General features: G+C 60.7%; 191 protein-coding genes, 1 tRNA gene and 6 pseudogenes (2 of these 198 only partly in view). 112 read left to right on the top strand and 86 right to left on the bottom strand.

The window, feature by feature from the left end; genetic code table 11:
• Nucleotides 1-160: the 3' portion of an aldehyde dehydrogenase family protein gene (locus FEZ60_RS16245; protein WP_033231583.1), read on the top strand. It extends 1319 nt beyond the left edge of the window; 160 of the gene's 1479 nt are visible here — the last part of the coding sequence; the start codon falls outside the window, past its left edge; it ends in the stop codon at nucleotides 158-160.
• 155 nt (nucleotides 161-315) lie between these two features.
• Entirely contained in the window at nucleotides 316-972 is a 657-nt protein-coding gene (locus tag FEZ60_RS16240; RefSeq protein WP_172936502.1) for a TetR/AcrR family transcriptional regulator, read from the top strand.
• Nucleotides 973-998: 26 nt separating this feature from the next.
• Here the strand turns inward: FEZ60_RS16240 and FEZ60_RS16235 are convergent, their stop codons facing one another.
• Nucleotides 999-1631, bottom strand: coding sequence for a TetR family transcriptional regulator (locus tag FEZ60_RS16235; RefSeq protein WP_045064387.1), 633 nt, complete (start codon nucleotides 1629-1631; stop codon nucleotides 999-1001).
• 164 nt (nucleotides 1632-1795) lie between these two features.
• On the opposite strand from FEZ60_RS16235, the gene FEZ60_RS16230 reads away from it, so the two are divergent.
• From FEZ60_RS16230 to FEZ60_RS16185, 10 genes are all read left to right on the top strand, one after another.
• Entirely contained in the window at nucleotides 1796-2038 is a 243-nt protein-coding gene (locus FEZ60_RS16230) for a ferredoxin (protein WP_033231796.1), read from the top strand.
• Complete coding sequence (locus FEZ60_RS16225) at nucleotides 2035-3321, top strand: cytochrome P450 (protein ID WP_045064386.1); 1287 nt, start codon at nucleotides 2035-2037, stop codon at nucleotides 3319-3321. Before FEZ60_RS16230 ends, FEZ60_RS16225 begins: the two co-directional genes overlap by 4 nt.
• Before the next feature lie 58 nt (nucleotides 3322-3379).
• Nucleotides 3380-4219: a mycofactocin-coupled SDR family oxidoreductase gene (locus tag FEZ60_RS16220; protein ID WP_033231581.1), complete on the top strand. Its 840-nt coding sequence runs from the start codon at nucleotides 3380-3382 to the stop codon at nucleotides 4217-4219.
• A 378-nt stretch (nucleotides 4220-4597) separates the two neighbouring features.
• Nucleotides 4598-5989 carry an ABC transporter substrate-binding protein gene (locus FEZ60_RS16215; protein WP_033231580.1) on the top strand — a complete coding sequence of 464 codons (1392 nt, stop codon included), beginning with the start codon at nucleotides 4598-4600 and terminating at the stop codon, nucleotides 5987-5989.
• Nucleotides 5989-8112 (top strand): ABC transporter permease, encoded by a 2124-nt coding sequence (locus tag FEZ60_RS16210; protein WP_172936501.1) that lies wholly within the window; start codon nucleotides 5989-5991, stop codon nucleotides 8110-8112. Before FEZ60_RS16215 ends, FEZ60_RS16210 begins: the two co-directional genes overlap by 1 nt.
• Nucleotides 8090-8803 carry an ABC transporter ATP-binding protein gene (locus tag FEZ60_RS16205; protein ID WP_033231578.1) on the top strand — a complete coding sequence of 238 codons (714 nt, stop codon included), beginning with the start codon at nucleotides 8090-8092 and terminating at the stop codon, nucleotides 8801-8803. The genes FEZ60_RS16210 and FEZ60_RS16205 overlap by 23 nt, the downstream gene beginning before the upstream one ends.
• Complete coding sequence (locus FEZ60_RS16200; RefSeq protein WP_033231577.1) at nucleotides 8800-9507, top strand: ABC transporter ATP-binding protein; 708 nt, start codon at nucleotides 8800-8802, stop codon at nucleotides 9505-9507. Before FEZ60_RS16205 ends, FEZ60_RS16200 begins: the two co-directional genes overlap by 4 nt.
• Nucleotides 9504-9857, top strand: coding sequence for a hypothetical protein (locus FEZ60_RS16195; protein ID WP_172936500.1), 354 nt, complete (start codon nucleotides 9504-9506; stop codon nucleotides 9855-9857). Before FEZ60_RS16200 ends, FEZ60_RS16195 begins: the two co-directional genes overlap by 4 nt.
• 69 nt (nucleotides 9858-9926) lie before the next feature.
• Nucleotides 9927-10445, top strand: coding sequence for a hypothetical protein (locus FEZ60_RS16190; protein WP_033231575.1), 519 nt, complete (start codon nucleotides 9927-9929; stop codon nucleotides 10443-10445).
• A gap of 95 nt (nucleotides 10446-10540) precedes the next feature.
• The gene (locus FEZ60_RS16185) at nucleotides 10541-11995 is read left to right on the top strand and encodes an aldehyde dehydrogenase family protein (protein ID WP_095886933.1); all 1455 of its coding nucleotides are present in this window, start codon (nucleotides 10541-10543) and stop codon (nucleotides 11993-11995) included.
• An 86-nt stretch (nucleotides 11996-12081) separates the two neighbouring features.
• On the opposite strand, the gene FEZ60_RS16180 is transcribed toward FEZ60_RS16185, so the two are convergent.
• Entirely contained in the window at nucleotides 12082-12780 is a 699-nt protein-coding gene (locus FEZ60_RS16180; protein ID WP_172936499.1) for a type 1 glutamine amidotransferase domain-containing protein, read from the bottom strand.
• A 447-nt stretch (nucleotides 12781-13227) separates the two neighbouring features.
• Between FEZ60_RS16180 and FEZ60_RS16175 the strand changes: the two genes are divergently transcribed.
• Nucleotides 13228-13659 (top strand): hypothetical protein, encoded by a 432-nt coding sequence (locus FEZ60_RS16175; protein ID WP_172936498.1) that lies wholly within the window; start codon nucleotides 13228-13230, stop codon nucleotides 13657-13659.
• Nucleotides 13660-13891: 232 nt separating this feature from the next.
• Here the strand turns inward: FEZ60_RS16175 and FEZ60_RS16170 are convergent, their stop codons facing one another.
• Nucleotides 13892-14278 carry a hypothetical protein gene (locus tag FEZ60_RS16170; protein WP_172936497.1) on the bottom strand — a complete coding sequence of 129 codons (387 nt, stop codon included), beginning with the start codon at nucleotides 14276-14278 and terminating at the stop codon, nucleotides 13892-13894.
• A gap of 63 nt (nucleotides 14279-14341) precedes the next feature.
• Here FEZ60_RS16170 and FEZ60_RS16165 point away from each other — a divergent pair, with 63 nt between their 5' ends.
• Complete coding sequence (locus tag FEZ60_RS16165; RefSeq protein WP_172936496.1) at nucleotides 14342-14704, top strand: FAD-dependent monooxygenase; 363 nt, start codon at nucleotides 14342-14344, stop codon at nucleotides 14702-14704.
• A 125-nt stretch (nucleotides 14705-14829) separates the two neighbouring features.
• Here the strand turns inward: FEZ60_RS16165 and FEZ60_RS16160 are convergent, their stop codons facing one another.
• Nucleotides 14830-15402, bottom strand: coding sequence for a hypothetical protein (locus FEZ60_RS16160; protein ID WP_172936495.1), 573 nt, complete (start codon nucleotides 15400-15402; stop codon nucleotides 14830-14832).
• Nucleotides 15403-16141: 739 nt separating this feature from the next.
• Here FEZ60_RS16160 and FEZ60_RS16155 point away from each other — a divergent pair.
• Nucleotides 16142-16588 (top strand): hypothetical protein, encoded by a 447-nt coding sequence (locus FEZ60_RS16155; protein WP_172936494.1) that lies wholly within the window; start codon nucleotides 16142-16144, stop codon nucleotides 16586-16588.
• Between the two features lie 55 nt (nucleotides 16589-16643).
• Here FEZ60_RS16155 and FEZ60_RS16150 read toward each other — a convergent pair whose 3' ends face one another.
• Nucleotides 16644-17369, bottom strand: a complete 726-nt coding sequence (locus FEZ60_RS16150) for an alpha/beta hydrolase (protein WP_172936493.1) — start codon at nucleotides 17367-17369, stop codon at nucleotides 16644-16646.
• 180 nt (nucleotides 17370-17549) lie between these two features.
• Nucleotides 17550-17702: pseudogene (locus FEZ60_RS32515) on the bottom strand (CorA family divalent cation transporter); the annotation flags it as partial.
• 27 nt (nucleotides 17703-17729) lie between these two features.
• Between FEZ60_RS32515 and FEZ60_RS16140 the strand changes: the two are divergent.
• From FEZ60_RS16140 to FEZ60_RS16130, 4 genes and pseudogenes are all read left to right on the top strand, one after another.
• Nucleotides 17730-17870: a hypothetical protein gene (locus FEZ60_RS16140; protein WP_165826228.1), complete on the top strand. Its 141-nt coding sequence runs from the start codon at nucleotides 17730-17732 to the stop codon at nucleotides 17868-17870.
• Nucleotides 17871-18199: 329 nt separating this feature from the next.
• Complete coding sequence (locus tag FEZ60_RS16135) at nucleotides 18200-19855, top strand: ABC-F family ATP-binding cassette domain-containing protein (protein WP_172936491.1); 1656 nt, start codon at nucleotides 18200-18202, stop codon at nucleotides 19853-19855.
• A 476-nt stretch (nucleotides 19856-20331) separates the two neighbouring features.
• Nucleotides 20332-20555: pseudogene (locus FEZ60_RS32510) on the top strand (CsbD family protein).
• Between the two features lie 91 nt (nucleotides 20556-20646).
• Nucleotides 20647-22815, top strand: a complete 2169-nt coding sequence (locus tag FEZ60_RS16130; RefSeq protein WP_172936490.1) for a catalase — start codon at nucleotides 20647-20649, stop codon at nucleotides 22813-22815.
• 761 nt (nucleotides 22816-23576) lie between these two features.
• On the opposite strand, the gene FEZ60_RS16125 is transcribed toward FEZ60_RS16130, so the two are convergent.
• Nucleotides 23577-23735, bottom strand: coding sequence for a hypothetical protein (locus FEZ60_RS16125; RefSeq protein WP_155276674.1), 159 nt, complete (start codon nucleotides 23733-23735; stop codon nucleotides 23577-23579).
• A gap of 68 nt (nucleotides 23736-23803) precedes the next feature.
• On the opposite strand from FEZ60_RS16125, the gene FEZ60_RS16120 reads away from it, so the two are divergent.
• The 12 genes from FEZ60_RS16120 to FEZ60_RS16065 all read left to right on the top strand — a co-directional run bounded on the left by FEZ60_RS16120 (nucleotide 23804) and on the right by FEZ60_RS16065 (nucleotide 30425).
• On the top strand, nucleotides 23804-23998 hold the full coding sequence (locus FEZ60_RS16120; RefSeq protein WP_033231564.1) for a CsbD family protein: 195 nt from the start codon (nucleotides 23804-23806) through the stop codon (nucleotides 23996-23998).
• Between the two features lie 103 nt (nucleotides 23999-24101).
• Nucleotides 24102-24851, top strand: coding sequence for a hypothetical protein (locus tag FEZ60_RS32505; protein ID WP_242484614.1), 750 nt, complete (start codon nucleotides 24102-24104; stop codon nucleotides 24849-24851).
• 297 nt (nucleotides 24852-25148) lie between these two features.
• Nucleotides 25149-25769 carry a hypothetical protein gene (locus FEZ60_RS16110; protein WP_172936489.1) on the top strand — a complete coding sequence of 207 codons (621 nt, stop codon included), beginning with the start codon at nucleotides 25149-25151 and terminating at the stop codon, nucleotides 25767-25769.
• A 5-nt stretch (nucleotides 25770-25774) separates the two neighbouring features.
• A complete protein-coding gene (locus FEZ60_RS16105) occupies nucleotides 25775-26953 on the top strand; it encodes an SRPBCC family protein (protein ID WP_172936488.1) in 1179 nt (392 codons plus the stop codon).
• Nucleotides 26950-27360, top strand: a complete 411-nt coding sequence (gene gvpJ, locus FEZ60_RS16100) for a gas vesicle protein GvpJ (protein ID WP_033231560.1) — start codon at nucleotides 26950-26952, stop codon at nucleotides 27358-27360. The genes FEZ60_RS16105 and gvpJ (FEZ60_RS16100) overlap by 4 nt, the downstream gene beginning before the upstream one ends.
• The gene (locus tag FEZ60_RS16095) at nucleotides 27360-28163 is read left to right on the top strand and encodes a GvpL/GvpF family gas vesicle protein (RefSeq protein WP_172936487.1); all 804 of its coding nucleotides are present in this window, start codon (nucleotides 27360-27362) and stop codon (nucleotides 28161-28163) included. Before gvpJ (FEZ60_RS16100) ends, FEZ60_RS16095 begins: the two co-directional genes overlap by 1 nt.
• Nucleotides 28164-28166: 3 nt before the next feature.
• A complete protein-coding gene (locus FEZ60_RS16090) occupies nucleotides 28167-28418 on the top strand; it encodes a gas vesicle protein GvpG (protein ID WP_033231558.1) in 252 nt (83 codons plus the stop codon).
• A 6-nt stretch (nucleotides 28419-28424) separates the two neighbouring features.
• Complete coding sequence (locus FEZ60_RS16085; RefSeq protein WP_033231557.1) at nucleotides 28425-28715, top strand: gas vesicle protein; 291 nt, start codon at nucleotides 28425-28427, stop codon at nucleotides 28713-28715.
• Nucleotides 28712-29119 carry a gas vesicle protein gene (gene gvpJ, locus FEZ60_RS16080; RefSeq protein ID WP_095886923.1) on the top strand — a complete coding sequence of 136 codons (408 nt, stop codon included), beginning with the start codon at nucleotides 28712-28714 and terminating at the stop codon, nucleotides 29117-29119. Before FEZ60_RS16085 ends, gvpJ (FEZ60_RS16080) begins: the two co-directional genes overlap by 4 nt.
• Nucleotides 29106-29894 (top strand): GvpL/GvpF family gas vesicle protein, encoded by a 789-nt coding sequence (locus tag FEZ60_RS16075; protein ID WP_033231555.1) that lies wholly within the window; start codon nucleotides 29106-29108, stop codon nucleotides 29892-29894. Before gvpJ (FEZ60_RS16080) ends, FEZ60_RS16075 begins: the two co-directional genes overlap by 14 nt.
• On the top strand, nucleotides 29891-30100 hold the full coding sequence (gene gvpJ / locus FEZ60_RS16070; RefSeq protein WP_033231554.1) for a gas vesicle protein GvpJ: 210 nt from the start codon (nucleotides 29891-29893) through the stop codon (nucleotides 30098-30100). The genes FEZ60_RS16075 and gvpJ (FEZ60_RS16070) overlap by 4 nt, the downstream gene beginning before the upstream one ends.
• The gene (locus FEZ60_RS16065; protein WP_045064356.1) at nucleotides 30093-30425 is read left to right on the top strand and encodes a gas vesicle protein K; all 333 of its coding nucleotides are present in this window, start codon (nucleotides 30093-30095) and stop codon (nucleotides 30423-30425) included. The genes gvpJ (FEZ60_RS16070) and FEZ60_RS16065 overlap by 8 nt, the downstream gene beginning before the upstream one ends.
• A gap of 78 nt (nucleotides 30426-30503) precedes the next feature.
• Here the strand turns inward: FEZ60_RS16065 and FEZ60_RS16060 are convergent, their stop codons facing one another.
• Nucleotides 30504-31229, bottom strand: a complete 726-nt coding sequence (locus tag FEZ60_RS16060) for a TetR/AcrR family transcriptional regulator C-terminal domain-containing protein (protein ID WP_033231553.1) — start codon at nucleotides 31227-31229, stop codon at nucleotides 30504-30506.
• A gap of 351 nt (nucleotides 31230-31580) precedes the next feature.
• On the opposite strand from FEZ60_RS16060, the gene FEZ60_RS16055 reads away from it, so the two are divergent.
• Together FEZ60_RS16055 and FEZ60_RS16050 are read left to right on the top strand one after the other, a co-directional pair.
• Complete coding sequence (locus FEZ60_RS16055) at nucleotides 31581-31736, top strand: DUF6131 family protein (protein ID WP_092802765.1); 156 nt, start codon at nucleotides 31581-31583, stop codon at nucleotides 31734-31736.
• Between the two features lie 66 nt (nucleotides 31737-31802).
• Nucleotides 31803-33056 (top strand): acyl-CoA desaturase, encoded by a 1254-nt coding sequence (locus FEZ60_RS16050; RefSeq protein WP_172936486.1) that lies wholly within the window; start codon nucleotides 31803-31805, stop codon nucleotides 33054-33056.
• A gap of 165 nt (nucleotides 33057-33221) precedes the next feature.
• Here FEZ60_RS16050 and FEZ60_RS16045 read toward each other — a convergent pair whose 3' ends face one another.
• The 4 genes from FEZ60_RS16045 to FEZ60_RS16030 all read right to left on the bottom strand — a co-directional run bounded on the left by FEZ60_RS16045 (nucleotide 33222) and on the right by FEZ60_RS16030 (nucleotide 37572).
• On the bottom strand, nucleotides 33222-33371 hold the full coding sequence (locus FEZ60_RS16045; RefSeq protein WP_165826239.1) for a hypothetical protein: 150 nt from the start codon (nucleotides 33369-33371) through the stop codon (nucleotides 33222-33224).
• A 108-nt stretch (nucleotides 33372-33479) separates the two neighbouring features.
• Nucleotides 33480-34820, bottom strand: coding sequence for an APC family permease (locus tag FEZ60_RS16040; protein WP_242484671.1), 1341 nt, complete (start codon nucleotides 34818-34820; stop codon nucleotides 33480-33482).
• Nucleotides 34821-34940: 120 nt separating this feature from the next.
• Nucleotides 34941-37088: a catalase gene (locus FEZ60_RS16035; RefSeq protein WP_346343366.1), complete on the bottom strand. Its 2148-nt coding sequence runs from the start codon at nucleotides 37086-37088 to the stop codon at nucleotides 34941-34943.
• Between the two features lie 130 nt (nucleotides 37089-37218).
• Entirely contained in the window at nucleotides 37219-37572 is a 354-nt protein-coding gene (locus FEZ60_RS16030; protein ID WP_141484966.1) for a hypothetical protein, read from the bottom strand.
• A gap of 403 nt (nucleotides 37573-37975) precedes the next feature.
• On the opposite strand from FEZ60_RS16030, the gene FEZ60_RS16025 reads away from it, so the two are divergent.
• Together FEZ60_RS16025 and FEZ60_RS16020 are read left to right on the top strand one after the other, a co-directional pair.
• Nucleotides 37976-38494 (top strand): flavin reductase family protein, encoded by a 519-nt coding sequence (locus FEZ60_RS16025; protein WP_045064341.1) that lies wholly within the window; start codon nucleotides 37976-37978, stop codon nucleotides 38492-38494.
• Complete coding sequence (locus tag FEZ60_RS16020) at nucleotides 38491-39243, top strand: pyrimidine reductase family protein (protein ID WP_172936484.1); 753 nt, start codon at nucleotides 38491-38493, stop codon at nucleotides 39241-39243. The genes FEZ60_RS16025 and FEZ60_RS16020 overlap by 4 nt, the downstream gene beginning before the upstream one ends.
• A gap of 169 nt (nucleotides 39244-39412) precedes the next feature.
• Here FEZ60_RS16020 and FEZ60_RS16015 read toward each other — a convergent pair whose 3' ends face one another.
• Nucleotides 39413-39820 carry a hypothetical protein gene (locus tag FEZ60_RS16015; protein WP_092802754.1) on the bottom strand — a complete coding sequence of 136 codons (408 nt, stop codon included), beginning with the start codon at nucleotides 39818-39820 and terminating at the stop codon, nucleotides 39413-39415.
• 11 nt (nucleotides 39821-39831) lie between these two features.
• A pseudogene (locus FEZ60_RS16010) lies at nucleotides 39832-40224 on the bottom strand (glycosyltransferase); the annotation flags it as partial.
• Between the two features lie 369 nt (nucleotides 40225-40593).
• Here FEZ60_RS16010 and FEZ60_RS16005 point away from each other — a divergent pair.
• Nucleotides 40594-42708, top strand: coding sequence for an FAD-dependent oxidoreductase (locus FEZ60_RS16005; RefSeq protein ID WP_172936482.1), 2115 nt, complete (start codon nucleotides 40594-40596; stop codon nucleotides 42706-42708).
• 216 nt (nucleotides 42709-42924) lie between these two features.
• Here FEZ60_RS16005 and FEZ60_RS16000 read toward each other — a convergent pair whose 3' ends face one another.
• On the bottom strand, nucleotides 42925-44541 hold the full coding sequence (locus FEZ60_RS16000; RefSeq protein ID WP_172936481.1) for an ABC transporter substrate-binding protein: 1617 nt from the start codon (nucleotides 44539-44541) through the stop codon (nucleotides 42925-42927).
• A gap of 839 nt (nucleotides 44542-45380) precedes the next feature.
• Here FEZ60_RS16000 and FEZ60_RS15995 point away from each other — a divergent pair.
• Nucleotides 45381-45974 carry a helix-turn-helix domain-containing protein gene (locus FEZ60_RS15995; protein WP_346343365.1) on the top strand — a complete coding sequence of 198 codons (594 nt, stop codon included), beginning with the start codon at nucleotides 45381-45383 and terminating at the stop codon, nucleotides 45972-45974.
• A gap of 9 nt (nucleotides 45975-45983) precedes the next feature.
• On the opposite strand, the gene FEZ60_RS15990 is transcribed toward FEZ60_RS15995, so the two are convergent.
• The 4 genes from FEZ60_RS15990 to FEZ60_RS15975 form a co-directional block, all read right to left on the bottom strand.
• On the bottom strand, nucleotides 45984-47108 hold the full coding sequence (locus tag FEZ60_RS15990) for a DUF1214 domain-containing protein (protein ID WP_172936480.1): 1125 nt from the start codon (nucleotides 47106-47108) through the stop codon (nucleotides 45984-45986).
• An 82-nt stretch (nucleotides 47109-47190) separates the two neighbouring features.
• Nucleotides 47191-48810, bottom strand: a complete 1620-nt coding sequence (locus FEZ60_RS15985; RefSeq protein ID WP_172936479.1) for an ABC transporter substrate-binding protein — start codon at nucleotides 48808-48810, stop codon at nucleotides 47191-47193.
• 348 nt (nucleotides 48811-49158) lie between these two features.
• Complete coding sequence (locus FEZ60_RS15980; RefSeq protein ID WP_165826241.1) at nucleotides 49159-50334, bottom strand: DUF1214 domain-containing protein; 1176 nt, start codon at nucleotides 50332-50334, stop codon at nucleotides 49159-49161.
• A gap of 338 nt (nucleotides 50335-50672) precedes the next feature.
• The gene (locus FEZ60_RS15975; RefSeq protein ID WP_172936477.1) at nucleotides 50673-51596 is read right to left on the bottom strand and encodes a TauD/TfdA family dioxygenase; all 924 of its coding nucleotides are present in this window, start codon (nucleotides 51594-51596) and stop codon (nucleotides 50673-50675) included.
• Between the two features lie 340 nt (nucleotides 51597-51936).
• Here FEZ60_RS15975 and FEZ60_RS15970 point away from each other — a divergent pair, with 340 nt between their 5' ends.
• Nucleotides 51937-52599: a TetR family transcriptional regulator gene (locus FEZ60_RS15970; RefSeq protein WP_207185753.1), complete on the top strand. Its 663-nt coding sequence runs from the start codon at nucleotides 51937-51939 to the stop codon at nucleotides 52597-52599.
• 405 nt (nucleotides 52600-53004) lie between these two features.
• Nucleotides 53005-54651: an alpha/beta fold hydrolase gene (locus FEZ60_RS15965; RefSeq protein WP_172936476.1), complete on the top strand. Its 1647-nt coding sequence runs from the start codon at nucleotides 53005-53007 to the stop codon at nucleotides 54649-54651.
• A 232-nt stretch (nucleotides 54652-54883) separates the two neighbouring features.
• Here the strand turns inward: FEZ60_RS15965 and FEZ60_RS15960 are convergent, their stop codons facing one another.
• Entirely contained in the window at nucleotides 54884-55579 is a 696-nt protein-coding gene (locus FEZ60_RS15960; protein WP_033235854.1) for a TIGR00266 family protein, read from the bottom strand.
• 893 nt (nucleotides 55580-56472) lie between these two features.
• On the opposite strand from FEZ60_RS15960, the gene FEZ60_RS15955 reads away from it, so the two are divergent.
• Nucleotides 56473-57336, top strand: a complete 864-nt coding sequence (locus tag FEZ60_RS15955) for a phytanoyl-CoA dioxygenase family protein (RefSeq protein WP_172936475.1) — start codon at nucleotides 56473-56475, stop codon at nucleotides 57334-57336.
• A 402-nt stretch (nucleotides 57337-57738) separates the two neighbouring features.
• Here FEZ60_RS15955 and FEZ60_RS15950 read toward each other — a convergent pair whose 3' ends face one another.
• A complete protein-coding gene (locus FEZ60_RS15950) occupies nucleotides 57739-58764 on the bottom strand; it encodes an NADP-dependent oxidoreductase (RefSeq protein ID WP_045064324.1) in 1026 nt (341 codons plus the stop codon).
• A 146-nt stretch (nucleotides 58765-58910) separates the two neighbouring features.
• On the opposite strand from FEZ60_RS15950, the gene FEZ60_RS15945 reads away from it, so the two are divergent.
• Nucleotides 58911-60197, top strand: coding sequence for an MFS transporter (locus FEZ60_RS15945; RefSeq protein ID WP_172936474.1), 1287 nt, complete (start codon nucleotides 58911-58913; stop codon nucleotides 60195-60197).
• Nucleotides 60194-60490, top strand: coding sequence for an MFS transporter (locus FEZ60_RS32935; RefSeq protein WP_172936473.1), 297 nt, complete (start codon nucleotides 60194-60196; stop codon nucleotides 60488-60490). The genes FEZ60_RS15945 and FEZ60_RS32935 overlap by 4 nt, the downstream gene beginning before the upstream one ends.
• A gap of 74 nt (nucleotides 60491-60564) precedes the next feature.
• Here the strand turns inward: FEZ60_RS32935 and FEZ60_RS15935 are convergent, their stop codons facing one another.
• Nucleotides 60565-61353, bottom strand: coding sequence for an SDR family NAD(P)-dependent oxidoreductase (locus FEZ60_RS15935; RefSeq protein WP_045064320.1), 789 nt, complete (start codon nucleotides 61351-61353; stop codon nucleotides 60565-60567).
• A gap of 88 nt (nucleotides 61354-61441) precedes the next feature.
• Nucleotides 61442-62476, bottom strand: a complete 1035-nt coding sequence (locus tag FEZ60_RS15930; protein WP_045064318.1) for an extracellular solute-binding protein — start codon at nucleotides 62474-62476, stop codon at nucleotides 61442-61444.
• Between the two features lie 204 nt (nucleotides 62477-62680).
• Here FEZ60_RS15930 and FEZ60_RS15925 point away from each other — a divergent pair, with 204 nt between their 5' ends.
• The 6 genes from FEZ60_RS15925 (at nucleotide 62681) to FEZ60_RS15900 (ending at nucleotide 69839) form a co-directional block, all read left to right on the top strand.
• Nucleotides 62681-64003 (top strand): FAD-binding protein, encoded by a 1323-nt coding sequence (locus tag FEZ60_RS15925; protein WP_172936472.1) that lies wholly within the window; start codon nucleotides 62681-62683, stop codon nucleotides 64001-64003.
• A gap of 292 nt (nucleotides 64004-64295) precedes the next feature.
• The gene (locus FEZ60_RS15920) at nucleotides 64296-65330 is read left to right on the top strand and encodes an ABC transporter substrate-binding protein (protein ID WP_172936471.1); all 1035 of its coding nucleotides are present in this window, start codon (nucleotides 64296-64298) and stop codon (nucleotides 65328-65330) included.
• Nucleotides 65331-65408: 78 nt separating this feature from the next.
• Nucleotides 65409-66170 carry an SDR family NAD(P)-dependent oxidoreductase gene (locus FEZ60_RS15915; protein ID WP_045066634.1) on the top strand — a complete coding sequence of 254 codons (762 nt, stop codon included), beginning with the start codon at nucleotides 65409-65411 and terminating at the stop codon, nucleotides 66168-66170.
• A 2-nt stretch (nucleotides 66171-66172) separates the two neighbouring features.
• Nucleotides 66173-67336, top strand: coding sequence for an ABC transporter ATP-binding protein (locus tag FEZ60_RS15910; protein ID WP_045064313.1), 1164 nt, complete (start codon nucleotides 66173-66175; stop codon nucleotides 67334-67336).
• Nucleotides 67336-69054 carry an ABC transporter permease subunit gene (locus FEZ60_RS15905; RefSeq protein ID WP_045064311.1) on the top strand — a complete coding sequence of 573 codons (1719 nt, stop codon included), beginning with the start codon at nucleotides 67336-67338 and terminating at the stop codon, nucleotides 69052-69054. Before FEZ60_RS15910 ends, FEZ60_RS15905 begins: the two co-directional genes overlap by 1 nt.
• 20 nt (nucleotides 69055-69074) lie before the next feature.
• Entirely contained in the window at nucleotides 69075-69839 is a 765-nt protein-coding gene (locus FEZ60_RS15900; RefSeq protein WP_045064309.1) for an SDR family oxidoreductase, read from the top strand.
• A 27-nt stretch (nucleotides 69840-69866) separates the two neighbouring features.
• Here FEZ60_RS15900 and FEZ60_RS15895 read toward each other — a convergent pair whose 3' ends face one another.
• From FEZ60_RS15895 to FEZ60_RS15830, 14 genes are all read right to left on the bottom strand, one after another.
• The gene (locus FEZ60_RS15895) at nucleotides 69867-70883 is read right to left on the bottom strand and encodes an MBL fold metallo-hydrolase (RefSeq protein ID WP_045064308.1); all 1017 of its coding nucleotides are present in this window, start codon (nucleotides 70881-70883) and stop codon (nucleotides 69867-69869) included.
• Nucleotides 70880-71215 (bottom strand): EthD family reductase, encoded by a 336-nt coding sequence (locus FEZ60_RS15890; protein WP_045064307.1) that lies wholly within the window; start codon nucleotides 71213-71215, stop codon nucleotides 70880-70882. Before FEZ60_RS15890 ends, FEZ60_RS15895 begins: the two co-directional genes overlap by 4 nt.
• A 72-nt stretch (nucleotides 71216-71287) precedes the next feature.
• Nucleotides 71288-71911 (bottom strand): TetR/AcrR family transcriptional regulator, encoded by a 624-nt coding sequence (locus FEZ60_RS15885; RefSeq protein ID WP_045064306.1) that lies wholly within the window; start codon nucleotides 71909-71911, stop codon nucleotides 71288-71290.
• A 41-nt stretch (nucleotides 71912-71952) separates the two neighbouring features.
• Complete coding sequence (locus FEZ60_RS15880) at nucleotides 71953-73470, bottom strand: AMP-binding protein (protein ID WP_172936470.1); 1518 nt, start codon at nucleotides 73468-73470, stop codon at nucleotides 71953-71955.
• 46 nt (nucleotides 73471-73516) lie between these two features.
• Nucleotides 73517-74578 carry an NAD(P)-dependent alcohol dehydrogenase gene (locus FEZ60_RS15875; RefSeq protein ID WP_172936469.1) on the bottom strand — a complete coding sequence of 354 codons (1062 nt, stop codon included), beginning with the start codon at nucleotides 74576-74578 and terminating at the stop codon, nucleotides 73517-73519.
• Nucleotides 74578-75366 carry an SDR family oxidoreductase gene (locus FEZ60_RS15870; protein ID WP_021333770.1) on the bottom strand — a complete coding sequence of 263 codons (789 nt, stop codon included), beginning with the start codon at nucleotides 75364-75366 and terminating at the stop codon, nucleotides 74578-74580. The genes FEZ60_RS15875 and FEZ60_RS15870 overlap by 1 nt, the downstream gene beginning before the upstream one ends.
• 31 nt (nucleotides 75367-75397) lie before the next feature.
• The gene (locus tag FEZ60_RS15865) at nucleotides 75398-76156 is read right to left on the bottom strand and encodes a glucose 1-dehydrogenase (protein ID WP_070387101.1); all 759 of its coding nucleotides are present in this window, start codon (nucleotides 76154-76156) and stop codon (nucleotides 75398-75400) included.
• The gene (locus FEZ60_RS15860; RefSeq protein ID WP_172936468.1) at nucleotides 76153-77355 is read right to left on the bottom strand and encodes an acyl-CoA dehydrogenase family protein; all 1203 of its coding nucleotides are present in this window, start codon (nucleotides 77353-77355) and stop codon (nucleotides 76153-76155) included. Before FEZ60_RS15860 ends, FEZ60_RS15865 begins: the two co-directional genes overlap by 4 nt.
• Nucleotides 77356-77410: 55 nt before the next feature.
• Nucleotides 77411-78355, bottom strand: coding sequence for a phosphotransferase family protein (locus FEZ60_RS15855; RefSeq protein ID WP_202022486.1), 945 nt, complete (start codon nucleotides 78353-78355; stop codon nucleotides 77411-77413).
• Between the two features lie 11 nt (nucleotides 78356-78366).
• A complete protein-coding gene (locus FEZ60_RS15850; RefSeq protein WP_021333774.1) occupies nucleotides 78367-79575 on the bottom strand; it encodes an acyl-CoA dehydrogenase family protein in 1209 nt (402 codons plus the stop codon).
• A 28-nt stretch (nucleotides 79576-79603) separates the two neighbouring features.
• Complete coding sequence (locus tag FEZ60_RS15845) at nucleotides 79604-80755, bottom strand: thiolase family protein (protein WP_045064296.1); 1152 nt, start codon at nucleotides 80753-80755, stop codon at nucleotides 79604-79606.
• Nucleotides 80752-81129 carry an OB-fold domain-containing protein gene (locus FEZ60_RS15840; RefSeq protein ID WP_045064295.1) on the bottom strand — a complete coding sequence of 126 codons (378 nt, stop codon included), beginning with the start codon at nucleotides 81127-81129 and terminating at the stop codon, nucleotides 80752-80754. The genes FEZ60_RS15845 and FEZ60_RS15840 overlap by 4 nt, the downstream gene beginning before the upstream one ends.
• 32 nt (nucleotides 81130-81161) lie before the next feature.
• Entirely contained in the window at nucleotides 81162-81950 is a 789-nt protein-coding gene (locus FEZ60_RS15835; RefSeq protein WP_031331690.1) for an enoyl-CoA hydratase/isomerase family protein, read from the bottom strand.
• Nucleotides 81951-82052: 102 nt separating this feature from the next.
• Nucleotides 82053-83192 carry an acyl-CoA dehydrogenase family protein gene (locus FEZ60_RS15830; RefSeq protein ID WP_172936467.1) on the bottom strand — a complete coding sequence of 380 codons (1140 nt, stop codon included), beginning with the start codon at nucleotides 83190-83192 and terminating at the stop codon, nucleotides 82053-82055.
• A 95-nt stretch (nucleotides 83193-83287) separates the two neighbouring features.
• Between FEZ60_RS15830 and FEZ60_RS15825 the strand changes: the two genes are divergently transcribed.
• From FEZ60_RS15825 to FEZ60_RS15810, 4 genes are all read left to right on the top strand, one after another.
• Complete coding sequence (locus FEZ60_RS15825) at nucleotides 83288-83668, top strand: nuclear transport factor 2 family protein (protein ID WP_045064290.1); 381 nt, start codon at nucleotides 83288-83290, stop codon at nucleotides 83666-83668.
• The gene (locus FEZ60_RS15820) at nucleotides 83668-84042 is read left to right on the top strand and encodes a hypothetical protein (RefSeq protein ID WP_021333780.1); all 375 of its coding nucleotides are present in this window, start codon (nucleotides 83668-83670) and stop codon (nucleotides 84040-84042) included. Before FEZ60_RS15825 ends, FEZ60_RS15820 begins: the two co-directional genes overlap by 1 nt.
• Nucleotides 84043-84231: 189 nt before the next feature.
• Complete coding sequence (locus tag FEZ60_RS15815) at nucleotides 84232-85443, top strand: acetyl-CoA C-acetyltransferase (RefSeq protein WP_116104743.1); 1212 nt, start codon at nucleotides 84232-84234, stop codon at nucleotides 85441-85443.
• Nucleotides 85444-85498: 55 nt separating this feature from the next.
• Entirely contained in the window at nucleotides 85499-87676 is a 2178-nt protein-coding gene (locus FEZ60_RS15810) for a 3-hydroxyacyl-CoA dehydrogenase NAD-binding domain-containing protein (RefSeq protein ID WP_172936466.1), read from the top strand.
• Nucleotides 87677-87731: 55 nt separating this feature from the next.
• Here FEZ60_RS15810 and FEZ60_RS15805 read toward each other — a convergent pair whose 3' ends face one another.
• The gene (locus FEZ60_RS15805) at nucleotides 87732-88772 is read right to left on the bottom strand and encodes an extracellular solute-binding protein (protein ID WP_045066630.1); all 1041 of its coding nucleotides are present in this window, start codon (nucleotides 88770-88772) and stop codon (nucleotides 87732-87734) included.
• Between the two features lie 271 nt (nucleotides 88773-89043).
• Between FEZ60_RS15805 and FEZ60_RS15800 the strand changes: the two genes are divergently transcribed.
• The 5 genes from FEZ60_RS15800 to FEZ60_RS15780 all read left to right on the top strand — a co-directional run bounded on the left by FEZ60_RS15800 (nucleotide 89044) and on the right by FEZ60_RS15780 (nucleotide 94766).
• On the top strand, nucleotides 89044-90978 hold the full coding sequence (locus FEZ60_RS15800) for an FAD-dependent oxidoreductase (protein ID WP_172936465.1): 1935 nt from the start codon (nucleotides 89044-89046) through the stop codon (nucleotides 90976-90978).
• Nucleotides 90979-91209: 231 nt separating this feature from the next.
• The gene (locus FEZ60_RS15795) at nucleotides 91210-91977 is read left to right on the top strand and encodes an SDR family NAD(P)-dependent oxidoreductase (RefSeq protein ID WP_033235406.1); all 768 of its coding nucleotides are present in this window, start codon (nucleotides 91210-91212) and stop codon (nucleotides 91975-91977) included.
• 650 nt (nucleotides 91978-92627) lie between these two features.
• A complete protein-coding gene (locus FEZ60_RS15790) occupies nucleotides 92628-93002 on the top strand; it encodes an MmcQ/YjbR family DNA-binding protein (protein ID WP_230590280.1) in 375 nt (124 codons plus the stop codon).
• 59 nt (nucleotides 93003-93061) lie between these two features.
• Nucleotides 93062-93457, top strand: a complete 396-nt coding sequence (locus FEZ60_RS15785) for an MmcQ/YjbR family DNA-binding protein (RefSeq protein WP_202026117.1) — start codon at nucleotides 93062-93064, stop codon at nucleotides 93455-93457.
• Nucleotides 93441-94766: a replication-associated recombination protein A gene (locus tag FEZ60_RS15780; RefSeq protein WP_172936463.1), complete on the top strand. Its 1326-nt coding sequence runs from the start codon at nucleotides 93441-93443 to the stop codon at nucleotides 94764-94766. Before FEZ60_RS15785 ends, FEZ60_RS15780 begins: the two co-directional genes overlap by 17 nt.
• Before the next feature lie 331 nt (nucleotides 94767-95097).
• Here FEZ60_RS15780 and FEZ60_RS15775 read toward each other — a convergent pair.
• Nucleotides 95098-95171: transfer RNA gene (locus FEZ60_RS15775), tRNA-Gly, on the bottom strand.
• Between the two features lie 210 nt (nucleotides 95172-95381).
• Between FEZ60_RS15775 and dcd the strand changes: the two genes are divergently transcribed.
• From dcd to FEZ60_RS15755, 4 genes are read left to right on the top strand one after another with little or no spacing between them, the layout of a single operon-like run.
• Nucleotides 95382-95951, top strand: coding sequence for a dCTP deaminase (dcd, locus tag FEZ60_RS15770; protein WP_095886886.1), 570 nt, complete (start codon nucleotides 95382-95384; stop codon nucleotides 95949-95951).
• A 15-nt stretch (nucleotides 95952-95966) separates the two neighbouring features.
• Entirely contained in the window at nucleotides 95967-96251 is a 285-nt protein-coding gene (locus FEZ60_RS15765) for a hypothetical protein (RefSeq protein ID WP_095886885.1), read from the top strand.
• A gap of 58 nt (nucleotides 96252-96309) precedes the next feature.
• The gene (locus FEZ60_RS15760) at nucleotides 96310-96492 is read left to right on the top strand and encodes a hypothetical protein (RefSeq protein WP_033235757.1); all 183 of its coding nucleotides are present in this window, start codon (nucleotides 96310-96312) and stop codon (nucleotides 96490-96492) included.
• Between the two features lie 6 nt (nucleotides 96493-96498).
• Entirely contained in the window at nucleotides 96499-98022 is a 1524-nt protein-coding gene (locus tag FEZ60_RS15755) for a hypothetical protein (RefSeq protein ID WP_172936462.1), read from the top strand.
• A gap of 3 nt (nucleotides 98023-98025) precedes the next feature.
• Here the strand turns inward: FEZ60_RS15755 and FEZ60_RS15750 are convergent, their stop codons facing one another.
• Nucleotides 98026-98778, bottom strand: coding sequence for an IclR family transcriptional regulator C-terminal domain-containing protein (locus FEZ60_RS15750; protein WP_092802675.1), 753 nt, complete (start codon nucleotides 98776-98778; stop codon nucleotides 98026-98028).
• Entirely contained in the window at nucleotides 98778-100283 is a 1506-nt protein-coding gene (locus FEZ60_RS15745) for an APC family permease (RefSeq protein WP_172936461.1), read from the bottom strand. The genes FEZ60_RS15750 and FEZ60_RS15745 overlap by 1 nt, the downstream gene beginning before the upstream one ends.
• A 237-nt stretch (nucleotides 100284-100520) precedes the next feature.
• On the opposite strand from FEZ60_RS15745, the gene FEZ60_RS15740 reads away from it, so the two are divergent.
• From FEZ60_RS15740 to FEZ60_RS15725, 4 genes are read left to right on the top strand one after another with little or no spacing between them, the layout of a single operon-like run.
• The gene (locus FEZ60_RS15740; protein ID WP_033235753.1) at nucleotides 100521-102101 is read left to right on the top strand and encodes an FAD-dependent oxidoreductase; all 1581 of its coding nucleotides are present in this window, start codon (nucleotides 100521-100523) and stop codon (nucleotides 102099-102101) included.
• A 34-nt stretch (nucleotides 102102-102135) separates the two neighbouring features.
• Nucleotides 102136-102807 carry a Rid family hydrolase gene (locus FEZ60_RS15735; protein WP_172936460.1) on the top strand — a complete coding sequence of 224 codons (672 nt, stop codon included), beginning with the start codon at nucleotides 102136-102138 and terminating at the stop codon, nucleotides 102805-102807.
• Nucleotides 102807-103001 (top strand): Sec-independent protein translocase subunit TatA, encoded by a 195-nt coding sequence (tatA, locus tag FEZ60_RS15730; RefSeq protein WP_033235751.1) that lies wholly within the window; start codon nucleotides 102807-102809, stop codon nucleotides 102999-103001. The genes FEZ60_RS15735 and tatA overlap by 1 nt, the downstream gene beginning before the upstream one ends.
• Before the next feature lie 20 nt (nucleotides 103002-103021).
• Complete coding sequence (locus FEZ60_RS15725) at nucleotides 103022-103900, top strand: DMT family transporter (RefSeq protein WP_172936459.1); 879 nt, start codon at nucleotides 103022-103024, stop codon at nucleotides 103898-103900.
• A gap of 11 nt (nucleotides 103901-103911) precedes the next feature.
• On the opposite strand, the gene FEZ60_RS15720 is transcribed toward FEZ60_RS15725, so the two are convergent.
• The 4 genes from FEZ60_RS15720 to FEZ60_RS15705 are packed head-to-tail and all read right to left on the bottom strand — an operon-like array spanning nucleotide 103912 to nucleotide 106911.
• Nucleotides 103912-104529, bottom strand: a complete 618-nt coding sequence (locus FEZ60_RS15720) for a class I SAM-dependent methyltransferase (protein ID WP_172936458.1) — start codon at nucleotides 104527-104529, stop codon at nucleotides 103912-103914.
• Nucleotides 104526-105284, bottom strand: coding sequence for a PIG-L family deacetylase (locus tag FEZ60_RS15715; protein ID WP_172936457.1), 759 nt, complete (start codon nucleotides 105282-105284; stop codon nucleotides 104526-104528). The genes FEZ60_RS15720 and FEZ60_RS15715 overlap by 4 nt, the downstream gene beginning before the upstream one ends.
• On the bottom strand, nucleotides 105278-106216 hold the full coding sequence (locus FEZ60_RS15710; protein WP_172936456.1) for an acyl-CoA dehydrogenase: 939 nt from the start codon (nucleotides 106214-106216) through the stop codon (nucleotides 105278-105280). Before FEZ60_RS15710 ends, FEZ60_RS15715 begins: the two co-directional genes overlap by 7 nt.
• Entirely contained in the window at nucleotides 106213-106911 is a 699-nt protein-coding gene (locus tag FEZ60_RS15705) for a glycosyltransferase (RefSeq protein ID WP_172936455.1), read from the bottom strand. The genes FEZ60_RS15710 and FEZ60_RS15705 overlap by 4 nt, the downstream gene beginning before the upstream one ends.
• Before the next feature lie 284 nt (nucleotides 106912-107195).
• Between FEZ60_RS15705 and FEZ60_RS15700 the strand changes: the two genes are divergently transcribed.
• A complete protein-coding gene (locus tag FEZ60_RS15700; RefSeq protein WP_172936454.1) occupies nucleotides 107196-107843 on the top strand; it encodes a HemK2/MTQ2 family protein methyltransferase in 648 nt (215 codons plus the stop codon).
• A 90-nt stretch (nucleotides 107844-107933) separates the two neighbouring features.
• On the opposite strand, the gene FEZ60_RS15695 is transcribed toward FEZ60_RS15700, so the two are convergent.
• The 4 genes from FEZ60_RS15695 to FEZ60_RS15680 all read right to left on the bottom strand — a co-directional run bounded on the left by FEZ60_RS15695 (nucleotide 107934) and on the right by FEZ60_RS15680 (nucleotide 110126).
• Nucleotides 107934-108137, bottom strand: a complete 204-nt coding sequence (locus FEZ60_RS15695) for a cold-shock protein (protein ID WP_003943666.1) — start codon at nucleotides 108135-108137, stop codon at nucleotides 107934-107936.
• A 289-nt stretch (nucleotides 108138-108426) separates the two neighbouring features.
• Nucleotides 108427-108903 (bottom strand): ATP-binding protein, encoded by a 477-nt coding sequence (locus FEZ60_RS15690; protein ID WP_051730638.1) that lies wholly within the window; start codon nucleotides 108901-108903, stop codon nucleotides 108427-108429.
• A gap of 159 nt (nucleotides 108904-109062) precedes the next feature.
• The gene (locus FEZ60_RS15685; RefSeq protein ID WP_095886876.1) at nucleotides 109063-109839 is read right to left on the bottom strand and encodes a GAF and ANTAR domain-containing protein; all 777 of its coding nucleotides are present in this window, start codon (nucleotides 109837-109839) and stop codon (nucleotides 109063-109065) included.
• A gap of 23 nt (nucleotides 109840-109862) precedes the next feature.
• Complete coding sequence (locus tag FEZ60_RS15680; protein ID WP_172936453.1) at nucleotides 109863-110126, bottom strand: ANTAR domain-containing protein; 264 nt, start codon at nucleotides 110124-110126, stop codon at nucleotides 109863-109865.
• Nucleotides 110127-110313: 187 nt separating this feature from the next.
• On the opposite strand from FEZ60_RS15680, the gene FEZ60_RS15675 reads away from it, so the two are divergent.
• The 3 genes from FEZ60_RS15675 (at nucleotide 110314) to manA (ending at nucleotide 112410) form a co-directional block, all read left to right on the top strand.
• Entirely contained in the window at nucleotides 110314-110466 is a 153-nt protein-coding gene (locus tag FEZ60_RS15675) for a hypothetical protein (RefSeq protein WP_172936452.1), read from the top strand.
• Nucleotides 110467-110503: 37 nt separating this feature from the next.
• Nucleotides 110504-110986, top strand: coding sequence for a GAF domain-containing protein (locus FEZ60_RS15670; protein WP_172936451.1), 483 nt, complete (start codon nucleotides 110504-110506; stop codon nucleotides 110984-110986).
• 200 nt (nucleotides 110987-111186) lie between these two features.
• Complete coding sequence (gene manA, locus FEZ60_RS15665; protein WP_172936450.1) at nucleotides 111187-112410, top strand: mannose-6-phosphate isomerase, class I; 1224 nt, start codon at nucleotides 111187-111189, stop codon at nucleotides 112408-112410.
• Nucleotides 112411-112417: 7 nt separating this feature from the next.
• On the opposite strand, the gene FEZ60_RS15660 is transcribed toward manA, so the two are convergent.
• Nucleotides 112418-112768 carry a helix-turn-helix transcriptional regulator gene (locus FEZ60_RS15660; RefSeq protein ID WP_233365989.1) on the bottom strand — a complete coding sequence of 117 codons (351 nt, stop codon included), beginning with the start codon at nucleotides 112766-112768 and terminating at the stop codon, nucleotides 112418-112420.
• A gap of 1027 nt (nucleotides 112769-113795) precedes the next feature.
• On the opposite strand from FEZ60_RS15660, the gene FEZ60_RS15655 reads away from it, so the two are divergent.
• Together FEZ60_RS15655 and FEZ60_RS15650 are read left to right on the top strand one after the other, a co-directional pair.
• On the top strand, nucleotides 113796-114503 hold the full coding sequence (locus FEZ60_RS15655) for a TIGR00266 family protein (RefSeq protein WP_172936448.1): 708 nt from the start codon (nucleotides 113796-113798) through the stop codon (nucleotides 114501-114503).
• A 784-nt stretch (nucleotides 114504-115287) separates the two neighbouring features.
• Nucleotides 115288-116310, top strand: a complete 1023-nt coding sequence (locus FEZ60_RS15650) for an acyltransferase family protein (protein WP_172936447.1) — start codon at nucleotides 115288-115290, stop codon at nucleotides 116308-116310.
• 775 nt (nucleotides 116311-117085) lie between these two features.
• Here FEZ60_RS15650 and FEZ60_RS15645 read toward each other — a convergent pair.
• Nucleotides 117086-117232, bottom strand: a complete 147-nt coding sequence (locus FEZ60_RS15645) for a hypothetical protein (RefSeq protein WP_172936446.1) — start codon at nucleotides 117230-117232, stop codon at nucleotides 117086-117088.
• A 235-nt stretch (nucleotides 117233-117467) separates the two neighbouring features.
• Here FEZ60_RS15645 and FEZ60_RS15640 point away from each other — a divergent pair, with 235 nt between their 5' ends.
• Complete coding sequence (locus tag FEZ60_RS15640) at nucleotides 117468-117923, top strand: hypothetical protein (RefSeq protein ID WP_172936445.1); 456 nt, start codon at nucleotides 117468-117470, stop codon at nucleotides 117921-117923.
• Between the two features lie 433 nt (nucleotides 117924-118356).
• Nucleotides 118357-118521: a hypothetical protein gene (locus FEZ60_RS15635; RefSeq protein WP_172936444.1), complete on the top strand. Its 165-nt coding sequence runs from the start codon at nucleotides 118357-118359 to the stop codon at nucleotides 118519-118521.
• On the opposite strand, the gene FEZ60_RS15630 is transcribed toward FEZ60_RS15635, so the two are convergent.
• From FEZ60_RS15630 to FEZ60_RS15590, 9 genes are all read right to left on the bottom strand, one after another.
• Nucleotides 118518-118739, bottom strand: coding sequence for a hypothetical protein (locus FEZ60_RS15630; RefSeq protein WP_172936443.1), 222 nt, complete (start codon nucleotides 118737-118739; stop codon nucleotides 118518-118520). The two genes, FEZ60_RS15635 and FEZ60_RS15630, sit on opposite strands and share 4 nt — an antisense overlap.
• 5 nt (nucleotides 118740-118744) lie before the next feature.
• Nucleotides 118745-119515 (bottom strand): SGNH/GDSL hydrolase family protein, encoded by a 771-nt coding sequence (locus FEZ60_RS15625; RefSeq protein ID WP_172936442.1) that lies wholly within the window; start codon nucleotides 119513-119515, stop codon nucleotides 118745-118747.
• A gap of 822 nt (nucleotides 119516-120337) precedes the next feature.
• A complete protein-coding gene (locus FEZ60_RS15620) occupies nucleotides 120338-121564 on the bottom strand; it encodes a glycosyltransferase (protein WP_172936441.1) in 1227 nt (408 codons plus the stop codon).
• Entirely contained in the window at nucleotides 121557-122705 is a 1149-nt protein-coding gene (locus tag FEZ60_RS15615; RefSeq protein WP_172936440.1) for a glycosyltransferase family 4 protein, read from the bottom strand. Before FEZ60_RS15615 ends, FEZ60_RS15620 begins: the two co-directional genes overlap by 8 nt.
• A gap of 88 nt (nucleotides 122706-122793) precedes the next feature.
• On the bottom strand, nucleotides 122794-123996 hold the full coding sequence (locus tag FEZ60_RS15610) for a glycosyltransferase (protein ID WP_172936439.1): 1203 nt from the start codon (nucleotides 123994-123996) through the stop codon (nucleotides 122794-122796).
• Nucleotides 123993-124874, bottom strand: a complete 882-nt coding sequence (locus FEZ60_RS15605) for a hypothetical protein (RefSeq protein WP_172936438.1) — start codon at nucleotides 124872-124874, stop codon at nucleotides 123993-123995. Before FEZ60_RS15605 ends, FEZ60_RS15610 begins: the two co-directional genes overlap by 4 nt.
• Nucleotides 124875-125071: 197 nt before the next feature.
• A complete protein-coding gene (locus tag FEZ60_RS15600) occupies nucleotides 125072-127099 on the bottom strand; it encodes an O-antigen ligase family protein (protein ID WP_172936437.1) in 2028 nt (675 codons plus the stop codon).
• Complete coding sequence (locus tag FEZ60_RS15595) at nucleotides 127096-127797, bottom strand: hypothetical protein (protein WP_172936436.1); 702 nt, start codon at nucleotides 127795-127797, stop codon at nucleotides 127096-127098. The genes FEZ60_RS15600 and FEZ60_RS15595 overlap by 4 nt, the downstream gene beginning before the upstream one ends.
• The gene (locus FEZ60_RS15590; protein WP_346343363.1) at nucleotides 127794-129392 is read right to left on the bottom strand and encodes a lipopolysaccharide biosynthesis protein; all 1599 of its coding nucleotides are present in this window, start codon (nucleotides 129390-129392) and stop codon (nucleotides 127794-127796) included. The genes FEZ60_RS15595 and FEZ60_RS15590 overlap by 4 nt, the downstream gene beginning before the upstream one ends.
• Before the next feature lie 291 nt (nucleotides 129393-129683).
• Between FEZ60_RS15590 and FEZ60_RS15585 the strand changes: the two genes are divergently transcribed.
• Nucleotides 129684-130937 (top strand): glycosyltransferase family 4 protein, encoded by a 1254-nt coding sequence (locus FEZ60_RS15585; RefSeq protein ID WP_346343362.1) that lies wholly within the window; start codon nucleotides 129684-129686, stop codon nucleotides 130935-130937.
• A gap of 80 nt (nucleotides 130938-131017) precedes the next feature.
• Nucleotides 131018-131968 (top strand): NAD-dependent epimerase/dehydratase family protein, encoded by a 951-nt coding sequence (locus tag FEZ60_RS15580; RefSeq protein WP_172936435.1) that lies wholly within the window; start codon nucleotides 131018-131020, stop codon nucleotides 131966-131968.
• A gap of 463 nt (nucleotides 131969-132431) precedes the next feature.
• Here the strand turns inward: FEZ60_RS15580 and FEZ60_RS15575 are convergent, their stop codons facing one another.
• Nucleotides 132432-133781 (bottom strand): sugar transferase, encoded by a 1350-nt coding sequence (locus tag FEZ60_RS15575; protein ID WP_346343378.1) that lies wholly within the window; start codon nucleotides 133779-133781, stop codon nucleotides 132432-132434.
• A 276-nt stretch (nucleotides 133782-134057) separates the two neighbouring features.
• Complete coding sequence (locus FEZ60_RS32930) at nucleotides 134058-134690, bottom strand: GAF domain-containing protein (protein WP_172936433.1); 633 nt, start codon at nucleotides 134688-134690, stop codon at nucleotides 134058-134060.
• A gap of 1537 nt (nucleotides 134691-136227) precedes the next feature.
• Here FEZ60_RS32930 and FEZ60_RS15565 point away from each other — a divergent pair.
• From FEZ60_RS15565 to FEZ60_RS15555, 3 genes and pseudogenes are all read left to right on the top strand, one after another.
• The gene (locus tag FEZ60_RS15565; protein WP_172936432.1) at nucleotides 136228-136518 is read left to right on the top strand and encodes a hypothetical protein; all 291 of its coding nucleotides are present in this window, start codon (nucleotides 136228-136230) and stop codon (nucleotides 136516-136518) included.
• A gap of 39 nt (nucleotides 136519-136557) precedes the next feature.
• Nucleotides 136558-137069: pseudogene (locus FEZ60_RS15560) on the top strand (beta-mannosidase); the annotation flags it as partial.
• Between the two features lie 296 nt (nucleotides 137070-137365).
• Complete coding sequence (locus FEZ60_RS15555) at nucleotides 137366-138283, top strand: UTP--glucose-1-phosphate uridylyltransferase (RefSeq protein ID WP_172936431.1); 918 nt, start codon at nucleotides 137366-137368, stop codon at nucleotides 138281-138283.
• Here FEZ60_RS15555 and FEZ60_RS15550 read toward each other — a convergent pair.
• Together FEZ60_RS15550 and FEZ60_RS32495 are read right to left on the bottom strand one after the other, a co-directional pair.
• Nucleotides 138273-139836: pseudogene (locus FEZ60_RS15550) on the bottom strand (glycosyltransferase). The gene FEZ60_RS15555 and the pseudogene FEZ60_RS15550 sit on opposite strands and share 11 nt — an antisense overlap.
• Before the next feature lie 344 nt (nucleotides 139837-140180).
• Nucleotides 140181-140612 carry a hypothetical protein gene (locus tag FEZ60_RS32495; protein ID WP_242484611.1) on the bottom strand — a complete coding sequence of 144 codons (432 nt, stop codon included), beginning with the start codon at nucleotides 140610-140612 and terminating at the stop codon, nucleotides 140181-140183.
• A 1513-nt stretch (nucleotides 140613-142125) separates the two neighbouring features.
• On the opposite strand from FEZ60_RS32495, the gene FEZ60_RS15540 reads away from it, so the two are divergent.
• The 8 genes from FEZ60_RS15540 (at nucleotide 142126) to FEZ60_RS15505 (ending at nucleotide 151802) form a co-directional block, all read left to right on the top strand.
• Entirely contained in the window at nucleotides 142126-143613 is a 1488-nt protein-coding gene (locus FEZ60_RS15540) for a sugar transferase (RefSeq protein WP_172936649.1), read from the top strand.
• Nucleotides 143614-143826: 213 nt separating this feature from the next.
• Nucleotides 143827-144726 (top strand): polysaccharide pyruvyl transferase family protein, encoded by a 900-nt coding sequence (locus FEZ60_RS15535; RefSeq protein WP_172936430.1) that lies wholly within the window; start codon nucleotides 143827-143829, stop codon nucleotides 144724-144726.
• 3 nt (nucleotides 144727-144729) lie between these two features.
• On the top strand, nucleotides 144730-145875 hold the full coding sequence (locus FEZ60_RS15530) for a glycosyltransferase (protein ID WP_172936429.1): 1146 nt from the start codon (nucleotides 144730-144732) through the stop codon (nucleotides 145873-145875).
• The gene (locus FEZ60_RS15525) at nucleotides 145872-146657 is read left to right on the top strand and encodes a WecB/TagA/CpsF family glycosyltransferase (RefSeq protein ID WP_172936428.1); all 786 of its coding nucleotides are present in this window, start codon (nucleotides 145872-145874) and stop codon (nucleotides 146655-146657) included. The genes FEZ60_RS15530 and FEZ60_RS15525 overlap by 4 nt, the downstream gene beginning before the upstream one ends.
• A complete protein-coding gene (locus FEZ60_RS33130; protein ID WP_172936427.1) occupies nucleotides 146650-147720 on the top strand; it encodes a glycosyltransferase family 4 protein in 1071 nt (356 codons plus the stop codon). The genes FEZ60_RS15525 and FEZ60_RS33130 overlap by 8 nt, the downstream gene beginning before the upstream one ends.
• A 50-nt stretch (nucleotides 147721-147770) precedes the next feature.
• A complete protein-coding gene (locus FEZ60_RS15515) occupies nucleotides 147771-149285 on the top strand; it encodes an O-antigen ligase family protein (protein WP_172936426.1) in 1515 nt (504 codons plus the stop codon).
• Nucleotides 149282-150265 carry a glycosyltransferase gene (locus FEZ60_RS15510; RefSeq protein WP_172936425.1) on the top strand — a complete coding sequence of 328 codons (984 nt, stop codon included), beginning with the start codon at nucleotides 149282-149284 and terminating at the stop codon, nucleotides 150263-150265. Before FEZ60_RS15515 ends, FEZ60_RS15510 begins: the two co-directional genes overlap by 4 nt.
• 373 nt (nucleotides 150266-150638) lie before the next feature.
• A complete protein-coding gene (locus FEZ60_RS15505; RefSeq protein ID WP_172936424.1) occupies nucleotides 150639-151802 on the top strand; it encodes a hypothetical protein in 1164 nt (387 codons plus the stop codon).
• Between the two features lie 1443 nt (nucleotides 151803-153245).
• Here the strand turns inward: FEZ60_RS15505 and FEZ60_RS15495 are convergent.
• Entirely contained in the window at nucleotides 153246-155096 is a 1851-nt protein-coding gene (locus tag FEZ60_RS15495) for a DUF4012 domain-containing protein (RefSeq protein WP_172936422.1), read from the bottom strand.
• 173 nt (nucleotides 155097-155269) lie between these two features.
• Here FEZ60_RS15495 and FEZ60_RS15490 point away from each other — a divergent pair, with 173 nt between their 5' ends.
• Entirely contained in the window at nucleotides 155270-171259 is a 15990-nt protein-coding gene (locus FEZ60_RS15490) for a non-ribosomal peptide synthetase (protein WP_242484610.1), read from the top strand.
• Nucleotides 171260-171388: 129 nt separating this feature from the next.
• Nucleotides 171389-173008: a polysaccharide biosynthesis tyrosine autokinase gene (locus FEZ60_RS15485; RefSeq protein WP_116101888.1), complete on the top strand. Its 1620-nt coding sequence runs from the start codon at nucleotides 171389-171391 to the stop codon at nucleotides 173006-173008.
• Nucleotides 173009-173365: 357 nt separating this feature from the next.
• Here FEZ60_RS15485 and FEZ60_RS15480 read toward each other — a convergent pair whose 3' ends face one another.
• Nucleotides 173366-173890 carry a protein-tyrosine-phosphatase gene (locus FEZ60_RS15480; RefSeq protein ID WP_033235836.1) on the bottom strand — a complete coding sequence of 175 codons (525 nt, stop codon included), beginning with the start codon at nucleotides 173888-173890 and terminating at the stop codon, nucleotides 173366-173368.
• A 115-nt stretch (nucleotides 173891-174005) separates the two neighbouring features.
• Here FEZ60_RS15480 and FEZ60_RS15475 point away from each other — a divergent pair, with 115 nt between their 5' ends.
• Nucleotides 174006-175325 (top strand): UDP-glucose/GDP-mannose dehydrogenase family protein, encoded by a 1320-nt coding sequence (locus FEZ60_RS15475; RefSeq protein ID WP_172936421.1) that lies wholly within the window; start codon nucleotides 174006-174008, stop codon nucleotides 175323-175325.
• A 147-nt stretch (nucleotides 175326-175472) separates the two neighbouring features.
• The gene (locus FEZ60_RS15470; protein WP_172936420.1) at nucleotides 175473-177071 is read left to right on the top strand and encodes an Hsp70 family protein; all 1599 of its coding nucleotides are present in this window, start codon (nucleotides 175473-175475) and stop codon (nucleotides 177069-177071) included.
• A 1-nt stretch (nucleotide 177072) separates the two neighbouring features.
• Here the strand turns inward: FEZ60_RS15470 and FEZ60_RS15465 are convergent, their stop codons facing one another.
• Both FEZ60_RS15465 and FEZ60_RS15460 read right to left on the bottom strand, forming a co-directional pair.
• On the bottom strand, nucleotides 177073-178338 hold the full coding sequence (locus FEZ60_RS15465) for a YibE/F family protein (protein ID WP_033235722.1): 1266 nt from the start codon (nucleotides 178336-178338) through the stop codon (nucleotides 177073-177075).
• A 454-nt stretch (nucleotides 178339-178792) separates the two neighbouring features.
• Entirely contained in the window at nucleotides 178793-180046 is a 1254-nt protein-coding gene (locus FEZ60_RS15460; protein WP_033235721.1) for a pyridoxal phosphate-dependent aminotransferase, read from the bottom strand.
• A gap of 103 nt (nucleotides 180047-180149) precedes the next feature.
• Between FEZ60_RS15460 and FEZ60_RS15455 the strand changes: the two genes are divergently transcribed.
• Nucleotides 180150-182078, top strand: coding sequence for a prolyl oligopeptidase family serine peptidase (locus FEZ60_RS15455; RefSeq protein WP_172936419.1), 1929 nt, complete (start codon nucleotides 180150-180152; stop codon nucleotides 182076-182078).
• Nucleotides 182079-182420: 342 nt separating this feature from the next.
• On the opposite strand, the gene FEZ60_RS15450 is transcribed toward FEZ60_RS15455, so the two are convergent.
• From FEZ60_RS15450 to FEZ60_RS15420, 7 genes are all read right to left on the bottom strand, one after another.
• A complete protein-coding gene (locus tag FEZ60_RS15450; RefSeq protein WP_172936418.1) occupies nucleotides 182421-183329 on the bottom strand; it encodes a hypothetical protein in 909 nt (302 codons plus the stop codon).
• Nucleotides 183330-183566: 237 nt separating this feature from the next.
• The gene (locus tag FEZ60_RS15445; RefSeq protein WP_172936417.1) at nucleotides 183567-186830 is read right to left on the bottom strand and encodes a (Fe-S)-binding protein; all 3264 of its coding nucleotides are present in this window, start codon (nucleotides 186828-186830) and stop codon (nucleotides 183567-183569) included.
• Between the two features lie 419 nt (nucleotides 186831-187249).
• Nucleotides 187250-188560, bottom strand: coding sequence for a S1 family peptidase (locus tag FEZ60_RS15440; protein WP_172936416.1), 1311 nt, complete (start codon nucleotides 188558-188560; stop codon nucleotides 187250-187252).
• Between the two features lie 150 nt (nucleotides 188561-188710).
• Nucleotides 188711-190060: a protease gene (locus FEZ60_RS15435; protein WP_172936415.1), complete on the bottom strand. Its 1350-nt coding sequence runs from the start codon at nucleotides 190058-190060 to the stop codon at nucleotides 188711-188713.
• 110 nt (nucleotides 190061-190170) lie between these two features.
• Nucleotides 190171-191244 carry a hypothetical protein gene (locus FEZ60_RS15430; RefSeq protein WP_172936414.1) on the bottom strand — a complete coding sequence of 358 codons (1074 nt, stop codon included), beginning with the start codon at nucleotides 191242-191244 and terminating at the stop codon, nucleotides 190171-190173.
• Nucleotides 191245-191350: 106 nt separating this feature from the next.
• A complete protein-coding gene (locus FEZ60_RS15425; protein ID WP_172936413.1) occupies nucleotides 191351-193768 on the bottom strand; it encodes a LuxR C-terminal-related transcriptional regulator in 2418 nt (805 codons plus the stop codon).
• 13 nt (nucleotides 193769-193781) lie between these two features.
• Nucleotides 193782-195410 carry an Hsp70 family protein gene (locus FEZ60_RS15420; RefSeq protein ID WP_172936412.1) on the bottom strand — a complete coding sequence of 543 codons (1629 nt, stop codon included), beginning with the start codon at nucleotides 195408-195410 and terminating at the stop codon, nucleotides 193782-193784.
• A 307-nt stretch (nucleotides 195411-195717) separates the two neighbouring features.
• On the opposite strand from FEZ60_RS15420, the gene FEZ60_RS15415 reads away from it, so the two are divergent.
• The 5 genes from FEZ60_RS15415 (at nucleotide 195718) to FEZ60_RS15395 (ending at nucleotide 203807) form a co-directional block, all read left to right on the top strand.
• Entirely contained in the window at nucleotides 195718-197973 is a 2256-nt protein-coding gene (locus FEZ60_RS15415; protein ID WP_172936411.1) for an IniB N-terminal domain-containing protein, read from the top strand.
• Nucleotides 197974-198079: 106 nt separating this feature from the next.
• The gene (locus FEZ60_RS15410) at nucleotides 198080-199954 is read left to right on the top strand and encodes a dynamin family protein (protein ID WP_172936410.1); all 1875 of its coding nucleotides are present in this window, start codon (nucleotides 198080-198082) and stop codon (nucleotides 199952-199954) included.
• Nucleotides 199951-201423: a dynamin family protein gene (locus FEZ60_RS15405; RefSeq protein ID WP_172936409.1), complete on the top strand. Its 1473-nt coding sequence runs from the start codon at nucleotides 199951-199953 to the stop codon at nucleotides 201421-201423. Before FEZ60_RS15410 ends, FEZ60_RS15405 begins: the two co-directional genes overlap by 4 nt.
• Nucleotides 201424-201527: 104 nt before the next feature.
• On the top strand, nucleotides 201528-203111 hold the full coding sequence (locus FEZ60_RS15400) for an MFS transporter (RefSeq protein WP_095886848.1): 1584 nt from the start codon (nucleotides 201528-201530) through the stop codon (nucleotides 203109-203111).
• A 24-nt stretch (nucleotides 203112-203135) separates the two neighbouring features.
• Nucleotides 203136-203807 carry an NAD(P)H-dependent oxidoreductase gene (locus FEZ60_RS15395; RefSeq protein ID WP_172936408.1) on the top strand — a complete coding sequence of 224 codons (672 nt, stop codon included), beginning with the start codon at nucleotides 203136-203138 and terminating at the stop codon, nucleotides 203805-203807.
• Here FEZ60_RS15395 and FEZ60_RS15390 read toward each other — a convergent pair whose 3' ends face one another.
• Together FEZ60_RS15390 and FEZ60_RS15385 are read right to left on the bottom strand one after the other, a co-directional pair.
• Nucleotides 203808-204818 carry a TIGR03617 family F420-dependent LLM class oxidoreductase gene (locus FEZ60_RS15390; protein ID WP_172936407.1) on the bottom strand — a complete coding sequence of 337 codons (1011 nt, stop codon included), beginning with the start codon at nucleotides 204816-204818 and terminating at the stop codon, nucleotides 203808-203810.
• Nucleotides 204815-205333 carry a hypothetical protein gene (locus tag FEZ60_RS15385; RefSeq protein WP_172936406.1) on the bottom strand — a complete coding sequence of 173 codons (519 nt, stop codon included), beginning with the start codon at nucleotides 205331-205333 and terminating at the stop codon, nucleotides 204815-204817. Before FEZ60_RS15385 ends, FEZ60_RS15390 begins: the two co-directional genes overlap by 4 nt.
• 251 nt (nucleotides 205334-205584) lie before the next feature.
• Here FEZ60_RS15385 and dnaK point away from each other — a divergent pair, with 251 nt between their 5' ends.
• The 9 genes from dnaK to FEZ60_RS15340 all read left to right on the top strand — a co-directional run bounded on the left by dnaK (nucleotide 205585) and on the right by FEZ60_RS15340 (nucleotide 215937).
• The gene (dnaK, locus tag FEZ60_RS15380) at nucleotides 205585-207438 is read left to right on the top strand and encodes a molecular chaperone DnaK (RefSeq protein WP_033235710.1); all 1854 of its coding nucleotides are present in this window, start codon (nucleotides 205585-205587) and stop codon (nucleotides 207436-207438) included.
• Nucleotides 207435-208040: a nucleotide exchange factor GrpE gene (gene grpE, locus FEZ60_RS15375; protein WP_092802553.1), complete on the top strand. Its 606-nt coding sequence runs from the start codon at nucleotides 207435-207437 to the stop codon at nucleotides 208038-208040. The genes dnaK and grpE overlap by 4 nt, the downstream gene beginning before the upstream one ends.
• A gap of 22 nt (nucleotides 208041-208062) precedes the next feature.
• Nucleotides 208063-209238, top strand: a complete 1176-nt coding sequence (gene dnaJ, locus FEZ60_RS15370) for a molecular chaperone DnaJ (RefSeq protein ID WP_033235708.1) — start codon at nucleotides 208063-208065, stop codon at nucleotides 209236-209238.
• Nucleotides 209238-209645: a helix-turn-helix domain-containing protein gene (locus tag FEZ60_RS15365; RefSeq protein WP_033235707.1), complete on the top strand. Its 408-nt coding sequence runs from the start codon at nucleotides 209238-209240 to the stop codon at nucleotides 209643-209645. Before dnaJ ends, FEZ60_RS15365 begins: the two co-directional genes overlap by 1 nt.
• A gap of 343 nt (nucleotides 209646-209988) precedes the next feature.
• Nucleotides 209989-211206 (top strand): ABC transporter substrate-binding protein, encoded by a 1218-nt coding sequence (locus FEZ60_RS15360; protein ID WP_033235706.1) that lies wholly within the window; start codon nucleotides 209989-209991, stop codon nucleotides 211204-211206.
• Nucleotides 211203-212060, top strand: coding sequence for a branched-chain amino acid ABC transporter permease (locus FEZ60_RS15355; RefSeq protein ID WP_033235705.1), 858 nt, complete (start codon nucleotides 211203-211205; stop codon nucleotides 212058-212060). Before FEZ60_RS15360 ends, FEZ60_RS15355 begins: the two co-directional genes overlap by 4 nt.
• A 1-nt stretch (nucleotide 212061) precedes the next feature.
• A complete protein-coding gene (locus FEZ60_RS15350) occupies nucleotides 212062-213912 on the top strand; it encodes a branched-chain amino acid ABC transporter ATP-binding protein/permease (protein WP_116101866.1) in 1851 nt (616 codons plus the stop codon).
• Entirely contained in the window at nucleotides 213912-214631 is a 720-nt protein-coding gene (locus FEZ60_RS15345) for an ABC transporter ATP-binding protein (protein WP_033235703.1), read from the top strand. The genes FEZ60_RS15350 and FEZ60_RS15345 overlap by 1 nt, the downstream gene beginning before the upstream one ends.
• A gap of 133 nt (nucleotides 214632-214764) precedes the next feature.
• Complete coding sequence (locus FEZ60_RS15340; RefSeq protein ID WP_172936405.1) at nucleotides 214765-215937, top strand: NADH:flavin oxidoreductase; 1173 nt, start codon at nucleotides 214765-214767, stop codon at nucleotides 215935-215937.
• Between the two features lie 66 nt (nucleotides 215938-216003).
• Here the strand turns inward: FEZ60_RS15340 and FEZ60_RS15335 are convergent, their stop codons facing one another.
• The gene (locus FEZ60_RS15335; protein WP_172936404.1) at nucleotides 216004-217182 is read right to left on the bottom strand and encodes a serine hydrolase; all 1179 of its coding nucleotides are present in this window, start codon (nucleotides 217180-217182) and stop codon (nucleotides 216004-216006) included.
• A gap of 191 nt (nucleotides 217183-217373) precedes the next feature.
• On the opposite strand from FEZ60_RS15335, the gene FEZ60_RS15330 reads away from it, so the two are divergent.
• The 4 genes from FEZ60_RS15330 to FEZ60_RS15315 are packed head-to-tail and all read left to right on the top strand — an operon-like array spanning nucleotide 217374 to nucleotide 220970.
• Nucleotides 217374-218999: an NAD(P)/FAD-dependent oxidoreductase gene (locus tag FEZ60_RS15330; protein WP_116101863.1), complete on the top strand. Its 1626-nt coding sequence runs from the start codon at nucleotides 217374-217376 to the stop codon at nucleotides 218997-218999.
• Nucleotides 218996-219787 carry a mycofactocin-coupled SDR family oxidoreductase gene (locus tag FEZ60_RS15325; RefSeq protein WP_172936403.1) on the top strand — a complete coding sequence of 264 codons (792 nt, stop codon included), beginning with the start codon at nucleotides 218996-218998 and terminating at the stop codon, nucleotides 219785-219787. The genes FEZ60_RS15330 and FEZ60_RS15325 overlap by 4 nt, the downstream gene beginning before the upstream one ends.
• Before the next feature lie 4 nt (nucleotides 219788-219791).
• The gene (locus FEZ60_RS15320; RefSeq protein WP_172936402.1) at nucleotides 219792-220616 is read left to right on the top strand and encodes a mycofactocin-coupled SDR family oxidoreductase; all 825 of its coding nucleotides are present in this window, start codon (nucleotides 219792-219794) and stop codon (nucleotides 220614-220616) included.
• Nucleotides 220617-220667: 51 nt separating this feature from the next.
• On the top strand, nucleotides 220668-220970 hold the full coding sequence (locus FEZ60_RS15315) for a hypothetical protein (protein WP_033235697.1): 303 nt from the start codon (nucleotides 220668-220670) through the stop codon (nucleotides 220968-220970).
• 1 nt (nucleotide 220971) lies between these two features.
• On the opposite strand, the gene FEZ60_RS15310 is transcribed toward FEZ60_RS15315, so the two are convergent.
• The 5 genes from FEZ60_RS15310 to FEZ60_RS15290 form a co-directional block, all read right to left on the bottom strand.
• Nucleotides 220972-222414 (bottom strand): FAD-dependent oxidoreductase, encoded by a 1443-nt coding sequence (locus tag FEZ60_RS15310; protein WP_172936401.1) that lies wholly within the window; start codon nucleotides 222412-222414, stop codon nucleotides 220972-220974.
• Between the two features lie 67 nt (nucleotides 222415-222481).
• Nucleotides 222482-222727 (bottom strand): hypothetical protein, encoded by a 246-nt coding sequence (locus FEZ60_RS15305; RefSeq protein ID WP_033235695.1) that lies wholly within the window; start codon nucleotides 222725-222727, stop codon nucleotides 222482-222484.
• Nucleotides 222727-223113, bottom strand: a complete 387-nt coding sequence (locus FEZ60_RS15300) for a nuclear transport factor 2 family protein (RefSeq protein ID WP_033235694.1) — start codon at nucleotides 223111-223113, stop codon at nucleotides 222727-222729. The genes FEZ60_RS15305 and FEZ60_RS15300 overlap by 1 nt, the downstream gene beginning before the upstream one ends.
• Before the next feature lie 144 nt (nucleotides 223114-223257).
• Nucleotides 223258-223758, bottom strand: coding sequence for a flavin reductase family protein (locus FEZ60_RS15295; protein WP_045064125.1), 501 nt, complete (start codon nucleotides 223756-223758; stop codon nucleotides 223258-223260).
• A 168-nt stretch (nucleotides 223759-223926) separates the two neighbouring features.
• Complete coding sequence (locus tag FEZ60_RS15290; RefSeq protein WP_095886835.1) at nucleotides 223927-225528, bottom strand: PQQ-binding-like beta-propeller repeat protein; 1602 nt, start codon at nucleotides 225526-225528, stop codon at nucleotides 223927-223929.
• Between the two features lie 44 nt (nucleotides 225529-225572).
• Here FEZ60_RS15290 and FEZ60_RS15285 point away from each other — a divergent pair, with 44 nt between their 5' ends.
• Nucleotides 225573-226184: a TetR family transcriptional regulator gene (locus tag FEZ60_RS15285; RefSeq protein ID WP_172936400.1), complete on the top strand. Its 612-nt coding sequence runs from the start codon at nucleotides 225573-225575 to the stop codon at nucleotides 226182-226184.
• A gap of 73 nt (nucleotides 226185-226257) precedes the next feature.
• A complete protein-coding gene (locus FEZ60_RS15280) occupies nucleotides 226258-226944 on the top strand; it encodes a PadR family transcriptional regulator (RefSeq protein ID WP_033235691.1) in 687 nt (228 codons plus the stop codon).
• A gap of 36 nt (nucleotides 226945-226980) precedes the next feature.
• Here FEZ60_RS15280 and FEZ60_RS15275 read toward each other — a convergent pair whose 3' ends face one another.
• Nucleotides 226981-227778 carry an IclR family transcriptional regulator gene (locus FEZ60_RS15275; RefSeq protein ID WP_230590299.1) on the bottom strand — a complete coding sequence of 266 codons (798 nt, stop codon included), beginning with the start codon at nucleotides 227776-227778 and terminating at the stop codon, nucleotides 226981-226983.
• Nucleotides 227779-228056: 278 nt separating this feature from the next.
• Here FEZ60_RS15275 and FEZ60_RS15270 point away from each other — a divergent pair.
• Nucleotides 228057-229395, top strand: a pseudogene (locus FEZ60_RS15270) (DUF222 domain-containing protein).
• A 160-nt stretch (nucleotides 229396-229555) separates the two neighbouring features.
• Here the strand turns inward: FEZ60_RS15270 and bphC are convergent.
• The gene (gene bphC, locus FEZ60_RS15265) at nucleotides 229556-230467 is read right to left on the bottom strand and encodes a biphenyl-2,3-diol 1,2-dioxygenase (RefSeq protein ID WP_092802516.1); all 912 of its coding nucleotides are present in this window, start codon (nucleotides 230465-230467) and stop codon (nucleotides 229556-229558) included.
• 18 nt (nucleotides 230468-230485) lie between these two features.
• Nucleotides 230486-230686, bottom strand: partial view of an acyl-CoA dehydrogenase family protein gene (locus FEZ60_RS15260; protein ID WP_033235689.1) — the 3' end only. The gene runs 981 nt beyond the window's last position; 201 of the gene's 1182 nt are visible here — the last part of the coding sequence; its start codon lies off the right edge, out of view; it ends in the stop codon at nucleotides 230486-230488.

The raw sequence follows: 230686 nt of genomic DNA, 5'->3' as shown, positions 1-230686 counted from the left end.
TCAGCTCGAAGCAGGCTCGGTCTGGGTCAATCGCAACAGCGATATCTCACCCCAAAGTCCTTACGGCGGTTATAAACAGAGTGGTACAGGTAGAGCAGGGGGACTCGAGGGCCTCCACGAGTTTCAGCAAGTGAAGAACATTCGTATCGGAATGTCGTGATCGAGAATCGCCGTAGTTTCCCTTCGAGTACCTCTCCACATGCTCGGTGGTTTCGTCCTTCTGTGCCGCGCTTGTCGGGTGTGGGGACGCCACGTGCCGCATCCCGCCTTCAGGCGAGGCGTCGAAGCCTAAGTCTTTGGACTTAGGCTTCGATGATGGTTACATTAGGTGTGCCAAAATACGCCCCTGCAGCCGTAAACCTGTCGGCCAAACAGCAGCTGATTCTCACTGCTGAGCGACTCTATGCTCTGCATGGCTTCGATGGTGTGCCGCTGAGGCACATCGGAACTGCGGCAGGTATGGCCAACAAGTCCGCTGTGCAATACCACTTCGGAGGCAAAGAGGGCTTGATACAAGCCATCCTGGCGTACCGGGTCGAAGAACTGACACGGAGGCGAGCAATTCTCGGCGCGCGCTCTTCTGCAACGGACCTGAGAAGTGTCCTCGAAGCGCATCAGTTGCCTTTGATGGAACTCGCTGAGGACGAAGACTGCTACTACTTGCCGTTTCTCGAGCAACTCATTCGGGTGGTGCATCCTCTTGACGACCTACCTGAGGAGTCTCGAGACTCTGAACGTGTCTACTACGAGCGAGTTGGCGCTCTCCTTGGACACATTCCACAAGCGTTGCGCGAGATCAGAATTCACCAAGCCTCCGGAATGTGCTTGCACACAAGTGCCGACCGCCACCGTCAACGTTTGCTCGGCGCCCCCGTTGCGTCATATGCCGTATATGTCAGTCAACTCCTCGACACGCTCGTAGCCATGCTTACGACTCCACCCTCGACGGAAACGCTTGCAGCACTTGGATAACTCCACGATCGCGACCCGTCTCGCGTTCAGCGAGTCACAGAAGCGGGCGGCCGATCGGTCCCAGCTGTCTCGTTGTGCTGCGAGGCCTGATAGCCAGTGGTCAGCAAGAAGACGGTGCGATCAATTGTCGGCATGATGTCGCTGATCGCGATCTGGTTTTCGCGGCACCGACCTACGAGTCCGTAGACGACGGCCGAAAGTATCGACTGCAGTTCTGTGACGAATTCAGGGTCTACGTCGGACATGACTGATCTGCCGATGCGTATGACGGGGTCGAAGCTGTCCATGCCGAGATCACGGTCGCCGACGACGGTCCGTACTTGAAAGTACGCAAAGAGCATCGTCGGGTGCTTTTCCCAAGGTTCGAATATCGACCCCATCACCCGCATTATGGCCGGGTGCAGGGGCTCATTCGGGCCGCGCGTGTGATTGACGAGCCCGGAGTGATTCTCCATCATCCACCGTTCGATGGCAGCAGCGATCAATTCTTCTCGAGTGGCATACCGTTTGTAGATAGTCGACAGCGACGTGCGGGCACGACGCGCGACTTCGCGGAGTTGCACCGCGTCGTACCCTTCGTCCTCGAGGAAGTCGATGACGGTGTCGAGAAGTGGGTCTCGTGTGAGCTCCGGACCGCCCGCAAGATCTACATTCTCCATTTTGTGAATTCCCTTGCCTTGTCTGGATAACCAGGTTATCGTAGCGCTTAGTAACTCAGTTACTTACCTCACATCCTACGGTGGCCGCACGGAAAATGTCCGCGCCGTCGGCAATCGGCGAGACCACCGCTGTTCGAGTTCGAATTCACAATGCGGAGCACCCAATGACTGGTTCCCCAAAGCGCGTACATATCGATCGCGGCATGTGCGAGGCGCACGCGCTGTGTGTCGAGATCGCGCCCGAGATCTTCGACCTCGTCGACGATGACGTCGCAAGCTGCAACGAGAATCCTCCGGAAGCGTTGTGGCCCAAAGCGCTGGCCGCGGTCAGTGCTTGCCCGCGCCAGGCCATCAGCATCGTGGACGAATTGCCTGCTACTTCACCCGAAAGGTCAGTGATCCGATGACCGATCTAGCATCAGTCGACTATTTCTCCGACGGAGAGATCGCACAAGATCCCTTCGAATACTTCGACTACCTTCGAGGACGGAATCCGGTTTTTCGTGAGCCGCACTACGGCGTGGTGGCAGTCACCGGACATCAAGAGGTGATCGAGGGATTCAAGAACACCGACGCGCTGTCGGCCGTAAATGCGATCGGCGGGCCGTTTCCTCCGCTGCCGTTCGAACCCGAGGGTGACGACATCACCGCCCAGATCGAAGCGCACCGTCACCATTTCCCGATCTTCGAGCACATAGTTGTGATGGATCCACCTGAGCACACGCGAGCTCGATCGCTACTGGGACGGCTCCTTACCCCAAAGCGCCTGCAGGAGAACGAACAGTATCTGTGGGACTTGGCTGATTGTCAGCTCGACGAATTCATCGATAACGGGGACTGCGAGTTTCTGGGTGAGTACGCTAAACCTTTTGCTACGCTGGCAATTACGGACTTACTTGGTGTTCCGTCAGAAGATCGGGCGGAGTTTCGCCGGATGCTGGGCGCCGGGAAGCCACCCGGTAACCATGTTGGAGCGCTCAACCATGATCCTGTCGGGATCAACCCGCTGGAATACCTGGAGGAGCGCTTCAGCGGTTACGTGACCGAAAGGCGTCGCGAACCCCGCAACGACATTCTCAGCGGTCTGGCGTCGGCCAAGTATCCGGACGGATCAACACCTGAAATCCTGGAAATCGTCCGGCCTGCAACGTTCCTGTTCGCCGCCGGCCAGGAGACTGTGACGAAGCTACTCAGTTCGGCGTTACGAGTACTTGCCGAACGCCCTGAACTCCAGCAAACTCTGCGTGAGGATCGCAGTCTGATCCGCCCATTCATGGAGGAATCACTTCGTTTCGACAGTCCGACGAAGGTGGACTTCCGCCTCGCCCGCAAGTCCACCAGAATCGGCGATCTCGACATCCCCGCCGGAACTGTCGTCATGCTGGGTCTCGCCGCCGCCAACCGTGATCCGCGAAAGTTCGATAATCCGAATGAGTTTCGGCTCGATCGGAAGAACTCGCACGACCACATCGCGTTCGGTCGTGGGCTGCACACCTGCGCCGGTGCACCGCTCGCTCGAGTGGAGGCCTACGTCACCTTGAACCGTCTGCTCGACCGGATGAGCGACATCGCCATCAGCGAACGCGCACATGGCCCGGCCGGCAACCGTCGATACGTATACGAGCCCACCTTCCTGCTGCGCGGGCTCATGGAACTCAACATCGAGTTCAACCCGATCCGAAAGCCGTAATTCGTCGTACAACAGCATCGGGCGATTGCTCGATGTCCCAACCGAGAGAGGCAATTTCATGGCAGGCAGAGTAGAGGGCAAGGTCGCGTTCGTTACCGGCGCGGCACGTGGTCAGGGACGCAGTCATGCGGTGCGACTGGCACAAGAAGGTGCGGACATCATTGCCATCGACATCTGCGGACCGATCAGACCGAACGCCCAGATAGCCCCGTCTGAGCCGGCCGATATGGCCGAAACCGCAGACCTGATCAAAGGACTCAACCGTCGCATCGTGACGGCGGAGGTCGACGTCCGCGATTTCGACGCCCTCAAAGCTGCGGTGGACAGCGGCGTCGAGCAATTGGGCCGGCTCGACATCATCGTCGCCAACGCCGGAATCGGAACCGGTGGCCCTACCCTCGACCAGACCAGTGAACTGGACTGGCAAGAGATGATGGACATCAATCTCTCCGGTGTGTGGAAGTCGGTGAAGGCCGGTATTCCGCACTTGATCGAGGGCGGTCGCGGCGGGTCGATCATTCTGACCAGTTCGATGGGAGGTCTGAAGGGATACGCCCACATGGGTCCGTACATCGCCGCGAAACACGGTGTGGTCGGGCTGATGCGTACGTTCGCAGTCGAACTGGGAGAGCACTTCATCCGGGTCAACTCCATTCATCCCACAAACGTGAATACACCGATGTTCATGAATGAGGGAACGATGAAGATGTTCCGTCCCGACCTCGAGAGCCCCGGACCGGAGGATCTGAAGGCCGCCGCGCAGTTCATGCATGTACTGCCGATCGGCTGGGTGGAGCCCGAGGACGTCAGCAATGCTGTGCTGTTCCTGTCCTCTGACGAATCCCGTTACGTCACAGGGCTTCCTCTCACCATCGATGCCGGTAGCAACCTCAAGTAGCAGTGACATTCCGCTTTACGTTTCGGTACCGGGTTGTGCACTCCACTCCGTGCGGGCCCGGTACCGACAGCGATGACAGAAAGCCACCTGGCACGTCGCGATTAACCGCGGCGTGTGCCGCCAAAGAGCGTCCACACCCACGGGCAACACTGTCGACCCGTATCACCTGAATTCGTCGCAGCATCAATGCTGCTCGGTCGGCCGGAATATATTGCCGCTTCCTGCGCTTCCTTGCCTTCCCGAGGAAGCCGGCTTCATCACCGGATCAATCCTCCCTCTCAGCAGCGGAACTCTCACTTACGCACGTGCCATGTCAAGGAATGCACGGTGATCTGTCGATTCCGTCAGTTGACCGCCTTGACCAAATGTAGGAGACCTGTGAAACCACAACGAACACTCGCTGCCTTCCTCGCCGTGGTGGCGGTAGCGGCAGCCGTCACCGGATGCAGTGGCCGAAGTTCGAGCGAGAGTCCGGCTGAGGGCGCCGACGATGGCGGAACGAGCGCTGCGGCCGCCTCCAGCGACTTCGGCGACCTTCGAGGCGTGTGTCAGCCTGGCGATGTCAAGGGCGCACCGGCCCAAGGCGTGACCGCGGAGGAAATTTCTGTCGGAGTCTTCTCCGACATGGGTTTCAACAAGAACACGGAATTTGCCGACGCGGCAGAGGTTTTCACGTCGTGGTGTAACGATGCCGGCGGCATCAACGGTCGCCGGATTGTGGCCAACATCCGCGATTCGAAGTTGATGGAAGTTCGTCAGAGAATGATCGAAGCCTGTCGTGACGACTTTGCTCTCGTCGGCGGCGGCGCAGCGTTGGATGCTCTCGGTGTCAAGGACCGGCTGACATGTATGTTGCCGAGTTTCCCCGCGCAGGCTGTCCAGTCACGGTCTGCCGGCGCAGACCTGGAGGTGAGTGCGTCACCGACCATGGTTCCCGGATACGACAATTACAACGGTTTTCGGACCTGGATCGCTGACGAGGCCTACCCGGACTCGAAAGCCGCCGTCGGGATCATCAACGGTGATTCGGCGGTTACCAAGGCAATTGGTGCCTTGACCGCAGAAACACTCGCAGCGACCGGTGCAACGCTCATCTACGACGAGCTCTATCCAGCTATGGGTGTCTCGGACTGGACTCCATACGCTCAGGCGATCAAGAGCAAGGGCGTCAAGGGTCTGATCTTCATGGGCGACTTCAATCAGTTGGCCAAGCTCGAAGAGGTCCTCACCAGCATGAACTACAAGCTCGACTGGATCGATGCCAACAACAATGCGTATAACGCCTCGTTCATCGAACTGTTGGGGAAGTCCGCGGACTTCCAGAACAATCTCGTATCTCTCAGCGGGGTAGCGCCATTGGAGAGTGACGAGCCAGCGGTGGCGGAGCTCAAGGCTATGTACCAGAAGTACGCCCCGGACGCGCAGATCACACTTCCGTCGATGCTCGCCATGTCGTCGTGGTTGCTGTTCGCGAAGTCGGCCGCCAGTTGCGGTGCCGATCTCACCCGCTCGTGCCTTTACAACGCAGCTGTCGCCGAAACTGCCTGGACCGGGGGAGGTTTGCATGTCGCTAACGATTTGGCGAATCCTATCCCGCCGCAGCCGTGCTTCAACGTCGAGCGAGCGACATCTGACGGATGGGAGGCAGCTGATTTCAATCCCGACAACGGTCTCTACCGTTGCGATATCCCCGCTCGTAAATTGACGGCTGACTTCGGGACGCCGATGACCCTGGCCGAAGTCGGTAAAAGCATCGGCGATTTCGAATAATGGAACAGTTCATCTCCTTTGGGATCGTCGGGCTGAGCACTGCGGCGATCTACGCGATCATCGGCAGCGGATTGGTGGTTACCTACACGACCACCGGCGTGTTCAACTTCGCACACGGCGCGACGGGCATGATGGCGGCTTTCTCCTATTGGCAACTCAGCGTCGGTTGGGGTTGGCCGGTGTGGCTGTCGGTAGCGACCGTACTTCTGGTTCTGGCACCAGCTTTCGGGCTCCTAGTCGAACTGTTGGTGCGGCCGGTCCAAGCCCTTGGTGAGGCCGAGAAGCTGGTGATGACGATCGCCTTGCTGAGCGGTCTGATTGCGCTCGCGAGATGGATCTGGAGTCCGAACAAGGCACGCACGCTTCCCAAGTTCTTTGCCGAGCAAGACTCTTTTCAGATCGGTGCTGCGACGGTCACTTGGCACCAGGCAATCACCATGCTGGTAGCGGTCGTCGTCGCGGCGGGGTTGCGAATCCTGATGCTGCGCACTCGAACCGGAACCGAAATGCGAGCGACTGTCGATGACCGTGCCTTGGTGGGTCTCACCGGGGCAGACCCGGTTCGCGCCAACCGGGTTGCCTGGATTCTGGGGACGGTATTGGCGGCAATCGGCGGCATTCTCATCGCTCCGATGGTCGCCCTCGATGCGACCCAACTGTCACTCGTGATTGTCAGTGCTTATGCCGCAGCGATATTCGGACGGTTGAAGAGCTTGCCGATGACTTTTGTCGGCGCGATCGTCGTCGGGTGCATGGAAAGCTACCTCACCGGTTACCTACCGCAGAGTCCCTACCTTCCCGGGCTGCGACTCGCTGCGCCGGCAATTCTGTTGCTGCTCGCGCTGTTGCTGTTTCCGCACGGGCGACTTCGGAGACGCGACCGTCACCTCAGTCAAGTTCCGCTACCGACAGTTCGCGGCACAATCGCCTTCGCAGGAGTTATCGTCGCGTTCGGACTCATTCTGGCCACCGTACTGGGGGAGGGTGATCTGATCACCTATGGACAGATATTCGCATTCGGCGTCATCGCGTTGTCCTTCGTTCCGTTAGTCGGTTACGCCGGTCAGATCTCGCTCGCACAGCTCACGATGGCGGGGGTCGGGGCGATCGTCTGTGCACGCTTGGGCGGAAATGGGCAATGGTGGGCACTTTTGGCGGTGATGGTCATCGCGGGCATTGTCGGTGCGGTGATCGCAGTGCCCGCGCTGCGACTCTCAGGGGTGTACCTGGCGCTCGGGACGGCGGCAATCGCGGCCATCTTCGACCGATGGATCTTCACGTTGCCGTCTTTCGAGGTGTTCGGCACGGAGATCACACTGTTTGATCAGGGTTCAGTGGAATTGGTAGGCCCGCGACTGTTCGGATTCGCGATCGACACCCCGGCAGAACTGACGGTGTTCTCAGCAGTGTGTCTGGCGCTCGTCACACTGGGCGTGGCAATGCTCCGGCGAGGGCGCCTCGGCCGACGATTGATTGCACTGCGCGACAGCGAGGCAGCGTTTGCGACATTGGGAGGCAGCTTGCTGCTGACGAAAATGCTGGTCTTTGCGCTGTCCGCCGGCATTGCCGGTCTCGGTGGGGCGCTGTACGGAATGCAACTGATGTCGATCTCGGCGGAGCAGTTCAGTTTTGTTGCCGGACTGGGTATTTTCCTGATCGCCGTAGTCGGTGGACTCGGTGTGGTCGGAAACGGACTCTTCACCGGAACGATGATTGCCGGTCCTCTCAATGCAATTGTGGCGTTGTGGCCGGCGGCCGCCAACCTCGTGCAGACGCTGCCCGCTGCTGCCGGCTTGGCATACAGTTCCGGCGCTGTCGACGACGGACTCGTACCCAGTCTGCGTCGGCGTTGGGAGCCCGCACTTCGGGACCCCGTCGTGATGGCTGCCTTGCTCGGTTGGATTGGGGCGCTGTGGATTCTGCGACTCGTCGATGTCGTGAACGGGTACGTGCTGATCATCGGGGCGGTGGCCGGAATTCTCGCAGCCCGAAGTTGGGGTGTATCGAGGCAACGGGAGGCTCCGGCGCAGCGGGAGATTCCGGTGGAGTGGTGGGGCCTGGAGCGCCCCTGGACTACGGAAGACGAGGAGGTGCTCGATCGTGCCATCGCAGCTCGAAGTTAAGGACATCACGGTCACATTCGGCGGCCACCATGCACTCACCGACGTTTCACTGACCGCCGAACAAGGCAACATCACCGGCCTCATCGGACCCAACGGTGCCGGAAAGAGCACCCTGTTCGACGTCATATCCGGACTCCGTAAGCCAGCCACGGGAAGTGTGTTCCTGGGTGGCTGCGACGTGACCCGAGCCGGACCGTCTCGGCGCGCCAAACACGGCCTGGCACGGACGTTCCAACGCCTCGAGCTCTTCGGTCGCCTCAGCGTCAGAGACAACCTCCTCGTTGCCGCCGAAATTGGGCCGCAACGACGCAACGCGACAGCCGTTGTCGACGACATCATCGATCGACTGGGATTGGCTGCGGTGGCCGCCGTCACCGCCGACTCGCTGTCGACCGGCATGGGACGACTCGTCGAGGTGGCGAGGGCAATGGCAGTGCACCCGTCCGTCATTCTTCTCGACGAACCGGCTGCCGGGCAGGACCCCGAAGAGACACAACGGTTCTCGGTGCTGCTGCGATCACTGGCGGATCAGGGAACAGCGGTTTTGTTGGTCGAACACGACATGGAATTGGTGATGAGCGTGTGCGATCAGGTGTATGTGCTCGATCTCGGGAAGATCATCTCGGTCGGCCCACCCGAGATGATCCGGCGCGATGACGCGGTTCTGGCAGCGTATCTGGGGGAATCATGAGTCCCGTTCTCGAACTACGCGGCGTCCGCGCGGGTTACGACGATATCGCTGTCCTGCACGGCATCGATCTTGCAGTCGAACCAGGGCAAGTAGTGGCTTTGCTCGGTCCGAACGGTGCAGGCAAGACCACCACGCTGCGCATCATCTCCGGTGTCCATACGATCACCTCAGGACAGCTCCTGTTCTGTGACAGAGACATGACCGGAGTATCACCGCGGGAATTGGCGCGCGCGGGTGTATGTCTCATCCCCGAGGGGCGCGGCGTATTCCCCAATCTGTCCGTCCGGGACAATCTGTCGATGATGACCTTCACCGGTCGCTCTCGTGACGAGATCGAAGAGGTCGCATTCACTCGTTTTCCCATCCTCGCGGAACGAGCTTCACAAATTGCCGGAACGCTGTCCGGTGGCGAGCAGCAGATGCTCGCTCTCTCTCGCGGCTTGGCCACCGAACCAGCTGTGCTTCTGCTCGACGAATTGTCCATGGGACTAGCGCCTTTGATCGTCGGCCAACTCTACGAGGAGGTCGCCGAGATAGCGAGGCAAGGTGTCGCCGTGATACTCGTCGAACAGTTCGCGAACGCCGTACTCGAATTCGCTGACCATGCTGCAGTTCTCGTTCGAGGTCGGATCGAAAAGCAGGGCCACCCGGACGACGGACTGCGCACCGAACTTGCCACCCTCTACCTAGGGAGTTCTACATGACCACGACTGAAACACGCGCAGAGCGCTTTTCCCGCGAGCTTGCCGATTTGAAGATTCCCGACCCGTCCGCGGGCCGGTCCAGTCTCTGGCTGCGACTCGGAATCGCGCTGATGGTGCTGGGTCCGGCGTTGGGAGTGGGGGCTTATCTTCTGTCACACAACACATCTGATCCGCTTGTTCAACGCGACGCCATCATTGTCGCTGTGATCGGACTAGTCGCAGGAATCAACGGAGCTGCTATCTTCCTGCGCTATTCACTGACCAATTTCCTGAGATTCTGGATGGCTCGCCAATCTTACGACTTGGCACTTGCAACGAGACTTCCCTCCCTCGACGGAGAACAGTCGTGACCTTCTGACACGCCAGGAGTTCGAAACATGTGGTGGCGGAACCGTTCCGTCCACCGGAAAGGATTCACCATGCGTAAATCTGTAATCGGTCGAGCCCTGATCGTCGGCGCCTTCATCGTCACTACATTCGCGACGGGCTGTAGCAGCTCCGATGACAGTTCGAGCGAGACCACCTCATCAACCAAGGCGACAAGTTCTTCGGCGCCGGCAGCAGCGACAACCAGCGCTGTGGCGTCCGCTGCGGCGACCAAAGAAATCACGGACGCGTACATCACCTTCTTCAATGGAACTACCGCCCCTGCCGCGCGTGCCGCCCTGCTCGAGAACGGCGATGTATTTCTCCCAACGCTCGAAGCGATGGCCGCTGATCCGCAGTCGATGGCAACTACTGCCACCGTAGAAGGCGTCACCGCAGCCGGCGCCGACAACGCCTCTGTCAAATGGACACTCGTGATGGGCGGTACTCCCGTACTTCCCGACCAGTCCGGTGAGGCAGTACAGGAAGCTGGTACCTGGAAGGTCTCCGCAACGACGTACTGCACCTTGATGGCTATCCAGGGGAGTGGGGCCACCGTTCCCGGCTGCTAGTGCCAACAGCCCGAATCTTCACCCAGGCGCGCTATTCGATCACCCAATCGGCCAGCGATATCGACTCAAGTTTCGAACTACCGAAAGCAGTCAGAATGACACTCCAATCGATCATGGACGAGGTACGCAATCTCCCGGGCACCGGTGAAGTCATTGCGGTCATCGACCCGGCGACCGAAGAACAGATCACCGAGTTCACCGATGGCGGGGCAAAGGCGGTCGAGGAAGCCGTTTCTCGTGCGCGCGAATCCTTCGAGGCCGGTGTGTGGCACGGTCTCCCCGGCAGTGAAAGGGCTAAAATCCTTTGGCGCGCTGCCGATTTGATCGACGAACACGCAACTGAGATCGCCCAGCTCGATTCGATCAACACCGGGATGCCATTCGTTCAGGCGCATTCCATCGTCGGGACCAGTGCCGAATTCTTCCGGTACTACGGCGGCTGGTGCACGAAGGTCAATGGCATCGCCCATGACGTGCACATGACCGGCGGGATCACTGGTGCTCATTCGAATATGCACGGATACACGCTCAAGGAACCCGTGGGTGTCGTCGGGCTGATCTTCCCGTGGAACGGCCCGATCTTCAACGCGTGCGCCAAACTTGCTCCAGCCCTTGCCGCAGGGTGCAGCGTCATCGTCAAGCCTGCCGAAGAAACACCGCTGTCGGCACTGCTACTGGTTAAGTTATTGGCTCAGGCCGGCGTGCCCGATGGTGTCGTCAACCTCGTCAACGGCTACGGCCACACTGCAGGCGCGGCACTGAGCGAGCATCCCGATGTAGACAAAATCGCTTTCACGGGATCCACCGAAGTCGGCAAGAAGATCGTGCAAGTAGCCAGTGGCAACCTCAAGAAGGTCATGCTCGAGCTCGGCGGCAAGTCACCCGTACTGATCTATGACGACGCCGATCTGAACACGGCAATCCTGAGTGCCGCGATGGGTATCTTCGTGCACTCCGGTCAGGGCTGCATCAGCGGCTCACGCATCTTCGTTCAGCGCGGTGTCTACGATCAGGTCGTGGAGGGCATTGCGGCGATTGCCAATTCGCTGAAGCTGGGCGGGCCTAAGGATGAGGGCGTCCACATCGGTCCGCTCATCAGTCAAAAGCAGCTCACTCGAGTCATGGGCTTCGTCGAAGAGGGAAAGCGCGACGGTGTCGAGGTAGTGGCAGGCGGATCCCGGATCGACCGGCCGGGTTATTTCGTGCATCCCACCGTCCTCACCGATGTCAGGCCCGACATGCGGCTCTATCAGCAGGAAATTTTCGGACCCGTCGTTCCGATCATGCCGTTCGACGACGATGACCAAGTGGTTGCCATGGCAAACGACACCACATACGGGCTCGCTGCCACGGCGTGGACCTCGGACGTCGGACGTGCTCACCGCCTCGCGAAGCGACTGGACGCCGGAACTGTCACCCTGAACTGCCAGATGGTCTTCGACCACGCTATGCCGTTCGGCGGATACAAGCAGTCCGGATGGGGCTACGAGCACGGCAGAGAGGGCATCGAGGGATATATGAAGACGAAGTCGGTTTACACCCAGATTTAGATCAATTTGCGTGCGATGGAAAAGCGCTCTCGCACATGACGATTCCCTAAGCGGGGCACGCATGGCTCCCCGCTTAGGGATTTCGCTCAGCTCAAGTCCGCGATGATTCGCTCTGCGAGGGGCTTGGACGACGCGGGATTTTGTCCGGTGTACAACTTTCGGTCCACTACAACGTAAGGGGACCACGCCTCGGCATTCGAGAACTTGCCGCCCTGCTCGCGTAGCTTCGTTTCGAGCAGCCACGGAGCCTTGTCCGCCAAACCTGCCTGGGTCTCCTCCTCGTTGGTGAAGGAGGTGAGGTTGTAGCCGTCGAACAGCCAGCTTCCATCGGATCTGCGTGCGGGAAGCAACGCTGCCGGTGCGTGACAGACTGCTGAGACAACCTTGCCTGCGTCCAAGAATTTCACCAGAAGCTCGCCGAAGGTTGTGGACACTGCGAGATCCTCCATCGGCCCGTGCCCGCCCGGAACAAAGACCACGTCGAAGGTGTCGGCGTCGATATCTTCGAGAATGTGGGGCGAGTTCAGCGCCGGCTGCAGATCGGCAATGTACTTGCGCATACGGTCGGCGCCCTCCTGACCTCCATTGACCTCGGGGGCAAGGCTTCCTTCATCCACAACCGGGACCTTGCCGCCGGGTGTTGCAATCACGATGTCGTACCCGGCATCGACGAACGCCTTATGAGATTCGACCAGCTCCTCGGCCCAGTATCCGGTGGGGTGGGCGGTCCCGTCGTTGAGCGTCCAGTGATCTGCAGAGGTGACGGCAAACAGCAACTTGGTCATTGCACAACCTTTCGTTGGAGACAGGACCCGAAGACAGGCCCAATCGGCAAAACAGCGTCAGTCAATGCAACACACTGGTCCGGAGAGAATTCCGCATCGGCCGTCTTCGGTGAGATGTGTCATGTCTACTCCGCAGTTGCGGAGCAGCTTTGTGCGCAGAGAATCCTTAATGTGTTTCTGCTGCAATATGTTTGATCGGCGAGCGATTCCACGATGTCCGAATGTTACAGTCGGGTCTCAATTTTAACCGGCGGAAAGTGCGTATACCTGCGCAAACCTCGATGTAAACCCTGCTAGGCATCGAAACTTCGGTTCACAGCGGCCGGCATTCGTGATTGCATGGGTCGTGATCCAAGGAACGCAATAGAGGTACACAGCAATAGAGGTACACCGGTGCCTCGACAAATGCGCAAGTGCAAGGAAACGAAGAGAGCGAACGCGATCGAAATGACCACGCCGCAAAAAAGTATCGACCCCGACCTCGAAGTCGATTGGGTATGGGAAGACGGGCAACTACGAGGCGTGGCGGCCGACGGCGCCGTGAGGCTGACTGCGAATCTCCAACGTGCCCAATGGTCATGGGGTTCATACACACTATTTGCCGAGCAATTGGGAGACCAAGTGTGGCTCACATTTGACAAGGTTGTCGATGAAATCGGACGCCTCGGTATCGCGGACACGACTGCTGTCGAGGTATTCGCACCGTGGATGGGGCAAGCCGCGACACCACTTCGGGCGCTCAATTCTCCGTTGACGAAGGAAAAGCTGTCAGCCCTGCCGGCTGAAGCTGAAGTTCCGGATTTTGCCTACGCCGTTGTTGCAGAAGCTGTTCGGATCTTCGAGAATCCCCAAAACCTAGATCTCACTGCAAGGTTCTGAGCGGAAACTCGTGGGTAGTGGCGGCCCACTGCGTTTGACTCAAAGCGGGCTCGATCGTCTTATGGCGCTCACGGGTGTGAGACCTGTTGCTGTATAACGCTTGCTGAACTCAGTCGCGGAATTAGAGGCGAAATGTATTGCGCGCAAGACGGATTCTCCGCGAAGGGGTGAAGCGCCGGAACCTGGTCGTCGTGTTGATTCGTGCGCGTAGACCGACTCGTACGCGTGGTACCTATTCAAAGGATGAAAGGTACTCGCGAAGTACGTCGTGCGACTCGGCCAGGACCGTCTCGTCGCCGGACGGGTTGGTCCGGAAGGCGTACTGAGCAAGTCGCTCGATAATTTCGACGGCAATGGCGCGCTGTAGGTGTGACAAGCGGTTGAAGCGTGGCGCGTGAATTTCGAACTGCTCGAAGACGAGAACAGCTATCTCGTCGCACCAGATCTGGTCGAGACTACGGATGCTCGCATTCAGATGTTGCCCGACCCACAGTTCGCGAATCAGTGGAATTGCGTACTGCTGTCTGTAGTGACCGACCAGGATGTCGACAATCTCGGTCCACGTCGTTCGCGAACGATTGGTGAACTGACGGGTGATCAGCCCGTACGAGTCGATCATGCATCTCCGTGCGAGTTCGTCCAGAACCCGCTCAGGAGAGTCGAAGAACGGTAGCGGATTTCGGTGTCGTTCTGTTGTCTTCCGTTTTGCGACGGCGACGCCGACGAGTGCTGCGATGGGGAAGATCCCGAGCAATGTGTACTGCCTCTTCGAATCTCTACCGCGGCGCCTGTACGTGACTGGGAACCGAGTCGCGTCACGCTAATCGGCGATGCGATCCACGCGATGAGTCCGGTACTGGCGATGGGAGCAAACACTGCGATGCGGGACGCGTCCGAGTTGACCCGGACGCTCGCTGAAGCCAGGAGCACTCACGCGTCGCTGGTTGAAGCGGTCGCTGATTATCAAGCCGAAATGGCAGCGTATGCGTTTCCGCTTGTGGCCAACGCCCGGGAAACGGGCCGAACCCGCGTCGGGCAAGCCTGATTTTTGCCTTCGCTGCCGACTTGACTCAAGTTCGCTGTCCGAGAATCTGCGGGCTACGGCGACAACCGTATGAGGAAGGGCTGGAAAGACTTGCGGCCGTGAACAAATACCTCCGGATAGGATCTTTAGTTGCGTTGTCGGTTTACCCAGATGCCGCGCAGGAGCATGAGCACGCTTAGGCAAGCGCCCCATCCAAGCGCGGACAGCACCACGCCTACGCCTGCTTGGCCGGTGGCATCAGTACTGGCTGCAACGCTGAATGCGGTCGTGAAACCTGCTGTCGTACCTACAGCGGCGGTGAAACCACCTGCCGTGGCCCAACGCGAGAAATGTGCAGCGACGAAACATGCCAGAATCACGGTTATTCCGCAGGCGACCACCTGCCAAGTGGGGAACTGGGTCGGTGCCGGCAGGCCGGGCCTACGGAACTCGCCCCGATAGTCGACGGACCAGCTCAGCCAGCCCACACAGGACAGAAGTCCCAGCAAGAACGCGACCAGGCCGGTAGTCCACAGCCCCAGCGGACCCCCGCCGGCTGGCTGCGTAGCTGCGGATCGGTTCGACGATTGCTCGGGTCTAGTTCGCTCTGATCGCCAGATTGACGAGATGATGCCTGCACTGATCATCGTGGGCACTCCGACGAAGATGAGCACCATCCAAAGAAACTGCGGTAGAGCAAATTCGGAATCGACGGTCATTATAGGAGTATGCACCTGGCATGTTTATTGTCGTGGGAACGTGATCCCGATGCGTACGCGAAGTTCTCTTGATGCGTTAGTCGATCTGCACGACAATCGTGCGAGCGCGTCCCGCGACATTCAGCGGGTTCATGCCGACGACGATACCCAGTGCCCGCCCCGGCCTGTTACTGTCTGGATCTCTCTGTCTTGGGCGGAGTCTGCAGAACTCTAGGCTTTGGTTTGTGGCCGCGCACGAAGGGGCCCGTTGTGTGCAACGGTAGCGATCAGTGCGGGAACCACAATGGCTGATACCGCGAGGACTGCACAGAGAAGCGATCCAAGTAGGGGCCGATCGAACCAAAGTTCTTGTGCCAGTATCAATGCACCTAGTATCGAAACACCGGCACCGACGCCTCGAAGAGCGGACACACGCAGAGGCGGCCTGATGGGGTATTGCCCCGTGACGATCGGCAGCCGACGCCCGGCATTGATCGTCGACAACCGCACTGCGTACAGCCAGTTCAAACCTGTTGCAACGATCAGTAAGATCACACCAAGCACTATCATCTCTGGACCATACCGAATGGCGCGCTGGGGCAGCCGACTTCACCTGATTTGCGAATTGTTCCGACTCTGGGCTGTCCGCCCGTCTTGGTCTATGGAGGCGGGCAATAACATGGTTCGATGCGACATGGCCGGAGTGCCAGCGTGTCCACGCTAAAGCGTCGTCCGTGACGGAGACCGGTACAACTGACCGATGGGAACATTTCACTCGCGGCGACTCCGCCCGGTACTGCTGGCGCTCATCGCTGTTGTGGTAGTTGTCTTCGGACTTCTCTGGTGGACAAAGGCGATCACCTTCACGAGGACCGCGTTCGTAGAGTTCAGTGTTCCTCCTCCGTCTGCGCATGTAGTCGATACGTATCAATCCAGATACATTGCCTACGAGAGCTTCGACTCTTCGGAACTGGTTGGGATGATGAGTAATCGGCTCGCGGCCGCACACGGTGGCACAGTATCCGACTACTCGAAAGCATTGACCGTGACTCGGGCACCTGATCGCTCTGGAATGATCTTGACAGCTCGCGGGCGAACACCCGATGCCGCAGAATTGCTGTTGATTGACGCTACCGACACACTCAATGGGATTCTCCGCCAACTCGCTGTTCGAGTGCCCACACTCACGGTCGATCCCGACAACTGAATTGACACCTTGGGCTTTACCAACACCGCTTATCGCCAGCTCTGACGGCCAGGCCTCACTGGAGGTGGCGGAGGAAGAACCGGCCAGCATCGTCCCCCGCGAACTGCGGGACGCCAGTATGCCCACCCATGTTGGCCTGCAGCGTTTTCTCTTGGGATCCGAAGGCGTCGAACAAGTCCAGTGCCAACTGTCGGTCGTTTCCTTCGTCGTCCCACTGCAACAGAACGTGCAGCGGAATCGTGACCTGACGGGCTTCGTCGAACATGACGCGGGGCACGAAACTCCCGGCGAAGAGACCGGCGGCCACGATTCGCGGTTCGACCACCGCCAGCCGGATACCGATAGCGATCACCCCACCCGAGTACCCGACCGGGCCGCGGATCTCGGGCAGTGAAAGCAGGGCGTCCAGGGTGGTCTGCCACTCCGGGACCGCCTTCTCGACCAGCGGGAGGACCAGTCGGTCGATGATCTTTTCGTCAACCGGCTCGCCGGCCGTCAGCGCCCGATGTAGATCGGCGCGGGCCTGCTCGGCTTCGGTTGATCGGGGCCGGTCACCGCTCCCGGGGAGCTCGATGGTGGCCGCGGCGAAGCCGTTCGCCACGCAGTGCCGGGCTCGTCCCGCCAGCCGGGGGTACATTTTGCGGAGTCCGCCGGGGTGTCCGAGCATGATCAGTGGCGCCGGCGAGGACGTGGGCGTCCACAGGGTGCCGGGGATCTCGTCGAGGGTGAAATCGCGTTCGAGGCTGCCGTTTTCGAGGCGCCGTTCGGTGGTGAAATGCATGGTCGTGCCTTTCGGGAGTGCTCGTTGAACGGCGCTCCCGGACGACCTATCGCCCGACCGTGACCCTGAGAAGGAGCACCCACGTCGATACGTTCACGGGTACCACCTCCTCGTTCTCTCGCACGGCTTCGAGGAGAGAATAGCAGTGGCTGTCGTCTTCGCCAACAGATTTATCGGTGTTCACCGAGGGCCGAGATTTCCACTCAGGGCGACGCGCAGCATCAGACCGAGGGCGAGCGAGTATCCGAACGTCCAGTGCAGCTCTGGCATTGTGTCGAAGTTCATGCAGTAGATGGCGCAGATCAAGGTGGGTGTGAATAGTATTGCGGCCCAAGCATCCAGGATTTCAGGTGGTACCCGTTGCCACTCGGACCCGACCAACCGATCAGAGAGGACGAGGTCAAGCTTCTCGCCGTGCACATTCCACATCTACCCATCGATGCCGAACTCGACTTGCACTCACAGGTATTCACCACGGTCGCAGCCGAGGAGTTCGATTGACATGCAAAGCGATTCGAGGCAGAAACCTCGGTTTGCACTCTGTCCTTGGGACGGTGCTCGTTCGGTCGAGTGGAATAGACGACATCCAGCCGCCGGCGTCCCCTTGTGCCCAAGCCGGAACCGCCTAAATCGTTTGCAAAAGGTTCTTAATACATTTACCTTTGGGACGTGCATTTGTACTTTCTCTAAGACGGCTGAGTAAGGCCTTCCGCGCTCGTCGAGTCATCCGAGCTTGCGGCGGCCGCTCGTTATCGACCCCTGCGTGGGGTCGCCGTCTTCGGCGTACCTGTTTGCCATTGGCAGCCGGTGGGCCTTCTCTAAGGATCCGAATGCTCACTTCTACGAACCCTCAATCCATGCGCCAACGCGCCCAGCTGATCGCTTCCGACGTATCGGTGATGCGCGGTGCGAACCCGGTCTTGAACCACGTCGACCTCAATGTCACTCCTACATCGCGTATCGCCATTGTGGGAGAGAACGGGCGAGGGAAATCCACCCTCCTCCACGTGCTCGACGGAACCCTCAGTCCTGACTCCGGCACGGTGCAACGCATCGGAACACTTGGTGTCGCGGAGCAGGAGATGCCGGCGCACGACGATCGAACAGTCGGTCAAGCCGTCGCGGAGGCGATAGCCGAATCGATCGCGGCGCTGGCGTCACTCGACGCTGCCATACTCGCGATATCCGATGGAACCGCCGACGGCGCGCAGCGATACTCGGCCGCATTGGAATATGTCGAAGTGCTGAACGCTTGGGATGCCGAGCGACGGGTGCACATAGCCCTCGAAGCGCTCGACGCAGAAACCGATCCTGACCGGTTGCTTGACACTCTCTCCGTTGGGCAGCGATACCGCGTACGTTTGGCCTGCCTTCTGGGTGCCGATGACGATTTCCTGCTACTCGACGAGCCCACAAACCACCTCGACCGAAGTGGTCTCGAATTCCTGACTGTGCGGCTGCGAGAGCGCCAGGGAGGCGTCGTTGTCGTCACCCACGATCGCGCACTGCTCTCCGATGTTGCGGAGACCATCGTGGACCTCGATCCCTCACCCGATGACCGGATCCGCCTGTACGGCAACGGCTACGCCGGCTACCGCGAGGGCCGCCTCGCCGAACGCACACTCTGGGAACAGAAGTACGACCACCAACAAGCCGAACATGCCCGACTGAAAGACAGTCTCAGCTCAGCGCAGAACCGTCTCCAATCTGGATGGCGACCGGAGAAGGGAACGAACAAGCACGGTCGCGCGACGCGCGCGGGCGGGCTCGTGCAGAGCGTTCATCGCCGCCAGGAGCAGCTCGAAGCGCACGCGGTGACGGTGCCGGAACCACCCCAGCAATTTCGGTTCCCTGAACTAGCAACAACAGCCGGTCAGGTGTTGGTGAGTGCGGATCGGGTCTGCGTAGCGGCGCGCTTGGGCTGCCAGGTTTCCTTTACGCTCTCTCGCCGCGATCGCCTCGTCGTAACCGGCCCCAACGGTGCCGGGAAGTCGACGCTGTTGAGCGTGGTAGCCGGTGAACTGCAACCGAGTACGGGTTCCGTCCGGAGGTCGCAGGGCACCCGTCTCGGGTACCTCCGTCAGGAAACCGATCTGCCCCTGCACAGGCGGGCGGGTGAGGTCTATGCCGCTCACCTCGACGCGCTCATTGCAGCGGGGACACTCGAGCCGTCCGATGCAATCGGGCTCTCGCACCTCGGCCTCCTGCGCGCGCGTGAATCGAGCAAGCGGATCGGTGAACTGTCGATGGGACAACAACGTCGTCTCGACCTCGCGATGGTACTAGCCGGCAAGCCGCATGTGCTCCTACTCGACGAGCCGACGAACCACCTCTCAGTCGCCCTCGTCGACGAACTCACCGAGGCATTGGCCGCGACCTACGCCGCGGTCGTTCTCTCCACCCACGATCGCCAACTTCTTCGCGACGTCGACGACTGGCCCCCACTGCAATTGACTGAAACGGCCCTGAGCGGGGAATCGGTATGAACAACAATTCCGATACCAGCGATCTTCATCGTTGCGGGGCTGATCCCACCGCGTCGCAATGGGAAAGCTGATGTGTACGAATGCCTCTCGATGTTCTGAGATTGCTTCCCGTATGGAGATCCCGAACGTCCTGAACGTTCGCGGTGCCACCGCCCAACAACCGACCCCGCCCGCCACCCGCAAAACCGAATGCGCATCGAAGCGCCGAGGCCGATCAATACCGACCCGATCGAGTCGAATGAGGCATTCTCGCACGTATCTACTTGGCCTCAGGCGATCCTCCATTGTGGCCGTTCGGCGATTAAGGAAAGCACGTCAAGCGTGGCTATCGTCTTGTCGAGTGACGTCAATCGGGCCGCGAAGCCATCGGCGCCGATCCCTTGACTGACACCGATGTTTGTCAGATCTAGCTTCGGGTAGTGCCTTGAGTGTATGAATCGCAACGTATGTCTCCGTACCGAAACTGGAGGATTCACATGCCGGAGGACAGGAGCAGTCCCTGCGTAGGCGTCGAAGGCGTCAAGGGCAAGGCGAAGGAAGCTTCTGGTGTGGTCAGCGGTAACGACAGCTTGTCTCGGGAAGGACGAGCCTAGCGGGAGAAGGCCGAGAGCCAGCGGAAGTCGCCGAGAATGAAGCAGCAGCCGAGAAAGCTCGCGCGAAAGCGGCCGCGGACCAAGCACGACAACGGTCCGAGCAATAGTCGAGGCCCACTCGTCACCCTCGGTTCGGGGCGTACCTGAGCCGAAGTGCTCGGTTGCTCGATCCATCCTGTAATCAAGAGGAGTTGTTCAATGCCGTCACCTGAATCCGTCCCAGGCGCACCATCCTCGCAAACGCCGGACCTGCGCGAGCCTGTCAAGCCCCGCCAACCGCTGCCTCCCAAGGACGACCAGAGACAGCCTGAGGTGCGCACTGTTGCGGGCGCAGAAGAGAAGGTGAAGGGTAACGGCCGCGGGCAGCGGGGTGAATATCTCACTACTGCAACGGGGACGCGACTGTACGAGACCGACCACTCACTCACTGCAGGTGAGCGGGGGCCGACCCTCCTTCAAGACCACCACCTTCGCGAGAAGATCACTCACTTCGATCACGAGAGAATTCCTGAGAGGGTTGTGCATGCACGTGGTGCCGCTGCACACGGAACGTTCCTGGCTAATGGGGCAGCCGAAAGTATTTGCAAAGCAGCCATGTTCGCATCGGGCGCAAGGACCCCGGTATTCGTGAGATTCTCGACGGTGCTGGGTTCTCGAGGTTCTGCGGACACCGTGCGAGACACACGCGGCTTTGCCACTAAGTTCTACACCGACGAAGGTGTTTTCGACTTGGTAGGGAACAACATTCCGGTTTTCTTCATTCAAGACGGAATCAAGTTTCCCGACATCATTCATGCTGCGAAACCTCACCCGGATCGTGAGATCCCGCAAGCACAGAGCGCGCACGATACGTTCTGGGATTTCGTTTCCCTTCACACCGAGGCGACCGCTCACACGTTGTGGAATATGTCCGATCGAGGCATCCCCCGCTCGTATCGCATGATGGAGGGCTTCGGCATCCACACGTTCCGACTCGTGAACCCCGACGGTGAAACGAATTTGATCAAGTTCCATTGGAAACCGGCGGCAGGCGTTCACTCGCTGGTGTGGGAGGAAGCTCAGATAGCAGGTGGGGTAGACCCGGACTTCCATCGCCGCGACCTCGCGGATGCCATCGAAGCCGGCGCGTATCCGTCCTGGGATCTCGGGGTTCAGGTGTTTCCGGATACCGAAGACGAAATGTTCGAAGGCATCGATCTGCTGGACCCCACGAAGATCGTTCCGGAGGAGATTGCGCCGGTTCAGATCATCGGAACGATGACACTCGACGCCAACCCCACCAATTTCTTCGCCGAGACCGAACAAGTTGCATTCCATCCGGGCCATTTGGTGCCAGGTATCGACATCACCAATGATTCTCTGCTGCAGGCACGTTTATTCTCGTATCTCGATACTCAGATCACGCGTCTCGGCGGTCCCAACTTCGATCAGATCCCGATCAACCGTCCTCATGTACCCGTCAACGACATGCTTCGCGACGGCTTCCACCAGGACGGGGTCCACACCGGGGTAGCGCCGTACCATCCCAATTCGCTCGATGGGGGTTGCCCGTTCCTGGCCTCGGCAGAGAGCGCCGCCTACATCGAAGTGCCCGAAGAAGTTTCAGGCCGTAAGGTGCGTCAGGCACCGGCGACGTTCGACGATCACTTCTCGCAGGCGCGTCTGTTCTACCGCAGTCTGTCTCCGATCGAGCAGGAGCACGTCGCAGGGGCATATACCTTCGAATTGGGGAAGTGCTTCGAGGAGAACATCAAGATTCGGAATCTGGAGATTTTGGCGAACATCGACCCAGTGCTCGCCAAGACGGTGGCGAGGGGGCTCGGGCTCGAGGTCCCCGAACCTACAGAGCCACTGGAGGATTCGGAGCCGAGCCCAGCGCTCTCGCAAGTGGGCGCGGAATGGCCCGTCGACGGCAGGATTATCGCGCTGGCCGTCGACGAGAACTCCGATCTGGATACCGTCGCCTCTGTGCGCGAGAAGATTGTCGACGCCGGTATGGTGCCGCTTGTCCTCGGACCGCACGGAGGGACGATCGGAGAGGGGAAGCACGCGGTGACCGTGCAGAGGACGTATCTCACAGCGCGTTCGATCGAGTTCGATGCAATCCTGTTGAGCGGTGACGCGTTCAGGATCGACGAAGACAAGCTGGATCCCCGTGTTGACACGCTTCTCAACGAAATGTACAGACATTGCAAGGCGATTGGCGTTTGGGGTGAGAACACGGGTGTGCTCGCTGCTGCCGGTATCGACGAGGCTGCACCAGGCGTCGGAGTTGATGCGGATGCAGAAGCGGCTCTGGCCGCAGTCGCCCAGCTCTTGAAGACGCACCGGGTATGGGAGCGCTTCGAGGTACCACCGACCGCCTGACACGGGACGGTCCGTCGAAGCGGGATGATACTGGTCAGCCTATCCAGGAAAGCAGTCGAACCCATATATACGTTGTGACGCATGGTTTAGCTGCTTCCTGGGTTTACCGGGGCGCCGGGCGGGGGACCTCTCGTTGTGAAGCCACCGAGACGTACGGCGAGCGCAGCCCCTGTCAGGATCGACAATCCGCCCGGTGCAGGGGTCGACAACATCATCGTGAAGATCCTGTCGCAATGTCGAGGCGCATGCCGGCACCTTCCGGAAACGCCGCAGGTATTTCGCGACTAGATTGATATCATATTGTAGTGCAGTAACTTTCGCGTCTCATGCTGGTGTACGTTCCTGAGGCCGGAAACGCCCCACCGGGTGAGTCTGTGAGGCGGGCGAATGCCGCACACAGTGACCACCTACTGCGCGACCTATCTCGACGCGCGTCCGCCGCGGGCGCGTTCCGGATCGCGCGTACGGAAGCTGTGAGCACTCGCGGCGGAGATGGGAGAACCCGAAACCTTTCGTCTGGACCAAGACTTCCGAGGCGATCCTCGCTGCGTTCGCAAAATGTAGCGAACGAATTTCACGCGTAGCAAACTTGGGGCGCTTCATACGGAGGGTCCGCGCATTGTTGCGCGCTCCGGACAAATGACGGAATCGCGCTGCTGATCAACGTAATTGAGTGACCTGGTGTCGCGGACGGTTCACCCCGGGGCCATCAGCGAGACCTACGGTGTTGACGCGCTGCAGAATGCGGCGTTGACTAGGCATTACGCCATGGCCGGGAGGCCGTCATGCTCATCGTCTTCGGACTGGTCGTCCTGGTTTTCGCGGCGACCGCTGCAGTCGCGCGCCCGTTGAGCAACTGCAGTCATGCACATCCGATAGCGGGCAACTTCGGAGTCTGCAGTTACGACGTCGATCACCATGGGCGATCCAGGGGAAGACGACTGGGCAAAACCGTTCGGCCGCCGATCGCCGTAGAGAAAGAAACGCCATGAGCATCGTGAAGAAGATCCGACACAAGGCCGAAACTGCCGGGGGCGCTACCAAGAAGACTGTCGGCAAAAGCCTGGGAAATGAAAGGATGGAGGCCGAGGGAAGCGCAGACCAGGCCAAGGGCCAGGCCAAACAAGCCGGCGACAAGCTCAAGGAGGCGGGCCAGAAGGTCAAACACATCTTCAAGCACTGACTTGGTCCCGCACCGTCATTAGTTGGGGTAATAAGCAATCAATCCTGGTGCACGTCAGGATCGCGCTGCGAGGTGCCTGTGCACGCGAGAGTAGGCGAGAAGTATGAGTGCACAACAGAATACGAGAGGACGGGCTGCACCGGCCACGACGCGACGTACGGGCGCGACACCCACTACAGGCACGGCACGCAGCAGTAGAGCCGGTGGCAGTGCCACGCGAGGTGTGTCCGCCACGTCGCGTTCGGCGCGGACGTCGAAGGCTTCACCAAGGTTGGGGTGGGGATCTTCGCAAGCCCTGGCGGCGCGGCAGGCGACTGCGGATTCGACCACCGTCGCATCTCGTCGCGGCTTACCACGGCGCGAAGAGCCGACACGACGATCAAAGCGCGCGGAGCCGACACGACGATCAAAGCCGCGGCAATCACAGCAAGGTGCCACGGTTGCCCCCGAAGGCGTCTCCACCGGCACCGCTCGCGGTCCGGTGTGGCGATCGGTCGAGGCCGCCCTCGAGTGGTTGAAAACCCACACTCACCTTGCTGATTCGGTGCAGGATCGGGTAGGGGCGGTGAGGAGCAAGCTCCAGGAGAGGATGAAGACCTTTGTCGAAGGGGCCACACCCCACGGGCCGGGCGTATCAGCGGGGCTGGCAGGCGTCCGGGCAGTTCTGACGGGGAAGAATCCTGTATTGCCCGCGGTCAAAGGCATGGTGTCAGGACTGAGTGGAAAAACGAAAGTCATGCTCGTCCTCCTGTTTGCCCTTGCGCTCCTGCTCGGGCCGGTGCTGCTCGTCGTCCTCGTGCTGGCGCTCATTGTCGCGGGGGTGATCGCAGCGGTGCGAGCCGCCGCCAAATAGGCCACAACCGTCGAAAGCTGTTGAACAACAACGCGCACGTCAGTCCCATCGACACGGTCGCGGAGGTGATCACGCACGACCCACATACTCGGCGATGGCCGCCTGGTGCAAAGCGGGAACCAACACTCGGCCGAATCAAGTGTTCTGCTGATGATTGAGTGCCCTACGGGCAGGGTAGTCGAAATGCGCACCCTTACCGCACACGGTTGTGCGGCCCACCTCCGAGAACCGTCCTGCGACACATTGCCGACGTTTGGCAAGAGGTGCGCTATGACTACTCGGCGAAGGGGTTCGACAATGAAAGCAAAAGGTCAAGTGGCGTTGGCAGTCGGCGCGGGCTACATGCTGGGCCGCACCCGCAGAATGAAGATGGCGTTGATGCTCGCGGCCGCGGGCGCGACTGGCCGCTTCCCCGGCGGACCGCGTGACTTGCTGGAACGCGGCACCAAGATGCTGGCAAAATCGCCGGAGGCCGCCAAGATCGGCGACGTGGTCAAGGAAGAATTGGTCAGCGCAGCGAAGGCCGCAGCAGTCACGGCGGCCAGTCAACGCATCGATTCTCTGAGTAACCGGTTGTTGGCCGGCGGCAACCCTGTATCGGGCACTGTCAATGATGTTTCCGACACTGTCGGTGACGTCGCCGGGGTACGGAGGCTCGGCCGCAAGAAAAGCGCTCACTCGCACGACGACACGCGTGACGATGAAGAAGACGAGGCACCTGACGAAGAGGAGTCGACTCCACGCAAGCGTCCGGCGCCGCGCCGCCGCACCTCGAGTACCGGCAGCACCCGATCCAGTGGGACGACGCGGAAGACCAAGTCCGACAAGGGTGAGGGAGAAGAGGCTACCGAAAGCAGCCACAGAACACGAGCTAAAGCCGCAACGGACTCCGCGCCAGTCCGGCGCTCACGGAGATGATGACGATGACGAACGCCGCGAAGAAACTACAAGAAGCTATACCGGGTGACGGACACAGTTCGTCGAGCGTGTTGCAGGACTCGTTCCAAAAGCTACTCGGTGCGGTGGCTGAACGTGCCTTGTCGTCGGTCTCGGAAACTGTGTCGAACACCTCGGAAAGGCTCAACGACTACGCCGAGGGTGGCGGCGGCGGGTTGCTCGCCGCTGTTACCGGTTCCGAGAAATCGGATGACGGTGAGTCGCCCCTCAAGTCAGCCGTGAGCGGTGGCTGGGAGGGCGCCAAGCAGATGGTCAAGGACAGGGCTTCCGAGGTCAAGGACGCGGTCACCGGCGGCGGCGATGGTGGAGGCAAGGACGGCGGAAAGGGCGGGGGTAAGGGCAAGAAGCTCAAGTTGACCAACATCATCGAATCGATAGATGTCGGGGTCCCTGTTCAACTGGCTTACAACCAATGGACTCAGTTCACCGACTTTCCGTCGTTCATGAAGAAGGTTGAACGAGTGGAGCAGGAATCGGACGAGAAACTCGAGTGGAAGGCCCAGGTCTTCCTGTCGCACCGAACGTGGGAATCGACGATCCTCGAACAGGTTCCCGATGAACGGATCGTGTGGCGTTCGAAGGGTGCCAAAGGTTACGTCGACGGAGCGGTGACGTTCCACGAGGTAACGCCAGATCTGACCCGCATCCTCGTGATCCTCGAATATCAACCGAAGGGTTTCTTCGAGAAGACGGGAAACCTGTGGCGTGCGCCTGGACGGCGAGCACGGTTGGAACTCAAGCACTTTCAACGTCACGTCATGACGCAGGCCATTCTCCATCCCGATGACATCGAGGGCTGGCGCGGAGAAATCCGGGACGGCCAGGTCGTGGAGGCCGAGGAGGACGAAACACAACTGGATGAGGGCGAGGAGCCCGAGGAAACAGACGAGTACGAGGAGCCCGAGGAAACAGACGAAGACGAGGAACCTGAGGAAGAGCCCGAGGACGAGGAACCTGAGGAAACAGACGAGGACGAGGAACCTGAGGAAGAGCCCGAGGAGGAGCCACCGCCTCCGCCGGTACGCCGAGGACGCCCCCGCAAAACTGCGCCCGCGAGTGAGGACAAGGCGCCGGCCCGTAGAGGCCGCCCACGCAAGACCGCGGCAGCAAAGTCCACGGGTTCGAAGCAGGGAGCACGACGATGACGTCGATACAACCCGCGGGAGGCGGTGGCGGCGCAGTCGGCGGCGGGCCTAGTTCGAGTAGCCTCGCCGATGTCATCGACACCATCCTCGACAAGGGCCTGGTCATCGACGCCTACGTGCGTGTCTCCCTGGTCGGTATCGAACTGCTGACCATTGATGCACGCGTAGTCGTCGCCAGTGTCGATACCTATCTGCGGTTCGCGGAGGCGGTGAACCGGCTCGAGATCGGCGATGAACCCAAGGGACTGACGGATTTGGTCGGGGATGTCACCGAGAGCGGTGCCAAATCGAAAACCAAGGGCGCGCTCGAAGCAGCTGGCGAGAAGCTCGGCGGAATCCTCGGCGGTGGCGAGGAAGAGCCTGAGCGCGAACGAGTTTCACGCAAGTCGAGCCGAGGTGACCGATGATGTCCACGTCGAATACGTCTACCTCGAACCAAGCAGCCGGCGCGCGTCAGGAGCCTCGAACCAGCGGGATCTACGTGTACGGCATCGTGCCTGCAGATGTGGAGGCCGGAGAGGACGCAGTCGGCGTGTGTGACGAAGCGGTCAGCATCGTCACACACGGCGACATTGCCGCGCTCGTCAGCGAAATCTCGGTAGACAGACGGCTGGGTAAGCCTGAGGACCTACAAGCCCACGCGAATCTGTTGAACGGAACTGCTCGCGTGGCACCCGTTCTTCCCCTGAGGTTCGGGGCGGTCCTCACCGACACTGACGCCGTGAAGGACGAATTACTCACAGCACACGCCGACGAGTTCGCCGCAGCATTGGCAGAACTCGAAGGACTCGCGCAGTACATCGTGAAGGGGCGCTACGTCGAAAAGGCGATCCTACGGGAAGTTATCGAAGAGAACGAACAGGCGAGCAGGCTGCGGGACACTATCCGTGATCAGCCCGAAGAGGTCACTCGTGACGCGCGGATGGCCCTCGGTGAGATCGTGAGCAACGCCATCGTGGCCAAGCGAGAGGAAGACACTCGCGCGGTGGTCGATGCGCTCACAGCGCTGACCGACTTCCTCAATGTGCGGGAACCCACGCACGAGGAGGAAGCCGCGCAAGTGGCGGTGCTCGTCGAGGTCGCACGACAAGACGAACTCGAGAACATTGTCGGCGAGTTGGCGCAGCAATGGGACGGCCGGGTCGAGATGCGGTTACTCGGCCCGCTCGCGGCCTACGACTTTGTGGTGACACAGAAACCGGAGGGCTGACCGATGGGTTTGCTTTCCTTCATCGTCACGCTGCCACTCGCCCCGGTGCGCGGGGTGATCTCGCTGGCCGAGTTGATTCAACAACAGGTCGAGGACGAACTGCACAATCCCGCCAGCGCACGCCGCGCTCTCGAGGAGTTGGAGGAAGCGCGGGCTGCGGGCGAGATCACGGCGGAAGAAGAACAACAAGCGCAGCAGGTCATCCTCGACGACATGGCTGCAACACGACAGACGATCACTCAGGAGGAGGAGTGATGCGCCATGGTGGAAGAGGAGCCACCGCCCCTGCCTGCACATGACGTCGCCGAACTCGCATTGCGCGACATCACGCAGTTGACTGGAAAGAAGCCGTTGGGTGCGACGTCGGTGATGCCGACCGACGAAGGCTGGACTGTGGAAGTGGAGGTGATCGAGGATCGGCGCGTCCCGTCGTCGACGGACATGCTCGCACTATATGAGGTGGTGTTGGATATGGACGGAGAGTTGCTGTCCTATCGCAGAACCCGCCGCTATGCCCGCGGTGCGGGTGACGGTATGGGCGGACGGTCATGACCGTCGCCGGCGGCGGTTCGAGCAACCTGCCACAGGTCTCAGGTGGCGGCATGGGCGGTGGGCGCCAGTCGACCAACCTTGGGGACATTCTCGAACGGGTGCTCGACAAAGGTCTGGTGATCGCCGGGGACATTCAGGTAAACCTGCTCGACATCGAATTACTGACGATCAAGGTGCGACTCGTGATCGCTTCGCTGGAAACGGCGAAGGAGGTGGGCATCGATTGGTGGGAGCACGATCCCTGGCTTACCGGAAAGAACAACAACGTCGAACTGGAGAACACACGCTTGCGGGAACGGATCGCCGAACTCGAGGCCGACAGGTCAGTGAAGTCCGCACTTACCTCGGACGAGCCGATCGAGGTGGAGACGCGGCGCTGGGACGAAGACGATGACAGGAAATGAAGGCGTGTGGCTCTACGCCATCACGTCCGAGAGTCTCGACGGCGTGTCCCTGAGCGGGGTCCTCGGCGTGGCGGGTGAGGCTGTGCGGGTGGTGCATTCGACCGACCTGGCGGCAGTAGTGGGCTCGGTTGATCTCGACGAATTCGGCGAGGTTCCACTGCGACGGCACCTCGACGATCTCGACTGGCTGGCAGCAACCGCGCGAGCCCATGAGCGCGTCGTGTCTGCCGTGCTGCGCTGCGGTCCCACGATTCCGCTGCGCTTGGCCACCCTGTACCTCGACGACGACCGAATTCGCAGTTTGCTCGAGGTCGGGCGTGAAAAGTTCTGCGCCGCATTACGTTCCGTGGCCGGGCGAAGCGAATGGGGAGTCAAGGGTTATGGCGATGCACGTGCGCTGGCGCAGACATCACCCGAGAAACAACCCGAGCCCAGTCCGACTGGAAAGGGAACAGCTTATCTGCTTCGACGCCGGGCCGAGTTGACTGCGCAACAGAACGTGGAACGGCGCGCAGCGGCCGAGGCAGACGACTTACATGCTGCGCTACTCCAACGCGCCGTCGACGGTCTCCGGCGGCCTGTCACCGATCCTGTCCTGTCCGGAAAACGCGCCTGGATGATCTTCAACGGCACCTACCTCGTGGACGACGATCGGGTCGACGACTTCACAACCTTCGTTGCGACGCTCGACGCCGAACGGGAGGGCATCACAGTGGAACTGACCGGACCGTGGCCCCCGTACTCATTTTCCGGGATCGACATGGTGACTCGATGAGCGAGATGGTCCCGGCCGACGATACTCGTCGCATCGCTCTCGTAGACCTGCTCGACCGGGTGCTCGGCGGGGGAGTTGTCGTCACCGGCGAGATCACTCTCTCGCTGGCAGACGTCGACATGGTGCGGATCTCGCTACGAACCCTGATCGCGTCGGTTAGCGCGCTCGTTCCTGATCCAACAGAACCGGACATCACCGATGACTGAACCGGGGGCCTTCGACTCGGATGCGAACCCAGACCTCGGCCGCCGCGTTCTACCACAGCGGATCGACGCAGACCCCGAATCAGTCGAACGTGGTTTGGTCACCCTGGTTCTCACGCTCGTCGAACTCCTGCGTCAACTCATGGAGCGCCAGGCGCTGCGCCGTGTCGAGCACGGAGATCTCAGCGACGAGCAGATCGAGCGCATCGGCACGACTTTGATGCTGCTCGAGGATCGAATGGCCGAATTGAGGGAGCATTTCGGTCTCACACCCGAAGACCTCAACATCGACCTCGGACCGCTGGGACCGCTGCTGTCCAACGAATAGCCAGTCCAACGACACCTGAGGTCAGGAGTCATAGGACAGGAATTCCGATGCGCGGGCCGCGCATCGAACCACTGTCGATTAATTGGTATCTGTCCGTCCTTCCGGGGAGGTCAGTGTGGAGGTCAGACCGGAGAAGAGGATATCGAGGCCCCGTTCGAGTTCGGCGGCGCCGTCGTAGGACGCAAGAACCGGTGCGAGTGCACGCACCAACGGGAATTCCCCGATCGGTAGCCGATTCAGCCCCAGGCGAAGTAAGTTGTCGGTTTCGTCGGGTCGTTCGACGAGCTCCTGCAGCTCTTGGAGGATATGTCCGAAAAGGAAACCGAACAACGCCCGGTAGACGCGTAACGCGTCGGTAGCGCTGAAACCCGCTCGGCTGAGCAAACTCAGGATGTCTTCGAATGGACGCAGGGTTCCTGGCGGTCGCATTCCCAGAGGTGTTGCAAGGGGCCGGGTGACCAGTAAGGGGACCACGTGAGGATGCGCGAGCGCCAAGCGACGAAAGTGCCGGGCGATCGAGCGAAGCTGGGTCATCCAGTCGTTGTCGTCGGTGTCGACGACAAGCTGTTCGAGGACCTTCTCGGCGACCCCGTCGAGGAGTGCTGCTTTGTTGGGTGCATGTCGGTACAGAGTCATCGGATCCCGTCCGAGTGCCTTTCCGAGGCGTCGCATCGAAAGTCCGTCGATGCCGTCACGATCGAGAATTTCGAGTGCCGACACCAGGATTCGCTCTTTGGTGAGTGCGCTACCGTCTGAGCCGTCGTCGACGGAACGGCTGCTGCCACGTGCAGGGGACTTCGCCATCGCCGTCTCCTTTCGACTACCTAACACTGTAGGCCGGAAGCGTAGATATACAGCGTTGACAGCTGGGGAAACGCGGCGTTCACTGGACATTGAACGTAGTGGCCAGGAGGGCCCCGGTGAGCCTTGAAAGACCACCTGTGGTCTCTTTCGACCGTCGAATTCCTTTTGGCCGTCGAACATCTGGGGCTACGGCTAGGCGCAGCATCACACAATGATCGGACGGCACGTCATCGAATCATCGACAACGCGCTGTGTCGGCACCGACGAAGCGCCCTAGAGGAAGAAGATTCCCGCCGTGCATGTCGTGCAGAGCACCGTACCTTCCTTCAACTCCGAAATCAGGTAATCATCATGATTATTCTCGGTATCATCCTCGCCATCGTCGGCGTGGTGATCAGCGTCCCTGTCCTGTTGTATGTCGGGATCGCACTCGTCGTCATCGGAGCGGTGCTGGAGATTATGGGCTCGATGGGCCACGCAGTGGCCGGTCGGCGCCACTACTACTGACCGCCTCCCCGCATGCGGCTGCGTCACGACAGCAACACCCGCGGGAATCACTGCAGGAACACACTGATGGCCATTTCCGACATCAAGGAATACGCGCACCTCGCCGCAGCAGACGTCGAGTCGCTCAGCGACGAACTGAACGACATCCGCCGAGCAGTCGCCGAATCGCTCGGCGGAGCGGACGCCTCATACATCCGCCGCACCATCGCGTTTCAGCGAGTACTCGATGTCATTGCGCGGCTGTTGATCCACGGCACCAGAACCACGCCCGCGTGGGTAATCGGGGCAACGGCTCTCGGGGTGGCCAAGAGCGTCGAGAACATGGAGATCGGGCACAACGTCTCCCACGGTCAATGGGACTGGATGAACGACCCTGAAATTCACTCCGGCACATGGGAGTGGGACATGGTTGGGCTCTCCTCGCAGTGGCGCTATTCCCACAACTATCGCCACCACGTGTTCAGCAACGTCGTGGGGATGGACGATGACCTCGGCTACGGCGTGCTTCGCATCACCCGGGACCAGCCGTGGCGTCCGGGGAATCTCTTTCAGCCGCTGCGGAATCTGTTGCTAGCGGCGACGTTCGAATGGGGTATAGCCCTGCATAGCCTGTATTCCGAACAGGACCACGCCGACACCGACTCCGAAAAATCTGCCGATACACGAGCCTTGGTCGGCAAGATCGCCCGGCAAATGGGCAAGGACTATTTGTTCTTCCCCGCCCTCAGCGGACGTCGGTGGCGACGGACTTTGACGGCGAATCTGGCCGCGAATCTGCTACGGAACGTATGGGCATATGTGGTGATTTTCTGCGGGCATTTCCCCGACGGCGCCGAGAAGTTCACCGTCGCCGAACTCGAGAACGAGACTCGCGGGGAATGGTACCTGCGACAGATGCTCGGCTCAGCTAACTTCCGTGCCGGGACGGTGATGGCGTTCCTGAGCGGCAACCTCTGCTACCAGATCGAACATCACCTATTTCCAGACCTCCCCAGCAACCGCTACGCGGCAATCTCCACCCAGGTCCGTGCGCTGTGCGAAAAATATGATCTGCCCTACACCACGGGTTCCCTTGCACGGCAGTATCTTCTAACTCTACGCACCATTCACAAACTGTCTCTGCCCGACCGATTTCTCCGTGCGACAGCCGACGACGCCCCTGAGACTGCTTCCGAACTGAAATTCCGCACCATCTTGTCCAAGTCCGAGACGTCGGCCCCACGACTGCGGACCGGGCTTCGAACGGCGCTACGAACGATGCCCAGCAGCCGCCATAGGCAGAGAAACGCACTATTCGAACGGCGCGATTACCACGCCTGATCAACCCACTCCGGGCGCTCAACGAATTCTTCGTCGGAGTTGTACGACAACTCGACGATCAATCATGTACCTCGCATTTTCGCGCGCGACATCGGTTACAGTCGACGGTTCGTTGGGCACCGGACTCAGGGAAAGTCCTGATCCAAAGCGATTGATCAATCAGGACTATGACTGACGCTTTTTCTTTTCATCAGTTGAGTTCGGAGCAGACTCCGCGGCTTGCTCGCGCGTAGCCATACCACCGCCCTCGCCCTTGTCTTTGGGGCCGGGATGTCCAGCCTTCGGGGTTTTGTCGCTGCGATCCGTCTTCGCCATTTAAACTCCTCGGTCGGAATATTCGTCGTTCCTGTAGTTGCCAGGACCCGCTACACCAATCTAGCCTCCTCGCGGGAGCGCGGCGGTAGCAGAAAACTCGTCCTATGGTTACGCGTTGGAGCTCGTTGTGTCATTTTTCGTGGCGCGGTGTGAGAGGGCGTAGAGAACTATCCCGACCGCCAGTAGCGCTGCGGCGCGTAGCCAAGTCGCCGCGCTCTGCTGCGTGAGCAACGCGACGCAGGTGAGAAGAGCAAGGATCGGGAAGATGGTCGGCGCTCGGAAGTGGCTGTGCTTCACCACATCACGACGCAAAACGAGTACGGCGATATTTGCGCTGATAAAGACGACCAGCAATAGCAACACCACCGTCTCAGCCAATGCAGACAGCGACCCGGTCAGACACAAACCCATGGCGACAACAGTGGTGGCGACAATTGCCAACCACGGGGTGCGTCGCTGCGGAAGTACTTTCGCAAACGATGAGGGAAGCAACCCTTCGGATGCCATTCCATAAGTGAGCCGACTAGCCATGATCATCGTCAGCAGCGCACCGTTGGCGACGGCGACGAGCGCTATCAGGCTGAACAGTCGAGGTGGAAAACCGACGTCGGCCGCCGACACTACTGCCAGCAGCGGACCGGACGACTCGGCGAGTTCATCGGCGGGCAGAACTACCGAAGCCGAGAATCCCACGAGCACGTAGGCGACGCCTGCCGTCACCAAAGCTCCGAACAGGGCACGGGGGTAGACCTTGCTCACGTTCTTCACCTCTTCGGCAACGTTCGCGGACGTCTCGAAGCCGACAAACGAGTAGTACGCAAGCAGCGCGGCAGCCAGCACCCCTAATGCCGGGGAACGGCTGTCGTCGAACTCGACGAGGCGAGTCAAGTTTCCGTCACCGCGCCCCAGCACGACGCACGCGAGGACGACGACCAGCACCAGACCGCTGACCTCGACGACTGTCATGACCACATTTGCGCGCATCGACTCCTTGATGCCTCGCGCGTTGAGAAGGCCCACGAGTAAGAGGAACACGAGTGCAGCCGGAACAGTGGGCACGTCGACGAACGCTTTGAGATAGTCGCCGGAGAATGCCAGTGCAAGTCCCGCTGCGCTCGTCACTCCCGCCGCCAACATCGAGAAGCCGACGAGAAACGAGACGAGCGGTTTACGGAACGCTCGTTGCGCGAACACCGCGGCACCGCCCGCGCGCGGATACTTCGTTACCAATTCGGCATACGACGTCGCTGTCAGCAACGCCATCGCCAGGGCTACCAGGAGCGGCACCCAGACCGCGCCCCCGACCTCACCGGCGATGACACCGACCAGTGCATAGATTCCGGCGCCCAGAACGTCGCCGAGTATAAAGATGAAAAGAAGTGGCCCAGTTATGGCCCGGGCGAGAATGTTTCGCTGTCCGTTCTTGTCGGACTGTTCAGTCTCGTCCAGGTTCACCGACTGTGAGGCGCGTCGTTTCTGCAAGGGTCATCCTGCCTTCACTGTGGCTGTGCCGCTACTCAGAACTGTGGCTGTGCCGCTACTCAGATTCAGTCACCTCACCGGCGTTGCTCAGAGGCGACTCCAGACTCGATGCGATGCGAGCAGCGTCACTACCTGTTCGAGCACCGACGGTCCGTCCTCCCCGGTCACGACGCCGTCCGAATCAGCGATGCCAGCGTTGCCGAGGAGTGTTATCCCGTCGTTCCACCCCCCGATGGCCTTGCCGTGCCGGAACATTTCAGACAGGAGGATATTCACTCGTGGGTCTGCAGGTGCCCCGGCGAGCAGGAGAGCGTCGAATTCGATCGATCGTGCGGTATCGAAGGTGCGCGAGACGGGAACAGTGACCGAGTCCGAGACCAATGTGCCGCCGTGCGGGGCGATCACCAGCGGCACTATCCCGCTTTCTGCGAGGCCTGACACTATCGCTTCGACGGAGGGAAGGTCGGAGTTCTCATCGGCGACGATGCCGATCACCCGGCCGGTGACCGGCCATTGCGCGCCGATCTGGGACAGGGCAGGGCTAGGTGTCGGTGCGTCGTCGAACGGGACGGACGGCTGCGGGGCCGGGAGGCCAAGGCCGGCGGCGACCTTCGCGCACAGGTCGGGATCGATGTTGGCGATCACACCGAGGGCTCGTTCCTTGATCGTTTGTTCGTAGCACTTTCCTAGTTCGAAGGTGTACGCCTGTGCGACATGGTCTTGTTCGATGACAGTGAGACTGCTGTAAAACAGACGCGCCTGCGAGTAATGGTCGTCAAAAGTGGCTGGGGCGCCGCGAAGTTTCGTACCGGCCTCGAGCGCTACCGGTACTTCGACGAACGCCCCGGACTCTGCGCCGGCCATGAAGGGACAACCCCCGTCCAGTGAATTCGGCTTGTAGGGGGCGACACCGGAATGTACTGCGCTTTGGTGCATTCCGTCCCGGAACATGTCGTTGACCGGTGCGTGTGGGCGGTTGATCGGGATCTGACCGAAGTTGGGTCCACCCAGCCGGCTGATCTGGGTGTCCAGGTAAGAGAACAGGCGGGCCTGCAGTAGCGGGTCGTCGGTGACGTCGATACCGGGCACGAGGTGCCCTGGGTGGAAGGCGATCTGTTCGGTTTCGGCGAAGAAATTGGTCGGGTTCGCGTTGAGCGTCATCACCCCGATCGGTTGAACCGGGGCCAGTTCCTCGGGAACGAATTTGGTGGGATCGAGGAGGTCGATGCCCTCGAACATCTGCTCGGGGGTGTCGGGGAAGATTTGGATGCCCAGTTCCCATTCCGGGTACGCACCGGCTTCGATGGCGTCGGCGAGATCGCGGCGGTGGAAGTCGGGATCGAACCCGTTGATCAGTTGTGCTTCTTCCCATACCACCGAGTGCACGCCCAGGCGGGGCTTCCAGTGGAACTTCACGAGCGAGGTTTCTCCGTCGTCGTTGAGAAGCCGGAAGGTGTGAACGCCGAATCCTTCCATCATTCGATACGACCGGGGGATACCGCGGTCGGACATGTTCCAGAGGGTGTGCGCGGTGGCTTCGGTGTGGAGGGAGACGAAATCCCAGAACGTGTCGTGTGCGCTTTGTGCTTGCGGGATCTCGCGGTCGGGATGTGGTTTCGCGGCATGGATGATGTCGGGGAATTTGATTCCGTCTTGGATGAAGAAGACCGGGATGTTGTTGCCGACCAGGTCGAATGTTCCGTCGGCTGTGTAGAACTTGGTGGCGAAGCCGCGAGTGTCTCGGACTGCGTCTGCCGAGCCGCGTGAGCCGAGCACTGTGGAGAAGCGGACGAATACGGGGGTTTCGACTCCTCTGCGGAGGAAGCCTGCTTTAGTCACTTTTTCAGCGGCACCGAAGGCGCGGAACACTCCGTGGGCGCCGGCGCCGCGGGCGTGAACGACGCGCTCGGGGATCCGCTCGTGATCGAAGTGGGTGATCTTTTCCCGTAAGTGGTGGTCCTGGAGCAGAGTTGGGCCGCGTTCCCCGGCTTTGAGAGAGTGGTCTGTGTCGTAAAGGCGGGCGCCCTGTGCGGTGGTCAGATATTCACCCTGCTGTCCACGCGCGTAGTCAGGGCCGTCGACGACTTCGGCTGTTGCCGTGCGCAGTTGTGGGGCGCGTTGATCGTCTTTCGGGGGCAACGGAGCGCTGGGCTCGGTTGGTTCTTCCAGAGGCGGTGTTACTGGGCCTGGTACCCCGGGGATCTGGGGGTTCTTTGTGGGCGTCTTCTTGGGCACTGTGCCTCCTCGATTTCTTTTCCGAAAGTTGACTTCGAGTCAGAAGGTGGTGGGAAGTGTGGGCTGAACTTCGATGTGGCGCAAAGGTGTTATGTCATTGGACGGGCAAGTGTTGCCGATCGGGCCAGGCCTATCGCCAATCCGCCATGTGATGCGCGTGCAGTCGTCCATCCTCGGGGCATTCGGTTCGTACATGTGAGTCCGAATCGAAGGCCACGGGCGGGGGACTGTAGTTTGTCGGCGACGGTACTTCCGTGCTGGTGGGCCCCATCTCTGCCTGTGCTCGGCGGGCCAGGGTGCGGTCACCGAGAATGGTCCCCGCTGTACCGTCGATCGATTCGAGCATCTGTTGGTACGTGAGCCGACATGGCGCATCGGTGTCGAATGCGCGTACGACCAGGCGCCCCAGAAGTGTCAGCGGAAACCGAATTACCGTGTATTGCAAGCGCAATACGTCCCATGGCAGGGAAACCCACTTGCCCATTGGTTATCCTCACTCGCCGGCGTAGAACTGGATAAAGAGATTCAGGTGTGGCTGCCCCGGGAGCTCAACGAGGCCCTCGTGAGCTTCGTTGAGTGAGTTCGGCGCCGCGCAGTCGAGCCGCCAGCGCGTGTCGTGCCGCTCTCAGCGGGTGTAATGCCGATCATCGTCATTGTCCAGCTCCCGAGGTGTTGGGGTGCCAGGAGAATTTTCCCGACGTCATGCTCTGCGCCTGGCAGCACCTGATCTGATTTTTGTCCATCGGTATGTGCATCTCTTGCTACCTCAAATCTATACCATCTGATATAGATAATCGGCAACAGTGAGAATGGGTTGCTGTGCAATAAGGACATCGCAGTTAGCTGTCCCTCCCGTAGGGGTAGCTAGCGGAGTGAAGGGAGCAACGATGCAGGATTCGAGTGAGAACCTTCAGTCGCCGGACAGCGGTGCCTTCGAGCGGATCGTGGGGGCACTGAATTATCCGATGTTCGTCGTGACCACTCAGGTGGGAGACCAGCGGGCGGGGTGCCTCGTCGGTTTCGCCTCGCAGATCAGTATTTCGCCTCCGCGTTTCCTCATCGGTCTGTCGAACAAGAACCACACTTACCGACTCGCTGCCGCCGCCGAGCATCTGGCCGTACACCTCATCCCCCGCAGAAACGACGCGATAGCGAAGCTGTTCGGGGAGTCGACGGGCGACGATATCGACAAGTTCACACGCTGCGAGTGGAGTCATGGGCCTTTCGGGCTTCCAATTCTCGAAGAAGCCGAGGCCTGGTTCGCTGGGCGCATCCTCGAACAGGTGGACACGGGTGACCATGTTGCTTTCCTGCTCGAACCCGAAACCGGTTACGCACCTGAAGAACTCGACGAGTACATCACGTTCGCGGACGTTCGAGCGCTCGAACCCGGACACGACGCATGACAGTGCATCGGTGGCGATCGTTATTTCCCATAGACGCCCAAGGCCGCACCCTTCACGACTTCTACGCCGACGCCCCCGAAGGGGTTCGAGTGAACATGGTTTCGAGCCTCGACGGGGCCGCTGCATTCGACGGTCGAGTACGCCCAATCTCCAACACTGCTGATCATCAGTTGCTGAGGTCCCTGCGCGCCTACTGCGATGTGCTCCTAGTCGGCGCCGGAACGATACGCGCGGAACGGTACGGACCTGTAACGCTCGATGCGGAACTCCGTCGATACCGCCGCGACGCGTGCGGGCAAGTGTCGTTGCCGCCCGTTGCGGTTGTCACGCACAGCGGTGACCTTCCCTGGAAATCGGCGCTGTTCACCGCAGAAGGGCCGCGCCCAATTGTCGTCACCAGTGCACAGGCGGCCGCCACATTCGGTCCCGATGTGCGGTCCCGTGTCGAGATCATGGTGGCTGGGGACGACTATGTTGATCCGGTCGCGATGATCGCGGGCCTACGCGATCGCGGGTTGATGCGTGTGCTCTGTGAAGGAGGCCCAGCCCTTCTGTCCACCCTCGTGGCCCACGATCTCGTTGACGACATGTGCTTTACTCTCTCCCCGAAACTGGCGGGACCCCAACCAGTCTCCGGGCCGATCGCTGCCCCGCCACTCGAGGTTCCGCGGGCGTTGCAGCTCCGGCACGTCTTGCTCGAAGCCGAATACTTGTACATGCGCTACCAGCGCCCTCACTCTGCGTGTTGATCACTTTGAGGTTCCTCGGGCGGCCTTTTGGCGCGCGTACGCCGGGTGACGGTGCCTGCGTCGTCGTGTCCGAGAGTCTGCGGCAGCGTGTAGGGCAGGATCTGTTTGAACTCACCGTCGGCGACATCGCGAAGTTCGAGTGGACCATGATTTGACGGTCACGCAGGTTTCAGGGAACGAAGAAGGTGCCGAAGCCAGGTGTTCCGATCGCCTGGGGGTCGACGTATGCGACGACCTGACCCGAGCCCGGACGAATGGTGACGGGTTGAGCATCGAGCGTCGGAAATGATGCGGTTCCGTATGTTCCGGTGCCGAGACTTAGCCAGTGGACGACTGCGGAGTGCGGGTTTCCGTCCCCGGGTGCGCGGCGCACGTGCAACACGGCGGCGCCCGGTTCTTCGCCGACGATCGCGGCAAGGCGGGGCGTGGGTAGATCGACGAGCGGAATGAAGGGGTCGACCTGGAACGGAACTGTGCTCGGCGCCGCTGTCGCGGTTCCCGACATCAGGAAGCCGGAGATTGCGAGCGTCGCAAGGGCAGTGGCGCCGATACGTCCGATAGCGTTGAGTGCAGTCATACGGGTCGACTCTAGTCATGTGACCGGCGACGCGGTGTCGGTTCGCGTTTCAGGCCTTCACCGAGACGGGTCTGCGGATGCCGTCCCAACATGGTGGTCTCGTGTGGGAGGACCACTCTGATCGTTTTCTCTCCAAAGGCCTTCTGCGAGAAGCCTTCGGCCAATGTGCGAATTACCTTTGCATCGAAATCCTTTGGATTGAATGCCTCCATTGCTTCGGCGAGGCCGCTGAGCACTTTCGCATCGTCGCCAGGGGACACGAGAACACCGGACTTTCCTGGGATAACTGTGTCGAGCGCACCGCCTTCGTCCAAAGCGATCACGGGGGTGCCGGTGGACATCGCCTCGACCGGGACGATGCCGAAGTCCTCGACGCCGGGCATCAGCAGGGCTCGGGCCCTAGCCTCGAAAGGCGTTTACGCGCTGCTGGATTCGGTCATTGAATCGCACCCTCGAATCCTACGAAGTCGAGGCCGCGGTCAACTCGCTCCGCAACGACATCCCGGCCCTCCTCAAACCAGTCTGACCGCCAGCTTCTCGCTCGCGGCCGGAGACCCCGGCACGCGACAGGGGGCGAGGACATGTCGTTTCCTGAAGTTGGAGGTATTGGGCAGTAGCCGCACTATCGCCAGAAGTTACGGCACAGTCCCCAATGCTTTCCGGTGGCGAGTTTGCCGATGTGATTGCGGACTGTCTCGACGGGCACGCCCGGTGACATCTCGATGGTCGGGAACTGTGCAATGTGGCGTTGTCAGGAGATTTAGCGTCTACTCGTGATCCGCAACCAGACCTTCCCGCACCTGCTCGCACCCGGGACCATCGGCCCCATCACCGTGCCCAACCGCGTAGTTCTGCCCGCCATGGACATGAACCTCTGCGAAGACGGTGAAATCGAGAAGGGCGACATCGACCATTTTGTGGCGCGCGCGGCCGGTGGAACCGGATTGATCATCACCGGTGCTTGCGCTGTCGCCTACCCAGCCGGATCCGCAAGCACCAAGGAACCGGGCCTGTCCGAGGACCGGTTCATTCCCGGCCTCACGGCGCTTGCCGACGCCATCCACGCAGCAGGGAGCAAGCTGTGCGTTCAGATGACGCACCACGGCAGGATCGCACGGATCGACACGGTCCAGGACCGCCCGATGCTGGTCCCGTCGACGCCTTCTGCTCCCCGTGACAGGTCTGCTCTGGCCGACAATACTCCCGAAGAGCTGAAGAAGATGGGAGCTGTTACCGCAGGAAAGCAAGACACCTATCACGAGGCCACCCAGGACGACATCGACTGGTTGGTGCGCACTTTCGCCGAAGCTGCCGGGCGAGTGAAGGCCGCAGGCGCTGATGCCGTCGAAATTCACTGCGCCCACGGCTACGTTCTCGGCGGCTTTTTGAGCCGAGCAGATAACAAGCGCACCGACAACTACGGTGGTTCCCTGGAGAACCGGGCGCGTTTGGCTGTCGAGGTCATCCGAGCAGTGAAGGCGGAGGTCGGCGATTCGCTGGCGGTACTGCTCCGCGTCGCGGGACGCGAATTCGGTGAGGACGACGGCCTGACCACCGACGAAGCTGTTGCGGCGTCGAAGCTGTTCGAGGCTGCCGGCGCCGATGCCATCCATGTCACCGGCTGGGCCCGCAATTCCTTCTCGAACTTCACCGATGGCCCGCTGCCGGACAAGGTGGGCGCGTACATCGAACTGGCCGGCGAAGTGAAAAAGGCCGTGTCTATTCCGGTAATCACCGTGGGCCGTGTACTGCCCGAAGTCGGTGAGAAGGCAATCGACGAAGGTAAGGCCGACTTTGCGGCAATGGGTCGCCAGTTGCTTGCCGATCCGCAATTGGTGAACAAACTCAAAGCCGGGACGCCGGAGCGGGTCCGACCCTGCATCAATTGCTATGTGTGCGTTCAGGAAAACTTCTGGGACGGCACTCCGCTGTGTGCGGTGAACCCCGCTCTGGGAAATGAAATGCTGATTCCGTTCGTGCGCACCGCAGCCCCGAAGCACGTGGTTGTTGTCGGCGCGGGCCCAGGCGGACTCGAGACTGCTCGCGTGGCGGCCGAACGTGGACACCGAGTTACGGTGGTGGACAAGGCAGATCGACTCGGCGGCACGCTCTGGTTCTCGAGCCTCACGACGCCGGACAACGGTCGTCTGCTGGACTGGCTCAAGGTGGAAACCTCGCGCCTGGGCGTCGATATCCGGCTGAACACCGAGGCGACAGTCGCTTCGATCAAGGCGCTGGGCGCCGACGTAGTTGTAGTGGCCACCGGCGCTGTTCGTGACCGCCCGTCCGTTCCCGGCGGCGACCTCCCGCACGTGTACACCGGTGATACGTTGCGCGCTTTGATGACCGGGGCCGGCGACACGTCGCAGGTTCCGCCGTTCCTGCGGTCGATGGCCAAGCTGGGCAAGCTCTCCGGAATCACCAAGAGCCCCGCCGCGATTCGTGCGGTGACCCGCAAGTTCTTGCCCATGGGCAAGAACGTCGTGGTTATCGGCGGCTCGCTTGTCGGACTCGAACTTGCGGAGTTCCTGGCCGAGCGCGGTCGCAACGTGACGCTGATCGAAGAAGGCCAGCAGTTGGGCGTTCCGATGGCGATGCCGCGCCGCTGGACCGCTGTGCGCCATGCCAAGGAGGTGGGTGTGAAGATTCACCGTAATTCGACGGTGCAGCGAATCACCAAGGAGCACGTCGAGTTCCGTGCCGGTGACAAGACTTTGACAGCTCCGGCCGACATGGTTGTCGTCGCCTCGGGTGTGTCGGCTCAGGCACCACTGGCCGACGCATTGGCAGGTGTGGTGCCTGACGTACGTGTTGTCGGTGACGCTGTCGAGGTCGATTACATCGAGGGTGCCATGCACACGGCGTGGAAAGTCGCAACAACACTTTAGGCGGCGCCGGAGTGGTTGCTGGTGATGTGCATGCATGGCCACCCACTGAAGTCGCGTGATCGCATGCTGGGTTACGCAGGGGTCAGCGAGAGCAGAGAATCGGTACTCAATCCCTCTGCTGCACGGGGCGATCGGCTGCGCCGGAAAGGGATTCGGCTGTGCCGGCCTGATCGATGAACGATCAGGCCGGCAGCAGTCTGCTACAGATGGTCGAGTCTAGTTCTTCCATGCCTCGTCGAAGAGGATCATGCTGTCGATGTTCTCCTGCAGTCCGTGGACGTTCTCGTTCCACACGACCAGGTTCGGGACATTGCCCCAGACGATCCACGGCACGGTCTCATTGGCGCGTTCCTGAATCTGCGCAAGGACTGCCTTCTTGTCCTCGTCGGTGGTCGCGACACCCAACTTGTCCAGGAGGGAATCCATTTCGGCGTCGGAGTAGCCCGTGATGTTGTTCCTGCCGCCGGACTTGGTACTCGTGTAGAGACGCTCGAACGGATCAGCCTCTGGAAGGCTGGCCGCACCCGAGCTCATGTCGAAATCGCGGTCGACGTACAGGCGCTTGATGAGATCGCCTGCGCCGGTGACGTAATCGATCTGCACATCGAATCCGACTGCGTTGAGCATTGCCTGCACTCCGAGAGCCGTTGCCTGCGCGGAAGGTTCTTGAATCGCGACGTAGGTGACCTTGCCGTCGAAGCCGTCGGCCTTGGCCTGATCGAGCAGTTCTTTGGCCTTGGCCGGATCGATTCCGGTCGGTGCGACGTCGTTGTGCCAGCGGGAGGTGTCCTGGAAGATTTCCTGGCCGGGCAGGCCCTTGCCGTTGTTGACGCGGGTGTTGAGCGTTTCCGGGTCGATGGCCAGTGCCATTGCCTGGCGCACACGAAGATCCGAACCGGGGCGACCTTCGGCCATGTTGACGTTTGCGATGTAGCCGAGCGACGGGATGTCGATGAAGCCGGGGTTGCCGTTCTCGATCAGATCGAGGATCGGGGTGAGTGTGCGCATGTACGCCGCGTCGATGCCACCGCTCTTGAGAGCCTCGGCGGTGGGCTGTGCGCCGACGATGCTGATGAGCTTGAGTTGGTCGATGTTCGGTGCGCCGCCGTAGTAGTCGGGGCGAGCGTTGAGCAGTAGTTCCTCGTTGGGGGTGAACTTCTCGAGGGTGAATGCGCCGGCGCCGATCGGGGTGAACTGATCACCCTGCTGCGCCGTGGGGGCGACGATCATGCCGGGTCCGGTCGAGAGCATCGACTGAATGCCGGTCCACGGATCGACGAGGTTGAAGACAACCGTCGACGCGTCCGGAGCGTCCATGGAGGCGACCTTGGCTGCCCACAGGCTCGACTGCGGTCCCTTGTTGGCGACGTAGCGGTTGATGCTGTCGACAACTGCCTTGGAATCGAGAGTCGTTCCGTCACTGAACTTGACGCCGTCACGAAGCTTCAGCGTCCAGGTCTTGCTGCCGCTGCTGGGCTCGAGAGATTGTGCCAACTGCGGCACAAACGTCTGTTCGATGGGGTCGTAGCGCATCAGTACGTCGTAAATCGCGCCGAGTTCACTGCCACCGGCAGATCCGGCGATCTGAACTTTGGCTGGATCGAGCGATGTCACTGCTGCGTAGCCGCTGAATGTCAGCGTGCCGCCCTTGGTGGGTGTGCCGGGATCCGGCTGTTCGTTGACCATTCCGATCTTCAGCGAGGAGGCCGATTCGGCGGATTCACCGCCGCCGCTCGAACTGTTGTCGGCGCACGACGCCAGGAACATGCTTGCGGTGATTGCCAGGGTTGCCGCGGTCAATCTGCGGCTGCGGCGAATGGGACTGCGAATCATGTGAACGCCTCCAAGTTGAATATGAGTGAAATCTTCAGCGAAGATTCCTCGTTATGTGATGTGCCTGGTGTTGAATGTTGTCCCGCTCGTCGGAAGTAGCGGATATACCCGGGATCCGGATTTGCTTCTGTCTGGCCGGTATTCGTGTTCGTTCGGCCGATGTGTGCGTACACATCTGCCCGGGAAGTTCAATCCCGGGGGTTAGCCTCCGACGGTCCAGACGACGAAAGTTGCCGTCGCTAATATCATTTGGGCGTAGATCTACTGAACGTCCTTCGTACTGGGGGACTAGCCATGCGACCTGCGGACGATGCTCGGCTCGGTCGAGATCGGTAATGAACGAGTAGCAAAGTAAATGGTGTCCACCCTGGATGAACTTCCCAGGACTTTTCGGACGCTTGCCGTCTCGTTCTGGACTAGCAGAAAGGCGTAGTTGGAGAGGGTAATTCACTCTCTTCATCTGTGGTGATCAACTCAGCAATGTCCTCCGGAATATGATGGGGATGTGGAACGCGTCGTTCCATGGCGAAACAAGTTGTCCTTCCCTCTGATCGTTGCAGGTGTGGCTACGGCACTGACTGGTCGTGGAACTGCCGATGTGGTCAGACGTTCGGCTGAACTGGTGTGGTTGACGTCGTGACGAATGGGCAGGGCTCGGGGCGGTTCGTGGACCCCGGGTGAGGCCCGGTATTCAGGTGTATTGCTGTGCTCGGCGAGCAGGATGCGTCTCTGGGACGCGGACCATCACCTCAGCACGACCCGACAGCAAATACGAAATGAGTTAGGTCACTTTTCGGTGCCCGTTGATTTGACAGTAGACAAGCGTCTACTGTCAAGGGGTGGTGGAGCAGAAGTCAGTGGGAAAAGCCTGGGGCAGAGACGAAGTACGGCATGCGGTATTGCGAGCGGCCCGAACCAAGTTCGCTGCCAAGGGGATGTCGGTAACGCTTCGGGAGCTGGCTCAAGATGCCGGGGTCAATCTCGGACTCATTCACAAACATCTAGGCAACAAGGACGACATCCTGCGCGCGGTCCTTGCGCGCAATAGTCAACAATCTGCGAGCGTCGTCGAAAATGTGGAGTCACTTTCAGAGGCTATGCGTCGTCTCTTTCTTGTAGGTGTTGCAGATCCCGACTATGTACGAATAGCAACGTGGCTGACTTTGGACGGTCGAACGGATTTACTTCCTACAGACGAAGCCGACGGTGGCACCATCCTCGCTCGGAGCGGTCAGTCGTCCGACTCGGTGGATGTACGCATCATGTTCGGGCTCGCTGCTATTGCCGGCTGGTCCCTGTTCGGAAGTGAAATCCTGAACAACACACACGTTGCGGGCTCCGACCGTGTCAATATCGAATTGAGGATGGCTGATCTGCTGAGCGCGATCATGGAACTGCCGGAATTCGGGCCTGGTGACGTGCAGAATCCGTAGCGTCGTGGCTCATTTCGTCCGATCCCCGCGACATTTGTCTAGGCAGATGAGTTCAATCGTCGTCTCAGGTAATTCGTTGTGGCAGCGCGCGAATCGGAACGCCATTGTGCCTTCGCTGTGTCCCAGTGTCTCTAGCCAGGTCGCGCCAGGAAACTTGGGATCATCATGCGCCAGAACTAATTCGATCCGCCCGGTTTCGTCAGGTTCGGTATCGAAACTGGTGGCGAAGACGCGGTTGCCGAAGCGCCATTCGAGGGACTCCATCCAGTAGTTCATCGGGACGAAGCTCCAGTAGGCTCCAGTAGGCGGTGTGAACGAGATACGTAGCGCATACCCCTCCGGCACCGCCCAGTAGCCGTTCAGGTATTTGTGTCCGGCCGGGGTAAAGATGTCGCCCGAATCATGCATGGGGCTGAGGGCGTTGAACTTCTCGGTCTTAGTTGTCCCCACCCACTGCGCCCAAGTTCGGGTGTTGAACCACGCGAACTGCGCGGCGCGCTCGAGTCCGGTGGCCAAGGCATCAGCGGTGAGGGGAGGTGGATTTACGGGCCCGCCGATTCTTCGAATGGACAATGGCCGCGGCCTGTCGACGCGAGGATCACGGAGATATCGCCTAACCGAAAGGACACTGGCGTCTGTATCGAGTTTTACCCCGTTGCGTCCTTCATGCCCGGCGGCAACTGTGAGCGTGAAGCTGCCGTCCGTCGTGGTGTCGATCTCGGCTTCTGTGATCGCATCGATGAGACGTCGCGGTGTTTTGTTGGCGCCACTCAAATCGCCTGAGTAGACGGTGAGTTCGATGAGTTCCGTCTCGGCCATGCTTCCCGTGACGATGTACTGGTACTTCGACGACACGGGGCTCGAGTCGTATAGCTGAGCAGGGCTGTCTCCCGAGAACTTTCGCACTCCTGCTCGGGTTTTCTGCTGGAAGTCCGGGTAGGCGGGGTCGGTGTACTCGATGAATTGCTCGATCCCGATCGTCAGGTATCGCAGAAACAGTCGGTTGCCCTCTGCGGCGTCGATCGCATTGTCGGGCATCGGCAGTTGTGCGAATTTTTCGGGGAAGTCCCTGATCATGTCGGCGAGGTAGGTGAATGCTTCTGCAGGAACGCTAGCCTGCCCAGGCAGCGTCATGACGCAGTCCGGTATTGGGCGCGCGGCGAGGCGCAATTACCGAACATCGAAGCCGGCATTGTGCTGTTGGCCTCCAACCGGATCACTCCTTCCATGCTTCGTCGAAGAACATGATTCCGTCGATGCTCTGCTGGAGGCCGTGCACGTTCTTGTTCCACACGTCCAGCGTGGGGACATTGCCCCAAATCTGCCAGGGGACAGTGTCTGTGGCGCGTTGCTGGATCTCGGCGAGGACGGTCTTCTTGTCCTCGTCGGTGGTAGCAACTCCGAGTTCATCGAGTAGGACATCCATTTGGGGATCCGAGTAACCGGTGGCGTTGTTGCGGCCACCTGTCTTGAGATTGGTATACAGGCGTTCAAAAGGATCGGCCTCGGACAGGCTGAGCGCGCCGGTTCCCATGTCGTAGTCGTGATCCACCAAGACGCGCTTAGTGACGTCGCTTGCGCTGGTGACGTATTCGATTTGTACATCGAATCCGACTGCGTTGAGCATTGCCTGCACAGCAAGGGCTGTTGCCTGCGCGGAGGGTTCTTGAATCGCGACGTAGGTGACTTTGCCGTCGTAGCCGTCTGCCTTGGCCTGATCGAGCAGTTCTTTGGCCTTGGCCGGATCGATTCCGGTCGTTGCGACGTCGTTGTGCCAGCGGGAGGTGTCCTGGAAGATTTCCTGGCCGGGCAGGCCGTTGCCGTTGTTGACGCGGGTGTTGAGCGTTTCCGGGTCGATGGCCAGTGCCATTGCCTGGCGCACACGAAGATCCGAACCGGGGCGACCTTCGGCCATGTTGACGTTTGCGATGTAGCCGAGCGACGGGATGTCGATGAAGCCGGGGTTGCCGTTCTCGATCAGATCGAGGATCGGGGTGAGTGTGCGCATGTATGCCGCGTCGATGCCACCGGTCTTGAGGGCCTCGGCGGTGGGCTGTGCGCCGACGATGCTGATGAGCTTGAGTTGGTCGATGTTCGGTGCGCCGCCGTAGTAGTCGGGGCGAGCGTTGAGCAGTAGTTCCTCGTTGGGGGTGAACTTTTCGAGGGTGAATGCGCCGGCGCCGATCGGGGTGAACTGATCACCCTGCTGCGCCGTGGGGGCGACGATCATGCCGGGTCCGGTGGAGAGCATCGACTGAATGCCGGTCCACGGATCGATGAGGTTGAAGATGACCGTCGACGCGTCGGGGGCGTCCATGGAGGCGACCTTGGCTGCCCAGAGGCTGGACTGCGGTCCCTTGTTGGTGACGTAGCGGTTGATGCTGTCGACAACTGCCTTGGAGTCGAGTGTCGTTCCGTCGCTGAACTTGACGCCGTCACGAAGCTTCAGTGTCCAGGTCTTGCTGTCGCTGCTGGGCTCGAGGGACTGTGCCAACTGCGGAACGAATGTCTTCTCGATAGGGTCGTAGCGCATCAGCGAGTCGTAGATCGCTCCGAGTTCACTGCCACCGACGGCTCCGGCAACCTGAGACTTCGCCGGATCAAGTGTCGTCACCGAGGAGAAGCCGCTGAACGTCAAGGTTCCACCCTTGTTGGGCGCGCCGGGCTCTGTTTGTTCGTTGACCATGCCGATCTCGAGCGCGGAACCTGAATCTGCGGATTCCCCTGCACCGCCGTTTGATTCGCTGTTTGCGCACGAAGCGAGCAACATGCTTGCGGTGATCGCCAGGGTAGCCGCAGTCAATCTGCGCGGACGACGAAGGGAGCTACGAGTCATTGGGACGCCTCCAAATGGAAGGATGAGTGAAATCTTCAGCGAAGATTCCCTATTGTGTGATGTGCACCATGGTGGCGGTTGAGTTGTCCCGCTGACCGGAACCTGCGGACGGCCGGGTTCTGTTGCGAGCACGCAAATTTCGGGCTGCATTCGTGTATCGCCTGTGAGACAAGTTCCGTTGCCCGCGTTGGTGGAAGTGATCGGTCATTATGCGCAGTTCCCAAGGCGGGGAACGATAATAGCTCAACGGTCCACTTCGACCGACACATCGATGTCGGACGCGCCGCTCATAGTGATGGAAGTTCCATCGAAATCGATTTGGGTCATTTTCCTTCCCCTGCAACTGCGTTAGTCGGTGTATCGGCGCAAGAAGTTGCTGGCTCTGAAGGTCTGCTGGTGTTCACGTTGCTGCGCGGTGATGAAGGAAGTACCTGCCGGTAGACGCTCTCTGAGTTGATCCAGTTTGACAACTTCGGAGCGCCGGATGGCCAACTCGACGGGGGCGTTGACTGGCAGTGATTGCCAGCGGACTGCAACCATTCCCGAGTTGTGCCCTTCGGGGTCGAGCCAATTGTAGGCGCCGGGATCCTCACGGGAAATGACAAACGAGTACGTGCCATTCGGATTAGGCTCTGCCTGAACGGTATTCAAGCTACTTGTTCGATCGATGTACTCGTACGCCACTCCCCACGGATCGGAGAGTTGAATTCCGAGGGACGCAGCACCCAGTGGATCGACGGTGACAACCAACGCTTCTCCATCGTTCAGGTCAAACCATCCCCCCGTCGAGAGTCCGCGACCTGCGGGACGCAGACGCGCCGGGCGCACGTAATTTGTTGCCTCGCTATAGAAATACTTGTTGAAGTAGTCGAGCCAGAACGGCGCCATCTGCGTCAGCAACTCTACCGAACGTGTAGTGAGCTGTTCCAAGCTTCGCGGTTCGCGAGCCGCAGGACCTGAAGTCCGAACCAGATCGAGGCGGACAACATTTTCCGTTGACCAGTCGTCGAGGAGGTCCCGGATAATCAAGAACGAATCTTGCTTTGCAGGGATCCGGATGTGGTTGGTCCGCCCGTTGGCGGGCTGGGCGTCCAGAGTGATGACAAAAGACCCGTCCGCTTCGACCGCGATGTCGTCGCTGTGCAACCCTGCGAGTTGTATGCCGCCCTCGGCGGTGAGGGAGGTGGTCCCAGGGATGGCGTCGCGCAGCTCGAAGTGTTGCTCAGTAGGTCTCGGGTAGTTGATCTTCCCGCGGATCTCATATGTCGAGGACCCTGATACCGCTGTGTGCCGGTAAACGTTGTCCGGGTTCTCGATTCCGAAACCGGACCTGGGGGAACTCAGTCCTTGAAACTCGTGTGGAGCGGTTACGCCCCACATGAGCATCGGAATTTCCGGGTCCGAGCAGATGGCATATTGGGTCGCTGCGGTGGCCAGTGAATGGGCAGCTCTGCCGATCGTCGCTTTTCCAGCCGGTGTCGAGCCCTGCGGGTCGGCCGCGTAGAGCATTTCGACGCTTCTCATCGCTGTGCGGTAGGTGTCTGTTTCCAAAATCCTTCGGGTCAGTTCTTCGCCGTCGCGTTGTACTGGTGTAGCGAGGGCGCCTACATAGTTGACGTCAATTGATGTTTCCATTCGTTCCATCTGGAATTCACCTCTTTCCGGCTGTTGTCTGGCAGCACATTTGGCTTAAATCTGTTGCAGCTCAAGGACGTCGACCTGTTCCCGACAGGCTCGTGACCGGTGGTTTACAAGTTCGGACGATATCTCGGGGCAAGGTGTACCGTGCATCTCGGCACGGTCCGACCTCGCGCCCGCAATTGAGACATTGTGCGGTGTCCGCCTGAAAGGGTGAATCGTTGTCAGGCGAAGGTTCCTTCAAACAAGGGTTCCGACGCTCCGTCAGGGCGGTAGAAGGGCCGCCCTCCTTCGACCGTGCAGCGGCGCATCAGCCGGTACTGAGGGTAGTGATCCGAAAGCGCGCGGTGATTCGTGCAGCGCTCATCCCAAATCGCGACGTCGCCCGCTCGCCAACGCCACCGAACCGCATAATTCGGATTATTGACGAGATTGCCCAGGTAACCGAGAAGTGCATCGCTCTCAGGCCTGTGCATGCCCACAAGGTGATCGATGAAGGAGCTCAGGAACAAGGCTTGACGCCCAGTCTCTTCGTGGGTACGGACGAACGGAAGAACCGCGCCCTGAAGATTCTGCCGGATCACCTGCTCGGATTCAGCTCCGTACATGGCCACATTTGCCTGAATAAAGTGGTCGGAGGGCTTATGCAATGCGCGCAAGTCCTGGCACACTCGCTTCATTTCGTCAGACAGACTGTCGTAGACGGCGTACAGACTGGCCCAGAGGGTATCGCCTCCCACTGCGGGGATATCGAGCGCGTAGAGGATGGCCAGGTTAGGTGGCTCCGGCCAGTAGGTGAGATCCGTATGGAATCCGTCTGCAAGCGGCCGCTTTTTCGCGTTGTTTTCGACGGAATGTAAGACTGTTTCGTCGCCGTGGAGTTTCGCTACCGGGTTGGCCATCGGAGTGCCCCACCGATTTGCGAGGTCGACGTGATCCGCTTCCGACAAGTTTTGATCGCGGAGAAAGATCACGTGATGCTTCAGTAAGGTCTGGTGCAGTTCGTCGAACTCGTCTTCGTTGAGGGCGTTGAGGCTGACCCCTTCTACGAGTGCTCCAATGTTGACACTTAGTGGTGTGATGCGCATGCGCCGGGTCTCGTGTACATCGGGGGCTTGAGAATCGACGGCAAGATTAGATGAACCCATTTCTTTACCTCTCTTGGGGATCGGCCGAATTTAGGTGCTGAGTTACAGCGTCCGCGTCTGGTGATACATGCGGTTGATCAGAAATTGGATCACTTTGGCGCGCAGTCCTTTTCGTGGCGACGCGCATCGGTACACAGGTCATTGCCGGCGCTCGCTCTGTGGCAAGCCGGGCAGTGACCAAGTCTGTAGTGTCGGCGCCCTTCAGGCACGTTGTGTGGGGTTGTCCTGAAGTTGTGAAGGCCTCGACTACGTGAAAATCATAAGTCAACTACCAAATGTTAGTCAACTACCACTTTTTTATTCACTCTCAAACCGCGCCACTGGTCCGCGAAATTGGCTGATGCTGTCTGTGACGCCGCGTGTGTGGCAGGTCCTGGGCAGTCCACCGTACGCTGAGGTCACTATGGGTTTACGAGAACGCAAGAAGCTTGCAACGCGGCATCGCATTGTTGATGTCGCCTTAGAGCGGTTCGCTGAAAATGGTTACGACGTAACCACGGTCGAGGAAATCGCCAACGACGCCGAGGTGTCGGTAACCACCTTCTTTCGCTACTTTCGGTCGAAGGAGGAAGTCCTTTTCATCGACGCCGAATGGACGGTCCCTGACTTCTGTGCCGCGCTCGAGGCGCGCCCGACGCACGAGCCGGACCTCGAGGCGATCCACCAGGTGTTACGCATGTTTCGTGTGCGCGAGGTGCACGGGGATGAGCGTCAGCGCCGCCTGCGTCAGCACCGCGTGGTTGCTGACACTCCCGTGTTGCGTGGGCGTGCCCACTTGGTCGCTCAACGATGGCAGCGCGAGGTCGCAGCTGTCCTGGCGAAACGACCAGGTACCTTCCCTGACAACCGGAACGTTCGACTCACTGCCGCAATTGCTTTCACCATCGTGAGCTTTGCCGACGACGAGTGGTGCGCGCACGAGGGAGCTGTCAACTGGCTCACCATCCTCGACGAAGCCTTCGACTCCCATGCGGCACTCACTCCGAGCGGCCTCGACCCTTGATCGTGCACATACTTCGACTCGCGCGGCGGCATACACCATCATCAGCCGCTGTGGCGTGCGGCGATCATCGCACATTGCCGCTGGCGTGGCCGCCGCGTCGCAATGCGCATCGCCCGCGAAACGGGCCGTTGGCCTTTGCACACCGTCACCGATCCGTGGTTTTCACAGTTGGGCCAGTGCGCCAGCGTTATTGCGCGTTCTGCGCGTCGTTTGGCGAGATGGTTTCGCGGGCAGAGTGATTCGATCGAGCACGTGGCTATGTCGGCTACTGCAGCATAAGAATCGGCGTCCACGCCTTCGAGGGGGGGCTCCTGAATTCAGTGGTGCGTCTGAAATACTGGCAGCGAAGCGTCGGGGTGGGTGCCACCGCCGTTACGACACTGGCTACGAGGGGGCTGCGAGAGTATGTCGGGGATTGACAGGAATTTGCATTTGATGCGGCGCAAAGAAACTACGTTCTCACGGCGCAGTCGATTCGTGACTCTTGCCGTCGGCGTCACCGCGGTGATTTCCGTCGGAGTCGCACCCACCGCCGCCGCGGAGCCGGCACCGAGTGGAGATCTTCGTTGGGAGTCCTGCCCGGCCGAATACGAGCTTGATCCGGCATCCGATCAGTGTGCTTCGGTCACCGTTCCCCGCAACTACGCAGAACCTGACGCCGGCACGATCGACGTGCTCGTAACCCGTCACCGCGCCGAAGATCCGGGCTCGCGCAAAGGCGTGCTGTTCACCAATCCCGGAGGACCTGGTGGAGACGCGATCGGCTCGAACAGAATGTTCGTCGACGTCCTGCCCGACGCGATTCGCGCACAGTGGGACGTGATCGGAGTTCAACCGCGCGGACTCCCGTACGCCGGCGCGCTTTCGTGCGCAGTGGGCCCTGAGCTGGCGACGGCGGTAGGCTTCGGTTTCGGTGGGGCTGCGGCACGAAATGCATGCGAGCCCGGTGCGCCGGGCGCCACTGCGCACCTGACGACCGAGAACACGGCGAGGGACTGGGAGCAGGTCCGCGTTGCGCTCGGCGAGGATGTCATCGACATCTACGGTCTGTCCTACGGCACAATTCTCGGATCTACGTACGCGACGCTTTTCCCGCAGCACACCGGTCGCATGGTTCTCGATTCCGCGGTCGACCAAAATTGGTTGTGGAACGACGTGTTGTGGCAGCAGAACGACGGCTACAAAGCTCGCTTCTACGACCTCATGGATTGGATCGCCGCCAACAACGACACCTACGGGCTTGGTGAGACTCCGCTCAAGGTCTACCAGCGATGGTCAGACCGGATTGTCGCGGAGGCCGGTGGTAACCCGACGCTTGCGCCGCCGCCTGCGCAAATCGGTGACGTACCGCCCGGTCTCGAAGCACTCGCGAATGCCTACCGCAGTGGGGTCGATCTGACTGGGCCGGCGCGCGTTCAGTTCGAGGCATTCATTCGGGGACTCGCCGATCCGTCGCACACGCAAATGTCGTCGAGTATCTACGTGATGACGCGGCAGGTGCTTCCAGCTCGGAACAGTTGGCCGCTCATGGCCCGGGTAGTCCGCGACGGTGTCGACGCGATTCCCAGTGGTGCCGGGATGAACGACATATCGGAGCTGGAGCTGGAGCGAATTGCTCAGTCCCAGATGATGCAATCACTGATGTTGTGTAACGAGAACAGTGTCGCGGATCGGCCGGACCGTATCCCGGGTTGGCTCTTCTCGACCTTCATTACCGGAGATCTCTTCGAGCTCATCGGGTATGGCTACAGTGCCGGGACCTTCTGTGCCGGTGCGCCGCCCGTAACCGCGTTGCCCGAGCTGAGCAACCGGGGGCTGGCGACGGCGCCGCTCGTTCTGCAGGGGCTGCGCGACCCGCAGACGCCGTATCAGGGTGGGGTGCAGCTAGCCCGCGACATGGGGGCGAACCTGGTCACCGTGGAAGGCGGCGATCACGGCGCCGGCATCCAGGGCGGTAACGCGGTGATCGATCAGGCCGTCACCGAATACCTCGAGACGGGGCGTACCTCCGTCACGCATGCGCCCGAGGCCCCGATCACTGCACCCCTGTAGGTAGGTAGCCGGAAGAAGTGGCGCCTCCGACCGGCACCGAACATGTCCTCAGGTCAGGCCCTCGCTGGAAGGCGAGGGCCTGACCCGTCCAACGAGAAAATGACATGTCGACTGTTCCGGGTTCGGTGAACCTTGGGCCGCAACGCAACATCGCGGACATCGGTGTCCGGAACGGACACGGGGGCATGTCGCCCCCGGAGACTGCCGTCGACTTGTTTGTTGCGTTCAGGACTCAGCTGTTGTTGCTGTTGCTACTGGTGCTGTTCGATGGCATTCGGGTGCGGAGCCAGTCGACGAGGTCTGTTGCGCTGCGGGTTTGCATCCAAATTCGGCCTGGCCCGGTGAATTCGGTGACGATGCCCTCGCCGCCGAGGATCATCGATTTCCAGCCGCCGGCTTTGCGGATGCGGTACTGGACGGATTCGTCGAATGCGACGACATGGCCGGAGTCGAGTGTCATGGTTTCCCCCGTGGTGAGGGTAATCGGGCGGATGGCGCCGTAGCTGGAGAGCAGGATCTCGCCTGTTCCGCTGCATCGCAGCAGGACAAGTCCGGCTCCGCTGAAGAATCCCTTGCTGCCGCCCCATTTGGAGTCGACGTCGACGGTTGGGTCTGATGCAAGCCAGCAGCCGGATTGGACGAGCAGCGGTGTCTCTTCGTTGATGGTGGTTTCGACTATGTCGCCTGGTAGTGCGCCGGCGACGCCGACGACACCTCCTTGGTCGCTGCCGAAATCGTTGACGAAGAAGCTCGACCCACCCAGGGATCGGCGGAGTCCCTTCATGAAGCCGCCTCGGGTCGAGGTGGTGATCGAGATGTCGCCCCGCATCATCGCCATTGCTCCTGCTTCGACACGGACGGATCCGCCGGCGGGGACGCTGATTTCGGCCAGCGCGAATGCGGGCCCGCAACTGATTTCTGTCTTCATGGGTTCCTTTCGATGACAATCTTTTTCGTGGTCGATGATGAGCATCATGTTTGGCTGAAATCACTGTCCGGTACTGGTCCTCGAAACGAATTATTGCTTGTGGTGACGATTTGGTTCGGATCCTCGGGGGTTCGCTATCTGATCGTTGTAGTGCCTTCGGAGGGACGCCGGTCGTGCGCTCGGCGCGTGAGGCGCCGTAAATGGGGTGCCGGATGATCGGGCCCGCGGAATGCGCGAGTTCGGTGGGGAGGGGATTGGCGCACGCCAAGTCCAGGGCGATATTCAGGTCTGGAAGCAGAGGCCTCTGCGGGCGCTAGTTCCAGAATTATTCCCACATCCTTTGTCTAACAAGGACTTCGGATTAAGTGTCACCCATCGATCTGAGAACGCACTGAGCACCTGAGCTCGTGAGGGCGCTGGGTAGGTCATCATTGTGCCCTCGACCGGACGGAGCTGACCAGACTCGACCGAGGCTGTGACAGTTGCTGCGTCAAGCCTGGGATGGGGTGCTCTACCGCCGGAGGATACCCAGCATTTCCAGGCTTCGGCCACCTCTTGTGATCGACGCCAGATCGGTACCGAGTTCGGTCGTGTTCCGAAAACCCGGAACCGCGCCACATGTTGTGCGCAGTCCGTTGCGCCCCGTCCGACTAGGGCGACATCAGGGCCCGCCACTGCGTTTTTGCAGCGGCCCAGTCCGTGGATCGCGTATTCGTGCACGGTTGGATAAGAGCTGTTGTTTTCCAACATGTTTGGGTATGTGTTGCTCGCGGTGTTATAAACGAAAGACCTTTCGACGCACGGTAGATGCAAGTTTTGAAAGTGCGCACGTGTGTGTTGCGTCGCATCTGCTGTCGTCGCGGTTCGAGCAACGAGTAGGAGAATTCACACTGATGGTTGTCACTGTTGATCGTTACGCCACACGGATCTCGACCGTCCCGACCGAGTTGGACCGTGTCGACCCGATTGTGTGGAGCGAGCAGATGCGAGTGAAGCATCGCGATGTCGAGGATAACGGGTTCACGGTTCGTCGTGGTGTCCTTGACGCGAGCTCAGTGCAACGGTGCCTGAGCGAAGTCCAACGTTTAGGCACCGCACCCGAACTTGCCGGCGACGAGCGGATCGTGCGGGAAAAAACTTCCTCGGCGGTCAGGTCGATCTTCGATGTCGTGAATTTGAGTCCGGTGGTGCGCGCGGCAGTAGACGAGTCTGGGGCAGCAGCTCTCGCACGCGAGATCCTCGGTTCGGAGGTCTACGTGCATCAGAGCAGGTTGAATTACAAGCCCGGTTTCCGCGGCGGAGCGTTCTACTGGCATGCCGATTTCGAGACGTGGCACGCAGAGGACGGGATGCCGGCTCCCCGGGCGGTGAGCGCGTCAATTGCGTTGACCGATAATCATTTTTTCAATGGGCCTTTGATGGTGATGCCCGGATCGCATCGAACTTTCCTGCAGTGCGCGGGGGCGACGCCGGACCGCTACTTCGAGGAGTCCTTGGTCGAGGAAGTGCCTCGGGTCGGTGTTCCTTCCGAGCAGATGATCACCACGCTCTACGCCCGCCACGGAATAGAGGTGTTGACGGGGGATGCGGGTTCGATGACTGTGTTCGACAGCAACCTTCTACATGCATCGTCAGGAAACATCTCCCCGGTGCCGAGAGCGAACATCTTCGTGGTTTTCAACAGCGTCGAGAATTCGCTCGGGAAGCCGTTCTCGGGAACGGCGCCGCGGCCGGAGTTCCTAGCATTTCGGCCGTGACGGTTACAGCGGACGAATGTGCTTTCGCTGTCGAATTATTTGGGGAAGACAAAGGCCTCCCATGCTCGGCAGGTCTTGGAGATGATGGAATATCGGGCTCCACCCCCGCGACGTCGTGACACCCTCTGAGGTAGTCGTTTCTAACGGAGGAACCGCGTGCGGCCGTGCGATATTTCGCATTCCCGGGTTTTCCGCCCGATCGTCAACGGCATTTGATCAGGGACACCTTCGCTTCGTCTCTCACGCGTTCGGTGCTCGCCGATGCCGACGATATCGACGAGTCCGACGACGAATTGCTCGTTCGATATCCGAATTCTTCAACGGGGACCCGGACGAGGAGTCGGCGGACTCAGCGCGTGTGGATCTAGAGTGGTGGCCCGTGGCGGCCCGGAATCGGAAGGCTTACAGTCGACACAAAGTCTTTCCGGTAGTACGGCCGTTGAGCATTCCGACGAGTGCGGTGGGGGCTTGTTCGAGTCCCTCGAATACCGTCTCCTGGTACGTCATCATACCCGCGGTGAGGTACCCGCCGACTTCTGAACGAAAGTCCGCGTAAAGCCCGTCATACGCTCCTGCGCGAAAACCTCTCATTTGCAAGCTCTTTGCGGTGATTTGAAAGAGGTTGGTAGGCCCGGGGGCGGGGGAGTCCGTGTCGTAGGTCGAGACGGCTCCACACATCGCGACGCGCCCGCCGGGCCGGAGATGATTCAGGGCCGCCCCCAGGTGATCTCCGCCGACGTTGTCGAAGTAGGCGTCGATACCGTCGGGGACAGCTTCGGCCAGTTGCTTTTTCAGGTCGCCGGCCCGATAGTCGATCGCGTGCGAGGCGCCGAGTGCATTCCTGAGGTACTCGACTTTCTCCGGGCCTCCTGCAGAAGCGACAACCGTGTTGCCCCGCAATGTCGCCAATTGCACCGCAATACTCCCGACGGCGCCAGCTGCTGCCGAAACCCACAGCACGTCTTTGGGTTTGAGCTCGAGAATCTCGAAAAGACCTACGTAGGCGGTCAGCCCCGCACTGCCCAACGGACCGAGGTACCATTCCGGGGCAAACTCGCCTGGGTCGATCCTCGTCAACCCGCCGGCACCACCGAGAGTTTCACCGCCCGCGGCGACCACCGCATAGGCGCGGTAACCGAACATGTGCGAGACCAGCTCACCAGCAGCGAATTCCGGACTCCGAGATTCGACGACGGTACCGAGCGCCAGACCGACCAAAGGATCTCCCGGAGCCAGCGGCGGTAAGTATCCCGAAGGCGTTGCCGCATTGAGCCGCAGTCGAATCGACGGGTCTATCGACAGCCACGTGTTTCGGATCAAAACCTCGCCTGGTGCCAACGGGGGCACTTCGGCATCGACGATCGCGAGATTATCCGGCACCAGACGACCAGCCGGACGCGAGGCGAGGCACACAACTCGATTGTGAATGGTGATGACTGAGGCCTTTCGAACAGATGGGAACTACCGCGCACCGCACATAAAACCAGTGCGACGCGATCATGCCGAAACTAGCACGAATTCAACCCTAACTGAATTAAGTTTAGGTTATTGTTCGGTGATCGAGAGGGAACATCATGGATAGCGATCGGACAGTGAGCATCTTTGCGCCACTACGTATCAGGCGACTACGCATGATGCTGGGATTTCAGCTGTGTGCAAGTGTCGGAGTATGGATTCTGGTACTCGCGGTGCAGTGGACGTTCACCGAAACCGGCGAGTCTGCGACGACGGTATCGATGGTGCAGTTCGCCGCCAGCTTGCCGTTCTTCCTGTTGGCGTTGCCGATCGGCGCGATGGCCGAGTTCGTCAGCCATCGACTACTCCTCGTCGGTACCGCAGTGGTGTTGACTGCGTCGACGATCTTGCTCGCGGTACTGCAGCAGTTGGGCTTGGCGAAAACTCCAATTTTGATGCTCGCGGTCTTCGTCGCCGGCGCAGGTCTGGCGTCCGTCGCTATCGTCTGGCAGGCGTTGCTGCCCAACATAGTCAGCCGCGAGATGATGGCGGTGGTTCCTGCGATCGACGGCGCCGTCTTCAATGGCGCTCGCGCGGTCGGGCCGGTTATCGGCGGTGCCGTTCTCGCCGGCTGGGGATCGACTTCGGCTTTCGCCTTGACTGCCGCTCTGTTCGCCGTCTGCGTCTTCGTCGCGGCGCGGACGGTACCCGCATCGACCGGGCGGGTCGAATCGCACAATTCGATTGGCCAGGCGGTGGCAGGAAGCGTGCGCTTCATTCGCCATTCCCGCTGGACCAGGCGATTGCTGCTGCGACTGACCATGTTCGGGATCCCGGCGAGTTGTCTGTGGGGGCTTCTGCCGCTGGTCGCGCATGATCGGTTGCAGGTGAGTACGTTCGGGTTCGGAATCCTCTCCGGCGCAATCGGAATCGGCGCCGTGCTCGGTACGATCCTGCTGATGCCGCTGCGCGCGCGGATGAGTTGGAATCACTTCGTGGCACTAGGCTCGGGTGCATATGCGCTCGTTCTGGTCGGTTTGGTCGTGATCCCGTGGGTCAGCGCGATGTTTGCCGTTCTTGTAGTGGTTGGCGCCGCGTGGGTTGGGGTTCAGAGCACCTGGATGATCGCCGCTCATGCCGTGGTTCCCCGATGGATCAAGGCGCGTGTTATCGCCTTCGTCATGTTGATGTTTCAGGGGAGCCAGGCGATCGGCGCCCTGTTGTGGGGCGTCCTTGCCGACTCGCTCGGCCTCGTTCCCGCCGTGCTACTGGCCGCGCTGTTGATGTTCGTCTCGGTGTTCGAGACACTTCGCCGCGGGATCATGCCGAGTGAGGCGATTGCCCCCGAACTGACCGGGGCACCGATCCCTTGGCCCCTAATGCCGAATACTCCGGTCTGCGCGTGATCGTCGAGACCACCTATCACGTGCTCCCGGGCCGTACGGAAGAATTTCTCGACAACGTGCACGAACTCAAACTCTCCCGGCGGCGTCTTGGTGCACTGCGCTGGAGCGTGTCGCGATCGGCAAACGAGCCCGACATCTATGTTGAACACTGCACGTTCCGTGATTGGTCTGAGTACCTCGCTCAGGAGACCGAGCGACTGACCGTTCCCGAGAACCGGGTGCGGACGAAATTGGCCGAATATCTTGTCTTAGCGCCGCAAACCCGAGTACTTGTCGAGCCGAAGCTATTTTGACAAAGCACGATGCCCGGTTTTGCACGTCTTCGGAAGACGTGCAAAACCGGGCATTTCTACGGAACTGACCCCGATCAGACGGTGAATCTACCACCGTTGCTCAGTAGTACGGCCCCGACGACGTTGGCGGCACCCGGCGACGCCAGGTACAGGATGTTATCTGCCAATTCCTCGGCGGTTGCGTAACCGCGGAATCCGTCCTGTGTCATCGCAGCGCGAAGGTTGGCCGGAGTGCGACTGGCCATTCCCGTGTCGACCGGTCCCGGAGCGATCGTGTTAACCCGGATGCCAAAGGGCGCAACCTCTTTAGCTACAGCCTGGCTTACCGCATGAACTCCGGCCTTCGAAGCTGAGTAGTGTGGGTAGCCGACAAGCGTGTCGAACGCCGAGGACGAGCCGACCGTCACGATGGCGCCGCTGCGGGCTGGTTTCATCGCCCGGACTGCTTCGCGGAGTATGAAGAACGTACCGTCGAGGTTGATCGACATGACGCGTCGCCAATCTTCGTCCTCGAGGTGAGTGAGAACGTCAACCGGTTCATTACGCTCAGCTGCCTCGTAGATGCGCTGTTTACTCTTCGGGTCGTCGACGCCGGCGGCATGGACGACGACGTCAACCCGCCCCTGCTCGGCGATCACTCTCGTGAAAGCCTGGGTCACCTGCGCCGAATTGCCGACATCCAAACCGATGGCCTGGCCACCGACCACAGACGCTGCCACCTCGGTTACCGCAGCTTCGTTGACGTCGCACAGATACACCGCCACGGCGCCCCGGTCAGCGAGCAGACGCGCTGTGGCAGCGCCGATTCCGGAACCTGCGCCGGTTACCACTGCGACCTGGCCCTCGAACTGCCGATCAGACATCGAATACACCTTTCAGTCCCGTCGATCCGCTTGGCGGCCGCGGGTATTACGAGTAGAACACGTGCACATGGAACGGTTGTCAAGCAGTTCAGTTGAACAGGGCTTCGAGCTCGTCGCGGTAACGCGCGGCGCCGTCACCCGTGGTCACCTCAGTGTTCTGATCGGGAACCTCTTGAGCATTCGCGATCGAACCTTCGATGTCGGGCAACACCGAGCTGTAACCGACCGACGTGGCCTCCTGGCCGGGCCGGGTGACCATGAAGTCGGCCAATACCTGCGCGGCATTCGGATGCGGCGACGAGCCGAGAGTCAGACCGTACCAACGCGCTCCCCAGATATGTTCTCCGGCAGACCATTCAACCGGTGCCCCGGACTCCTTGGATGCCAACATCGGATCGGCCATCAAGCCGGCGGCGATCTCACCGGAAGCGAGTGCCTGAGCGAGCGGCTGATTGCTCGGATAGATGCGCGGGTTCTGGTCGGCTAGCTTCTCCAGATACTCCCTGCCGCCGTAGTACTTCTCGATGTGGGAGTAGAAGTCCAGGTATGTCGGTGACGTTGACGGACTGACGATTCCGACCTTGCCCTTAAGCTCAGGAGCGAGAAGATCTGCCGGGGAAGAGACACCGCCGGGCAGCAGGTCGGTGTTCCAGCCGAATCCCAGGATCACTGCCCCTTCGAGGAAGTACTTGTCCGAGACGATGCTTGTATCCCGGCGATAGTCCGGGTTGTCGAAACTCGGCCCGATCGGCTTGGTCGCCTTGTCTGTATCCTTGACAGTATTCATCCACGACACGTCGGTGATCACCGCGAGGTCTCCGATTCCCTTGCCGGACTTGCTTTCGGCATCGATCTTGGAAAGCAGATCCGAATCGACTCCGCGGACGACCTCGAGATCGATTGCGGGGTAGGCCTTTTCGAAGGCAGTTTCCAGGGCCGCGAGTCGGGGCGCCGCCTGGGTCGAGTAAATCGTGACCTTTCCCTCGTTGTTGGCCGCAGCAACGACGTCGTCCCACGAACCTGAAACCGGCTCTGACGGGGCAGCGGGAGCGTTGCTACACGCCGTCAACGCGAGCGCCACCGCGGCGAGTGCCACGGTTGTTCTGAAAACCTGAGGGATCATGCGAGCTGCTCCGTTTCTGGTACTTGCCGACACAAAATCAAACCTAATTCAGTTCATATTAGAGTGACTCAGCCCACAACGCAAGCGTCATGTCGGCAGTGACACCGATTGACTCACTCCTCGCTACGCTTCTACTGTAATCAAATTGAGGTCAGTTCAATTAGAACGGAAGGCGCTCACCGGCGCCGGACAATTGGAGTCAAGTTGAGTAGCAATGAATACGATCTGCTGGTAATCGGTGCGGGAATGGCCGGATTGACCGCTGGGGCAAAAGCTTCCGCAGCAGGCAGGCGAGTGTGCTTGATCGAGATCAGCGCCGACGTCGGAGGTTCGGCGCGATTCGCTGGATACGCCTGGAGTGCACCGAATCACGACGTCATGGCCGAACAGAACCCGAGGGGCGACGAAGCTCTCAAGCGCCACCTCGTCGACAGCTTTGATGTCGGTGTCGAGTGGATCCGCTCGATTGGCATTGACGTCGACCCGGCGCAGCCCATTCTGAGCTTCGGCCGCGGGCACAGATTCGACACCAACCACTACGTCGACACCTGCAAGCGAATCGTCCTCGACGCCGGCGGATCGGTCGTGTTCGATACCGCGACCGAAGCGCTCCTGTTCGAGGACGGTGCCGTCCGCGGCGCCGTGGTACGTACGGGTACCGAGCCCGCGCGCGAGATTCGGGCCGGCCAGATCCTCCTGGCAACCGGCGGATTCCAAGGCAACAAGGAATTGCTCGCTCAGCACGTCCACCCGGACGCAGGCCGGATGGCCTTGCGCTCGAACCCACACAGTTGCGGCGAAGGTTACCGCCTCGCGATCGAGGTCGGCGCGTCGACCGGCGTCGAGAATGCCGGCTTCTACGGGCATTTGATTCCGAGCGGTGTGGAACTTGCCGATCCCGCAGACTTCGTCGACATGTCGCTGTACTACAGCGAGCATGCTCTTCTCTTCAGTCTTGACAACGAACGATTCGTCGACGAAACGCTCGGCGATCACCTCACCACGATGGCTCTTCTCGAACAGCCGCAGGGCCGAGGCCTGCTGATTGCCGACGCGCGCGTGCACCGTGACTGGATGGTCGCGTCGTATGTCGAAGGTGCTGTGGCCGTTGACAAATTCGAACTTGCCAGCAAGCGTGGCGGCAGGGTCGGCCTGGCTGAGGACCTCGAGGAACTCGAGTATTTGCCGGAGGAATGGGGATACGACGGAGCGGCGATCGCTGCGGCGATCACGAAGTTCAACGAGGCGGCCTCCCAGGGTGCAGAACTGGTTCCGGGCCGTAAACTCGATCGCGCTCCCTTACTCGAGGGGCCCTACTACGTGATCGAAACGGTTCCCGCGGTCACCTTCCCGTTTCATGGGATTCGGATCGACACGCAAGCCCGAGTTCTGGACGCTGCCGGACTGCCCATCCCTGGACTGTTTGCGGCTGGCTCCGACACCGGCGGATTGTGGAACCGGGCGTACGCCGGTGGCCTCGCCTCAGCCCTGGTATTCGGTCTGTCTGCCGCCACCGCCGTCGTCTGAACCGTTCAGCTTGACGGTGTCGGGCAATTACCAGCTTTGTTCGAAACATTTTCCTGCTCTGACATGTTCGTGATTGACATCACAAGCGCCGGGCACTACGTTCGAACTGACATCAGTTCAGTTTGTAGGCGGGGCGGCTCCCGATTCGGCAGCCGTCCCGCCCGGGACCAAGACGCGATGACATACCGCGCGCAGGGTCAGCTTCAGAACTGTCGACGCGAGAACATCTCTCACTGGAGTGCCAACGACATGTCGATCCGTCGACGCCCGACGGCATGCCCGAAAGGAAGCCATGAAGTCATTCGTCCGCACCCTGGTGGCGCTGAGCGCCGCCGCAGCCATGGTCGGCATCTCGGGATGTAGCGGTAGCGAACCCGCGTCCGCTGCCGTCGACGGCAGTTGGGAAGATGTGGTCGCTGCGGCAAACGAAGAGGGCAAGGTGATGCTCTACTCGAGCCAGAAGCCGGCCAACCTCGACGCGCTCAAGGCCGCATTCCACGCGGAGTATCCGCAAATCGAACTGGAATACGTCCGCGGCACCGATCCGGACATCAATCCCCGGGTCGAGACCGAACACAAGATCGGCAAGGGCACCGCCGACGTCCACATGCTCACCGACTCGGCATGGATTCAGAATGCCGCCAAGTCCGGTACCTATTCCGCCGAACTGGTCGGGCCAGCACTCGACGCCCCCGAATTCGATCCAGCGGCAAGCGTGCTCGACAACCGGTTCTTCCTCACCAGCGCGGCGGTCTTCTCGCTCGGCTGGAATACCGATGCGGTACCGAACGGCTTGACGACACCGCAGGACATCCTCAATCCGGCGTACCGGGGCAAGATCGGCATCGTCAACCCGGTGGGCATCGCCTCGTACGTCGACATGTACCGGCACTTCGCGAACACGTACGGCGAGGATTACTGGAACAAGCTTGCCGAGCTGCAGCCCCGCATCTACCCAAGCGCGCTCGGTGTGGCCCAGGCCCTGACGTCCGGCGAGATCGTCGTCAGCCCCTCGGTGCAGCCGTTGGTGACCGAAGTGAACTCCGGTGCGCCCGTCGACTGGGCGCTGCCGCAGCAGCCGTGGGGAACTCCGTGGTACGCCCACGCATTGAATACCGCGCCGCATCCGAATGCCGCCCAGGTGCTGGCCAACTTCCTGGTAACCGTCGGAGGTCAGACCGCCCTCAACGACGGATACGCTGCCGCACTGCCGAATATCCCCGGGGCTGTCGCCCGGGCACAGGACATCGCGCTGCCCAATCCCGAAAATTTGACGCCGGACAAGGTCGAGCAGTACTCCCAGCAGTGGCAGAAGCTCTTCCAGTAACACCGAAACATGGCTCCGCGGAACATAAGTGCCAATCAAAAAGTGGAAGGGCTGAACTTGAATTACCTCACAGATTCGATGCGGGGAACGAACGTTCTCGTCACGGGAGCATCCGGAGGCATTGGCGGAGCCTGCGCCGAACTGTTCGTCGCGCACGGCGCGACCGTGTACCTCACCGATGTCAACGACGACGCCGGTCGCGCATTCACTGCGACGTTGGGCGCAAACGCGTACTACCGTCATCTCGACGTGACGAGCGAAACTGACTGGGCCGAAGCAACAGCCGCGATGGCGGCGGCCGGCCACGACATCACGGTACTGGTCAACAGCGCCGGAGCTGCGATGAAGGCGACTCTGGCAGATACGACGCTCGACCAGTTTCGCCGGATGATCGACCTGAATCTCGTCGGTACTTTCCTCGGGCTGAAGGCCGCGGCCGCATCGATGGCGGATGGCGGGTCCGTCATCAATCTCGCGTCATTGCGTGGCGTGCTGGCAACGGCCGAGTTGGGTGCATACGGCGCAGCGAAATTCGGTGTCCGTGCCCTGACCAAGGTGGCAGCACTCGAGCTTGCCGACCGCGGTATCCGAGTCAACTCCGTCTGCCCCGGCAGCATCGAAACCGAAATCACGTCGGTATCGGACTTCGCAAACGACGACGTCGAGGCGTACGTACGGAGTATCCCGATGCAACGCCGTGGCGCGCCGGAAGAGGTTGCCAAGGTCATTCGCTTCCTCGCGGCCGACGACAGCAGCTACGTAACCGGAACGGATCTCCTCGTGGACGGCGGCCAGGCAGCCGGCGTCCGCACCCCCAAAATTTCGAACGAGAAAGTATAGAGATGGCATCACAATTCGCAGTTACAGGTCTCACGAAGACCTACGGATCGAACGTGGTGGTCGATCAACTCGATCTCGAAATCGAGCAGGGCGAGTTCCTTGTCCTGCTCGGTCCGAGTGGTTGCGGCAAGACCACGACGCTGCGGTGCCTGGCAGGATTGGAAACCCCTCAGGGCGGCTCGATCTCGTTCGGCGGAAGGCAGGTATTCGACGCCTCCACCAAAACCGATGTCCCCGCACACAAGCGGAACATCGGCATGGTGTTCCAGTCGTATGCGCTCTGGCCGCACATGACGGTCCGGGACAACATCCGATACCCGCTCAAGGTCCGCAAGCTCAGACAGGCCATCGCCGACGGTGCGGTGGAGAAGGCTGCCGAGATGGTCGATTGCGGCGCGCTGCTCGATCGGTACCCGTCGCAGCTCAGTGGTGGGCAGCAACAGCGAGTTGCTGTGGCCCGTGGCCTCGTTGCGCAACCGGATCTGGTCTTGTTCGACGAACCCCTGAGCAACTTGGACGCACGCCTTCGAGACCAGGTACGCTCCCAGATCCATCAGCTGCATCAAAGCCTCGGTTTCACCGCCGTTTTCGTCACGCACGATCAGGCCGAGGCTTTCGCTCTTGCCGATCGGATCGCAATCATGAAGTCCGGCAAGATCGAACAGTACGACGCGCCGGAACACGTGTTCGAGAATCCGGTGTCCGAGTACGTCGCCGCATTCATCGGCATGGGTAATCGGCTGGAACTGCGTCGCGGCCATGATGGTTGGATCACCAGCGCCAACGACGTCATCGATCTCAGCAACGCCGTCGTACGCGATCGGGCCGATGAAGGCAACGCCGCAGTGGCACGGTTCCGCCCGGACGACGTGCAGATGCACTCATCGATGGACGAGGTGCCGGCCGGAAACGTTGCACTGCACGCCGAACTGGTGACGTACGAGTACGCCGGACGACACTTCGACGTTTTGGTCAAGACCGGTAGCGAGGAACTGTCGTTGCGCGCCGGTGCCGCTAAGCACAGCGCCACGCTGCGCAGCAGTGCGCCCGGAATGCCGATGGTGATCAGTTTCTCGCCCTCGAGCCTGAGGGTGTACACGCATCCAGACGGAGCCGAAGCGGTGATTCCCGAGTTGGTCGCGCAGGGTGCAGGAGATCGATCCTGATGGCCACCGCAACCGCAACCGCAACCGCCACGGCCGGCGGATCCGTCAAGTCGTTCTCGATTTCACGGCAGTGGCAGGCGCGCATCGGCTACGCGATTCTGATCGCGGTTCTTGCGTATCTCGTAGTGCTGCCGATGATTCGGCTTCAGGTGCTTGCGTTCGAGGACGGTGCCGCGGGTTACCGTACTCAGTACGGACGGTACGACGTTGCCGAGGCCATCTGGACGACGATCGCCCTGGCATTCGGTTCGCTCGTGATTGCGATGGTCCTGGGTACCGTACTCGCCTTCGCGGCCAGTCGACTCCCGGAGAAGCTGGGTTGGCTTCGCATCGTCCCCATTCTCCCGATCGTCATGCCTGCTGTCGCGAACATCGTCGGCTGGGCCTTCCTGCTGTCGCCCGGTCCCGGTTACTTCAACGTGATTTTGCGAAAGCTTCCGTGGTGGAGTGGATCCGACACCGGACCCATCGACGTGTACACCGTTCCGTGGATCGTAATTCTCACAGGATTCGGCCTCACGTCGTTCGTCTACCTGTTCGTCAGCTCCGGCATGCAGAACATCAGTTCGGAACATCTCGAAGCCGCTCAGGTGAGCGGATCGTCGACGGTCGGAATCTTCTTCAAGATTGTTCTGCCGTTGCTGCGGCCTTCGCTGATCTACGGCGGCGGAATTGCGCTGCTGCTCGGTTTGGGGCAGTTCACGGGTCCGCTGCTGCTCGGACAGAATTCGGGGGTCAAGGTCCTGACCACGGAAATGTACCGCCGGGTGTCCGAGTCTCCTTCGGATTTCGCAGCCGCAGCAGCGGCCGGTTCACCACTGGTGATCTTCGGTTTGGTGCTCGTCCTGGTTCAGAAGGTCCTGTTGGGCAACCAAACTCGGTTTGTCACGCACGGAGGGAAGGCTTTTGCCTCGTCCACCGGGCGGGCCACCTGGGCGACGGCCACCGTGGTGATCTTTTCGATGTTCGCACTGGTCATTCCGCTGATTGGGCTGATCATCGTCTCGCTGACGCCGTACTGGTCCGGATCGCTGTCGTGGGGTCTACTGACCCTGGATAACTTCCGGGAACTGTGGTCGACCAATGCGATCACCGAATCTGTTGTTACCAGCGTACTTACCTCACTGGGTGCGGTGATCATCTGTATTCCGATCGGGTACGCGCTGGCCAACCTCCTGGTCCGCGGGCGCCGCTTCAAGATCCTGGCCTTGCTGGCCGATCTGATGACCGCCCTGCCCCTCGGCATCCCCGCGGTGATCTTCGGCGTCGGCTTCCTGCTGACGTACACTGAACCGCCGCTCATCCTGTACGGCACCCGCACGGTCATCATCCTGGTCTACATCGTTCTGATGTTGCCGTTCGCCACACGGATGCAGATGACAGCTATGCTCGCGCTCGGAAACACATACAACGAGGCTTCGGCCACCAGCGGTGCATCCCCCTTCGTTACGACGCTGCGAATCATGTTGCCGCTCATGCGTCCGACGATTCTCAGTGCCGTCGCGTTGATGTTCATTCTCCTGACGCACGAGTTCGCCGCCTCGCTGCTGGTGCGCGCTTCCACCACTCAGGTTATGGGAACGCTGCTGTTCGACATGTGGCAGAACGGTTCGTATCCGATGGTGGCCGCCATGGCGCTGCTGATGACCGCAGTGACCACGATCGGCGTCGCCATCGCCATGCTTGTCGGCGGTCGTAACGTCCTGAGCAAGCTGTGACAGAAAGAGAAGCTGAAACGATGTCGGTAGGCAATACGCGTTTGCACGAGAAGGTAGTACTGGTAACCGGAGCCACAGGCGGTATCGGCGTCGATATCGTCGGCCGACTCGTGGCCGAAGGTGCTGCGGTGATCGTCACCGACATCAGTGGTGACGCGTGCGCCGAACTGGTCGCGAAGCAGGATCAGCCCGATGGACATCAGGCGCTCGCTCTCGACATCGCTCGAGAAGAGCAATGGCAGAGCGTCATCGAGGCCGTCGCCGAGCGGTATTCGCGACTCGACGCCGTGGTGAACAACGGTGCAATCGGTAGTCTGGCTTCCGTTGTCGACGAAGACCTCGATCGGTACAACAAAGTCATCGAGGTCAGTCAGACGGGAACCTGGCTCGGCATGAAGTATGCCGGGGCCTACATCGAAAGCACCGGTGGCGGTTCGGTCGTCAACATCTGCTCGATCCTCGGCACGGTCGGCGGACTGGGTAACAGCTTCGCCTACGCGGCCGCCAAGGGTGCGGTCCGCACGATGACAAAGAACGCCGCATTGCATTGGGCTACAAAAGGTGTGCGCGTGAATTCGGTGCATCCTGGATTTATCGAGACCCAGCAACTGCTGCAGCGCTACGAGGGTAGTGAGCGGCATCAGGCAATGATTGCGAATACGCCGATGGGCCGACTCGGCACGGGCTCAGAAGTTGCTGCCGCCGTTGCTTTCCTGGCGGGCGACGACTCGACGTTCATCACCGGCACCGAGCTTTATGTCGACGGCGGTTGGACCTGCGCCTGAGACCTGCGACAAACGGGGTGGATCTCTTCAGTTCGAACTGAAGAGATCCACCCCGTTCTTGTTCTGCACGGACAACTGCCCACGGTCGACGAGCACGTCGAGGTGGGCAAGCGTCTCGCACGTGGCTACCATCTGGTTGAACGTATCGAGAGAATCGAAGCCGCGTTCGCGCCGGGTCCAGGTCAGCACCTGCGCCACTTGCAGACCTGAGGCCTCGCGCAGTTCGACTACCGCAGAAGCGGTCTGATCTAGCCGATAATCGTGGTGCGCCAACAACTCCCGGCACCGCGCGTGCAGACTGGCACCTGTGTCGCCGTGCGCCGGCATCATGATGCGGTCCCGGTCGTCGAGCATCATCTCCAGCGAGCGGAGGTATGCTCCGAGTGGCAGTTCCCAGTCGCCGAGCTCGAATCCGATCGACGGCGTGATCGTCGGCAGTACGTGGTCTCCGGTGAAAGAAATGCCGCGGTCGAGGTCATGAAAAACCATGTGCCCCTTGGTGTGTCCGGGAGTGTGTACCGCGGAGAAACGATGGCCCGGAATATCGAGGGCGCCGGGGGAGAGCCAGTGATCGGGAGCCTCCCAGTCCGAGGGCTCGAACGGTTCGTCGACCGAGTCCCGATAGACCTGCTCGGCGATTGTCACCGCGCCGGATCGGTGCAGCTGAAGGATTGAGCTCTCCGGAACATTGTTGCCCAGCTTGGCGATTGCGGCAATCCCGGGAGATTCTGCTGCGCCGAGGTGGATTCGCGAACCATGCCGTCGACGCAGCTCAACGGCAAACGTGTAGTGGTCACGGTGGACATGCGTGACATAGATGTCGTGAATCTCCGCCGGGCTACGACCGATCAGCGCCAGGGCGTCGGACAGCTCGGCGTGCGTGCTGTTCCGATGCCAACCGCCGTCGACCAGCGCCAGTCCGCGCGTGGTCTCGAGCGCGTAGACGTTGATTGCACGCAGGCCGTCCTGCGGCATCTGCAATGGGATCCGGAAAACACCGTCGGCGACGCGATAGCAACCGGGCCGATCCCAAGAATCGGTCATTCTCCGCTGTCGACGAGTGGCACCATGGTCTTTTCGTCGCCGTACCACATCATCCGGCGGCCACCCATGGTGCCGACGTGATCAACGGCGGCCTGCCATTGTGGACTCGCCAGCGCGGCTTCGAGTGCCTCCCGCGATTCGAAACTCAAGACGGACAAGCCATCCCACCCCTCCGACTTGCTGCCGAAGGCTTCGAGCAATTCGGTGTGCTGCCATCGCAGCAGACCGGGAAGGGGATAGGTGACGTCCGCGTGTTCGCCGCGCCACCATGTGATGAACTGCTCATGGGTCCAGTCGGCGGGCCGGGATGCGACGAGAACGAGATTGTACATGTCAACTCCTAATTGAATTCACTTTGGTTTCGATGGGCAGGCCGAACGGCTACTCACCGCGCTCGGAGCGACCTACGCGCGCACCATCCGCAGAGCCGCATCGGTGACTCGCTCGGCGATCTCGGTCAGGCTGAGTTTGCCGTCCGGCCGGTACCAACGCCAAACACTGATCACGAGGGCCAAGACGAGTCGGCCCATCAAGCGAGGATCGGAATCGGCGAAGACGCCTTCCTTGATTCCGCTCGCGATCAGATCCGTCCACTGCTGCTCAATTTCTTGGACGAGTTCGCGTGACTTGAGACGCTCGGCTTCTTCGTTCGCGGACTGGCGCTCAGTGGCCAGGAGATCCATATGATTTTGCAGGATCCGACGCTGCAGCGCGTCGCGCGGCGAGGCTGCGAGCGAGGCCATCACGGCGGTACGCAACGCTTCCTCCGGCGGAGATACACCCTCGGTAGCGTCGACGAACCGCTCGAGCGAGTCGGCAAGCTCCAGCCGCATGATAGTGAGCAAGCAGTGTGCCTTGGACTCGAAATAGTGATAGAGCGCAGTCTGGCCGATACCGACCTCGTCCGCTATCGACGCCCATTTGGTGTGCTCGTATCCAACCTTGCCGAATTGATCGACGGCGACAGAAAGGATGAGCGTCCGCTTCGACCGCGGGCCTTCGCGGCGCGCCTGGGCATCTGTAGTCATGAAGGTCCTCTATGGTACGAAAACTGTTAGTTCGTCAAACCTTACCCGGCTTGAGGTGAATTCGGATCAGTTTGCGTGGCCAAACCGGACGCGATCCGCACCGCATCGAGCCGCGACAACTTTCCTACACGATTTTGTGGAAGGTCATCGACGGAGAAGAGGTACTCAGGCCACTTGAACTTCGGGAAGCCTTTTTCGCCGAGTTGAGTAGTCGCCTCCGCCAGCGTCAGCGGCGCACCACCCGTGACGACGAGGGCCGCCGCCCGTTCGCCCAGAAGGTCGTCCGGCACCGGCACCACGCAAACCTGAACCACTGCGGGCAACGACGCGATCGCAGATTCCATTTCGTTGATGTCGATATTGCGGCCGCCGCGGATGATGATTTGTTTCTGGCGTCCCATGACGCAGATCGATCCGTCTTCACCGACTTCGACCAGATCGCCCGTCGGCAGGAAGCCGTCCGCGGTGAGCTCGGGCAGTACCGGAGCACCGCCGCGCGCATAACCGACGAACAGTGACGGTCCCTTCACCTGGGCGTCACCGATCTCGCCTGCGGTGAGCAGCGCCCCGGCGGTGTCGACCGCTCGAACGACGGTGCCGGGGAACGGACGTCCGTCCCGCCCCAGTCGGACGGCCGGCGGATCGTCCAGACGTGGGGTCGTGTGGCCCAGGCATTCGGACATGCCGAATACTCGAAGAAAGGTGGTACCCAGGACGGTTTCGGCGTTCCCGAGTGTGCGCTCGTTCATCGGACCGCCACCAACCGTCAGGGCGCGCATCGCCGAGAGCTTACCGTCAGCCCTTTCGGTAACCGAGAGCTGCAGGGCCATGGTCGGTACCAGCATCGTCCAGGCGACCCGGTGCTTCGCCATTGCCTCCAGTGCTACCGCAGGCGACCACTTGGCGATCGAAACCATCTGTCCGCCAAGGTAAGCAGGCAGATACATCCCGAAACAGAAAGCTGCGACGGACGACAGCGGCACAAAAGCGCCGACCGCCTCACCCTGTTGCAATCCGACAGTATCGATGGTGCTCCGGCACGCGTAGCGGATTGCCTCCTCGGACTGGACGACACACTTCGGGCGACCGGTCGAACCGGAGGTCATCGCGATCGCGGTGCCGCCGCGCCAGCGCTCAACCGAGGCGAAATCCCCCTGCCGAGACCGGAGCACTCGCGTTCCGAAAGCGGCTACCGAACCGGCAAACTGGTCGTCCTTGATGCCCCAGCGGGTCAGTGCGTCGGCATCGGCCACCACGAGATCCGGGTCGATGTCGTCGATCGCCATCTCGAACTCGGATTCGGTGGCGTGTGGACTGAAGACCGCCACTACGCCGCCGCGAAGTCCGATCGCGAGGGCGGTAGCCACCGTCTGCCACGTATTGTCGGCCTGAATGAGCGCAGTCGGCGCCCCGCCGTCGAGCGAAGCGATGGTATCGGCCAGCGAGCGAGCCGCCTCGACGATCGAACCGATTGTGTGAGAACCTAACTCGTCGATCACCGCAATCTCGGCCGGATTGCCTTCCGCCCGGACGAGCATCTCCTGTGCCAGCAACTTCACTGCGGCGTCCCTCTTCCGTCTTCGAGTTCGATTGTGTGTTGGATGTTTACAGCGATGAAGGGGCTGTGGGAACCAGTACGGCGCGGCCGGACAGATCGCCTGAACGCAGGCGATCGTATGCCTTCAGTGCGCTGTCGAACGGGAACGTGGTCACCTCGGCATGCAGCTTTCCTGCACCGGCGAGTTCGACCACCTGACGCAGGTCCTCGATGGTGCCCCAGAACGGCGCCCGAACTTGCCAGCCGTTGACCAAACCAAGGCTTTTGCCGACAGTCAGTTGCCCGCCCGCACTTCCCACGACGACAACTCGGCCGCCGGGAGCGAGAAGCGCCGGAGCGGGTTCGACCGTCGCCTGAGCCCCGACAAAGTCGAAGACCACGTCGGCACCGCCGAGGCTCGCCACAGCCTCTGCCGCTTCTGCGAGCGTCGCAAAACACGCGCGTGCTCCCGATTCGAGCGCGAGAGCGTGTGTCTGGGTTCTTGTCTCGACGGCGATGATGTCTGTGACGCCGAAAGAGCGCAGGATCTGCACCGCCAGATGGCCGAGACCGCCGATTCCTATCACCAAAGCCACAGTGTCCGAGTCGATGAGGTCGCTGTTGGTCCGGATCGCATGATATGCGGTCAGGCCGGCGTCGGCGAGCGGAGCGGCCTGCTCGGGGCTCAGTGAACCGACGCGAACGAGAACCGCTTCCGAGGGCACCAGCAGGTATTCCGCCAGCCCGCCCGGATGGCCCAACCCGTTTCCGATCGGGCTGAGTCGGCCGTCCCCACGCGGGACTTTCTCCAAGCAGTAGTTCTCGCGCTCGCGCCGGCAATTGCGGCACCGGCCACATGGCCAAACACCATGAATGACAACATTTTCACCGATCCACGCGTGATCGGCCAGCGGTCCCGCACCGACGACGGTACCGGCAACCTCATGGCCGAGTGTGAGCGGCAACGGGTAATCGAAACGTCCGGCGGGCGAATCCATGACGTGCAGATCCGAGCGGCACAGACCAGCGGCGCCGACTTTGATCAACAGTTGCCCCTCAGCGGGCTCGGGTACGGGGATCTCACGCACCTGCGGAGGCTGACCCCACGCCGTCAGCTGGACTGCCAACATCAGCGCGCCGTCCAACCACCGTCGACAACCAGCGCCTGGCCGGTCATGTACGAGGAGGCATCCGAGGCCAGGAACAGCACTGCGCCGTTTATCTCACCTTCGACCCCGCCGCGGCCGAGCATGGTGTTCTTACGCACCCACCCCGCCGATTTGTCATTGCTGAACAGTCCGTCGGTCATCTCCGTATCGAACCACCCAGGCACGACGGAGTTCACGCGGATCCCCCTGCGTCCCCACTGACCGGCCAATTCCCGGGTCAAGCCGAGTGCTCCGGCCTTGGAGGCCGCATAGCTCGCGCCACCGATCGGGGCCGTGGACACCAGCCCGATCACCGAGGAGATGTTGATGTACGACGCGCGTTCGTTCTCCGGAAGTCGGGTCGAGGCGTAGGTCGCCAGGTGAAATCCGGATACCAGATTGAGCTCGAGTACCGAATTGAATCCCGCGATGGTTTCGTCCTCGGCGTTCGGCGGTCCCGGCATGCCGGCATTGTTGACGAGTACGTCCAGCCGTCCGGACTGTTCGTAACACCCGTCGATCAGGGCGCGCCGATCAGCGTCGTCAGTGATGTCGCAACGAACCGGAACAATTCCCGGTACCTCGGCTGCCAAGTCCTGCAGGCGGTCGAGCCGGCGGGCCGCGGCGTACACCGTGGCCCCGGCACTGGCCAGTGTGCGCGCAAACCCCATTCCGAGACCAGACGACGCACCCGTCACGATCGCTACCCGTCCGGCCAGTCCGAACATCTCGGTCAGCATCTGTCCACCTTCGAATCCATTGTCTGTCATGGCTTTACTGCGATATCAGGACATCGCAGCGTCAGTACACGGCGGTTCGGCCGCCGTCGACCGGGATGAGCGCGCCGGTCGTGTAGCCGGCGGCATCCGAGGCCAGGTGCGTCACCAGACCGGCGATCTCCTCCGGCCGGCCCAGTCGCCCGGCAGGCAGACGGTCCACGATCTTTCCGATGAACTCGTCGTCCCAGTTCTCGGCCATGTCGGTGGCGAAACCACCTGGCATCACACAGTTGACCCGCACCGTCGGTGCATACTCCTGAGCAAACGCCCGGGTGAGCGCATTGAGGCCGTTCTTGGCCGCAGCGTACATCGCTTCCGGCGGGCTCGGGCGCTCCGCACCGATACTGGAGATGTTGATGATCGAGCCGCCGCCGGCCGCCCGCATCCGGTCTCCCGCCACGGCCATCAGCCGGAAAGGTCCCTTGACGTTGACCTCGATAGTCTTGTCCCACAGTCCTTCCGAGACGGAGAGTAAGTTGTCGGCCAGCGGTGCGATGCCGGCATTGTTGACCACGATGTCGAGGCTGCCGAATTCGGCAATGATCTGGTCGACGGCGGGCTCGATACTGTCCCAGTGCCCGACGTGCAGAGCGAACGGGTGAGCGGTTCCCGGGCCGGTGTCACCGAGCGACGCCACCGCTTCGCGGCAGGACTCGAGCTTTCGGCTGGACACGATCACGGTCGCGCCCGCGTCCCGGAGTCCGCGCGCGATGGCCAGTCCCAAACCGCGACTCGCGCCGGTCACGAGCGCGACCTTACCGGTCAATTCTGGTGTACTCATTTGTGCTTCTTCACCTCGAGGCGGGCAATGGTGCGCAGATGAACCTCGCTGGGTCCGTCTGCAATCTGCAGGGCGCGGGTAATCGCATACAGCCGAGCCAGGATCGTGTCGTTGCTGACTCCGGCGGCGCCGTAGGTCTGCACCGCGCGGTCGACAACCTTGTGCGCAACTTCCATTGCTGCCACCTTGATGGCGGCCACTTCCGAGCGCGCAGACGCGTTGCCCTGGGTATCCATCAACCAAGCCGACTTGAGTACGAGCAACCTGATTTGGTCGATCTCGATGCGGCTGCGGGCAATCCATTCACGCACTACGCCGCGGTCGGCAAGGGGGCCTCCGAACGCTTCCCTTTCGAGCGCGCGCTTACACATCATGTCCAGTGCCCGTTCTGCCATACCGACTGCGCGCATCGCGTAGTGCATCCGGCCGGGGCCCAGGCGTCCCTGTGCGATGGCGAATCCGTCGCCCTCGGCGCCGAGCATGTTTGCAGCCGGTACCCGAACATCGGTGAATTGAACTTCGCCGTGGCCGAGTCGGTCTTGGAAGCCGAACATCGGCAGGTCCCGAATGACCTCAACGCCGGGCGCGTCGGCCGGTACCAGGATCATGCTCTGCTGTCGGTAGGTCGGGCCTTCGGGATCCGACTTGCCCATGAAGATCATGAGCTTGCAGTCAGGATCGAGGATGCCGGAGGTGTACCACTTACGGCCGTTGAGCACGTATTCGTCACCATCACGTTGGATAGTCGATCGAATGTTTGTCGCATCCGAACTTGCCACGGCCGGTTCGGTCATCGCAAAAGCCGAACGAATACTGCAGTCCAGCAACGGCTTCAACCACTGCGCCTTCTGTTCGTTCGTGCCGAACATGGCGAGGATCTCCATGTTTCCGGTATCGGGAGCCGAGCAGTTGATCGTCTCGTTACCGATGATGGAGCGGCCGACGATCTCAGCCAGCGGAGCGTATTCGAGATTGGTGAGCCCGGCACCGAGTCCGTCGTGCGTCATGAACAGATTCCACAGACCCAATTCGCGTGCCTTCGCCTGCAGATCGCGCATGATCTGGGGCTGTTCGTGCGGGTTGTCGTTGGCAGCGACCTGGGCGTCGTACACCGATTCCGCCGGATAGACGTAATCGGCCATGAAAGATTCGAGCTTGCCGAGCAGTTCCTCGGTCCGCGGGGAATAGGCGAAATCCACGGTAGGTCTCCTTAGGTGATTATCAGCGACGCAAAAGACCAGCGGCCTAGAAGATCTAGGGACGCAGGAGAGCGGTACCGGTCTCGATCAACCGGTTGATGGTGTCGGGCAGCTTCTCCTGATCCGGATCATGATGGCGACCCTCGCGGTGCCGACGCAGGTTGTGGCCCATGATCGCCGCCATCTTCAATCGGCCGAGTGCGTCGAACCAGTTGAGTTCGGGGAGTGCGGGACCCGCTCCGGTGTACAGCGCGACCAACTCTTCGGCGCTCGGCAGTCCGGTGACTTCCCGACCGACACCGGGGAAGTTCGAACCGTCGGCGAATACCAGGAACCAGCCCAGTTCGACTCGTGGATCTCCGGCAGACCAGATTTCCCAGTCGATGAGTGCAACTGGCTCCAGTCCGTCGGAGATGATGTTGCCGAGACGGTAATCACCGTGCACCAGTGTGGGTTCGATAGGTTCGGGAATGTCGGAGCGCAACAGTTCCAACAGACGATCGGCGCCGACAACCAATTCCGGTGGCACTGCGCCCAGCGTCTTGGCCCAGCGCTCGAGCTCGTCTGCCGGTGTCAGGGGATCTGCGAGCCCTGCAATGGTGGCCAGGTCCACCTCATGCAGTCGCGGTAGGACTGCAGCGGCACGACGCATTCGATTGGCAGCGAGCACCGGATCGACGGCCGGGTCGTCGAGCACGGGCTCGAGTGACTCGCCTGCAACAAATTCCATGGCAAACCACGCTGGCTCGATCTCGTCGACGACAACTACGCGCGGCACCGGAACTTCGGTGCCGGCCAGCGCCTGCAGAATATGCGCCTGTCGCAGCATGTCGTGCCTGCCGATGGATCGCTGGCCTTCCGGCACCGCCTTGATCACCACGTCACCGGTCGAGGTGGTGGCGCGGTACGTCAGTCCGGAGTGTCCACCGAGTAGCGGCTGGAAGTCGGTTAACGTCGCGCCGCAGTCCGCCAGTAGTTTGGCGGCGACCCGTTCTTGCAGAGACGAACTGGTCACGGTCGCGGCTCCCTTGGTAGACCGAGCACGCGCTCGGAGATGATGTTGTGCTGAATCTCGTCGGTGCCGCCCGCAATTCGGTATCCGGGGGCGCCGAGTGCGTGTTCGGACCACGCGAACGTTCCCCATCGACCGGAATCGGCGGTAAGTTCACGGCCGAGCAGCAAACGGGCAACTTCAGACGTTCTGGCCATGGTGTCGGTAGCCAACAACTTTCCGAGTGAGGCTTCAGGACCCGGCTCGTTGCCGGCAAGCATCGCCCCGGCCACCCGCATATTGCTCACGCGCTGTAGATAGCTCCTGGCGACCAGGTCGGCCACCTTGTCCTTCTCGATTTCGGTCAGCTCGCGTTCGAGGTTCTGTGCGAGTGCAATTGCCTGATCTGCGTTGGCCAGACCCAGATTTCCGCCGTCCAGACGTTCGGCCGCCAGCACGGTAAGAGCAACCTGCCAACCCTTGCCGACCGGACCGAGTCGATACGTGTCTTCGAGTTCGACGCCGTCGAGGTACACCTCGTTGAACGAGCTGCCGCCGGTCATCTGCCGGATCGGGCGTATGGTCACGCCAGGTGCGTTCATCGGGACCAGGAACATGGTGAGCCCGGCATGTTTCGCGACGGTGGCGTCGGTACGGCACACCGCAACTCCGTAGTCCGCCACCAGCGCGCCGGAGGTCCACACCTTGTGCCCGTCGAGAGTCCACGTGCCGGCTTCGCTGCGCACCGCCTTGGTGCGGACGGCAGCCAGGTCCGATCCGGCCTCGGTCTCGGAGAACAGTTGGCAGGCAATGATGTCCGTGCGAAGCATCGCGCGCACGTAGCGTTCCTTCTGCTCGTCGGTGCCCCACTGCTCGATGGTCGGCGCGATCAATTGCTGTGTAACCGAGAACATCTCGGTCCGCCGCGGCACGTCGAACGATTCCTCAGCCCGGCGGAAAGCTAACACGTATGACAGCGGCAGGCTGCGACCGCCGCGTTCGGGCGGCCAACTCAGTGCTCCCCAGCCGGCATCGAACTTCGCCTGTTCGTAGCGCGAGATTTCGTCGGTGTGCTCGCGCTCTTGCTCGGCGGTCCAATTCTCGAATACCGCCACCGAATCCGAACCAACGCCCCACACCGATTCGGTGCGAGGTGCGGCGACGCCACGCAACCAGGCGATGGCTTCCTCGGTGAACGCGTCGAGACCTGGAATCGTTTGTGGTGTCACTGATCTGCCCTCAGTCGTCTTCGCAAACTCATACGGACAATACGGTGCAGGCACTGATGCCCGGTGCGCCGTATACGTGGGTGAACCCGATCCGGGGAGTACCGGGAACCTGACGGGCACCCGCCTCACCACGAAGTTGGGTGACTATCTCGTGCACCTGCCGCAGGCCCGACGCACCGATCGGCTCACCGTTGGCGATGCATCCACCGTCGGTGTTGATCGGAATGCGGCCGCCAATCTCTGTCTCGCCGGCCGCAATCATCGATTCCTGTTCGCCGGGTTCACAGAAGCCGCACTCGGCCATGTGCATAATTTCGGCACCGCTCTCGGTGTCCTGCAGCTGAGCCACGTCGACTTCGCCGGGGGAGATGCCTGCCTGCTCGAAGGCTGCCCGCGCGGCGTCCGCACTGACACTGGTCGGTTCACCGTTGCCTTGCACGGCCGGGCTGAAAACCTCGAAGGAGCCGAACCTTCGGGTGCGATGGGTGATTGCCCGAAGTGTGACCGCTCGCGCGGCGAGCGCTTTGGTTGCGCTCTCGCTGGCAACCACGATCGCGGCGGCGCCTTCTCCGGGTGAGCAGAACATGTAACGGGTGAGCGGGTCGTTGACCATGTCGGCTGTCGCGATGGTCTCGGCGGACATCGCCTCCCGGCGCCAGGCGTTCGGATTGAGAACGCCGTTTCGATAAGCCTTCTCGGCCACGCGGGCCAGGGTGTCGGCCGAGATGTTGTGCTGGCGCATATAGCGCGAGATCTTGGCTCCGAAGAATTGTGTGGTGACCATCAGACCGGCCTCGCCGTATCCGTCCGGCAGGCCCCATTCTTCCGGTCGGGGATCGAATGCCCCCCGTGGGTGCTTGTCGAAGCCGACCGCCAGTGCGATCTCGGCTGCACCCGAGCGAACTGCATTGACCGCCGAGAAGAGTGCGCTACCGCCGGTTGCGCAACCGTTCTTGACGTTGGTGAAAGGTATTCCGGTGAAACCGAGTTCGGCCACCAAGGTGTCGGCCAGCCCGGATCCGTCACTGCCGCCGAAGGCGACCTGGACGTCGGGCCATGAAAGTCCGGCATCATCGAGCGCAGCGCCGATCGCGGTGACGGCCATGGCACGCCCACTCACTCCCGGTTGCCGGCCGAACTTCGAGAGCCCGGCTCCGACGATCGAAATAGGCTGCGTCACTTGGTTGCTCCTTGCTTCGCGTCACGATCGACGGCGAACCGGGGCACCGGTGAGGTGGCGACCAACGTCACCGGTGCCTGATCCAGTCCGTCGAAGTCTTCACAGTCGATTATTGCCTCGACCTTGATTCCTTCGGGGAGTTCGATGTAACCGACCGCGAAAGGAGTGAACCCTCCGGCGGGCGGTACATACGGCGGCGATTTCGGAGGAAAACGTTGAATCGTGTACGCCCACAGCACACCTCGGGTACTCAAATCGAGAGGTGCCGCCGTTGGCGTTGCGCACTTGCTGCACATGACGCCGGCCGGAAAGGCCACCGTGGCGCACACCGTGCACCGGCTGCCTTCGAGCACGATTGCTGTCTTCTCTGCCATGCCTATCCCTTCAGGTCTCGGGGTGAATCAGATCAGCGGCCGACCCACACCGGATCACGCTTCTCGAGGAATGCGGTGACGCCTTCCTTGCCGTCTTCCGACTGCAGTGCGTTGCCGACGGCCAAGTGCTCCATGACCATGAGCGACTGGATGTCGGCGTCGAGGCCCTTGTCGATGCACATCTTGGTGAGCTTCATCATGAACGGGCTCTTGTCGGTCAGAGTCGCGGCGAAGTCTGCCACGGTCTGATCGAGCTGATCGGCCGGTGCCGAAGCATTGATCAGGTCGAATGCAGCGGCCTCGGTGCCCGAGAGCAGCTTGCCGGTGAGCATGAGCTCCTTGGTCTTGCGAACCCCGATCATGCGGGGAAGGCGGTAGATCGGGCCGGCGCCACCGAAGAGTGCGCGACGGATGTGGAAGTCGCCGATCTTGGCGTCATCCGATGCGATCGCGAAGTCGCACGAGATCATCAGTTCGAAACCACCTGCGGTGACGTAGCCTTCGAGGACTGCGATCGAGGGTGTGTTCATCGAGTAGAGACGGTCGCAGACCTTGGCCGAAAGCACGGCGACGTCCATCGCTGTGGTGCTGCCGATGAAGTCGGAGAGCAGCTCGTCCAGGTCGAAACCTGAGCAGAACGTGTTGTTGACGCCACGTAGCACCAGAACCTTGAGGTTCGGATCGTTGTCGACCTCGACAATGATCTCGTCGAGGCGGTGCAGCAGTTCAACGGTGACCGCGTTCTTCTTGTGCGGGCGGTTGAGCCAAACCCGTGCGATGTCTCCGTCTTTCTCCAACAGGATGTGGTCGGTCTCGATCATCATGAGCCTTTCGTGTGGATGTAAATTGAACTGGATTCACTTCAGTATGCAGATCGGGTGACGTTGCGTCAATACCCGGCGTCGGTGGCATTTTCCGAACAGTCAAATACCGATCAGTTCTGCGATGCGTGCGCGATGAGAGCGCGAATCGCCCTGTACTGCTTCGTTTCCCAATGCGCGACGGAAATAGGAGTGTGCCGGGTGTTCCCACGTGAAGCCGACGCCGCCATGCAATTGCACGGCCTCGGCCGCGGCGTCGATGGCCGCGTCGGTGCAGACGGCGCCGGCCACCGCGATCGCCAATCGGGCAGTGTCCGGGGCCTCGTCGTATACGGCTGCGGCATATCTGCTTGCCGATCGAGCGCGCTCGAGCAGCACGAGTACGTCGGCCAGTCGGTGCTTGACGGCTTGAAACGAGCCGATCGGGCGCCCGAATTGGTGTCGGGTTTTCACGTATTCGACGGTCATCTCGAGCAGGGCGTCGACAATTCCGGTGTTCTCGAAAGCGATTGCGAGCGTCCGTAAATCATGAACCCGAGTACAGACCCGGGCATAATCGTCGGCACCGACCACGGGAACTGCCGGCACTTCCGCTACGGTCAGGTCGGCCTGTCTGCGGGTGGGGTCGACGACTTCGCGCTCGCGCCAGTGCACCTGACCGGCTGTCTTAATTGCGAATATCTGCCGTCCGGCGGCGGTGTCGGCGGAGACGATGACGATGTCGGCAGCAGCACCACCTACGACGGCCGAGACCTCACCGCTGAGCAGCCAGGAGGATTCACTTTCGACACCGCTGAGTCGATCGGTCGCGGCAGTCAGTGGACTGACGCTTGCCACCGAGGATCCCTCGAGGACGTTGACCAGTAGTTCGTCAACGGGATACGTGGCCGCCAATAGTGCCTGGGCGCCCAGGACCGCCGAGGAAAACACGGGCTCACAGGCCAGACTCCGACCGCACTCTTCGAGAATGATGCCGAGTTCGACCATGCCGTAACCCAGCCCGCCGCGATCTTCTGGCGCAGCGAGCGAAGTGACCGACATATTCTCGATCAATTGCCGCCAGAGGTCCGGCGAGTATCCCTCGGCCGTGTGCGAAGCCGACCGAGCCTGCTCTACGCCGCCGTGTTTTCCGAGCAGCGCTCGAATCGCATCACGAAGCTCCAACTGTTCGGGGCCAGGATTGAGAGCAGCGGGCTCGGAGAGTGGCCAGGGGGGCTCTACCTGGGAAGTAGACGATTTCATATCACTCCACTTGACTTGAGTTCAGTTTGGTTATGGATCGAGACTAGCGCGTCAAGGCCTCGACAAGAAGGGGTGAACCGAACTAAGTTCATCTCATGAGCTCAGTGATCGAAACCTATTACGCGACCGTGGACAGCGGTCGACTCGAAGATGCTGTGGCCTTGTTGGCCGAGAACGTGGAGTTCGCCATGGTCTTGCCCACCGGGGCGAACTACGGGAGTGGTCGTGCGTCAATGCTCGACTACCTGTCGGGTCGCCCTCCGGTGGATCGCAAACACAAGGTGCTGCGCGTTGCAGCCGAAGGAGATCTGCATTTCCTGCATGGGTCGGTGACTGAAAACGGGACCAAGACCACGGGCTATTTCGTCGGTGTCATGCACGTCGATTCCGCCGGTCTCGTCGATCGCTATCAGGTGACCTTCGACGCTGAGTTCAGTTTGATTCCCCCCGATTCGTCCGCCGAAGGAGTTCGCTGATGAGCGAGACCAACCAGACGCCAGTGCTCATCCAGTGGTTCGAGTACATGGATTCCGACGATCCGGACCGCGTGCTGACGATGATCAGCAAAGACTTCGTGATGTCCGTTCAGTTCTCGAAGGGTGATGGTCAGTCTGCCGAGTTCGTCGGCGATCGCGACGGTCTCGTCGCCTACCTGGCGCAACGCGAGAAGAGTGTTCTGATCCACCACATCGACGCCGGGGCATTCGTCGACGGTGTCGAGTTGTCACTCGGGCGCACCACTCGAGGCGGCGATTTCGAGGCTTCGTTCAACGCCACTGCGCAGCTCGACAGCGAGGGCAAGGTGCGGCGCCTACTGATCGCCCGCACCCCCGAACTGTCCTTCTCCTGATTCCAGCTCCATCCAGGCCGACCTCGGGTACAGCGCAGCCTTGCCGCGCTACCCGGGGACGCCGTAATTCTCCCGCGCTCTCGCACTCCTCCGCGATCTCTATCGCAGGCGCGCGCCGCCAATGCGGCCGGCGACTCTCACTCTTGTCCGGCCGAAACAACTGAGCCGTCATGACCAAAAGGAATCCCTGTGAGTGAACAAGCATTTATCTACGAGGCCATTCGCACGCCGAGAGGCAAGCTGCGAAAAGGCTCATTGAACAGTGTCAAGCCCGTCGACCTTGTAGTCGGGCTGATCCAGGAACTCGGAACCCGTTTTACCGCAATGGATCCCGCAGAAATCGACGACGTAGTACTGGGCGTCGTCTCCCCGGTGGGCGAGCAGGGTGCAGTCATCGCGCGCACCGCGGCCCTGCTCGCGGGATTGCCGGATTCGGTGCCAGGCACGCAGGTCAATCGCTTCTGTGCGTCAGGTCTCGAGGCCACAAACCTGGCGGCGCAGAAAGTTGCATCCGGCTGGGACGACCTGGTGATCGCCGGCGGCGTCGAGTCGATGTCGCGTGTCCCGATGGGTAGCGACGGCGGCGCCATCTTCACCGACCCGGCGACCGCATACGACCTGTACATCGCCCCGCAGGGGATCGGCGCCGACCTCATCGCCACGGTCGAAGGATTCACCCGCGAGGACATCGACGGTTACGCCGCACAGTCACAGGGGCGCGCGGAAAATGCTTGGAATGCAGGCTATTTCTCCAAATCCGTGGTTCCGGTGCGGGACTTCAACGGGGTCGTCCTGCTCGATCACGACGAGCATCGCCGTCCGGGAAGCACCGTCGAGAGTCTGGGCAAGCTCACACCGGCGTTCGAAAAACTTGCGGCTACAACCGGTTTCGACGAGGTTGCGCTGCAGAAGTACGTCAACATAGAAAAGATCAACCACATCCACACCGGCGGTAACTCTTCGGGCATCGTCGACGGTGCCGCACTGGTACTCGTCGGCAGCGAAGCCGCGGGTAAGCGCGGCGGCCTGACGCCGCGCGGCCGCGTCGTGGCCACCGCCCAAACCGGTAGTGAACCGACGATCATGCTGACCGGACCTACTTCCGCCACCGAACTCGCTCTGAAGCGGGCCGGACTGACCGTGGACGACATCGACGTCTTCGAACTCAACGAGGCCTTTGCCTCCGTGGTCATGAAGTGGATGAAGGATCTGAAGATCCCGCACGAGAAGACCAACGTCAACGGCGGGGCCATCGCGATGGGCCACCCACTCGGCGCTACCGGAGCCATGCTGGTCGGCACCGTGCTCGACGAACTCGAACGTACCGGCGGACGCTACGGCCTGATCACGCTGTGCATCGGCGGCGGCATGGGTATAGCCACCGTCATCGAACGCGTCTGAGTCTGCACCCCGGTCCGCTCCTCCCTCTGTTGAAGAGAAAGAACATACAGAATCAATGACTGACAACATGATCGGCTGGGCGCTCGATACCGATGGCGTCCTCGTGCTCACGATGGACGACCCGAATCAGGGCGCCAACACGATGAACGCCCTGTACACGTCGTCAATGGCCGCGACAGTCGACCGACTCGAAGCCGAGAAGGACAGTTTCGTCGGCGTCGTGCTCACCTCGGCAAAGCGAACATTCTTTGCCGGTGGTGACCTCAGGGACATGCAGGCTTGGGGACCGCAGGCGAAGAACCCGGTTTCTGCCACCGAGGTCACCACCCACCTCAACGAACTCAAGAAGGTGCTGCGGCGACTTGAGTTGCTGGGCAAGCCCGTAGTGTCCGCCATCAACGGCGTCGCGCTCGGTGGCGGGCTGGAAATCGTGCTGCACACCCACCACCGCATCGCGGCCGACGTCAAGGGCAACCAACTCGGCTTACCCGAGGTCACCCTGGGTCTGTTGCCCGGCGGGGGCGGAATCTCCCGTGTCGTACGGCTGCTCGGCATCCAGGGGGCGCTGGCAAACGTACTGCTGCAGGGCCCGCGTTTGAGCCCGACACGCGCGCTGGAGTTGGGCCTGATCGACCAGGTCGTTGGTTCGGTGGCGGAATTGCTACCGGCGGCCAAGGCTTGGATTCACGACCACGCCGATGCCATACAGCCTTGGGACACCAAAGGATTCAAGATTCCCGGCGGCGGACCGGCTGACGTGAAGATGGCCCAGGTCCTACCGGTTATCCCGAGTCTCCTGCGTAAGCAACTCAAGGGTGCACCGATGCCGGCACCACGCGCGATCATGGCTGCCGCGATCGAAGGCGCGTACGTCGACATCGACACTGCCGACGAGATCGAGACCCGCTACTTCGTCTCGCTCGTGACCGGCCAAGTGGCCCAGAACATGATCAACGCCTTCTTCTTCGACCTGCAGGCGATCAACGGTGGAGCGTCAAGACCAGACGGCTACGACAAGTTCACCGCTAAGAAGGTGGGTGTCATCGGAGCCGGAATGATGGGTGCCGCAATCGCATACGTCTCCGCCCAGGCCGGAATCGACGTGGTGCTCAAGGACGTTTCGCTCGACGCAGCGGCGAAAGGCAAGCAGTACGCGGTAGCGCTGGAGGCCAAAGCGCTCGCGCGTGGCAAGACCACGGCGGAGAAGTCCGAACAACTCCTCGCCCGAATCACACCGACCACCTACGCCGCCGATTTCGCGGGCGTCGACCTGGTAATCGAAGCCGCATTCGAATCGGTCGAAGTCAAACACCAGGTGTTCCAGGAGATCGAGAACATCGTCGAACCCGAAGCGGTGCTCGGCTCCAACACCTCCACCCTGCCGATCACCATCCTGGCCGAAGGTGTCGCGCGCTCGGAAGACTTCATCGGAATCCACTTTTTCTCCCCGGTGGACAAGATGCCCCTGGTCGAGATCATCAAAGGCGCCAAGACGTCGGATGCTGTGTTGGCCAGGGTCATCGACTACACCCAGCAGATCCGTAAGACCCCCATCGTGGTCAATGACAGTCGTGGCTTCTTCACCTCGCGCGTCATCGGCAAGTTCCTCGACGAGGCGATGGCCGCCGTCGGCGAGGGCGTAAACCCCACGTTCATCGAGCAAGCAGGCGCACAGGCCGGATACCCGGCACCGCCACTGCAGCTCATGGACGAACTGACACTCACACTGCCGCAGAAGATCCGCAAGGAAACCGAGCGGGCATTGCTCGCCGCAGGCGAGACCGTTCCATTCCACGGTTCCAACGCCGTCATGGATCGGATGGTCGGTGAACTCGAGCGCACCGGACGATCCGGCGGCGGCGGTTTCTACTCGTACGACGAGAGCGGCAAGCGCGTCGGCATCTGGCCAGGTCTGCGTGAAGCGTTCAAGTCAGGGTCCACGGAAATTCCGTTCGAGGACATGAAGGAACGAATGCTGTTCGCTGAAGCGCTCGAGACCGTGCGCTGCTTCGACGAGGGCGTGCTGGAATCGGTCGCGGACGCTAACATCGGCTCGATCTACGGTATCGGGTTTCCAGCCTGGACCGGCGGCGTGATCCAGTACATCAACCAGTACGACGGCGGGCTGCCAGGTTTCGTCGACCGCGCCCGAGATCTGGCGTCGAAGTACGGCAGTCATTTCGAACCACCGCAGTCGTTGGTCGAGAAGGCCGAGGTGGGTGAAAAGTACTGAAGTAGTAAAGCACTGAGGTGGCCCGCCTCGATCCGAGGCGGGCCAGATCGCACCACTAACGTTGAAAGCTCCGCTCCCATTCTTCTTGGAACTTGCCGGTCAGCTCGGGAGTGAGCGCAGCGGTGTCCGGTAGAGGGATATCCTGCGCACGTCCGACCGAACCCGAGATGTCCGGCAGAGCACTACCGTATCCGTACGAGAGTGCCTTCTGCCCTGCTTCTGTGACCATGAAGTTGGCCAGTACCTGCGCGGCATTCGGATGCGGCGCGGACGCAAGTACCAAGGAATACCACGGCGTTCCCCAAGCCGGCTCCGGCAGTACCCAGTCCACCGGGGCACCTGTCGCCATCTCCCGCACCAGCGGTTGCACCATCGGGGTTGCGGCAATCTCACCCGAGCTCAATGCTTGGGCGATACCCAGCGAACTCGGGTAGATTCGAGGATTCAGGGCCGCGAGCCGTTCGTTGAAATCGCCGTTGCCCCAATTTTTTTCGAAGAACTGGTACTCGTCGACCACGGCCGCGAATCCGCCGGGGTTCACAACCCCGATCTTCCCCTTCAGTGCGGGATCAAGCAGGTCGTCCGGTGATCGAAGCCCCTGGGGCAGAGCGTCGGTGTTCCAACCGAGCGCGAATATAGCCGCGCTGGTCAGGAAGAACTGGTCGTCGATCACACTTCGAGCGCGATCGTATATCGGATTGTCGAAGGCTGGGCCGACAATCGCCGTCGAGAAGTCGCCGGTTGCGGCGGCATTTTTGATCCAGGACGGATCCGAGGACATGTGAACGTCGCCTACGCCCTTGCCAGTTCGATTCTCGGTTTCGATTCGAGGGTTCATCTCGACATCGGTGCCGCGCGTAACTTCCAAGGTGATCTGCGGATACTGCTGCGCAAATGCAACCCGCAGTGCCTCGAGGTTTGCCGGATGCTGGGTGGAGTAAAGCCGCACGGAACCTTCGGCTGTGGCCGCGGCGACGACGTCGTCCCAACTGCCGGAGGCCAGCGTTGCCATGGTCTCGTTACTGCTGCACGCGGCCGCCACCATCAGCGTGGCGGCCGCAGTCACCGCTATGACCGACCGGGGAAAGATCTTCATGTACGTGCCCTTCTGGCGCTCGTATGTCATAGGTATTTTCCGGAGATCTTGTTGTCGAACCGCGAAAGATATTCGAGAACAAGCAAATTCAGCATTCATTCGAGATGACCTGAACTCGGTTTAGCTGACGACGGCAGTATGCCATGATGTGGCTCACGTCACAATAGTTGGGTGCGCGCAGGTTTTCGATGCCGCCATTCTTGGCTAAACTGAATTCAATACAGTTAGAGTAGGATCGCCATGTCAGTAGTTGCGAGCTGGGAGAGCACTCATGGGTAACGAATTCCCCCACCTATTTTCACCGTTCGCAGTCGGTGGCATGACCATCAAGAATCGATTGGTGGCCTTGCCTGCCGGTACGAGTATGGCCGAAAACGGTGTCCCCACACATGGGGACACCGAACATTTCCAGCGACTCGCGGCCGGTGGAGTAGGTCTGATCATCGGCGGTGCCACCGTGGTGCACCCGACCACGACGCTGCGCTCACGAAAGCTCGTCGAGGCGTACATCGACGAATTCGTTCCGGCCACAGCCGCGAAAGTCGAAGTGATACACCGTCACGGCGCGAAGTTCATCGGTCAGCTGTGTCACCTCGGCCGCGAATTCATCGGCGGCGAATCGGATGCGCCGCCGTCTGCCCCGTCCCCGATAAAGACACCGCGCGATGCCTACCCCCCTCACGAACTCACGATTACCGAGATCGAAGACATTATCGAAGGCTGGCGCATCTCGACCGCGAATCTTGTCAGGGCAGGCGCAGACGGCGCGGAAATCCATGCCGCGCACGGTTATCTGCCTGCTCAGTTCATGTCCCCCTTGATCAACCAGCGAACCGACAGCTTCGGTGGATCGTTCGAGAATCGAATGCGTTTCCCCCGCTTGGTGATCGAGGCAATGCGCTCCGTCATGCCGACCGGATTCGCCCTCGGCGTGCGACTGAGCGGTGAAGAGGAAATCCCCGGCGGAATGCGGATCGATGACTGCGTGCGCATCGCCGAGAATATGACCGAACTGGGGGTCGATTACTTCTCCATCACGCACGGCACCCGCGGCAAATACGTCAAGGACTCCACCAGTGAAGATGGAGTCGCAATTCCGTCCGCATCGAAAGTGCGGGCCGCCACCGGTATTCCCACCCTCGTCGGCCAGCGCATCCGCGACGCCGCCGCCGCCGATCACGCGATCAAGTCCGGTCACGTCGACATGGTGGGTATGGCTCGGGCGCTGATCGCCGATCCCGACCTGCCGATCAAGTCGCAGACCGGCCGCCTCGACGAGATCCGTGGCTGTCTTGGCATCAATCAGGATTGCCGCGCCTTCGACCCGCATCTACACTGCGCGGTCAATGCCGAAGTCGGACGCGGCCGGCATCCGGGTATCGGTGCCGTCTCCCCGCGCGTCAAGGAAGTTTTTGTCATCGGCGGCGGGCCGGCCGGACTCGAGGCCGCACGCGTCGCTGCCGGCCGCGGGCATCGTGTCACATTGTTCGAGCAGGACACCGTTCTCGGTGGCGCCGTCCGTGTTGCCGCAGCCGCCCCACATCGCGCCACCCTGATCGACATCGTCGATTACCTTGCGCGAGAACTCAAGCGGCTCAGGGTCGACATCAACCTCGCTGCCGGAATCGACGTCGACGACCTCGCAGACATCCACTCATCGGCCGACCACGTCATCGTGGCCACCGGATCACGGCCGGCGGAGTTGCCGATCGGTTTGCGCGGGCGGCCCGTCGCGACGATTGACGATGTTCTCCTTGGCCGGGTGCCCGAGGTCGAGAGTCGTCGCGCGGTCGTTTACGACGAGGGCGACGGGTTCTGGCCGGCGTACAGCGCGGCCGAAGCGCTTGCCCAGCAGGGCTGGAGCGTTACGATTGCCACTGCATTGACCGCTCTGGCCTCCAGAGTTCCGGCTGAAAGCGTGGGTCCGTTGCTGAGTCGACTCGGCAACGCGGGGGTCGAATTCAAAGTCGGTCACTCGTTGGTGATTCCCGATAGTTCCTCGGCCCCGCTGTTCCTGCGCTCTGTTTTCGGAAGCGGTGACGTCACGTTTGACGATGTGCTGACCGTCTGGCATCAGCCGCGAGTTCCGGTGTCATCCCTGGGCTTGGAACCCAGCAGAGCAGTCAGCATTATCGGTGACTGCGTAACTCCCCGTCGATTGAGTCATGCCATCGCGGAGGGGTACCGCGCCGGTGCGGAATTGTAGAGGTACTTCCACGGAGGTCCATGACATCATCGCTCCGCCCTTACTGCGAGGCGAGCGTGATCGCGGGGCCGATTCGTCGGTGAGGCGGTATTACCGCTAGTGCCAACAGGATTCGCACACACTGCAGTCAGTTTTGGGTAACGCGTCAACCCAGTCCAACACTGACGTGCGCAAGTAGAACTCAACAACCAGTCATTTTCGATCTATTGAGAAGAGAAGAGTGCATACGACGTGGAAATCAAGGGAACCGCAGCACTGGTCACCGGAGCAGCTTCCGGACTGGGAGCAGCTACGGCCAAGCGCCTCGCCGATGCCGGCGCCACCGTCTTCGGCCTGGATCTGCCCGCATCGATCGAACGCGCCGGCGACAATGTCCCCGCCGGTGTCACCCTCATCCCCACCGACGTGACCAGCGGCGAAGAGGTCGAAGCTGCCATCAACCAGATCGTCGAATCCGGCTCTCCGCTGCGAATCGTCGTCAACTGCGCCGGCGTCGGCTGGGCCGGACGCATCCTGTCCAAGAACGGCCCGCATGACCTCGAGCTTTTCCGCACGGTCATCACTGTGAACCTGCTCGGCACCTTCAACGTCATGCGCCTGGCGGCCGACGCCATTGCCAAGACAGATACCGTCGACGACTCGGGCCAGCGCGGGGTTGTCATCAACACCGCATCTGTTGCCGCATTCGAAGGCCAGATCGGACAGATCGCCTACTCCGCATCCAAGGGCGGCGTGCACGGCATGACGGTTCCGGCTGCCCGCGACCTGGCTCAGTTCGGCATCCGCGTCAACACGATAGCTCCCGGCATCATCGACACCCCGATGCTCGCGGGCGTCACCGACGAGTACCGCAAGGGCCTCGAAGCCGGCGTTCCGTTCCCGTCGCGTCTGGGCCAGCCGTCCGAGTACGCGCAGCTCGCTCAGATGATCGTCGAGCACGACTACCTCAACGGCGAGACCATCCGCATGGACGGCGCTCTCCGCATGACACCGCGCTGACCCTAGGGCAGCTAGGGGTTACTGTCGGGGAAACCTGCAGTGGCCCTCATATTTTCAACATCGAGCCGTACGACGCTAAGACGACAGCGATGTGCTTCTCGGGCTGCCAGCAGTGTCGCGTGCATGGGTGCGCATAACACTGCTGGCGTAGTTTTTTTGTTGCTGTGAGCTGTGCTGACAACACGACCCTCCCTTCGGGCGGGAGGTGGGAGTGTCTGGGCTTAGCACCTGCACCACTGATCACGATCAACAGGTGCATCAGTTCGCGCAGTGACTCGAGGTCCGTTCGCAGAGACGTAACCGAAAAACCTCTCACATCATTCCCGGCCCATTGCCATCTTCAAAGAAGCTCCCCAACAGGAAGTTCCGCAATTATTCGAGATAGGAAACCAGCACGTCCCGCTGGCGTCTGACGCCGTGGGTGCCGAATCAGGTCGCCTACTCCGGAACTGATTGATCCGTAGGCGTACATTTCGCGCGCTGGTCGCAGGTCTCGTTCGGTGGCTCGGCTGTCCCCGCAGATTGCGTCGACCAGGATCTCGCGAACCTCTTTCTCGTCTTGGGCGTGGGCGATCGCATCGGTGTAAGTGTGTCGGCGCTGGTGCGTACGTTTGTACGTACATTCAGGTGGGAGGGTAATGGTGCAGGGTATGGAACTTCAGGAGCGAGCTGCAGCCCGCACGACGGAACTGCCGGGCGCGGAGCTGACGTATCCGTTCGGGGAGGACTGGAAGGTGTGGAAGGTATGCGGGAAGGTGTTCATGTTGCAGACCGAGGTGACCGGGGAGCCGATCGTGATCGTCAAGGCAGCACCCGCGGACGGGGAAACACTCCGGCAGTCGCACACGGATATCACCGCGGGCTATCACATGAACAAGCAGCACTGGATCACCGTTCACCCGGGAGGTTCTGTCGATGCCGGGCTTGTCGACGATTTGGTCGTAGAGTCGTATCTGTTGGTTGTCGAGAAGTTACCCAAGCGGGAGCGGCCGGTCGACCCCGACACGTTCGGACGACACGGGTGAGTCTGACTGGGCCCCGGTTACAGCGGCTCGCCTGCACTACCGCCCAGGGGCTGCCGGGGGTGACGGAGGGATACCCGTTCACCGAGCATCTGCTGGTTTTCAAAGTCGCCGGACGCGTGTTCCTTGTCGTCACGCAGGATCCGGGCGAGCCGATCATCACTGTGAAGGTCGATCCTGCTCATGGGGCGGCCCTGATCGGTGAACACGACACTATCGAGCGAGGACGTTATTTCGACAAACGTCATTGGGTGTCCGTTGGGTCTGGAGAATCGGTGACTGCCTCGCTGGCCGAGAGACTCGTCCACAACTCCTACGAATTGGTGACCGAGCAGCTTCCAGCCTCCCAGCGAACGTTATTGCGCCCGAGCATCGAAGACCTGAAGCAAACCGGAATCAGATCGGCGGGCGCGGCCGACAGCCAGAGAAAAGAGGACAGCGATGACGAAAGATCCTGACGCGGCGTCGCTGTTCGAGGTCGATGACACCTCACGCCCGCTCGCAGATCGTCTCCGTCCCACGCAACTCGAGGATGTCGTCGGCCAGGGGCATGTGCTTGGCCCGGACGCCCCGATCGGGCGAATGATCGAACAGGGAAAACTGTCTTCCACGATTTTGTGGGGGCCGCCCGGATGTGGGAAGACCACAATCGCAAGGCTTCTCGCCGAACGCACAGATCTGATGTTCGAGCCGTTGTCGGCGACGTTCTCCGGGGTTGCGGACCTTCGTAAGGTGTTCACAGCGGCGAGCAAGCGGCGAGAGATCGGGCAGGGCACCCTGCTGTTCGTCGACGAGATTCACCGCTTCAATCGCGCTCAGCAGGATTCGTTTCTTCCGTACGTCGAAGACGGGACGATTGTGTTGGTCGGAGCGACGACCGAAAATCCCAGCTTCGAGCTCAACGGCGCTTTGCTCTCTCGGTGCCAGGTTTTCGTCCTCAAGCGGCTCGACGAGTCGGCGTTGCGCACCCTCGTAGATCGCGCCGAGCAGCTCACCGGCCGCACGCTCCCGGTGGATACGGGGGCTGCGGAGGCCTTGATCGCTATGGCCGACGGTGATGGTCGTTACCTGCTGAACCTCGTCGAACAACTCCTCACCCTGCCACCGGAGAGCGCGCCGCTGGACACCGCCGGCCTGGCACAGGTGGTGCACAAACGAGCGCCACTGTACGACAAGTCGCAAGAAGGGCACTACAACCTCATCTCCGCCCTCCACAAATCCATGCGCGGATCAGACCCTGATGCTGCGTTGTATTGGCTGGCGCGCATGCTCGACGGCGGTGAGGACCCGCTCTACATCGCGCGGCGACTCGTGCGGTTCGCCAATGAAGACATCGCGATCGCCGATCCGCACGCAGTGCATCAGACGCTTGCGGCATGGGATGTCTACGAGCGGCTCGGCTCTCCCGAAGGGGAACTCGCCATTGCACAAGCCGTTGTATACCTTGCGACCGCGCCGAAGTCGATCGCGGTATACCGGGGCCTGAGCCGGGCGATGCGAGCGGCGAAGGGGTCCGGATCCCTCCCGCCGCCCGCACATATCCTCAACGCCCCTACAGGTCTGATGAAGTCCCTCGGATACGGAGCGGGTTACGAGTACGACCCCGAGACCGCAACAGGATTCTCGGGCCAAAACTATTTCCCTGACGGCATGGCGCGTCAACGGTTCTACGAACCCACCGACAACGGTTACGAACACATCATCGCCGACCGGCTCCGCCAGTGGGAACAACTCCGCGAAAACCCGGATCGGAAGGACCGTACTTAGCGCGACAACAAGGTTCGCGGACCGATCTATCGCAGGAGATGTCGAGAGTATCGCCATGGCGAACGTCGTTTAACCGCTCTGCGTCCCGGCCAACCCGATTGTTTGAAGCTTTTCTCCCGTCTGCGTTGTCTCGAACCGATCAGCATGTGGGCACATATAGCCTGATTGCGATTCGAAAGCTCTCGATTTCTCACCTGTGTCAGAGCAAATCGAGTCCGACCGACTGCGCGGCATTCTGAGCTCGAGACACCGTGGTGTGCAGGCGAATCTGATGCCGGCTGTTGCGTGGCGGCGACGGTTCGCAGAGGAACGATTGGTCCCGATTCATAGATGGAGCCGATGACGGGAATCGAACCCGCGTATTCAGCTTGGGAAGCTGATGTTCTACCATTGAACTACATCGGCGTCGCAGCCGGTCGGAGGGGTTTTCGCCCCCGATCAACGTGCTTTCCGAAGGTTATCAGACGCCATTTCCGATGTGTGGGAGCCCCGCCCGGCAACTAGTGCTCACGCTCGATTTCTCGCGACACAAGAACCCGAGCTGTTCGTCACAGCATTGTGTGATCTGCCTGGTGATTGGTCTGCGCTGAAGTGGTGAACCGGTAGCCTCTACGTGTGCTGCTCTCCGATCGTGACATCCGTGCCGAAATTTCAGTTGGACGCCTGGGCATCGACCCGTTCGACGATTCGATGGTTCAACCGTCGAGCGTCGACGTGCGCCTGGACGGTTTGTTTCGGGTTTTCAACAACACGCGATACACGCACATCGACCCGGCGCAGCGCCAGGACGAGCTGACGAGCCTGGTCGAGCCCGCGGAGGGTGAGCCTTTTGTGCTGCACCCCGGTGAGTTTGTCCTCGGTTCGACGCTCGAAGTGTGCTCGCTGCCCAACGACCTTGCCGGCCGCTTGGAAGGCAAGTCGAGCTTGGGCCGTCTGGGCCTGCTGACCCACTCGACTGCTGGATTCATCGATCCGGGATTCAGCGGCCACATCACGTTGGAACTGTCGAATGTCGCGAATCTTCCGATCACGCTGTGGCCGGGAATGAAGATCGGTCAACTCTGCCTGCTCAAGCTGTCGAGTGCTGCCGAGTTCCCGTACGGAAGTTCCGAGGCTGGTTCCAAGTACCAGGGCCAGCGCGGTCCGACGCCGTCGAAGGCGTACCTGAACTTCAACCGGGGCTGACGGAAGACCGCACGTATGACTGCGTTGTTCTACGGCATGGTTTTCATGAACCTGCTGTTTGTGACGAGCACGGTGTGTTTGGTCAAGCCTTCGCGGATCAGCGCGATTGCCACGGCGTTTGCCGCGCTGATGTGGCTGCTGCTCAACGGCCCGCTCGAAGGGCAAGTGTTGTGGTCGCTGACTCCGGAGAACGGCCTCACCGTGTCGGATCTGTTCTCATTCGTGGCGTTCGGTATTGCGGCACGGGGATGGTTTGTGGCGGGTAATCGCAGGCGTGGGAATCGTTTCGGACGGCGATAGCAGGCAGATAGACGTCAGCTATGGGGAATCTCCCCCAAACCGGGCATAATTGCAGGTTATGTGGTGGATTGTTGTCGGCGGACTGATCCTCTGGGTGGCCTGCGCCGTACCTATCGCCATTATCTGGGGTAAAGCCATCGCCCGACGCGACCGCGCTGATTTCGAAATCCGCGATCAGGACTGGTCTGCCGAGCTGGCCAGGTCGATCGAAACGGAAACCGATCCCGAGACCGAGAAGTGATCGGCCATGGAACTGCCGTCCGACACTCCGGCCGATGTGGTCGAGGCTGCGGCAGCAGGTCCTCGTGTTCCGAAATTTGATTCCACACTCGGCATTTCGGTAGTTCCGGCCGCCGGGCCGGTGGGCCACCGTTTGGTGGTGATCGGAGATTCTCTCTCACAAGGATTTCAGAGTGGGGCTGTCTTCAATACCGACCTGTCGTATCCGTCGATCATCGCGTGGCAACTCGGCTGGTTCGATAGCTTCCGATTCCCGCGTTACGGCGGCCCGGGTGGGCTACCGCTGAACATCGAATTGTTGCTGCGCACACTGGAAGAGCGCTTTGGAACTTCGACGGACGTGTGGGAGATTCCGCTGGCATTATTCGCGGCACGCGGATTCATGGATCAGGTCGAGGACTACTGGGAGCGTGGCCCGGGTAGCGTCGCGCCGACGTTCTCGGCGATCAATCACAACCTGTCGGTGTACGGGTGGGATGTGCGCGACGCTCTGACGAAAACCGCTGCGAGTTGTGAAGCGGCACTGCATCAACCACACGACGATCTGCTCAGCCAGATTGTCGAGAACAACGGCGAGCGGACGGCATTGCGAGTCCTGCCGCGAGGGTCCGATGCCGAGAAGAAGATGACGGTGTTCGACGCGGCAGCCGAACTGGGCAAGGAGTGCATCGAAACCTTGGTCGTGTTTCTCGGGGCGAACAATGCGCTGCGGACCGTGACCGACTTGCGAGTGCAGTGGAGTGGCAACAAGTTTCGGGACCCGGATGGCAAACGGGATTACACAGTGTGGCAGCCCGATCACTTTGCCCAGGAGTACGCCGAGGTGCTTGCCGCTATCCGAAAGATCAACGCTCAGCACGTCGTCCTGTGCACAGTGCCGCACGTGACAATCGCCCCGATCGCGCGGGGGTTGGGTGGCAAAGTCGAGACAGGGTCACGGTATTTTCCGTACTACGCCCGGCCGTGGGTGCGTGACGCAGACTTCGATCCACGACGCGATCAGCACATCACGGGAGCGCAGGCGTGGAGTGTTGATACGGCGATCGACCTGTACAACACGGGGATCGAGCGGGCGGTAGCGAGCGCACGCCGGGTGGGTAAGGACTGGCACCTCTTCGACGTCGCGGGGCTACTCGAGCGCGTCGCATCGAGGCGGTATGTCGACGACGTCAACGCAAGGCCGTCGTGGTGGACGCCGTACCCACTGCCCAAGGCATTGACTGATCTTGCACCCGTGCCGGATTCACGATTCCTGGCCGCGGACGGTATGGGCGGCCGAGCGTCGGGTGGGTTGTTCTCGCTGGACGGCGTTCATCCGACCACGGTGGCCTACGGGGTTCTGGCCCAAGAGTTGATGAACATCATGGCCGGCGCCGGTGTGCAGTTCGATTCCCCGGCAGTCGATTTTGATCGCCTCGTCAGACGAGACACGCTGGTGCGCACTCCTCCTCAGAATCTGGATCAGACGCTCGGACTCATCGGATGGGCCGACGAACACCTCGGTTTCGTGAAACGAATCTTCGGGCTGTGATGATCAGCTCGCTCGGCACAACGATGGAGAGACCATCCGGCCGGCATAGTCGCGGAGCAAAGCTTCCAGTCCGGTGTCCTCGGTGGACAATCTGCCGGTCGGGCCGATAGCGGCAAGCGAGCCCACAACACCGTTCTGGCCGTCGCTGATCGGCACGGCGAGCGCTGAGCGGCCGATGCGAATCTCGTCGACCTCCCGCGCCGGCTCACCGCGTCTGATGCGGGAGAGTTCGAGTTCGAGGTGGTCGGCGTCGGTGATGGTGTGCGCGGTGATCTTCTTGAGCGGTGAAGCTGCCAGTTCGGGCCGCGAAGATAACAACAGTTTTCCGATGGCAGACGCATGCAGCGCGCTCACGAGAGTGCGCTCACCGCTGAGTTCGTGATCGGGATCGCGGTCGATCAGCCGGACCTTTCCCTTGTCGTACGACGCGAGATATACGCCGTAGCGCACTTGTTCGCGCAGTTCTTCGAGAAGTACGGAGTTGTCCACGGGGGTGGGTTCGGCAGCAGCTCCAGCCAATTCGCGGGTGCGTCGGCCGAGTGCAAATCCGGAGAGATCCGCGATCCGGACCAGGTAGCCGTCGGCGACAAGGATGTTGAGCAATCGGTAGGCCGTTGCGGGAGGAATGCCGGCCAGCGCCGCAATGTCTTTGGCGGTGGCGCCGGAACCGAGTTGCGCTGCGGATTCGAGCAATGCCAATGCGCGCTGGACTGCTCTCGGTTCATGTCCACCGAGATCTCGCGGTCGACCGACCATCAGCGCGGACCGGCAGTGGATTCGCCTACCAGCACGACATTGCCGGCGGCATCGGTGCCGAAAACTCCGGCGCCGGGAAGTACGTCCTCGGTTTCGGGCCGATCGAAGGCGCCGATGTGCAGGAGGCTTTGAGGGCTGCGACGACGGAGATAGAACTGCCACAGTGTGCCCGAACTGAGTATCACCAGCACTGCGATCGGTGCGATGTACGTGTGATCAACGATGTTCGCGTACACCAGGTATCCGAGGACAACTGCGCCCGCACCACTGCCACAGGACGCAGCGGCAAGCACGCGGGGTGTGTCTTCGCCGATGCGCGTGAGGAATACGACGGAACTGATCGCGACCAGCGCGTAGGCGACAATCACGGCTGCCCGCACCGTGAGGCGCAGATCTTCGAAGAACACGCCTCGTCCGATCAGGGCGAAGGTGCCACCGCCGACCAGCACGGTGGCAACAACAACGCTCAACGCGACACTCGGGGTGCGGAAGGCGCTGTGTACGTGCGCAAAAGCACGGGGGAGGAGTCGCTCCACACCAAATGAGTAGAGCAGGCGCGACGCGGCGTTCGACGACGCCATCGACGACGCCAGCCACGAGCAGCCCATTCCGATGTTGAGCGCGATCACCACGGCTGGGCTGACACCGGTCGAGGTTCCGTGCAGATAGGCGTTGACGAGGGTGTCGCTGCGTCCGGTCCAGGCGGCCCAGCCGGCAAAGATGAAGAGGCCACCGCAGATGATCGGAGTGAAAAGGACTGTGCGCGTCACGGTTACCAGTGGGCGACGGGCTTCGGGGCCGAAGAACGCGGCGCTCTCGAATCCGGCGAGCGCAAAGAGTGCGGCGAGTGCGGTGATCAGTAGTCCGTGGCCGGACGTGGACGGAATGATCTGTGCGTGCTGATCTCCGCCGATCAGCATGAGCGCGACTATGAAGAGCAGGGAACAGCTTTCGGCCACGAGGATTGCGAGTGCTGCAAATCTGACGCTCCGGAGCAGGCACGCAAGGATGAGTGCGGCGAGCACGGTGTACAGGGCGATCAGCTGAAATGTGCCGTGGACGCGTATGCCGGCGAACCCGAGCAGCGTAATGACCGCCAGCCCACCGTGATACAGGGTCATCACCGCGCTGCCGACATATTTGACGAGTATGGCTATGCCCGTGGTGATAGCGGCCCGGGCGCCGAGCCCGCGAAAGGCAAAACTGTGAAGTCCGCCCGATGCTGCCATCCGTCTGGTGAATTGGGAGATGCAGAACGCGATCAAGGTGACCAGCACGGTCGCGACAATGATCGTGATCATCCCGCTCAGAAGGTGGCCGTGTGTCAGCATGGTGACCGGCAGCACAACCATCGAGACAGCCGGTGCTGTGGTTGCCACCGACTGTGCCAGTACTTCGGCGCCCGAGAGTTGGCGACGCCCGAGTGCGCGCAGCGGTGAGCGCGCGGGTGGTTGCTTCTCGCGCGTGGTGAACGATCGCGCGATGGCCTCGGTGAGTGCGGACATGCGCGGGACGCTAATGCACTTCTGTAACGGAGAAGTTTCCTACGTGAGTCCCCTGATCGCACCCGGCTGAGAGAGCGCGTGTCGGCTCGGCGGTTGATTCTCACTCGATTCCCACGGACTGTTTCCTGCGCGACAAGTTCTCGACCCATCGCCGAGCCATTGTTGTTTCCACACCAACAACCCGGGTCGCCGGGCGCACACTTGGGAGCTTGAATGTCGTACACACGTAGATCTTTCATGCGCAGTCTGGGACTCACCGGCGGCGCGGGCCTGGCGCTGGGAGCCATGGGGTCCATCGGTTTGGCGCCGGCAGCATCGGCGTCGCCGCGACGTTTTCAGGCACCGGCAGCGGGTGACCTGATCGGACAGGTCAAGGGCAGTCATTCTGTTGTCATTCTGGGCGGTGGCCCGGCCGGTCTGTGCTCGGCGTACGAGCTGCAGAAGGCCGGATACAAGGTCACCGTCCTCGAAGCCCGCACTCGTCCGGGTGGACGAGTGTGGTCGATTCGTAACGGGACGGAGGAGACGGATCTCAACGGCGAGACCCAGACCTGCACGTTCTCCGAGGGTCACTTCTACAACCTGGGTGCCACCCGAATCCCGCAGAATCACAACACCATCGACTACTGCCGCGAGTTGGGCGTCGAGCTGCAGATGTTCGGCAACCAGAATGCCAACACGCTCGTGAACTACACCGGCAGCAAGCCCCTTGCCAATCAGTCGATCACGTACCGCGCAGCCAAGGCCGACACCTACGGTTACATGTCCGAGCTGCTGCAGAAGGCCACCAACCAAGGCGCTCTCGACGAGGTTCTCACGAAGGAAGACAAGGAAGCGCTGTCGTCGTTCCTCAAGGACTTCGGCGATCTGGGCAGTGACGGACGCTACGTGGGATCGTCGCGCCGCGGGCACTCCGTCGAACCGGGTGCCGGTTTGAATTTCGGCACCGAGATCGAGCCCTTCGGGATGAGCGATGTCATCCAGGGCGGCATCGGACGCGCATTCTCCTTCGAGTTCGGCTACGACCAGGCCATGACCATGATGACCCCCGTCGGCGGGATGGACCGGATCTACTACAAGTTCCAGGACAAGATCGGTATGGAGAACATCGAGTTCGGTGCCGAGGTCAGCGGAATGAAGAACGTTCCCGAGGGAGTCACCGTCGACTACGTCGTGGACGGCAAGGCCAAGTCGATCACCGCCGACTACGCCATCTGCACCATTCCGCCGCACCTGATCAAGCGCCTGAACAACAACCTGCCCTCCGACATCCTCCTCGCTCTGGAGGGAGCAAAGCCGTCGTCGTCCGGCAAGCTCGGCATCGAGTACTCGCGTCGTTGGTGGGAGACCGAAGACCGGATTTACGGCGGCGCATCCAACACCGACCGCGATATCTCGCAGATCATGTTCCCCTACGACCACTACAACTCCGACCGCGGAATTGTTGTCGCGTACTACAGTTCGGGTAAGCGTCAGCAGGCTTTCGAATCCTTGACGCACAAGCAGCGCCTCGCCAAGGCCATCGCCGAAGGCTCGGAGATCCACGGCGAGAAGTACACCCGCGATATCTCCTCCTCCTTCTCGGGCAGCTGGCGTCGTACCAAGTACTCGGAGTCGGCCTGGGCATCGTGGGCCGGAGCGGGAGATTCGCACGGCGGCATGGCAACTCCCGAATACACAAAACTGCTCGAGCCCGTCGACCGCATCTACTTCGCCGGTGATCACCTCTCCAACGCAATTGCTTGGCAGCACGGCGCTTTCACGTCGGCGCAGGACGTTGTCACCCACCTGCACCAGCGCGTCGCGCAGGGCGCATAGCTTTTCAACTACCTTCCACTTCCGAGGAGTCACCATGAAATCTCGTACCACCAAAGTTGTTGCCGCAGCGTTTGCCGCGTCCGTGCTGCTCGGCACCGCGACCGCGTGCTCGTCCGAAACGGCCGAGGCGGAAACCTCCACCAGTTCCTTCATCTCGAGGTCGGTTCTCGAAGCCGGACAGGCCAATCCGATGATCGCACAGGGTGTGGCCATCGGCGCTGATACAGCGGTCTACAAGACCAGTGGCATCGGACCGTCGGCCGGAAACAAAGCTGCACCAGAAGGATCTCCCGAGTCGTACATCGACTCGCAGTTCTCCGGCGGCGTGCTGCCGGCCGGGGTGACAGTCACCGAGGCTCAGGGCATCAACGTGCTCAAGAAGATTCGTGACAATCTCGAAGCTCAGGGACTGACACTCGAAGACGTAGTCACGATGCGCGTCTTCCTCGACAACGCTCCCGGTTCGGACAAGGCCGACTACACCGGCTGGAATCGCGCGTACCGTCAGTTCTTTGCCAACACGAACCTCGACTCCGGTGAGACGGAGTTGGTTCCGATGGGAACCGCGGCACCCATCGCGCCGATCGAACGAAACAGCGCTCGCCCCACTCGCTTCGCGCTCGAAGTTGCCGGACTGCCGGTTGCCGGCTGGCTGGTCGAGGTAGAGGTCGACGCGGTGTACCCCGAGGGTAAGGAACCCGCCTGATGGGCGCGCTCAGCCCGACCCACTGGGCCATCGTCGCGGTAGTGCTGCTGGTGTTGTTCGGTTCCAAGAAGCTGCCGGACGCGGCCCGCGGGCTGGGGCGGTCGATGCGGATTCTCAAGTCCGAGGTCGGTGAACTGCAGGCCGATACCGATCTTGCACTCGATTCCGAGTTGGCGCCGAGCAAGAAGTACTGATCCTGTGCGAGGCTGACGAGGTGTCCCACACTTTCCTCGCAGTGTTGTTTGCCATCGGTGCAGCGGTCTGTATCGCGATCGGCACAGTAGTTCGCCAGCGCACCGCAGCAGTGGTCCCGGATGATTCCATCGGTGCACTCGGTCCGATCACGACGCTCGTGCACAGTCCGATCTGGTGGCTGGGCACGATCGTCGGGATGGTGGGTTACGCACTTCAAGCTGCTGCGCTCGGCTTGGGATCGCTGCTGCTGGTGCAGCCGCTTCTGGTGTTGTCCCTGCTGTTCGCGCTCCCACTCGGCGCAAGATTCAGTGGGCGCACGATCAGCGCGCGCGAGTGGTTGTGGGCGGCGGCGCTCACCACGTCGGTGGCGGTGCTGATCATCGTCGGTGATCCGCGGCCGGGGCAACCGCGAGCGGAAACGCACCATTGGGTCATGATCACGCTGATCGGGCTGCCGTTCGTCGCGCTGTGTCTTTTCGGAGCACATCGGCGCACGGGATCGGCGAGGGCATTGCTCCTCGGAATTGCGGGCGGCTCACTGTTCGGAGTTGCTGCAGTGCTCACCAAAGGTGTTGTGCACCTTGTGACGCTCGGACCTTCAGCCGTTCTTACGTCCTTCGAGTTCTATGCACTTGTCGCGGTTGCAGCGGTCGCGACTTCGGTGCAGCAGTCAGCTTTTCAAGCGGGGGATCTACAAGCGTCGCTGCCGGCGACAACAATCATGGAGCCGGTGATCGCGTCGCTGCTCGGGTTCGTGGTTCTCGGTGAGTACCTCGACGCGGATCGTAAGGTGGCCGCGGTTCTTGCACTCGCCGTCGTTGCGATGATCGCGGCCACCGTTGCCTTGGCCCGCAATGCGGCCGGCAGCGAGGTTTCGGTGCCGCAGAAGGTCCGCTGAGATTTCCGGCGTCAGACGAGGCCCTCTGCCCTGGCCACAGACTGCGGAGGCCGTGAGTCCTTGACGAGTACGTCGATCACGACGTCTTCGTCCTGATACGTCGCCAGCTGCGCGAGGCCGGGAGTCTGCCGCACCAGCGAGTGAACGCCGTCGCCGGCCTGCGGATATTCGGGCACGATGTGACGCCAATGGGCGCACACCAGCGTGCCACCGGGTTCGAGGTGTTCGACGGTTCGCTGCATCGCCTCGGTGAGCTTCTCGATGCTGAGGTAGTAGCCGATCTCGCTGAGCACGATGAGGTCGAAGGTGGCGTCCGGCCAGGTGTCGTCGCCCAGGGCCCATTCCCTGAACTCGACGTTGTACCCGGCGAGTCGTCGACGAGCCGTTTCGAGCGCTGACGGCACGATGTCGGTGGCGATCACCGCATCGCAACGATCCGCCAACATTTTGGTGAGGACTCCGATGGAACATCCGGGTTCGAAGGCGGAGCGGTATCGGGGCTTGGGCAGCATTGCGGTGGTGAGTGCGTATTTTCTCTTTTCGTACCAGCGTGTTTCGAAGTCCCACGGATCCGACTGAGCTGCGTACATCTTGTCGAAGTAGTCGGGTGGAAGTTGCGGATCACTCATACGAATACGGTCTCATAGGTGCGCAGCAGCCGGGTCAGGGCGTGTGGCGGGAGTATCGGTTGGTCGGCGGGATGATCGGAGAGCGGCAAAATCTGGGTGGTGAACTGTTGCACCGCAGAGGTTTTTGCTTGACGCACATCGTCAGGCAGGGTGATGGTGTGCAGGCGATCCCACGGAACGCTCGGGTGTTCCGGAGTTGCCCAATGCCACGTCCAGACGGGGTACTCGATCAGGCGAGCACCGGTGTCGGCGCACGCCTGCGCTGCTGCAGTTCCCGTTGCCTCGTGGTCGGGATGGCCGTCGCCGCGCCAGGTCGAGGCGCACCAGGTTCCGTCTGGTGCTTCGGCGAGAATCTCGTGGAGTCGCTCGGCTAGCTCGTTGCTGTGCGTGCGGATGTCTCCGTCAGGCAACATCAACCGGACCGGGACGGGGGTACCGAGTTCCTCTGCCGCTCGGACAGACTCGACCCGTCGACGCTGTTCGAGCTCAGCTCTCGTGAGGGTGGGAGAACCGGGGTGTGAAGCGCCGCCGTCGGTGACGGAGACGATCTGAACATCGATGCCCGAACGCGTCGCCATCAGCGCTGTTCCGCCGAGGCCCAGAATCTCGTCATCCGGATGAGGGGCCACGATAACCAGACGCTTACATGACGAGAGATCGAGCTCTGGGAAGGGTCGCTGCCACTGCTGCCACACGGATTCCGGTGTGCCGCCGTCGTCGACGGGCTTCTGCGCGAACAGTTTCGAGTTCACCACGTCGATGATCCTTGTGCTGTCAGACGGCCGAGCTGAGCGAGATCCTTCTCGGCATGACTTTGCCGAAGGTAGACGGTGAGATCTGCAACGCGGGCAGCATGGTCGCCGTCCAGGCACAAGGGTGCTGCTCCCAGAGCTCGCCCGACTCGATCGAGGGTTTCGGTAGCCGCCCGTTCCACGATCGATCGGGCTGCCAGTGCTCGCTGTTGTGCCTTTCCGTTCTTGTCGAAAGGATCGTCGTCGATTTCGGCTGCGGCGGCATCGAGGGTGTACCGAGCGGCTGTCAACGCGGCATCAACAGCCCCGAAATGGGCCAGGATGTAAGGGTCTTCGGAATGCGCTGCCTTGCTCCTCAGCGCGTCAGCGACACCGCAGGCGGCGCCGTACCAGCAGGCGGCCACCCCGATTGCCCCGTGCCAGAAACCCGGCCGGGTCAGATAATCTCCGATGTTGCCGACGGGAATTGCCGGGACGCCGTCGAAGTCCACTGCACTGGAATCACTTTCGGCCATGCCGACCGCTTTCCACGAACCGGGGACCGGATGCACGCCGGGCAACCCGAGTTCGACGGCAAACAGCGAGGGTGTGCCGTCGATCAGTGCGGTGACCAGAGCGTGCGTGCAGATATTTGCTCCCGAGCACCACAACTTACGTCCGGTGAGCGTCCAGATGCCCACGTGCTCCGAGGCATTCACCACGGGCTGCGGTGGTTCAGCTGCCCACACGCCCCACAGTTGCCCAGGTTCGGGTTCCGGCCCGTCCAGTTCCGCCAGTATCGCAACCGCGTCGGTGTGCGCCTCCGCCATTCGGCCGAGCACGACATTTTCGCGAGCGAGTTCGGCGAGGGCATTCCATCGTGCTGCCGTTGCGCCGCTGCCCGGCAGTGGCAGGTAGAGGTCGGTTTCTTTCAGAAGCGTTTGTAGTCGTGTCATCGCGCCACATCCACTGTCTCGGTGCCGAGTTCTCGTATATGCCCGGCAAAACCGCCTGGTGTCCGTCCATCCGTGCGAGCCGAGGTTGTGACTGCAATGTCCTGCGCCCACGCGATCCTGGCACCGTCCTCGCTGAGACGGCGAACCAGATCGACGTCCTCACCTTCCTCGAGATGGGAGAATCCTCCTACGCTCCAATACTTGTCGGCTCGGATGCCGAGGTTTGCGCCGTGGATGTGCCCGTGGCGACCTATCGGATGCGCGTGATACCGCTGTTCGTACAGCTGCTGGACGGACGACGGCTGATCATCCCAGTCGGCGATGCGCACTGTTCCGGCAACAACGTCCGCGCTCTGCGCGTACTCGAGTTGCCGCGCAAGCCATGTCGGGCCGACAACCGAATCCGCGTCGGTGGTGGCAAACCACGTCGACGCGGACGCAATGCGACTGTCGGTGCCGAACGTCGAGAATCCGGTGGCACGAGATTTTCCGACATTGTGGTGCTGTGCTCGAATGACGTCGATGCCGCTCGGGATCACTTCACCCGATCGGTCGGAGCAGCTGTCCAGGACCGTGACAATCCGAACGGGAACATCGATCCGACGCGTGGCCTCGAGCAGTGCGTCGATGCAGTGCGGGAGGTCGATCGCTTCGTTGTGGGCGGGGACTACTACAAGAACCTGGTCGATGGTCATAGCGACGATCCTTTCCTCACCCATGCGTCACGCCGTGTTTCTTCCGGCGCGGACTTTCAAGGAAACCATATGGCCGCAATTATCCGCGCCCTTCCCACGATCCGCCCGCGAGGCGAAAGATGTTTGTGTGAAACATGTCTCGATCGAGTTTGGAGAATCGAGGAAGTGGGTAAACCACCTCGCCTGGCGTGTCCTTCGGTGGTGTGAACATGTGCCTCGTCGGGTAGCCGACTTCAGCGACGAATTGAAGACTTCACGCTGACCATCCCACTGAGGAGTCGATCATGATCGTGCGGTTACCAGGCGTGTATCCACCGCAGCACGACACATCCCTGCTGAGCGACGCGCTGCTGTTCGAGCCGTTGACGGCCAGAAGCAGGGTGCTTGATCTGTGTTGCGGAACTGGCGCTCTGTCCGTTGCCGCGAGGCGCGCCGGTGCGGGGCACGTCGTAGCGGTTGATATCTCCCGGCGAGCGCAGGTCAACACATGGCTCAATGCTGTGGTCAATCGAAAACGCGTCGACGCACGCCGCGGTGACCTGACGGATGCGGTGGGAAGCGAGTTGTTCGATCTGATTATCTCGAATCCGCCGTATGTACCTGCACTGGACGACGCGTTGCCGACGGCGGGCATCGCGCGTGCCTGGGACGCGGGAAAAGACGGACGTAGCGTGCTGGACCGGATCGCGGCGAGTGCGCCCGATCATGTGGCTCCGGGCGGAACGCTGCTGTTGCTCCAGTCTGCGCTCTGTGGAGTCGACAAAACCGCGGCGATACTGGAGGAATTCGGGATGCTTGTCGAAGTGTCGGCGCGTGCGTCGGTACCCTTTGGCCCGGTGATGACTGGGCGCCGGATGATGCTGGAATCGCGCGGGTTGATTACGGCCGATCAGGATACCGAGCAACTGGTGATCATTCGCGCAACAAAATGAGGACCGGGATTACACATGAGAAAAGGCTGGATGCCTGCAGCTTGTGCGGGCTTCCAGCCTTTTCAGTCTGACGTCAGACGGGGATCGAACTCAGATGGCGCGAACGTTCTGAGCCTGGGGGCCCTTCTGGCCCTGTCCGATCTCGAACTCGACCTTCTGGCCCTCGTCGAGGGACTTGTAGCCGCTGCCCTGGATCTCCGAGTAGTGAACGAACACATCCGGTCCGCCACCTTCCTGCTCGATGAATCCGAAGCCCTTTTCACCGTTGAACCACTTGACACTGCCCTGAGCCATAACCAAATTCTCCTGGATCCATCGAGCCGAGCCCTCCCATCGAGAGTTCGGTCTCACCCTTGATCCTGCCATGCTCTTCTTTTTCTGTCTTCGATAACTTCCACAAAACCTTGACGAGTATCGACAATCAGGACATCGACTCACGAGTGCGATTCACCTAATAGTGGCTCTGACCTGCTGTGGAGTTGTGTCTGAGGGGCTTGCGCGTCATAGGCGATGTTGCGAATTTTTTTACGCTCGGCGTGTTATCGAAGGCGGGATGCCGGGTGGAGAATCCATCAGATACGTGTTACTCGGGGCGCTGAAGAAGGTTCTTTTGCAGGGTTACCGTCACGGTAGCGGCGTTAGTTGCATCACGCCGGGGAGCGTCGTCGGTCCCTATGTAGGCAATTGCGCCTTGGCGCACAACGTCGAGTTCGGCGTGGTCGGTGAGCGACTCGAGTACAAACCAGCTGAACGAGCTTTTGCCGGCGGGCTGTTCTGCGGTCGAGATTGCCGACACTGCGATACGGAGCGCGTTCTCCGGTGCTGTGAAAGTGCAGGTGATGTCGGTACCTGGTGCTGCCAGCGCGATCAGCATGCTGGCTGCTTCGTCGATGGCCAGTTCGAGGTCGGCTACGCCGTCGACGTCGAACCCGTGGTTGTAGGCGATGTTGCAGGTCATTCCGCGTAGGGTGCTGAGTTGGTCGGCTGCGGCGCGCACTCGAATACAGGCGAGTGTGGGGATTGTCGATCCCGCGTGCAGATCAGTCGGCAAGGTTGTCACTGGCTATGCTCCTGGGTCGTGTCGTAGGGTCTGAAATCGGGTAAGCGAGGTTATAGTTACTTCGCTCCACAGACAGAGGCATACCCAGGTGTAATTCGTTATAAACCAATGGTTCGGCAAAGTGACGCAAGTCGTACCCTTGGTTTGTTTTGTCCAAATTCACCCTGTGGCTTTGGCGCGCTCGACAATCTCCTCGGCAATGACATGCAGCTTCTGCTGCTTTCGTTGCGACTCCTTGACGAGGACGTCGAACGCCCTTTCGGAACCGAACCCGTGTATTGCCATCAGGATTCCTTTGGCCTGTTCGATGGTTGCCCGGGACTTCATCGCTGTGTTGAGACCCGCGATTTCGTGTTTCGCGAACTCGATTTCCTTCGACACGCGCAGTAACCCCTCGATCGAGGTTGTGTACACACGCAGGATCAACGCGTCCACTTCGCTGAATCCGTGGGCGCCAAGGCTGTAGATGTTGAGTGCTCCAGCGTGCCGGTCGTAGATCCAGATGGGGGCTGACAGGAAACTCTGTACTCCCGCTCCGCGAAGATTTGCTGTGAAGGTCGGCCAACGCAGTTCGGAATCCGCGACGGTAGCGCGCACGACTGATCGCGTCCGCGCGGCCTCGAGACACGGGCCTTCCCCGGATACGTACTGTTCGAAGTCGACATCCAGGACGGCTTTGTTGGTGCTCGCTGCGGTCCGGGGGACCCCGGATTCGGAGAGAAGAGTTACCCCGGCCATGTCGGCTCCGGAAATAGTCTCCACAGTGCGTACGCATACCTGCTTCAAGAGGGCATCGGTTGCGTTTCCTGGACCTACGCGTGCGGCGACATCGGACAATGCGGTGACGAGCGCGTCGAGTTTCTCGATGAGCTCGCCGGGATCGATGTCCTCGCCCAGTGCTCTGTCGAGGACGTTGTCTTCAGAGCGCTCCTTCATAGCTACCCCGCTCAACTGGTTACTCAGGCCGGCCCGTCATCGATGGACGCGTGTATCTGACGGACTACTTCAAGTATATTGTCCGAATTTGCGGCGGATCGGGTTTCCAATTCACGAAATGCAACCGAAGCGTCACAATCGGTTTGGTTCATAACGACGCCCACCGCACGCTCGATGTCGACGCGCACTCCGATTGCGTCGTGCAGAGCACCAGTCGCTCTGCCGCGCTTGTCATCGTGAGCCGCAGCTTCGAGAGCGTGGCCCAGATAGTCGGCCAGCACGCTCATCGGATCGCGGTCACGAACGTAGCTTTCGAAGCTCTTCTGTGAATACGGATTGACCGAACCGACCGGTGATTGTCGGGCAAAAAGTGGTACCGCGAGGAAGTAGTTTCCCGATCTCGAGGCGCTGAGGCATGGTCCGTCGCCGAAGTCGTATCGAGCGCGGTCGAAAGCCTCGACCAGCGGATCGGTGATGACTGCAGAGATCGCTCATTTGCTGACCGCCGATTTCGACTCGCGCGCCCTGCTCGGGTCCATCACCGAACGAACCCGGCGAACATTCAAGTCTGCGTGGCGTGTGCTGCTCCTGCGGGCCACGGATTCAATCAGCGTCGAGATCGTGTGAATCCGTCGAGGAGGATTTTGAACGGCACCGCAATCTGGTGCACCGCAACCCGGTGGTGCTGAGCGCATTGACGGGGTCAGTGGTCCTGATCGACGACTTCGAGATTGCCGGCCCCAGATGGCATGCGTTTGCGCAATCCGCGGCGCGCTCCGGAGTTGGCGCCTGCCGCGTATTTCCGCTGAGGCTTGTCGAGCGGCCCCTTGGTGCACTTGCTGTGTTCACGACCGATCCGTGGAATTCTCACCCCCGGGATAACGCATTTAGCCAGTCGCTGGCTGATCTGGCTGCAATTGCACTGTCGATGTCCGACGTCGACGGACGGTCTGAAGCGGAAACCGTTGCGGCACAACATGTTCTCGCCTCATGCGCCACAATCGAACAGGCCTGTGGAGTGATTGCCGAACTCGATCAGGTCGACATCTACTCTGCCATGAAGGCTTTGGCTGCCCGGGCACAGGCGCGGGGTATGACCGTTGCGCGGAATGCCGAGCATGTAGTCGAGGATCCCGAATTTCGTTGATCGATTTCCTTGCGGCGTAGGATATTTCAGTCAAGCGTGTGGGACTTTGGTCCGCGGCTCTGGTGGACGTAGTGCTTGAGTGTGGTTGCTGTTTTCTCCTGCGTTTCCTTTGTGTTGGCCTTTGTGTAAGTCTGAGCGCGGCGATCCTTCACACGGAAGGATATTCGCGGCCGTCAGATACGTAGGGAAAAGGTGGGGTAATGGAACTGATCACTGGAGTGATCAAATCCTATGACTGGGGTTCGCGCCGTACCCTCGCAGAATTGGCCGGACGGCCATCCCCGTCGCCCACGCCGGAAGCGGAACTGTGGTTCGGTGCGCACGAATCAGCCCCCTCGACGGTAGGGGAGTCATCAGGTTCGACAACTCTGATCGATCGGATCCGCGAAGATCCCCTGACACAATTGGGCGCGCAGTGCGCCGAGGCTTACGACGGTACGTTGCCGTTTCTGCTGAAAATCCTGGCAGCAGAAAAGCCGTTGTCCTTGCAAGCTCATCCAACCAGTGCACAAGCCGAGGCGGGATTCGCACGCGAAAATGCTGCCGGAATTGATCTTTCGGCCAGCTATCGTAACTATCGCGACAACCGGCACAAGCCGGAACTTGTTGTTGCACTGGAAAGATTCGAAGCTCTGGCAGGCTTTCGCGACATTAGTTCGACCGTGACGCTGCTGACCGCGCTGGGCCTATCCGGTGTCGCTGACGACGTCGCATCGCTGACGGCAAATCCGTGCCCATCGGAATTGAAGGCGGTGGCGCTTCGTTGGATGCGAAGCTCGCGCGACCATCACGAACGGTGGGCGCTCGAGGTGATCGAGCGGGTAAACGCACTGTTGGATTCAGGAGGATGGGTAGTCGACCGGTTCGAGGCAGAGTTGTCGACCGCACTCGACTTGGCTCGCCGCTATCCCGGAGACCCGGGAGTGCTGATGTCGCTCTTGCTCAATCGGGTGTCCTTGTCGCCGGGGGAAGGTCTTTTTCTGCCCGCCGGGAACCTGCACGCATATCTCAGTGGAAGCGCTGTCGAGATCATGGCCAATTCAGACAACGTTCTCCGCGGTGGACTGACGACCAAGCACATCGATGTGGACGAATTGTCGAGCATCCTCGACTTCACGCCGATCCCCGTTGATGTTCTCGATCCGCAGCCGTGCGATCGACGAAGCGAATACATCTATCCGGCCCCCGTACCAGAGTTCGTTCTTCGGCGATGGGAACTGGACGGGAACCTCGAAGTAGCTCTCGGCGGAGATGGTCCTGCGGTGGTGCTGTGTACAGCGGGGCGGGTGGAGATCCGAGCGGGTGATCACCAAATGGAAATCTCAAGTGGAATGGCCGTATGGCTGCCGGCAGGTGATTCGGTCACGATGACAGCTACAGATGGTGGGCCGGCGCAAGTATTCGCCGGGTCGACACCTGGTTAGAGGTATCTCACCAGCCATTACTTGCAGTGTCGGCCGTGCGGCTCAGGATCTTTATCGTGGAGTCTTCGCGTCGGGAAAGCTCCGCCAACAGTTCCTGCGTGCTTAACTCCGACGTCGGTAGTCCGTCGGGCGAGGCCTCTTCGACAGTCAGGTACTCCGCAGCGATCAGGATCTCCCGGATGGGGGCATCGAAGACACGACTAGCCAAGCGCATCGTCTCCTGAGTGGGCGGGCGCTTCGACCCGAGCCACCGTTTCAACTCGGACGGTCGGATCTGTAGCGCACGCGCAGCATCGGAGATGTCTTGGTCAGGGCGAAGTTCTAGTTGACGCTCGACCCATCGAGAGAAACCGCTCATAACGGACATATTGCCTGAGTGTGGGTCCGTACACCAGTGAGTGTTGTGATTGCTTAGTGTGACATTGTCGGTTGCGCGACAGCTCGGCAACATTTTCGTGCAGATCGCGCATTCGGCCAGTTACAAAGCGCGTGCCCGGAGACCTTTCGCTCGGGCTCCAATGCGGGGTAGATAGTGAGTAATTCTGGGGCGGTTGGTCGTGGGGTTTCGAGCCTTTTGTATCACCCGGCGAGGTGGTCGGAGTGAGACGATTTCTGGGTGACAAAAAGCTCTCGATCTGGACGAAAATTCTTGCGCATCGATCCCCGCATTGATCCCACTGGCCGGTTGGAAACTCTGCTTGTGAGCGGACTGTGTGTCCTTGCCGTAGTGGCGGTCGCATGCGGACTTCTCTACGACCAAAGTCGTTGGGGCTGAGCTCGTGCAGGCGGACTGACCGTCGTCGGGACGAAAGGCCTACGCTTCGCGGACCAAAGAAATGGCGTATGAAACTATTCTTCAATGTCGAAACACCAGAGACAGAAGGTTAAGCGCCGGGTTAGACGTGTAGATCCTGTAGATCAACTGACGACTCGACTGGTCATTGCTCTGTGTATCTTCACCGTGTTTGCAGTTATCTGGGGAATTCTCTACGACAAAGGTCGCATGGCCGGGTCTGTAGGTTTGGGCACCATTTCGCTGCCGGTTGCCATCGCCTGACCTACGTTCCGCCATTCCGCCTATATCAGGTGTTCGTTGTGTGAACGGCTGACGCCGAATCACTGCGGACCAGTGGCTGGAATGGAACTGGCACCGTGCTGGACAAGCGAGTATCTGGCCCCGTGCTCGAGGTCGTAGTGCCGTAATGAGCGGACATCTGAAAATTGTTCTTTGTGGTGACGAAATCGAGGGTGGGCCAGATGTGCTTTGGCATCACACCGGGCGACCCGCGAGCGCGGGCGGAAGTCGAACAACCGGTATTGGACATCGTTCCAATCAAACGTGATGCTCAATGTCGACCCCGAGAAAACTCTCATCGAAGGAACCCATGAAAACAGAAATTAGTTGTGGGCCCGCATTCGCATTAGCCGAGATCAGTGTCCCTGCAGGCGGATCAGTCCGCGTCGAAGCAGGAGCAATGGCGATGATGAGGGGCGACGTCTCCATCACCACGTCGACCAGAGGAGGCTTCATGAAAGGTCTCCGCCGCTCCCTCGGTGGGTCGAGCTTCTTCGTGAACGACTTCAGCAGCGAGCGCGGTGGTGTCGTAGGCGTCGCCGGAGCACTGCCGGGCGATGTAGTCGAAACCACCATCGACGAAGGGACGGCGCTGCTCGTCCAGTCCGGCTGCTGGCTCGCATCCGACTCGACTGTCGACGTCGACTCGAAATGGGGCGGCAGCAAAGGATTCTTCAGCGGAGCCGGCCTTGTTCTGCTGCGCTGCAGCGGAACAGGCGAGATCCTGCTCTCCAGCTATGGCGCCATCCGGCCGCTGACCCTCACCGCAGGAGAAACCATGACACTCGACTCCGGNNGGCATCGTCACCGAATTCACCGGACCAGGCCGAGTCTGGATGCAAACCCGCAGCGCAACAGACCTCGTCGACTGGCTTCGGACTCGAATGCCGTCGAACAGCACCAGCACAAACACCACCAACAGCTGAGTGCGAGGGGTCAACCGAGTCTGACGAGATCACCGTTTACTGCTACTGCCGGACGCATGACAACTGATTGTGCAGTTGAAACAGTTGCTTGAGGTGGTGACCTCGCGCAAGAAGTCACCACCTCAAGCAAATGCGGACGGACAGAACGGATCCCGGGACACGGTATGAGTCTTTGACGTTTGGGTCGGAGTGGAGAGTCGACCTCGGAGTGGCCGGATAGACAGGTTTTGAGGTCACCAAGAATGGGTTGCGACGTACTGTCTGCGACGGCAGCGCCTCCGACGGTGCGTACAGCTTGAAGCGCTGTCTCGTTCGAGGGTTCGCGGAGTAGGGCTATCACGACGATGCACTTGGCCAGATACATCGGCGTCCCCGAGTGTTTCGCGGTCTGGGTCAGAAATCAGCAGGGGATTGTAGGGCAGATGCGCAGTCGCCCCGCTCTGGGTTCTCCGGCGACGCCGGTGGTAACCCGGCAGATTCAAATATTGAGCCGCAACGCTCGATGAGGCCAGGTTAGAGTGTTCCCGGTACTTCACCAGCGGCTTGCAAATTGCCGCTAATCGACTGACTTGATGTCACTGAGGTATTTGCCCGCCTGCAGATGCTCCTGGACAGGGGCGATCGGTTCCCCGTCCATCTCAAGCACACACTCCCGAAACCAGGTGTTGGCCTCGAAATCAATTGATAGTCCATTCGAGACGAAGTCGGGACTCACCGCCCTTTCCGCGTACTGCGCGTGTGAGGGTCTGCGACGCAATGCACGAGGCGCACTGAGCAAATCTGGGCGGGTAGTTGGGCCAGGGACCTACGTCCTGACCAGGCAAATTGAGAGGTCTGTGAAAGAGCCCAGACTGTCCGGTATGCGAAAATTTGCGGATGGTCACGCACTCAACGAAGACTCGAACACTGTGGGTCGATATCGCGAAAGCGATCGCAATTGTCCTCGTGGTTCTCTATCACTCAGCCTTGTTCCTCGTTGCTGACGACCTCACGCCGGAATACTGGACCAAGATCAACCGTACTTTCCAGACATTCCGGATGCCCCTGTTCTTCTTTGCGGCGGGACTCTTTGCATCGTCGGTAATTAACCGCTCATGGGCCATGCTTTGGAAGTCTCGACTAGCGCTACTCGCGTGGACTTTCATACTTTGGACCGTGTTGCGTTACGCCTTCTTTTGGATTGTTCCGTCTCCGCTGCCCCTTGATGAGTCCAATCCCGTCCTGCTCCTGATGGCCCCGGTGTGGCCACAGACCGGACTGTGGTTCCTTCACGCGTTAGCGATCTTCTTTGTAGCAGCCAAGGCGATGAAGGTCCTCCGTATTCCACCAGTAGTGCAGGTGGTCGGCGCTGCGCTCGTCTCCGCCGCATTCTTTGCGGGAGTATCGGTCGGAAACATCAGCTATAATGGAATGTTCCAATACTTCGTGTTCTTCCTGACCGCGTGCCACTACCGTGAACAGATCACACAGGGCATACAGTCCCTGCCACGCTGGTCCTTCATCGTCGCCGGACTTGCGTTCGGCGCAATCGGTGGAGCAGCACAAGCTCTGGGCTCGGAGCAAGTATACGGGGTGATGTTCGTAGTAAGCGCCGCTGCCGTGATCGCAGGATTGACCTTCTCCCGCGCTATCGAGAATCTTCCGGGGGCGTCTAAGGTCGCATGGGTCGGAGAACACACCCTTCCCATCTACGTCAGTCACGTTCTGATCATCGCCGGGATCGCCGCGATCCTTGGCCAGTTCCGAGACGTGCACCTGATCGATACTCTTGGGCCTCTACTACCGATTGCCGTTGCTGCACTGGCACTCGCTTTGTCGCTTGCGCTGTGGGGGGGGCTGACTGCAACGCGGATGGGAAGTTACTTCTATTCCCCGCCCGCGTTGTTCTCGCGGGCCTGACGACCAGATGCGCGAGTAGATCAGCGAGCCGACACCATCCGCGAGTGAACCTGCGGGGATTGAGGCGGGTAGGTCTGTCTGTCCTGCAAGAATCTTCCCAAGCACCTCGGCCGATCCAACCTCGGTTCCGTTAGCGACCTCACTCCTGCCAGCGTGGGCGGCGTAGCGCCAACGAACAGGTGCGCGACGGCGTACACCCCAGTCGGGTTGACCACTCCTGTTGCGGAAGTAGATTGGGCTTTCGACTGTCCATTGGCTGCCACATTCCACACTTTGGTGGAACTGAACGTCTCGACCTGCTCTGAGCAATTCTGGGCGGGTCTACCCAGGACGAAAGTCCAACATTCCGAGGCTTTCACTTGCGAAAATTATGGACCTTACCGGGTCCTTCGGCTGCGAAAGTTGAGCCTTCTGCAGACGATGATGTGACGGAAGTCCCCTTTCGGGTATTTGGGGAAGTTACCCAGCAAACCGAAAGACATGCGAAGATCCGCGCTATGACCGCAGATGTAGACACCGTTGTCCCCGCCCAAAGCTCCAGTGGCAACGACGAGGCACAGTGCCCCGAATGTGGTCACCGTAGAGAAGGAACCGCACCCTCTCGGCTGCTGAATGCCCTACGTAAGAGGATTGGCCGCGAACCACTTGACCCCTCCTGTAATACCGGCACATACACCGGCATAGATGACCATCAACCTTGCGGATGCCGACATGAATGCCATGCTGAGTTGGTCAACAGGGATCTCTACACCCTCGAAATCTGGGACTGACTGGACTACAGCACATCAACTGTGAAGGCATCCAACGTGAAGGCCCCCAGCGGCGCGATAGCGGACAGTCCGGCGAAACGAGCCGCCGTCACGTCTGCGAGCAACTCTGGGCCGGTCAGAGCGAGGGCAACTGCGCCAGTCCTCAGCCCCATGGGCCCTCGACCTACTCGATATACGGACGTTGGGCACTTACCTGACCGTTCGGTATGAGCAATTCTGGGCGGGTCACTGGCGCACATCACAATAATGCTGGGATGAACGAACCGAAGATCGAGACTTTCATGCGCGAGTTGTGCGCCCAAGGGCGAGCGATGAGCCTTTCGCTGGAGCAGTACAGCGAAGCACGTGAAGCCTTCGTGTCTCACACTCAGGCTCCGGGGCTGTCCAATGATCGCTGTTTTCTTGCTGCCCAGTCGATTCTCACTTGCGCCGCACTCGTTTCGAAGGTGCTTTGGACAAGCTCACGAGCAAAAGATGCTGGAAACGAGAGATCGTGCCGAATTGCGAATGGCGTTGGGCATCACGTCACTACCCGCTCTGAAGAGTCGGAGAGTCAGAAACTCAATCGAGCACTTCGACGACAGGCTTGACAACTTTTTTAGTAATGCCGAAGGCAGCTCGACCATCGCTGAGCGAATCATCGGCCCAATCGACACGATCACGGTGGGTGACATTCCTGTCCGGTACCTCCGCCATCTCGATCTCGACGACGACACCTTCACTGTGCTCGAAGACTCGGTATCACTCGGCGATCTCACGGAGGCGGTAGACGAGGTTGCCCGGAAGGCGGAGGCATGGCTGCAATCGAATATGCCTGGAATGCAGACAGTGAGATGGTTATAGAGAAATCTGCGATGGACAATTCTGGGCGGCGTGCAACCAGTGGCATGGCGTGATCGCCCGGTGATCACATCGCTTCTGGCAGAAGAGCCTCCAATTGATGTCCAGGCATGCCGTTCGCCGTATTGCCAAAAGAAGACAAGCCGCAGACTCTCCCAGAAGACGTTCCGCCGCCCTCAGTGTTGTACTTTACCGACAGATTCGGCAACCGCTGGCGCGTCGTGACTCGGACGGATCACTCGGCTTGGTGCAACCCCTTCTCGTGTCCACCAAAGTTGCGCCACCCGTCGTCACTAGTCATCTCGACTAATTCGACGAAAGCGCCGCAGGGACCTTCGCCTGCCCGATTTGTGGACGTTGGGTACATACCTGACCGTTCGGTATGAGAATATATGGCGATCGCTGCTAAGCGAGCTCTCATTTCGATAGGACAAGTATGACGAACGAACTCCGCCAGGCGATCTCGGACCTTGCAGCCTCCATTGCCGCCGATCCGGCGGTATCCACCGCGACCCAATCCTTAGCACAAGCCGTCATCGACAGGATCGACCACGAAGTGCGTGAGGACCGGGACTACGCCGAGCATGGAATCGCCCTCTAGAACTCGCTCGGGGCGAGCAGCTTCCGCACGTCGCCGCGCCGGAAACGTACGGTGCCGAGAAGATTCACCTGAGCCGCAAGTTGAATCTGAGTTGTACCAGCAGGGATGGAAATCGGCGGGGTGCGCATGATGCCCGATCGTTCTTGCTGTTCCAGCGGGTACGCCTCCTTGTAGAACATGTCGTGAGCCTGCCCGAGAGCGTTAAATGCGGCGTTCATGAATGTCAGTTTGAGGTTGGCGCCCGAGCCGTACCCTCCCGGAATCGTCGGGGCTGGAGCGCCGGCATCGATCTCGAACTCCATCGCTGCGACCTACTGGCCACGTGCTGCAGTGCCGAGGTGACTTTCGCCCCGGCCGCGTACTGGTAGAGCTGGCCGCCTCCGGTGCCTGTCGCCGATACGGTGAGCTGTTGCCAATCGAGGTTCGGATACTTGTCTGTCGAGGCAACCTTCGACGCGACAACCGTGCCACCAGCTCCTGTTAACCCAACTTTCCATGACGACGCGATAGTTCCCGTAACTCCAGCGTCCGCAGTTCCGAATGTAGAGAACATCGGCGGGTTGAGCATCAGGTTCGCGGCATCATCGTTGTTTGTCAGGAGGATATCGGCCGGAGGCGAGATCGGCCTGAGTACGGAGGCGATGATTTTGCCCATCCGCTTCGCGCCCAATCTGTTCGGGTGCGTTCCGTCCGATGACACAAGCGGAGTGTTCATGTTGCCGCTGATGTCTTGGAGGACTGGAGCAATGTCCACCACCAGGAAGTTCCTGCGGGAGCGACCCTGTCGCTTGACCCACTGATTGATCACGTTGTCTGAGGCCCGCTGCCCCGCCGCGAGCGTGTTGCCAGGAGTGATCGTCAGCGCAATCACGATCGAACCAAGAGCGGCTGCCTTGTCATACGTGGCCTGCAAGTTGGCAATGGTCGCCGCTGCGCCGATCGCACCGTCATTCCTGCCTGCGAGACTGACAATATATCCAGGCTTAAGTGCCATTCAGCACCGCCTTCGCGGGCGTGCTGGGAATACGCGGCTTGGCCACAAGGTCGTGTCGTCCTGAGTCGACACTGCACGGCCGAAGCGACCGCTGGTCGGGTGTCATCAAGATGGTGCCCGGGTACGAAGTCGCAGCGATCCGGTGGCAGGAGTGGACCGACTGGCGCGGACGGATGTGTGGAAGCCTTGGTCTGCCCCATCTCTTGGCGCTTTCAAAGCCTTTTTGTGCACGGATCGCAGAGGTCTCGCCTCTACTCGAAATAGTGCGAAGCCGAATCGAAATGTGGGTACCTCAGAGAGGGTCGCATCATCGGTGGGAACTTTCCTCCCTGATGTCTCGGGACCAAATGCCGTTGCTTCTTCTCAACCCATGTCAGACTTGCCGGTATGTGGTGGATTACCGAAATTGTCGTCGGATGGATCACAGCGGGTGCGTTCCTAGCGGTGTGGCTAGGCCGTGCTATCAATCACGCCGAGTTGGCAGACAGCGCCGGCCTCGTGGTGAACGAGTCTGATCAGCGCAGGTAGGTCGTAATAGCTGCACGGGCGATGTGAAACCTTGGCCGAGGGTGTCGAACGGTAGGTTCGTCCTGTGTTGCGGTTGGTGTTGCGCCCCCGAACCGGTGCGTTATTAATCGGGCGTTCGAAACGTCGAACCCTATGTCCGGCAACGTAACCCGGGTCATTTATCGATCATCGCACCCCCAGAAGCGCTGGGAGTGCCTACCTCATTCGACGAGCGCGGCTTAGCCGCCCACAGCCCTGTCCCACGGGCGAACAAAGCGATCGATACGTTTGTAAAGGATCCGGAGGCGACAAACATCACGTCGAGGGGAGATACCGACCGAGCAATCCAGCGAATACTGTTACCTGGTCGGCAAGGACGAATTCACGCTCCACGAGTTTGCGCCCTGCACTCGAATGGCGGGCCGCTGCTTTCCCATCTGCGATGACCGCGTCCAGAGCCTTACGGAGACCGTCCACGTCCTCGGGTTGAACAAGACGGCCGGTCACTCCGTCTATGAGGATCTCCGGTATCCCGGACAACGCCGTCGACACGGTTGGTACCCCGCAGGCCAGTGCTTCCATCAATACGACGGGCAGTCCCTCCATCTGCCCGTCCGTCGCAATGACACTGGGTAGTACGAACAGATCAGCTTCGGACAGTGCTTCTCGAACATAGATTTCGTCGCGACTGCCTAGAAACCGGACCCGATCGGCGATCCCTAGGTCGTAAGCCATACCGTGAAGTTCGTCGCTGAGCACGCCGCCGCCGACTATATCTAGTCGAATCCGATCGACGTTCGGCCCGCCGGCGGCTATTGCCTCGAGCAGAAATCGGTGCCCTTTGTACTCTTGTAGCGAGGCAATGCACAGAGCCCGCACAGGCCCTTTCGTCGGTATATCTCTGACGTTGTATGGGTACTGGGCGATGTCGATTCCGCAATGGATGACTTCGATCGGGGTGTTCAGGTCGTTGAAGCCGTTGAGGAAGGCGCGATTGAACTCCGAGATCGTGACGACGAAGCGAGCATCAGCGACTTTACCGGCAAGCATGGACTGATCGACGTATAGATCGTGGGCATGAGCGGTAAAGCTGTAGCCTGTGCCGACGAGTCGGTAGCATACCCAGGCTGCCAGTGCTGGGTACGTGGCGTAATGAGCGTGCACGTGGACAATTCCGGAAGTCCCCGCGAGGTCCTTGGCATGAGCGCACGCCAAAGCTGTGGTCAGCAGTGCCCGCACAAGCACGCGGGGTTGGCGCGCATGCTCACGAATCACCCGGAAAACCACCGAAGCGAGTGCTACCGGGTGGCGACGTAGTGCCCACAGGAGCCCTCCCAAAACGGCAACTGCGTTGGGGCGCACAAGTCGTTCGGTCCACTTGCGGGCGATATCGTGAACGACCATGTCGGGCGAGGGAAACAACGAACGGACTTCGACTTCGTACTCACCACGTTGCGCCAGGGAATCAAGTTCGCGGACGATGAATGTCTCCGAGGTTCGGGGGAATCGGGATACCAGGTAAACGATTCGGGGCTTACTCATCATCTGACCTGATCGCAGATTCGTATAGCTTCCGCAAGTTGGACGCCCAAGCTGTGGCTGAGAACTCCTGTCGTGCCCTGAGCGTGGCCGCTGCGCCCAGCTTCGAGGCTAGTTCGGCATCGCGTAACAGTTCACAGATGGCCTCTGCCAGCTCCGCAGGGTCCCCGGCTTCGGCCAGCAGACCTGTCTCGCGGTCCGCGACGATGTCAGGAATACCACCAGCTGTCGTCGTTACGATTGGTCGTCCCGTGGCGGAGGCCTCGATAAGAACCGTGGGGAAATTCTCTCCGTGCAGCGCAGGCGCTACGACGATGTCTGCTGCCCGGTACACATTCGGCATATCGGTGCGCGAGCCGGCAAAAATGACAGCACCGTCGAGGCCCGCTTCGGCCACCTGCCGGCGATATTCTCCGGCGAGTTCACCGTCGCCAACAATCGAAAGCAACGCGTCGGGGTGATTTTTCCGGACCGTCTTCCACGCCTCGATTCCCACCGGGATCCCCTTCACCGCCCGGAACGCGCCTGGTATCACCACCAGGGGAGCCTCGGTACCGCCGAGTTCCTCCCGTACGTTTGGGTCGGCCGGACCAGGTGTGAAGTTCGTGAGGTCGACACCGTTATGCACGACGTCCCAATTAGGTGGCGCCGCGGCGAATCCGTGCTCATGCTGGAACGCTGAGCGAGATGCTTCCGATACGAAGATCGCTTTGTCAGAACGGGTGGCTGCCTTGACTGCCAGACGTTCCCGCTTCGCGGCACGACCGGTCTGGGGGCTTGCAACGTGATGAAATGTGCAAACCAGCGGAGTGCGGGTGAGCTTGGCAGCAGGGAGTGCCAGCGTGATTGCCATTTCCAAATGCGCGTGTACGATATCGCAACCTGACTGACGGATCTCCCGAACCAACTGAGGGATTGCCGTCGGGTCGAGCAGCCGACGGATGTGGAGATTGCGGGCCTTCACGCCCGCGTCACGAAGGGCCGCCATCGTCTCGGGGGCATTCATTGATGGGGGGGACAAGCTGACGATGCTCATGTCGATGTCGACGTCCGGACACGCCGCAGCGAGCTGAGCGAGCAGTATCTCTGCGCCGCCGAACCGGTAGGCATCGACGAGGGTGAGTACACGTAGGGTACGGGTCAAGCGAAAACCTCCTGGATACAGGGCATATCTGATCCACCCTGGCGGCTAATCGGATAAATCACGGCACAACGGGCCGGCTACGGATCAATCACTCTGCGCGCTGCACGGAGGTGGAGGAGACTCGATCAAGTGTTTCGAGAACGCGGGCTGCGGCAACCATCCATGCATCAGCCGTGAGTTTTTGCCCGGCTGTCCCCAGCTCTTCGGCCAGCTGCGCATCGTCGAGTAACGCAAGGATCGCAGAGGCCAGCTGCTGAGGGTTCTCGGATTCGACAAGTAAACCAGTCTCCTTGTCTCTCACTACTTCCGAAAGGTCGCCGACATCCGTTGCGATGACTGGTCTACCGAACGTGTACGCGAGGTGCGCAACGCCGCTCTGACTCGCGCGAATGTACGGCGTGACTACCATTCGAGCTGACCCGACAATCTCCGGGATGTTGGGCACCGCGACGTAACCTGGCCTTGCATCGACGTTGCCGATCTCTTCGGCTCGTGCCAGCAGGTGCGGCAGGTCGATATCGGCGCCGACCCCCCCGGCGAGAACCAGTCGAGCGTCCGGACATTCGGATCGCACTAGATCGAAAGCGTCTAACAGAACATCGATGCCTTTGTATTTTGTCCAGGTCCCGAAGAACAACACGATCGGATCGGTATCGGCTACGGCAGTGCACTGGTGAACGTCGCTGGTCAGGGCGCGTTCGTCACCGTGAGGGATTACCACGACCTCACCTGGAGGTTGCCAGTGTTGTAGCACCACGTCCCTGGTCTGCGGACCTAGTACGAATGCCACATCCATTCGCCGCCAGGCCGCCTTGAATGATCCGGTTAGCAATCGGCCCGATTTGGGTGTGCTGGTGTCCTTGGCATCAGACCTCGGCAGCGGCTCGTGCGCGATAATACCCAGCAGCGAACCCCGCAACACGGTTGAAATAAAGACCACGAACAGAGGCTCGATGGTGAACCGCCAGTGTGACCACAGAACGGCGCGGGGACGTATTCGGAGCAGATGCCATGTCAGAACTAGCCACGACAGCACCAGTTGCCCCGCTCGCACAGCACGACGCATCAGCCGGAATGCCGATGATCTGACGACCGAATCGGTTGGGTGCCAGGTCGGAAGAACAGGTCGGATCTGGAAACCCTGCTGTGTCGAGTCGAGTTCCGGCTCCGGGCCAGTCAGTAGAACGACTCTGTGTCCTGCAGCGGCCAGCGCATTACCCATTTGTACGGCGAATTGGAACAGGCCTCCGGATGGAGAGAACTCGACGAGAACGATCGGTTCTCGAGTCACGCGATGACTTGCAAGCGGTTCCAAGGCACTCCCGGCAAGTTGTCGTAGTCCCACCTCAGTCCTGCCTGCTCATAGACGCTTCCGATCTCGCCGTCCTCAGCTTCGGCGTCCCGCTCGAAACTGACGCTCAGTGGCGCTCCACCGGCATCTACTACGTAACCACCGTAGACCTGCATAGCACGCGCGACCGTCCGTACAGCGGGGGCAAGGTCCAGTGCGTCAAGATCGATTGTCGGGTCTAGGCGAAGTCGGGCACCCTCTGGGATGCAGTCCGTCCGAAGTGATGTTCCGTCAGTCTTGATCGCAGGTGTACGGAAGATGCCGGCGCACACGTTGTCCGTCTGGATTGCGAGCGCGTGCTGGATCTCTCCCTGTTCAATCTCGTCCACTGTTATCACTCCGGCCAGTCGCGACGCTCCGGAACCGGTGCTGGCGCCCCCCCAGCCGGATCCGTAAAGGTCGTTGACCGCACCGAAACTGGCTGTCCATTGGCCGTTTGCAAACTCGGCTTGCCAGAACTCGAACACCAAGCCGCTGGTGTCGTCGACGACGACGACCAGAGCTCCGTCAGATCCGGTTTGTGGACGGGCATCGGTGGGAATTGGGATCAGATGGCCGTCGAACGGGCACGGACCCCACCATGTGATGGTGCATGTGACGGCGTAACGAGGTGTGGTGCTTTCCGCCTGGTAGATGGGAATACCGAATTCGGCCATCGATGCATACACGCTGTTTTCCCGCGAAGCGCGGGCAATCATCGCCGTGCTATTCGGATCAATCGCAGCGTTATCCGGAATGCTTGTGCGGAACGGACTGCTGGTGGTGAATGGTTGGAACGACTCCTGCGCGTGTGAACTTGGGGCCGTGGCGATCGACATAATCACTACCAATAGGAGAATAAATGGGACCGCAAGAGTAGCGGTCAGCTTCGGACCGGATTCGGTGAAAGATCCGACGTTACGGTGGGACTTTACAGCCCCGATCATTGGGACGACCCGTTCGGTACGACGCATCTCATAAGGGTATTACTACCCTATATTCGATGCATCTCATAAGAGCATTACTACCGTATAGATTAGGGTATTCCTACCGTATGGTCGGGGCCACTACGGTCCGCAGAGCCGACTTTCTTCCGTACGGCCAGTGCAATGCCGATGGCGGTAAGGGCCGTCGTCGCGAGCACAGCGCCCGCCGTCCATCCGGTTTTCCGACTGGTGACTGTGCTCTGATCGACCTCGCCGATTGGGGAGAGCGTGTACCAGGAGTCGGCCCCGGTATCGGCCAGATTCCTGCGTGCCTCGGCCAATGCAACGTCCAGTCTTGCACGGGCCGAGTCTTTGTCAGTGTCTGTCACGCTGATTGTGATCGCACCTCGGACGTAGTCGCCAATGGCAGTGACCGCGGGGTCGGAGGCGGCCATGATTGCAGCATAGGTTGGCAGCACTACGTGTCGGCTCCTGATGTCGAGCGCGTACGCATACCCGCTCTCCATCGCTTGCGTCGGCAAGATCGTGACCTTCTGGCTCGCCGTATATGTTTCGGTCGCGGCTACTGATGTGACTAAAGTAACGGCGGCTGCAGCGAAAACGCCGAACCCTGTGAATAGCAATACGTCCCGGGCCCTTACCCGAATTGGTCGGACGCCACGGTCGGTATTCGGAACCGCTGATGAAGCAAGTGATCCAGCCAAGGCGAGGATTATCGCGAACGTCCGGAAATAGGCGAGATGCAGGAAGATGCTGGCGATCGACCAGGCGATGAGAGCCGCCAGCACTGCAGCAGCCAGTGATCGTTGGGATAGCGATTGTTGAGATCCATTGGGAGTGCGGGAAAATCTGACCACCCGAAGGCCAATACACCCGATGAAGCCCACCACGAAGACAGTCCACCCCACCAGTCCGACTATTCCGCTCTCGGCAGCGAGTTGTGCGTACAGATTATGTGCCGCATCTGCTGGTGCACGGACGGCTGTATCGACGATGCCGGCATATTGCGGTACTGATAATTCGTAGACGCCAGGGCCGAACCCGAACATCGGTCGATCCCGGAACATCGCCCAGGCGATTTCTTGGGCGGCTTTCCGCCCGAGCACAGATGGATCGATCCCGTATTGCGGTCCTGATTCGGAAACGTCGGCGATCAATGCCGTCAGGCGGTCGCCGATTCCCGGCACCAGCAGAACTGTGGCTGCCAATGGCAGGCTCATCAGTCCAACTCGCCGGGCCGCCGGACCACTTGCCACAATCCATACGAAGAGCACCAGCGCTGCGGAAATGATGGTGCCGCGTGACTGTGTGAGATAGACCCCCACAAGCAGAGCGAGCCCTGCTCCAGCCCATACCAGTGCTACCCGTTGACGACCTGTTCGGACTGCGCGGACGGTCAGTGCCCCTGCCAACGGCAGACCCAGGATCAGGTGTCTGCCCCAGAAGTTGGAGTCGGGCAGCGGACCGCCGTATCTCAGTGTTGTCGTCAGTTGTCCGGAAGCTTGGGTAACCGTTGCGAAGCCACCGAATGACGTCGCGCCTCCGAAACCCACTTGGCTGATCAACGAGAGTAGGGACAGCAGCGCAAGCGGTATTACGACGGCTGCTGCGACTGCCCATGGCTTTTCGCTGACCTGCGCGAGAATCAGTACCACGATGAGGAAGACACAGTCCACCACCGAGTTTCTCAGAGTGGCCATCGAGGCTTCGAAATTCTGGCTCCCGAGTGCGGCCAGTAGTTGAGTGATGAGATAACAGGCGATCAGCCCGACGCAGAAAATAGTCCAACGATTCACCCGACGGCGCATCACAGGGTCGCGCAGTGCCACACCGATGGTGAGCAACCCCAGCCCCAGCGATATATGGAAAATCGGGAGCGGACTCCGCTCGGCAAGCACTCCAGCCAGATTCGTCACCTCGATCACGACCATCGCGATCAGCACCGTCAACGGTCGACGGATTATGTACAGGGTGGCCGCGGCGGCAGCAGGTAGAGCAACTGCGATTATCGTGGGCTTAGGCCCGAGCACGATCGACCCGACCGCGACTACAGCCCCGATTGCGATTAGTAGGATCGCCAGGTCGGATATCGCTGTAGCGGATCGAGCCTTGATCATCGCAACTGCGTCTCGACCGGTGCTGGCTCGGCATGTCTCGCCTGGTATCCGAGATCTATGTCCTCGGTACTTGCGATGGGTCCACTCTCAGATTGTGATGCGTCATCTGTACGCCGTGCGGATCGTCCTCGGGCTGCACGGCTGACGAGGAGTCCGGCGCCGGCACCGATCGAAAGCCCGGCAATACCCAGCGCGCCGAACATCTGCATTCGGTCGGGGCTCATCGACTGGGCGCCACCATCCGGGGACGTAATCGATTCGAGTTTGAACGGGCCCGACACCGTCGCAGCCACATCACTAGAGCTTGTGAGCACTGACTCCAGCGCTACGTCGGCGACGTTCGCGGAATTCGCTTGCATGGTGACAGTGATCAACGTGGTATCCGGCAGGGCTCCTGCAGCGAGAGTGAGTTCGGATTTGGGCACTCCGGCCGTTGATGCGGCGGCATCCAACCATCGATCGTTTCCGAGCACTATCGCGGCAGACCGGGTCGCCTGGCCGCGGTTGAGCACCTCCCAGAAGTTGGACGCCTGATCCAGGGGAACCTCGGGTCCGGGAAGCATGGCGAGTGTCGCCTCGGCGGTGAACCGTTCACCGCGACCAGTGAAGGCGGCAGCCGCGAAAACCCCCGCCAGGAGTCCTACTGCGGCGAGGACTATCACCATGAGCCGGGTTCGGGCCAGAAGTGTACTGCTCAAGATGATTCCCCTTCGGAGTTGAGTGAACGCGTTCGGTCTGGCTCAGCGGACGGTCGTTCTGCAAGTGCACCGTTGGAGGACTCAGCGTCAGATCGAGAACGCACGGACCGGAGGATCGACATCCCGGCGTGAAAGAGTTCAGGTGCGGTGAACCGCAGCCCGACCAGATAGATGGGCAGCCCCGCCGTCATCGTGATGAGGAGTGAAACCGCGGCCGGCAACGATGCGGTCATCTGGCCGACACCAACCATGGCGATTCCCATAAGTGCCGCTGCGGGGAGCGGACGTAGTGCTGCCTTCAGCAGGTCGGACCATTTTAATCCTGCCACTGTTCGAACGATCAACATCCGTACGACGAAGTGCACCAATTCCGTAGCCAGCAGGACTATGGCGACCATGAGGATGCTGTGGCCCGCAGCCCACCAGATTGGGCCGATCATGAGGACGAGCTTTCCCACATTGATCGCGGTGAGAATCGACGGTCGGCCGATTGCTTTGTAAACATCGCCGGAATGGAACGACGCCGAGTAGATCATGGCGTAAAGCGCGAGCACAGCCATTACTACTGCTGAACCTGAATAGGTAGGCCCGTACAGCGTCCCGATAACGGATGGTGCTGCTGCGGCCAAAGCGACACTGATCGGTGCGGTGAGTGCTGTGACCACGGAAAGTACCTGCAGATAGTGCTGCCCTAGGGCGGGTCGGTCGTGCTGCAGCCGGGACAAGGAGCTGAAGAGCACCTCGCTGATTACGATGCACAGATTTAGCACGACAAGCTCCGGAAGCCGGTACGCGAGTGAGTACAAACCAAGTTGCTCGTCGCCGAGACGAAAGCCGATAATGAGGTAGTCGACGTTGTAGATCGCAAAGGCAAGTAGGGTTACCGCACTGACCGGAATCCCGAAGCGGACGAGGTCCCGAGCTTCCTGCGAGTCGAACCCGAACGGGACCTTGGTTCGCACAACCCACCAGTACAACACTGTTGTCACGACAGTACCGGCGAGCTGGCCGTATGCCAGGCTCCACACGCCGAGACCTTCGACCGCCAATACGATCGTTAGCGTAGCTTTGACGACGGCCCCGAGGAACTCCGGCAGCATTCGACTCCGGAAGTCGAGCTCGCGGCGCAGTCGAGCGGCCGGGACGGCACTAAGCGAGGAAATCATCAACCCGATGGCCAGTACCCGGATCAATGGAGCTAACTCAGGGTGGTTCAGCGCAGTTGCGGTAATTCCAGCGGTACCGGCCAGCACGGCGCTCGCAAAAACACCGAACAACACGGAAAGTGTTAGACCCGTTGGCGCAAGTCGAGTCCATTCGCGTTGGCTCTGCACGAGCGCGGCACCGACGCCAAGATCCTTGACGTAATCAAATAAGTTGACGGCCAATAACGCTAACGCGAACAGCCCGAAGTCGGCGGGCTCGAGCAACCGCGCTAACACCACGGTCATGATCAATGTCGAGCTTTTGCTCAGCCCGAAGATCAGGTAGTTCCACGCCGCCTGCCGCCCGGTCGGCGGTGGTTTTGTCGCTTCGACCGCACCGATGGTGTCCGAGGCATCAGTTTCGGTGCGATGGTGACCGCCCTCAGCCACGTCGATCTGCCCCGACAGATTGATGTCGGAGGTTAAGCCGCCGAGACGATTTTGGTCGTCTTCGTAACATGGAAACTATCCGATCTTTGGGTAGTCTCACCCGTAGATCGCGAAGAAGACAAATCGGTCCCAGGTGCACAGGCACACTGTATTCTAAATATAGAATCGGTTCGGCGTCGCCTATGTCCAATGGCGCGTCTCGTCCGAACGGCGCATTAGCCGAAATAATCGCCATCACCCGGATTGCTGGTTGGTGGCTGCGGCCCGCGGCCGGAGATGAACGGGAGCTAGGTGTCGAATTCAGTTGCTTTGATCAGTGCTGTTGATCCGTATCCGATTGATGCTGGCAAGAAAGTTGTTCTTGCGGGGTTTCTAGAATATTTTATCGACCGGTTAGGCCCGAACAACGTGCACTATTTGATGGTCGGAGGTCGTGCCCGGGATGACTTCCCTGCCAAATTGCACCCGCAACCCAAGCCGAGTGCCCTCGGAGCATTTGGCAGTGTCGTAACGCGGACAGGCACCGGACGAGCCAGCTTGCAGGAGTCTTTGCTGCACTCCGCCGACGTGCGCACTGCGATTCACCGGACGCTAGATCGGGTTTCGCCGGACCTGGAGGTCTACGACACTGTTCGGATGGCACAATACGCCTCAGTGAATCGCTCGGACCAGCAGATATGTTACCTGGATGACTTATTCTCCGAACGCTACAGAGCCATGCTCGTCGCAGCCGACCAGTATCCCGACATCAATATCCAGCCGCTCGGCAATTTCGCTTCACACGTGCCTCGTCCACTTCGGCCATTGGCAGACCACCGGCGAAGCCAGCGCCTGCTGCTAGCTCTCGAACAGCGTTTGGTGAGCCGAAGTGAGGACAAATCGGCTCACCGATTCCGTACCAATCTGCTGGTGAACGCGCACGAGTCGGACCTGCTCCGGCAGCGTTCAGGGGTCGAAGCAGGTCGAGTACAGGTGATCCCTCCCCTGATCGGTCACCCAATACCCAGGCGGGACTACCACGGAGCTCCTGAGTTTCTATTCCTTGGTCAGCTTTTGTTGCCGCACAACGACGATGGGCTCCGGTCATTTCTCAGTAACGTCTGGCCGCTCGTGCTCGCCGCCCGGCCCGATGCTCGGCTCAGAATCGTCGGTCGTCACCCGCGTCCGGAGCTCACTGAGCTAGTTGCTAAATACGCGAATAGTGTGACGCTCGAGGGTTTTGTGTCCGACTTGAGCGAGATACTCGGCCGCTCTGCAGCGATGATCAACCCCCTGAGATTCGGATCCGGTATCAAACTGAAGATCATCGAGGCATTGGGTGCGGGTGTGCCAGTGATCTCGACAACGATTGGCGCGGATGGCGTCGCAATCGGACTGGACGAGGGTGTATTGGTTGCGGACAGCGATGCTGAGCTGAGCGAACTGCTGCTGGAATCGACTGACGTCGTTCACAATGTTCGGCTTTCCACAGCAGCAAGGGAGCACTTCGCTAGATGCTATTCCAGGGACGTCGTTTTTGCGCGCTACGATGCTGCTTTCGGCTAGGTTGAAATTCCTTGAAATCACTTACCGCCCAAGAGAATAGCTAATCCGCGGCATTCAAAGGCCGGGAGAACAGGAAAATTATGCGTGCTCTGGTAACTGGCGGCGCGGGATTCATCGGATCGACTCTTGTCGACCGTCTCCTCGCGAACGGGAATGCTGTCACGGTTGTGGACGACCTTTCCCGCGGGCGGCAATCGAACCTTGCCTCAGCGAAAAACAATTCGGATTTCGAGTTCGTTGAAGCAGATATCGTTGATGCGGATCTGAATCGGATCGTTGCAAACGCGCAACCCGATGTGGTTTTCCATCTAGCTGCGCAGATCGATGTACGGAAGTCGGTCGCCGATCCCGGGCACGACGCGATGGTGAATGTTGTGGGCACCGCTCGTCTTGCTGAGGCCGCTCGACGCGCCGGGGTCCGTAAGGTTGTTTACACCTCGTCAGGCGGGGCAATTTACGGCACGCCATCGGTCTTTCCAGTTGGTGAGGATGTTCCGGTTTCCCCATTGTCGCCTTATGCTGCAGGAAAGATCGCTGGCGAGATCTACCTCGGTATGTTCCATGAGCTCTACGGACTGGACTGCACATTCATCGCGCCGGCCAATGTGTACGGACCCCGGCAGGATCCGCACGGTGAGGCGGGTGTCGTAGCTGTATTCGCTGGCAGATTGCTCGGAAACAAATCGACTCACGTGTTCGGCGCAGGCGGAAACACTCGTGACTATGTATATGTCGACGACGTAGCCGATGCGTTCCTCGCGGCCTCAGGAACGCTGGGCAGCGGCGCACGTTTCAACATTGGCACAGGAGTAGAAACCAGCGACCTCGAACTCCATCGTTTGGTCGCCGCTGCGGTCGGTACCGACGCCATTCCACTTCACGCCCCTGCCCGGATCGGGGACGTGCCTCGATCGTGCCTTGATCCGTCTTCAGCGCGGGAGGTCCTTAACTGGCATCCCCGAGTGTCGTTGCCTGACGGTATCGCTCGGACGATCCGACATTTCCGGGATGTTCAGATATCGGCCAGCTGAGTCCACGCTGAAGTTGGTGCTTACGGCAGGGGACACGATCGCAGTGCAGAATGATCGGCGGTGTCCGCGAAATGGCCGCGAAATGGGAAGGGCTCGAACAATTATTCAACCGACAGTGCGGCGATGGGGAAGTTCTTCTCGTGCCGGGTTGTTCGGCCCCTGTCGTAGGCACCGGGTGGCGCGAATCTGGTGATAACTTGTTCGTCCACTTGTCCAGTGAGCATAGATGATGTAGTCGAATCATTTTGGGGCAGAACGCATACCGAGATAATCAGTCGAGAGCGGTGACACATCGGATTGGACTGGTCAACGCCATCGTCGAGGATCTGGAGACTTTTCAATCGCCTGCCAAGGTCTCGGGAAACCCGGTGCGATTCAGGTTGACGTTCCTATCGGTTTCCATTCGAGCGCTGCGGTATTTCTCTCGTTTGTCGTCACCGAGGTGCGTGAAGGCCAACGCTTCTCATTCGGCCCGTTTGAAAATTGCCAGCACAGTCAGCATCAAGATCTTGACATCCAACCATAGTGACCAGTTCTCGATGTAGTAGTTGTCCCATTCGGCGCGGTCGGCGATCGATGTTTGTCCGCGCAAGCCGTTGACCTGAGCCCAACCCGTAACGCCTGCTTTTACACGGTGTCGCTCGCCGTAGCGGCGGATCTGCGCCTCGAAAAGGGTTACGAACTCAGGGCGTTCGGGTCTGGGACCGACCAGACTCATGTCGCCTCGCAGGACGTTGAGTAGTTGGGGGAGTTCGTCCATCGATGTCGTCCGCATAAGTTTTCCGATCCGGGTTCGTCGATCAACTCCCTCGACGCCGCCTGGTGCGCTACCGGTTTTCGGAACGAACGTCACTTCGTTGGGATCGGGTAGCCGCATCGAGCGGAACTTGAGGCAGCCGAAGACCCGGCCGTCACGCCCCACTCGCTCTTGAGCAAAGAAAATCGGTCCCGGTGAGCTCCAGCGCACCAAGAGCATGAGAGTCAGGAAGAAAGGGGAGATGGCGAGAAGGATGCAGCCGGCAGCGATTCTGTCACTCAGGTGCTTCGCCCGGAACTGCCAGCCTTGGGGATTGGTGTGAGGCACGGACAGCAAAGGCATACCGCCGATGTGGTCGACGAGGCTCTTCGAACCGATCACCTCGTACATTCGTGGCACTACCCAAACTCGGAGCCCATGGCGGTGGGCGATGCGGACCGCTGCAGGTAGCAGCTCCCAGCGGCCTTTTGTGAAAGCGATGACGAGACGTTCTGCCTGGGTTTGGGCGATGGCGGTTTCGAGTTGGTCGACAGCGCCGAGGTGAGGCACCTGGTCGGTATCCGACCCTTGCTCACCGCGCGTGTGAGTTTCGTCCGACAACACACCGACGGGGTTCATGCCGTGTTCCGGGGCGGCGATCATGCGAGCGATCACGTGCTGGGTGACCTGTCCGGACCCGATGACCAACGTGGGGGACACGAGGTGTGATCGTCGCTGCAGGCGCCGTTGAACCACCACGCGAACTAGGCGGCCGAATGGGATAAGAATGCTCGCGCAAACCCACAGCTTCGTTACCGAGGCGCCAGGGCGGTCGGTGATTCCCAAAAAGACCAGGATGCATAGCAAGAGCATTGCCGCTATCGAACCAGACGAGAGAATCCCCATGAACTCGTCGAGGAATCTGCGGTTGAGCGTCCGCCGATATAACGAGCGCGCACCCATGACGGTCACGACCAAGGGAATAAAGAGTGCGAGCCACCACAGAGGTGGATGCGGTAAATCTGACCTGACAGCCCACAAGCACGCCAGTGCCACCGCAATCGACGCCGACAGCACATCTATGGAAATCGTGATGACGGTGCTCAGGGGGTCGGTTCGAATGAGTTGCTCGAATGACTTTCGAGAATCCGAAGAAGTGGGTAGGGGGTCGTCGGGGGCGGTCGAAGTTTCGACCGCCAACAATTGTGGCAATTCCCCACTCCATTCATGTCACTTAAACAGTTGGTGCAGTCACAATTAACCACATTCTATATGGGCCGTAACAACTCGCGTATGGTTCGGGTGCGATTTGCTTTCTCGGCGGGCGACGAATAGTGGGTTGGTGTCTGGATTCTATTGGTCGAAGATAACGTTTTTGACTACGTCGGCAAGGTCCGTCATGATTTGAATCTCACCGCTCGACCAATGATGCGGTTGGGTGTCCCACGCGCAAAGTGTCCCAACTGCATGACCAGCATCGTCGCTGATGGGGATACCGATGTAGGCACCGACCACGCCACTTTGAGCGGCCGAATGATCCCGGAGCACTGGATGGTCAGCGATGTCGTCGATGATGAGCGGGGAGCCACTCACCACTGCGTATACGCAAAGCGAGTCGGGAAGAGGATAGGTCCGTTGCTCTCCGATTTCACCTGAGCGGGAGGCAATTGCGGCGTGGACCTGCTCGACGTCGGTGATCATGTTCAAAGCGGCGTACGGGATCCCGACTGCTTCGATGGTCAAACCGACTACCTGATCGACTTCGGGGTGTGGTCCCGTCTGGATCAGACCGGTGTCGTAGACCGCGCGTAGCCTCGCGCTGTCGTTGAGTACCGACCACACAGGGGACGGTCCTTCGCTGGCTGTCTCGCGCAGCCCGTCGAAGATGGCGGTAAGAGCTGGATCCACATATCCCCCGGTAATCGCACTGACATGGTCGTTAGCGGTGCGGTCGGTTTGTGCGGGTAAATCTACGATCGACTCCACGTGGTCATTCGCGTCCTCGCTTGAACTGTCAGGGCTGGCGTCTGTTCGGCTCGGCGGTTTCATATCTTTCCCCTCGTTAATCGGTGGCAACAATTTCTTCCACCGCGATTGGTGACGCGGGACTGAAGTAAAACGAGCTGCTCCTTGGTGGCAGAATGGGAATTGTGACATTGCCGTTCTCCGACCGAGGAGCAGTCCAGTTAGTCACCGTAATACCCCACTCACCTTGGAGGGAAGGCGACGCCTGATTCAGTGCTTCCCGAGTCGCCCGGTCGCTCGTACCGCTGCCGAATTGGGCGTGCCCGCAAATGTGCTTGAACGGTGAATCAAAGGTCACCAGTGAGGATTGTGTTCGAGATCGTATCGATGCGGCGAACCCGGAAATTGTTGGCAAACCGCATTGCGTTCGAACTGTGCATCGAGGGCATCGGCATTGCTCGTCGGGGGTCACGAAGAGCGCGGGAGATCTGGGATTGCACCGTCTCTGGCTCATTCGTCCAGCGAGAACAACCGGAAGCCGCTGGTCATTGTCGCCACACGGCTACGTCAGATGGCGCCTATGGAGGTGAAGAAAGCCAGGAATTTCCGACGGTGCAGGTTGGCATGCTCCGAACAATCCCAGCGGCCTTGGGCCCACGCAGAGCACATTCGCGTCGGCAATGCCTACCTGCATTCTTGCTCGACGGGAACACCCGGCTGGCAAATGTCGATGCCCAGACACGAAGCTGTCGGATCGATAGCGATTCTTTGGCTAACCCCGATCCGGTGTGGCGTGAGAGTCTGTTGCCGATGTGATCGGTCGACTTATCATGTCGGCGCGATCCGAATCGCTTTCCGGATGTCATAGACCGACCCGTGCTCGGCCGGATTCCGTTTTTCGGGGTCGTGTACCTTTTGCTTTCGCCAACCGGATCCGCCGGCCCCTTCGCTTGCATCGACAATGTCAGCCGGAGAGCTGCGCCTGTGCCGTCTCCGTGGACAGTAGGACATGGGTGTAGTGAATATTAAATGGCTTCACAATAACTGGAGACTTGATTCACTTGATCGTGTCGATTTGAGCGTAAACGCATCGCGTCGGTTGTCGGTAGCTGGAAACTGATTAATTCACAAGTTGTGCTGGACTTGTCGAGTCTCGCATCCGCAAGAGCTCGAATTGAAGTGCATTCAGGCGCTTTCAAACTGCGTGACAGTTTTCTGCCCGAGGAATTTAAGGGGTAACCTACTGTTAGCCGATCTAATTTTCGCGGCAGGTTTGCGACGAGATAGCGACTGAGTAATTCCTGTGCCGCACCACCGAACTCGCCGTGAATATGCTTACCGTCCAGATTGGGGGACGTTCGGCACTTCTTTCTGTGACTTAGCGCCTGCAGTGCAGGATGCAGAAATCTCATGGTCCGGGGTAATCAGCCACGGTATTTATTGGCCGTTATGGTCTGGCTGTTGAAATCGTCCAGTTCGCGTGCTCGCGGGTGGGCACAGCTCTTCCACCCGTGAATCGGCGTCGGTGCTTAGTGGCCGATCTCGAGGAGAGTTGTCAATGGTCCCCAGTTCAGTCGGGCTGCGGCGCACTCTGATGACTGCGCTCGCTGCATCGTTCAGTCTTGTCGTTCCGCTCGGCGGCATTGCCGTAGCGCAAGAGGGCGACCACGCTGTGGGACTGACGTCGGGGCGATTTCCTTCACCGAGCTTGGCAGGAACCTGTGTGATGTTCTCCAAGGACGATGAACCGGTAAGTGTTTTGCTGCCAGTACCTGATGGACTGACTGAAGCTGCGCTGGTCGGTACGATCACAGCACCAAGTGACTCAGCCGGGGCTGGATCGAAGTGAGCGCTGACGGCCGGCCGGTTTAGCGGATTGATCTCGACGCTAGGTGAGCCTGAGCCAAGTTTATGCACTGACACGGCATCCAACTGGTGGACACGAGAATGCCCCACCGACACTGCGCAAAAATAAAAATCTTGCGTTCGTTCTACGAGGCGGCCGGCGCCGAACTGCGGGCAATCGACCCCAAGGCACTGATCACTGCGGGGCTTCTGGGCGGCGGCCAATGTGGTACTGGTGGGGACGATTACCAGCATGTCAGCGAGTCGCCTTACGTTGACGTCGTCCACTATCACGATTATGGGGCAGGCGGAGTGACTCTTCCCTGTGATCAGTGGAATGGACTCGCGAGACGTATCGATCAGGCGGAAGCGGCAGGAAAGCCTTTGCTGGTCGCCGAGATTGGTGAGTGGGCGGGAAGTTGTGAATCGCTGGAGGATCGGGCCTTGCATATCGTCGACAAGATAGAATGCCGGAAATCAGCGGGTACGGCAGGAGCCTTGTTGTGGGCATTCGTTCCAGATCCGCGCCCCCTTGAATGCGCCATGGATATAGGCGAGAGTGACCACTGTATGGAGTTATCTCGGCTGAAGCCGAATGGGTCTGATGGACTTAATCCCGCTCTCCCGGAAGGGCTTGGAAGACGAAGGTCCCAGGACTTTTGGCAGTTAATCGAGGAATTGTGTAGCTTCCTCCTTGCTGTGGACAGTGTGTAAGGTAACGCAAAACTGACGTATGTTTCGCAGTAGTTTGCAACGTGCAGCTCAGAATCCGATAGGCACTCATCGAAGAGATTTGCGCGGCACCTGTGCGCAGAGATGAAATGTATGAGCCTGCATCAGGAAGGTGAATGATGACTACAGCGCGATCATGGTCGATCAAGACTGCCGTCGTACCGGCGGCTGGGCTCGGTACGCGATTCCTACCCGCTACAAAAACTGTGCCCAAAGAACTTCTGCCCGTGGTGGATACACCCGGCATTGAATTGGTTGCAAGTGAGGCAGCCGCAGCGGGTGCGGAACGCCTGATCATCGTCACCGCGCCTGGAAAAGCTGGCGTCATGGCGCATTTCCTGGAAGATATTGTTCTCGAGAACAGACTGCAGGATGCGGGAAAGCACCACCTCCTGGAGAAGGTCCGTAGGGCGCCGGGGCTTATCTCGGTGGAACCTGTTGTTCAGGAGTCTCCACTCGGATTGGGCCACGCCGTTGGACTGGCAGAGTCTGTACTCGGCGCTGATGAAGACGCGTTTGCGGTTCTACTTCCGGATGATCTGGTTCAGCCCTCCGGCGTTCTGGAAGCCATGGCGCGAGTCCGGGCCGAGCGTGGTGGATCGGTCCTGTGCGCATTCGATGTACCGCGAGACGCCGTGAGTTCGTACGGCATCTTCGATGTGGAACCCGATCCCGACAACACCGGTGTTCTCAAAGTTGTTGGGATGGTGGAGAAACCAGACGTCGCAAGCGCGCCGTCAACCTTGGCCGCTGTTGGTCGTTACCTGTTGGATCGCAAGATCTTTGATGCTCTCCGGGTGATCAAGCCGGGCAAGGGCGGCGAGCTGCAGTTGACCGACGCCATTGCCCTGATGATCAGCGAGGGTCACCCCGTTCACATTGTGGTGCACCAGGGATCGCGTCACGATCTCGGAAATCCGGGTGGATATCTTCGTGCCTCGCTTGATCATGCTCTGGGGCGCGAAGAGTACGGGCCGGACTTGCGAATCTGGCTGGAAGAGCGCCTCCGCCAACCTGATCCGCAACTTACATACTGAAGCAGGCACCACCCGAGACGTCGCCCCGGGTGGTGGTTTTACATTGATTGCTTAGACCGTGAAACGTCTTCTCCCAATAGGACGAATTCATGATCAGCTGGTAGGTGCCCTTGATCGCGGCGATACTCATCAGCACCCAGTACAGCGGCGCGGTCAGGCAGGCCACCAGTAGGGCGGCGTTTCGGGTTTCTCGGCATGCCACAAGGTTCATATACAGCACCGCTGCGATTGCGAATACGAGAGATACTTGTGCCGGGAAGCATACGTAGTTGGGAAAGATGTCCTGGATGACTGCAGGTTGACCGAGGATCCATCCCAGGCTCATGAGCCAGAAGACCCGTGTTCAGTGTCGCAACAATAGGTGTTCCTGCCATCAGGATGGTGAATTGAAGGAATCCGATGGTTCCGATCCCTCGCCACAGCTTCACCGGCTGGCGCATGTGCACCAGCCACGTTTGCAGGTAGCCCTTGTACCAGCGTGATCGCTGGCGAATCCAGTTGATCGTGTCGCTGTTGGCCTCCTCCAGTGTTGTCGATCCTCCAGCGTTGTCGAATTGAGGACCGCGGTCCGGTATCCGCTTTCGGCAATGCGAACGCCAAGATCGGCGGCTTCGGGGAAGTTGAAAGGATCCCAGGCGCCGATGTCGTCAAGCGCGCTGCCTCGCAGGTGATTTGAGGTTCCGCCGAGGGGCATGGGGGAGTTGCTCCGCATGAGGCCTGGGAGGATAAAGCTGAACCACAGGGAATAGTCAGCGGTGAACCACGCTGTCAACAGATTCTGCGTGCCATTGTGGAAGGCAAAGTTTTGCCTGAACACGGCGGTGTTTGAGGGTAATTGGGCGAAAGTTGCAACTATGCGGCGCAGCTGGAGTGGATCGGGTGAGTCTTCAGCATCGTGGATCGTGATGATCTCGCCCGTGGAAAAGTGAAGTCCGTAGTTGGGAAAAGTGAAGTCCGTAGTAGCAGGCCTTCAGCTTTGTACGCGGATCAGCCGCAGGCACTTTCAGAATGCTGATCACCTTTGTCGACGCCGGCTTTCTCCGCAGCCTCAATGGTAATCAGATCGTCTTCTTCCAGAAGCAGGAGAACTTGAAGTTTCTTCTTCGGGTAGTCGATAGCGCGCATGGCAGCGAGCAGGTCACCGACAACTTCCGGCTCGTTGTAGGCCGGAACCAGGATCGTGTACAGCGGCAACTCGTCGTCTGTCAGCGCGATTGCAACTTCGTCGCTGACGGTCATGATCGAGGACGCGTCCAGACCGCGCGTGAAGAGGATGAGCCGATCAACCAACGTCCAGACATTTCCGACTGTGCAGATCAGTGTGAGAGTGATGAGGGTGGGAGTGAGGAAGAAGATGAGACACCGGATTGTGATTGACAGAAGCGCGACCAGAACATTGCGTTGCCAGGGGTAGAACGCCACCGAGGCCGAGAGATCGGTTTGCGCTCATGCAGACCGTTTGCCGCGTCATGCAGTGCGGCCGCTTTGAACGCGTCGGAGTCTTGATCACCATTCATCAGGATGTCGGTGTTCACCATCTCGGAATTGACCATTGTTGAGCCTCCACGATGAGCCGTCCCTGCGTCTCGAGCGTGCCGATCCTTGTATTGCGATTCGTTATCTTCGGTTGAGCTCTTCGCGCGTAACAGCAAGGCGAGAGTGTTGCTTCCATTCGAAGCCATCGACGGACTCGGCACGGGAAAATACGCATCCAGTTCGTGATTGTCGACGGTGATGAGACTGACCCGTTGAGCGGCGCCATCGCCACGGGTCCAGATGAAGTTGAGGTTGCTCGAGTAGTGCCACTCCGAAAACGATGAGGATGGTCCAGTTGCTTGACTTTGTCGACGGTTTTCTCAGCGGCCGGTCGAATGGTCGTAGTGACTTGCCGCGTCGTTCATACAAGTAGAAAACTGCTCCGATCGTCAAAGCGGTGCCTACGGCAGGAATGAGTTGAACGACGAAAAGCGGGACGGTTGGGTATTGGTGTGAAAGGTAGTACACCAAAACCGGGCCGACAAGTGTTGGAGATGAGGAATGCAATCAATCCTCGCCGCCAGTTCAGGCTCACTGCAACGGTTGTTGCCAGCGACGACACCACAACCATGATGACGCTGTAGGCAAACCGGGTCCCACCCAATTCGACTGCCAACGTTCGGTAGAACAGAGGACTCAAAACCATGGGTGTCAGCCAGATCAACCAGTAACGCAACCAGTAACGATTGACCGGGCGAAGTCCGAACATCAGGACTGCAGCGCCCCAGACAAATACCCAGGCAGCCAGCACGTCGATGTGCATCAACTCGTAGTTGTCCCCGAATCGAGGCATCAACAGCGCTTGCATACCCAGCGCGACGAGTAGGCCGATGCCGCCAACGATCTTGTCCGTTTCGCGATCATGGATCGGGAGTTCGAGGCCCCGGCGCAGATCGGTCCCGACCGCAGCAACGATACACAGCAGTGGCAGTACAAATACGAACCCAACCGCGTTGCCATCGACTGTGCTGCGCCACAGGTTGTTTCACGTTGGCCAGAACGCAAATATTGTAGCTGCTGCGATCATCAACCAACGGACCGGGAGCCGCGGAACAATTCCCGACTCAGCGCCGTTGGTGCTGATCTTCAAGGTGTGTAGTCCCATTCGAGCGTGACTGGTCAACGAACCGGAATGTGGACCTAGTTGCAGGAGTCTTCGGGTGTACGTCTGAATTTTGACCTTACGCGGTTTGGTGCGACTCACGAATCGGGCGACAGGGGCGTTTCGCCGGCCGACTGCTATCCCATCAAGTTGGTGGGCGTTGCAGTCCGCGCCTCCCTGATTGCGCGGAATGCCTATCTCGGCTGCGTATTTCACTCTTATCAATTACATGCACGATTAGGGACGTAAGTCCCTAATCGTAGTTACTTTCGGTCAGCATTGTTGACAGGATGAGGTGCAACCGCAACTTGACAATGCGGCAATTTTCGAACAGATCAATCTGGATGTAACCCAAACTTCGCGTATCGGATAGGGGTGATTTGTCCGATCTATCGGCTTGGTGGGACGTAGGTGTGACCGCCAGTAACGAGCCGACGCGCCGACTTCAATTCGTCGCCATTTCACATCGTGAGATTTACCGCTCGTGTGAGCAAAATAATATAGACGGTAAGTGGACGATCGTCCAGCAGGAATCGACGATGTTGCCCGGTTTGGACTTCGCGGTACCGGTTCATTCGCTTCTGGGTAGCCGTAGTTATCGCCCGCGGATGGTCAAAAACTGAAACGGGACAAAGGTCGCAAACTTCTCGGGTGATTTGGTCTGTATCCCGTTCGTGCAGTCACGATTACAGTCTGTTTGACGGAAAAGGCTTTGATCTGCATGTATATCCGCTGTTTGCGTGGCTGGCAACTAGTGGGCGCGCTGCTGCTGTGCGGGCAAGTCGGGCGCAATCCTGTATTTGCTCACCAGTTGCTACCTGCAGTGGAAATGCATCAGCTCGTCAAAAAAACGACTTGACAGACGAAAAAGGATGCTCGGCGATCTGCCGTTTTGGGCGAAGTGGGTGATTGCGGTTGGACACCACCGTCGACCTGCGCCATTGGTAAATTTGATCCAGCTGCAGGCTGGTGGTGAAATAGATCCCGCATGGTACGTAACGGACAGCCGTAAAATACGATCAATCAGTGTGAAACCGATGTGCGGGGCGCTTGCTCGAGTCGGTCTGGTGGTCAGGCAATTTCGGATTGTTTCGAGCACTTTTCAGTAAGACTAGTTGATTCGGAAATTTCCTGACCAGGAAGGAGAGCTGACACGGTGACAGCGCTCAACGAAAGCGAAGGGGCTCGCACGAGCCCTCGTGCGGTGGTGCCGGAAGTTCAATCGGTAGCACCTGACGCTCAGTCGGAGGTGTCTTCTCGCCATCGATGGCAAGCGGCTTACGTTCGACGGTTGGCCTTCACTGACGTGGCAATTATTGTCGCGGCGGTCTTTCTGGCGCAGTGGTTCCGTTTCGGCGCGGACTCGGGTGGGGCGAGTACCAGCGGCGTTGGAAACTACAGCTACACCGCCGTCTCACTCGTATTAATCGTCGCGTGGATTGCAACACTCAGCATCTTCCGGACTAGGTCGATCCGAGTGATCGGAAGCGGACCGGAAGAGTATCGGCGAATCTTTGTCAGCACGGTGCGACTCTTCGGCTTGATCGCGATAGGCAGCCTGCTTCTTCAGATCGACATCGCACGTCTCTATCTGGCATTTGCTTTCCCCGTCGGCATGATCGCATTGATGGCCAACCGCTGGTTCTGGCGCCGAATCATTGCCCGTCGCCGTGCACGCGGTGAATTTAGAACCTCGGTGCTTGTTGTGGGAAATCGTCACGCCGTTGTGAACCTGGCAGAGAACTTCGAGCGCGGATCAGCTGACGGATTCCGAGTGGTGGGTGTTTGCACTCCAGGCCACAACAGTGACATGAACGATGTGATCATGGTCGGAGGCAGGCGCATACCAGTTTTGGGTGACGAACACGACGTCACCCGCGCCCTTGATGTGGTGGGTGCAGATACCGTCGCAGTCACAGCGACCGAGCATCTGGGCTTGGACGGAATGCGCAAGCTAGCATGGGATCTCGAGTGCAAGCGAGTAGATCTTGTTGTCTCACCAGGAATTCTGGATGTTTCGGGCCCCAGACTTTCGATGCGGCCCGTTGCAGGACTTCCGTTGATCCACGTGGAACGCCCGCGATATCACAGCGCGCAGAAGTTCGCGAAGACATCCTTCGACATCGTCTTTGCCACAATGATTTTGATCCTCATCAGCCCGGTGCTGCTCGCTGCAGCGCTGGCTGTGAAGCTGACCAGCCCCGGTCCCGTCCTGTACAAGTCAGAGCGAATGGGCTTGGACGGCAAACCGTTCCCGATGCTGAAGTTCCGTTCGATGGTCCAAAATGCAGACAAGCAAGTCGACGCTCTGATGAAGAACAACGAGGGTGCCGGCGTTCTGTTCAAAATGCGTGACGATCCTCGGGTCACGTCGGTGGGCCGCTTCATGCGGAAATACTCGATCGACGAGCTGCCGCAGTTTCTGAATGTGCTGCGCCGTGAGATGAGTGTTGTTGGACCGCGTCCTCCGCTACGGCGAGAGGTAGAGGCGTACGACGGAACGGTGAGTCGGCGACTGCTGGTTAAGCCCGGAATTACCGGTCTGTGGCAGGTGAGTGGTCGCTCCGACCTGTCGTGGGAAGATACTGTGCGACTTGATCTTTCCTACGTCGACAACTGGTCAATGATGGGCGATGTACTTATTATCGGCAAGACTCTAAAGGCCGTGGTTGCCAGTGATGGGGCTTATTGACTGCCAGACTCGTCACGATTGCACAGGTAGTCTCCCCGTCTGCCGGCTATTTCAATTAGCAAGGAAACAGAGGTCATTCGCGTGCCTTCAAGAATAAACCACCGACCCCAACCAGAGTGGGTCCAAAGCTTGCGGGACTGTTCGCGCGCAATACTTTCCGAGGAGATCGGGTCACAAACAGTATCTCTGCTCGATGTCCCCACCCATAAAAATGTGGGCGACACGATGATCTGGCAGGGTGAACGCACTTATTTGGCTCAGCTCGGCAAGAAAGTCGGCTATGAAACAGACATAGCACGATTCTCTGCTGCTGCACTTGAAAAGTTCGCTCCAGAAAGCCCGATATTGCTACATGGGGGGGGGAACTTTGGAGATATGTGGCCGGAATTTCAGAATTTTCGGGAAATGATCATCCAATCGTATCCAGGCCAGCGTATTGTGCAACTTCCTCAGACAATCCAGTTCTCCACGCTTGAGAAGGCTGCTCGCGCTAACGAAATATTCGGTGCTCATAAGGATTTTGTTCTGCTTCTCAGAGACCAACGATCCGTGGATTACGCCCGGAATTATCTCCCGAGCGTCAGAATAAGGTTCTGTCCAGATATGGCGCTGGGACTGGATGTTCCAGTACCGCGCTATCGAGGTACGGAAGATCAAAGAATCTTGGCTCTAGGTCGAACGGATCATGAAAGAGCTCATAACATAAGTGTACTCGTGAACGATACCTGTGATTGGAATATTTCGGGGGCTTCCAATTTTCGATGGAAAATTTCCAGAATCCCAGGTTCGATTGCGCGTCGGTACAAATCCGACAGAGTATCTATAGGGCTATACAGACTAATTTCCGCCGGAAATGATCAGATGCGCTCGACCAATATTTCCTCCGGTATTCATCTAATAACGCGAGGTTCTATCTTGATCACAGATCGTCTCCATGCTCACGTGCTTGCGGGGCTTTTGGGAATACCGCATATCGTGTTGGATAACAACTATGGAAAAATATCAAGCATATATCACGAATATTCTGGCAAATTTGAGACCGCACACTTTGCGAAAGATATCGACGAAGCCGCACGTATGCTTGAAGAACTTTCTCGTGTAGGGGCGAGTTAAAAAATGACACGAAATGCCAAAAAACTGTTGTTTTTGACAACGTACGAAGTCGGACGAAGCGACTTGGGCGGTGCGTCTTGGGTGGATTCCCGGCTGATATCGGCGCTATCTGATCGTTACGATGTCACGATATTTCCAATTGTAGATAGGTCGGACAATATGGTCGTCCCCCTGGAAATAAGGAAGCAGAAGGCAACGTTGCCACTTCTCCTTCTGCGGATCCTGCTACTTCGAGAACCTTATCAAGAAGCGAAATTTAAATGGTCAAGGGCGTGGCGATGCAAGTCGGTAGAACTGGAAAAAACTCTTGATCGCGGAAATTTCGACCTGATAGTTACAAGTCAATGGCCCGCGCTAATGATGATGGCAGATCTCAAGAATTCGTATCCATTTGTGCATATTGCCCATAATGTTGATACGGTTATTGCTGCGGAATATGATCCCGCCCCGCTTCGATGGATTGGTAATGCAAAAAGGACCGAGGTCACTGAGCGTAAATTGATGTCGAGACCGTCGGCCGTGTTTTCGCTGTCTCGCACTGATTCTGTCAGGTTGCGGGGATGGGGAGTAGCTGCCCGCCATTTACTTCTCCTGGATGTCGTAGCTGGTAAGAATTCAAGCCGGAAGTTGCGCCATGCAATCGGATTTATCGGAAAATCGAGTTGGCCACCAAACCGTGACGTAATCGAGCATTTGAAGAATCTCGTTCTTCCGGAGCTGCAACGCAGAATGGGCGAGAAAGCGCCTTCTCTTGTAATAGCTGGGGCAGGGTCAGAAAAATTCTCTAACGAAGGCGACATTGAGGGGATTGGAGTAGTTGGCGATATAGGCGACTTTTACTCCCGCATTGATTTGGTCGTCGTTCCGAGGATGGGTGTGACCACTGGAGTCAGCGTCAAGTTGCTTGAGGCGATTGAAATGGGAATACTCGCCATTGCACCTCGCGGATTGTCTGAGGATGCTGGCGTATCGCATCACTGTATCCCAGCAGATTCGGTCGACGATACAAGTGCGAGGATTCAAGAATTTTACGCAGTTGGCAGTATTGACCATACATCACAAAGCCCCGTGGGAGATTCTGGGATAGCCTCTGTTTCGTTGGGTAACTTGGGTGCATTGCTTGAGACATTCGTAGGGAGTGGATCGTGAAATATACTGCGGATGAAATGGCCGAAGATTTTAAGCAAAAAATTATCCCCACTCGACGTGAATTCGCTGATCTGGCAATCGGCACGGGATTTAGCAGAGTGCAAACTGTAAACCTGCATCACGTTGCGCTGCTGCGTAAAGATATCACGTTTCTGAATGCGTTTCGTAGTGCGGATCGGTTAACTGCGGATGGGTGGCCTGTCGTTGTAACGCTAAGACTGGCTGGCATTGAAACGCAGCGAGTCACCGGTTCGGACTTGCTCATAGATCTTATCGGTCACGATAGTATTAGTCGGCGAAATATTGGGCTCTTGGGTGCCACCAAGGACGTCGGCGACAGATTCGAAGAGCAAGTCTGCAATGCCGGGGGGCGACTTGTGTACCGCGAGCATGGAAACCGTGGTTCTTGGGATATTAACGAGATCGCAAGGAGCATTTCAACTAGTGAAGTCGATCTGCTGCTCGTTGCGATATCACCACCGTGGGGTGATACATTAGCCGCAGCTCTCAATGACCTAGAATGCTGTAAGTCGGTCCTTGCAGTTGGTGGAGCAGTTGATATGTTCACAGGGGAGAAGCGGCGCTCACCGCGACTAATTTCTGCCCTTGGCGCGGAGTGGGCATTTCGTGTAGTTCAAGACCCGAGACATCTGGCGCGGCGTTACTTTGTGGAATGTACATCAGTTCTCGCTGGGTTCTTAATGCCGTTCTGGGTGAAGACTGCAGTCACGCGCGTGAAGAAGAGCTTTTCCCGATCGCGTGATTGGGGGCAAGGTGATTAACATCGACTTCCATTTTCCACCTGGCCAATCCGCAGAAGTCTGGTCGGCGAAGCATGCTTGCGGAGATGTTCCGGGTGAGTGGCTCTATGGATTGCAGGATCTAGCCAAGCAGGATGGCGTAGCCGTCGATGCATCCGAATTACGTGGTATGTCAAGGCTTGAACGCATAAAATCGATTGCGCGCACATTCGGCATTCCGCGCCGCGTATTGAGTACAAGTAATCGAGACGTTCTACACTTGGCATGGGATGAACTTAGAGCGACACATATGGTTACACAAAATGCTCAAATATCTTTCGCAATGTGTGGTGCGATTTGGTGCATTGACGAGCAGTTGCGCAACCCGATGGACTTGCGAAACTTCGTTATTAGACACACATTACGAGAGATGGATGCGGTGTGGTGCCTAGTTGCGGCTCAGGTACCACTGTTGCAACAGTGGTTGGGTTCGGGTGCCCCGCCTGTCCATGCGATACCTTTTGGCATCGACAACAAATTCTTCTCCTCTTCCAACCCAGTTGGCAACTCTGGTCTAATACTGTCGCTAGGAACTGACCGCGATCGGGATAGCTCTACGCTAGTGCGTGCTCTCGAACGCGTACTTAAGGAGCGCCCAGACGCTCGCGCTCTCATCCAGTGTCCGGAAGGCACGCGCCTACCTGCTCGGGCAGAACGCCTGCCGTACTTGCCACATCGGGAAATTCGGGAACTAATCGAGGAAGCGAACGTCGTACTTTTGCCCACGCGGACGAATACTCACTTTTCGGGGATGACCGTGGCACTAGAGGCCATGGCGATGGGAAGACCTGTTATCGCGACAAATACTCTTGGTGCAGACGAGTATATCGAGCATGATGTCGACGGATTTCTTGCCGAGTCACGCGATGTAGATGCGTTCGCCGCATTGACACTTAGCGTGCTCGATGATAAAAAGCTTGCAGAACGGATTGGCCGCGCTGGTATCGAAACTGTCGCCTCCAGATTCACGTCGAAGCATATGGTGGACCAGCTCACACGTGTCATTACTTCTTTGCCGTCAGCCACGGTGAATGCGGCAAAATGACCGATTTTTATCGAACTTATTCCCGTCGGTTGGTCACGAATCTTCCAAGAGTGACTTCGAAATCTCGTATTAGGGAAAATCTGCTAGGGCTGACTTTGTTGGGTATCGTTGTGGCGTTCTTTGCTGGAGCAGGCACGGCGTTCAGTCCGCTCATACTTGCACCTGTTGGAGCGCTATTGCTCGGAATGATCTACCTGGTGTCCACGCCGATTGGCACGGCCAAGGTTTTGCTAGGTGCCCTCGTCGTTCTAGTCCTCGCGCCAATACCAACCGTTGTACCGACCTCAATCTGGTTCGCTGGTGGATCCGTGTACTTTGCGGACGTTATGGCAGCCCTCCTAATTGTTGCTGTCGTTTTTTCTAACCTGTGTCCAGCAGTAATTCGGACAGTTGTTTTGACGATTGCCGGAGTTGTAGTTCTTGGCCTTCTCGTTGGGGCTCTGAGTCACGCGAAGGCTTCCCTGGCGTTAGCGGATGCGCGGGGACTGTTGCGATTGGTAGCCGGAGCAAGTGGCGTTGCCTTCCTTGGCGAAGTTGACCGGGCGGGCACAGTTAAGTTGTTGAGCCGGCTCGCAGCCGTGGTAACAATTTGGACGGCGCTCGTTGTTGCGCTTATTGCTTTTCTCGGTGTTTCTTCGTTCGGAATTCGTAACTCCAATGCGGCTGTTTACACCACTAGCCAGAGCATCGTGTATGACGCTTCACGCGTGACTCCTGACTCCGGGCTAACCTGTGTTGTAGTTAGTGCCGTCCTAATAGTAATTAGATTGTCATGGGGCTATTCGCCGTATAAGTGGAATTTAGTTTGGTGGTTGTGTGTTGGTGCGGGCGTGTTTGTTGGCTTGATCTCATATACGCGAGGCCACTTCATTGTTTTCCTATTAATTATCGGTCTTTCGCTCATGGTTCAACCTGGTCGGTTAGCAGCATTTTCTCGAGCGATTTGCGTAACTGCCGGAGTAGTTTTATTTTCGGTGTTCGGATATTATCTAGTATCAACATTCTCCTCTGCGATGGCTAATTCGCTGACGCAGCCTTTGATTGCCTTTCAAGGAAAAGTAATCGGGGGTCTTTCTCTAAATACTGTCGAGGTTGATACCAGCGCGCTATGGCGAGTTCGCGAGAGTGACCTCGCTATCGACTTTTTAGAAAATAACTGGATATTTGGTAGCGGCTTTGGAGCGCCGTATCGGCAGATTGTTACTGGCGAAATATTCCAAGGCAGTCGGGGTACAACATACATCCACAGCGGTTACTTGTGGTTCTTAGTTAAGCTAGGGGCAATGGGATCGGTAGTGGTGGCCGTGATCCTATTTCAGTATTTTTTGATGCTCTGGAGATCGCGAAATTCAGAAATGGGAAAATGGAGTGCACTATGCATGGTTGTGTTGTTCTCAATCGCCACACAAATGGTGACGTCTCCGACAATGATTGAAAATGGAAACTCCGTCCTGGTGGGAATAATCCTGGGATCTGGGTATCTGGTTTCAATTCGATCCCTTTCGAACCGGAAATCTTGTTCCTCTGCAAATGATTTGGCACTATCAGGGCGTGTGGAAATATGAGAATCGCATTTGTCGGCGGTGTTCCGAATATAATGGGCGGCGGCGGACTTGAAGTGCAGATGGCTGAGACTGCCCTTGCATTGAGGAGTTCTGGTCATAGTGTGGCTGTCTGGGGTAACGATCTTGATTCGGAGGACATCGATGTGCTTCACATCTATGGCGCTGATCCCGCATCGTGGAACTATTTGAGAAACTGGACACGGAATAGAGTTCCTGTTGTCGTATCACCTATAGCGGTTTTCGACACTCCGTTCGCTGGAATGATGGAACGCTGGATTTCTAGGTTGAAAATAGGCCCGACGAACACTGCTAATATGCGTCGCGGTGTCGTCGCGGCAGCTGACCATCTTATAGCGTTGCACCCCGCGGAGCGCGACTGGATCTGCCGTTCCTATGATCGACCTGCGACGGAAGTATCGGTGATCCCGAATGGTAGTTCGGCGATCAGTAGCTCGTCGGCAGTATCTGGTGAGTCATACATCTGTGTGGTCGGGACCGTGGGTGCTAGGAAAGGACAACTCGATCTGCTCGGTACATGGGATCGCGCTCTGCCAGACCTGCGAGTGATAGGTGGGTTGACACCAAATTGGAAGGACGCTCATGCTTTCGAACAAGCGATCGCTGCGCGTGTCAACGCCACGTGGGTAGGCGCTCTCCCCAGACAAGATGTTTGGCATGCGCAACACGCGGCGTTAGCTACGATTTCATTTAGCGTCTCAGAAGGAGAGAGTCTAGCCTTGCTGGACAGCCTTCGTCTTGGTCGCCCTGTTCTGGTTCGGAAATCTAGCAGCGCCCTGCAAATGAAGGAAAGATACGGTTCGCAAGTTCGTATTTTTGACGGTCGAGACTCATTGGTAGCGCAAATAAATGAGCTGAGGGATTCGGCTAAGTCCGACGATGTTGTTCGGCCTCCCTCTTGGGACGATGTCGCTCTTGAGTTGCAATTGATATACCGTTCGCTCCTTCCGGGTAAAGACTAAAATGGCGTTCCGTTCTGCTGGCCCCAAACATGCGAAGACAAAAAAGCGCACTGTTCTCGGATCCGTAACGTCAAGCGCGACTCTAGGGGTAGTCGGCCTTCTAGTAGGCCTCATATTGATACCTCTAGTCTTCGCTCGCGTGGGTGCGCCTCAATACGGCGTGTGGATTGTGCTATCTACACTAACAACGTATCTGTATCAAGCCGATCTAGGAATGGGTAGCGCTGTAATTCGCTATGCGTCGATTGCGGCGGAGAACGGTAATCGTCGCGACTTATCGACAATATTCTCATCGAGCCTTGCTTGGATGTCGGTAGTTGGAATAGTGCTATCGCCGATAGTGTGGGTCTGCTCGTTGCTGTTACTCCAATCGATGGGAGCAGATGCAGGGCTAAGCAAGCAGGATGAAATTTACTTATCATCGTTGTCTGCTGGTCTTATACTTGTTCTTGGAGTGAGGGCCTTTTCTGCGCTTTTGCAAGGAATCGGCGCATGGAGTCTGGAGAAAAAGTATCAGTTTATAGGCGTGATAATCAGAGCTTTAGGCACCGTGTTAGTATGCGTTGCTATGCCGAATGTAGTCTATTTGGCGACCGTCGAGGCCTTGGCTCTGGTAGTGCCGACAGTACTCAGTTTAATTCGAGTTCTTAGATTGTCGATAGTCGATATATCAATCGGCCATGTATCCGTGGCCCGTATCAAGGTTTTGCTTTCGTACAGTGTACGGGTTTTTGCTGTCGGTGCAGTGGGTACTGCGATAATTCAAACCGGTATCATAGTCGCTGGATTGGTGGCATCACCGGCTATAGCTGCATATTATAATGCGATTCTGAAGGTTTATTTGGCTGTCAGGCAGATATTGACGTGGATTGTCGAACCATTCTTGCCGGCTCTATCGAAAGTGCACTCAAGAGATGGGTCTGTTGAGCGACATGCCTTTGGGCTCATTCTTATGTCGTCCTTGGCTGGTGTTGTCGGCAGTATTGGACTCGCTCTCTCCGCGCCCAGCGTAATACGTCTTTGGCTAGGGGCGGGAGTTCCCCTCGACGAATTGACGCTTAGTCTGCAACTAATGCTGGTCGGAATGGCGGTAAACGCCTTTCATATTGGCGCAATTAGCGTAACGAACGCTATGGGTCTTCCTGGCGCGTTCTTTCGACTCCAGATCTTGTGGCTTTTTCTTACAATTGGGCTCACCTTTTACTTGGGTAAAGAATTTGGGGTGATCGGGATTGCTTATGGAAATATGGCGCCGATCCTGTTGCTTGAGATTCTCTATATTAGAAAATTTCTGAATATGATGGGTTCAAATTTTCGGATATGGTGTCAATTGTGTTTCTATCCGATCCTTTTGGTTGTCTTATGTGGAATATGTTTTACTGGGTGCGTTTTTGTGATGGCGTTAATATTCAATATTCAGGTGGTGGCCATGATTTACGGAATAACATTTACGATTTCCAGTCTAGCTGTCATTGTGTTGGCTCGGAAGTCTCGACCGGTCATGAATGTTCGCGAAACGCTGAGAATTGGCGCGTGATTCGACAAAAGTGAAACGCTGCTTTATTTAAAGCTTAACTAATCAATACTCACAAAGGAGAGAATTATGAGGCCAGAAAAGATATGGTGGTGGTCAACTGTCTGCTATCGACGCGGGTGGTTGAAGATGGCGAAAGTTTTGAAAACCGTAAACTTCATGCTTTTTCGTTCGATCCTGCCCTATGAGTGCGAGATTCAACCGGATATTACCCTGTGGCACCGTGGTCTCGGTACTGTTATTCATCCAAATTCTACAATTGGAGAACGAGTCACGATTGGCCATGGCGTGACGTTCGGTGCCAGTTCGAACGAGATCGGGTCGCCGCTTAGAGTCTTTATCGGAGATGACGTTGTTGTCGGGGCTCATGCCTACATTGCCGGGACTAAGGGGCGACCCATCAGAATTGGGAGGGGGGCAATGATAGGTGCGCACGCTATCGTGGTGGAAGACGTCGCAGAAAACACAAAAATGGTTGGGCCAAAGTCGCACCCAATCTCGTAAATGGCTTTTCGGCAGTTCGAAACGGTCGCACATGATGTTGCCCCGGAGTGCGATGGTGTTCGATGAAAGGGAGTATGCGTGAGTTGTTTGCCGCCATCTTCCCAATTCTGATACATGACTGATTCGACCGGGCGTAAGGTTGACGATCTGGCCGAGGTGTTGAAACTCAGGCGCTGTCACCCTGACTAGTGAGAAGATGGAACTGTAACTTGCTCCGTGCAATTCGGCGAGAGCCGAGAACTTGACGATCTCGCCTCGCGGCCATCGCTTCGCTGTCCTCGACCGACCAATCAGTAAGTAGATTTCAGCAGGGCGGCAGGACCGCGTTCCTCTGCAGCACACCAACTGCGCGGACATGTCGCTGCCTTGCTCTTCGTCAAGGGTGAGGACGCTTGCCACCACGGACAGTAGTCAGCGTACTGCCCGATGGGAGCCAATTCTGGTCATGCTTCGCCGCTCGTGCCGCGTATGTCACCGACAGGTCGCGGGTCAATCTGAGGTGTAAATCGGTTTCTGAGCATATGGCTCGGTTTGTGATTTCCAGCGCGTGACTGTCCTTCGAAGCGGTTTCGGAGATAAACGAGGCGGAAGATGTGATTGCGTTTATGTGTTGTTTCTGTCCATATTCAATAGAGGCCAACTGACGGTTCCCGAATACTGGTCGAGTTATCGAGAAACATGACCGCATGTGGGCAGGCGTCGGCGTGTGCATCGCAAAAGGTTTAGGGGACCCCAGGTGCGCGTCGTTGTGCGCAGACTGCTTTGAGTTTTGCTGCATTTGACGACCTGGAGAATGCGTAATTGCCACTGGTAATTTGTTTTTGCTGAACGCTCAATTTGCTTGGATCGGCGGTTGGCAGCAGGCCCTATCGAGGCCTGCTGCCAACCGCCGATCCAACTTCGGCCGCCTCTCCGCAAGTTGGCGGCTGCCGATTTACCGCTCTAGCAAGTAGGCACGTCGATCGTGACTGTCGGGTCATCCACCAATGGCTGCACGGGAACTCGTGCCTCGCCGGCTGCAGTGGGCTCGGTGAGGTTGAAAACAACATCCACCGTTTGGCCCTTCGGAATCTCGGCCAAGGTCATGAATACCGGGTGACCAAGTTCCTGTCCTGTAGCGGAAAAGGCGATCTTTCCGCCTACCGCAACACTTTCCAGCTTCGCGCCCTGAGTTGCGAGCAGTGAAACAGCAGCCATGTTGGTGCCCTGCGGAAGGTTCTTGGGATTCGCCACGATACCGTCCACATAGTCTGGAAGATCGCCTGCCGGAGCGTTATTGGTGAGGCTGACGGTTACCTTCGAACTCCGGGTATCGACATCGCAGCTGTCAGCGGTGTAGCTGATCGAGCGCGTCAGGTAGTAGTCGAGCTTGTTGCCGGCCTGGTTGTTGATCACCACACCCGCAAAAGGTGCTTCATCCGTGGGCACGGTATGACCCAAAGGTGTTGTGGCAAGTAGTTCCTGCTCCTCGGGATGGGAACTCCACACTGCGATGCGGCCTTCGGATACACCGCGACCCAAAGCGTCGAGAAGTGCGCTTGCAGAGCTGATATTGCCGGTCATCTTGTCCACCACAAGTGCGGCAATAGTCTGCAGGTACTCCTTGCGCGCGTTGTTGTCATCCGCGAAACGGATATAGGCCGTCGACTCGGTGAGTTCCACAACGTTGTCGGCTGTAACCTTTTCGCCGTCGGGCATTGTGACCGACCCCACAACTTTCAGTATGTAGCTCAACGCAATTGGATCTATCGCGATAGCTCCGTCGACTACCTCGCCGTTTGACTCCTGCTTCCACAATGACTGCCAAATTTGTGCAGCGTAGGGGAAGTGTGAACTGAGGTTGCTGTTGCGGAAATCGGTGGTGGGACGGCTCATTCCGTAGAGAGTGGCAAAGTCAGGACCTAGGTCTATTGGACTGTTGTCCATGCTCAGCTCGGAGTTGCGCGCCAACGTATCGACTCGCGCGGCCCCGTCATCGACTCGGACAATTCCGTAGCCGCCCAGCAGTCCGCCTGTACCGCGGGCCTCGGCGTTTGTCTGGAATCCGATGAAGTAATTGCGCGGTCCGTCGGTCCCGAGCATCGTCGGTGTCAGCCGCGCAGCGAGCGCGGTGTTCTCCAGAAGGTTAGTCAGCTCAGTAGTTTGATCCACTAACGAGGTGCGCGCATCGTTAACTGCGCCTATGAAGTTGGCTTCTGGAACGGCCGCCGCTCGGGTCGACAACTCGGCCGCGGAGGCTGCTGTCTGTTCGAGAACTGGTGCTGCTTGCCGCAAGGGCTCGAGCGCAATCTGGCCCCCCGACTGAATCAATTCACCAGGAGCAAGCGCCGTTCCGGCATCAACTGCCGGCAAGAGGACGTCGTTGGTCAATCCATGGACCACATCTGTCATTTGTTTGGTGGTCTCGAACGGGCTGCCGACGACTGGGATTGCTGACGCGATGCTCCAGGGGAGGGATTGTGTCTCCGAATATGCCAAACTCGCATATTTGTCGGCATCGGCTGCAGACTGCTCGGCGGCCTCCGTGTCCCCCGCCAGGAGTGCAGTCTTGGTGGACTGCGCATGGTCGCGGGCCGATTCGAGATTGCCCTTGGTTGTGATGGCGGAGTAGCCCATCCAGGCTGAAAAAGCGACGACTACCAGCACAAATGCGCTCGATCCGGCAATGATGTTGCGTCGTCGATTTGACGTCTTGATGCGGCTTCGGCGTCGAATCCGAGTAGTAGATGTTGATGTGGAATCTATTGCTTCGGATTCGTCATCGGACCTTGGTCCCGATGTGGTGCTGGACATTGCGAATTACTCCTGACTTTCGGGGTCGTCAGAGGTTACCGCGGTGTGCCAGAATTGACCCTGAGGTGGTGGGAGGGGGCGTCGCACCGTAAACTTCAGCCTGGCCGTTCTTGTTGTGCGCGTAATTAGATGGACCTGATCAGCCGGCGTTTCCAATACATAATTCGGGGCTGATGAAGGTGGAGGTATCGGGTTTGAACTCTTTCCCGCTGTCTCGTGCCCAACAGGCGCTGTGGCTGGCGCAACAAGTCAATCCTTCAACCCCTTTTGTTGTTGCCCAGTACGTGGAACTTCGCGGACTTATCGACGTGTCCGCTTTGATCGAAGCAACGGATCGTGGGTGCCGCGAGATCGAATCTGCGCTGGTACGGCTAGTCGAGACGGATGCGGCACCACAACAGGTTGTTGATCTTTCAATTCCCGATGCGCTTGGCTATGTCGACCTACGCGGCAGTGACAATCCGATCGAAGCGGCACATCAGTGGATGACGCTGAGCTATTCGCGACCGATAGATATGTCGGTCGATCGTCTAATTGCCGCCACTTTGTTGCACGTATCAGAAAATCATTACTTCTGGTATTCGCACGCCCACCATTTGGTACTCGACGGACACGGCGCAATGACGCTTATGAATCGGGTTGCCGAGCGTTACACACATTTGGTGGAAAACACTGAGGTGCCGCCCTTACGTGCGCTCGGATTGCATGAGCTGTACCAGTTGGATGCGTCGTATCGTTCGTCTTCCCGATTCGAAACAGACCGGCAATATTGGGCGGGACTGGTTGATGGCATGCCAGATCCCGTGCGGTTGACCGAACGGCGTGCCGCACCGTCGATGCCGCAGCGCATGCTCACTCGCACCATGGACGCAGATCTCGCCGCGCGGATCACCACAGTTGCGAAACTGTGGGAAACCAGCGAGGTTCCGGTTATCGCCGGCGCCTACGCGGTGTACCTGGCCCGCATGGCCGGAGTTGCCGAAGTTACTCTGAGCCTTCCCATTTCAGGTCGAACGACGGCCGCGATGCGACGCTCTGGCGGAATGCTCGCCAATATCGTGCCGATGCGCGTGTCGGTGGATCCGGAATTGACAGCGGCCCAACTTGTGAATCAGCTCTCGACGCAGTTGACCGGCGCCCTGCGTCATCAGCGATTCCGTTACGAGGACATGGCCGGCCCCGGCAGCCGGGGTGGAACGCGCGATTCGGCTGGGCCCGCCGTGAACATCATGATGTTCCACAACACTATTCGCCTCGGCGACGTTGTCGGAGAATTTCACGTACTCACGTCCGGCCCTATCGACGATCTGTTCTTCAGCATCTACCCAGCGGTTGCGGGCGCTGACATTCGGTTGGGATTCGAGGCGAACCCCGGTGTTTACAACGAGCAAGACCTCGAGCTTCACCACCAGCAGTTCGTGCAGGTTCTGACCGAGCTTGTCGATGCGCCGGCGGATCTTCCAGTGGGCAGGCTTGGTGTACTGACCGCCGACGATTACGCGATGCTGGTGCCCAGCAGGGGATTACCGGCCATCTCGCCGCAGACACTCGACGCAGTTCTGTCCGAGGGTTCCGGCGGCGCCGGAACGCCGGCTGTCCGCGCGGGCGGCGCTACGATCACCTATGGTGAGCTCCGCTCCCGATCAGCCTTCTTGTGTAACAAGCTGATTGATCGCAGCGTTGGCGCCGGTGACGTGGTGGCGATCATCGCGCCGCGTTCGGCAGAGTCGGTAGTCGCCTTCCGCGCGGTCATCCGATCAGGCGCCGCGTTCATGTTTGTCGATCCGGACTACCCGGCCGAACGTATCGAATTCATGTTGGCGGACGCGGGCGTGAGCGTCGTCGTTGCGCCGCGATCGTGGTCGGCGCCTACGGGAATCACGCACGTGGACATCAACACCGATCGCTACGACGATGCCGATCAACACGAAACACCGGTACTGCGCGCTGCGGCGATCGATGATGTTGCCTACATCGTCTACACATCAGGCTCCACCGGGCAGCCGAAAGGTGTTGCGGTTACACACCGCGCCGCGACTTCGCTGCTGCGCGCCCACTCCAGGAATCTTGTTGTCGACGCGTCGGCCCGGGTCGCTCACTTTGTTTCACCCGCTTTCGACGTTGCGGTACTGGAACTCCTTCTTGCACAGGGAACCGGCGCAACCGCAGTAGTGGTGCCGCCCGGCTTGATCGGCGGTGCTGATCTGGCCGACTACCTACGCGCAGAACGCGTGACGCACTTCCTGTCCACGCCGGCGGTGGCGTCGTCGATGGATCCGAGCGGCTTGCCGGACCTGCGCACGCTCAACGTCGGCGGCGAGTCGCCCTCGCCGGATCTGATCGAGCGGTGGTCGCCGTACGTCGGCGTCGTCAACTCGTACGGTCCCACCGAAGCGAGTGTGACCGCGTTCATGAGCGAACCGCTGGACCCGGCGCAGCGGCCGCCGATCGGCCGGCCCATCGACGGCGTCTCCGCCGTTGTGCTGGATACTAGTCTGCAGCCGAGCGCAATTGGAGCAACCGGCGAACTGTATGTGATGGGCCCCGGACTGGCACGCGGATACGTGCGCCGCGCGGGCCTCACCGCAGAGAAGTTTGTTGCGGCGCCGTACGGAGACCCGTCGAGTCGCATGTACCGAACCGGCGACCTCGTGCGGTGGACGGCAGAGCGCCAGCTCGAATTTGTCGGGCGCGCAGACCATCAGGTCAAGATTCGTGGTGTCCGGGTCGAACTCGGTGAGGTGGAAGCGGCACTGACGTCCGTCTCAGGTGTGGCGTCGGCGCTGGCGGTTGCCCGCGACGGCGAAATCGCTGCGTACGTTGTACTCACGGCCGATGAGGGGCCTGAGTCCACAGACACGCCGATTGTCACCGAGACGTCGTTTGTCACTGAGCATCTGGCGAATGTTCTACCCGCTGCGATGATTCCGTCCTCGGTGACCGTGGTGTCTACGTGGCCGACCACCACAAACGGCAAGATCGACCGAGACGCGCTACCCACGCCGCATCGCGAAGCGGACGTCGCACTGCAACCGGTCGATCACCACGAAGCTCTTGTCGCCGCCGTGATGGCAGATGTACTCGGGGTTGCATCGCTGAGTGCCGATGCCGATTTCTTTGCCTCCGGCGGGAACTCGCTTGCCGCGGTGTATGTCGCGAACAGGCTGTCCGAGGCCCTTCGCATTCGCGTAGGTGTCCGCGACGTGTTCGAGGCCTCGACACCGACGGGACTCGCGCAGCACCTTCGCCGAACGGCCGCAGGATCGGCGTTGCCGGAACCTGTTGTGGTCCCCGCCGATGTCGTGGTGGAACCGTCACTGGCGCAACAACGTATCTGGCTGCTCTCACGCCTCGCCCCGGAATCTTCCGCCTACAACGTGTCTTTCGAGGTGACACTCGGCGGAGGGCTCGACATCGACGCACTCGAGCAGGCGTTTGCCGACATTCAACATCGGCATCGCGTCTTGCGGACGATGTATCCGATCGGAACTGCAGGCACAGCAGTGCAGGTCCTGTCGGAATCCACGACAAGCCTGCTGCAGGTGGGCGCAGACGAGTACGCCGCCGCGGCCGCAGATGCAGCCAGGCGCGGATTCGACGTCGCTGCCGAACTGCCACTGCGCTTGGTGCTGGCGTCATTCGGCGAACACGACCACCGCTTGACCGTCGTTGCTCATCACATTGCTGTAGACGGACTCTCGTTCGGTGCGGTGGTAGGTGACCTGGTCCGGGCGTATGACGATCGCGTTGGCGGCGCACCGCCGAACTGGCCGGCGCAGGTGCTGGATTACCGCGACTATTCGGTGTGGCAGCGAGCAGCGCTCGGTGACCCCGATCAGCCGGGAAGTCTTGCTCATGACCAACTTGCGTTCTGGGAGAACACGCTTGGGTCGCTGCCGACGGGATTGGATCTGCCCACCGACAGGCGACGGGCGATGGGCACGGAACCGCCCGCTGCCACTATCGCGTTCGACATTCCGGCAGATCTTCACGGACAGCTGACGGCGATTGCCCGCCAGCACAACGCCACCACGTTCATGGCGCTGCACGCCGTGCTCGCAGTTCTGCTCCACAAGATCACCGGCGCAGAGGATTTTGCGATCGGGACTCCCACGTCCGGACGCGCACACCCGGCGTTCGATTCCACGGTGGGCATGTTTGCCGGCACGGTGGCACTGCGCACGGCGACCAAGCCGGGGGACACCTTTGCCGCCTTCCTCGAACAGGTTCGCGATGTCGATCTCGCCGCAATGTCACACGCGGATGTGCCGTTCGATTGGGTGGTCGATCGGGTTGCACCCAACCGCGGACTGAACCGGAATCCGTTGTTCCGTGTTGTGCTAGCGCTAGACGCGTTTGGTACCGAGGCCGATATGGCACTCGGCTCGGCAACGGCACACGGTGTGGGTCACACCCCCGATCACGCTCGATTCGACATCGAAATGGCCGTCCGTGAAGAACGCCTTCCCGACGGCTCGCCCGGAGGAATCGCCGGGTCACTCACCTACGCTGCCGATATCTTCGACGCGGAGACCGTGTCCGGATGGATGGATCGGCTGCTGCTAGTCTGCGAAGCCGTCACGGCCAGGCCGGATATCACGCTTCGTGCTGTCGACGTCCTGAGTGCCGGCGAACGTGATGCGCTGACGCCAGTTGCGGCGGCGCCTGCCCACTCGGCACACTCATTGGCCGAACTGTTTCTGGCACAGGTGGTTACCCACGGTGATGACGTTGCAGTAGGCGTCGGCGAAGATGGTCTCACGTACTCCGAGCTCGAACATCGGTCTGCAGTGCTTGCCGGCGCTTTGATCGAGCGCGGCGTTCGGGTAGGAGACCGGGTTGCCGTTGCGCTGCCGCGCTCGCCGGAGTTTGTGGTTGCGGTGCTGGCCGTAGTTCGGTCCGGCGGTGTGTACGTTCCCCTCGACCTCGATTATCCCGACGCGCGGGTCGAGTATCTACTCGGCGACGCCGCACCGACACACGTGCTCTGCGCCGAATCTGCGGTACCACGCCTCACGAACTTCGGCCGCGAACTGATCGACGTTGCGGCAGTGGGTGATCCCGACCTGACCCGGCGCCGCGCTGTGGTACCTGCGCAGGACGCGTACCTGATCTACACCTCCGGCTCCACCGGCACCCCCAAAGGTGTTGTGGTGTCACATGCCAACGTCATCGCGTTGCTGGCGGCAACCGAAAAGATTCTCGATGTCGGCGCAGGCGACGTGTGGACGATGTTCCACTCCGGTGCATTCGACTTCTCGGTCTGGGAGATGTGGGGTGCGTTGACAACCGGTGGACGGTTGGTTCCCGTCGACGCCTATGTCGCCCGGTCCACTCCGCAGTTTGCGCAGTTGCTGGTAGACGAAGGAGTCACTGTTCTCAATCAGACTCCGTCGGCGTTCCAGGCGCTTGCCGCGATCACGCAGTCCACCGAACTGCCGTTGCGGCTGTTGATCTTCGGCGGGGAAGCCCTGGATGTGGGCTCGGTTCGCGGCTGGCTCGACAGCCATCGCGAGATTCGCGCCGTGAACATGTTCGGCATCACCGAAACCACGGTGCACGTCACGGCATTCGATCTTTCGGGCGCCAGTGACGACGATTCCGTTATCGGCACGGCGCTTCCCGGACTCCGTACGTATGTATTGGACAGCTCGTTGCGGCCGGTGCCGGAAGGTACCGTCGGCGAACTGTATGTTGCGGGCCCGCAGGTTTCTGCCGGGTACTTCGGTAAACCCGCACTGAGTGCCACCAGGTTTGTTCCCGAACCCGCAGTTGCCGGATCGGTGATGTACCGCAGCGGCGACAGGGTTCGGATGTACCGGGGCGCGCTGCGGTACATCGGTCGTGCCGACAGTCAGGTAGAGCTGCGCGGCTATCGCATCGAGCCGGGCGAGATCGAAGCGGCGCTGTTGCGTCGACCCGAGATCAGCGCGGCCGCAGTAGTTCTGCGTGAGCTGCCCACCGGACCGGCGCTGGTGGCCTACATCGCGCCAGACATCGACGATGCGGACGCCGTTGTATCGGAACTGCGGAACCAGCTGCCCGCTCATCTGGTGCCCACGCTGATTGTGCCGCTGCCCGCACTGCCGATCACTGCGCACGGCAAACTCGACCGAGCAGGATTGCCTGAGCCAGCCTCGCGCCCCACCCACGGGCGGCCACCGCGCGACCCGATGGAAGAAACCGTTGCAGCAGTATTCGCCGAACTCCTGCACCTCGAAACTGTGGACGTCGCACGGAGTTTCTTCGACCAGGGCGGAAACTCTCTTATCGCGACCCGTCTGTCTACCCGGTTGAGCGCGGTCTTCGACACCGACATCGACGTGCGTGAAGTATTCGAGCGCCCCACCGTCAGCGAATTGGCCGCAGGTATCAGCGCCCGGATCGGTAGTGGCCGTCGACGCATCGCTCTCGAACCTGCCGGCAGCGATGCAGAATTGATCCTCTCGCCGGCTCAGCACCGCATGTGGATTCTCAACCAGTTCGACACCACCGCAGCCGGATACAACATTCCCGTGATTCTGCGACTCGACGGAAACGTCGACGCCAAGACGCTGCGCAAAGCCGCGGTTGACGTCGTAGAGCGGCACGCGACGCTCCGGACGATCTACCCAGTGGGAGTCGACGGTGTGCGTCAGGTGGTGCTCGAGGCCGAACTGGTCACTCCCGCACTCGAACCCGTGACAATCGGCTCTGAATCGGTCATGGACCGGGTTGGCACGCTGGTGGGATCAAGCTTCGACGTGACGGTCGATCCACCGGTTCGCGGCGAACTGTTCCGCCTCGGCGAGGGCTCTCACGTTCTGGCACTGGTGATCCACCACATTGCCGCGGACGCGTGGTCGATGGACGCGTTGATTCGAGACACCGTCACCGCATACACCGCCCACGCGAAAGGCGTCGCGCCGTCCTGGCAGCCGTTGCCGATTCGGTACACCGATTACAGCGTGTGGCAGCGCGATTCGGGAGTCCCCGATCATGTCGCCGAATACTGGCTGGAGAACCTGGCCGGTTTGCCAGATCAGGTGACGTTGCCGCTGGATCATCCACGGCCGCTGACGCCGTCGGGCCTGGGCCGATCCCATCAGGTCGAGCTCGGTGATTCCTTGCGCGGGCTGCTCGACACCCTGGCGCGATCACACAACGCCACCACGTTCATGGTGATGCATGCCGCGCTGGCCGCACTCGTCTCGCGGTACAGCGCCAGTGCCGACGTGCCGATCGGAACAGTGGTGGCCGGCCGCTCCGATCCAAAGCTGGACGATCTGGTGGGAATGTTCGCGGGCACGTTGGTTCTGCGAACCGCGATCGATCAAACCGCGTCCTTCGCGGAGCTGTTGGGCCACGTTCACCAGCAGGACCTGGCCGCATACACCCACGCGGACATGCCTTTCGAGACGCTCGTCGAACAGCTGAATCCCGCCAGGTCGCCGTCGCACCATCCGCTGTTCCAGATCGCGCTGTCCTTCCAGGCGCCGCGGCCGACCAGCTGGGAACTGCGGGGCCTGACTCTCACCCCGATGGTCGCAGAGTTCGAACACGCAAACTTCGATCTCCAGCTGAATGTGACTGACGCCGCCGACGATCATCCGATGCGCCTGGAATTTGCCTACAACGCAGATCTATTCGACGCAGACACGGTCACCCGGTTCGCGGAACGGTACGTGCGCTTGCTCGAGCAGGTATCCGCTGATCCGTCGGTGATCCTCGGACGGATCGATCTTCTGGACTCGGGCGAGCGAGCAGCGTTGGTTCCGGCCAGCGGGGTCGACACCAGCGCGACAACCACATTGGCGTCGATGCTCACCCGTGGAGTGCGCACCGCACCGGACGCGCTGGCAGTAACCGGCAACGGCGATACCCTGACCTATCGCGAACTCGATCGCCGCTCCGACGTTGCCGCGGCGGACTTGCGCGCCGACGGTGCGGGTCCCGAACGGGTGATCCCGTGGACGGCGGATCGCACTGTCGATTCCATCGTCCGGTTGTGGGCCATCGCCAAGACCGGTGCGGCGCCCGCCTTGATCGACCCCGCTCAACCGGCGTCGCGCACCCTCGATGCGCTCAGCGCAGTGCTTTCCCCAGATCTTGGTGCCGCAGCGACAGAGACGATCCCCAGCGGCGGCGCCGCTTACGTCGTGTTCACCTCGGGTACCTCGGGAGCGCCCAAAGCCGTGGTGGTCACGCACGAGGGACTGGGAGCGCTCGACGCCGATCTGGCAGCGCGTTACCGCGCGAGCACTGGTTCGCGCGTACTTCACCGCGGCGCACCGGGGTTCGACATGACGCTCCTGGAGGTGTTGATCGCCGGCTCGAGCAGCGCAACGCTGGTGCTCGCGTCGGATACCGAGTTTGCCGGTCCCGCGCTCACCGACCTGCTTCGCCGCGAACAGATCACGCACCTGTGCATCACACCGACGGTGATGGCAACGGTCGAGGACAACGATCTGCCGCACCTCGAGATGGTGATGCTCGGTGGTGAGCGCCTGACCGCCGACATTGTCGAACGATGGTCACCGGGACGACGCGTAGTGAACGGCTACGGTCCGGCCGAGGCAACCATGTACACCGTTGCGACAGAACCGCTTATCGCAAACGGCCGCGACATCCCGATCGGGTATCCCGTAGCCGGCGTCGACGCCTTTGTTCTCGACAACTTCCTCGAGCCGGTTCCACCTGGCGTCGCGGGCGAGCTCTACCTTGCGGGCGCTGCGCTTGCGCGTGGATACGCCGGTCACCCCGAATGGACGGCCGAACGCTTTGTTGCCACCGCAGGCGGCGCCAGGATGTACCGCACCGGCGATCTGGTGATGTGGAAGAACACCGGTAGTGGCCACCGGCTGCACTACCTAGGCCGCAACGACGCGCAGTTGAAAGTCAACGGTGTGCGGATCGAGCCTGCCGAGATCGAAGCGGCCATCGCAGCGATCACTGAAGTTGACTTCTGCGCAACGGTTCTCCGCACCAGCACCGCAGACACTCCGATGCTGGTGACGTACGTGCGCCCGAAACGTGGTGCGCAGCTTGACGGTGACGACCTGCGCCGCAGGCTTGCCGATGCGCTCCCGTCGTACATGGTCCCGGGTGCCGTTGTGGTTTTCCACGACGATCCGCCCGTGGTGAACGGCAAGCTCGACGTGCGCGCATTGCCGACACCCCGCGTTTCCGCCTTGCCCTTCGAACCTCCGCGCACCACCACCGAGCGTGCTGTGGCCGACGTATTCGCCAGCGTGCTCGGAACCGACCACATCGGCCGTGGCACACACTTCTTCGATCATGGCGGAAACTCGCTACTCGCTACCCGAGTGACGTCGCAGGTAGGAAACACCCTGGCACGGAACATCTCGCTGAGACTGCTGTTTGCACACCCGACCGTCGCGGAACTTGCTGCGGCGCTGGAACAAGAGCCGGATTCCGATCACGGTGTGGCGGACATTGTTGCCGGCCCGCGTCCGGTAGAAATTCCGCTCTCACGCAATCAGCAACGTATGTGGGTGCTCAACACCCTCGACGCCACCAGCAGCGCGTACAACCTGCCGGTTGCCGTTGACCTACGCGGTGAGCTCGACGGTGCGGCTTTGCAACTCGCCCTCGGTGACGTGCTGAACCGGCACGAGATCCTGCGAACCGTCTACCCGCAGCGGCCACCGGTACAGCAGATTCTGGCCGATGCGGAACTGGCTCTCGAATCCCGTTCTGCCACCGAAGACTCACTGGATGCCGATCTGCATGCCTTTGCATCCCAAGGGTTCGACGTGAGCAATCAGCTCCCCATTCGCGCCGCATTGTTCACGCTCGCGCCCGAACATCATGTGCTCGCGGTGAACGTGCACCACATTGCCGCAGACGGTGGCTCTCTGGTGCCGATCGTTCACGACGTGCTTGCTGCCTATTCGTCCCGGCACGCAGGTTCGGCTCCCCAGTGGCAGCCGTTGCCGATTCAGTACGCGGATTATGCAGTGTGGGAACAGGCTTCAGGAACCGAATCGGTATCTCATTGGCAGACGGAACTCTCCGACGTCCACTCGGTGGCGCCGCTGACGCCGGATCGCGGCATCGTGTCGACGTCGTGGACAGCAGATCGTGTGGAGTTCTCCCTGGACGCCCACACCACGTCGGCGATCGCGGAATTGGCCGGCCGGGCCCAGGCAACACCCTTCATGGTCTTTCACGCCGCACTGGCAGCAGTTCTCTCGAGGTTGAGCGGCAGCTCGGACGTGGTGATCGCAACTGCGGTGGACGGCCGCCGATCACCGGCCCTTGACAATCTGATCGGAATGTTTGTCGATACTGTCCCGCTGCGGGCACAGATTCACCGCGACACGACGATGCTGCAACTCGTGGAGCAGGTTCGTGAGCGCGATCTTGCGGCCTTCGAGCACAGCGATGTGCCCGTGGAAGCTCTGACCTCGATGCTCGGTGGCCGGATGCCGCAGGTTGCGTTGGCACTGCAGAACTTCACCATTCCCGACGTCGACATCGCCGGCCTGGCCGTCAGTGCTACCGAAATCGAGACAGGCGCAGCCAAGTTCGAGATGCAGGTATCGCTGACCGAGCGGCCGGACGGCCACACGGACGGGCTGGTTGTGTACGCGCGGGAGCTCTTCGACGCCGCGACTGCGCAATCGGTGGCCGACCTGTTTGTCGACGTTGTGCAGCGCGCGCTTGCCAACCCCTCCGTGGTGGCGTCGGAAGCATCAACGATCTCCGCACCCAGCTGGGTGGCAACACCCGTTGATTCGTCCCGGACTCTGAGTGAGATCTTCACCCGTACCGCAGTGGCGTTTCCCGACAACGTTGCACTGCGCGACGGCACAGAGATGCTCACGTATCGAGAACTCGACCACGCGTCGAACGAACTGGCACGTGAGCTGGTGGCCGCCGGTGCCGGACCGGGCGCGGTGATCGAGATCAGCGCGGTGCGATCGATCGACTACGTCCTCCGTCTGTGGGCGATAACCAAGACCGGCGCTGCTTTTGCGCCGATCGACCCTGATTTTCCCGACGCCCGTCTGCGTCGGTTGCGGTCGGTGTTGCAACCCGTCAGCCCCGTTCCCGGCACGCAGAATCCGGACGCCGTGGCGTATGTCATCCATACCTCCGGGTCGACCGGTAACCCCAAAGCAGTTGCGGTAACCCACCGCGGGCTCGGCCCGCTCACGGACGAAGCTGTGGCGCGATACCGCGTCACACCGGATTCGGTTGTCCTGCAGGGCTACAATCCGAGCTTCGATGCCGCTGTGCTCGAGATGTTGCTTGCCTTCGGCAGCGGAGCAGCATTGGTTGTGGCGCCACCTGACGTTTACGGTGGCCGGGACCTCGAAAAGTTCGTGGCAGAACACCGCATCACGCACCTACTGTCCACCCCGGGTGTGCTCGACACGATGGACCCGGCCGCACTGCCACTGCTCGACGTGGTTGCCGTCGGCGGCGACGTTCTCTCGCCCGCGACCGCACACGCCTGGAGTGCCGGCGCGCGGATGCTCAACGCCTACGGCCCCACGGAAACGACCGTCGTGGCAACTCTTGCGGATATCGACTCGGACACCGGAATTGGTGAACCCATCACCGGTACCGGAGCCGAAGTGCTCGATGGCGCGCTGCGCCCCGTCCCGTATGGCGGGGTGGGGGAGCTGTACGTGAATGGTCCCGGGTTGGCGATGGGTTATCTCGGCGATCCCGCCGCAACGGCGACAGCCTTTGTGGCGGCAGCGGGCGGGCGGCGACGCTACCGCACCGGCGACTTGGTACACCGAACGGCCAGTGGTGCATTGGGATTCGTCGGTCGGTCGGACCGTCAGGTCAAGGTGCGCGGTGTGCGAATCGAGCTGGCCGAGATCGAGACTGCGGCGCGGTTGCTCCCCGGAGTGAGTGCTGTGTCCGCGCTCCTGATTGGCGATGTGATCACCGCATTTGTCGTCGGCGAGGAAACCAGCGAAGACGCGCTCCGACATGAATTGGTGATGCAGCTACCCGGGTACCTCGTGCCGGGACGCATCGTCATTCTCGATGCGTTGCCGCTCACCCGCAACGGCAAGGTGGATGTGAGCGCACTGCACGCGCACCTCGGCGAATCCACACCTCACGCCTGGCCGCTCACTGCCACAGAAGAATTGGTGACGGCAGTGATGTCGCACCAGGCGGGCAGCACTGTGAGTGTGAGCCACAACTTCTTCGAATCCGGTGGAGATTCACTGTCCGCCACGGTGGTCGCGGGTCGACTGGCTTCGGTGTTCGGGCGCGACGTATCCGTTGGTGCGGTTTTCGAGAATCCGTCGCCGCGTGCGTTGGCTCGCTGGATCGATGCGGCCGAAGACGTTGTTGTCCGGCCACTGCTCACCAGTCGCGCCGCCGAAAGCCGGGTGCCGTTGGCTCCCGCGCAGCAGCGTATGTGGTTGAGCTCGCAGCTCGGTCCTGCGTCGTCGGCATACAACTTGGTATTCGCGGTCGCCATCGGACCGGACATCGAGGTAGACGCTCTGGCGGAAGCCATATCGGATGTGGTTGCCCGGCACAGTATTTTGCGCACCGTCTTTCCCGCTGATTCCGTCGGGCCACACCAGGTAGTCGCGGATGTCGCGGCAGTCGATCTTGTTCCCGTGCTTGTCGGCGATCTGTACGAGGGCGCAGCGCTCCTTGCGTCCGCGCCATTCCAGTTGGAACACCAACCGCCGATGCGCGTGCAGTTGACCGTTGACGGCTCCGGCGCCCGGGCCTTGGTTGTTGTGGTGCACCACATTGCGCTCGACGGCGGTTCGACGGGCATCGTGCTCACGGATTTTGCCGCCGCACTGTCTGCGAGAGGTGCGGGGCATCAACCGGATTGGCGCCCGCTGCCCGTCGACTACCAGGATTACAGCATCTGGATGCGCGGCGTGCTCGGTGATAAGAACGATCCGACCTCACTCGCTCACCGCCAATTGGACTACTGGACAACAGTTCTCCGCGGTGTCGACGGCGTTTTGCCGCTGCCGACAGACCACCCGCGGCCCGCTGCTCCGACACAACAAGGTTCCGTCGTGTCCGCCGCGGTTGACGGTGACCTGTACGCGGGGCTGACAGCTCTGGCCCACTCGCAGGGAGTGACGGTCTTCATGCTCCTGCACAGCGTGATCGCGGTGCTGCTCGCGCGTGAAAGCGCAACCGACGACGTGGTTGTCGGCACAGCGGTCAGCCTACGAAACGACCCGGACCTGCAGTCGATGGTCGGAATGATGGTGGGTACCGTCGCGCTGCGGACGAATATCCGTCCAAGCGATCGATTCTCGGACATCCTCGACCAGGTACGACGCGTCGACCTCGGGGCCATGGACAACGCCGACGTGTCCTTCGACGACGTGGTTGCCCGAATCGCGCCGCCGCGCACGGCAAACGAACACCCGCTCTTCACCGTGATGCTTGCGTACCAACGTGCACAAGAACTTCCGAGTGTGCCCGGGATCGAACCGCTCCGGCTGACCGGGGAAGCCCCCGTAACCGCCGATTACGATCTGACCTGGGATCTGACCGACACCGGCGTCGGTGTGCGCCTGCGATTGCTGTATGCCACCGACCTGTTCGAGCAGTCGACAGCAGAACTGTTTGCCGCGAGGTTCATGCGGATTCTGGGCGAAGTGGTGGCGCATCCGCAGAGTGTGGTGGGGGATATCGATGTACTCGGTGACCGAGCGAACCAGCCGCTCCGCAGTCGCGGTGATATCGCGCCGCTCACCCTGGCCGCACTGATCGGCAACGTGCTCGCTGAAACCCCCGAAGCCACTGCGCTCGAGGCAGACGGCAGGGCATGGACTTACCAAGAGCTGTTCGACCAATCAACATACTGGGCTCAGGAACTGGTGGATCGGGGAATTGGGCCCGACGACGTGGTTGCCGTTGCAACCGGGCGCGGACATCTGTGGGTAGTTGCACTCTGGGCCGTGGCGCGAGCCGGCGCCGCCTGGGTTTCCGTGGACCCGGATCAGCCCCGTGAGCGACTCGAAGCGATGGTTGCCGACAGTGGAGCGAGCCTCGGACTGTGCGTGGCGGGTGCCCGCGCTTTGCCCTCGTCGCCGACATGGATTCCGATGTCCGATCGCACTGCAACAACGCCGCTGACCGGCACGCGGGCAGCTCACCCGGACAACCTCGCTTACGTCATCTACACCTCGGGATCGACCGGTACCCCTAAAGGCGTTGCGGTATCTCATCGCGGCCTGGCAAATGTGTGTGCCACCCATCTCGAGATGTTCGAGACGGGCACCGCCATGCGCATCCTGCAGCTGGCGTCACCTACCTTCGACGCCTCGGTCCTCGAATTCATGATCGCGCCGGCCGCGCTCGGAACGCTGGTACTGGCACCGGAATACGTCTTCGCGGGAGCCGAACTGACGGAATTCATCGTCTCGCACGCGATCACCCATCTCATCGCAACACCCACGGTTCTCTCGACACTCGACCCGAACGAGATCCCTTCGCTGACAGTGGAATCGGCGGGAGAGATGTTGAGCGTGGACCTGGCGGCGCAGTGGTCCCCTCGGCATCGGATCTTCAACGGATACGGCCCCAGTGAGACCACCATTGCGGCGGCAACGTCGGCGCAGATATCCGGCGGAGACACAGCAATCGGCGGCCCCGTACATGGAGCGTCGACGCTTGTCCTCGACGCCAGGCTGCATCCCGTTCCCGACGGCGTCACCGGCGAGCTCTACATCGCCGGCCACAACCTTGCCCGCGGGTACATCCACGCGCCCGAGCGGACAGCCCTGCGGTTTGTTGCCGACCCGAACCATCCCGGTGCCCGGATGTACCGCACCGGAGACCTCGTTCGACGACGGCGAAACGACGGTGCCCTCGAATTCGTGAGCCGCAACGACGACCAGGTGAAGATCCGCGGCATCCGCGTCGAACCCGCCGAGGTCGACGCCGGATTGCGTCAGCATCCCGCTGTCACGTTTGCGGTAACCGTTGTGGTGGACGGGGAACTGGCGTCGTACGTCACGCTCGAGGATGCGTCGGCGGATCCGAGCAGTCTGCGAAAGTTTGTTTCGGCAACCCTGCCGAGTCACCTGGTTCCCGCAACCGTCACGGTGATCGACGCGGTTCCGGTGCTACCGTCCGGCAAGGTCGACAAGGTGGCATTGCCGGCGCCGGATCGTGGCAGCGTCGGTGTGATCGAGCCACCCGAAACGGAACTGGAAGAGTGCATCGCACAAGCGTTTGCGCACAACACATCCGCGCACACGGTTGGCAGGTTCGACAATTTCTTCGAACTCGGCGGAACCTCCATGGGCGCGGTTGACGTAGCGTCGACGCTACGTACGCGGCTCGATCGTGATGTGCAGGTTCAATGGATTTTCACCGATCCGACGGTGGCCGAACTTGCCGAACGTATCGAGGCCGGCGGAAAGACCGATCCGATGGACACCATCGTCCTGCTCGGGGGAGATCCACTCGATCAGCGTCCGCCGCTCTTCTGCGTTCACCCCGTGAGCGGATTGGCGTGGTGCTACGCCGGTGTGGCGCAGCACCTGGGTGGCCGTCGGGTCTACGGTGTGCAGGCAACGGGTGCGGGCGAGCTGCCCGGGACCCTCAACGCGCTCGCCGAACGGTACGTGGACGCGGTGCGGATCGTTCAACCCGATGGCGCGTATCACCTGCTCGGCTGGTCGCTCGGTGGAACCGTTGCGCAGGAGATGGCGGTGGCGCTCGAGGAGTCCGGTGCGAGCGTCGGATCGGTTGTCATGCTCGATACGTTGCCGCCGGAGCGGATACCGGCCATTCAAGCAGCTCCCACCGCTGGCGAGCTATTTGCCGAACTGGGTCTGACCGAGCTGGAAGCGCCGCGCGTCGATCTGACCTTTGCGCAGGCGGCCGACGAGATCCGCACCAGAGCTCACCTGGATTTTGTGACCGCTGAACTCCTGGAAGCTGCTTCCGAAAGGGTGGAGAAACTTGCCAGAATGGCGAGTGACCACGAACCGAGGAGCTACCGCGGAGTTGTGGATTTTGTTGTTGCGCAGAGAGATCTCCATCGTCATCGCGACCTGGTCGAGCGATGGTCGGATCGGGTCGCGATCATTCGCGAACACTCGGTCGATGCCACGCATGCCGAGATGATGGCGCCATCAGTTCTCTCCCAGATCTTTGACCTGGTGCGGTATCGAGAGGATTCTGATGTGACGTAGCAAGCAGTGTCTAAGGATTTGCTGTTCAATTGAATGTCAGGTATGCGGCAAATGTCGCGGGTTCTGACGTGACGCTTGTGATCATCGCTCCAACGCGCAGCTCAGTGCGTGAGCCGAAAGGGATTGAAGATGGAAGTACAGGACTACCTGAAGGTATTGCAGGCGCGCTGGAAGATCATCGCTGTTGTCACCGTTGTCGCGATTCTCGGCGCGTTGGGCGCCTCGCTGATCTCGACCCCGATCTACCAGGCCTCTACCAGGCTGTTCGTGTCCACCACGCTGGGAAGCTCCGTCAACGAGGCATACCAGGGAAACCTGCTGTCACAGCAGCGGGTTACGTCGTACACCAAGCTCCTGACCGGACAAACCCTCGCACAGCGCACTATCGATCGGCTCGGTAGCGATGCAGTCAACGGAATGACGCCGGCCCAACTCGCGGCAAGCGTTGTGGCGACGTCCGCACCCGACACGGTTCTGATCGACGTGGGCGTGAAGGATCCGTCGCCCGAACGTGCACGCGATATCGCGAACGCGCTGTCGGACGAGTTTGTCTTGATGGCAAAGGAATTGGAGACCCCGGAGACGGGTGGAACCCCGGCGGCCCGTGTGGTCGTCGAGCAGGAAGCGGGAACACCCACCACACCGGTCTCGCCGAACACCAAGCGCAACATCGCACTCGGCGCAGCAGTTGGTCTGCTTCTGGGTATCGCGCTTGCCGTCTTGCGTGACCGTCTCGACAACACCGTCAAGGATCGTCGGGTTGTCGAAGAGGTAGCAGGCTCGGCGTTGGTCGGAACCATTCCCTTCGACAAGGAAATGCAGACCAAGCACACCATCGAATTCAACGAAGGCAACTCTGCCAGCGCCGAGGCCTACCGCGAACTGCGTACCAACCTTCAGTTCCTCGAAGTCGACAACCCGCCACGCGTCATCGTTGTCACGAGTTCGCTTTCCGCAGAAGGTAAGACGACGACGGCCGTCAACATCGCTCTGGTTCTCGCCGAGGCCGGAAAGTCGGTCTGCCTCGTGGAAGGCGACCTGCGCAAGCCGCGAGTCTCGAAGTACCTCGGCATGATCGGCACCGTCGGCCTCAGCTCGGTCCTGGCCGGTCAAGCGCAACTCGACGACGTACTGCAGCCGACAACGCACGGCGATCTGGTTGTCCTTGCCTCAGGACCTATTCCGCCGAACCCGAGCGAATTGCTCGGCACCGATCACTCCCGACAGGTTCTTGCCGAACTTCGTGATCGATTCGAGTACGTCATCATCGACGCGCCGCCGCTGCTTCCGGTAACGGATGCCGCGGTCCTGACCGCAATGTCAGACGGCGCCTTGGTAATTGCACGCCACGCCAGCACCAAGCGAGACCAGCTTGCCCGGGCCGTCGGCAACCTTCAGAGCGTCGGCGCACGCATTTTGGGCACCGTCATCACGATGACGCCCGCCAACAAGCGCGGCGGTGGATACGAGTACAAGTACTACTACGAAACCGACAAGACGGTGCCTGCGCTCGCTGAAGCTGCGCCGTTACCGGGAGCCTCCGCAGGTTCTGCGGCTCCTGCCGAGGCCACCGCACCGAAGAAGGCGCCGGCACCCGCGACGGACGCCGCAGATACCAGCGCCGCTCCCGTCAAGGCTCCCGTGAAGGCTTCCGAGGAAGCCCCACACTCCTCGATACCGTTCGATGATGCGCCAACTCAGGAGTTCCAGCTCCGGACGAGTGAAAACGGACATCGCTATCTCGATTGATTCTGTTACCGCCGAATCAGCCTGAGTACATAAACGGGACTTTGGTCCGGAAATGATCACTTTTTTTCCGACCAAATGCCCGGAATGTGCTAAAAAAGGTTAGTATCACGGCGGTGGCAATCCGCCATTCACCTTAATGATCCGGAGGATCTCATGCTCGGTTCCCTGTATTCTTTCAGCGCAGAAATTGGCGTCCCGTCTGTTGATGACATTCTGGCATTCATCGGCAAGGGCATCGGGTCGATCTTGAACGTGAGTGCGTAGTAGCTAACAAACAGCCCCTGTCCAACTGAGCTGGACAGGGGCTGTTTTCTGTCTGAGGGCAATGATTACCGAAGAGGATCGGCAAGCGGAGTCCTATTGAGCGGGAATCGCAATGCGCCGTAGCAAAGGCCCCAGAAGAGTGGCGATCTCTAAACCCACCGCGTGGAAAGTTTCCTCATCCGCGCCTATAGGATCGGCAACGTCTTCACTTTCCTGAACGTGATAGCGCGGGCGAGCGTCGGCGAGTTCGGCAACGGTTGTTGCCGCCGATTCTTCCGCTAACCGAGCGGCCTCACGTAGTGTGAAAGTCCGCTTGAACTGCGATGGCGCCAACGCCAGAATCTTGTCGCGATGACGCTCCGTCATAGCCAGAATCAAATCGGCTTCAGACGCGATCGCAGTGGTAAGCCGGCGAGCGCGAAAATTGGAGGGATCGCCTCCCAGCCCTTCCAACACGAGCGCTGCTGTCGGTTCCACCGCATGACCGACAAGGGCGCGTGTGCCGGCACTCGACGCCGTGAGATCCGTGATTCCCGCTTCCTCCGCAAATGCCCGAGCAAGGCGTTCCCCTGTTGGCGATCGGCAGATATTTCCGGTGCAGACAAAGAGGATGTGCATGAGGTCAATCATAAAGGGGCAGCGCCACAATGCGGCACCATGATGTCGCGAAATGTTTGCACATCGACTACGCGGTGTTCCCGCCGCGTCCGTCGTTGGGATATATGAACTACTCATGAGACTGACCGTGTTCGGGACCGGGTACCTGGGGCTGACCCATGCCGTGTGTATGGCGGAACTGGGACATGAGGTTCTGGGCGTCGACATCGACGCCGCGAAGGTCGAGATGCTGTGCGCCGGTCATGTTCCGTTCTTCGAACCTGAACTGGCACAGCTGTTGACGCGGAATCTCGAATCCGGGCGGCTGGGCTTCACGACGTCGTACGCGGAAGCCTCGGAGTTCGCGGATCTCCATTTTCTTTGCGTGGGCACTCCCCAGAAGCGCGGCGAGAAGGCCGCGGACATTTCCCACGTCGATGCCGTGATCGACACGCTGGCACCGTTATTGGAGCGTCCGGCCGTCATTGTCGGGAAGTCGACAGTTCCCGTGGGGACAGCCGCACGGCTAGGCGCGCGGGTTCGGGCCGCCGCCCCGGCAGGCGACGGCGTCGAGGTGGCGTGGAATCCCGAATTCCTGCGCGAAGGAAAAGCCGTCGCAGATACGTTGCGTCCGGACCGGCTGGTTGTCGGCGTCGATCGGGATCGCCCCGGCACCGCCGAATCTGCTCTTCGGGACGTCTATGCCTCGATGCTCGACGCGCGCATCCCGTTTCTGGTTACCGACCTGGCGACATCGGAACTCGTCAAAGGTTCGGCAAACGCCTTTCTGGCCACAAAAATTTCCTTCATCAACGCGATCGCGGAAATCTGCGAGGCAACCGGAGCCGACGTCACCGTGTTAGCTGACGCCCTCGGTCACGACGCCCGGATCGGGCGGAGCTTTTTGAATGCCGGTCTGGGATTCGGCGGCGGTTGCCTGCCCAAGGACATTCGGTCGTTCGCGGCGCGGGCCGGGGAGCTGGGCGTTGATCAAGCCTTGTCGTTCCTCCGCGAGGTGGACAGCATCAACATGCGACGCCGAACCAAGGTCCTCGAACTGGTGACGCAAGTCTGCGGCGGCAGTTTGCTGGGAATGAACGTGGCTGTCCTAGGTGCGGCCTTTAAGCCCGAATCGGACGATGTGCGCGATTCGCCCGCACTGAATGTTGCGGGCATGATGCAACTGCACGGTGCGAACGTGACGGTGTACGACCCCAAGGCGATTGAGAATTCGCGCACCATTTTTCCCACGCTCAATTATGCAACGTCGACGTCAGAGGCGTGCAAGCGCGCAGATGTCGTGCTGGTTGCAACCGAATGGTTGGAGTTTGCCGAACTCCAACCGTCACAGCTGGATTCGGTTGTGCACGGGCGGGTGATCGTCGATGGACGCAACTGCCTCGACCCGTCACTCTGGCGATCGGCCGGCTGGATTTATCGCGGGGTAGGGCGATGAGAGCTAAGAGATGAATAACTGACAAGTTGCCAGCCGTACGGTCGGTTCGACTCGGTACATCTCCACGATGCAATCGAATGGGTAGACTTCCCGCCGGAAGGTGACGGATCTGCTCATGGATCTGTTTGCAGTCGACGAAGGTGGCTCATGAACTTGGTGCTCGGTGTAACAGTGGGGGCGAGCGCTGTGCGCTTGGCACGCCCAGGAGCGCCGGAGCATGGTGGGCCGGTATTTCGATCCAGAGCGATCGTGCGCGGACACGAAACCCCCGAAGATGTCGCAGCAGATTCCATTCGCGTCGCGCTCGCGGAATTCACCGGCCACGACAACTCTGTCGCCGTCGTCTACCGCGATCAGAGTCAGGCAGGCGCCCTCAGCCAGGCACTTGATCGTGGCCGGATCGACAACTACCGGCTGATACCCGAATCTGCGGCAATTCTGCGGATGCTCGAGGAACCGGGAACGCTGGGCGCACAGAACACCCTGGTGGTCATCGACCTCGGCGCCACCGGTGCAACCGTCGACGTCCTCGATCGCACCACCGGTGCAACCATCGTCACCGCCAGATCCAGTCAAGTCAGCGGCGATCAGTTCGACGCACTCGTCTACCTCGACCAAACCGAACGACGGCGCATCGCGACGCCTACCGATCCCGAAGGCGTCGCAGAACTCCAAGCCCGGAGCCGACTGGCCAAGGAACAACTCTCGACCCGCAGCGCAGTCTGCCTCCCCGGACCAGGCGGATTACTACTCCTCTCCCGAGAAGTCTTCGACTCCTTGGTCGCGCCCAGCGTCGAGGCTCTGGCCCGAGAGGTCCGTGAGGTGGTTGCCACCTCCGGTCGGCGCCCGGACTCCGTTGTACTGATCGGCGGCGGCGCCCGAGTCCCCATCATTCGCACCGTGCTGGAACGGTGGATCGAAATCCCCGTCATAGCGCCGGAACAGCCAGACCTCCTCGCCACGCAGGGAGCCGCACTGCTTGCCGGCGGCGCGCCCCGCAGAGAACCCGTCGCTGCGCCCGCCGTGACTGTTGCGGCCCCGGCAGTGGCGCCGATCTTTGCGCCGTACCCGATCAACACCCCTGCTGTGGCGCCGGCGCCCGTCCAGGCATTCGCCCACGGTGGCCTTGCAACGATGACCGGGCCAGGGCCTGCGCCGGCGAGTGCCGATCTCGATGCGCCCGCGCATGCGCAGGTGGCGCCTGCACCCGAGTCAGTACCGACCCAGGCTCAACCAGCCGCCGACTACGACAGCGACGAATCAGACGTCAAAGAACCCGTCATGGTCGATGCCCAGGCGTACTCGGCTGTTCACGAAGACGTCAGTGGGGGACAACCCACCTGGCTCGCCGCTACTTCACACGACGAGACAACCACCCCGGAGTCAGGCAGGCAGTTCCGATTCGCCGGACTGGGAGCCGGTGTTGTTGCCGCGATCGTCATCGTCGGTCTGGGAATGGGCTACGGCGGGAAGGTGTTCGGCGATTCGGGCGAAGCCGGCCCGGTAGCAACAGAGGTCACCACAACACAAACGCCGTCGACGACGGTTCCGACCACCACCACAACACCGCCGCCTACCACCACAACAGAGCCGCCTCCGGTGACGGAGGAAGCTCCCGTGTACGAGGCACCCTACGAGGCGCCGTACGTCCCGCCGGCACCTGCGCCGGCGCCGCCGCCCGCGCTGTACATTCCCGGGCTGCCCCCGATCCTGCTTCCCGTTCTGCCGCCCATCCCCGGTTTGTGAGCTAGCGCTTGGAGTGACGCCCACCGTTCGATGCGGTGGCCGTCGAACTTCCCGGTGGACGGGCAAGGAGCACTGCGATAGCCGTCGTGAGCGGAACCGACAGCGCAAGCGCGATGCCGCCGACAGCAGATCGCACAATTTCGATGGCTACGGCGTCGCCGACCAGAACGTCGCCCAGCGGACGGCCACTGACACTGAACAACAGCAGCAACGGCAAAGCGCCGCCCGCATAGGCCAAGACCAAGGTGTAGACGGTACTGGCGATGTGATCGCGACCCACGCGCATCGAGCCGGCAAACACCTGGCGTCGGGTCGCGCCCTTGTCCAACTGCGCCAACTCGAATGCCGACGACGCCTGGGTGATCGTGACGTCATTGAGCACACCCAGCGAGCCGATGATGAAGCCTGCGAGCAGGAGTCCGGTGATGTCGACGTGCTGAATGTAGGTCTGCACGTTGGTGTTCTGCTCTTCGGAGAGCCCGGTGAGTTGTGTCAGTTCGATCGACAGGTAAGACAGCACCGCAGCAAGAACCATGGCGGCGAGGGTTCCGAGAAGCGCAGAACTGGTTCGGAGCGAGACCCCGTGTGCGAGGTACAAGACGGCATACAAAATGACGGCGCCCGACACCAGGGCAACGGGTATCGCGGGTTTTCCGTCCAACAATGCGGGGAGGAGAAAGCCGACCACCACGCCGAACGCCACCACAAGCCCGAGAAGTGCCCGCAATCCGCGCCACCGGGCAACAGCGATGATCACCACGGCAAAAGCCACGACGATGAGCGTCAGCGACAATCCGCGTGAATAGTCCTCGAAGGAATACTGCGTCGCCCCGGTCGGATCGGTCTGGCGCAGCAGACGGATATGCTCGCCGACTCGCAAATCAGGTTGGCCGGGACCCGGAATGATCTCCAGCAATGTCTGGGTACCGGCGTTCGGACCCGATTCGATGTCGACGATGCTTCGCTGACACTGATAACTCGTATTCGCCGGGGGTGCCGGTTCGCCGACGAATGGTCTTCCCGCCGAGACACTTCCGCAGGCGCCGATCTCCTGGAGGGTGACCGTGCCGGCCTCCGTGACCACTGACCCGCCGTCGGAGTTCTGAAACGGCAACGGGATGTCGAGGTTGGCCTTGTCCGGCCACAGAGCGATGACGCCGACGAGTACGGCTAGACCGACGACGGTGAGGATGCCGACGACGACGCGGGCAGCAGTGGCTCCGATGTGGAGTGGGCCGTCATGACCATGGCCGTGACCGTGGCTCATCGGAAACTGAGTGTCGGACTGGGGATTTGCACCGGTGCCATGTTAGCGGCAGTTGCTGTGAACAGGTGAGTCACCGGACTTGGCGGCTGGAGAGGAAGAGTTCGAGCTGGGTGGCGGGGAACAGGGGGGGTTGTCCCCGCCACCAACCTGGTATCCACAGGGGGGGGAGGGATACCAGGTGCTCGCGGCACCGAAGTGCTGAAACCAATGTACCCAATTTCAAACCAATCTGGTGCATTGTCTTGCTACTAATTTACAACAGTTATCGGACCAATTGCGCTGTTTCTACCGTAGCGGCAGGTCGCGACTAGTCAAACGCTCAACCAAACCGATCGGTTTCGGAAATTTGTGACCAAGGTCGCACGAATGCCCCGCACATTTATCTGCGCGGGGCATTCGTGGAACAGCAAACTGGTCAAGTGTCCATGGCCGTGGCCAGTGGGTTTCCAGCTTCCTACTGTTTGTAACTCGTAAGGAAGTTGCCAAACCGCTCGATTGCGACAGCGAGGTCACGGGCCCACGGAAGGGTAACGATTCGCAAATGGTCATGATCGGGCCAATTGAAGCCCGTTCCCTGAACCATCAGGATCTTCTCCTGCAGAAGAAGATCCTGAACCAACTTCTCGTCGTTGTGGATCTCGTGAACATTCGGATCCAAGCGAGGGAACGCGTACAGCGCACCACGCGGCTTGACACACGAGACACCCGGAATCATGTTCAGGCGCTCCCACGCGACATCGCGCTGCTCGAGCAGACGTCCGCCGGGGAGGATGAGGTCCTCGATGCTCTGATGGCCACCGAGCGCCACCTGGATAGCGTGCTGACCCGGAACATTCGGGCACAAGCGCGTCGACGCCAAGAGGTCGAGACCCTCGAGGAAGCCGCCGGCGTGCTCCTTCGGGCCGGTGATCGCCACCCAACCCGAACGGTAGCCCGCAACGCGATACGCCTTCGAGAGACCGTTGAACGTCAGGCACAGAAGATCAGGAGCCAACGACGCAAGCGAGATGTGCTTGGCGTCGTCGTACAAGATCTTGTCGTAAATCTCGTCAGCGAGCAGAAGAAGCTGATGCTTGCGCGCCAGATCGACCAACTGCTGGAGAATCTCCATCGAGTACACCGCACCCGTAGGGTTGTTCGGGTTGATGACCAGCAAGGCCTTGGTCTTGTCGGTGATCTTGGATTCGATATCCGCGATATCGGGATTCCAGTCGTTGCCTTCGTCGCACAGATAGTGCACCGGAGTTCCGCCGGACAAGCTGGTCATTGCCGTCCACAACGGGTAGTCCGGCGCTGGGATCAGCACCTCGTCGCCGTTGTTGAGCAGGGCCTGCATAGTCATGGTGATCAGCTCGGACACGCCGTTGCCGAGGTAGATGTCATCGACGTCCACCTCGGGGAAGCCGGGAACCAGCTCGTACCGAGTCACGATCGCGCGCCTGGCCGACAGAATGCCCTTGGACTCCGAGTACCCCTGAGCGTAAGGAAGAGCGGCGATCATGTCGCGCATGATCACGTCCGGTGCGTCGAAACCGAACGGTGCGGGGTTTCCGATGTTGAGCTTGAGGATCCGGTGCCCTTCCGCCTCCAACCGGGCGGCATGCGCGTGCACCGGTCCACGGATTTCGTACAGGACGTTCTGGAGCTTCGACGACTGCTCCAGCTCGCGCTGCGGCTGACGATGGCGGACGGGTTCTGGTGTGCTCACGACTTACATGATTCCACCTGTGCGCAAGTGGATTCTTCCGGGCACGATAGAAGGTGCCGTCTGTTCGGTTGTCTTACACGTCGGTTGGCTTATTCTGGGGCGCATGACGCCGACCGACGTGATCGCAGCCCCGTACGGATCGTGGGCATCGCCCATCGACGCAGCAGATCTGGCCAACGGAGGTCACCCGGTAGAAGGTGGCCGCTACGTCGGTGACGAGGTGTGGTGGGCGGAGCTGCGGCCAACCGAAGGCGGGCGCGTTGCGATCCGACGGTTGGGACTCGACGATCAGCCCGTCGACGTACTGCCCGCGCCGTGGAACGCACGCACCCGAGTTCACGAGTACGGCGGCGGCGCGTGGACGGTCACGGACGCCGGGCGGTTGGTTTTCAGTGAGTTCTCCGATCAGCGGGTGTACATCCTCGAAGGTCTCAGGCCGCGAGCATTGACACCCCCGACATCGTCATCGGTGCGATACGCGGATTTGTCGATCGTCGGAGCCGACGTGTGGGCCGTGCGCGAGTCCCACGCGCCAGGCGGCACGATCACGCGCGACATCTGCGCCATTCCGCTCGACGGATCCGGCGAGATTCGCGCCATCGTCGGCGGTTCGGACTTCCTTGCATACCCGCGGCCATCCCCGGACGGAAGCAAGATCGCCTGGATCGCATGGAATCACCCGCAGATGCCCTGGGACGGAACCGAACTGCGGGTTGCGGATCTGGTCGACGGCGTAGCGGGTCCGCATCGAGTTCTTCTCGGCGGCACGGAAGAATCAGTGCTGCAACCGGAATGGATATCGGGCGACGAACTGTACGTGGTCAGCGATCGCAGCGGGTGGTGGAATATCTATCGCGTGGGTACAGACGTGGCCGCGCTGTGCCCGGTTGATGCCGACTTCGGTGACGCGCTGTGGCAGTTCGGCGCCCGCTGGTACGAGGTGCTCGGCAACGGAAAACTTTTGACTGTGCGCACTTTCGGCACGGATACCCTCGCGGTGCTGGACCCGGAAACCGGCGACTTGCGCGACATCGACGTCTCCGGCGTCACCAGCATCGGCCTCATGCAGGTGCGCGATGATCAGCTGCTGATCAAAAGCGGTGGCGCAAAACTGGCTACCGGACTGCGTGAACTGGACCTCGGAACCGGAGCGCTGCGTGATGTTCGGCTGTCCGTCGACGCGCTTCCCGAATCTGCTTATCTCCCGGAAGCTCGAACCGTTGTTGCACACGGGCACGGCCGCGAAGTCCACGCATTTGCCTACCCGCCCCGCAATCCCCGCTACCGCGGCCAAGACGGTGAACTCCCGCCGTACGTCGCCTTTGTGCACGGCGGACCCACCGCGCACATCGCACCCGCTCTGAACCTCGTGTACGCCTACTTCACCAGTCGGGGAATCGGCGTCGTGGACGTCAACTACGGCGGATCCACCGGATACGGCCGCGAGTACCGCAATCGTCTGCGTGGGCAGTGGGGCGTCGTAGATGTCCAGGATGTGATCACCGCGGTCACCGGACTCGCCGAGCAGGGGCTTGCCGACCCTGCCCGTCTGGCCATCGAAGGCGGGTCTGCGGGCGGCTGGACCGTGCTGGCCGCGTTGACAACCTCCGACGTGTTTGCATGTGGCGCTTCCTATTACGGCGTTGCCGAGCTGGACGGCTTTGTCAAGGAAACCCATGACTTCGAATCGCGGTACATCGACGGACTGATCGGGCCGCTGCCGGAATCCGCAGCGCTGTACGCGGAGCGCGCACCGCTCAACAACGTCGACGGTTTGAACTGCCCGGTATTGCTGCTGCAAGGTCTCGACGATCCGATCGTTCCGCCGTCACAAGCCGAACGCTTTCGAGATGCACTGGTATCGAAGGGCATTCCGCACGCCTACCTGGCCTACGAAGGCGAATCCCACGGCTTCCGTAAGCAGTCCACGATCATCAGTTCCCGCAACGCGGAACTGTCCTTCTACGGCCAGGTGCTCGGGTTCACGCCGCCAGGTGTTCCGCAGCTGAAGCTGTGGACTCCCGAGGCGTAGTGCCGCTTCCGTTGTCGAGGATCGTGACCGCCCAGTTCTTCTCGGGGACAAGATGAGTCACCGACGTACAGCCGTTGGTTGCGGCTCCTGCAGTGCCGGGGAAGAGGGTGAGTGCCACTGTAAGTGTCACTGCCACTGCAAGAGTCCGCGTGGCTGCAGACTAACCGGTCTGAACTCTTGGCGGATGGCCAAGCGGACAATTCGGGTACTTGGTCCTCGGGGATCAGTGGTTGTGGGCAAGCTGACATGGTTTGTGTGCAGTGAACATGGTGTGCGGCACGCTGGTACGGGTGCTCACTGGGCAGAAACTGTGCTCACTTGCAGGGTTGGCTGGGCGGCCGGCTATGGGATTCGGCCGCGGTTGAACGCCGCACGGATACGATCCGAGACCGCCTGCGGCGTCGACAAGTCCGCCCACGTCCACCGAACCACCTGCCAACCCGCATCCCGCAGACGGTCTTCGCGGACCTTCTCCGCCCAGAGCACATCCTCAGGGGTGCGGCCGACGGGAACGAAGCGGCCGTACTTGACCCGGCCGTCGAACTCCCCGACAGTGCGATGCTCGCGCCACAGGAAATCGACACGAGCATCACCGATTTGAACTTGCGGTTCGGGCATCGGCAAGTGCTCGGAGACAAAGAGCGCCAAACTCCGTGACTCGCCGACGCTTTCGATCCGGCCGTCCATCGCGTCGATCGCATGAAAGGCATGGCGGTGCGACGGATGACGCGGCACCCCAGCCAGATTTGAGGTGATGTCGGCCAGAGCGAGCGGTGTTCGGTGCAGCGCAGAGTTCCCCGCGACCAGGGCCGGCTCGAACGGTAGTGAACGGGCGAGGTCGACTACCGTGCGCGCAAGCGTTGTCACCCGCAGACCGTCGACGGTCGTGACTTCGTCCGCGGTGAACAACGCAGAGTGCACCTGCCTGTGAGTGGACGTGCTGCCGCCACCTCGACGGTTTCGAGTCAGGTGAACCAGGCGGAGCGGAGTGTTCCATAAATCCAGGCCGTGCAGCACTGCCGCGGAGGCATGACTGACAACTGCGTCGGACGTGGCTGCCTTCGCTATCGCATGGACCTGCAGACGATGGCGCGCATGTGCGTCGAGTTCGGAGAACGGCTGCGTCGACACGTAGGCGCCGCGATGTAGGCGGGTCCAGTCGCCGTGTGAACAGCTGCGACGGATCTCGGAGTCGGTGCCGCCGGTGGCGAGATGCTCGGGTCTGCGGACGATGTGCGGTTGTTCCCCCATGCCGAACAATCCTGGTGCATCGGAGCCCGTCTGGGCCGACGGGTTTCTGTGCTGTGGATAGGTCGCGCAGTGTGCATAGTTTGTGTGCAGTGAGCAGTGAGCAGTGTTTGTGTGCAGTGAGCAAGGGTTCCGGCGAGCTGGAAGGGGTGCTCGCTACCCAGAAACCCTGCTCGCTTACGAGCCAGGCAAACACGAACGCCCCCGCCGCAATGGCGAGGGCGTTCGATGACGTGATTACTACTTGCGGCCGGGAGCCTTTGCGCCTGCCTTGAATCCGAGCCCGCCCGGCTTTGCGGCCGGGGGAGCCTTGGGGGCCTGCGCAGCGGGAGCCTCAGCAGCTGGTGCCTCGGTGGCTGGTGCTTCGGTAGCCGGAGCTTCAGGTGCAGCCGCTTCTACTACCGGTTCGGCAGCGGGAGCCGGCGCTGCAGCAGCGGGCGCTGCCTTGCGTGCACCGGGAGCCTTTGCACCCGACTTGAATCCGAGCCCACCGGCCTTGGCAACCGGCGGAGCCTTAGGAGCGGGAGCCTCGGCGGCCGGTGCTTCAGTGGCGGGTGCCTCGGCAACAGGAGCCGCCGGGGTTTCCGCAACGGGAGCCGGAGCTGCGGCAGCGGGAGCTGCCTTCTTTGCACCGGGAGCCTTTGCGCCCGACTTGAATCCGAGCCCGCCGGCCTTGGCAACCGGCGCAGCCTTGGGGGCCTCGGCAGCAGGTGCGGCGGGGGCCTCAGCAGCAGGTGCGGCGGGGGCCTCAGCAGCCTTTGCGCCCGGAGCCTTTGCCCCACCCTTCATCTGCAAGCCCTTGCCGGGAGCCTTGGCGCCGGACGCCAGGCCCAGACCCTTCGGCTTGGCGGGTGCGGCCGGAGCAGCGGCTTCGGGTGCAGTTTCAGGAGCGGGTGCGGCTGCAGCCTTTGCGCCCGGTGCCTTGGCAGCGCCCTTCATCTGCAGACCCTTGCCACCGGGAGCCTTGGCTCCGCCGGCCAGGCCGAGGCCCTTGGGCTTTGCGGCGGGTGCAGCTTCGGGTGCTGCGGACTCGGGAGCTTCGGCAGCTGCCGGAGCAGCCTTCTTGGCGCCGGGAGCCTTTGCCCCGCCTGCCATTCCGAGTCCCTTGCCGGGTGCCTTTGCGCCGGGTGCCTTGGCCAGACCCTTCATTGCGAGGCCCTTGCCGGCGGCAGCGGGTGCTGCCGGGGTAGCGGCCGGAGCTGAGGGCTCGGCCGCGGGTGCGGCTTCTTCGACGACGGGTGCCGCGGCAACCGGTGCCTTCTCACGCGGGATCACCTTGATGTTCTCGGTGAGCTGGCTGGGTTCGAGGCGGGTGACGGAGTTCAGCATCAGCTGTGCGACGTCGACAACCTCGACGCCTTCTCCCTTGCCCTGTTCCTGGCGTGCGGTGACGCCGTCGTTGAGCATGACGCGGCAGAAGGGGCAACCCGTTGCGATCTTCTTGGGGTTGGTGGACAGCGCTTCGTCGACGCGGTCGACGTTGATGCGCTTACCGATGTTCTCTTCCATCCACATGCGGGCGCCACCGGCACCACAGCACATGGATCGTTCGCCGTGACGCGGCATTTCGACGAGCTTGGCGCCGGATGCTTCCATGAGTTCACGGGGTGCGTCGTAGACCTTGTTGTGGCGGCCGAGGAAGCACGGGTCGTGGTAGGTGATGTCTTCGCTCACCGACGCGACCGGGATCAGCTTCTTCTGGCGCACCAGACGGTTGAGCAGCTGGGTGTGGTGCACGACCTCGTAGTCGCCGCCCACCTCCGGGTACTCGTTACCGAGGGCGTTGAAGCAGTGCGCACACGTGACGACGATCTTGCGCTTCTTCTGCTCGACGCCTTCGAAGACGGAGTTGAGCATCTCGATGTTCTGCAGCGCGAGCTGCTGGAAGAGGAACTCGTTGCCGGCGCGGCGAGCGGAGTCGCCGGTGCAGGTTTCGTCGGCGCCGAGGACCATGAACTTCACACCCGCGGTCGCGAGCAGTTCCGCGACAGCCTTCGTGGTCTTCTTGGCGCGGTCTTCGTAGGCGCCGGCGCAGCCGACCCAGAACAGGTACTCGTAGTCCTCGAATGTGTCGGCGTCCTTGCCGTACACGGGGATCTCGAAGTCCATCTCGTTGATCCAGTTGAGGCGGTCCTTGGAGTTCTGGCCCCAGGGGTTGCCCTTGTTCTCGAGGTTCTTGAACAGGCCGGCGAGCTCGGACGGGAACTCCGATTCGATCAGGACCTGGTAGCGGCGCATGTCGATGATGTGGTCGACGTGTTCGATGTCGACCGGGCACTGTTCGACGCAGGCGCCGCAGTTGGTGCAGCTCCACAGGGTTTCGAGATCGATGACCGGTGCGAGTTCACCCTCGACCGTCTCGCCGACGAGTTTGCGCTCGGCTTCCTGGCGGGCGGCCTCGGGGATTGCGGCGAGGGCGGCTTCGTTGACGTTGCCGTCGGCGTCGACCAATCCGATTTCGTCGCCGCCCATGTCCTTGCGGCCACCGGCCAGCAGGTACGGGGCCTTGGCGTAGCCGTGGTCACGCAGCGACATGATGAGGAGCTTGGGAGAGAGCGGCTTTCCGGTGTTCCAGGCGGGGCACTGGGACTGGCAGCGGCCGCACTCGGTGCACGTGGTGAAGTCGAGCCAGCCCTTCCAGGAGAAGTCTTCGATCTGGCCGGCGCCGAGGGTGTCGGTGTCGGGATCGACGTTGTCCATCGTCAGGGCTTTACCCTTGGACATCATGGGCTTTGCCGCGCCGAGAGCAACGGTTCCGTCGTCTTCACGCTTGAAGTAGATGTTGAAGAACGCGGAGAAGCGGTGCCAGGCAACACCCCAGGTGATGTTGCGGCCGACGATGTATAGCCAGATCATGCCGGACATCAGCTTGATGAACGCGAAGATGGCCACCATCATGGCACTGGCCGGGAGCAGCTTGGCCAGGTTCATGGTGAAGAAGTCGGTCCACGGATTGGCGTGACCGTAGGTCGCGATCTTGCCGGCCTTCACAAAGATCATGCCGAGGCCCTCGATGAGGACAACGGTTTCGACGAAGTAGGCAGCCTTGAAATCCGAGCCGCCGAAGCGGGACAGGCGGATCGGCAGGCGCGGGTGGTTGAGCTGGCGGATGACGATCAGCGTGGTGATGCCGATGACGGTGCCAAGACCCAGAATCTCGTCGACCAGGTGGTAGATGGCCCAGTTGCCGAAGATCGGCCAGTGGAACTCGGGGTTGAACGTCTGGCCGTAAGCCTCGAACCAGACGATGGCGCCGAGCAGGAAGCCGACCATGACAAGCCAGTGAGCCCAGCCGACGGTACGGAACTTCGCCATGCGCGTGTGCGCGACGAACTCGATGACCATCTGCTTGAAGCGGGGGAAGAACGGACGCCAGCGGTCTGGTGCTGATTGGCCGATTTGGACGACCTTCACCATCTTGAGCGCGCCACCGATGAAGGAATACCAACACACGAGGCTCAGCAGCACACCGATGGTGCCCAACGTGATCGTCAGGGCATTCATGTCGCGGCCTTTCATTTCAGGGCGACGCGTCGGCCACCTGGTAAGAGCCCACTGATACTAACCTGCCATATGTTACCCACCAGTAGCTTGATGTGTCGACCATGTATACCGGCGAGTAACCATGCTTGGCCTGGCGAGATCAATTATTCCGCAACGACGGGCTGGGCCGCTGCGCAAACTTATCTACCGTCACGTTAGGTGGTGTGCATCTCGCCCCTGTTAATCAGGCAGCCCTAACCTGCCGTCCGCGCTGTTTTTGGGGGTACCGACCGACCCGTCCGGAGCGAACGTACCTTTCGGCGCATCCAGGGCGATGAAAGGTACGTTCGCACCGGTAGGGGCGGGGGGAAAGGGCGCATTTGCGACAAAAAACTGTGGCCCACCTCGACAGGAGGTGAGCCACAGTAGGTGCGGTGCGATCAGTAGTCGCGGACTTTCAAGCCGGGGTTTTCGGCGAGGATGTCCTTGATGGGCGTTCCGTACTGAATCGGCTGAGGGCTACCGATCAGCGTTGCGGCCCGAGCGACCTCGCAGAAGGAAGATGTTGCGACCGTCGACGCGCTGGTGATGCCCAGTGCCCGGGTGCCGGTCATGATCGGGCCGCCGCTGTCGCCCTGAAGGACGCAGATGTCGGTGGTGAAGAGGTTGGACATCGGCTGCTCCGAGACCACTGCATTGCGATTGACGCTGGTGACAACGCCGCAGCTGTAGCCGGTGGTCGATCCGGCCTTGCAGACCGGTGCGCCGACAACGGGATCGGCAACCCCGTCGATGTTGACGGATCGGTTGAAGGGAACCCGGACGCTGTTGTTGTCGAACCGGTACTTCGCCTGGTCGTCGATGTTGATGATCGAGTAGTCCCGCGGCCCGAACACGCTCTTGGCGAAGTATCCCACTCGCGGTCCCGGCTGGTTGTTGACGAGCGGGAAGGCTTCAGAGGCGTACTGCGTGCCTGCGGCGATGCGGTTGGGGTCGCAGTGTCCTGCGCTGATGTTGACGGTGCGACCGGAGGCATCGGTTCCGTTGAAACCGAAGGAACATTTGAACCCGTTGAAGCCGGAGATTCCGCCGAACGCGTCGCCGCCGAGTGCGGCGTCGCCGGTCAGGGAACCGGTGGCGGGGAGGAGGTCGACAACGATCGGCGGCACGGAGATCGGGACGGCGGCGTGGCGGACGGTTGTGTTCAGGAAGTCCGGCAGGGTCAGTCCGGCTGCCGGATCTGCGGTCAACTCGACGCCGTTTCCGACAACGTCGATGGCAATTCCCCGAACCAGATCCGCGACGGCAGGTGGCTGCGACTCGAGCCAGGTGTTGAGTGCGGACACCTCGTTCTGCAAAGCCGATTCGCTCTGTGCCACGTCATTGACCTGGAAACCGGCTTTTTCGGCGGCCGAGCGAGCTGCACCGTTGCCCTGCCCGGAGGCCAGTGCAACAACGGCCTGCCCGAGGTCGTCCAGCCAGACTCCGGCAAAACTGTCGGGGAACTGCACCCGCGCGATGTCTGCGAACTCGGCAAGTTTCTGCGCGAGTTCCGAACGCGTCAGGTACTGATCAGGCGTCAATGCCAGATCGTGCTGGAGTGCCTCGGCGAGTTCGACGGGCAGATGTGCGGCCTGGTCGGACACACCGGGCGTCGATGGTTCGGCGCTCGCAACAGCGGCAATCGGTCCGAGGAGCAGCAGCATCGTCGAGCCGAACACTGCGGCGCGACGTGCGGTGGAGCTTCGCATGTGGGCCTTTCCGCTTCATTGACCGCGTGCGGCCCCCCTGGGTGCACGCGGATACGGCCCGCCTTTCGGCGAGCCGTATCGCAGTCGCACACGACTATAACGGGTTCTTCCCCACGAATCCCACCCGTTACAACGAGTGAGTTTCAGTGATCAGCCGATTGTGCGGACCCGGATTCCGGATCCGACGCCACCGCCGGAGGCTGCGTCTGCGGCCTGTGTGATGTTGTCGACGGGGATTCCGATGTTCGTGGTCCCACCCGACATGGCGAGGACAAGATTCGCTTCGGTGCAGTTGGGTGCGCCGGTGCTGTTGGAACCGCTCGTGATTCCCAAAGCCAGAGTTCCGGTGACGATGGCTCCGCCGCTGTCGCCCGCGAGCGTGCATGCTGTTCCGGCAAAGCCGCGAACGGTGCGCGATTCGCCGCCGGGCCGGACAAGCTGGATTTCGACCTGATCGGCTGCGACCACGCCACACGTGAACGAGCTGGCCTGACCGGACTTGCACATCGGTGCTCCGATGACGGGGCGTGCGGTGCCCGTGATCTCGAGGGTCGTGCCACCGGCGCCGCGCACCGATGGGCGGTCGAGTCCGGCGTCGACGCCGGCCTGGTTGAGCTTGATGACGGAGTAGTCGAGTTCTTCGCCGGCCTTGCCTACCGCGGACTGGGCGAAGTTGCCGACCTGGAGGCTGTCGTCGATGTTCTGCGGGTTGGGCAGATAGACGGGTGCAGCGGTTCCCTCGGCCTTATTGCAGTGTCCCGCACTGATATTGAGCGCATTGTCGTGACTGTCGACTGCATTGAATCCGAACGAGCAGACGGAGATGTCCTCGGTCGGTGTCTCGCGGATCGGGCCCGGTGACGTGACATAGATGTCGCCGCCGAGTGCGCGAGCGTCGATCGCGCCGCCGCCATCCGGGCTGAGCCGAATTTTGGTGTTCTCGAGCATCGTGGGCAGGTTGAGTGCCTTGCCGACGGGGCTGTTGGCAACGTCGACGACAACCTGGTTGTTCAGTACGTCGATGGAGGTGGAGCTGACTGCCGTCGCGATATCGCCGGGCAGTTTCGCGATCCATCCGTTGACGTCGGCAAGGCTCTGTTCCAGACTGCCTGCGGAGACCGGTGCCACATGCGTGACGAATCCGTCGGCTGCCGCGACGCGTGCTGCATCGGCGCTGGTAACTGCCACAACCGGTTGACCGTCGAGGTTCATCCACGAGCCCGCGTAATCGCCGGGGCGCGAGGACCGGAAGCTTTCCGCGTACGCACCCAACTCCTGGGCCTTGGCGGCGCGATCGAGATATTCCTGTGGGGAAATCTTCAGATCTCGGCTGATCGCCTCGACCAGTTCGGCGGGTAGCTGATCCGCGGAGAGCTGTTCGACTGATGATTCGGATGTGGGTTCTGCCGGCTGCGCCAAAGCTGTAGCTGAGAACGATGTTGCGAGCAGAAGTGCCGAGGCGCCGACCAGAACGGTCCGGATCGCCGACGAGTTACGCATGAAATCCCTTCGAGTCTTTCGGCCGTAACGCCGGAAGGTACCGCCCCACCATAGGGGAAGGCTCCGATGTGAGGTCGGGCGCCTAGGTCGAGGGAAGTCGATATGTGCAGCTAGGGAGTTGTTTCTGGTGCCTGTTCGGGATCGACGGGCTGCGGGTCGACAGGCTGCGGGTCGACCGGTTCGGGATCGACAGGCTGCGGATCGACCGGTTCCGGATCAGTTGTGCCGGGGTCGACGGGATCGGTCTGTTCGCCGCCAACGTCGTAGTCGTCCACGGCGGGGATCTCGGATGCGAGCGGTTCGACGCTCTCGTCTTCGGTCGGAACGTCGTCGAACTCGTCGACCAGAAGGGCGTCCTGGGTGGGAGCCTGATATCGCGGGGTCGGCGTGCGGTTCTGTGGGACGACGGCCACGGGCGCGGCAGTGGGGAATTGGATCGGAACCTCGCGAAGGGGCGCGGGATCGGTGGGCGGCGCTATTTCGGCATACGCCGGGACGGCGGCGTCACGAATTTCCGGCACCTGCGTTGTGGGGGCGTTACCGATCAACACCGCGAGCGCGCATGCCGCGGCAGTCAAGAGACCGGCGACGGCGGCTGCGAGGTAGACGGGCCGCCGACTCGGTGCGTCATCTGTGCTGAGGATGTCTTCCGTCTCCGGCGCCTGCTCGATGTCGGGGACGGAAGCACTCGCCGCGCGGGGAACAGCCAGAATCGCGGCTCCCCGTGCCGAGCGTTCACCCGAGGTGATGTCGGAATCGAGGTTGTAGGCGCCGAGGGTCGCGGAGTAGGGCGCAAGTTCGATGTAGTCGAGATCCATGCTGTCGAGCGCGGTTCGCAGCGTGTCCACAGAGCGAGCCGAGAAGTTGGGAGGGATGGCGGCGACAATGCGCAGCGGCTGATCGGTGAGGCTATGTACTTCCGTAACGAGGCAGTACAGCGCGGTTGCGACCAGTTCTTCACCGCGCGTCCGCTGGGTGGGAGCCGCTTCGTTGTCGGTAGTGACTCGGTCGAGGAACCGTCGTACGCCCGGTGAATGTGTGTGGGCAGTACCCAGTGCGATAGTGCCGTCCGGCGCGTGGTGCAGCACGGATTCGTGGTCGATGATCACCGGTTCGGCGTCGGGCACGGCGAGCACCGCAGTGCAACGTGTGTTGCCGACATCAAGTCCGACTCCCCAGGTCACCGCGTCCCCCTAATATGGCTATCGCATCGCATCGCACAAAAAACATGCACTGGCTGTGGAAACTACCACTCGAAAGCTCGTTTGTGCCAGAAGGGTGAATATTCAGTTAATTCCGGTTCTGGGTCGTGAGGCTGCGCAGGACTACCAGGAGTTCTGAACGGGACTGCGCTCCGACTTTCCGCTTGATGCGCGCGACATGATGTTCGACGGTTTTCGCGGAGATGTAGAGGCGCTCACCGATTTCGCGGTAGGTGAGCCCGAGTACGACAAGTTCGGAGATCTGGTGTTCGCGCTCGGTCAAGGGCGAGTCGGGGAGTGCGTTGGCATCTTCTCTCGAGGAACCAGGCTCAGGTGTGTTGACCCGAAAGGAGCGCGCGAGCTGAAGCAACGTTGTTGCGGACTTGGTGTCGGGTGCCCGAAGCGCGGCCTCTCCCGCAAGGCGCGCAGCGTCCCACGAGTGACCGATTCGATTCAGAGTTCGTGCAGCGGTCTCGATTTCGTCGCCGCTCACCGTTCCTTGAAGGACAAGCAGCCATTGGCGGCCGGCTTCGGCGAGACCCGCGGAATACGAGTGGATCTTGGCTGATTCCGCGAGCGCACGCGCGTGCGGCAGCAGATCAGCCGGGGATTGTCCCAAAATCGCGGCCTGGACGCCGTACCAGTGAAACAGCGACGACCACAGCGGCGGATCGCCGAGCAGCCGTAGCAGATCCTGAGCCTCGTCGATGAGATGGTCGACGTGTTCCGTATCGCCGAGACGAACTGCGGCCAGCCACAATTCGCAGATCGGCAACAGATCGAGCAGATTGACGCTGCATTCGAAGAGGGTTCCCGACGCCCGAGACCACGTGCGACGCACGTCCTCGAGGTCCCCGAATCTCCGGGCGACACCCACTTCCAACGCTAGGAGAAACAATGTGTCGCGCTGGCCGAGGGAATCCGTGAGCGCTGATTCGGGGATGTCGGCGACGGGGTTTTCACTGCCGGCGAGCAGTGCTGCCCACGCGGCGAGAATCTGATGACGGGCCCACAGATGGCTGGATGTGTCGTGCGCCGGGGTTGCTTTCGCCAGAACGTCTCTAGCCCGATCATGTGCTCCGGTGTGCATGAGTGCAGTGGCGACGATGGCAGCAGGGGAGTCGGCCTGAAAGCGCGAAGCCCCAGGAGATCGAGGCAGTGTCAGCGCCCGGGACATCGTGTTGAGCGCAAGCGGAGGCGGCCCCGTCAGCGACTGCATGAGTCCACGGGCGAGCAGGCCGGTACCGGTACTGCCTGGCGATGGTGCGCCGCTGGTTCCGGCGAGCATCGCCGTGGCGTCGTCGATGCGGCCGGACGCGACGAGGAGGATCGCCCCGAATGCCGATTCCGCGTCTGCTCGCGCGGGGCCGAGCCACGCGTAGAGTTCTGCGCCGGAGGCGATCTGACCGCACACTGCGGATACCGCTGCTGAGATTCGCACTGCAACAGCTAGATCGGCGTCTTGTGCGCTCTGATCGCCGAGTATCGAATCTGTCAGGCTGACAGCGGTATCGAGGTCGCCGCGCGAGGCCGCGCACTCCGCGTGGTGCAGCATGGTTTCGGCAGAAGGGGATTCGATCACCGCAGCCCGCTGGTACAGATCGGCGGCCGTAGCGGAGGTGGCGCGCTTGGCGTGCTCGTAGAAGTGGTGTGCGATCCCCGGGTGACGTACTCCTGCATCAAAAAGTCGCACAGCGGTGTCGATATCGAGAACGCCCGCGTCGATGCGCCGGTCCAGTATTCGATCCAATGTCGCGCGCTCGGAGCCGACTCCGAGAGGATGCGCCAGTGATTCGACGATCGCGGGGGATTGCGCAGCAAACAGTCCCGTTCCCAGCGCGCGATCGAATGCGTCGCTCGGACCGCCGAGTTCCAGTTCGTCGGGCGCGAGATTGTGCACGATACTCGAGATGTGCAGAATCTCGCGTTGCCGGGCATCGAGCGCACCCACGGTGCGGGCGAAGTACCCCCGAAGTGCATCGTCGACGGTCTGACGCCCCCGAACCGGCGACCGAAGGGCCGCGTCGAGGGCACCGAAATGTCCACCCGACAAGAACTCGAGATCGCTGGCTTCGTCCGGCGCGAGTGAATGCCCGTACCCGTTCGCGAGTGCCTGAATATCCGAGCAGCGCAAGCGGTCCAGGTGGAGTACCGCACCTGACGCGGAGAAGTCGGCCGCAGTGTCGGCCAGACGCGGATCGACCATGTCCGTCGCCACGACGGCTGAGATGTTGGGGCGTCGCAGCGTTTCGAGAACCTTCGCAAGCTCGGCCGCGTCGAGGTCCAGCGCGTTGTCGATCAAGAGAACGGTATCGGGCCCACGGTCGTCTCCGGTGAAATCGGCTGTCACGACGACGGCTTCGCGGCCGATCAAGCGTCGGTGCACCGCTGCGACAAGTTGCGGCCGAGCACTTGCACCGGAACCGGTGACAAACAACCTCAGCGGTTCGGCCTCCAGGTCGATAGTGCTCAGAAGGTCACGGATATAAGGAGATTCACTGTTCACGACGCAGCCTCGGCTATCCGACGGGAAAGCGTGGGATGGCCGTTGGCAGTGTCAGTTGGTCCGGGAATTGCGGCGCGACAACAACGGGAAGCTCCGGAACCTCGAACGCCGGGACCTGTGGAATCTGAAATGGCGAACCGGAGTCGACGTTCTGCTGGGCGGTCGTGGGATCGGAGTTCGGCTGCGCGGCAGCAGGTGGGTCTGTGGCTACTGGTGCGGCGGGCGCACCCGTTCCGGCAGCCCCCGTCGTCGCGACGCCCACAGATCGGGTGCCGGGGGCGGGCGACCCGGTGACGGCGACGGCCGCGCCCGTCGACGGCGCGGCGTCGGCCACCGGTTCGGAGCCCGATGGCGCGCTCGGGTTGGACACTGTTGCGGAAGTAGGGGATTCGATACTCGGGTCGGCGGAACTCGAAGCGGGTTTGATCTTGTCCACGGCGGTACCGATTCCGAGTCCACCAGCCGCGAGGATCGCACACGCGCCGACGACAGCTGCGACGATGCCCACTCGGGACGAGCGCCGCGCCGCCGATGTGGCCTCGGGGTCCGAAGTAACAACAATCGGTGTCGAGAATGCTGGAACGGGAATCGGTTTCGGCTGCGAATGTTCGACGGCAGTAGCGGTATTTCCTATTGCGGTTGCGCGAGTTGCAGCTCCGGCCGCCGCGCAGGATCGTGGATCCGGTGCGGCGATCATCGGTACTCGGAGTTCGGACGACAACAGTTCCGCGACCAGTGGGATGGACGAGCTACCGCCCGCGAGAACAACATGACTGACGTCGTTCGACTCGACACCGGCTGATCGCATCGCCTCGTGTACCAAGGCAACCGATCGTGTGATCGCGGGACGGAGTAAGTCTTCGAGTTCGGACCGGACAAGGCGTAGGTTGTGGGAGCCGCCGGGAAGATCAACGTGGACAACCGTTTCGGTATCGAACGACAGCTCTTCCTTGGCCTCGCGAGCGTGGACACGAAGCGCTGTCAAGGCTTCGAGAGTCTCCGGCACGGACGTGTCGATGTGTGTATCGCGGTCGAATTCGGTGAGTAGATGCATGGTGACAAGCTGATCGAACTCGTCGCCGCCGATGTCGTCGGAGTGCAGGGGCTTGCCGACGATCGTGGTATTTCCACCGGTGGTGGTCACGACAGTGATGTCGAGCGATCGGGCACCGAGATCGAAGACCACGGTGAGCCCATCCGAATCGGGGTGACCGCAAGTGCGTAACCAGTCCACCACGGCAATCGGCTCCGCGACCAGCGTCGTATCTACCGGGGTGGCGTCGTGAATCATTTTGGTAGACAGAGCGTTTTCCAATGCCGAAACCGCGTGACGGCTCCACCAGGCGGGATGGGCGATGACAACGTGGCTCGGCTGGTCGTGATCAGCAAGAGCGTCGCGCATCAGCGTCGTAATCGCTACCGCGGTGAGGTCCTCGCCGCGATGTGGGGTCCCGTCGGCGGAGAACAGCGGAACCGGGTCACCCACGCGTTCCACGAAATCGGTGAAGACGCTGCTCGGGTCCAGTTGAACGACACTCTCGCTCCGCACGGTACGTCGGGAGCTTGCGGGGGCGTCGTCGAGTTTGTCGACGACGGCCACCAGAGTTGTCGAGCCGATACCGATGCCGAGCCCTGCCTCCATGAAAGTGAACTCCTCGGTAGTGGATGGTCGAACGCCCGTCGCAGTTGTCTGCAATGTCGGGATGAAGGACGGGTTTGTTACTCCCCGGAGGCTCCTCGCTGCGAAGTAGGGGAGCGATCCCCTATCGGGGGCAAATCCCCTAACGCCGATACCGGGGGATTCTCTCTGCGGTCTGCAGTAGGAGTGGGGGCGTTCCCCGTTGGGGTCGGCGCTCGATCGACTTAGCGTTGACGGCAGTCGATTCGCATGCAGCGAAGCACCATCCGCTCGAACCGCGATACACACCAAGATTTCAGGAGAACCCATCATGGCTACCAATGCCGTACTCGAATTCATTCTCGGTCTGTTGCGTGACGACGAGGCCGCCGCTCAGTACTGCGCAAATCCCGTCGCAGCACTCAATGCAGCCGGCCTGTGCGAGGTGAGTCCTGCCGACATCGTCGCCGTTGCACCTCTTGTTGCCGAGTCCGGGCTTTTTGCCGGAGCGGGCGCTGACCTGTCCGCGATCGTCAACGCCGGAACCCAGGCAGCCGGAGCACTCGGCGGCACCCTGGGCGGCGGACTGGGCGGCGGACTGGGCGCTGGCCTCGGTTTGGGAGGCAGCGTCGGTCTCGGCGCGGGAGCCGGATTGGGTCTCGGCGGCGCGCTTGGTGGTGAGTTCGGTGGTGGCATAGACGTCGCCGGTGATTTTGCCGCGGCACTGAGCGCTGCCCTCGCAATCGGTGGCGACATCAGTGCGCAGCTCGGAGCCGCTTTTGGTGGCGTCATCGAAGCTGGTCTGGGGCTTGGCTCGGCTGTTGATCTGGAGGGCGTTCTCGATATCGGAGCTCAGCTCAGTGCGGCTCTGAGTGGGGCGCTGGGTGTGGGCGGTTCCCTCACCGCTGAGTTGGGTGCGGCGCTGGATGCTGCGATCGCAGCAGCCGGTGGGCTGGACCTGGCGGCCGGGCTTTCCGGAGCGTTGGCGCCGGTGTTCGCGGTCGGTGGGGATATCGGTTCGGGCCTCGGTCTGGCGCTCGGTGGGGTGCTCGACGGTGCCGCTAGCCTCGACGGACTCCTCGCTCTCGGCGGTGGGTTGGGTGCCGGCCTGTCAGGCGCACTCGAATCGGCGTTGGCGCTCGGTGGTGGCATCGACGTCGCCGGTGATCTTGCCGGTGCTCTGGGCGCGGCGCTCGGATTCGGTGGGGACATCAGCTCGCAGCTCGGAGCTGCTTTTGGCGGAGTCCTCGAAGCTGGTCTCGGTCTCGGTTCCGTGGTTGATCTGGGGGGAGCTCTCGACGTCGGAGCTCAGCTCAGTGCGGCTCTGAGTGGGGCACTCGGAGTGGGTGGCTCTCTGACGACCGAGTTGGGTGCGGCTCTGGACGCTGCGATCGCCGCGGCCGGTGGACTGGACTTGGCGGCCGGACTTTCCGGAGCATTGGCACCGGTGTTCGCGGTCGGTGGGGATATCGGTGCGGACCTCGGTCTGGCGCTCGGCGGAGTGCTCGACGGCGCCGGGAGCCTCGACGGGCTTCTCGCACTCGGCGGCGGATTGGGCGCAGAGCTGTCGGGCGCACTGGAATCGGCGTTGGCACTGGGCGGCGGAATCGATCTCGGCGGCGATCTGAGCGCTGCCTTGTCCACTGCACTCGCGGCCGGCGGATCGATCGGCACCGACCTCGGAGCGTCTCTCGGCGGCACTCTCGGAGCATTGACGGACGTCAGCGCACTGACCGGGCTGGCCGGCAATCTTGATCTCGGCGCCGTACTCAGCGGGGCGCTGACAAGCGCACTGGGAGTGGGCGGCAGTCTCGACACCGGGGTGGAAGCTGCATTGGCAGGCGCTCTGGATTCAGCTCTGGCTCTCGGCGGCGGACTCGACCTCGACGCCGTGCTTGGCGGGAGCGCGGATCTCGGAACCGAGCTTTCCACGGTGCTGTCCGGTGCTCTGGGCGGCGGAGGATCGGTCGGAGCAGACCTCGGCGGCGCACTCGGCGGCGTGTTGAACGGATCCACAGGCTCGGCAATCGGCGGCGACGCCGTCGCAGGGCTTGGTGCGTCGTTGGATGCAGCACTGAACGCCGGCGGATTCGATACCGGTTCGATCGGCGCAACCCTGCCCAGCCTCGACCTGGGGGCCGTGAACCTCGGTTCCGTCAGCGCGGATCTGCCTGAACTCGATCTCGGCAGCTTCTCGGCCGAAGGGCTGGATATCGGCGGGGTCAGCGCGGGCCTGAACTCGACGGTTGGCGGCGTGCTTGACGCAGGTGCCGGTCTCGATGCAACAGCCGGTCTCGACGCGGTCACTGACGCGGCGACGCAGATCGGTGGCTCGCTCGAGGGCGCACTTGGCGGTTCAGGTGCACTCGGTGGATCGTTCGATGGTGGTCTTGGTGGTTCATTCGACGGTGGTCTTGGTAGCTCGACCAACCCCTGGTCGTCGATCGACGCCAGTGACGCATTCGGAACCGGATCAAGCGGCTCCCTTGACGCTGATTCCTCGGAGTCGTTGTTCGCGCCGGACTCGGTTGCCGACGTTGTCGAGCAGGTCGATCCGCTGGCAGTACTCGACAACCTGCACCCCTGAGTCAGCGGGTACGGAAACGGACTGATGTAACAATTCCGGCCCTGCGTGCGCTAAGCGTGCAGGGCCGGAATTGCCGAATCGGAAGAACTGCGAGTCGACGGAACACATGGAAACTGCAGCGGATCAGGTCAGCAGTCGTAAGGCACGCGTCGCGTCGGCGGCCGCGTCGTTGCTCGATCGAACGGCGGTACTTGCGAGAGATATCGATCGATCCGATCTGGTCGCACGCGCCGAGAGCGCGCTGGTGCGCGTCACCGATCCCCGGATTCGCATCGTTGTCGTAGGCCCGCTCAATCAGGGCAAGAGCCAGTTCGTGAATTCGCTGCTCGGTTGCGACGTGTGTTCCGTCGGAGACGACGAGACAACGGCCGTTGCGACGGTAGTTCAGTACGGGGAAACCGCTGGTGCAGAGCTGGTTCTGGCCGAACCTGGTGGTGAACCTCGGAGAGTCCCGCTCCCGCTCGACGAGTTGCTCGGCATTACACCGGCAACACCGCGTGCCGACGGACGGGAAGTCCTCCGCATCGACGTTTCCGTTCCGAGCCCGCTGTTGGCCGACGGGCTGGTCTTCATCGACACACCGGGCGTCGGAGGGCACGGAAATCCGCATGCTGCTGGAACTTTGGGACTGATTACGTCGGCAGATGCGGTGCTGGTGCTCTCGGATTCCAGTGCGGAGTTCACCGAGCCTGAAGTCGCGTTCATCCGGCAGGTCCTGAATCTGTGCCCCGTTGTTGCCGGTCTTGTCAGCAAGACGGATCTGTACCCTCACTGGCGTCGGATTGTCGACGCAAATCATGGTCACCTGCAACGCGCCGGCCTCGAGCTTCCGCTGATTCCGATATCTTCCGTCCTGCGATCACATGCGCTGCGCTTGGACGACCGGGAACTCGATGCGGAATCCGGATTCCCCGACCTCTATCAGTTCTTGCGGGACAAGGTTGTTGCGCGCGGCGAGGCAAATACGCGGCGAGCGGTGGTGATGGACGTGCAGTCCATTGCCGCCCACTTGTCGCTGGAAATGGGCAGTGAGCTTGCAGCGCTGCGTGATCCGTCGACGGCGCAAGCAGCAGTGGCCGGGTTGCATCGGGCCAGGGAGGTCGCAGAAGAACTGCACAAGAAGACATCCCGCTGGCAGCAGAGCCTCGGCGACGGAATCGCCGATCTCGCGGCAGATATCGATCACGACCTGCGTGATCGCCTGCGCCGCGTCACCCGAGCGGCCGAGGAAACCGTCGACGAGTGTGACCCGGGCAAGGACTGGGATGCCGTCGGGAGTTGGCTCGAGCAAGAGATCGCCACAGCCATCGGAGATAACTTCGTCTGGGCACATGATCGTGCGCAGTGGTTGGCGGAGGTAGTGGCCGAACACTTCGCCGAAACCGGTGACGTGGCGCTGCCGCAGATCGACCTTGCCGACACCGACGCTTTCCTCGAACCTGTTGCGGCGCTGTCGGATCTCGAATCCGGCCGTATCGGCATCACGCAGAAAGTTCTGGTGGGCATGCGCGGTTCGTACGGTGGCGTCCTGATGTTCGGGCTGATCACCACGATGATGGGTATGGCGTTGGTGAATCCGATCTCGATCGGTGCCGGAGTTCTGCTTGGCACCAAGGCTTATCGTGAAGACAAGCAGACACAGGTGCTGAAGCGCCGGGCCGATGCAAAGTCGGCGATCAGGCGCTACGCGGACGACGTGAGTTTCCAGGTGGGCAAGGAATCGAAAGACCGGCTCCGCCTGGTGCAGCGGCTCCTGCGTGATCATTTCACCGACATCGCCGAGCAGGCTTTGCGATCGATCAACGAATCGTTGCGAGCGACGCAGGAGGCGGCCAAATTGGAATCGAGCGAGCGGGCAGGACGTATCGCGCAGCTCGAGGAGAATCTGCGTGCGGCAGAGGAATTGACCACGCGTGCCGGATCGTTGGTCGGCGAGCGAGTACCGGCCGGCCGGTCTCGGAAGGCTGAGGTCGGAGCATGAATGTCACCGCCACGGAGTCGGCGCGCACGTTGATCGAGCAGGCGCGAGGATTTTATCTCGACAGCCCGGAACTCTGTGCTCAATTGGACGAGTGCGCGGCGCGGTTGGACGAGCCGCTGCGGGTAGCTCTGGCTGGTTCGCTCAAGGCCGGTAAGTCGACGCTTCTCAATTCTCTTGTCGGGCAGGATATTGCACCGACTGATGCAACCGAATGCACACGAGTTGTCACCTGGTATCGAAACGGCACGACGCCGAAGGTAAGCGCTACGGACTCCAGCGGCACTGAGTTCCACATACCGGTGGCACGCAACAGTGGCCGGCTGACGTTCGATCTGGGTGAGCGAACATCCGAGATCGTCGATCGAATCGACGTGGAGTGGCCGTCGTCGGCGCTGGCGCGCATGACGATCATCGATACACCAGGCACGTCGTCGCTGTCCACCGACGTGTCGGCCCGGACGTGGAAAGCCCTCGTTCCCGACGACGGGGTGCCGGGCGCTGATGCCGTCGTGTATTTGCTGCGGGCGCTGAATGCGACTGACCTGCAGTTCTTGACGAAGGTTGCCGAACACGTCGGTGGTGAATCAGGTCCGCTCGGTGTGATCGGAGTGCTCTCGCGCGCGGACGAAGTGGGCGCAGGCCGAATGGACGCGATGGCGTCGGCCGACGATGTGGCGGGACGGTTTGCCGAGGAACTCGGCCGCTCGGGCCTGTGCCAGTCGGTGGTGCCGGTCGCCGGACTGTTGGCACTGGCTGCCCGAACTTTGCGGCAGAGCGAGTTTGCCGCGTTCGCGGCGCTTGCCGAGGTGCCTGCAGCCGATCTGAGCTCGGCGATGCTGTCGGCGGATCGTTTTGTCCGCGAAGACAGTTCGCTGCCGGTCGATGCGGCGATGCGGGCTCAGTTGGTGGAACGGTTCGGGCTGTTCGGGATTCGGCTGGCGGTGACGTCGGTCAAGTTGGGTGTCGGCGATTCTCCCACGCTGGCAGCGGAATTGCTCCGCCGCAGTGGATTGGACGAGTTGCGTCGGGTGATCGACGTTCAGTTCGGCCAGCGCGCCGACCAACTCAAATCCCATACAGCGCTGGTGACACTGAGCCGACTGCTCGAACGCAATCCGCGCGAGAACACTGCACCGATCGCAGCGTCGGCGGCGCGACTCCTCGCCGACGTGCACGGTTTTCGCGAACTACGGCTGCTCGGGCGGCTCGGATCGGTTCACACCGATCTCTTGCCGGACGATCTCGCAGCGCTGCAGCGATTGATCGGTGGCCACGGAATCAGAACGCACGAGCGCTTGGGGGCGGCAGAAGGGGAGAGCCTCGATGCTCAGCGCGCCCAGGCCGCAGACGCAGCGCAGCGGTGGCGCACATTGTCGTCGCACCCACTGTTCGATCAGTTCACAGCGAGAGCGTGTCAGGTCGCAGCGCGCAGTGCGGAAGGTGTACTCGCGGAAATCGTGGCCGAATAGGGATGTCATTAGTCCTGCGCGAGCGAGCTGACGGATCTATGTTGAGTTCGGAATGATCCGGACAAAACGCCTGGTTCGGATTCGGCCTCGTTGGGAGCAGCCCTATGTCGAACGACATCACGTCGAAGTCTCCGGATCGTGCCACGTACGTACTCGGCACACTCATTCTGGTTGCGGCGGTGGCAAACCTCAATCTGTCGGTGGCCAATGTTGCCCTGCCTGACATCGGCAAGGCGTTTGACGCGAGTCAGACGCAACTCAATCTGATAGCCGTCGGGTATTCACTGGGATTGGCAGGCACAGTCCTGTATCTCGGTGCTGTCGGTGACCGGTACGGCCGCAAGATGCTCCTGGTGACGGGTATGGCGTTGTCGATTCCGGCGTCACTCGTCGCGGGGTTTGCAGGCGGCTTCGAAGTATTGTTCGCGGCCCGCATCGTCGGTGGTATCTCGGCGGGCTTGGCGTTCCCGACAACGCTGGCGATCATCACGGCACTGTGGGCGGGGCCGGCGAGGACCAAGGCGATCGCGATGTGGTCTGCGATCGGTGGCGCGATTTCGGCTCTCGGTCCGATCGTTTCCGGGGCATTGCTCGAGAAATTCGATTGGGGCTCGGTCTTTTTCGTGACCCTCCCGTTGGCTCTCCTGGCCTTGGTGTGCGCGGTGATTCTGGTTCCCGCCCATGTCAACGAGACCACCGATCCGGTTGATCATCTCGGCGGAATCGTGTCGGTCGTTTTCATCGGGGCGCTGGTGTTGTCCATCAACTTCGCACCGGTCAAGGGCTCCGGAACAATGGCGTTGGTTCTGGGCGCGATCGCACTGGTCGCCGGTATCGGGTTCTTCCTGCAACAACGACGCGCGGTCAATCCACTGTTCGACCTCCACGTAGCCGCTCGTCCCACCTTCTGGGTAGCGGCCGTTGGCGGCTTGGTGGTGTTCGGTTCGCTCATGGGCGCAATGTTCATCGGCCAGCAGTTCCTGCAGAACGTACTGAGTTACTCGACGCTGGCGGCGGGTGCGGCCATCATTCCGGCCGCTCTGGCGATGGTGATCGTTGCGCCGCGGTCGGCGACGATGATCGAAAGGTACGGCGCCCGTGTCACTCTGCTCTCCGGTTACCTGTTTGTGGTTCTCGGATTGTTTGTCGCGCTGTTCATGTGGAACGAAAGCACACAGTACTGGCAGGTCGCGCTCGCCTACGCGCTTGTCGGTATCGGCGTCGGCCTGGCCGGCACACCGGCATCGCGTTCCCTCACCGGGTCCGTTCCCGTACACCGCGCAGGTATGGCGTCGGGTACCTCGGATCTGCAACGCGACCTGGGAGGCGCCATCATGCAGTCCATTCTCGGTGGAATACTCACGGCCGGGTACGCAAAATCGTTGGGGAATGCGATCTCGTCATCGCCGGAAGCATCCCAGGTAACCCCCGAAACTCAGGCCGCACTCACCAAATCGTTCTCCAGCGCCGAAGTTCTGGCAGAGCGCTACCCGCAATACGCGGATCAGATCATGACCGCCGCCAAAAGCGCCTTCCTGGACGGCGATACCAAGGCCTACATTGCGGCAATCATCATCGTGTGCGTCGGCGGTCTTGTCGTGACGTTCTTCTATCCGCACCGCGAGCGCGAGCGTGTACTGCTGGCGCAGTACGCGGCGGAATCCGATCTCGCAGAGGAGAAGAGTTGAGCGCGCTCTGGTACTGATGGAAGGATGCCACAGCTACTACACATCGATTCGTCAGCCGACCTTCACACGTCGACGTCCCGTGAACTCACCGCGTTGTTCGCTCAGACGTGGGCCGAGATCAGCCCTGAACATGAGGTAGTCGGGTTGGATCTGCACCGGGATCCGCTGCCACACCTCTCGGACGCGGCCCTGCACTACGCACAGCGGCTGCGAGTGGCTGGAGAGCGTCCGGATGCCGACGCAGAAGCGCTGCAGGGTCGGGTCATCGAGCAACTCGCTGCTGCGGATGTTGTCGTGATCGGTGCACCGATGTACAACTGGTCGATCCCGTCCACGTTGAAGGCGTGGATCGATTACGTGCATGTCCTGGGAACGACTGTGCCTTTTGATACGCCGCCTGCTGGAACTTCTGCTCAGCCCATGGCGGGTAAGCCGGTGGTGATCGTGTCCAGTCGCGGAAACACCTATGCGCCGGGTTCCGGGAACGAAGGCGATGACCATACCGTGCCGCCGCTCGTTCAGGTGTTGGGTGTTTCGATGGGTATGAACGTCAGCGTTATCACCGCGGAACTGACTTTGGCGCAGCGTATTCCGCCCATGGCACCGCTGATCGAGCAGGGGAAGATCAGCCTGAGCGCTGCCCGTGATTCGTTGATCGATCTTGCCCGCACGTTGGGGCGCGATCAGGCGGCGTGATCAGGACTGGGCGAGCGCCGAGATCATCGACGCCACATCTGCCGGATCCGCGTCGTAACCCGGGAAATAGCAACATACTTCGGTGGCATGATTTCCGAATCGTCGCCGGATTTCGGTAGCGCATTCTTCCGGTGTGCCGACGACAGCAAGTGTTGTCAGCATGGGATCGGTTATCAGTGACGCCATTTCGGCGTACCCGCCTCGTTTGGACAGCGCGTTGAGCTGGGGCTGTACGTCGCCCCAACCTTCGATGTCGAGCACGGGCCGGTAGGCAGGGGTCGAGCCGTAGAACGAGAGCAGGCTGCGGACTCCGCGGGCCGCTGCATCCAGTTGCTCGCCGCCACGTCCGACGCCCACGATCACCTGCGGGATGATCGTGAATTCCTCTCGGGTTCGGCCGGATTCGTGGAGGCCGGCGTCGACGGCCGGCAGGGTTCGCTCGAGGAAATGGCGCTCGGAGTGGAACGGCATGACCAGCAGACCGTCGGCCACTGCCGCCGAGGTTCGCGTCATGATCGGCCCGAGTGCGCCCATCAGAATCTGCGGGCGACCGAACGGGGTGGGGCCGGGGTTGAAGGTGGGCGGCATCAGGGTGTGGGTGAAGAACTCGCCACGGAAGTTCAAGGGAGTTCCGTGTTCCCACGCGTCGAAGATCGCGGTGATCGCGCTGACGGTTTCCCGCATGCGCGCCGCCGGCCGCGACCACGTTGCGCTGTAGCGCTTCTCGATGTGCGGTTTGATCTGCGAACCGAGCCCCAAGCGGAACCGTCCCCGGCTGAGAAGTTGGAGATCGTTCGCGGAATGTGCCAGGTGCATCGGGCTGCGGGGGAGCGCGATGGCGACATTGGTCATGAGGTCCAACTCCACCGACGACGCGGCTTCCACGAGCGGGAAGAAGACGTCGTGTGGGCCTTCGAACGTGAAAAGCCCACCGGCGCCGGTCTGGGCAAGTTCGCGACTGCGGGCGGCCCCGTTGCCGGGTGCGGAGTCGAGCTGAATGTGAACTTTCATCGGCGCAGGCCGGTGATCGCCGCTACCGCTACAAGTGCGCAGTACAGGAGTGGTCCCCAACCGAGTACGGCGCTCACGTCGTCGGCGCCCGAGACCAATGACCGGAATCCCAGGCCGGCGGCAATCCCCAGTACGCCCATCACCGCGCCCACGATCCGCGCGGAAGACTTCCGGGCAGACAACAGTTGCACTGTCAGAAGCGTGAACAGAAGTAGAAGGACAGCAGCGGCGACACTGCCGATCAGGACGACGGTGACCGCGTCGGAGATGTCGGTTGCCGAGTAATCGGGATTGTCCCGCGCGATCGACGCCTCTAGTGCGCTACGGATCTCGGTCAGGTTCACGATCATGATCGCGGCGATTGTCAGGAGTACAACGACGGACCCCGCCCAGGCTGCCATCGAGACTTTTGGTGTTCGGTGAGGCGAGTGCTGGTGCAGCGGACGGATCGAGACTGCGGGCCTCGCGGGACTGGGGCGCGTACCGGTGCTGGGAGAATTGTCGGGATCCGTCACGGGCCGATCGTAACCAGTCCGGGTGATCCGGAGCACATTTCGGAAATTTCTCGGAGGCTGGGAACAAATTTACCGGTGTTGTAGTTGACTATTTCGACAAGCTTGAGCGCCCCCGGCTCAACTTCGAGTTGACTCTCAGCCTCGGTTGAGGGCAAACTTGAGCGGAGGACGCTCACCAAGCGAAAAACGCGCGGTCATGGCCGAGATCAAGCACTCGGACAGAGCACCGCAGAACGAAAGGTAGGAACACTATGGCTCGTGCAGTCGGTATCGACCTCGGTACGACCAACTCGGTAGTAGCAGTGCTGGAGGGCGGCGAGCCCGTAGTGGTCGCCAACTCCGAAGGCTCGCGTACCACGCCGTCCGTCGTCGCATTCGCAAAGAACGGCGAGGTCCTCGTCGGCCAGCCTGCGAAGAACCAGGCGGTCACCAACGTCGATCGCACCCTCCGCTCCGTCAAGCGCCACATCGGCACCGACTGGAATGTCGAGATTGACGGCAAGAAGTACACGCCGCAGGAAATCAGCGCTCGCACGCTCATGAAGCTCAAGCGTGACGCAGAGGCTTACCTCGGCGAAGAAATCACGGATGCCGTGATCACCGTCCCCGCATACTTCGAGGACGCACAGCGTCAGGCCACCAAGGAAGCCGGCCAGATCGCCGGCCTCAACGTTCTCCGTATCGTCAACGAGCCCACCGCGGCTGCACTGGCATACGGCCTGGACAAGGGTGACACCGAGCAGACCATTCTGGTCTTCGACCTCGGTGGCGGCACCTTCGACGTCTCCCTGCTGGAAATCGGCGACGGCGTCGTCGAGGTTCGCGCAACCTCCGGTGACAACCACCTCGGTGGCGACGACTGGGACGAGCGCATCGTCTCCTGGCTCGTCGACAAGTTCAAGGCTCAGAACGGCATCGATCTGACCAAGGACAAGATGGCCCTGCAGCGTCTGCGTGAGGCTGCGGAGAAGGCGAAGATCGAGCTCTCCAGCTCGCAGAGCACCTCCATCAACCTCCCGTACATCACGGTCGACGCGGACAAGAACCCCTTGTTCCTCGACGAGCAGCTCACGCGTAGCGAGTTCCAGAAGATCACCTCTGATCTCCTCGACCGCACCCGCGCGCCGTTCCAGGCCGTGATCAAGGACAGTGGCATCTCCGTCAAGGACATCGACCACGTTGTTCTCGTCGGTGGCTCCACCCGTATGCCGGCTGTCTCCGACCTGGTTCGCGAGATGACCGGTGGCCGTGAGCCCAACAAGGGCGTCAACCCGGACGAGGTTGTGGCCGTCGGTGCTGCTCTGCAGGCCGGTGTTCTCAAGGGTGAGGTCAAGGACGTTCTGCTCCTCGACGTCACACCGCTCTCGCTCGGTATCGAGACCAAGGGTGGCGTGATGACCAAGCTCATCGAGCGCAACACCACCATCCCAACCAAGCGCAGTGAAACCTTCACCACGGCTGACGACAACCAGCCTTCGGTGCAGATCCAGGTGTTCCAGGGTGAGCGCGAGATCGCTTCGCACAACAAGCTTCTCGGCTCCTTCGAGCTCACGGATCTGCCGCCCGCACCGCGTGGCGTCCCGCAGATCGAGGTCACCTTCGACATCGATGCCAACGGCATCGTGCACGTGACCGCGAAGGACAAGGGCACCGGCAAGGAAAACACGATCAAGATCCAGGACGGCTCCGGTCTGTCCAAGGAAGAGATCGAGCGCATGGTCAAGGACGCCGAGGCTCACGCCGAGGAAGACAAGGCCCGCCGCGAAGAGGCAGAGGTCCGCAACCAGGCCGAGTCGCTGGTCCATCAGACGGAGAAGTTCGTCAAGGAACAGCGTGACGGCGAGAACGCGGGCAAGGTCTCCGAGGAGATCCTGACCAAGGTCGAGGCAGCGATCAAGGACGTCAACGACGCCCTCGCAGGCACCGACATCTCGGCAGTGAAGACCGCCGTGGAGAAGCTGGGCACCGAGTCGCAGGCTCTTGGCCAGGCAATCTACGAGGCCTCCGCAGCCAGCGAAGCCGGAAACACCGACGGCGCAGGCAATGACGACGACGTCGTCGATGCCGAGGTTGTCGACGAGCCTTCCGACTCGGACAAGAAGTGACCTCGGACAACTCCGAGAACAACCCGGTCGACCCCGAGACCGGTGCACAGGGAGAGGCGGCCGGCGAAGGCCGGCCGCCGCTCGACTCGGAAGACACAGGGGTAGTGCAGGAAGCCGAGGCCATCGTGGAAGAAGCGACGTTGGCTGACCAGTTGGCAGAACGCACTGCAGACCTGCAGAGCTTGCAGGCACAGTTCATGAACTACAAGCGCCGCGTCGACCGCGACAAGCAGGTCGACATCGCCAACGCGAAGGCCTCCGTAGTGGGAGTGCTCGTCCCGATCCTCGACGATCTGGATCGCGCTCGTGCACACGGAGACCTCGAAGAGGGTCCGCTGCGAGCCCTCGCGGACAAGCTCAACACCACCCTCACGGGTCTGGGTTTGAGCGAGTTCGGCGCCGTGGGAGACGCTTTCGATCCCGAACTGCACGAAGCTGTGCAGCACGAAGGTGAAGGAGCCGACCCGGTCCTGAGTGTGGTCATGCGTAAGGGCTACAAGTTCGGTGACCGCGTCCTGCGACACGCGATGGTAGGCGTTGCCGATCGAGTGGGCGAGCAGCCTGCCGACGGCAGCGCAGGCGCAGAAGAAGAATCAAAGTAACAGCGAGAGGAGGAGACGCCCAGTGAGTCAACGGGAGTGGATCGAGAAGGACTTCTACAAGGAGCTGGGCGTCTCGTCCTCAGCTTCGGCCGACGAGATCAAGAAGGCGTATCGCAAGCTGGCTCGGGATCTGCATCCCGATGCCAACCCCGACGATCCCAAGGCCGAAGAGCGCTTCAAGGCTGTCAGTGAAGCGAACACGATCCTGTCGGATCCGGAGAAGCGCAAGGAATACGACGAAGCCCGAAGGCTCTTTGCCAGTGGCGGATTCGGCCCCCGGGCGCAAGGCGGCGGTGGCGGATTCAACCCCGGCGCCGGCGGCTTCGACATCAACGACCTGTTCGGCGGCGGTGCCGGCGGTCAGGATTCAGGTCTCGGCGACATCTTCGGTGGATTGTTCAACCGCGGCGGCGCCGGTCAGCGAACCTCGTCCGCTAATCGTCCGCGTCGGGGCAAGGATCTCGAAACCGAAACCACACTCGGGTTCCGCGAAGCGGCGCTCGGTGTCACGGTTCCGCTGCGGATCACCAGCCCGGCATCGTGCACCACGTGCCACGGCAGCGGCGCAAAGCCGGGCACCAGCCCGCGAGTGTGCCCGCACTGCAACGGAACCGGTGTCATCAACCGCAACCAGGGTGCCTTCGGATTCAGCGAGCCGTGTGACGATTGCCGGGGAACCGGTTCCATCATCGACTCGCCCTGCGAGGACTGCCACGGCAGCGGCGTCACCAACCGCACCCGCACCATCACGGTGCGCGTGCCGTCCGGCGTCAGTGACGGTCAGAAGATCAGGCTCAAGGGCAAGGGTGAAGCGGGACTCCGCGGCGCTCCCGCCGGCGACCTGTTCGTCAACATCCGGGTGCGTCCCGACTCCGTGTTCGGGCGCAACGGCGACGACCTCACGGTCACCGTGCCGGTGAGCTACGGCGAACTGGTTCTCGGTACCACACTGTCGGTACCGACGCTGGAAGGCCGTGTCGGCGTCAAGGTTCCACCAGGAACTGTGGACGGGCGTGTTCTGCGGGTTCGCGGACGCGGCATCCCGAAGCGGCCTGAAGGAGCCGGCGATCTGCTGGTCACTGTCAAAGTGTCTGTCCCGCAGAAGCTGGACGACGCGGCGATCGAAGCGCTCGAGACCTATCTCGAAGCAGAGAAGGCGAGCGGATTTGATCCACGGGCCGGGTGGGCCGGTGTGTGATGACCGAGCAGCCGAAGAATCAGAGAGACGTATCGCTTGACCCCGATGCTCAGATCTTCGTAATTTCCGTGGCCGCCGAACTGGCGGGCATGCATGCGCAGACCTTGCGCAACTACGACCGTCTCGGTTTGGTGACCCCGCACCGCACCACCGGTGGCGGGCGCCGTTACTCCCCGCGCGATGTTGCGCTTCTTCGTGAGGTGCAACGCCTTTCGCAGGATGAAGGCGTCAACCTTGCCGGAATCAAGCGGATCATCGAGCTGACAAATCAGGTCGAGGCTCTGCAGCATCGAGTTCGGGAAATGGCTGAAGAGATCGCCAAGGTCCATGCCGGCTACCGCCGGGAACTGGTGCCGATACCGCGCAACAATGCGTTGGTGGTGTGGAAACCGCGTAATCAGCGGTAGCGCGTAGCAGCACGAACTTACGGCCCGGTGGCCTTTCGAATCACAGGATTCGCAAAGGTCACCGGGCCGTTTTGCTGCGTTCTTTTGATGATTTTCATGTACTTCCACCCAGCGGGAATTGCCCTGTCGAGACGGCCTGAATGTGCATAGCGTTCGCCTGGATGGCCCGTTTGACGTTAGCCAGATCACATCCTATGCTTCGAACCCAAGCAACCGCTTGCTGGATTATCAAGCGGGTGCTTGGTCGACTGATGCCTAAAACGGGGTGTGTCCATCGGTCGGGCTAATTCCACGTCAGGTATTCGCCTGACGTTCGATACAAATGGGTTCTAGGAGTGCGGACATGAAACGTCGGCCTATTCTTGTGGCGGCAGTTGCTGCGACGGCGGCTCTGACTCTCGCGGGTTGCAGTGGCTCCACCGATTCGGAAGGCGGAGCAGACTCGCCCTACCGGGTTCTGCTGACCGGTGGTATCAGTGCTCAGGGCGTTCTGGCGGCGAACTCGCAGACGTCGCTGCTAGCGACCAAGGCCGGCGTCCAGGTCCAGAACGCGGCAGGCGGTATCGATGGTCGTCAGATCGAATTGACGACGGTGGACGATGCAGGCGACGCCACCATCGCGGTGACCAAGCTGCGCGAAGCGATCAACTCGGGCAACAAGCCGGACCTCTACCTGAACTCCGGTCCGTCATCCATCGCCGCTGCCGTGCTGCCGATCCTCAAGCAGAACAACATCCTGTCGATGAGCATGGCGCCCTCGCCCGATTCGACGGACCCCGCGAAGTTCCCGCTCAACTTCGACCTCGCACCCGGCGCGACGGATACCGCTCGCGGAATCTCCGAGTACGCAAAGACCAAGGGCTATACCAGTGTCGGAGTTCTGCACGGCAGCACCGCCTACGGTGAGCTCTTCGGCGAGGAGATGACAACCGAACTCGGCAATGCCGGGCTGAAGGCCGCCGGAAACGAAGAGTACGACGCTGCCGCTCTGGACATGACGGCGCAGTTGCAGTCGCTCAAGAACTCCGGGGCCACGGCCATTGCGTTGGACGCGTACGGCGCCCCGCTCGGATACGTCCTGCAGAGCCTCGAGCGTCTGGGCTGGGATGTACCACTGATCGGCAACACGTCGGTCTCCGCGACCAACCTCATCGCCAATGATCCGCCCGCCGGCGTCCTGGGCACTCCGCAGGTGAAGAACCTTGTGACGCAGGTCTTCACCAGCACGGTGTTCGATCCGAACAACGAACTGGTCAACACGATGGTGGACACGATGGCATCGTTGGGTTCCATCCCGTCCACGCTGATCCTCGCGGACAACTACGACGCGTTCCCCCTGGTTGCGGCCGCAGCGGAGAAGGCCGGAAGCTCGACCGACCCGAAGAAGCTTGCCGAAGCACTGGAAACCTCCGAGGTCCAGGAGAATGCCAAGACGGCGTTCCTCTCTCGCTACAATTTCAGTGCCGACAACCACGGTCCGAACCCGAATACCAGTGAGCTGCAGTTCATCAGCCCCACGAAGATCCTCAACGGCCAGTTCGGAAACCCGGCCGCCTCATGACAATTCTGTGGTCCGGGTTGGCGCTCGGCGCGGTCTACGTGCTCGTCGCCATCGGATACAACATCGTTTTCGTTTCCTCCAACACGTTCAACTTCGCTCAGGCTCAGCTGATGATGGTGGGCACGTTTGTCGCCTACACCGGGTTGGTCACTCTGAAACTCCCCGTTCTGGTGGTGGCGGTCATGGCCACGGTGACGGTGATGCTGTTGGCAGCAGTGGAGGAGATCATCGCGATCAGACCGGTCGCCGATCATCAAAATCAATTGGTGACAACACTCGGCGTTGCCACCCTGCTCAACGGTGCGACGCAGTTGATCTGGGGCAGTGAGCCTCTCACGGTTCCCTTCTTCGGCTCGAACGATCCCATCACCTTGCTCGGCGGCCGAACCTACCCGGTGGAGATCGCCCTGCTGGTCGCGGCGATCGCACTGGTCATCGGCTTGAGCTACGTCTCGAAGAAGACGATGACGGGCCTGGCCCTGATCGGAATCTCCGAAGACCGCGAGGCGGCGATGCTGCGCGGAGTCAACGTACGACGGCTGGCACTGGGAGCGTTTGCCTTCTCCGGTGCCTTGGCCGGAGTCCTCGGACTCCTGGTCGGTCCCAAGACGTTTGCGGTCGCGACGTTGGGTGCCGCGCTGGCACTGAAGGGGTTCGTGGCGTTGGCGATCGGCGGATTCGGTTCTCTGCCAGGTGCATTGATCGGCGGGCTGACCGTCGGTCTGGTGGAATCGTTCACCGCGCTGTGGGCGGGCAGCCAGTACAGCAATATCGCCGTCTTCACGGTGCTGATCGTCATCTTGATGGTCAAACCGGCCGGATTGTTCGGCAATGTCCGAGAACGGGTGGTGTGAAATGGTAAGCGCGTGGCGGACTTTCCGTTCCCTTCCGAGTTGGATCCTCCCGCTGGTCCTGGCCGTGGTGATCTTGCTGCTGCCCGTGATGGGGCTCGACCTGTCGACGTCGCGGCAGATTCAGTTGGCGTGCATCCTGGCGCTGGTGGTCAGTGGTCTGAATCTGAGCCTCGGCTTTGCCGGTGAACTGGCACTCGGGCAGGCCGCGATGTACGCGGCCGGCGCCTACACGGCGGGTCTGATGTCGCAAGCCGGTCACACCGACATCCTGGTGCAGCTCGCCGCGTCCGGTGCGGTGGCATTGGGCGTCGGTATCTTGACCGGTGTTCCCGGTCTGCGCCTGGGCAATTGGTCACTCGCCATGACGTCGTTCTTCCTGGTGCTGCTCGTGCCCGACGTACTGGCGATCTTCGGCGGCAAGACCGGTGGCCGAAACGGCCTCACCGGAATGGAGCCGCCGACGCTCTTCGGTTCCGAACTCGACACCCAGCAGTACTACATGGTGGTCGTTGTCGTGACCGTTCTCTGGTTCGCGGTGATGCGCAACCTCGTGGTCTCACGCCACGGCATCGCGTTCCGCACGCTCAAGCAGTCGCCGGTGTTGGCGTCCTCGCAGGGTGTGTCGGTGTTCCGGATGAAACTGCTCGGCTATGCGATCGGAGCGTTCCCGGCCGGTCTGGCGGGTGCGTTGTTCGCCAACACCGACCTGTTCATCTCGCCGGAAGCCTTCGGGTTTACCTTTGCCACAGCAGTTCTGGCGGCATCGATCCTGGGCGGCGCGGCAAGTGTGTACGGCGCTGTAGTCGGTGCCGCGATCATGCAACTCGGGCCCAATCAGTCGACGGCGTTCCAGGAGTACTCGCTGATCTTCTACGGCGGCTTCCTGATCATCGGTGGTGTGCTGCTCTCGGGTGGATTGACGAAGGTCGGCCGCTCGATGGTCTCGAAACTCGATCGCAGGGCGGGTCTGGGCGCCGTACTTCCGAAGGAGGATGGCAGCGCCGCAGTCGAACTGGCGCCGATCAACGGTGCACGGTTGGTGGTCGACGGGGTATCGAAGGCGTTCGGTGGCAACCAGGCACTCAACGCCGCAACCCTGAGCGCGGAGGCCGGTAAGGTCACCGCGTTGATCGGACCCAACGGTTCGGGCAAGACGACCATGCTCAACATGATCTGCGGGTTCTACACCGCAGATGCCGGCGTGATCACGATCGGCGACACGGTGGTCTCCCAATCCTCACCGCACACGGTGGCGCGTGTCGGTGTCGCTCGAACGTTCCAGACTCCGACGATTCCCGAGAACATCACGGTCCTGGAAGCTGTTGCCTCCGGACGTTATTCGGTGCACCGGGCGTCGATGGCGTCGGCTGTGCTGCGGTTGCCGAGCTTCCGTAAGGTCGCGAAAGCCGACATCGTCGAAGCCGAGCGGGTACTCGAGTTGGTCGGGATGTCGCACCTGCGCAACGAGATCGCGACGTCGCTGCCCCTGGGGATGCGTCGTATGCTCGAAGTTGCCCGCGCCGTCATCGCCGAACCGCGAGTCGTCCTCTTCGACGAGGTGGCGTCAGGACTCGACGAGGACGAACTCGAACGCCTGGCAGACCTGATCCGGGTGCTGCGCGATGCCGGGGCCACAGTGGTGTTGGTAGAGCACAACTTCCGGCTCGTACTCTCGCTCGCCGACGAGATCGTGGTGTTGGCGCAGGGTCAGGTGATCGCCACCGGCGATGCTGCGGCCATCGAACATCACCCACGCGTGCTCAGTGAGTACCTCGGGGTGAAATCCGGTGACGAACAAGCGCTTCTCGAAGAAATCGGTGCCGTCGACCATCAGAGCAGTGAGGTGAAGTGATGGAACCGATTCTCAAGGTCCGCAACCTGCAGACCGGGTACGGCGATCTGCGGGTCGTCTGGGACGTCTCGTTCGACGTCTATCCCGGCCAGGTTACGGCTCTGCTCGGCCGCAACGGCGCCGGCAAGACCAGCACGTTGCGTGCTCTGTCGGGGCTGAACAAGGTGGCGTCGGGGACCGTCGAGATGGACGGCGCCGACATCACCGGAGTTCCCGCGCACAAGCGGGTGCGCCAAGGAATGGCGTACGTGCAGGAAGGTAAGCGGGTCTTCCACAAACAGACCGTGGAGCAGAACCTTCTTCTCGGCGGGTACACCCGCAAAGTGAAACGCGGCGAGCTCATGGAATCGGTGGAATCCATGTACGAGATGTTCCCGATCCTGGGGGAGAAGCGTGCGCTTCCCGCCGGTTCCATGTCGGGCGGCCAGCAGCAGATGCTCGCGATCGGCGCAGCGCTGATGGCGCAGCCGAGGTTGCTCCTGCTCGACGAACCTTCGGGCGGTCTCGCTCCCGTGATCGTCGGTGAGGTGATGGACCGCGTCCAGCAACTCAAGGAAACCGGGTTGGCGGTCCTGCTGGTGGAGCAGGCCGTCGAAGCGGCGATGAGCGTCGCCGATCACGTGACGGTCCTCGATATCGGCAAGGTGGTTCTCGACGCCGACGCCAAGGACATCGACGACCTGGCAGTTCTCAAGGACGCGTACTTCGGACGCGTCTGAACAGCAGCGACATCACTTCAGCCCGGCCACCACGGCCGGGCTGAAGTTGTCTCCCACTCCGTGGCACGGCCCGTAGCCAGCCGTCGAGCATGCGCCTACCGTCGTCGAACAACTCCTGTGAGAGGCAAACTCGATGACTCCTCCTGATGTGCTCGCTCCGGCAAAGCTCGGTCCGGTGACCCTGCGAAACCGCATCATCAAGTCCGCAACGTTTGAAGGCAAAACTCCCGATGCACTGGTCACTGACGACCTGATCGAATTTCATCGGCGCCCGGCAGCAGGCGGCGTTGGAATGTCTACCGTCGCGTACTGCGCCGTTGCGCCCGAGGGGCGCACGGAATACGGCCAACTATGGATGCGGCCCGATGCCCTGCCCGGACTGCGACGGCTCACCGACGCGATTCACAGCGAAGGTGCGGCCGCGTCCGCTCAGCTCGGACACGCCGGCCCGGTCGCGAATCAGAAGTCGACAGGGTTGCCCGCACTTGCACCGTCGAGCTCATTTAATCCGTTGAGCATGAGAATGATTCGCACCGCCACCACCGCGGACATCACCCGCATTGCTGCCGCACACGGCAGCGCCGCACAACTTGCTGTCGAGGCAGGATTCGACGCAGTCGAAATCCACTTCGGCCACAACTACTTCGCGAGCTCGTTCCTGAGCCCGAAACTGAACCGTCGCAAAGATTCCTACGGTGGATCGCTCGAGAACAGGGCCCGGGTTGTTCTCGAGACCGCACGCAGCGTTCGTGACGCTGTCGGCGACAAGATTGCGATCTTGGCCAAGCTCAACATGGATGACGGTGTGCCAGGCGGATTCTGGGTGGACGAAGCGATTCAGGTGGCGCAGTGGCTGGAGGCGTCCGGCAGTGTCGACGCGTTGGAATTGACGATGGGCAGTTCGCTGCTCAATCCGATGTACCTGTTCAAGGGCGACGCGCCGATCCGTGAGTTCGCTGCCGCGATGCCGCAACCGGTTCGACTGGGTGTGCATCTCGTGGGTAAGAGCATGTTGCATGCGTATCCCTACAAGCCGCTGTTCATGCTGGAAGAGGCTCGGCAGATCCGTGCTGCGGTGAAGTTGCCGTTGGTGCTGCTCGGCGGTGTCACAGACAAAGCCGGCATGGACACTGCAATGGCGGAAGGATTCGAGTTCGTCGCGATGGCCCGCGCCTTGCTCCGCGAACCCGACCTGGTGAATCGGATTGCGGCAGAATCCGATACCCGATCGCTGTGCATCCACTGCAACAAATGCATGCCGACTATCTTCAGCGGTGCGCGCTGCGTGCTGGTCGAGCGCGCCTGAACGCTCCAGAACGGCCGCGACCCGACATCTTCGTGATGTCGGGCCGCAGCCGTCCGAAGGGTGAATTTACTCGGCTTCCTTGATCCAGTCCGTGGCATACATCGTCATGGGACCGAAGAACTCGTGAACGACGTCGTTGACCGCTTCGAGTCCGCTTTCGCTGTTTGTCATGATCACAACACTGCGACCTGTCTCGGGGTAAGCGATGAAGAAGGCTTTGAACGCGCCGTTGTCGCCCCAGTGCCAGATCGCCTTCCCGAGTTCATTTTCCTGCAGTCCGATGCCGAGGCCCCACTTGATGTGGTCGATCGCGTCTTTGTTGCTGCCACCGTGGTCAGCGCTGCCGGCAGCGGTGAACATCATGTCCCGAGTGGCAGGTTCGAGTCCTTCGCCTGCGAGAAGTGCTCCGCGCAGGAACTTCGAGTAGTCGCCGGCCGTCGTCTTCAGGGTGTACGCGACGTTTGCCCGGGGAAAATTGCGCAGGGCCTTTGCCGTGCCGTCGGCGGTATGACCGACCGCGGTGACGGCCTCGAAGGCCGGGTTGGTCAGTAAGTCGCTGCTTGTCATTCCGAAACGCTGGAAGACGCGCTGCGAGGCAAGTTCCGCAAACGGTGTGCCGGTGAGCGACTCGACGGTCTTCTGCAGGTAATAGAAGCCTTCACCCGAGTATGACCACTGGGTCCCGGGTTCGAAAGTAGTACTGACCGGCGTGGTCTCGAACTCTGCACTCGATGGGCCCGTCGCCCAGTTGGGCAGGCCGGTGGTGTGCGTCAGCGCCATTCTGGCGGTGATCTTGTGGGCCGCAGGATCGGCCGCGATGCGTGGGTATTCAAAATACTCGGACAGTGGCCGATCGAGATCGATGACACCCTCGTCCACCAGTTGGAGGACAACGTACGACGCCACCACCTTGGTCAGCGAGGCGGCCTCGAAGACGGTATCCGACGTGACGGCGTTGCCGGTCTCGACGCTCGAGACACCGTAGTTGAACTCCTGTCGTCCCTTGCCGTCCGTGTACACGACCTGTGCTCCGGGAATGCCATGCGCGGCAAATGCTGCGTTGATTCGCTGCGCTAGCGCGGGATCCGTGCTTCCGCTCAGGGAACCGGTATCGAGAAAGGCAGATCCGGTGGTAGGGAAATTGATCGGCTGAGCCCCGGCGCCGACTGCGGTCGAGATAACGATTGCTATGGAAAATGTTGTGGAAAGTGCAGGTATTAAAACCTTGCGTTGAGCGGACTTCACAAAGACCTTCTTCGAATACAGGGCTGATGGGACTCCCGAATGTTAGGAGGCCCGTTTACCCGTTTTCCCAGGTGTAACTGCGGGGTCATTAACTCTCAACGCGATTGAAACGAGTCAGGCGTGGTCATGACTGCCCATCCACCGGGAGAAGCCGTTCCGGAACCGATGGAGCAACTCGTACCGTTTCCGGCATGACCGATCCTGATATCTCCACCGCACCACTCGACGTCGTAGTCATCGGCGCCGGCGTCGCAGGCCTGTACGCCATGTACCGACTCCGCAAGCAGGGACTGCGTGTCCACGGCTTCGAAGCCGGCTCCGGAGTTGGTGGAACGTGGTACTTCAACCGCTACCCGGGGGCTCGCTGCGACGTCGAGAGCTTTGATTACTCATTCTCATTCTCCGAAGAGCTGCAACAGGATTGGGACTGGAGTGAGAAGTACGCTGCGCAGCCCGAGATTCTCGAGTACCTGGACCACGTGGCGGATCGGTTCGACCTGCGGAGCGGGTTCACCTTCGACACGCGAGTGAAGAGCGCGCAGTTCGACGAGGAATCGGCACTGTGGCGGGTACATACAAACGCCGGGCACGACGTCACGTCCCGCTTTGTGGTGTGCGCCACTGGCAGTCTCTCGACAGCGAACATGCCGAACATCGACGGGCGAGATTCCTTCGCGGGGGATGTTTTTCACACCGGGTTCTGGCCGCACGAAGGCGTCGACTTCACTGGAAAGCGAGTGGGTGTCATCGGCACCGGATCGTCGGGAATCCAGTCGGTGCCTCTGATCGCCGAGCAAGCCGATCATCTGTATGTGTTCCAGCGATCGGCGAATTACAGTGTCCCGGCTGGAAACACACCTCTTGACGACGCACGCCGCGCCGAGATCAAGGCAAGCTATGCCGAGCGTCGTGCGCTCAGCAAGCGCAGCGGCGGCGGCTCACCGTTCATCTCGGACTCGCGAAGCGCGCTGGAGGTTCCTGAAGACGAGCGGACCGCAGCGTACGAGGAACGTTGGCGCCTCGGGGGAGTGCTGTTCGGCAAGACATTTGCCGATCAGACCAGCAACCTCGAAGCCAATGACACGGCACGCGAGTTTGCCGAGTCCAAGATCCGTTCCGTTGTGGAAGACCAGTCGATCGCGGATCTCCTGATCCCGAACGACCATCCGATCGGAACCAAGCGCATTGTGACGGACACGAACTACTACCAGACGTACAACCGGGACAACGTCACCTTGGTCAACCTGAAGAAGGCTCCGATCGAAGCAATCGACGCGACCGGGATCAAGACCACCGAATCTCACTACGACCTGGATGCGCTGGTGTTTGCCACCGGATTCGACGCGATGACCGGTGCACTCGACCGAATCGACATCCGTGGACGCGGCGGGGAAACGTTGCGTGAGAACTGGCATGCCGGGCCGAGAACGTATCTGGGACTCGGGGTCAACGGATTCCCGAACCTCTTTGTCGTGACCGGACCAGGCAGCCCGAGCGTTCTGTCGAACATGATTCTCGCGGCAGAACAGCACGTCGACTGGATTGCGGACGCAATTGCCCATCTCGACGCGAATAATCTGACCACCATCGAACCCAGCGTCGAAGCAGTCGACGGATGGCTCGAGGAGTGCTCACGACGAGCGTCGGCCACACTGTTTCCTTCGGCCAACTCCTGGTACATGGGTGCAAACATTCCCGGCAAGACGCGGATCTTCATGCCCTTCATCGGCGGGTTCGGCGTCTACAGCGACATCTGCGCGGACGTCGCAGCGCAGGGATATCGAGGCTTCGAACTGAACAGCGCGGTCCACGCATGAGGCGGCTCGAGGGCGCGCGCGTATTGGTGACCGGGGCGGCCGGCGGCATGGGGCGCGCGCACTGCATTCGGCTCGCCGAGGAGGGTGCGTCGGTGATCGTGTTGGATATGGCGGCGTCCGGACTGGATGAAACCGCCTCGGCCGTGCGTGATCTCGGCGGCGCGGCGGTCACGGGCATTGCTGACATCCGCAACTACGAGGAACTCGCAGCAGTGGTGGCGGACTGCGTCGCCGAAATCGGCGGGCTGGACGTCGTTGTTGCCAACGCAGGCGTCTACGACACGCCCGGACCTACGTGGACCATCGACCCGTCCGTGTGGAACCGTTCGCTCGACGTCAATCTGACCGGAACCTGGCACACCGTGAAAGCGTGTGTTCCGCACTTCGGCAACGGCGGATCTGTTGTTCTTGTCAGTTCGACGGCAGGAATCAAAGGCATTGCCGGAGCGGGTCATTACAGTTCCGCCAAGCACGCCGTCGTCGGACTGGCTCGAACCCTGGCCAACGAGTTGGGAGCGCAGAGTATTCGCGTCAACTCAGTGCATCCGGGTTCGGTGCGAACACCGATGATCATCAACGAACGGGTATTTGCGAACCTGTGCCCAGGCATCGAGAATCCTACGGAATCCGACGCCGCGGCCGTCCTGAGTGCTCGAAACTTGTTGCCAGTGCCTTGGGTTGATCCGGTGGACGTGAGCAACGCCGTGCTGTTTCTTGCGTCCGAGGAGTCCCGCTACATGACCGGCTGTCAGTTGGTGGTCGACGCCGGCCTGACCCAGAAGGTGTGAATTGATGAGACTCGAGGGAAAGATCGCACTGGTCACCGGTGCGGCACGGGGAATCGGACGGGCTCAGGCCGTGCGTTTTGCCGAAGAGGGCGCAGACATCGTCGCGATTGACGTGTGTGCCTCGGTGGACACGACGCTCACGCCGCCGTCGACCGAAGCCGATCTTGCGGATACCGTCGCGCAGGTAAGGGCTCTGGGACGGCGCATCGAATCAGCGGTGGTGGATGTTCGTGATCTCGAGGCGCTGCGAAGTGCTGTCGATTCGGCGGTCGGATCACTCGGTGGACTCGACATCGTCTGCGCAACAGCGGGTATCACGTCCTCGGACAGTGCCTTGGCGATGTCGGAAGACATGTGGCAGACGATGCTGGACGTGAACCTGACCGGCGTGTGGCACACCACTGTCGTCGCAGCGCCGCATCTGATCGCGCGGGGTGGGGGATCGATGACGCTCACCAGTTCCATCGCCGGGCTCAGAGGGCTCGTCGGTGTTGCGCACTACACGGCAGCCAAGCACGGCGTCGTGGGCTTGATGCGGTCACTGGCAAAGGAATTGGCGCCGCATAACGTGCGGGTCAATACGGTGCACCCCACCAACGTGGATACACCGATGATTCAGAACCCCGCGGTGAGCAGTAAGTTTCGCCCCGATCTGGAAAATCCGACGCGCGAAGAGTTCGCCGAAGCGGCGATGACGATGAACATGCTCGCGATACCGTGGATCGAGCCGGTAGACGTGGCAAACGCCGCGCTGTTCCTCTCCTCCGACGAGGCCCGCTACATCACGTCCGTCGCATTGCCCGTGGACGCGGGTAGCTCGTCCCGTTGAGATCCGTCACGGTGTGTAGCGTCGGTTCCACCTAACCGAAAGGCGCACACCGTGACGGAACGACGCTATCTCGAAGTGACAGTCGGCGCGAACATCATCCTGGTGCTCGACCACCGCACCGTCGAGGTGTTCGACCGGACCGCGGCGAGCACCAGTGAGGTATGCCGCTGGCACGTCGAACACATTGGGGTGAAAGCAAAGCCGACGAAGTCAGGCCTGAAACTGACGATCGGCAATCGGCTTGCCGACGACTCCATTGCCGTCGCCGGAGCGCGTGCTTCTCTGACGGTTCCGCCGGACGAGGAGGCGGCCGTGATCGCGTTCTTCGACGCGGTCAAAGCCGCCCGCTCCTAGCTCAGGCGTCGGCGCTGACCCGGGTGGCCGCATGGGCACCGGCAACACGACCGAACGCGAGGGCGTCGGCGATGTGGAATCCGCCGTCTTTGGCTGCGCTGTACGTGGAACTGACGGTGCCTGCCGCGTAGAGTCCGGAAATCGGATTACCGGCGGTGTCGAGTACACGCGAGTGGCCGTCGCGGCGAGGGCCACCGTTGCTCCACCCCAGGAGCGGCGGCCCGGATACGGCGTAGAACGGCGCAGTGACAACGGGAGCCAACGTCGCGGGGTCCCGACCGAATGACTCGTCGACACCGGCAGTGCATGCCTCGTTGTAGCGTCGCACACTCGTTTCCACGACGGCGGGGTCCAGGCCCAGCTTGTCGGCGAGTTCGGCGAGTGTGTCCGCCTTGACGATCCACCCCTTGTCGATCTCGGTTTGGTTGTCTGCGCTCCACTCGTAGCCCTCGTCGAGAACTAGACGCCCGACAGCCAGTACGTCGCGGCCGGGGCTCAGTGGCCCGGCCAACCTCATGGATTCGTCGAACACGATGTTCATCGACCGCACCGGAAAGTGTTGGTAGGAACCTTCTTTGAATACATGGCCGTGGCGCATTTCGGCCGACTCGCAGGTGAATCGGCGTCCCTCCTGGCTGAGGAACACGTAGTTGTGTGCGTTCCACAATGCGAGGTAGTGCCCGGACGGATCGTCTGTGTCGCCGGAGATTCCGGTAATGGTCATCATGTTGTTCATGTGCCACAGGTCGGCGCCAACTGCCTGCGCCATGCGATGGCCGTCGCCGGTTGCCGCCGGTGATCCCCAGATTTTCGGGTTCTCGAGGCGGAGGTAGTCGCGGACCATGGCCGGGTTGGCCTCGAAGCCGCCGGTCGCCAGGATGACACCCCGACGAGCGTACATCTGCGAAGTTGTTCCACCCGAGACGGTTTCGACTCCGATCACTGCTCCGGACTCGTCCGTCAGCAGTGCGGTCGCCTCGGTGTCGAAGAGTGTTGTGATGCCGCGTTCAGCGAGGGCCGAGACGAGGAAGCGGTAGAGCAGTTCGTTGCCCATGGCCCCACCGATGGTGTCCATCCCTGCGTAACAAGAACTTCCGTCGAGCTCGGCGTACTCCGCCGTGGAATGGAACTCGCCGGACATCGACACCGGTGCATCCAGTTCGCGGAGCCAGTCCAAAAGCCCGTGTGTGTTCTCGGCCCACGCGTCGATCACGTCGTCGGCGACGGTGAACGAGCCGTTCAAGGCGCGCAGGAACGTTCGGGCTGCAGCGGGATCCTGGTTGACGAACCATCCACCGCCGGACAATCGGGTGTTACCGCCCGCGTTGTCAGGTCCGCACTTCTCCAGGATCACCACTGATGCGCCGTCAGCGTGTGCTTGCAAAGCTGCAGCCGATCCTGCAGCTCCCGAACCGATGACAATTACGTCGACATTGTTATCCATGTCACAAAGCTATGGCGCCTGAATTGCGTCGTATATGTAGCTTCCCAGTGAGCGAGAGAAGTCCTGTTCAGTACAGGGAGCCGGGAACGGGATAGCTGCGCTCGCTCATTTCGACGGCTCCGGCGTCGGCAAGGTCGTTGATGGTCTGACGCAACGACGAGCACGAACGCTGTGCATACGGATTATCCGACGGGCGCGCAAGTTCCGGGCAGACCTGCTCGGAATCCTCGAGCCACTGCACGCTGGTGTGCGCGTTGCTGTACTTCTCGATGAGTACTCGGTTGCCGCAATTGCGGCAGCTGACCTGCCGCATCAGCGTACGGCCATGTCCGACATCGCCCAGAACGCGCGCGTGCTGGTGATCTTGGCGTTCTCGTCGAAGGTCATCACGTCGATGGGGGAGACCTCGTAGATCTTGTCACCCATCGGTGTCACGACGCGGAAATGGAACGCCGCGCTGGAACCGCTGACACGCAGGGTCAGGAGTTCGATCTCCTGCGTGCGACCTTCGAGGGCACCGAAGAATGCGGCAATCGCCTCGCGGCCGACAACGGGTTCGCTGCCCACGGGATCCTCGAGAGTTCCGTTCTCCGCGTACAGGGCTGCGATGTCTGCGCTCGATCCGCGGGAGACCGCGTCGAGGTACGCGGTGACGGTCGCGGTGATCGCAGCGGTGATATCTGGTTCGACAGTAGTCATCGTCGTAATCCGATCAGTTGTGTCCCGGTGAGGTCGGCGGTGGGCGCCGACCTCACCGGACGTTATCGCTTCTGATCGTCCCTATCGTCGATCTCTCCCACGCAGCGGGACGTCCAGTTCAGACGTCCGTGGCTTGTCGGAGGCTTAGGCGTCGAAGCGACCGAAACCGCCACGGTAGAAGAGCAGCGGACCGTCGTGGCGCAGCACGGTCAGATCCGTGATGCGTGCAACGACGATGGTGTGATCGCCTGCATCGTGCTCGTTTTCGATGGTGGCTTCGATTCGGGCCAGCGCGCCGTCGAGGGCAGGCGCGCCGTTGGAGCCTGCTTCCCAGTCGACACCACTGAACTTGTCAGTGCCGCCGCGAGCGAAAGCCGAGCACATGTCCTTCTGATCGTGCGCAAGAACGTTGATGCAGATAGATCCGGCTTCACGCAGTTTCGGCCAACTCGTCGACGTCTTGGCCGGGCAGAACGACAGCAACGGAGGATCGAGAGAAACCGAGACCAAGGACTGGCACGTGAATCCGAGTGGGGAATCACCGTCGTGAGCGGTGATCACCGTGACGCCGGTGCAGAAGTTGCTCATCACGTCGCGCAGTGTGCGCCCGTCCAGCGCCGGCGGTGCGGCATTTTCTACGGACATGTGTCTCTCCTCGATCAAAGCTCTGCAAACAGGGTGTGAGTCCCTACGATGTGGGGCAACGGCGAGGTAATCCAGCGCCAGTCCCACTCAATGGCAGCGAACACACTTCTGCCCAGGATCCCGATCCACCCGGTCGCCTCTGCACTCCCGGTCAGTAGAAGCGCTGCCCTACGGGTTCGGGATGAACCCGTCGAGTCCGCCGGACGGTGCAATCAGTTCGAGTCCGTCCGGCAGCGTCGGGTTGATCATCGGCGCGAGTGGCGCAACAGCCGTCGACGTCATGACGCCCAAGGTCGAGAAGATTCGTCCGTCCGGAGTGACCGCCAGAATCCCTTCTGTGGTGTCGGTGGCGAAGCCGATGTTGCGCATGCCCTTTCCGGTGGCCGGATCGATGTCGACGATGGCGGACTTCACCGGCACCGAGACGGGGTAGCCCTGGATCGGGACGTCGTAGCCGTAGAAGACTTCGATCAGAATTGAGCCGTTCACAACCGTCGGGTTGCCGTTGCCGCGCACGATGGGCGCGCCGTACACGTCGCTGACCGGGAGCGTTGCGTTTGTCAGCTCGCTGAGATCGGCGTCCCAGAGCTTTGCGCCTGCGGCACTGTATGCGGAGAGGACGCCGGGATTGGTGAGTGCGTAGATAGATCCTTGCGCGTCCACGGCTACCGCGGCGGCAGCAGCGCCGGACGGAGCGTTCCAGAGTTCCTTGCCGGATGCAGCATCGAATGCATAGAGGAGTCCCTCGTCGTCACACGTGTAGACGGTTTTGCCGTCGGGCGAGATAACGGGGCTCGAACCGCTACCTGGGCCCATCTGCGCCGCAAAGGCAATGGAAATCGAGCCGGGGGCACCGTTCTTCGGTGGGGTGATGTCGAGGCCGTAGAGCGCGCCCTTGTCTTGTTCCTTGTCGGTTGCCGCGACGTAGACGCGTCCGGTCACCGAGTCCACTGCGGGAGTGTTTGCGCTCTGGACTATGCCGCCCATGATGATCTGGAAGATGGGATCCTTGATGGCAGGGTCCATCATTCCGCCGGCCCACATGTTCGGTGACATCGGAGTTTTTGTGTGCCGCTTGGCTATTGAGCCGGGAAGCTGGAACACGGGTGCGCGCAGCTCTCCGGTGGCCCGGTCGACCACCATCACCTGACCGAATACGGTGGTGCCGAAAACTGCACCGTCCTTGGTGAAAGCGGCTGTGACAAAGGGATTGATCGCCCGCGATCCGTCGGCAAAGGGGTTGGGGCTGGGCGCTGCCGGTAGGTCGATGACCCAACGCAGGGCGCCGCCACTGGTGTACGACCACAGTTGATCGGCGTCGCTGACAAAGATGTTGCCGTCGGCGTCGATGATGGGGGAGGAGATGATCGCGGCCGAGTCGACGCCGGTCTTGCCGCTCCACGCCGGCGTTTCCCAGACGATGGTGCCGAACTTGTCGAGCACGTGGAGGTTGGCGCTGCCCTCGGCCTTGCCTGTGGTGATGGCCAGGTTTCCGTTGGGCAGCATGGTGGGAGCGGTGAGAATCGAGGCACCCTGCAGAGCTGTCCACCGGGTGTAACTCTGCGCGGGTTGAACCCCCAGTTGCTGACGACGATTGCCCGAATCGCCGTGCAGGGTAACCCAACCTGTGTCTGCGTAGACAGATGTGTCGGGTTCGAGGCTTCCGTCGATACTTCCGGTGCTGCTTCCGAACCCTGTCGCGAGCACCGTCGTAGCGGCAACGAGTAGGGATCCGAACCTGGCCGGGGTCATCGATTTCAAGGGGCTCATTAATACTCCTTATTAGTAGTAATCGGAAAGGTACACTAAGCGCCATGAGTACGGGAGAGCTCTCGACCAAACAAAAACTTCTCGAAGTGGCGGAAGAACTCTTTGCCACGAAGGGGATTGAGGCGACCCTGGTCGGTGACATCGTTTCGGGTGCGGGTCAACGCAATCCGTCGGCGTTGCGGTATCACTTCGGCTCCCGCGAAGGCATACTCCAGGCGATTCGGGAGAAGTATCTGGTGCAGTTGGAGTCTCGACGAACCGTGATGCTGGCAAACTGGCAAGGCGATGTCACCCCGCGCGAGTGCGTCGAACTGATCGTGGCGCCGCTGGGGGAGATGCTCACCAGCGAAGCGGGCCGCAGGTACCTGCGCATTCTCGGCCAGACCATTTATCAGCTCGAACCCGAGCAGATAGATCAGGTACCGCCGAACTATCCCAGCCTCGTCAGATCCATCGAGTTGCTACGCGAATCCATCGGCCACCTGCCCGGCCCGCTGGTGGACGAGCGTGTGCGCGGCGCAATTCTGCTTGCCACCGCAATGCTTGCCGTCCGGGCACGTGATCTGACCGGGCGCCGCCGATTGCCGCTCTCGGCGGCGGACTTTCAAGTGAACGTCATCGACATGACGACAGCAGCCTTGACCGCCAATTCGTGAAACTCTCCCGCTAAGCGGGCACCTCGGTTTGTGATGCACCTCACCTGGTCGTTCGATTGTTAGACTCCTGTCCGTGTCCGCAACCGAAGACGTGTCCAGAGGACTTCCCGCAACGAGTTGGGCGGTCCTCGGAACGCTCACGTTCGGTGAGGAGCTGACAGGCAACGATCTCAAGAAATGGGCCGACTGGAGTGTCGGGTTCTTCTACTGGAGTCCGTCCATCAGTCAGGTGTATGCCGAGCTCAAGAAACTCGAGAAAATCGGGTTCGTGGAATCGCGGGTCGTATCCGAACCGGGAGTGCGGGGTCGGCGCCTGTACGCGATTACCGAATCCGGAACCGAGGCAGTGCGCACCTGGTCGCGCGAAGCTCCTGTGGAGGTTCCCGTACTCAAACACGGTGTCATGCTTCGACTTTGGATGGGGCATCTCAATGACCCGCCACGGCTCAAGGCACTTGTCGGTGCGCATATCGCCAATGTCGAGGAGCAACTACGACGCGCGGAACTTCACGCAGACCACGCAGAAAACGAGCCCGCGTGGGCGTACTCCGTCATGACATTGCGTTGGTCGGTACGCTACTTCCGGGCTGAAATCGACCTTGCCCGTGAACTACTCGACGATATCGACCGGGCGTCGGCAGAATTTGCCAAGGTCGCCGAATATGATCCCCTCGGGTCGCCGATCCCGGTGTCGCCTGGCCGATGGAAGGACATCGAAGATCATGTCCTCTCACTCACCCAGGATCAGCGCGATATCTGAGTAACCAGCTGCCCTCGGTCATGACCAACGTGTTGCTCACGCCCTGGCAGCGGTGGGCAGGTTTCGCAGCAGCTGCCGACGCTGCAAAGTCGGTGTGACAGTGTGAGATCCACCGTCGATGGCACGCCAGATCGCAGACGCGGCCATGCGGACGGGTGCTGCACTGATGTGATCGTTACGTAGCGCCTTCGTCGGCCCACAAATCGACACTGCGGCAACTGCCCGTCCGGGCAGTCCGATCGGTGCCGCCAGACAGCTGAAGCCGGCCAACCCACTCCCACTTTCGAAGGCCACACCGGCCTCCCGAATCCGGGCACGCTGGGGATGCGTTGTGGATTGCGACTCGAATGCGAGCAGCGCCTGCCCCAAGGCAGTCGTGGGAGCATGACGCCGTTCCCCGACGCGCGTCGGGACAGCGGCGGCCAGGCGCCCGCCGATCTTCTCGAGATACACCACATCGGAGCCGTCGAGAATGCCGAGGTGAACAACAAATCCAGTGACGCGATACAGCTCGTGCAGCAGTGGCAACGCAGCTGTGTGCAGGCGATCCTGGTGTACGGCGAGTGAGCCCAGCTCGACCAGGCGCATACCGAGCTCGTAGTCGCGGCCGTCGCGCCGTAGCCAGCGCATCGAGACCAGCCGCTCGAGTAGGCGGTGGGCGGACGACCGAGGAAGGCCGGTGCGGCGAACAATCTGGGCGAGTGTGAGGCGGCCAGGACCGTCGAAGGTGTCGAGGACGAGTGAGACGCGGTCGAGAACGGCAGTGGGTGTCGAGTCAACCCCCAGGTCAGCGGAATCTAGCTTCACGGTCGCTACTTGGGACTCCAGTGCCATAGTCATCGCGTCCACTACTCCTCTTCGATGAAAATCTGTGAGCTGGCTATTTCAATTAGAAATAGTGTCATATGACTCGCGATTTGTGAAGTGAATCACGTAAACGTCCTGCATCTGGGCGTAGAGGTGTGGCGCGCTCGGGTTTTTGTGGGCGCCATTCCTGTCGACTGGGCGATCCGGCGCGCATGCGTGTCGCTTCGGTTTCAGATGTGCCCGATATGTCTCTTGATTCGAATAAGTGTTCGAGTATCATTGTGGTCAAGGGTGGGGAGGCTCTGATGACCACGGTCAGCGATTTTGTTTCGGTGGGGGATGTTGTAGCCGGCTCGGCTGCGGGTGTGCGTGGCAGGCTGTGGCAATTGCGCCCGGCGGAGGTTCGGGACGTTGCCGTGAGTGCGTCTGCGGAGATTCTTCGGTGGGAAGCGATTCGGGTTGCCGCTGTCGACGCGTTGGCGCTCAATCCTGATGAGCAGGTGCTGTGTTACCGGGGTGTTGGTCGGTGGTTGGCGGCGAACACGATGCTGCAGAATGCGGCCGGTAACAAGATCGCTGCCATTGGCGCCGCGCTGCGGGTGTTCCCCGACATTGCTGCGTAGTTCGAGGCCGGCGATCTCTCGCTCGATCATGCGGCAATAATTGCCGCATTCTGTGAATCCCCACCAAAAGGAATGCCCGACAGGGCGTTACCGTCCTGCATGAAAACCCTTCTCGCTGCCGCATCCGGGGTGGAGGCGACCACCATAAAACTCCGCTACGCGATTGCGGTCCTGGAGCGGATCTTCGAGTCCGACGAAACCCCGCCCGGTGAGGACGACGACCTCAATGTCTTGCGGATTTCGCCGACGCTCAACGGTCGGGTCGCGATCAAGGGTGATTTCGACGCGCTCACTGGTGAAATGTTGTTGTCGGCTCTTTCGGGGTTGTCGATGCCGAAGCCAGCAGCGGACGGAACCCCGGATCAGCGGTCGGCTGCCAAGCGCACCGCCGAGGCCTTCACGGAACTGATTCGCCGCTATTTCGACAATGCCGTCACCGGTGTTGACGGTGGTCAGCGTCCGCACGTGAACGTGCACATCACCGCGAAAGACCTTGCCGAGCATCGCGAATGCGCCACCATGCGCAGCGAATCCGATGGTGACGAGCCTGATGTCGAAGATCTGGACGTCGGGTACATGCCGTGGATGGGACCGCTCAGTGTGAGCCTGACCCGGATGCTCGCCTGTGACTGCATGCTCTCCACAGTGTTGATGGACGGCAACGGCGCACCGCTCGATGCGACCCCACACAAACGCCTCGTCACACCCGAACAACGCACCGCGCTGATCGCCCGGGACAAAGGATGGATGCGCCTTCCCCAACTGTGATGCCGTCCCGGCTTGGTGCGACGCCCACCACATAAAACCTTGGTCGGTCGGCGGTTTGACGGTGATGGACAACCTCACCCTCCTCTGCCGTAGCCACCACCGATTGATCCACAGCACCAGCGGGTTCCGCGGCATCTGGGAAGTCAAGATGGGCACCGATCACAAACCCTGGTTCATCCCACCAGCTGCGATCGACCCGAAACAACGACGCCGACGCTCCACCACCCGTCAAGGCCCAGTCCACCGAGACTGAATTCGGCTCTGCCGGAACTGAATACCGTGTGAGAGCTTCGCATCACCAGTCAAGACGATGCGAAGCCCACACGCATGCCTACGGGGTCCGAACACTGGAAAAGGGCTTGCGCACAAATGTGCGCAAGCCCTTCCCGGTGAAAATTTACATCGCTTGCAATTTACATCGCTGCCAGCGGTTCGCTGCCCGACCAGTCATGGCCCCAGTAGCTGTCGGCGGTGATCTCCTCTGCCGAGTAGGAGTCCTGATCCACCTTCGATCCCTCGGTGCCGAACTCGATGTCCCAGCCGCCGGGCGCCCGGACGTAGAACGAGACCATCTTGTCGTTGGTGTGTCGACCCAGGGTCGAGGACACCGAGAATCCGTCCTTCACCACCCGGTCGAGTGCCTGGCCGACGGCGTCGAGTGTGTCGACCTCGACCATGATGTGAATCAGGCCGGGCGCGCCGCCGTGCGGGGCAGGGCACAGCGCCAAGCTGTGGTGGCGTTCGTTGACCCCGAGGAAGCGGATGCGCAGGGGGCCGAACTCCGGCGGCGCGGGCAGGCGGAATGCGCCACGCGGATAGAAGCCGAGAACATCGGTGTAGAAATCGAAGCTCGCAGCACTGTCCATGACCGGGAGAACAACGTGGCCAAGGCCTTGTGAGCCGGTGACAAATCGAGAGCCGAACGGCGTGACGACCGGGCTGTGATCGAGGATCGCGCCGTGGAAGATTTCCACATTTGCGCCGCCGGGATCGGTGAAGGTGATGACCTCTTCGACTCGGCGTGCGTCGGCCTCGGCCAGGGGAAGTTGCTCGACCGCGGTGCCGAACTTCTCCAGCGCGGCCTGAACGCGTCGTAGCGCATTGCGATCGGCCACCTCCCAGCCGATGCTGACGATCTCGTCGCGTTCGCCCTCGACGATGACGATGCGGGCGGCGCGCTCGTCGAGTCGCAGGTACAGCGCGTTCTCGTCCGGTCCGCTGCCCTTGGCGAAGCCAAGAACGTCGAAAGCGAAAGTGCGCCAACGGTCCATGTCGTTGGTGGAGATCTTGACGTAGCCAAGTCCCTTGATGTCGGTGTGCGTCATCGTGTGTTGTTCCTTATGTCAGATCATCGCCCGCAGCGGGCCCTGCGGATCGGCGCCGAGGCGGCTGAGGGAGGCAGCGTGGAATACGGTGCCGGGGACGTGGATTGCGTGATGCTGGCCGGCATGGGCGTCGCGCCAGAAGCGCTGCAGTGGCTTGTCCATGCGAAGGGCGTTGCCGCCGCACCGCGGGTAGACCTGGTCGATGGCATTGATGGCACG

Source organism: Rhodococcus sp. MS16, assembly GCF_013277795.1.
Classification (GTDB): Bacteria; Actinomycetota; Actinomycetes; order Mycobacteriales; family Mycobacteriaceae; genus Rhodococcus_F; species Rhodococcus_F globerula.
The sequence above is the reverse complement of the archived record's forward strand: the minus strand, read 5'-3'. Positions and strand labels throughout refer to the sequence as shown.

Coding starts and splice junctions, on each gene's coding strand:
- FEZ60_RS16240 (WP_172936502.1), top strand. CDS start 316: ATGGTTACATTAGGTGTGCCAAAATACGCCCCTGCAGCCGTAAACCTG.
- FEZ60_RS16235 (WP_045064387.1), bottom strand. CDS start 1,631: ATGGAGAATGTAGATCTTGCGGGCGGTCCGGAGCTCACACGAGACCCA.
- FEZ60_RS16230 (WP_033231796.1), top strand. CDS start 1,796: ATGACTGGTTCCCCAAAGCGCGTACATATCGATCGCGGCATGTGCGAG.
- FEZ60_RS16225 (WP_045064386.1), top strand. CDS start 2,035: ATGACCGATCTAGCATCAGTCGACTATTTCTCCGACGGAGAGATCGCA.
- FEZ60_RS16220 (WP_033231581.1), top strand. CDS start 3,380: ATGGCAGGCAGAGTAGAGGGCAAGGTCGCGTTCGTTACCGGCGCGGCA.
- FEZ60_RS16210 (WP_172936501.1), top strand. CDS start 5,989: ATGGAACAGTTCATCTCCTTTGGGATCGTCGGGCTGAGCACTGCGGCG.
- FEZ60_RS16200 (WP_033231577.1), top strand. CDS start 8,800: ATGAGTCCCGTTCTCGAACTACGCGGCGTCCGCGCGGGTTACGACGAT.
- FEZ60_RS16195 (WP_172936500.1), top strand. CDS start 9,504: ATGACCACGACTGAAACACGCGCAGAGCGCTTTTCCCGCGAGCTTGCC.
- FEZ60_RS16190 (WP_033231575.1), top strand. CDS start 9,927: ATGCGTAAATCTGTAATCGGTCGAGCCCTGATCGTCGGCGCCTTCATC.
- FEZ60_RS16185 (WP_095886933.1), top strand. CDS start 10,541: ATGACACTCCAATCGATCATGGACGAGGTACGCAATCTCCCGGGCACC.
- FEZ60_RS16180 (WP_172936499.1), bottom strand. CDS start 12,780: ATGACCAAGTTGCTGTTTGCCGTCACCTCTGCAGATCACTGGACGCTC.
- FEZ60_RS16175 (WP_172936498.1), top strand. CDS start 13,228: ATGACCACGCCGCAAAAAAGTATCGACCCCGACCTCGAAGTCGATTGG.
- FEZ60_RS16170 (WP_172936497.1), bottom strand. CDS start 14,278: ATGATCGACTCGTACGGGCTGATCACCCGTCAGTTCACCAATCGTTCG.
- FEZ60_RS16160 (WP_172936495.1), bottom strand. CDS start 15,402: ATGACCGTCGATTCCGAATTTGCTCTACCGCAGTTTCTTTGGATGGTG.
- FEZ60_RS16155 (WP_172936494.1), top strand. CDS start 16,142: ATGGGAACATTTCACTCGCGGCGACTCCGCCCGGTACTGCTGGCGCTC.
- FEZ60_RS16150 (WP_172936493.1), bottom strand. CDS start 17,369: ATGCATTTCACCACCGAACGGCGCCTCGAAAACGGCAGCCTCGAACGC.
- FEZ60_RS16135 (WP_172936491.1), top strand. CDS start 18,200: ATGCTCACTTCTACGAACCCTCAATCCATGCGCCAACGCGCCCAGCTG.
- FEZ60_RS16130 (WP_172936490.1), top strand. CDS start 20,647: ATGCCGTCACCTGAATCCGTCCCAGGCGCACCATCCTCGCAAACGCCG.
- FEZ60_RS16125 (WP_155276674.1), bottom strand. CDS start 23,735: ATGGTGATCGACGTCGTAACTGCAGACTCCGAAGTTGCCCGCTATCGG.
- FEZ60_RS16120 (WP_033231564.1), top strand. CDS start 23,804: ATGAGCATCGTGAAGAAGATCCGACACAAGGCCGAAACTGCCGGGGGC.
- FEZ60_RS32505 (WP_242484614.1), top strand. CDS start 24,102: ATGAGTGCACAACAGAATACGAGAGGACGGGCTGCACCGGCCACGACG.
- FEZ60_RS16110 (WP_172936489.1), top strand. CDS start 25,149: ATGAAAGCAAAAGGTCAAGTGGCGTTGGCAGTCGGCGCGGGCTACATG.
- FEZ60_RS16105 (WP_172936488.1), top strand. CDS start 25,775: ATGACGAACGCCGCGAAGAAACTACAAGAAGCTATACCGGGTGACGGA.
- gvpJ (WP_033231560.1), top strand. CDS start 26,950: ATGACGTCGATACAACCCGCGGGAGGCGGTGGCGGCGCAGTCGGCGGC.
- FEZ60_RS16095 (WP_172936487.1), top strand. CDS start 27,360: ATGTCCACGTCGAATACGTCTACCTCGAACCAAGCAGCCGGCGCGCGT.
- FEZ60_RS16090 (WP_033231558.1), top strand. CDS start 28,167: ATGGGTTTGCTTTCCTTCATCGTCACGCTGCCACTCGCCCCGGTGCGC.
- FEZ60_RS16085 (WP_033231557.1), top strand. CDS start 28,425: ATGGTGGAAGAGGAGCCACCGCCCCTGCCTGCACATGACGTCGCCGAA.
- gvpJ (WP_095886923.1), top strand. CDS start 28,712: ATGACCGTCGCCGGCGGCGGTTCGAGCAACCTGCCACAGGTCTCAGGT.
- FEZ60_RS16075 (WP_033231555.1), top strand. CDS start 29,106: ATGACAGGAAATGAAGGCGTGTGGCTCTACGCCATCACGTCCGAGAGT.
- gvpJ (WP_033231554.1), top strand. CDS start 29,891: ATGAGCGAGATGGTCCCGGCCGACGATACTCGTCGCATCGCTCTCGTA.
- FEZ60_RS16065 (WP_045064356.1), top strand. CDS start 30,093: ATGACTGAACCGGGGGCCTTCGACTCGGATGCGAACCCAGACCTCGGC.
- FEZ60_RS16060 (WP_033231553.1), bottom strand. CDS start 31,229: ATGGCGAAGTCCCCTGCACGTGGCAGCAGCCGTTCCGTCGACGACGGC.
- FEZ60_RS16055 (WP_092802765.1), top strand. CDS start 31,581: ATGATTATTCTCGGTATCATCCTCGCCATCGTCGGCGTGGTGATCAGC.
- FEZ60_RS16050 (WP_172936486.1), top strand. CDS start 31,803: ATGGCCATTTCCGACATCAAGGAATACGCGCACCTCGCCGCAGCAGAC.
- FEZ60_RS16045 (WP_165826239.1), bottom strand. CDS start 33,371: ATGGCGAAGACGGATCGCAGCGACAAAACCCCGAAGGCTGGACATCCC.
- FEZ60_RS16030 (WP_141484966.1), bottom strand. CDS start 37,572: ATGGGCAAGTGGGTTTCCCTGCCATGGGACGTATTGCGCTTGCAATAC.
- FEZ60_RS16025 (WP_045064341.1), top strand. CDS start 37,976: ATGCAGGATTCGAGTGAGAACCTTCAGTCGCCGGACAGCGGTGCCTTC.
- FEZ60_RS16020 (WP_172936484.1), top strand. CDS start 38,491: ATGACAGTGCATCGGTGGCGATCGTTATTTCCCATAGACGCCCAAGGC.
- FEZ60_RS16015 (WP_092802754.1), bottom strand. CDS start 39,820: ATGACTGCACTCAACGCTATCGGACGTATCGGCGCCACTGCCCTTGCG.
- FEZ60_RS16000 (WP_172936481.1), bottom strand. CDS start 44,541: ATGATTCGCAGTCCCATTCGCCGCAGCCGCAGATTGACCGCGGCAACC.
- FEZ60_RS15990 (WP_172936480.1), bottom strand. CDS start 47,108: ATGACGCTGCCTGGGCAGGCTAGCGTTCCTGCAGAAGCATTCACCTAC.
- FEZ60_RS15985 (WP_172936479.1), bottom strand. CDS start 48,810: ATGACTCGTAGCTCCCTTCGTCGTCCGCGCAGATTGACTGCGGCTACC.
- FEZ60_RS15980 (WP_165826241.1), bottom strand. CDS start 50,334: ATGAGAAGCGTCGAAATGCTCTACGCGGCCGACCCGCAGGGCTCGACA.
- FEZ60_RS15975 (WP_172936477.1), bottom strand. CDS start 51,596: ATGGGTTCATCTAATCTTGCCGTCGATTCTCAAGCCCCCGATGTACAC.
- FEZ60_RS15970 (WP_207185753.1), top strand. CDS start 51,937: ATGCTGTCTGTGACGCCGCGTGTGTGGCAGGTCCTGGGCAGTCCACCG.
- FEZ60_RS15965 (WP_172936476.1), top strand. CDS start 53,005: ATGTCGGGGATTGACAGGAATTTGCATTTGATGCGGCGCAAAGAAACT.
- FEZ60_RS15960 (WP_033235854.1), bottom strand. CDS start 55,579: ATGAAGACAGAAATCAGTTGCGGGCCCGCATTCGCGCTGGCCGAAATC.
- FEZ60_RS15955 (WP_172936475.1), top strand. CDS start 56,473: ATGGTTGTCACTGTTGATCGTTACGCCACACGGATCTCGACCGTCCCG.
- FEZ60_RS15945 (WP_172936474.1), top strand. CDS start 58,911: ATGGATAGCGATCGGACAGTGAGCATCTTTGCGCCACTACGTATCAGG.
- FEZ60_RS15935 (WP_045064320.1), bottom strand. CDS start 61,353: ATGTCTGATCGGCAGTTCGAGGGCCAGGTCGCAGTGGTAACCGGCGCA.
- FEZ60_RS15930 (WP_045064318.1), bottom strand. CDS start 62,476: ATGATCCCTCAGGTTTTCAGAACAACCGTGGCACTCGCCGCGGTGGCG.
- FEZ60_RS15920 (WP_172936471.1), top strand. CDS start 64,296: ATGAAGTCATTCGTCCGCACCCTGGTGGCGCTGAGCGCCGCCGCAGCC.
- FEZ60_RS15915 (WP_045066634.1), top strand. CDS start 65,409: ATGCGGGGAACGAACGTTCTCGTCACGGGAGCATCCGGAGGCATTGGC.
- FEZ60_RS15910 (WP_045064313.1), top strand. CDS start 66,173: ATGGCATCACAATTCGCAGTTACAGGTCTCACGAAGACCTACGGATCG.
- FEZ60_RS15905 (WP_045064311.1), top strand. CDS start 67,336: ATGGCCACCGCAACCGCAACCGCAACCGCCACGGCCGGCGGATCCGTC.
- FEZ60_RS15900 (WP_045064309.1), top strand. CDS start 69,075: ATGTCGGTAGGCAATACGCGTTTGCACGAGAAGGTAGTACTGGTAACC.
- FEZ60_RS15895 (WP_045064308.1), bottom strand. CDS start 70,883: ATGACCGATTCTTGGGATCGGCCCGGTTGCTATCGCGTCGCCGACGGT.
- FEZ60_RS15890 (WP_045064307.1), bottom strand. CDS start 71,215: ATGTACAATCTCGTTCTCGTCGCATCCCGGCCCGCCGACTGGACCCAT.
- FEZ60_RS15885 (WP_045064306.1), bottom strand. CDS start 71,911: ATGACTACAGATGCCCAGGCGCGCCGCGAAGGCCCGCGGTCGAAGCGG.
- FEZ60_RS15875 (WP_172936469.1), bottom strand. CDS start 74,578: ATGTTGGCAGTCCAGCTGACGGCGTGGGGTCAGCCTCCGCAGGTGCGT.
- FEZ60_RS15870 (WP_021333770.1), bottom strand. CDS start 75,366: ATGACAGACAATGGATTCGAAGGTGGACAGATGCTGACCGAGATGTTC.
- FEZ60_RS15865 (WP_070387101.1), bottom strand. CDS start 76,156: ATGAGTACACCAGAATTGACCGGTAAGGTCGCGCTCGTGACCGGCGCG.
- FEZ60_RS15840 (WP_045064295.1), bottom strand. CDS start 81,129: ATGGCAGAGAAGACAGCAATCGTGCTCGAAGGCAGCCGGTGCACGGTG.
- FEZ60_RS15835 (WP_031331690.1), bottom strand. CDS start 81,950: ATGATCGAGACCGACCACATCCTGTTGGAGAAAGACGGAGACATCGCA.
- FEZ60_RS15830 (WP_172936467.1), bottom strand. CDS start 83,192: ATGAAATCGTCTACTTCCCAGGTAGAGCCCCCCTGGCCACTCTCCGAG.
- FEZ60_RS15825 (WP_045064290.1), top strand. CDS start 83,288: ATGAGCTCAGTGATCGAAACCTATTACGCGACCGTGGACAGCGGTCGA.
- FEZ60_RS15820 (WP_021333780.1), top strand. CDS start 83,668: ATGAGCGAGACCAACCAGACGCCAGTGCTCATCCAGTGGTTCGAGTAC.
- FEZ60_RS15810 (WP_172936466.1), top strand. CDS start 85,499: ATGACTGACAACATGATCGGCTGGGCGCTCGATACCGATGGCGTCCTC.
- FEZ60_RS15805 (WP_045066630.1), bottom strand. CDS start 88,772: ATGAAGATCTTTCCCCGGTCGGTCATAGCGGTGACTGCGGCCGCCACG.
- FEZ60_RS15800 (WP_172936465.1), top strand. CDS start 89,044: ATGGGTAACGAATTCCCCCACCTATTTTCACCGTTCGCAGTCGGTGGC.
- FEZ60_RS15790 (WP_230590280.1), top strand. CDS start 92,628: ATGGAACTTCAGGAGCGAGCTGCAGCCCGCACGACGGAACTGCCGGGC.
- FEZ60_RS15780 (WP_172936463.1), top strand. CDS start 93,441: ATGACGAAAGATCCTGACGCGGCGTCGCTGTTCGAGGTCGATGACACC.
- FEZ60_RS15765 (WP_095886885.1), top strand. CDS start 95,967: ATGACTGCGTTGTTCTACGGCATGGTTTTCATGAACCTGCTGTTTGTG.
- FEZ60_RS15760 (WP_033235757.1), top strand. CDS start 96,310: ATGTGGTGGATTGTTGTCGGCGGACTGATCCTCTGGGTGGCCTGCGCC.
- FEZ60_RS15755 (WP_172936462.1), top strand. CDS start 96,499: ATGGAACTGCCGTCCGACACTCCGGCCGATGTGGTCGAGGCTGCGGCA.
- FEZ60_RS15750 (WP_092802675.1), bottom strand. CDS start 98,778: ATGGTCGGTCGACCGCGAGATCTCGGTGGACATGAACCGAGAGCAGTC.
- FEZ60_RS15745 (WP_172936461.1), bottom strand. CDS start 100,283: ATGTCCGCACTCACCGAGGCCATCGCGCGATCGTTCACCACGCGCGAG.
- FEZ60_RS15740 (WP_033235753.1), top strand. CDS start 100,521: ATGCGCAGTCTGGGACTCACCGGCGGCGCGGGCCTGGCGCTGGGAGCC.
- FEZ60_RS15735 (WP_172936460.1), top strand. CDS start 102,136: ATGAAATCTCGTACCACCAAAGTTGTTGCCGCAGCGTTTGCCGCGTCC.
- tatA (WP_033235751.1), top strand. CDS start 102,807: ATGGGCGCGCTCAGCCCGACCCACTGGGCCATCGTCGCGGTAGTGCTG.
- FEZ60_RS15720 (WP_172936458.1), bottom strand. CDS start 104,529: ATGAGTGATCCGCAACTTCCACCCGACTACTTCGACAAGATGTACGCA.
- FEZ60_RS15710 (WP_172936456.1), bottom strand. CDS start 106,216: ATGACACGACTACAAACGCTTCTGAAAGAAACCGACCTCTACCTGCCA.
- FEZ60_RS15705 (WP_172936455.1), bottom strand. CDS start 106,911: ATGACCATCGACCAGGTTCTTGTAGTAGTCCCCGCCCACAACGAAGCG.
- FEZ60_RS15700 (WP_172936454.1), top strand. CDS start 107,196: ATGATCGTGCGGTTACCAGGCGTGTATCCACCGCAGCACGACACATCC.
- FEZ60_RS15695 (WP_003943666.1), bottom strand. CDS start 108,137: ATGGCTCAGGGCAGTGTCAAGTGGTTCAACGGTGAAAAGGGCTTCGGA.
- FEZ60_RS15685 (WP_095886876.1), bottom strand. CDS start 109,839: ATGAAGGAGCGCTCTGAAGACAACGTCCTCGACAGAGCACTGGGCGAG.
- FEZ60_RS15680 (WP_172936453.1), bottom strand. CDS start 110,126: ATGAGCGTGCTGGCCGACTATCTGGGCCACGCTCTCGAAGCTGCGGCT.
- FEZ60_RS15675 (WP_172936452.1), top strand. CDS start 110,314: ATGACTGCAGAGATCGCTCATTTGCTGACCGCCGATTTCGACTCGCGC.
- manA (WP_172936450.1), top strand. CDS start 111,187: ATGGAACTGATCACTGGAGTGATCAAATCCTATGACTGGGGTTCGCGC.
- FEZ60_RS15660 (WP_233365989.1), bottom strand. CDS start 112,768: ATGAGCGGTTTCTCTCGATGGGTCGAGCGTCAACTAGAACTTCGCCCT.
- FEZ60_RS15650 (WP_172936447.1), top strand. CDS start 115,288: ATGGTCACGCACTCAACGAAGACTCGAACACTGTGGGTCGATATCGCG.
- FEZ60_RS15645 (WP_172936446.1), bottom strand. CDS start 117,232: ATGGGGCTGAGGACTGGCGCAGTTGCCCTCGCTCTGACCGGCCCAGAG.
- FEZ60_RS15640 (WP_172936445.1), top strand. CDS start 117,468: ATGATCGCTGTTTTCTTGCTGCCCAGTCGATTCTCACTTGCGCCGCAC.
- FEZ60_RS15635 (WP_172936444.1), top strand. CDS start 118,357: ATGACGAACGAACTCCGCCAGGCGATCTCGGACCTTGCAGCCTCCATT.
- FEZ60_RS15630 (WP_172936443.1), bottom strand. CDS start 118,739: ATGAACGCCGCATTTAACGCTCTCGGGCAGGCTCACGACATGTTCTAC.
- FEZ60_RS15625 (WP_172936442.1), bottom strand. CDS start 119,515: ATGGCACTTAAGCCTGGATATATTGTCAGTCTCGCAGGCAGGAATGAC.
- FEZ60_RS15620 (WP_172936441.1), bottom strand. CDS start 121,564: ATGAGTAAGCCCCGAATCGTTTACCTGGTATCCCGATTCCCCCGAACC.
- FEZ60_RS15605 (WP_172936438.1), bottom strand. CDS start 124,874: ATGTCGATCGCCACGGCCCCAAGTTCACACGCGCAGGAGTCGTTCCAA.
- FEZ60_RS15600 (WP_172936437.1), bottom strand. CDS start 127,099: ATGATCAAGGCTCGATCCGCTACAGCGATATCCGACCTGGCGATCCTA.
- FEZ60_RS15580 (WP_172936435.1), top strand. CDS start 131,018: ATGCGTGCTCTGGTAACTGGCGGCGCGGGATTCATCGGATCGACTCTT.
- FEZ60_RS15565 (WP_172936432.1), top strand. CDS start 136,228: ATGGTCCCCAGTTCAGTCGGGCTGCGGCGCACTCTGATGACTGCGCTC.
- FEZ60_RS15555 (WP_172936431.1), top strand. CDS start 137,366: ATGACTACAGCGCGATCATGGTCGATCAAGACTGCCGTCGTACCGGCG.
- FEZ60_RS32495 (WP_242484611.1), bottom strand. CDS start 140,612: ATGCCTCGATTCGGGGACAACTACGAGTTGATGCACATCGACGTGCTG.
- FEZ60_RS15530 (WP_172936429.1), top strand. CDS start 144,730: ATGACACGAAATGCCAAAAAACTGTTGTTTTTGACAACGTACGAAGTC.
- FEZ60_RS15510 (WP_172936425.1), top strand. CDS start 149,282: ATGAGAATCGCATTTGTCGGCGGTGTTCCGAATATAATGGGCGGCGGC.
- FEZ60_RS15505 (WP_172936424.1), top strand. CDS start 150,639: ATGGGAGCAGATGCAGGGCTAAGCAAGCAGGATGAAATTTACTTATCA.
- FEZ60_RS15495 (WP_172936422.1), bottom strand. CDS start 155,096: ATGTCCAGCACCACATCGGGACCAAGGTCCGATGACGAATCCGAAGCA.
- FEZ60_RS15490 (WP_242484610.1), top strand. CDS start 155,270: ATGAAGGTGGAGGTATCGGGTTTGAACTCTTTCCCGCTGTCTCGTGCC.
- FEZ60_RS15485 (WP_116101888.1), top strand. CDS start 171,389: ATGGAAGTACAGGACTACCTGAAGGTATTGCAGGCGCGCTGGAAGATC.
- FEZ60_RS15480 (WP_033235836.1), bottom strand. CDS start 173,890: ATGCACATCCTCTTTGTCTGCACCGGAAATATCTGCCGATCGCCAACA.
- FEZ60_RS15475 (WP_172936421.1), top strand. CDS start 174,006: ATGAGACTGACCGTGTTCGGGACCGGGTACCTGGGGCTGACCCATGCC.
- FEZ60_RS15470 (WP_172936420.1), top strand. CDS start 175,473: ATGAACTTGGTGCTCGGTGTAACAGTGGGGGCGAGCGCTGTGCGCTTG.
- FEZ60_RS15465 (WP_033235722.1), bottom strand. CDS start 178,338: ATGAGCCACGGTCACGGCCATGGTCATGACGGCCCACTCCACATCGGA.
- FEZ60_RS15455 (WP_172936419.1), top strand. CDS start 180,150: ATGACGCCGACCGACGTGATCGCAGCCCCGTACGGATCGTGGGCATCG.
- FEZ60_RS15450 (WP_172936418.1), bottom strand. CDS start 183,329: ATGGGGGAACAACCGCACATCGTCCGCAGACCCGAGCATCTCGCCACC.
- FEZ60_RS15445 (WP_172936417.1), bottom strand. CDS start 186,830: ATGAATGCCCTGACGATCACGTTGGGCACCATCGGTGTGCTGCTGAGC.
- FEZ60_RS15440 (WP_172936416.1), bottom strand. CDS start 188,560: ATGCGAAGCTCCACCGCACGTCGCGCCGCAGTGTTCGGCTCGACGATG.
- FEZ60_RS15435 (WP_172936415.1), bottom strand. CDS start 190,060: ATGCGTAACTCGTCGGCGATCCGGACCGTTCTGGTCGGCGCCTCGGCA.
- FEZ60_RS15420 (WP_172936412.1), bottom strand. CDS start 195,410: ATGGAGGCAGGGCTCGGCATCGGTATCGGCTCGACAACTCTGGTGGCC.
- FEZ60_RS15415 (WP_172936411.1), top strand. CDS start 195,718: ATGGCTACCAATGCCGTACTCGAATTCATTCTCGGTCTGTTGCGTGAC.
- FEZ60_RS15410 (WP_172936410.1), top strand. CDS start 198,080: ATGGAAACTGCAGCGGATCAGGTCAGCAGTCGTAAGGCACGCGTCGCG.
- FEZ60_RS15405 (WP_172936409.1), top strand. CDS start 199,951: ATGAATGTCACCGCCACGGAGTCGGCGCGCACGTTGATCGAGCAGGCG.
- FEZ60_RS15400 (WP_095886848.1), top strand. CDS start 201,528: ATGTCGAACGACATCACGTCGAAGTCTCCGGATCGTGCCACGTACGTA.
- FEZ60_RS15395 (WP_172936408.1), top strand. CDS start 203,136: ATGCCACAGCTACTACACATCGATTCGTCAGCCGACCTTCACACGTCG.
- FEZ60_RS15390 (WP_172936407.1), bottom strand. CDS start 204,818: ATGAAAGTTCACATTCAGCTCGACTCCGCACCCGGCAACGGGGCCGCC.
- dnaK (WP_033235710.1), top strand. CDS start 205,585: ATGGCTCGTGCAGTCGGTATCGACCTCGGTACGACCAACTCGGTAGTA.
- FEZ60_RS15365 (WP_033235707.1), top strand. CDS start 209,238: ATGACCGAGCAGCCGAAGAATCAGAGAGACGTATCGCTTGACCCCGAT.
- FEZ60_RS15360 (WP_033235706.1), top strand. CDS start 209,989: ATGAAACGTCGGCCTATTCTTGTGGCGGCAGTTGCTGCGACGGCGGCT.
- FEZ60_RS15355 (WP_033235705.1), top strand. CDS start 211,203: ATGACAATTCTGTGGTCCGGGTTGGCGCTCGGCGCGGTCTACGTGCTC.
- FEZ60_RS15350 (WP_116101866.1), top strand. CDS start 212,062: ATGGTAAGCGCGTGGCGGACTTTCCGTTCCCTTCCGAGTTGGATCCTC.
- FEZ60_RS15345 (WP_033235703.1), top strand. CDS start 213,912: ATGGAACCGATTCTCAAGGTCCGCAACCTGCAGACCGGGTACGGCGAT.
- FEZ60_RS15340 (WP_172936405.1), top strand. CDS start 214,765: ATGACTCCTCCTGATGTGCTCGCTCCGGCAAAGCTCGGTCCGGTGACC.
- FEZ60_RS15330 (WP_116101863.1), top strand. CDS start 217,374: ATGACCGATCCTGATATCTCCACCGCACCACTCGACGTCGTAGTCATC.
- FEZ60_RS15325 (WP_172936403.1), top strand. CDS start 218,996: ATGAGGCGGCTCGAGGGCGCGCGCGTATTGGTGACCGGGGCGGCCGGC.
- FEZ60_RS15320 (WP_172936402.1), top strand. CDS start 219,792: ATGAGACTCGAGGGAAAGATCGCACTGGTCACCGGTGCGGCACGGGGA.
- FEZ60_RS15310 (WP_172936401.1), bottom strand. CDS start 222,414: ATGGATAACAATGTCGACGTAATTGTCATCGGTTCGGGAGCTGCAGGA.
- FEZ60_RS15305 (WP_033235695.1), bottom strand. CDS start 222,727: ATGCGGCAGGTCAGCTGCCGCAATTGCGGCAACCGAGTACTCATCGAG.
- FEZ60_RS15300 (WP_033235694.1), bottom strand. CDS start 223,113: ATGACTACTGTCGAACCAGATATCACCGCTGCGATCACCGCGACCGTC.
- FEZ60_RS15295 (WP_045064125.1), bottom strand. CDS start 223,758: ATGTCCGTAGAAAATGCCGCACCGCCGGCGCTGGACGGGCGCACACTG.
- FEZ60_RS15290 (WP_095886835.1), bottom strand. CDS start 225,528: ATGAGCCCCTTGAAATCGATGACCCCGGCCAGGTTCGGATCCCTACTC.
- FEZ60_RS15285 (WP_172936400.1), top strand. CDS start 225,573: ATGAGTACGGGAGAGCTCTCGACCAAACAAAAACTTCTCGAAGTGGCG.
- FEZ60_RS15275 (WP_230590299.1), bottom strand. CDS start 227,778: ATGGCACTGGAGTCCCAAGTAGCGACCGTGAAGCTAGATTCCGCTGAC.
- bphC (WP_092802516.1), bottom strand. CDS start 230,467: ATGACGCACACCGACATCAAGGGACTTGGCTACGTCAAGATCTCCACC.